This window comes from Halomonas eurihalina (assembly GCF_008274785.1).
GTDB lineage: Bacteria > Pseudomonadota > Gammaproteobacteria > Pseudomonadales > Halomonadaceae > Halomonas > Halomonas eurihalina.
This window is the reverse complement of sequence record NZ_VTPU01000007.1, coordinates 1-210,983: the sequence shown is the minus strand read 5'-3', so window position 1 is coordinate 210,983 and position 210,983 is coordinate 1. Positions and strand designations below refer to the sequence as shown.

Genomic DNA, 210,983 nt, shown 5'->3' with positions numbered 1-210,983 from the left:
ATCAACAAGGACGAGGAGGCGCCGATCTTCCAGGTGGCCGATTATGGATTGGTCGCTGACTTGTTCGAGGCGCTGCCTGAACTCGAGCAGAAGCTGTAGAGATGAGAATGCCGGTAATCACGAGCCTGTTACCGGCATTGTTGTGTCCGCGTCATGGCGATGGGGCGCTGTGTCAGCCGTCTTGTGGTGTGTAGGCGTGTCGTGCGTGGAAGCGGCGCAGGTCGTGGGCTTGTGGTGGTTGCCCGGTGAAGATCTCTACATATGAGGGAATTCGCTGCATGCGAAGTTCCAGCGTTTCCTGACAGTTAAGGGAAATATAGCCGATCTGGGTCAGGTAGATAGTGCGGCCGCGAACATTGGCGGCCAGTGGTTCGTAGCCGAAACGTACGAACATCTGTGTCAGCGCTTCGATGCGCGTTTCATCGGCTTGTTCAATGGCCTGAGAAACGTCCGGCGATTGTAGCGCCCAGCTGCGGATGGCGAACTCCAACTGGGAGTCGAACAATGCCGGGTCCAGCCAGCAGTCGAAGACGTTGAGAATCGCCTCGGTGATGGTCTCGGCATAGGCTTGTGTCTGGCCGACCAGCCCTTGGGTGTTCTTCTGGCGCCAGCGCTCGATGAGGGCGTGCAGTAGCGCTTCGCGATCCTTGAAGAACCAGTAGAAACTCGTGCGTGACAACTCGAGGCGCTTGGCCAGCGGCAGAATGCGCACACTGTCGACGCCAGATTCGAGCAAAAGCTCAAAGGCCGCATCCAACCAGGCATCACGAGACCCCTTCCACTTGGTGTTGCGGTTGTCGGCGGATGGCATCGAGCAGGCCTCGCGTGTCCAGGAAAGCGAAGGGCACGAACTGGGTCGTGCGCATGAAGAGCCTAGTGTACATAGGTGTCTGTTTTGTGTACATGTAAAAGCGCTGGGAGGTAGGCGTCGCCAGACCAGTGGTTTAGGAGGCTAGGAAGGCACTTCGCCCCGTGCAATCAACACCCGCTCCATCAGTTCGTTCCAGCGGTGGCGGGCCATCATGGTGGTCAGGCCCGAAAACAGCGCCCAGGTCTTGCGCCGCCAGCCCTTGAGCCGCAGGTTATGGGCCACCAGCAGCCGCATCAGCTTGTGGTCGTCGAAGTGGCGCCACTCGCTTGCCACGGACATCTGCTGGCGGGAGAGCACCGGCGCCAGCTCCAGGCGGAAGACCCACTCCAGCTCCTGCACGCTGAGGTCGTGACGCTGGATGACCTCGACCATACGAGCGTAGTCGGTCTCCTTGGGTTCCCGCTCCAGCCACAGGGGCGCCAGCGCCAGCCATAATTCGCCACGCTCGTCGACGAGGGTCTGGGCATCCATTGGCGGTCTCCTGCTCGTTGTGTCGGACATCGGGATCACCGCCATGCTGCCCCAGCCGGCGGCTGCACTCAACAAAGTTCGAGGCGAGCCGATGAGGGCGGACAGTGGCGCCCAGTGTCGCTAGAATGTTGCCATTGCAACACAATGTTCCGGACGCCGCCCCGTGCGGCTCCTCGGTATCCAACGAAGAGGTCTGTTGTGATCATCAAGCCCAAGGTACGCGGTTTCATCTGCACCACCACTCATCCCGTCGGTTGCGAGAAGAACGTGCTCGAGCAGATCGAGGCGACCCGGGCGCGAGGCCTGGACAAGAATGCCGGCCCCAGGAAAGTGCTGGTCATCGGCGCTTCCAGCGGTTACGGCCTGGCGGCGCGCGTCACCGCGGCCTTCGGCTACGGCGCCGATACGCTGGGCGTGTTCTTCGAGAAGCCGGGCACGGAGAAAAAGCCTGGTACCGCCGGTTGGTACAACTCGGCCGCTTTCGACAAGTTCGCCAAGGCCGAAGGCCTCTACAGCAAGTCCATCAATGGTGACGCCTTTTCCCACGAGGCGCGCGAGAAGGCCATCGAGCTGATCAAGCAGGATCTCGGCCAGGTCGATCTGGTGGTCTATTCCCTGGCGTCCCCGGTGCGCAAGCTGCCCGACAGCGGAGAGCTCAAGCGCTCCAGCCTCAAACCGATCGGCGAGACCTACCGCGCCACTGCCATCGACACCAACAAGGACGCCATCATCGAGGCCGAGGTCGAGCCGGCCACCGAGCAGGAAGTCGCCGATACCATCGACGTGATGGGCGGCGAGGACTGGGAGCTGTGGATCGATGCCCTGGACCGCGCCGGCGTGCTGGCGCCGGGGGCCAAGTCCGTGGCCTTCAGCTACATCGGCACCGAGATCACCTGGCCGATCTACTGGCATGGCGCCCTGGGGCGCGCCAAGGAAGATCTCGACCGTGCCGCCGATGAGATCGACAAGCGTCTCGGCAAGCAGGGCGGCGGTGCCAATGTGGCGGTGCTCAAGTCCGTGGTCACCCAGGCCAGCGCGGCGATCCCGGTGATGCCGCTGTATATCGCCATGGTCTACAAGGTGATGAAGGAACAGGGGCTCCATGAAGGCACCATCGACCAGCTCAATCGCCTGTTCGGCGAGCGCCTCTATCTGGGTGAAGGGCAGGGCAGTGCCGAGACTGATGATGCCGGTCGTCTGCGCCTCGACGACTGGGAGCTGCGCGACGATGTCCAGCAGTCTTGCAAGACGCTGTGGGCGGAGGTCACCACCGACAACCTGTTCGAGATCACCGACTACGCCGGCTACAAGCACGACTTCCTGAAGCTTTTCGGCTTCGAGCGGGATGATGTGGACTACGAGGCCGACGTCGACCCGGTGGCGAACTTCGATGTCGTCGAACTCTGAGAGATGCCGCATGAAATCTCGAGTCCTGCCGTGGCTCCACCATGGCTGGCTTGATCTCCCGGCCCAACGCTTTCACCGATACCCTGCACGACGTCGATGATGGGCGCTGATGGCAGGGGCGGGCCGCCTTCCCACGGCCTGACCAGAGACGTGGGGATGGTGGTGCTGCCCGGGTTCTCGATGCTGGCCCAGGCCTGCGCCACCGAGCCCCTGCACGTGGCCAACCGCCTGGCTGGGCGCACGCTGTATCGTCTGTCGACCTTCGCCGTCGATGAGCGGCCGGTCGCCAGTGCCTCCGGTCAGGCCTTGTTGCCCCAGGCTGCCGCTAGCGAGTCGGGGGCGTCGCTGGACTTGTTGCTGGTGTGCGCGCCGGGCCCGCTGGCGGGCAGCGTGCCCCGGGCACTGCTCGATTGGTTGCAGCGGCTGGCCGCTGCCCGGGTGGTACTGGGCGGTATCGGCGGCGGCACCGAGCTGCTGGCGCGTACCGGGGTGTTGGATGGCTATCGTGCCACCTTGCCCTGGCCGCGTTTCGAGGCCTTCGCCCGGGACTATCCGCGGGTCCGTCTGTCGCAGCAGTTGTTCGAGATCGACCGCGACCGGCTGACCTGCGGGGGCGGCACCGCCGCCATGGACATGATGATGACCCTGGTCGGCAGTCACCATGGTGACGAGCTGGCCGAACGTATCTCCGAACACTTCGTGCTCGAGCGCATCCGCATGGGCGACGAGCCCCAGCAGGTGCCGTTGCGCACGCGGCTCGGCCATGCGCCCCAGAGTCTGGTGGACGCGGTGGCGTTGATGGAGTCGAACATCGAGGAACCCCTGACGACCCACGAGCTGGCCGAGCACCTCGGTATCTCGCGTCGCCAGCTCGAGCGGCTGTTCAAGAAGTATCTCCAGGCCGTGCCCAGCCGCTATTACCTCAACCTGCGCCTGCAGCAGGCCCGCCGCCTGCTGCGCGAAAGCGACCGTCCCGCCGGCGAGATCGCCCTGCAGACCGGCTTCTCCTCGGCGGCACACTTCTCCACCGCCTATCGCAATCACTTCGGCATGACGCCCCGCGAGGAGCGCCTGGGCTAGAGGCTCAACGAAAAGTGTCTGCACTTGGTGATTATGGCCGAAAATGTCCGCTGATGAGCCGCTTATGGCCTCAGTCCCGCGATGGGGCGGCGCTATGCTGGCACGACCATCCATTGCTCCTTGGCGGAGACCATGCCCATGAACACCGCACTCCTGATGATCGACGTTCAAGCTTCCTTCCCGGCGCGTGACTATTGGGACGAGGCGCTGACTGCCCCCTGGCGCGAGCGGCAACACGCCTTGCTGGCGCTGGCCCGACAAGCCGGAATGCCTCTGGTACGCATCTACCACGAGGAGCCCGGCAGTACGACGCCCTTCGATCCCGAGCATGGCCTGATTCGTCCGCTCGAAGGGTTCGACGAGCCGTCGGCGGCGACCTTCCACAAACGAGCCCACAACGCCTTCACCGACACCGAGTTGGAACACTGGCTGCGCGATCGAGGCATCGAACGGCTGATCATCAGCGGCATTCGCACCGAGCAGTGCTGCGAGACCACCACGCGTGTCGCCGCCGACCTCGGCTTCGAGGTGGACTTCGTCAGCGAAGCGACCCTGACCTTCCCCATGACCCGGCTGGGCCGGACCTGGTCCGCCGAGGATATTCGCGCCCGCACCGAGCTGGTGTTGGAAGGTCGCTTCGCGCGCATCGTCGATGTCGCCGGCCTGGCGAAGGAGTGGGGCACGCATGCCGCTTGAGACGGCGCCGTCTCCGACGGTCGGGGTGCTGATGCTCCCCGGCCAGGTCCCGCTCGACCTGGTGGGTCCGCTGCAGGTGCTGCACAGTGCGCAGCGCATGCACGAGAACCTGACGATTCGCTACTTCGGCCCCAGCGAGACGCTCGACTGGCTGGGACCGCTGGCGCTGAGCGGTATCGAGCCCCTGCCTCGGACGTCGCAGGACTGGGATCTGCTGCTGGTGCCCGGACAGTATCGGCAGGGCATCGATCCGAGCCGTCAGCCGCTTGCCGTCGAATGGCTGCGCGAGCATGCGCCGGCGGCCCGCACGGTCATGGGGATCTGTTCGGGTTCGTTGCTGTTGGCCGAGGCCGGCCTGCTGGACGGTCGTCGCTGTACCACCCACCACACCCTGCTGGCGCAGTTGGAAACCTTGGCGCCGGGGGCTCGTGTTCAGGGCGACTGTATCTTCATCGAGGATGGCCCCGTCCTCACCAGCGCCGGAATCTCCACGGGCATCGACACCATGCTGCACTGGCTGACGCGATGCTTCGGTCACCGGCTGACGCTGGCGGTGGCCCGGGAGATGGTGCTTTACCTGCGCCGCAGCGGCCATGAGCCGCAACTGGCCGGTTGGCTGGAAGGGCGCAATCATGTCGACGAGCGTATCCACCGCCTGCAGGACGCTCTGAGTGCTCGTCTGGGAGAACGGTGGTCAATGGCCGACATGGCGCGAGCGGCGATAATGAGTGAACGTCACCTGCGTCGTCGCTTCCTCGCGGTCGCCGGCATGTCGCCGCATGATTATCTGCTGCGCTTGCGTCTGCAGCTCGCCCGACAATTGATGGAGGAGACGCCCTGGAGCCTGGCACGTATCGCCGAAGAAGTCGGTCTCGGCGACGACCGGCAGCTCAGGCGTGCCTGGCGCCGCTTCGAAACCGGTTCACCCCGAGCATGGCGCGAGCGTCGGGAGCCAGGCTCGTCCTGACCCGCTTCGCTGCCTTCTTTCACAATTCGCCGTCCCATTGCTGAAAGCTTCCCCGGCCAGTGCTCCCTATACTCGAATGCATCGACTCGAAAACGATGATCCATCCTTCCGAGCCTTCTCGAGCAAAAGGAGCGTGACATGACCCAGACCCCGACCCGCAGTGATTTCGACCAGTACATGATGCCCAACTACGCGCCCCAGAAGACCATCCCGGTGCGTGGCGAGGGCAGCCGCCTGTGGGATCAGCAGGGCAAGGAGTACATCGATTTCGCCGGGGGGATCGCGGTGAACGCGCTGGGTCATTGCCACCCGGTGCTGGTCGATGCTCTCAAGGAGCAGGCCGACAAACTGTGGCATCTGGCCAACATCTACACCAACGAGCCGGCCCTGAAACTGGCGCGCAGCCTGGTCGAGCGGACCTTCGCCGACAAGGTCTATCTGTGCAGTTCCGGTGGCGAGGCCAACGAGGCTGCGCTCAAGCTGGCGCGTCGCTGGGCCTACGACAATCACGGCGAGCGCAAGAATCGCATCGTCTCCTTCGGCAAGTCCTTCCACGGCCGGACGCTGTTCACCGTCAGCGTCGGTGGCCAGCCGAAGTACTCCCAGGGTTTCGGGCCGGTACCGGGTGGCATCGTGCACGGCGAGTACAACGACCTGGACAGCGTGCGCGAGTTGATCGACGCCGACACCTGTGCGGTGATGGTCGAGCCGATGCAAGGCGAGGGCGGCATCATTCCCGCCGACCCCGAGTTCCTCAAGGGGCTGCGCGAACTCTGCGATGCCAACGATGCCTTGCTGATCTTTGACGAAGTGCAGACCGGCGTGGGCCGCACCGGTTCGCTGTATGCCTACATGCAATACGGCGTCACACCGGACATCCTGACCACCGCCAAGGCGCTCGGTGGTGGCTTCCCGGTGGGTGCCATGCTGACCACCGACCGCATCGCGCCATCCCTGACGCTGGGCACTCATGGCTCGACCTATGGCGGCAATGCCCTGGCGTCCGCCGTGGCCCTGGCGGCACTCGAGCACATCGATACGCCCGAAGTGCTGGACGGCGTGGCCAAGCGTCACGATCTGTTCCGCGAGCACCTCGAGGCCATCAACCGCAAGCACAACGTCTTCAAGGAAGTGCGTGGCATGGGGCTGCTGATCGGCGCCGAGATGCATCCCGAGTACGAAGGACGCGCCAAGGACATCCTGCCGCTGGCCATCGAGGAAGGTCTGATGGCGCTGGTGGCCGGGCCTAATGTGCTGCGTGTGGCACCGTCGCTGGTGATCCCCGAGGCGGATATCGTCGAGGGCATGGCGCGTCTCGAGCGTGCCGTTGCGCGTTTGGTGGCCGACCAGTGAGCCGCGTTCCCACCATGCCGGAAGCCGATTCACGTGGAGGCCATGACATGCTGGTGGTACGTCCCGCCCGGCCGGCGGATCTGCCGGCCCTGGAGCGGCTGGCGGGCAGCGCCACGCCGCGTCTGACCAACCTGCCGGCGCACCGCGACCGACTGGAGGAGCGCCTTGCGCGCTCCCAACGGGCCTTCGAGGCCGAGGTGGAGTTCCCCGGCGACGAGCACTATACCTTCGTGCTCGAGGACCTGGAGCGGGGCGAGGCGGTGGGCACCGCCACCATCCGCGCCCAGGCCGGCGCCCGGGAGGCCTACTACACCTATCGTCAGGAGACGCTGATCCACGCCTCGCAGCAGCTCGACGTGCGCCGCGAGGTACAGACCCTGTCGCTCTCCCACGAGGTCTCCGAAGCGAGCCTGCTGTGCGCCTATTCGCTCGACGCGCATTATCGGGGCACCAGCGCCGAGAGTCTGCTGCGCCGCGCTCGGCTGATGTTCATCGCCCAGTACCCGGAGCGTTTCGCCGAGATCCTGGCGATGGCCTTCCCCGGCTATCTGGACGACGAACAACAGTCGCCGTTCTGGAACAGTGTGGGGCGGCATTTCTTCATCCGCGACTTCCAGGACATCAACTACATCGCCGGGGTGCGCTCGAAGAGCTTCATCGCCGAGGTGATGCCACAGTTCCCGCTTTATCAGGCGCTGCTCACCCCCCAGGCGCGGGCCGCGGTGGGGCGTGAGCACCCGGAGCACGAGCCGGCCATGAGCGAGATGCTGGCTGAGGGCTTTTTGCGCTCGCGGCATGTCGACATCTTCGATGCCGGACCGGTGATCAAGGGCGAGCGCGAGCGCCTCGAGAGCTTCCGCCATGCTGCCTGGCATCCGGTGCGCATTCGGCCGGCCCGTTCGTTGCCGGATGCCGAGCCGGCGATGGTCGCCAATCAGCGTCTCGGCGATTTTCGTTGCGTGGTGGCGCGCTATGCCCTGTCGCCCACTGGCCAGCTGATGTTGTCGCCGGAGCACGCCGAGCTGCTCGGCGTCGAGGAAGGCCGCGCCGTGCTGGCCGCACCGCTGGCGCTCGCCGGTGCCGAGCATGATCCGGGTTACGACGAGGGAGAGTTGTAATGCGCATCCGACCGATTGCCGAGTCCGATCTGGACGAACTGCGGGTACTGGCCCGCGAAACGGGGGTGGGGTTCACCTCGTTGCCCGATAATGAGCCTTTCCTGGCCGCCAAGATCGCTTCGGCGGTGAGCGCCTTCAATGGCGAGACGCCGGAAGACAAGCGCCTTTACTTCTTTGTGCTCGAGGACGAGGTCGAAGGGCGTCTCGCCGGCTGTTGCGCCATCGAAAGCCAGGTGGGACGCGAGATCCCCTTCTACCATTACCGCGTCGGCACCCTGGCGCATTCCTCGGTACAGCTCGACCTGCACCGCACCATCGATACCCTGTTTTTGAGCTCGGATCACACCGGCGACGCCGAAGTGGCCTCGCTGTTCCTGCGCGCCGAGTATCGTGGTACCGACCGCCGCCACGAGCGCAATGGCGCGCTGCTGTCGATGATGCGCTGGCTATTCATGGCCGAATTCCGTGACGGCTTCCCCGACAAGGTGCTGGCGGAGATGCGCGGCCTGTTCGACGAATCGGGCAGAAGTCCCTTCTGGGAATGCCTGGGCAGCCACTTCTTTCCCCTGGACTTCAACGAGGCCGACCGGCTCACCGGGCTGGGCCAGAAGAGCTTCATCGGCGAGCTGATGCCCAAGTTCCCGATCTACACGCCCTTCCTCTCCGAGGAGGCGCGCGCTTGCATCGGCCAGGTGCACGAGCACACGCGTCCGGCGCTGGCGATGCTCAAGAAGGAGGGGCTGCGCTGGGAAGGCTTCATCGACATCTTCGATGGCGGTCCGACCGTGGAAGCCTATATCGACGACGTGCGCGGCGTGCGCCTGTCGCGGACCTGCCGGGTCGAGGTCAAGGCCGGCGAGCTGGAGCAGACACCACGCCCGCGCTGGTTGGCCTCCAACACCGTAATGGCCGACTTCCGCGCGGCCTGGGTGGGGCGTGGCCCTGACGATGACGGCGTGCTGACCCTGAGCGAGGCCGAGGCCGAGCGGCTCGAGGTCGGCGCGGGCGACACCCTGCGCATTCTGGATACCGACGAGGAGACATGATGAAGGCGACACAACAGCTACTGATCGGCGGCCACTGGCAGTCCGGCGAGGCCGAAGAATTCGCCAAGCATGATCCCGTAGGCGGCGAGGCGCTGTGGTCCGGTGGCGCTGCCAGCGAGGCCCAGGTGGGGGCCGCCGTGGAAGCCGCCCGCGCCGCCATGCCGGCCTGGGCGCGCACGCCCCTGGAACAGCGCAAGGCCCTGGTCGAGCGTTTCCGCGAAGTGCTGGAAGCCCATCGCGAAGCGCTGGCCACGGCCATCGCCCATGAGACCGGCAAGCCGTTGTGGGAAGCGCGCACCGAGGTCGGCGCCATGATCGGCAAGGTGGCGATCTCGATACGCGCCCAGCAGGAGCGCGCCGGCGAGCGCGAGCGTGACCTGGGCGATGCCCGGGCGGTGCTGCGCCATCGTCCGCATGGCGTGATGGCGGTGTTCGGTCCTTACAATTTCCCGGGGCACCTGCCCAACGGGCATATCGTGCCGGCGTTGCTGGCCGGCAACAGCGTGGTCTTCAAGCCTAGCGAGCAGACGCCGTTGACCGCTGATCTGACCCTGCAGTGCTGGCGCGAGGCCGGTCTGCCGGATGGCGTCATCAACCTGGTGCAGGGCGCGGCGCCGGTGGGACAGGCGTTGTCCCGGCATCCGGGCATCGATGGCCTGCTGTTTACCGGCAGCGCCAAGGTCGGCGGCCTGCTCCAGCGCCAGTTCTCCGAGCAGCTGGGCAAGATCCTGGCCCTGGAACTCGGCGGCAACAACCCGCTGATAGTCAAGGATGTGCCCAACCAGGAGGCGGCTGTGTTGACCATCCTGCAGTCGGCCTTCCTGTCCGGTGGCCAGCGCTGCACCTGCGCACGCCGCTTGATCGTGCCGCGCGGACCGGTGGGCGATCGGCTGCTGGAAGCCCTGAGCGAGGCCATCGCCAAGCTGAGGGTGACCGGCCAGTTCGCCGAACCGGCCGGCTTCTATGGCGGCCTGGCGACTTTGGAGGCGGCCGATGGGCTGCTCGCTGCCCAGGCGGACCTCGAGGCACGCGGCGGTACGGTGCTGTCGCGCATGGCGCGCCTGGAGGAGGGCACCAGCCTGCTGTCTCCCGCCCTGATCGATGTCACCGGCCTGGAGGTGCCCGACGAGGAACACTTCGGTCCGCTGCTCAAGGTCTATCGCTATGACGACTGGGACGAGGCGCTGCGACTGGCCAACGATACGCGCTACGGCCTTTCCGCCGGGCTGATCGGCGGTGAACGGGCCGACTGGGACGACTTCCTGCTGCGCATTCGCGCCGGCATCGTCAACTGGAATCGCCAGACCACCGGCGCCTCCGGCGACGCGCCCTTCGGCGGGGTGGGCGACAGCGGCAACCATCGCCCGAGCGCCTATTATGCCGCCGATTACTGCGCCTATCCGGTGGCGTCCATGGAGACCGAGGACCTGCAGCTGCCCGATCAACTGCCGCCGGGAGTGAGCCTATGAACGATGAACGGCAAGCGGGGCTCGACGTTCGCGAGGTGAACTTCGACGGTCTGGTGGGGCCGACGCACAACTACTCGGGACTGGCGCACGGCAATGTCGCCTCGATGACTCATGAGGGGCTGGTCGCCAATCCGCGCGAAGCGGCGCTTCAGGGGCTCGAAAAGATGAAGTCGCTGATGGAGGCCGGCTACGCTCAGGGCGTGTTGCCGCCTCAGCAGCGCCCGGACCTGGGTGCCCTGCGCGCCCTGGGGTTCGACGGCGACAATGCCCGGGTGCTGGCCCGGGCCGCCAGTGAGGCGCCACAACTGCTGCGTGCGGTGTGTTCGGCCTCCAGCATGTGGACGGCCAATGCGGCCACGGTGACACCAAGCGTCGACGCTGCCGACGGCCGGGTTCACTTCACGCCGGCCAATCTGCAGTCGAGCTTCCATCGCTACCTGGAACCGGACACCACCGGCCGGGTGCTGGCGTCGATCTTCGCCGACGAGGCACGTTTCGCGCACCATCCGGCGCTGCCCGCCACGCCGGCCTTCGCCGACGAGGGCGCGGCCAACCACACCCGGCTGTGCGCCTCACATGGCGAGGCCGGGGTGCATCTCTATGTCTATGGACGCCAGGCCTTCGGCGGCGATGGCGTCGAACCGCGTCGCTATCCGGCGCGGCAGACCCTGGAGGCGAGCCAGGCGGTGGCGCGTCAGCATGGTCTCAATGAGGCGCAGACGGTGTTCGCCCAGCAGCATCCCGAGGCCATCGATGCCGGCGTCTTCCACAATGACGTCATCGCGGTGGGCAACGGCCCCGTGCTGCTCTATCACGAGATGGCCTTCCGCGACGAAGAGGGCACCCTGGAAGCGCTGCGTGCCAGCATGTCCGAGCCGTTGATTCCGGTGCGGGTGCCGCGCGAGGCGGTCAGCCTCGACGATGCCGTGGCCTCGTACCTGTTCAACTCTCAATTGCTCAGCAACCCTGACGGTAGCATGACGCTGGTGGTACCCGGCGAGTGCCAGGAGCGCGAGGCGGTGTGGCGCTGCATTCAGGATCACCTGCTGGCCGGCAACAACCCGATCGGCGAGGTGGTGGTCAAGGACGTCAAGCAGAGCATGCGCAACGGCGGTGGCCCGGCCTGCCTGCGCCTGCGCGTGGCGCTCTCGGCGCCGGAGCGTGCCGCACTCTCCGGGCGCGTGCTGCTCGACGAGGCCTTGCATGGCGAGTTGACCGCCTGGGTCGAGCGCCACTACCGGGACCGCCTGGCCCCCGCGGACCTGGCCGACCCGCAACTCGCCGAGGAAACCCTTGCCGCCCTCGACGAGCTGACAGGTATCCTGCGCATCGGCAATGTCTACCCGTTTCAGTTGGCATGAGCCGGTAATGTCCTCCTTGCCCCGCCACACGGCGGGGCTTTTTCGTTTATGCGGGTCTATTCATGCTCGGCGCGGGCGGTGTCTGCGGTTATGCTGGGACCACACGTCCACCATTGCGACAGGAGGTCCTCGTGGCTGGAGCCAGTCTACTGACACTGATCGACGACATCGCCACCATCCTCGACGATGTCTCGGTGATGACCAAGGTGGCGGCCAAGAAGACCGCAGGCCTGCTGGGGGATGACCTGGCCCTCAATGCCGAGCAGGTCACCGGCGTGAGGGCCGCTCGCGAACTGCCGGTGGTCTGGGCGGTGGCCAAGGGGTCCTTGCTCAACAAGGCGATCCTGATTCCCGCCGCCTTGCTGATCAGCGCCTTCATGCCCTGGCTGGTGACGGTGCTGCTGATGCTGGGCGGTGCCTTCCTGTGCTTCGAGGGCGCCGAAAAGCTGGCGCACAAGTTTCTGCATGGCGAGGACGACAAGGCGGAGCACGCCGAGCGAGCCAAGGCGCTGGCTTCGGGCGAGGTCGACATGCGTACCTTCGAACGCCAAAGGATCAAGGGGGCCGTGCGTACCGACTTTATTCTTTCCGCCGAGATCATCGTCATCGCCCTGGGCACGGTCACCGGGGCGGCCCTGGGCCAGCAGATCGTCGTGCTGATCGGCATCGGCCTGCTGATGACGGTCGGTGTCTATGGCCTGGTCGCGGGCATCGTCAAGCTGGACGACCTGGGGTTCTACCTCGATGAGCGCGGCGGTGCCCTGGCCGTCATCGGGCGCGGCCTGGTCAAGGGAGCGCCCTATCTCATGAAGCTGTTGTCGGTGGTCGGTACCCTGGCGATGTTCCTGGTCGGTGGCGGCATTCTGAACCATGGTATTCCTGCCCTGCATCACCTGGCCCGGGGTGTGAGCGAGGTCGAGCTGGCCATGCCGGGGCTCGATACCATCGTGCACGGCCTCGGTCCGATGTTGCTCAACCTGGTGGTTGGATTGGTGGCCGGCGCCCTGGTGCTGGGGGCGGTGACTCTGGTCCAGAAGTGGCGCGGCGCTGACGCATGACATCGCCGCTGGTTGCTTATCGACGTGCCCTGGCGGACGGCTTCGTTGCGGACGAGGCCCAGTGGCAGGCCGTCGAAGTGCTCGAACGGGCCCACCAGGCCCTGCAGCGTGGAGACACCCGCGTCCCGGGCGTCTACCTGTGGGGCACGGTAGGGCGCGGCAAGACCTGGCTGATGGATGCCTTTCAGCGCGGCCTGGAGGTACCGTCGATACGCCAGCATTTCCATCACTTCATGCGCTGGGTCCACCGGCGCCAGTTTCAGTTGACGGGCACCGCCGACCCGCTGCAGCGGCTGGCCGTCGAGTTGAGCAGCGAGGCGCGTGTGCTGTGCCTCGATGAGCTGTTCGTCACCGATATCGCCGATGCCATGCTGCTGGGCCGCTTGCTGGGTGAGCTGTTCGAGCAGGGCGTGACCCTGGTGACCACGTCCAACCAAGCGCCCTCGGGGCTCTATGCCGACGGCTTCAATCGCGAACGTTTCCTGCCTGCCATCGAGGCCATCGAGCGCAGCACCCGAGTGGTGCACCTGGCCGGCGATCAGGACCACCGGTGTCATCCGGGGCCGCTAGAACAACGCTACTGGGTACGCGGCGCGGGCGCAGCGAGTGTGCTGCCGGACGTCTTCGCGCGGCTCAACGGCGAGCATACGGCGTCGACCGAGCCTGTCATCCTGGGGCATCAGCCGATCGAGGTGGAGGCATGCGGCGAGTCGGTCGTCTGGTGCCGTTATGCGGCCCTCTGTGAGCGACCCTTGGCGGCCCTGGACTTCATCGCCCTGTGCGATCGCTTCTGTCACATCCTGCTCGGCGAGGTGCCGTGCCTTGGCGGAACGCCCGTGGCCGCGAGGATCGCGCGTGGCACCGAGGACGCCGGTGCCAGGGTCGAGGCCGGCGACCGCGAGCTGCCGGCGCTCTCCCGACACGACGATGGCGCACGCCGCTTCATCGCCCTGGTCGATGAATGCTACGACCGTGGTGTACCGCTGCATGTCGAAGCCCGGGTGCCCATGGAAGAGCTCTATCCGGCCGGGCACCTGGCCTTTCCCTTTCGCCGCACCCTGAGTCGTCTGCGGGAAATGCAGTTGGCACGCTTCGCCGTTCGGTGACGGGGCTTGGAGAGTGACGTATCAGCTGCCGCTGCTGGCACCGCCGACCATGCCGCTGCGCAGGCCATCCCGGTTACCGCGGGACTGGAGGTGAGCGGTGACGGCATCCTCCGGTGAACCGGCGAGTTCGCGGAACATGCCCATGGAGCCGAGCAGGGCGGAGGACTCGTAGGGAACGAAGACCCGCTCGCCTTCCTTCGCCATGTTGGGGAGCCCCTTGATATAGCTTTGGCCCAGCAGGTAACCCACCACCGTCTGCTTGTTGTCCTCGCTGTCGCCGAGGGCATTGAGCACCAGCTTGATCGATTCCTGCTCGCCCTGGGCGCGCAGGATGGCGGATTCCTTGTCGCCTTCGGCGTTGAGGATCGCTGACTCCCGCTGCCCCTGAGCCATGGCGATGGCCGCGGACTTTTCGCCTTCGGCCTCGGTCACGGTGGCCCGGCGCTTGCGTTCGGCGGCCATCTGCAGACGCATGGCGGATTCGACTTCCTCGGGCATGGCGATGTCCTGCACCTCGACCCGGGAGATCTTCACCCCCCATTTGGAGGCGGGCTCCTCCATGGCGGCCTGGATCTCGTTATTGACCTCCGAGCGTGACTCGAACAGCTTGTCGAGCTCCATCTTGCCGACCACCGAGCGCAGGGTGGTCTTGGCCAATACCTCCACGGCCTGGCTCATGTTTTCCACTTCATAGACCGCGCGCTTGGGATCGATGACCTGGTAGTAGAGGGCCCCGTTGATCGTCACCGTGACATTGTCGGTGGTCACCACGGGTTGGCCAGGGAAATCCATGACGGTCTCGCGGCGGTCGATCCGTGTCTCGTCGCTGGTGATGGCATGGTAGTCGTCGCCCATCTTGCGGTAGCGGATCATGGTGATGGCGCGGGGTTGCTCGATGAAGGGAATGATGATGTTGATGCCGCTTTCGAGGAGTCGATTGAACGACCCCAGGCGCTCGATGACCATGACTTCCGATTGGCGAACGACCACCAATCCCTTGACGATGATCAGGATGCCGATGACAACGATGATCAGGCTGAGAATCAGGCCGGGGCTGACGGGGAGATCCATGATTACTGCTCCTTGGAGTTAGTGGAGGCGAGTGAGACGATGGCGGTGGTGCCATCGAATTCCTTGAAGGTGACGAGAGTATCCGCCGGGAGGTCGGCCTCGTCGGTCGCAGCGAGACGAATACGATAGAAATCGCCGTTGATCTTGATGCCGCTGGCCCCGTCGAAGTCACGCTCGATGACGCGATAGGTATTGCCTTGTTCCACACCGGTACCGGTGGTGCCGTAAGCCACACCTGCGGGGGAGAACCTGGGGCGCAGAACCCACACTGCGATGGGGACCAGCAGCCCCGAGGATATGCCCATTGCGAGCAGTTGCCATGGCAGGCCGAATCCCAAGGCGGCGAGCGCGGCGGTCAGTGCCGCGGCCACGCCCAGCGCCAGTAGCAGCAGCGCCCCGGAGGCCAGTTCGGCCACCCCCAGCAGCAAGGCGATGACCAGCCAGGTATAGGCAGGGTTCCAGTCCATGGTAGCTCCGTGGTTGATGTGGGGGGCGCCTCGGTTGACGTTGCGAGCGATCATCTCTCTCGTATTGTGCCTCAGCCCGGGTGCTCGAGTATCGGTACATGATGGAAAAGGGGCGAGATCAGCAAGCATCAAGGTGGCTATAAGGCCAGGCGTTGGCGATCGAGCCTGCTATGCTGGCGACATCGAGACGGCGGAGGATGCAAGTGACGGGGATGATCTACTGGCTGGACATGATGGGGGTGATCGTCTTCGCGCTGTCGGGGGTGATCCTGGCCTGCCGCTCGCGGATGGATCCTTTCGGCATGCTGGTGCTGGCCGCCATGACCGGGATCGGTGGCGGTACCCTGCGCGACCTGGTACTTGGCGTGCGGCCGGTGTTCTGGGTCGAGGACCCGGCGTATCTGTGGGTCATCCTGGCGACCGTCGGGCTGTCTATCCTGGGCTTTCATTACATCCACCGCCTGTCGCGTGTCTTCCTGCCGGTGGCGGACGCCTTCGGCCTGGCGCTGTTCACCGTGATCGGTGCCCACAAGGCGATAACACTGGAAGCGCCGGGAGTGGTGGCGGTGCTGATGGGGCTGCTGACCGGCGTGGCGGGCGGCATGATGCGTGACGTGCTGGCACATCGGGTGCCGATGGTGCTGCGCCAGGAAATCTACGCCACGGCCTCAATCGCCGGTGGTGTGGTCTTCGTGACGCTCGAGGCGCTGAATCTCCCCTTGTTCGCCGCCATTTGCGGGGCCTTGGTGACGACGCTGGGGCTGCGCCTGGCGGCGATTCGCTGGCGCCTGGCGTTGCCGGTCTTCGCCTGGGTAGAGGTGGAGCGTCCCGCTTCCCCGTCGCAGGCAGGGCAGCCCCCGGCGCCGCCGAAGCGCCCCAAGTTCCGGGTCAAGCTGATTCCCCCGGAGCGGTCGCGTCGTCGCAAGGAGCGCTCATGATCACCCTCCTCAAGGCGGCCGTCAGGCCCAGGGTGACCTGGTTCTGGGGGCTGGTGCTGTGTCTGGGCCTGGCCGGCTGTGCTCTGGAGGCGCGTCAGGATGAGGCGCGCTACACGGCGGTGGCTGCCGAGATTCGTCAGCATTATGAGCAAATTCTGCCCGATCTACCGCTGGATGATCGCCGTCATTACGCCCAGCGCCTCTATCGCTTGACCGCTGAGCCGCGTTATCTGCCACCCAATCGCGCCTATGCCGACCGCCTGGTCGTCGAGTTGCACGAGGAGATCGAAGGGCTGGCCCGGCCGCAGGTCGTCGCGGCGCGTGCCGAGGCGGCGGTGACCGACTACCCGGAGCGTACCGCCAAGCAGCAGCGCCGCAAGCGCATGCTGGCCGACTGGCGTGAGATTGCTTATGCCAAGGGACTGGCCTTTCGACTGACTCAGGCCAGCTATCATGGCCTGCTCAACGAGACCGACCTACCGGGCTATCGCCGGGCGTTGCGCTACCTGGAGAGTGTCGATTTCCGAGCTTTCGTCACTGATCCCCAAGTGATGGAGGTCTATGCCGCCCAGGTGGCCAATCTGGTGTACTACCTCCACGAGCTGGACGTGGCCGATCTGCGCGAGACGGCGATCGAGGCGTTTCGCGCTCACTATCCGCCCGAGCGGGACGCAACGCTGTCACGCGCCTCCTATCGCAACAAGATCTACGGGATGACCCATTTCGTGATCGCCGCCAGCGGCTACTATCAGCGTCGCGTTTCGGCCACTGAGTTCGACTGGATACTGGACTATTTCGCCACTCGTCTGGATCGCATCCTGGTCGAGACCAAGGCGGACATCTACACGGAAGTCGGCATCAGCTTCCTGCTCGCGGGGCGCGAGGCGGACCCCGCGGTGCGCCGGCTGCGCGATGCCCTACTGGCGGCTTATGATCCCGAGGCGCGCATGGTGCCGGCCGAGAACGGTAGTCTCGACCCGGCGTATGGCGAGCACCGCAACGTCCTGGCCATCATGCTGCTGGACTGGCCCGAGCGTCTGTATCCCGGACCAGACCTGGGGGAAAACCGGTGAAATCTCATCTGTCCGATCAGGCGACCTCCATGACAATAGATACGCATGACCCGCTGGATACCGCCAGTCGTTACACGTTGGTCACCATCGCGCTTTTGCAGGGGGTTGTCCTGTGCTATCTGCATTTTTCCCTGGGCTTCGGAGCCGAGGGGCAGCAGCTCTGGCCGGCCACCGACTTACGCTGGCTGGCCGCAATTTATACGCTGGTCATCGCCTTGCCTGTTTTTTTCTACATGGGCCTCGAGCGTTTTCAGGACTACCGCAACCTGTTGGCTGCCGCTGTCCTTGCCCCCTTGCTGTTCTGGCTGGGTTGGCATCTGGGCTGGCTGGCCCAGGCCGCTGACCTGGCACTGCGAGGAGGCAACTTCATCATGCCCTTCGTTGCCAGCATTGGCACCAGCCTGTTCATCCTGGCGGTGTATTTTCGTGCCTGGAGCCATGGCGGCAGGCTGAAGGCCTCGTATCCGCAGTTGATCGCTTATTCCTGGCAAAATGCCTTGATACTGGCGCTGCTGGGGCTGTTCATCGGCGTCTTCTGGCTATTGCTCATGCTCTGGGCCGGACTGTTCCAGGTCATCGGCGTGGATGTCTTCGCCACAGTGTTCAATGAGCCGATTTTCGTTTATCCGGTGACATGGCTCGTCGGGGGCGTCGGCCTGGTCATGATCCGTAGCCGGATACGCCTGATCGCGATGGTCCAGTTCATGTGCGAGGTGCTGATCAAGGCGCTGCTGCCGCTTGCCTGCCTGATTGGCGTACTGTTTCTCGCCGCGCTTCCGTTCACCGGCCTGCAGAAGATCTGGGATACCGGTCATGCCGCTCTGCTCATGATGCTGCTGGCTATCGTGCTGCTTTTCTTCTTCAACGCCGTGTTCAGCGAACAGGCCGAGCCGCTGCCTTATCCTCGGATTCTGCGCTGTTTCGTGTACCTCGGAATCCTCTTGTTGCCCATCAATAGCCTGCTGGCCGCCTGGGCGCTGTGGCTGAGAATCGACCAGTATGGACTCACGGTCGACCGCCTCTGGGCGGGAGTCATTCAACTGCTGGTTGCCGCCTTTACCCTGACGTATGCCGTCATGTTGTCATGGAAGCGTGGCGATGCCTTGCGGGGTATCCACATCATCAACAGCTGGCTTGGCATCGGCATGGCGGTGCTGTTGCTGGTGGTCAATACGCCGCTGGCCGACTTGCGTGACTGGTCAGCAGAAAGCCAGTCTGCGCGGCTTTCCAGTGGCGAGGCCGATCCGGATGAATTCGAGTATGCATATCTGCGTTTCGAACTGGGCGCCTACGGTGTTCGTGTTTTGCAACGCCTGAGCGCCGATGAGGCTTTCGCCGAGGACCACCCGCTGGCAGCCAAGGGCATTGATGCCGCTCTCGCGCGGGAGAACCAGTACGACCGGACGCCCCAGGTCGATACCAGTGATCCTGATGCCGTGGCCGCCATGTTTCGGGTCGACGCGTCAACGGCTCCACCTGAATCAATGATGCGCGTTGTCGCCGAACAACAGAATTACTGCCTGTCCAGTTCGGGGCTCTGTGCCGTTGTCCAGGCAACCTCGCCGGATGCCGACTACTGGATAGTGTTCTATACGCACTACAGCCCCTACAGCAGTGGCGAGGTATATCGACAGACCTCGGCCGGGGGGCAGAAAATTGGCTCGGCAAGCCTGCTTGGTTGCCAGCATGAAGATTCAGACCAGCCTGACAGGCTGGAGCATCTGTCCGGGCCCTTCATGATCTTCACGGACGGCGAGTGCTATTACCAGGTCACCCCCAGGCTCGATTATCTGATCGGCCTCCCGGCACCAGGGGAGGAAAGTACTGGCGGATGAACCTCAAGCGGTGGTGATCAAAAAAGGGCTGCCGTCTGGCAGCCCTTTCATCACTGGTTGGATGGTGGGCCTACTGCGTCAGCCGTGCAGGGCGAAGCTGGCCCCATTGATCCATAGGTGAGTCGCCACGCTGGCGATGTAGCCCAGGGCGATCACTGGTGTCCAGCGCAGGTGGCCCATGAAGGTGTAGTTGCCGCGTGCCTGGCCCATCAGCGCCACGCCGGCGGCAGAGCCCACTGACAGCAGGCTGCCACCGACCCCGGCGGTCAGAGTGATCAGCAGCCAATGACCGTGGGACATATCGGGTTCCATGGTCAGCACGGCGAACATCACCGGGATGTTGTCGACCACCGCCGAGACGACGCCGAGCGCGATGTTGGCCCCGGTGGCATGCCACTGGGTATAGAGCACATCGGACAATAGCCCCAGATATCCCATGAAGCCCAAGCCACCGACACACATCACCACGCCGTAGAAGAACAGCAGGGTATCCCACTCGGCGCGTGCCACGCGGTTGAAAACGTCAAAGGGCACCACGCTGCCCAATTGCTCGAGTTTCTTCCAGTCGCCCCGCTGGGTGTAGCGGGTACGCTTGCGTTCGAGAGAGCGCGGCAGGCTCTGGCGCAGGTAATAGCCGAAGAACTGCAGATAGCCCAAGCCTGTCATCATGCCCAGCACTGGCGGCAGGTGCAGCAGGGTATGGCACACTACGGCCGTGGCCACGGTGAGGAAGAACAGGACGATGATGCGCCGCGCGCCACGCTTGAGCCAGATGTCATCCTCGAGACTGGCGGGCTTGCGGTTCTTGATGAAGGCGCTCATCACCACGGCGGGGATCAGGAAGTTGACCAGCGACGGGACCAGCAGCGCGAAGAATTCATGAAAATGGACGATGCCCGCCTGCCAGACCATCAGGGTGGTGATATCGCCGAAGGGGCTGAAGGCGCCGCCGGCGTTGGCGGCCACCACGATGTTGACGCAGGCCAGGTTGATGAAGCGCTTGTCGCCCTCGGCGACCTTGGTGACCACGGCGCACATCAGTAGCGCCGTGGTCAGGTTGTCGGCGATCGGCGAGATGATGAAGGCCAGGATACCGGTGAGCCAGAACAGCATGCGGTAGCTGAAGCCCTTGCGGACCATCCAGGAGCGCAGTGCATCGAAGACATTACGCTCTTCCATGGCATTGATGTAGGTCATCGCCACCAGCAGGAAGAGCATCAACTCGCTGAATTCGAGCAGCGTCTCGCGAAAGGCGTGCTCGGACTCGCTGGGCATGCCCGCCTTGACGTAGACCCAGCCGATCAGCCCCCAGATGATACCGGCGGCGACCAGAACCGGTTTTGACTTGCGCATGTGCAGCCGCTCTTCGGCCATGACCAGGGCATAGGCCAGCACGAAGATGGCCACGGCCAGAAAACCGACGAAGGACGTGGTCAGGTCGAGGCCTGGGGCGGCGGCGAGGGCGGGAGTGATCAGGAAGAAAAGGAGAAGCGGGCAGGACGCGAGTGCGAGGCGCTCCGGGAAGCGCCGGCGCCCGCTGGCGAGATGACAAAAGCTTTGCAACATCATTGTTATCCTGAGTCGTAAAATGGCAAGAAAGGGGTCGAAAACCAGGAAATTTTACCATTTTGTACGCCAGCACATGGTCCGCTGGACTGCCCCTTTGGTAGGGGGCGCGCCATCATTGTCATGAGTCGATGCATGGGGGATCGCTGCCTATACCGTCCCTTGGGGAGAATTTTATGGCATCATCTGCGATTCCGGCCGGAGTGCCGGGAGAGTTTCGTAACGCCAATGACACAGGCAGACTTCGACGCATGTTTCTCGATGATTACCACTCGCGCACAGGCTCGCGCATCCATATTACCGCTGAGCAGGCGAGCCGCTTCGCAAAGCGCGTGGCCGGTGACTTTAACCCGATCCACAATGCCGATGCGCGACGTTTCTGCGTCCCGGGGGATCTGCTGTTCGCGCTGGTGCTGGCGCGGTTTGGGCTTTCCCAAAACATGAACTTTCGGTTTCTCAGTATGGTCGGCGACAGTGTCCCGTTGAGCTTCGCCGAAGGCGACGATGGGTTGATCCGGGTGCAGGATGATGCCGGCAAGTGCTATCTCGAAGTGTGCCGCGATGGCGACGTCACGCACGACGAATCGGTGGTGGAAGCCTTCACGCGTTGCTACGTGGCTTTCTCCGGCAAGAATTTCCCTCATTACCTGAAGCCGCTGATGGAAGATCGGGGCGTGATGTTCAATCCTCGTCGCCCGCTGGTGATCTACGACAGCATGGGCTTCTCGCTCGAGCGACTGGACGGTGTCGAGCCAGGGCTGGAACTGCTCGAGTCCTCCCTCGACGTGGCCGGCAAGCGTGGCGATGCGCTGCTGGACTTCCGTATCGTCGCCGGCGGCGAGGAAGTCGGTAACGGCGCCAAGAAACTGGTGGTCAGCGGGCTCTGCGACTATGACGCTGCGGCGATGGATGAGATCGTCGACGAGTTCTATCGACTGAAGGCGGCTCATGAGGCCGGTGTCTCATAGGGTGTACCCTGCCTGGCACTCGGGAAGAAGACGATGATTCGAACCCTGCTTCTGGACGCCGATGGCCATGCCACCTTGGGTGGCGACGAATTGATCGCGCGTTGGCACGAGTCGCCGGACAGTCGTATCTGGATCGATCTGCAGGGCGAGGGCATGGCACGCGAGCGCGAGATGCTCGAAGCCTTCGGCTGCCATCCGATGGCCATCGACGATGCCCACCGGGACCGTCATCCGCCGAAGATAGAGGAATTTGACGACCATACCCTGATCCTCTATCGCGGCATTTCTTCCTTCGACGACGAGCTCGATTACGTGCCCCAACAGATGGCCTTCCTGCTGGGCGAGCGTTTTTTGATCAGCCTGCATCCGGGACAGGCGATGAGCGTGGATCGGCTGTTTGAGCGTGAGGGCGAGCACCTGCTCGGATGGTCCCCGGAATATGTCGCACTGCGGATCATGTATATCTCGGCAGGTTTTTACCTGGACAGCCTGCTGGCGTTCGAGTCGCAGCTCAGCGACCTCGAGGATCTCCTGACCAACGATGGCAGCGATACCCTGATGCGTCGGGTCATTGCCTATCGCTCGCGGCTGGTCAAGATGCGCCGTATCTTCAACTATCACGTCGGTATCACCCAGGAATTGACCGGCCACGACTACGACCACCTGCCTCGTGCCAACGAAGAAACCCTGCACGCGATCAACGATGTACACGAACGCTTCGAGCGTCTGCTGAGCCTGACCCAGATGTACTATGACATCTGCGGGGACCTGGTGGATGGCTATCTCTCCCTGTCATCGCACCAGCTCAACAACACCATGCGCATCCTCACGGTGATCACCGCCATCTTCGTGCCCCTGAGCTTTCTGGCGGGGCTCTATGGGATGAACTTCGCCTATATGCCCGAACTGTCGTTCCGCTATGGCTATTTCATCGTGATCGGCGTCATGCTGTCGCTGGTGGCCGGCATGCTGTACCTGTTCAAGCGCAAGCGCTGGTTTTAGGGCGCATTTCTACGAAGGCACGCCATGAGATGTCTGAACCTATCTTCACCACATGCATCACACTTCGAGACGCTTGCGAGCTGGTTCCCGGATGCGCAAAGTTGTCGGCGCTGGGGTGGACCAGCCTTCCGCTACCCCTTCACGATGCAGAGTTTTCGCGAGGACTTGCAGCTTGATGCGCTGACGTCGCGTTGCCTGGTGGGGGATGCAGGAGAGCTGCTGGCCTTCGGTCAGTACTATGCCCGCTCGGGACATTGTCATCTGGCTCGGTTGGCTGTTGCGCCTGGTCGGCGCGGCGAGGGCCTAGGTACGAAGCTCATCCAACGGCTCGCCCGGGAAGGCTGTGGCGTCCTGGCCACTGAGACGTGTTCATTGTTTGTCTTCCCCGATAATCCCGCGCTGGGGCTTTATCGGCGTCTCGGCTTTGTCGAGACACCCCTTCCCGCCGATGGGCAGGCGGAGATGTCGGGTATTCACTACATGACGGTCGTACGGGAACGACTCGAAGGAACGCTCGGTAGCTAGCAGTGGCGGGCCATGGGCAAGACCGGGGTTGGACACTATGCTGGGATGAGGCCCTCGGGGCCTATGTTCACCTACCAATATTGGGAGGTACAACAGGATGTCCATCATATCGCTTGGTCGTTGCGCGTTGTTCGCGTTGTTCGCGTTGCCGCTGGTTGCTGCCTCCGCGCTGGCCGATGACGGCAGCGACCTGACCTTTCAGGGAGATGCCAGTTTCGGAGGGCCGCACGGCGGCCAGTCGATACAGGTCGCACTGATCGATACCGCCTCCGGAGAGGTCGTGGGCATGGAGAGCGGCGAGGTCTCCGCCGATGCGGACCCCGCCTTTGCCTTCGATTTTCCCGGGGCCCTTCAGGAGGGCGGGAGCTACGAAGTGCACTACTGGATTGACTCCAATTTCGGTGGAGGTGCCGTCGGTAGTTGCGACGAGATGCAAAACGATCACCAGTGGAGCGTTCCCATTGCAGCGGATGGCGGGGATGTCTCGCACATGGAAACCCACGACCCCTCGACGCTCGCCTCTGTCTGCGACACTTTCGAGTAGTCGCGATAGCGTCGCCGATCACTGTCCGGTTCGATCCGGGCGGTGATCGCGCTAGCTAGACGTCGGTATCCAGGCCACTCATCAGCTTGGTCAGTAGCGCATTCAGCGTTCGCTGCTCCTCTTCGTTCAGCGGGGAGAGCGCGCGGGCCTCGTTGTCCACGTGTGGTGCGATGGTGCCGTCCACGAGGTCGAGTCCTTCTTCCGTCAGCGTGACCAGCATGCTGCGGCGATCATCCGGGTTGGGACGGCGCGCGATCAATCCGGCTTTTTCCAGCCGGTCGAGCTGGTTGGTCATGCCCCCCGAGGAAAACATCAGCACCTTGAACAACTGGGTCGGCGTCAGGGCGTAGGGCTTGCCGGCGCGACGCAGAGTGGCCAGCACGTCGAACTCCCTTGGTTGCAGACCGCGCTCGCTGAAGAATGGCTCCAGATAATCATGGGAGATATGGCGGCTGATGGCCCCCAGACGGGCGGTCAACTCCATGGGAAGTAGCTCGAGATCGGGGCACTCCCGACGCCACTGATCTATCGCGACACTGACTCTGTCCATATGCCTTGCTATCCATTTATCTTGATACTAAGATTCTTTGTGTCGTGATACACGACGATGAGATAGAGGAGTACAGAATGGCGAATGTACCCACGGGACACAAGGCTGACGTCGTCAAGGCCCTGGGCTGCCTGTTGCTGGTCGGCACCCTGCTGGCTCTATCGCTGAGTGTGGCCAAGTTCGCCGACGCGGCGGACCTGCCACGTCTCTCTTTCCTGATGGTTGCCATGGCCGGGGCGAGCCTCGCGCAATTGCTGCTGTCGTTGCCGAAGCGGGCGCACTGGCGGCTCGATCGACGCGTCATCGAGTATGCGCTGGTGTCCGGAATCCTGTTGGCTCTGCCCAATGCGCTTGGCTTTCTGGCAGTACGTCACGTGGGGGCAGGGTTCGTCTCGTTGAGCTTCGCCTTTCCGATACTGGTGACCTGGCTGCTGGCGGTGTTGCTGCGCATGGAGTCGCTGCGCTGGGATCGGCTGGGCGGCGTGTTGCTGGGGCTTGCCGGCGGCGTCGTTCTGGCACTGTCCAAGGCCAGCGTCGGCGGCGGCCATCTGGGCTGGTCGCTGTTGATTCTGCTGCTGCCCCTGACGCTGGCTCTGGGCAACATCTATCGGACATGGCGCTGGCCGGATGGCGTGCCGCTTGCCTTTCTCACGTCTCTAGTGCTGGCGGGCGCTGCCCTCAGCCTGTTGCCGGTGGCGTTCGGCACCGAACCGGGGCGGGTTGGTGAGCTATTCGCTTCGCCTGACGCGGTAGGGCTGCTGTTGGTCGAGATCGGTATATTCACCGTCCTGTATCTGTTCTTCTTCATTCTGCAACGGCTGGCCGGACCGGTATACCTGAGCCAGATCGGTACCGTCGCCGCCGTCATGGGCACGGCCATCGCCGTACTCTTTCTGGGGGAGTCGGCGCCGCCCAACCTGGCCATCGCCGGTAGTCTGGTCATTGCCGGAACCCTGGTGTTCCAGCGTGCGGCCTGGCGCGCCGCACAAGCCTCATCACCTTCTACCGTTAGTCGAGCCAAGGAGTCCTGAGCATGTTGCATACTGCCCTGAACTGGCGATACGCCACCAAACGCATGAATGGCCGTCGTGTGCCCGAGGCCACGGTCGAACGCATTCTGGACGCGGCGCACCTGGCTCCCTCGTCCTATGGGTTGCAACCGTACTCGGTCGTGGTGGTCGAGACACCGGAGCTGCGCGAACGCTGCCAGCCGGCCATGTTTCATCAACCGCAGGTCGTCGAGGGCTCCCATTTACTGGTCTTTGCCACCTGGGAGTGCATCGGCGAGGCCGAGGTCGATCAACTGATGGCGCTGATCGCCGAGGAGCGCGGACTGGAGTTGTCCTCCCTGGAGGGGTATCGCCAGACAGTGGCGGGTACGGTTGAACGCCTTGCGACAGCGGAAGCCCGGCACCAATGGGCCGCGCGGCAGGCCTATCTGGCGATGGGCATGGTGCTGACGGCGGCCGCCATGGAGCGAGTCGATGCGACACCCATGGAGGGCTTCGATCCGGCGGCCCTCGACGAGGTCCTGGAGCTGCCGGCTCGTGGATTGCGCAGCGCCGTGGCGGTGACGCTCGGCTATCGCGACACGGACGCCGACTGGCTCGCCAATCTCAAGAAAGTGCGCTGGCCGCGCGAGCGGGTGATCACCCGCGCTGAATGATGCGCTCCGGCCGCCCGGCCATCAGGCAGCATGGCTGGGCTTGCTTTCCTGTTGGCGGCGTTGGTCTGCCTCTTCCCGGTCGCGCCATGTGCCGCTGACCATGCGGTAAAAAATGGCGCCGAGCAGTCCGCCGAGGAGCGGCGCTACCCAGAACAGCCAGAGTTGCGCCACCGCCCAGTCGCCGACGAACAAGGCCACGCCGGTACTGCGTGCCGGGTTGACCGAGGTATTGGTCACCGGAATGCTCACCAGATGGATGAGGGTGAGCGACAAGCCGATGGCCAGCGGCGCGAAACCGCGGGGTGTCCGTGCGTCGGTGGCGCCGAGGATGACGAACAGGAACATCATGGTCATCACGATCTCGACGAGCAGGGCGGAGATCATGTCGTAGCCGCCCGGCGAGTGTTCGCCGTAGCCGTTGGCGGCGAAACCGCTGGAGAGCTCGAAGCCGGGCTTGCCGGTCGCGATGAGGTAGAGCACACCAGCACCGATGAGGGCACCGATGACCTGGGCGACGATATACCAGGGCAGCTCGCGTGCCGGGAAGCGACCGCCTGCCCACAGCCCGATCGATACCGCTGGATTCAGGTGGCAGCCCGAGATATGGCCGATGGCGAAGGCCATGGTGAGTACCGTCAGGCCAAAGGCCAGGGAAACGCCCAGCAGACCGATCCCCAGTTCGGGAAAGCTGGCGCTGAGCACGGCGCTGCCGCATCCCCCCAGCACCAGCCAGAAGGTGCCTATGAATTCGGCGATGTACTTGTGCATGTTCGTGCCCCTCCCGGGAATCGCACCAGCAACTTGTTGGCGATGTTTCGCCTTGTGTGTGGCGCGCTTGTGAGGGTTGTAATGCCTCCAACTCCGGTTGCCAAAACAACAAAGGTAAAGTGTCTCTCTGGATGGATGGCGCTATGCTGGACGCGCGGACCGGCAATCTTTACGCAGCGAGGTAGAAATGCGGCTTCAGCGAACCGGCGTGATCCTCAACACGGACAACTATGACGCCTGCGTGGCCTTCTACAGGGATGTGCTCGCGCTTCCCGTGATATTCGAGAAACATGAAGGTGATTTCCGGCAACAGGCCGAGGGCGTCACTTCCTGAGCGTCAGGCGACACCGACCAGTATGACCTAGACTCGAAGTTCGTCCATTTTCCTCCGCGCACAAGAGGACAGCCTGGCATGATCTCCATCGAATTTCTGATCACTTCCCTGATCGTCGTGCTGGTGCCCGGCGCCGGCGTGGTGTGCACGGTGACGACCGGATTGACGCAGGGCCGCGTCGCGAGCATCTACACGGCCCTGGGTTGTACCGCCGGCATCGTGCCCCATCTGCTGGCCACGGTGCTCGGCCTGGCGGCCATCCTGCACACCAGCGCGGTGGCCTTTCAGGTGCTCAAGTTCGCCGGCGTTGCCTATCTGCTCTACCTGGCCTATGCCACCTGGCGGGATCGTTCGGCTTTCGCCCTGGACGAGAACGTCACCCGATCCGGCGCACCGAGCCTCATCATCAAGGCGGTGCTGATCAATAGCCTGAATCCCAAGTTGACCATTTTCTTCATGGCCTTCTTGCCGCAGTTCGTCGTGCCCGGCGCCGCGCCCGGGCTGCTGCAGCTGTTGGGACTCAGTGCCGTGTTCATGGTGATGACCTTCCTCGTCTTCGTCGGATATGGTTGCTTGGCGCATGCCTTTCGCAGAGGCGTCGTCGAATCGCCCAGAGTGCAGGCCTGGCTGCGCCGAGGTTTGTCCGGCGCCTTCGCGGGGCTGGGGATTCAACTGGCGTTGTCGGATCGATGAGTGGGCGCTCGTTCGAGACGGAGCGGCTGATCATTCGTCGCTTGGCGAAAGGGGATCTAGCCGACCTGACGGCCCTCCTGAGCGATCCGGAGGTGATGCGGTTTTCCGTTCGGGGCGTCTGTGACCGTCGGGCAACCCGCCGTTTTCTCGACTGGAGCCAGGACTGTCATGCGCTCCGTGGTTTTGGCCCCATGGCGCTGATCGATCGGGATTCCGGTGCGTTCGTGGGGTTCTGTGGGCTGGTGCCGGAAGAGGTGGCAGGCGTCGAGGAGATCGGGATCGGCTATCGCCTGGCCAGGCAGTTCTGGCATCGCGGGCTTGCTACCGAGGCGGCCCGGGCGGTGATGGCGCATGCCTTCGACGTTCAGCGGCTGGAGGAAGTGGTGTCCGTCATCGAACCGGCGCATCGGGCTTCTATCCGCGTGGCGGAAAAGGTCGGGTTCCGGGCATTCGTCACACGCCGCTTCCATGGGCGCGATGTCCGGCTGTATCGCCTGTCCCGGGCGGACTGGTGCGAAATGGCTATCCCTGTCGGATAGCTCCATGTCGGATAGCTCCATGTTGGATAGAGAGCCGGCCATGTTCCATGACCCGGAAAACAGAATTCTCGTCTGGTTGCATGCCGATCCCGTCCGACGCGAAGCTCTGGAACTGGCCGAACGTCTGGGCCTTGCTGACTGGTGTCTGGCCGCGGGATTCGTGCGCAACCTGGTGTGGGATCGGCTTCATGGATACGCGCATTCGACGCCTCTCAATGACATCGATCTCGTGTACTTCGATCCCGACGATGACTCGGAGAGCCGGGATCGTGATCTGGAGGGCTATCTGAATAGCGTGTCGGGGCTGCCATGGTCGGTCAAGAATCAAGCCAGGATGCATGAGCGCAATGGTGATGCTCCCTATCGATCGACGAGCGATGCCATGACGTACTGGGTCGAGCGGGAAACGGCCGTGGGAGTTCGTCTCAACAGGGAGGGAAGCATGTCGCTGGTGGCTCCCCTTGGTCTGACATCGTTGCTGGAAGGCCAGGTGACCTATAACCCGAGATGCCGCAACCAGGCGGCATTTCGGGAGCGTTCCCGTCGCAAGGAGTGGTTGTCGATATGGCCAAGGCTGGTCGTCGTCGGCTGAAGGACGCCTGGACGTTCCGGCCGAAGGCGCGGCTGAACAATGTGTCAGGGCAGGGTGGCTTGGGAGCCACCATGCCCGAGAGGCGGGCGGCGTCGTCAGGCATGGCGCGTCGGGCGACGGATGGCCCTCAATCGTCCGCTGGGGCCGCCGCCGCAGAAGAACCGATCGGCCCCGTCGGATTCGAGCCCCGAGACACCCGTGTCGGTCGGCAGTTCGAGCCGTTGCTGAACCTCCCCGGTGTGCGGATCGACCCGCCGAACGTCGCTTTCGCCGCTTTCCCAGGTGCCGTGCCAGAGCTCGCCGTCCACCCAGGTGACGCCGGTGACCATGCGGTCGGATTCGAGGGCGCGCAGCACCTCGCCGGTCCGAGGATCGACCTGGAGGATCTTGCGTCCTTCATACTGTCCTACCCAGAGCGTTCCTTCGGCCCAGGCCAACCCCGAGTCATCGGCTTCACTGGGTGAGGGTATCGTCGCGAGCACGTCTCCTGTCTCCGGATCAATGCGCTGGATGCGCTGGCCGGCGATCTGGTACAGGTGTTGGCCATCGAAGGCCGTTCCGGCGGAGGCGGCGGCGTCCACCGATCGCACAGTCTTGCCGCTGGTCGGATCGAGGGCGGTCAGCGTCTCGCCGGTCGCCATCCAGATGTAGTGGCCGTCGAATGTCACGCCATTCACGCACTCGATGCCCGGAAATGGGCCATACTCGCGAAGCACTTCGGCTGATTGTCGTTGCATCATCTTCCCCTTGATGGACATCGCTTGTGGGTTGCCTGATGCAGGCTAGCTGCTCGGCAGCGGACCAGGGAGTAACAAGGTTGTCGTGAATCCGGGGATGGTGGCTGTCATCCAGCGTCGTGCCCGCCCGCGACCATAGGCCTGCACCTTGTTCGCCGCCGCCAGCGCGTCGAGCGAGCGCTGTGCGGTGCGTTGGCTGACGCCGAGCGCAAGCGCCAGGGCCGAACTCGACCAGGCTTCGCCATCGGCGAGCAGGGCCATCACGTCGGCGTGTGGCGTATCGTCGGGAGGCGCCAGCACGACGACCTCGCGAGCCTCACCTGCCGCCAGCGAGAATCCTCGGTGCGTCGCGCTCACCGATGCCAGCGAACGTAGCGCCGCGCGCAGTCGGCCGATCTCGACCCGCAATCGCGCACGATGCGTTTCATCGACGTAGCGCGTTCGGAAGGCACGCTTGATGAGCGCCTCTCTCGGCACGTCGTCGGGCCAGGATTCGCCCAGGGCGCGTACGAGCGCGAACAGCACCGGTCGTCGGGTGAGCGAAACCACGGTGTCGGCGTAGCGCACGACATGGCGGCACGCATCCACCACGAGGGTCCGCGATGCCAGAAGCGCCTCGACATCCTCGAGCAGCAGGGGACGGGCGTCGTCACATGTCATCCGGCGTGCCGCGGTGGTGCGAAGAATGCGCGAGGCTGTCTCGACCTCCGCCATCAGGGCAGGGATGCCGGCGGCTCGGGCGGCGTTTTCGGCCCGGGCGAGCGCGGCGTGAACCCGCCCGGTCTTGAGGCGCCGCGTCGCGATTCCCGCCACCACGAGTTCGTGGGCGGCTCGCAAGGCTGGCGGTAAAAGGGCGGTATCGATGTCGGCGAGGATAGCGTCGGCCTCGTCCAGGCGGCCGCGCAACAGCAGATGGCGGGCCTCGAGATGTCGGGCATGCGAAGCGTTCACGAGGTCGCCGTGTGCCTCCAGGGTGTCGCGGGCGCCGCCGAGGGCCCTGGCGGACCAGCCGAGGTCACGCGAGACTAGCGCGATCTCGGCTTCGGCGACGATGCATCGCGCACGGGCCACCACTTCCTTCGAGCCGAACGCTCGCGCGGCATCGCGCAGGCGCTCCCGACCCAGCGAGAGATCGCCGAGCCGCGCCATGGCGATGCCTCTCAGGGCGAGGGCAGGCGCATCCTCGCGCAGGGCGATCCGGTTCAGCGCACCGAGCGGGTCGCCCATCGCGAGTGCGCGCCCCGCGGCTTCGATCAGAGCATCCATCGGAATGTCGACGTCATTGTTACTCCCGGTCCTGGCGTGTCTGCACTAAATATATCCCATGGCCCAGCGCTAAAGGGCCACACCGGATCCATGCACGAACCCGAAGGGAGAATGCCGAAATGGTGGAACACAGAACGGCGACACGCGAAGAATGGCTGGCGGAGCGGCTCGAACTGCTGCAGGCAGAGAAGGAACTGACACGGCGCAGTGACGAATTGGCGCAGAGGCGCCAGGCACTGCCGTGGATGAGGATCGACAAGTCGTATCGTTTCGAGACCGAGGCAGGAGAGGCCTCCCTGAAGGACCTTTTCCAGGGGCGCTCGCAACTGATCATCTATCATTTCATGTTCGGCCCGGACTACGAGGCGGGCTGCCCGTCCTGCTCGATGATCGCGGATGGCTTCAACGGCTTCGTGACGCACCTGGCCCATCATGATGTCACCCTGATGGCGGTGTCGCGGGCGCCGCTGGCAATCCTGCAGGCCTACAAGCAGCGCATGGGCTGGTCCTTTCCCTGGGCCTCGTCGCCCGATGGTGACTTCAATTCCGATTTCAGCGTCTGGTTCACCGAGCAACAGCAGCGTGACGGGGACATCGAGTACAACTATCAGCGCGAACCCGTGTTCACATGGCGGGCAGGGGAGGAAGGTGGCGGCGAGGCACCGGAAGCGCAGTTCGCGGCCATGTGTGGTACCGACACGGCCACCTATCAGCGCGACCGGCCGGGGATGAGCACCTTTGTCCTGGAGGACGGTGTCGTCTACCACTGTTATTCCACGTATTCGCGCGGATTGGATGGGCTGTGGGGTTCCTACCAGTGGCTCGACCGGGCTCCCCTGGGGCGTAACGAGTCCGGAGGAATCTGGTGGCGGCGCCACGACGAGTACGCTGAGTCGTGAGTCACGAACACGTCATCTTGTCCGTTGCATGGCTCGTCGCACAGCACGGCCTGTCGAAACGAGACTTCTCCGCGCGACTATCCTGAGGCAGCGCCTCTGGCTGTCGCCATTCTCAACCTCGCGGAGAAGAGGAACCATGACCAGGATGATTTTCGTGAATCTGCCCGTTACCGACCTCGGCGCCTCGATGGCGTTCTATCAGGCCCTCGGTTTCGAGAATAACCCGACGTTCACCGATGAAACGGCGGCCTGCATGGTCTGGAGCGAGACGATCAACGTCATGCTGCTCACCCATGACAAGTGGCGGACCTTCACCAGCCGCCCGATACCGCCGGCCACCTCCAGTGAGGTGATGCTCGCCATCTCATGCGAGAGTCGGGAAGCCGTCGATGACATGAACGAGGCGGCCGCTGCCAATGGCGGTACGGCGGACATCAATCCCCTTCAGGATCTCGGTTTCATGTATAACCGCAACCTCGCGGATCCGGATGGACACGTCTGGGAGGCAATGTGGATGGACATGGCGGCGATGCCGACGGCCCCTTGAACGCAGGGGCCGATCGACCGAGAAGGGCGCTCGGTCAGGGCTTGATCTTGCCGCGCAGGGCCTTGGTCTTGCCCTTCTGAACCTTCCTGTCGACCCGGCGGCGCTGGGAGCCCCGGGTCGGCCGGGTCGCCTTGCGGGTCTTGCGTTGTTGAACGGCGCCCTGGATCAGTTCGCGTAGCCGTCCCAGGGCGTCTTCCTTGTTAAGCTCCAGCGTGCGGTGATTCTGGGCCTTGATGATGATGACCCCTTCCTTGCTGATACGCCGATCCGACAGCGCCATCAGGCGTTCCTTGTAGAAGGGAGGCAGGCTCGAGCCGGGTATGTCGAAGCGCAGGTGCACCGCTGAGGCGACCTTGTTGACGTTCTGCCCACCCGCGCCCTGGGCGCGAATCTGGGTGATCTCGATCTCCTGATCGGTCAGTTCCACGGTATTGGAAATACGCAGCATAGGCTCCCCGGGTCCGGGATCACGCCTGCGACGTGCGTCGCAGTGGGTCGAGCAACCCGCCCAGACCGTTATGGTCGATTTCATGCATCAGGTGCAGCAGCCGGCCGATCTCGCCGCTCGGAAAACCTTCCCGGGCGAACCAGTTGAGGTAAGGGCCGGGCAGGTCGGCGATCAGGGTCCCTTCGTACTTGCCGAAAGGCATCGGCAGGCTTACCAGTCGTTCCAGATCTTCGGGATTCACGGGCATGCTCCTGTCATGACGAGGGTCGTATCTTACGGCAATGGCCGGCGTTCAGGGAAATGGCCGGTATCCATGGCCCGGTGTGGTGTCGTGACCTCGCCGAGCCAGTCCTCGAAGGCGTGCATGGCCGGTGTGACGGGGCGGGACTTCAAGCGCGTCAGCCAGTAGCTGCCCATGGAAGTGTGCAGGTCGAAGGGCTGGCGGATGGCGCCGCTGGCCAGTTGGCGAGTGAACATCCGGGGCGGGCAGAGCGCCACTCCGGCCCCCTGCAGGGCGGCGTCCATCATTGCCAGCGAGGAATCGAAGACGATGCCCCGGGCGAGAGGTGGTGTGGCATGCACGCCGGCGGCTTCGAACCAGCTCGTCCATTCGTGCTCGCGATAGGAACGCAGCAGGGTGTGATGCTTCAAGTCGCCCGGCTCGTGCAGCAACTCGGCGATGCGCGGGATGCACAGGGGCGAAAGCGGTGCCTCGAAGAGCGGTATCGCCTCGGTGCCGTGCCAGCCTCCATCGCCGAAGCGTACTGCATAATCCAGCCCTTCGGCGGCGATGTCGGCTCGATTGTTGTGGGTCGACAGGCGTATCTCGATGAGTGGATGGCGCGCTTGAAAGTCCGGCAGGCGGGGCAATAGCCAGCCCACGGCGAAGGTTCCCACCGCGCCGACCATCAGGATGTCGCGGACCCGCCCCGTCTCCAGGCGTTCCAGCATCTCGGCCATGCGATCGAAGGAATCCTGCATGATGGGCAGCAGGGCCTCACCTTCCGGTGTAATCAGCAGCCCCCTTGGCAGGCGCTTGAACAGTGCCACGTCGAGTCTGCTCTCGAGCAGCTTGACCTGATGGCTGACGGCCGCCTGGGTGACGTTCAGTTCGTTGGCTGCCTGAGTGAAGCTAGCATGTCGCGCAGCGGCCTCGAAGGCACGCAGGGCATTGAGAGGGAGATGGGGTCTGACCATGACAAGCCCTAACTCAGCTTATGTGTGAGGCAAAATATCATGGTTTGTGGTGCGAATGGCCGCTATATAGGCTTGATCTTCGATGATGTCGTGAAGGCATCGGATATCCGGCCGAGCAGCGTTTATCCTGGCCTGTTTGTCGCTTGATCGAAGTGTTTCCTCACATTAAGGAGAATGTCGTGTCGTTATCCCTGACCCGTCGTAGGTTCACTGCCCTGTTGGGCTCCCTGGCCGTGGCGGGAGCCATGTTCACCCCGATGATCACCCTGGCCGATACCGAGAGCGCTGGCCTGGAGGCCGAGCTGGCATCGCTGGAGCAGCGGCTTGATGGTCGTCTCGGCGTCGCGGTGACCGATACCGGTAGTGGCCGGCATTGGGGCCATCGCGAGGACGAACGTTTCCCCATGACCAGTACCTTCAAGGTCCTGGCCTGCGCCGCCTTGCTGGACCGCGTGGATGCCGGCCAGGAAGAGCTGCAGCGCCGCGTGATCTACGAACAGGATGACCTGGTGACCTATTCGCCGGTCACCCAGGAACATGTCGGGGAACCCGGCATGACGCTGGATTCGCTCTGCGAAGCTGCCATGGGCTACAGCGACAACAGCGCAGCCAACATGGTGCTGAAGGCGATCGGTGGCCCCAGTGCGGTGACCGATTTCGCACGCTCGCTGGGCGATGACATGACGCGCCTCGACCGCTGGGAAACCAAGCTCAACGAGGCCACTCCCGGCGATCCGCGCGACACCACCACGCCGGCAGCGATGGCGGCCGACCTGCAGGCGCTGTTTCTCGGCGATCGACTCTCGGAAGAGTCTCGAGAGCGACTCACCGACTGGTTCCTCGGCAACCGGACAGGCGATGCTCGCCTGCGCGCCGGCCTACCCGACGACTGGCGGATCGGCGACCGGACCGGCAGTGGTGAACATGGCTCGACGAATAACGTGGCGGTGGCCTGGCCATCGGACGGCGAACCGGTGATCATCAGCGCCTACCTCACCGAGTTCGAAGGCGACATGGACCAGCGCAACGCTGCCATCGCCGAGGTCGGGAAGCTCGTGAAAAGGGCCTTGCAGCAACGCTGAACGGCTGTGGTTGCTGCACTCGCGTTGGGCCGGCCTTGAATCTTTCGGGGCCGGCCCACATGCAAGGGAGACAATCCCACGCGAGGAGGCAGCATGACGACACTGGTGATCGGCGCCAACGGACAGATCGGGCGCCAGTTCTGCGAGTTGGCCAAAGCGGCGGGCGAGCCCATCAAGGCGATGGTGCGAAGCGAAGAACAGCGCGCCTGGTTCGAGGAGCGTGGCATCGACACCGTGGTGGCCGACCTGGAAGGCGAGCTGCGCCATGCCTTCGAGGGCTGCGACCAGGTGCTCTTCACGGCGGGCTCCGGGCCGCATACCGGGCCCGACAAGACGCTGATGATCGATCTCTACGGGGCAATCCGCGCCGCCGATTTGGCGAGCGAGCTGGGGCTGTCACGCTATCTGATGGTCAGCGCCATGCGCGCCGATGACCCGCTGAGCGCTCCCGAGAAGCTGCGCCCCTACACGGCGGCCAAGTTCGCTGCCGATGGGCACCTTCGCCACTCGCGAGTGCCGCATGTCATCCTCAAGCCCGGCCGACTGACCGATGAGGCCGCCACTCGCAAGGTCGCTACCTCGCTCGAGGAAACCGGCGGCGAAAACACCGTCTCCCGGGCCAATGTGGCGCATGCGCTGTTGCATCTGGTCCAGGCTCGCACGCTGGTCGACCGTGAATTCGACCTGCTCGACGGCGAACGCGAGATCGCCGAGGCGCTGTCATGAGCGAAGGGAGCGCCTCCGGGAGTGGCGAGCAGGCCCTTGCCGATCGGGCACGGCGGGTGCTGGAAACGCTGCCCGAGTCCGCTTTGCCGATAACCTATCGCCAGCTCGCCGAGACCCTGGGGCTGACGCCGCCGCGCACCATTCAGCGCGTGACGACAGCCCTGGAGGCGTTGATGCACGAGGATGTCCGCCAGGCACGACCCATGATCGCCGCCCTGGTGGTCAGCCAGCGTGGCGGAGAGAGCCTGCCGGCGACGGGCTTCTTCGAGCTGGCCGCCGCGCTCGGGCGCCTCCCGGCCGATCCCGCGCGCCGGGCCGACGCCTATCGCGAGGAATTTCGTCGCGCCCTGGCGGCTCGCGGCTGAGGGCCGGCGTTCAGCCGGACCCGGTGATCAGCCCTATCACGCTGACCAGGATCAACACGCCGCCGAGCACACGGAAGAAAACGCCGCTGCCGGCGGACAACATGTAGCGATGGGCACGTTCGCCGATCAGGTGGCCGACCAGCGCACAGGGCAGCAGCCACAGTTGGTGGATCAGTTGCAGGTCAACGCCGGCAATGACGAACGAGACCATCTTGATCGCCACCAGGATGAACCACAGCACGAACAGGGTGTCGCGTAGTTGGTGTTTCGCCACGTGACTGGCGAATACCGAGACGATCAGGGGCGCGCCGATCAATGAAGTACCGCTGACGTAACCGCCCAGCCCCAGCAGCACGCAGTCGACGGCTTTGTTCTGGCTGCGAAATGGCCGGTTCAGCAGGTAACTCGTGCCGTAGACGAGCACGATCACGAAGATGATGATCGACATGATGTTGCCCGGCAGGGTCAATAGCCCCACCACGCCGATCAGCTTCGGCACGATCATGATCTTCAGTGCCCGGAACAGGTAGGCCCAATCGATATTGCCGCCATCGCGCGCCTCCGTATCACCGGTGGCGCGAACCTGGCGATGGCCGCGCCAGGCGATCCAGCTCGAGAAGATCAGCAGGTGGATGGCGACGATCGGCAGGAAGACCAGCGGCTCATCGAGCACCAGCAACAGGAAGGGCAGGGCCAGTACCGCGCCACCGAAGCCCAGGCTCGTTCTGACGAAGCCGCTCCAGGCGAAGATCAAGCCGATGAGTGCGTACTGATACCATTCGAGTTCCGCCATGGTTCAGGCCACTTCCGGTGTCTTGCACACATCCACCCACTCGGCGTCGACGAGGTCGGCCAGCCGTGTCGGGGTGAGGCGTACGGCGCTGTTCACTTCGCCAGCGGCGGGCAACACCTCGTCATAGGCCTTGAGCGAAGCATCGCAGTAGACCGGCAGCGGCGAGGCCAGCCCGAACGGGCAGACACCGCCCACGGGATGCCCGGTCAGTGCCAGCACGGTCTCGGCATCGAGCATCTTCGCCTTGCCGGCGAAGGTATCGCGCATCTTGCGATTGTCGAAGCGCGCATCGCCGCTGGCCACGACCAGTACCTGGCGTTCGCCGATCCGGAAGACCAGGGTCTTGGCGATCTGTCCTGGCGCCACTCCATGCGCCTCGGCGGCCAGGGCTACGGTGGCGGTACTGGTCTCGAACTCGAGTATCTCGATGTCGGGGGCTTTCTCGGCGAGAAAGGTGCGCACGCTGGCAAGGCTCATGGTCGGCTCCCTGATTCATTCACCAAACCACGATCATAGCGAATCAGAGAATCCTGTGAAGGTGGCCCGGCTATTGGGCGCGGCGCTTTACGTCCTCGAGGAAGGTCTGGATGCGGGCCGCGTTGGTGCCGAGGTCGCTGCGTCCTATCCGCGAGGCCGAGCGCATGTCGACCCGGACGCCGTCCGGTGTTTCCGTCAGCCGGACCACGATGTCGTCTTCGAAGCCGAACCAGCGCGTGGTGGAGGTCGCTTCGAGGCGGTGGGACGTGACCTCGGCGATGTGCCAGTCCTGGGCGTTGGCCGCGGTCTCCACGGCGGCCATGACCCGATCCAGGGGCTGGTCCAGGGTGATGGGCGCGAGATGTGGATAGGCGATGCGCTGCTGCCGGGCGGTGGGTTCGCCGGGATAGGCGACCGCATTGGGAGCCGCCTGGCGTTCGTCTGCCAGTGCCTCGAAGGCGGGCGGGGTGGTCATGTCGGTGGTGATGTCGTGAATCGGCGGCACGGTGCGGGCCATGTGCATCATCTGCGCCGGCAGCGCGATGGTCGCCGCTACCGCCAGAATCACCAGCATGCCCACCAGCGCCGGTCGCCAGCGACGGCACAGCCCGGCCACCATGAAGGTCAGCAGGCCCAGCACGCCGGCCCCAAGGGCCAGATGCGCGCCCTGGCGCAGCAAGGTGAACGACGCCCCCAGCGATAGCCACTCGAGCCGATAGGCCGGCCCTGCCGCCCCCATCAGCGCCACCGCGACCACCAGCAGGATGACGCCCAGCCAGCCAAGCACGACGGGCCAGTTGCCGCCTCGGGGGCGTGGCTTGAAGGTCAGGGACGACATAACGCGCATTCTCCCGATGCAGATGACAAACCCATAGCATAGGCCCCCGACCCCCTCCTTGCCGACCGGGGCCAGAAAATTCATGCCGAGCAGCATGGGCGCCCGCGCTCCGCGACGAGACGGGAAAGCCTGTCCAGGCGCGCATGAAGCGCATCCGGCGCGTTGCCTGGCATCACGGTAGCGAGACGGCTACTGTCGCCAGAACATGGGCGTCAGGAGAATCAGTACCGTCAGGATCTCGAGACGTCCCAGCAGCATGCCCGCACAGAGTAGCCATTTGGCGGCATCCGGCAGCGGGGCGAAGTTTCCGGCGGGGCCGATCGTCTCACCCAGGCCGGGCCCGACATTGGCGACCGCCGTGGCCGCGCCGGACAGGGCTGTAGTGAAGTCGAGCCCGAGCAGACTCAGCCCCAGGGCCAGGCCGGCGACCGTCAGGAAGAAGAAGAAGGAGAAGGCCACAACGCCACGCGTGATGTCATCGGTCAGCGGCTGGTTGTTGTAGCGCGAGACGAAGACGCCGCTGGCGTGTATCAGGTAGCGCAACTGGTCGCGCAGCAGCAGCATGGCTACCTGAAAACGGAAGATCTTCATGCCGCCGCTGGTGGAGCCGCTGCAGCCACCGACGAAGGTGAGATAGAAGAACGCCACGTAGGCCGTGGCTCCCCAGGCGCTGTAATCGTCCGAGGCATAGCCGGTGGTGGTGACCACGGAGACGACGTTGAACGTTACCTGAGTCAGTGACGCGAAGGCTGGGGTGCCCTGTGAGATTCGCCAGATCGTGAGCGCGAGGATGACGAGCAACAGCAGCAACAGCAGGCCTTGTACCTGCTGGTCGCGCAGCAGGGCCATGCGCGAGCCGCGCAGGAAGCGAATGTAGAGCACGAACGGCAAGGCGCCGCAGAGCATGAACAGGCTGCCCATCCAGAGCAGCAGCGGCTGTTCGGCATAGGCCCCGAAGGAGGCATCGGAGTTGGCGAAGCCGCCGGTGGCAAGCGAGGTCATGGCGTGCACGACGGCATCGAGCGGGGTCATTCCGCCGAGGTAATAGGCCAGCGCGGCCAGCAGGGTGAAGCCGCAGTAGATGCCCAGTGTCGCCTTGGCGATGCCGCCCGTGCGTGGCATCACCTTGTCGGACCAGTCGGAGGATTCAGTATGGAACAGGCGCATGCCGCCGACCTTGAGAAACGGCAGGATGGCGATGCCCATGACGATGATGCCGATGCCGCCGAGCCACTGCATGATGCCGCGCCAGAGCTTGAGGCCATCCGAGAGATCCTCGATATGCACCAGTATCGTCGAGCCTGTGGTGGTGATGGCCGACACGGACTCGAAGACCGCATTGGTCAGGGACAACTGCGGCGCCCCCAGAACCAGAGGCAGGCTGGCGAAACCGCTGATGGTCACCCAACTGAGTGTCGTCAGCACGAACATCTGCCAGGGCTTGAGGCTGACCGGAATCCGCCAGGTGACGATCCACGACAGTGCCGCTGCCGCCAGCACGATGGCGATGGACAGGCCGAAAGCCAGGGCGTCCGGTTCACTCTCGACGATCAATACCAGCAGCGGCACTGCCATGAACATGGCCAGGACCAGCCATAACACGGCAAGCACCTTGAGAATGGGCGCCCAGCGGCGCAACGTATCCGTGACCCTTTGGGTGTCAGCCATGGACGAGGCCTCTCCTTTTCTTCATCCACCTCATCGAACGAGATGCACATGAAAGCATGGAGCGGCATAAAAATCCGTAAAATTACCGAGATCGGTGCCTTCGGGTCGTGCCGGTCGCGGGGGCGCCCGCGCAAACGCGGGATCGCCGTGTCGGTGATCTCAGCGGTAGGTGGCCCGATCGGCCCGGGTATCGCGCAGGCGTTGCTCGTCTAGCGCGATGCCAAGGCCCGGCGCTTCCGAGAGGGACAGCCAGCCGGCGGCGTCGGTGGTCAGCGGAGCGACGAGCGGGTAATCGCGGGCCTCGGGCGTCCACTCCGGCGGGTCGAAGGGGAATTCCAGATAAGGACAACCCTCGGGTCCTACGGTACCGGCGGTCAGGTGCAGGTTGGCGATCAGGCCGATGCCGTTGCCCCAGGTATGCGGGGTGAACCACTTGCCGTGCGCGGTCACTTCCCGTGCCAGCCGGGAGAGCCCCTGCATGCCGATCGAGCAGACGGCGTCGGGCTGGTAGACGTCCAGGCAGTCGCGCCGCAACATCTCGTGGAACTCGTAGGGCTCGCGGGTCATCTCGCCGCCGGCGATCTTCAAGCTGTCGCCGGTGTGGGCGTTGAGCGCCGCCATGCCGGGATAATCACCCCGGTAGAGCGGTTCCTCCATCCATAGCACGTCGTGGCGTATCAGCTCCTCGGCCACTTCGCTGGCCTTGGCCAGATCCCAGGGCGCCTGGACGTCCCAGGGCATGCGCCAGCCCTGGTTGCAGTCAACCATCAGCGTGAAGGCTTCGCCGAGCGTCTGGCGCACCGCCGCCAGGGCCGCGATGTCGTCCTCGAGCCGGGGCCGGCCGAAGCGCAGCTTCATGGCCGTAAAACCGGCGTCGCGTACCTGTTCGGCCAGGGCCACCAGTTGCTCGAGCGGGCGATGGGTGCCGCTGGAGGCATAGGCACGCAGTCGGTTCGAGGTGCCGCCGAGCATGCGCCAGACCGGCTCGCCACGAATCTTGCCGGCGAGGTCCCAGAGCGCGACTTCCAGCGGCCAGCAGCGCCCGGCGTGAAAGCCGATGTTGTCGATCACCCCGCTGTGTCGTTCCAGGTCCAGCGGGTCGCGGCCGATGAACAGCGAGCGAAAGTCCTCGAAGCCGTACATCGCGTCGCCGGAGCCGACGCCTTCGCGCCCCTCGCTGTCGATCACCCGGACCAGCGTCGCCGGAAACAGCCGGCGCGGCTGGCTATCCCAGGCCGCCGGGAAGGGCGGCTCGAGCGGCTGTTGGTGGTGGGTGATCTCGATGCGTTCGATGACACTCATGCGGGGTGCTCCTGAGCGGCTTTCAGGTGGGCCAGGCGGCGCTCGAACAACGACACTGTGGCCTCGGCGAGCGCATGCCAGTCGTCGGCTTCCGGCCGTCGCGCGGCGTTGTCGGCCATGGGGGCGTTCTCCTCGGCCTGCATGGTCGCGGCAAGCGCTCCGGCATTCAGCTCGAGGTTGGCGAAGGGAGCCAGCGCCGCGTTGAAGTGGGCGGCATCGACCAGGGTGCTGAAGCGGGCGGGCAGCTCGCTGGCGGTGTTGCCACTCGCCAGGGCCTCGGCCGTCGGGGCGAAGACGGCCTCGCGTCCCTCGATCGTCCAGGCCAGCGTGGCCTCCACGCCGAGCGTCACGGCGATGCCATGCGGCAGATGGTAGAGCGAGCCGAGGGCATGGCCGATGTTGTGGCCCAGGCCCGTGCCGCCGTTGTCGATCGCCTGGCCGGCGAGACAGGCGGCGACCTGCATCTGCTGGCGCGCTTCCAGATCGTCGGGGGCCGTCACCGCGCGGGGCAGCGCCTGGCCGATCAGACGCATCGCCTGCCGCGCGCTGGCCTCGATGAAGGCATGTCGACTCTTGCCGCTGGCCGCCTCCAGGGCGTGCACGAAGGCGTCCAACCCGGTGGCGGCGGTCAGTGGCGCGGGCAGGGTGCGCGTCAGTTCGGGGTCGAGCAGCACCGCCTCGGGCAGCAGTTCGTCGCCCCAGGCCCACTGCTTGCTGCCTTGCGCGTCGGTGACGATTGAGGTGCGGGTAACCTCCGAGCCAGTGCCTGACGTAGTGGGAATCATCACCGAGGGCGCGCGTCCCGTCCAAGGCGTGCGGGCGAGCAGGTAGTCGGCCATGGTGCCGGGGCTCTCCGCCAGGGCAGCCACCAGCTTGGCGATGTCCAGGGCGGTGCCGCCGCCCAGGCCGATCACCAGTGGCGACGTCAGCTCGCGCGCGGCCTCGGCGCCGGCGTCGACCGTGGCGAGTGTCGGCTCGCCGGCCGGCGCGATGAAGCGCGTTACGGGCAGTTCGTCGTTCAACAGAGAGGCCAGCCGGTCGACCAGGCCGGTAGCAGCGATGCCGGCATCGGCGACGATCAACGTGCTGCTGGCGCCATGGGCGTGGCACAGCTCGGGCAGTTGCGCCAGCGCACCGGCGCCGACCACCAGGGGCACCTGCCGGCCGGTCGTGAAGTTCATCGGCATGTCAGGTATCCAGTTCGATCCAGGTGGTCTTGAGTTCAGTGTACTTGTCGAAGGCGTATAGCGACTTGTCGCGGCCCTGGCCAGACTGCTTGAAGCCACCGAAGGGCGCGTTGATGGAGGTGTGGTCATAGCAGTTGACCCAGACGGTGCCGGCGCGCAGGGCGCGGGCGGCGCGGTGGCCGTCGCTCATGCGGTTGGTCCAGACCGCCGCGCCGAGGCCGTAGTCGGTGTCGTTGGCGACTTCCAGGGCCTTGTCGAGGCCATCGACGGCGATCACCACCAGCACCGGCCCGAAGATCTCCTCGCGGGCGATACGCATGTCGTTGGTGACGTCGTCGAAGATTGCCGGCGTGATGAAAACGCCGCCGCTGTCCTGGCGCACGCGCTCGCCGCCGAACAGCAGCCGGGCGCCTTCGTCGCGGCCCTGACGGAGATAGCCCATAACCTTGTCGGCGTGTGCGGGCTCGATCATCGCGCCCATCTGGGTGTCGGGGTCGAGGGGATCGCCGGGCTGGAGCCGGTCGGCCCACTGGCGCACCTTGGTCAGCAGCTCGTCCTTGATGGCGCGGTCGACGATCAGTCGGGTGCCGGCGTGGCAGGTTTCGCCCTGGTTGTACCAGACGCCGTAGGCGACATACATGGCGATGCGGTCGAGGTCGTCGACGTCGCGGGTGACGATGTGCGGACTCTTGCCGCCGCATTCCAGGCCGATGCGTTTCATGTTGGAGCGGGCCGAGTATTCCAGAAACTTCTTGCCGATCTCGGTGGAGCCGGTGAAGCCGATGGCGTCGATGTCATCGTGAAGGCCCAGCGCCTGGCCGGCCTCGTGGCCCAGGCCGGTGATCACCTGGAGGGCGCCGCTCGGAATACCGGCGTCTCGGGCCAGGGCGGCGACGCGTAGGGTGGCCAGTGTCGACTGCTCGGCGGGCTTGAGAATTACCGAGTTGCCGGCGCCCAGCGCCGGGCCGAGCTTCCAGCCGGCAATGATCAGCGGATAGTTCCAGGGCACCACCGCAGCAACCACGCCGACCGGCTCGCGCTCGATGAAACAGACACTGGAAGCGCCATTGGGCGCGGTCTCGCCGTACAGCTTGTCGAGCGCTTCGGCGTACCAGCGCAGCCCGCCCACCAGGCCGGGTACATCCACGCTGGTGGTCTGGCCGATCGGCTTGCCGGTCTCCAGGGTCTCGAGCAGGGCGATCTCGTCGGCGTGGTCGGAGATGGCGTCGGCCCAGGCGAGCATGCGTGCCTTGCGCTCGGCGGGCGACAGATTGCGCCACTCGCCGGCTTCGAAGGTGCGCCGTGCGATCGCCACTGCTCGGTCGACATCGGCAGTGTCGCAGGCGGCCACCTCGGTCAGCGGCTTGCCGGTGGCCGGGTTGCGGGCGGTGAAGGTGCGACCGGATTCGGCATCTCGCCATTCGCCGCCCACATAGGAGTGGTGGGGCAGCGGCAGCCGCGCGGCCAGCTCGCGCCAGCCGTCCAGGTCGCGTGTTCGAGGCGTCAGTATCGCGGTGTCGTCGGCCATGATGAAGCAGGTTTCCAGAGCTGAAGGATGAGGATTTCGATGGCCAGTCTGGGCAGCGTCGGATGGGGCGACAAACGAGGATTTGGTACCCTGGGCATGAGTAAAACGCATGGTGTGCTGGAGTAACCTGTATTCCAGAACGTAACTTCCCGACAAAAACGCATGAGGGCCAGCCATGAGTCGCTACCTGCCACCGCTCAACGCCCTCAAGGCCTTCGAGGCCGCCGCCCAGTGCCAGAACTTCACCCAGGCGGCACAGCGACTGCACGTGACGCAGAGCGCGATCAGCCGCCAGGTACGCCACCTGGAGGAACAGCTGGGCGTCATCCTGTTCGAGCGTCGGCCGGGGCAGTTGCGACTGACCGAGGCGGGGCGGCGTCTGCTGCCGGCGTTGAGTACCTCCTTCGACCGCATTGCCCTGACGGTGCGCGATCTCGCCTCGCCGACGGATCTCACCCGCTTGCGTCTCAATGTGCCGCCGACACTGGCCAGCCGCTGGCTGGTGCCGCGCCTGGACGATCTGCGACGGCGCTATCCGTCCCTGTCGTTGACCCTGACCACTCGCGAGGTCGATGACTTGGCCGCCGACAGCACCCTGGATGCCGCCATCCGCTTCGGTGACGGCGACTGGACCGATGTCGAGCCGCATTTCCTGATGCAGGAGAGCCACATTGCCGTCTGCTCTCCACGCCTGCTACGCGACGGTCGACCGCTGGATCTACGCGAGCAGACGCTGCTGCACGTGATGCGCACCACCGAAGATCGTTTTCCGACCTGGCGGCACTGGCTGGAGGCGGCGGGCATCGAAGGTATCGATACCGAGGGCGGGCTGGAATTCGACCTGCTGGATCTGGCGATTCGTGCCGCCCTGGAGGGGCTGGGCATCACCATCGCCGACCGCGCCATGGTCGCCAGGGAACTGACCAAGGGGGAACTGGTGCAGCCGCTGGCGGCGGCAATGCCGGGGCATCAGTCCTATTGGTTCACCACGCGGCGGGGGCAGGGCGATGAACCGTCACTGACGCTGCTGCGCGACTGGTTGCAGGGCGCCGTGGGCAACGACCATGCCTGACAACTGACAGGGGCAGTCGGAGGGGATGGTCAGGACGAGGCCGGGACGGCGTCAGCGATCACCTCTCGCAGGCGTTGCACGAAGGCCTCGAAGGCGGGATGCGTCAGGCTGGGCGAGCGATGGATCTCCAGCTCGGCGGCGGGCAGGGGCGGCAAACCCTCGGCCTCGCCGAGCACTCGCCAGTGCTCGGGAAGCGAGTGCAGGTCGCAGAGCGTCAAAGCGCGGGCCTGATCGACGATGACGCGAAGACCACTGGGGCTCTGGCTGGTCGAGTCGACCTGCCAGGCCAACCCCCGTTCGGTCAGCGCCTGCAGGGCGCGACGCCGATAAATGCACTGCTCGGGGAACAGGGCCAACGGCAGGGGGCGCTGCGGGTCGAGCTGGAAATCGCGATGGGCGGCCCATACCACGGCTTCCTTGCCAAGCACATCGCCGCCGCTGTCGGCGGCGTGACGCACCGCCAGCACCAGGTCCAGCGAGCCGTCATCGAGCCGGGCGAGCAGTTCGGTGGACATGCGGCAGTGGATGTGGACCCGTACTTCCGGATGAGCGGCCGAGAATCTCTCGAGCAAGGCAGGCAGCCAGGTATCGGCATGATCCTCGGGCAAGCCGAAACGCAGGGTGATCGGTTCGCTCGAGACGCTCAGCGCACCCAGCGCCTCGCGCTGCAACTGCAGCAGGCGCCGTGCGTAGACGAGGAAGGTCTGGCCATCCGGCGTCAGCGACAGGTGGCGGCTGGTGCGGTTCAGCAGACGTGTGCCCAGGCGCTCCTCCAGCGTGCTCACGCGCAGGCTGATGGTCGACTGCGTCTTGTGCAGATAGCGCGCGGCCGTCGTAAAGCCGCCGCTGTCGGCTACTGTGATGAAGGCCAGCAACAGGTCACTGTCGAGGGCGGGCAGGCGCGATCGATCGGAATCGCCGATTGAATCCATCGGAATGACTCGTTTCTCGAATGGCTGTGGGGCGTCCAGCATAAGCCCAGGCAAGGGCAACCGACACCCCAGGAGGCTACCGATGAGCGCCACCGACCATGGCCTGGCCAACGCCGAGGCCCTGGACCTTTCCGATATCGTCGATACCGAGCGATATCCCCTGCACCGGCCCGATGACCCGGGGCTGCTCAAAACCATCGAGACGGCCCGTGTCCACCTGGACCGCGAGGGATGCGCCGTGCTGCGCGGCTTCCTGCGAGAGGATCGCCTCGAGCGCGTTCGCGAGGAGAGCGCGCGGATGGCCGAGAAGAGTTTCTATAACACTCGCGAGGTCAATGCCTACTTCACCGCCGACGACCCCGAGCTGCCCGAGCGGGACCCTCGACGGCTGTTCATGACGCGCACCAGCGGCTTCGTGACCCGCGACATGATCACCGCCGACACCCTGATCCATCGGCTCTACGTCTCCCGCGCCATGAAGTTGCTGGTGCAGCGCTGCCTGGGCGAGCCGCGCATCTACGAGTACGCCGATCCCTATGCCGGATTGGTGCTCAATGTGCTGCCGGATGGCACCGAGCAGCCGTGGCATTACGACACCAACGAATTCATCGTCACCATGATGACTCAGCAGTCCGAGAACGGCGGAGTGTTCGAATACTGCCCCAACATCCGCACTCCCCGGGACGAGAACTATGACGGCGTCGGTGCGGTGATCCGCGGCGAGCGGACGGAGCGCGTTCAGCGGCTCGATCTACGACCGGGCGATCTGCAGTTGTTCAAGGGGCGTTTCAGCCTGCACCGGGTGACCCGCGTGGAAGGCGACACGCCGCGCCTGACGGCGATCTTCGCCTATTCCCGGGCGCCCGACGTGGTGGGCCGCCTGGAGCGAACTCGCCAGCTCTACGGTCGGGTCGCGGAGCAGCACATGCTGGCCGAGGAGCGCCGCGAAGAGCGCGCCGACGGCCTGATCGACTGAACCGGCCCGATAACATCGACGACAGACCGTGACCCTGAAACGAGGAGCCACCGATGCGAATGGACCTGGCGGCCATGGATATCCTGCCGCCCACCCATGATCCGGCCGAATGCGAGCCTTCCGCCGACGAGATTCCGCGCATCCTGCTGGATCGGCTCGGGCGGGTGCGCGCCGAACTGGCCAAGCGCGACATCACCGCCGCGGTGCTGTTCGACCCTGCTCATGTGCGCTATGCCACCGGTTCGCGCAACATGCAGGTCTACAGTTCGCGCAATCCCGCGCGCTATGCCTTCGTGCCCACCGAGGGGCCGGTGGTGCTGTTCGAATTCTCCGGCTGCGAGCACCTGGCCAGCCACCTGCCCACGGTGGACGAGATCCGGCCGGCCAAGGCGATTTCCTATTACTTCAACGAGAAGAACACCGAGGCGGTCACGCGCGCCTGGGCCGACGAGATCGTCGAATTGGCGCGCCAGTGTGGTGGCGGCGAACGCCTTGCCATCGAGAGCGCCACGCCGGAGGCGGCCTTCGAGTTGCAGCGTCGCGGCTATCGGGTGCTGGACGCCCAGGAGCCCCTGGAGATGGCGCGTGCCTACAAGGTGCCCAACGAGATCAAGATGGTCCGCTCATCGCTGCGCGCCGTGGAAGACGGCGTGCGCAAGCTGGAAGCCGCCATCGCGCCGGGCGTCAGCGAGAATGCCGTCTGGGCCAAGCTGCACGAGCATATCATCGCCACCGACGCCGACTTCGTCGAGACGCGCCTGATGAACTCCGGGCCACGCACTAATCCCTGGTTCCAGGAATGCTCCGACCGGCGCATTCAGCGCGGCGAACTGGTCGCCCTGGATACCGATGTGGTGGGGCGACACGGCTACTATGCCGACTTCTCGCGCACCTTCCTGTGCGGCGATGACGAAGCCAGCCCGGCGCAACGCGACCTCTACAAGTTGGCCTACGAACAGATCCGCACCAACATGGAAAACCTCAAGCCCGGGGTCAGCTTCAAGGAGTACGCCGAGCGCGCCTGGCGTATTCCGCCCTCCTACCGCGCACGACGCTATTTCGCCCTGGCGCACGGGGTGGGAATGAACGGCGAATACCCTTACATCGTTCATCGCGAGGACATCGATGACAAGGGTTACGACGGCGTCATTGCCCCGGGCATGACGCTTTGCGTGGAAAGCTTCATCGGCCACGAGGATGGCGGCGAGGGCGTCAAGCTCGAGGAACAGCTTTACGTTCGCGACGACGGCCGTGTCGAACTGCTGTCGGATTACCCCTTCGATCCCAGGCTGATCGGCTAGCTAAAGCGCCAAGCCATTCCCTTTTCTCATGGCAGGCATTCTCAATCCAGGGGAGGGGAAAGGCGGAGAGCTTGTTACTATCTAACTCCGATAGAATAACGTGATACCGGAGAGACAATTCATATGAAACTGCAGATGAAGAAAATCTCATCCGCCCTATTGGCCCTTGCCCTCATGCCGACAAGCCAGGGCCTCATGGCTCAGGACAAGAACCTGGTCATCGGCACTAATAACTGGGCCGAGAACATCGCCGTCGCCAATATGTGGAAGATTCTGCTGGAGGACGAGTACGGTTACGACGTCAAACTCTCCAATGTCAGCAAGAATGCGCTCTACGCGGCCATGTCCCAGGGCGACATCGACATCTCCATGGAGATCTGGCTGCCGATCACCGACAAGCCCTTCCTCGAGCCCTACAAGGACGAACTGCAGGTGCACGATGCCTGGTACGAGGGCACAGGACTGGGGCTGGTCGTTCCCAGCTACGTCGATGTCGACAGCATTGCGGAACTCAAGGAACGTGCGGATGACTTCGAGTATCAGGGCAGCCCCTCGATCCTGGGCATCGACAGCGGCTCCGCGATCGCCGGTTTGACCGACGACGCCATCGAGCAGTACGAACTGCCGATGTCGCAGGTCAACAGCTCCGGCCCCGCCATGATGGCGGCGCTCGACGGCGCCTACGCGAGCCAGGAACCCATCGTCGTGACCTTGTGGAGCCCGCACTGGGCCTTCGCCGAGTATGACCTCAAGTACCTCGAGGACCCCAAGGGCGTCTACGGCGAGAACGAAACCATCTACTGGTTCTCGCGCGGCGACTTCGCCAGCGACGACCCCTGGCTGACCGAGGTGTTGAACGCCTGGAAAATGGACGACGACAGCCTCGGTGGACTCATGGCGACCATCGAGGAAGTCGGCGACCCCGTCGAGGGTGCCCAGCAGTGGATCGATAACCACCGCGACACCATCGACCAGTGGTTGGCCGCGAGCGAGGCAGCCAACTGATCGATGCCTCCGAGCGAGCCACCGACAGCTCGCCAATCCAGCGGGCATGACAGCCCGGTATGCATGAGTCTCCATCTCGCAGGGCCGCGCCAGCACGCGGCCCTGTTTTTTGTGGAAATACTTCATCGAAGTTTACCCAGCTTTCTGGGTGACATACCGAACCGGCGTGCTAGGCTGGCATTAATCTATTATAAGAAAATTCCTGAGGCCAAGAATTCCTCAGTCAATTTTAGAGTCTTAGTAAGTTATGAAGTTTATGAGATGTGTTGTAAAGCGTTATGATAGATATGGAAGAAAAATATGGAATTGAGCTGTGATTGTGGAAATATAGAAATTTCCGTAACGAAGCCCGATCAGGTGACGGTATGCAACTGCGCTATTTGCAGCCGGTACCAATCCCTGTGGGGTTACTATTCACCAGGCGAAGTGAAGGTGAGAATGGGAGGAATGGGGGTGGATGCATATCGTCGTGGGGATAGGGAAATTGAGTTTGTCCGCTGTGCAAACTGTGGATGCGTGACCCACTACCGAACGCTGCCTGGTGATGATGATCCTTTGATGGCTGTTAACTTTCGTATGGCACACGAGGAATTGGAAAATGTTTCAGTGAGATACAATAACGGGAAAGATGCCTAGCCAGTTTTTTATAAGGAAATTGTTGGGGTTATATAATTCCTGGTTGTATTATATAAAAACCTAGGTGCTCGTAGTGTCAAAATGCTTCCAATGCAATTAAAGCCAGCGAGAGAGTGACCCAATGATTGTTGCCATTACTAAGTTTCAGTTGCCCAGTCCCATTACGCCGGCCGAGGCACAGCAAATGTTTCTGAGTACAGCTCCAACATATCAAGGGGTGCAGGGCCTTTTTCGTAAGCACTACATTCTATGGGAAGACAGAAAAACGGTCGGTGGAATTTATCTGTGGAACTCTAGAGCCGAAGCGGAAGCCTCGTATACGGAATGTTGGAAAGCTTTCGTAAGAGATAAGTATGGGGCTGAGCCGTCGGTCACATACTTCGATAGCCCCGTCTTGGTCGATAATATTGCCGGCGAAATCATTTCAGATGAATAGATTGGCTATGTTGTGGCATGGCTCATGGCCAGCAGTGCTGAGAACGATTCTATGGCGAGGATGAGGCCTAGGTGTTTCCAAGCCATACGGGAGGTGCTGTGGTGATCAAACAAGCGCCACTAGCCTCCGGCGATGTGCTGTCCATGGCCGATCCCTGGCCATGACTGTATAGCCCGACAGAAGTGTCGTGATCGTGGTCGGCAGGGGGAGCTTGCACCGAGAAAGGCCTGGGGGCTGGCTGGCCCGCAACGGCATTTATCGTAGGTCGAGGGCGTTGGTATCAACAGCAGTAGAGAGCGTGCCGTTGAGGCTTTCAATAAAAACCGACTTGACGGTTTGTTTTTAGCGATGCTATCTGTGTAGGAGGCCATACAACAACAAGCGTCTGAGAAGAGACCGTCATCATGAAGTGGCAGCAACGTAAAAGCTGGGAAACACGCTGTAAGCTACTGAATGCCGCGCTGACCTGCCTGGAACGCGATGGGTTCCATAGTTTTCGGCTGGATCGCGTCGCCAGTGAGGCCGGTGTATCGAAAGGGGCATTGACGCACCACTTTTCCAACAAGGACGACCTGTTGGTGCATGCCATCGAGAAGGTCCTGGATGAATTCGTCGATGCACTCGCTCGCGGTGTCGAAGAGTTTCACGATGACCATCTGACGCTGGATGGCTTTCTCGATCTCATGTGGCAGCACATGAGTGGGCAGTTATATATGGTTACGCTTGAAATCGCCCTGAAGGCGCGTCACGAGCCGGGCTTCAAGGACCTCTTGACTCCCCAGGTTCGACACTTCCACTCACGCATCGATGATATCTGGCAACAGCTTTTCCCCCACCTCTCACCCGAGAGGGCCAGTCATTTGATGAACCTTTCCATGAACCTGCTTCGTGGTATGGGGACTCAGAGCGTATTTCGTGAAGATTCCGAATACTTCAATGAGTTACTGAGAGCCTGGAAGGCCATGTTGCGACAGCAAGTCGCTTCCTGAAAGCGATAGTGAGCCATCGCTTTTCAGTTCGAAATTTCCTACCGACAACAATCTAAGACGGGAATCAAAACCATGCATGCCACTATGTTGATTGCTTATCTAATTTTGATGGTTCTGGCAGGAATCTACTTCTCGAAACGCAAAGTTCGTAATGATACCGACTTCCTCGTTGCAGGGCGTTCTCTACCTTTCTTTGTCGTGACGGGGACATTACTGGCCACCTTTGTTGGTTCTGGATCGGTAATTGGCGGTGCCAGCTTCGTCTTTCAGAACGGCCCGGGAGCCGCGATTTTCTTTTTCGCCGGCACGCCCATCGGGGCATTCATCATGTACTGGTTTCTGGCCAGGCGTATCCGGGACTCCGAGGCGACGACTATTCCCGAGTTGGTCGAGAGTCGGTACGGGAGCTTGGCGCGTACGGTCGCTTCATTGATCATATTGTTGGCTTATATCGGTATCGTTTCCTACCAGTTTCTGGGTGGTGGCTATGCGCTCAACATTGCCTTCGGCCTGCCGACCTGGCAGGGCACATTGATATCGGCGGGAATCATCACCCTGCTTGCTATGCTGGGTGGGCTGGTGTCGGTTGCCTACACAGACTTCATCAGCGCGATCATCATTTTTGTCAGCATGCTGATCGGGGTACCGATTGTCTTGAGTGAACTTGGTGGAGTGTCGGGCATGCTGGCAGCCTTGCCCAGCGAGCAGCGTACCCTGACCGGAGGACTCAGCGCATGGCAGGCGATCAGCTATTTCCTTCCCTTGTTTCTCCTGCTGCTTGGTGATCAGAACCTCTTCCAGCGTTTTGCCGCAGCTAAGGACTCTGGCACGGCTCGCCGCTCGGCAATGGGATTCATGGTCACAGGGTTTATCAGCATCGTGCTGATCGTGCTGCTGGTCAGTAGTACGCGCGTGCTGTTTCCCGATATCAATCCAGATACCGCCATGCTGGTCATGGCCCAGCAAGGATTGCCGACCGTGTTGGGAGCACTGCTGCTATCTTCGGTCGTGGCCCTCATCCTGACGACGGGTAATTCCTACTTGCTCTCGTCCTCGGCCAACCTGACCCAGGACATCATTACCGGCCTGTTCAAGGTTTCTATCCCGGCGGCGAAACGGCTGGTCTTCAACCGAATCAGTGTTACGGCACTGGGGATTGTCGCTTATGTCCTGGGTGCATTTTTCCCCAGTGTTCTGGCCATCCAGATGTACTCGTACGGCATGTACGGGGCTGCTATCACCCCGGCCTTGCTCGCCGCCTTGCTCTGGAAGCGCGCCACGTCTGCGGGAGGGCTGGCCGGCATGCTCACCGGAGGTGCGGTCACGCTGATCTGGGAAATTGGGTTAGGCAAACCGCTCGAGTGGAACAGCGTCCTGGTCGCCATGCCATTGGCCACGTTCGCGCTCGTTATTGTCAGCCTGCTGACACAACCTGCATCGAGCCACACGCAAACCACATAAGGATAAGGAGTTCTGAATGCTGATCATCAAGAATTGCCGCCTTTTCGATGGTCTCAGCGAGACCGTCAAGGACGACCAGAGCGTTGTGATCGAAGATGGCCGCATCAGTCACATCGTCGATGGTGTCGAGATGTCGGCCCACGCTGAGGTGATCGACGCTGCCGGTGCCACGCTGACCCCCGGGTTGATCGACGCGCACGTGCACGTACTTGCGGCATCGGCGAGTCTCAAGCAGGTCGACTTGATGGCGCCTTCCTATGTCGCACAGTTTGCCCATCACTCCCTGCGCGCCATGTTAAGGCGGGGCTTCACCAGCGTCAGGGATGCCGCCGGGGCCGATTACGGGCTTGCCCAGGCCGTTGAAGAAGGGCTGATCGACGGTCCTCGGCTATTTTACTGCGGCAAGGCCTTGAGCCAGACCGGAGGACATGGCGACTGGACACCATTCGAGGGTGGGTGCCTCTGCGGTTGCGGGGCGTCAACGAGTATTTCCCGAATCGCCGATGGCGTGGAAAATGTGCAGCACGCCGCTCGGGATGAGCTGCGCAAGGGGGCCAACCACATCAAGATCATGGCTGGCGGCGGGGTTGCCTCGCCCTCCGATCCAATTGATGTGTTGCAATACACAGAAGACGAGATCCGGGCGATCGTCTGGGAAGCCAAGGCATGGGGCAAGTATTGCCTGGCGCATGCCTATATTCCTGAAGCTATCTCTCGTTGCCTGGAATATGGGGTGCGCTCGATAGAGCATGCTAATCTCATCGACAAATCCGCTTGCGAACTGGCCGCGCAACGCGAAGCGTTCATTGTCCCTACCGTCAGTACGTACGAAGCGCTGGCCAAGTATGGAAAGGAAATGGGGTTGCCCGCGGTTAGTTGCGCAAAGGTGGAGGACGTTCGCCAGCAGGGGCTGGATGCTCTGGAACTTCTCCGCGATAGCGGCGTTCAGGTAGGTTTGGGCAGTGACCTGCTCGGCGATATGCAGCGTTACCAGATGCGGGAATTCATGCTGCGCGGGGAAATCTTTTCACCTGTCGAAGTACTCAAGCAGGCTACATCAATCAATGCTCGCTTGCTTGATCGTGAAGGGGAGATTGGTGTGATCCGCCCCGGCGCACTTGCTGACCTCGCGCTCTGGGAAGGACAGCCCGATGAAGACCTCGGCGTGCTCGAGTATCCGGAGAAGACACTCAAGGCAGTCTTCAAGGAAGGGTGTCAGATAGCTTGGTAAATCATCGTTTTATGCAGCGAGCATCAAAAACCGAGCCATTAGGCTCGGTTTTTTTGACGCTTCGATTCCTGGATTTATGCTCAGAAGCGGTAGCTGATGCCGCCCATGATCACCAAGGGATCGATATCGACCGTGGTGTCGTAACTTGAGCCGCCGATGGTGGCTGTAGCATCCGTACCGATATCCATGTACCAGGCGGCAGCATTCAGTGCCCAGTGATCGTCAAGCAGGAGGTCGACGCCCAGTTGAGCGGCTACGCCCCAGGAGTCGTCCAGTTCCAGGCTTCCACCGTCGACCTTTTCATCTGAAAAGCGGGTGTAGTTGACCCCCACGCCAGCATAGGGCTGAACCGATGCATCCGTGCCCCCGAAGGGGTAGTACTGCAAGGTCAGTGTGGGCGGTAGATGCTTGGTCGAGGCGGAATTCACACCATCCAGCGCGATGTCATGTTCAAAGGGCTCGGCGGCCAGCAGCTCTACGCCCAATTTATCCATGAAACGGTAGCCAAGCGTGAAGCCAAATCCCTTGTCCTGGTCGACATCAACGCTGCTGACGCCGATGGCGTTGAAATTTCCGTTGTCGCTCTTGGGGTCGACCTTGACGATACCGACCCGCGTATAGATATCACCCTTCCCATAAGATGCCATTGCCGAAGAAGCGTATATCCCGCTGGCCAGGGCCAGAAAGACTGCAGACAATGCAGTGACGTTTTTCATGAGCCTTGCTCCCTAGACGATGTGGTGACTTGAGTTCCCTGAATAAAATCCATAAAGGCAAGATTTTGGCCTGGCCAATACCGATATTCATGACTTTATTCTTTGCCGGTTCCTCTGTCCTGAGGCAGGTTGTCGCATCCCTTATGTGGAGTGAGAAATGTTTTTATTAACTGTCTTTTTTAGCCACTTTTTGTTTACACTTTTTCATTATTAATGACTTCGAAGATGGTGGCCTTTGGTGTGCCAGTGACATCGTTGGTGGGCTGTGAAGTAGGCAGGGAGCCGGATACGGAAAACCACGATGGGGGAGGTGGAAAGCGGGGTGATGGGCTGGCGATGGGGTGTCGGGATGGAAGAACGTAAGCCGGTTAAGTATCTTGGTGGGCTCGTTCCACCCGATTCTGTATCCTGAGAGGCCGCATGAACCCTACCATCGAGCTGATGAAGTCCCACCGTTCGATCCGCCAGTTCACCGAGCAGCGGATTCCCCGCGAGACGCTGCTCGAGCTGATCCGTGCCGGCCAGGCAGCTGCCACGTCCAGCCATGTGCAGGCCTACAGCGTCATCCACGTAAAGAACTCGAGCAATCGCGAGCGGATCGCCGAGCTGGCCGGTGGTCAGGACTATATCGTCAGTTGCTCCGACTTCCTGATGTTCTGTGCCGACATGAAGCGGCCTACCGAGGCATCCGAGCGTACCGGTGCCGCTGTCACGCGAGGGACGACCGAGCAGTTGCTGGTGGCCAGCGTCGATACGGCGCTGATGGCGCAGAACGTGGCGCTTGCCGCCGAGTCCGAGGGCCTGGGAATCTGCTACATTGGCGGTATCCGCAACAATCCGGAAGCCATCAGTGACCTGCTGCGGCTGCCGAAGCACGTGTATCCGGTGTTCGGCATGTGCCTGGGCTACCCGAATAAGGAGAATTTCCCGGAGGTCAAACCACGCCTGCCAGTGGAGGCGATCCTCAAGGAAGACGTCTACACCGATGATACGGAAGAGGTTGCCGCCTTCGATGAATCCATGCGGCGCTATTACAGCCAGCGTAGTGTTGGACGCAAGGATTCCGACTGGTCCCACAACCTGACGCCGCTGTTCGAGACCAAGCTGCGTCCGCACATGCGCGACTTCCTGGTCGAACGTGGCTTCGAGATGAAGTGAGTCGCCAATCCTCTCCATGGCCAGCGACCCAACACTCGGTTGGGACGACGTCTCCTTCCTCGTAATTCACGAACCAGTCGCTTAGCTCGGCGCCCACTCCAACGGGGCGTCGAGCGAGCGTCGTGCGTGAAGCCCCCGATCCCGATTCGAGCACAAGAAACGGAGTGCCCGAACCTTCTCTCTCCACGAGAGTTGGCATGGGAGGCGCAAGGTGTATGGCGAGTGCTTCGCATCACCGGTTCCTCATCCATCTAAAAAGGGGAAAATCATGCAGACACTCCGGCAAAAGGTCGCCATCGTCACGGGAGCCAGTTCCGGTATCGGTCGTGCCACGGCGTTGCTGTTCGCCAGTGAAGGGGCGAAGGTCGTTCTTGGCGCGCGGCGTCAGTCAGAACTCGATGGGGTCGTGGAGAACATCAGGGCACTGGGCGGTGACGCCATTGCCGTGGTGGGTGACGTCCGGGAAGAAGCGTACGCCAAGGCGCTGGTCAATGCGGCCATCGGCCGATTCGGCGGCCTCGACATTGCCTTCAACAATGCTGGCACGATCGGACGAATGGCCCCCACCTCCGAGCTGACGCGCGACGACTGGAGCCAGGTGCTCGAAACGAACCTCACCGGGGCTTTTCTGGGCGCCAGACACCAGGTGCCGGCGCTGCTCGAGCGAGGCGGTGGCTCGCTGATCTTCACCTCGAGCTTCGTCGGCTACACGGCCAGCATACCCGGGATGTCGGCCTATGCGGCGAGCAAGGCCGGCCTCATCGGACTGGCCAAAACGCTGGCCGTCGAGCACGGCGCGCAGGGTCTGCGGGTCAACGCCATCCTCCCGGGCGGCGCGGATACGCCTGCCAACATGGTGAACGCACCGGATGCGACGCAGGAAGTGCGGGACTTCGTCGAAGGGCTGCATGCCCTCAAGCGGATCGCCAACCCCGAGGAAATTGCCAGGGCCGTGCTATTCCTGGCCTCCGAGGCCTCGAGTTTCGTGAGTGGCAGCGCGATGCTCGTAGACGGCGGATTGTCCATCAACAGGACCTGAGTATGCGTGTTGCGAGATTTTATTACGGGGCATTTGACCCTCACGCGACGTGAGGCGCCAGACTTCAGCCACGCGTGGAGGAGAGGAGATAAAGCATGCTGTTACGTGTCGGTGAACTGGCCAAACGCACCGGGCTGACCGTCCGGACGTTGCACCATTACGACGACATCGGCCTGCTCAAGCCCTCCACGCGTTCCGACGCCGGTTATCGGCTCTATCGACGCCAGGATGTCGCGCGCCTGCATCGCATACAGGCGCTGCGTTCCCTGGGCATGTCGCTGGCCGAGATCGGCACCTTGCTCGACCAGCCGTCTCCACCGCTGTCGACCGTCATCGAACGACAGATACGCCTGCTGGAACGACAGATCGCGCAGAAGAATCAGTTGCGTGATCGTCTGGCGAATCTGCATCGCCAGGTCGTGAACGGCGAGGAACCGGCAATGGACGACTGGCTGAAAACACTGGAGTTGATGACGATGTACGACCGCTACTTTTCCCCGGAGGAGCTCGACCGATTGCCGCTCTACCAGGCCGACAACGCACGCTGGGCGGAATGGCAAGACCTGGTCAAGGAAGCCGAAACGCTGCAGCAGCAGGGCACCTCTCCCGCATCACCCGAGGCGCGGGACCTGGCGATGCGCTGGATGGAGAAACTCGAGCGTGATACCGCCGGCGACCCGGCCCTGCTCGAAAAGCTGAATACCATGCATGCCAACGAGCCTGACGCCCAGGAGCAACTGGGAATTCCCAAGAGGGTGTCGGATTTCGTGATGCAGGCATTCGCCGAGTACAAGCTGACCTTCTATCGACGCTATCTCTCGGATGCGGAGTTCGATGTCATGCGGGAGAACTACCCGCAGTGCATGCATGAGTGGCCGCCCTTGATGGCCCGGCTGCGTCAGTTGCTGGAGCAGGGCACGCGCCCGGAGGAACTGGCCGCGCAACAACTGGCCCGGGAATGGCTGGCCTTGCTGCAACGCTTTGCCGGCGACGACCCGGCCACGCACCAGAAGATCCGGCAGGCCAATGAGCAGGAACCGGCACTGAAGGACAGTACCTGGATGAATGATCGCATGAAGGACTACCTAGGCCAGGCCGTCGCGAGTCTGACGGCGGGTTGAGGCCGCTACCCATGCCTTTTACGGCCAGACGCGCTTTCTTCGATCGCCCCTGGGCGTGGCGATGCAACGATGCCTGAGCTCAACGTAGGGTGGCGGCGACCCATCGCTCCAGACATGCCCTGGAGAGCGTCTGCGGCGCGTAGGAGAGGCGGTAGGTCAGCGGTGCCATGATGCCATCCAGCAAGGCTTCGACCGTGGGCAGGGGCGTCTCGCCCCGGGCCTCGGCGCGGGACAGGATCAGTCGCAGCTGGTCCTGCTGGGCCTGCAGGCAACGCTGGCGTTGTTCCGTGCTGGCGCTGCCCAGGGTATCCGCCAGCATCTGTTGACCAGGAGTGGAGCGCATTTCCTCCATGTATACCCCAGCCCAGGCCATCAGATCGCCCTCCAGCGAGCCGGTATCCGCTACGGGGGCATCGGGCTGGAGCCGCTCGGCGGCCACGTCGGCCAGCAACTCCTTCAGGTTGCCCCAGCGACGATAGATCGTGGAAGGCGTCACGCCCGCTCGTTCGGCAACCTGCGGGACGGTGAGCTTGTCCCGTGGCACTTCCTCGTCCAGTGCCTGCACCGCTTCGTGTACGGCTCGTTGCACCCGGGCGCTGCGCCCGCCCGGCCTGACCGCTGATTTTTCGCCCATAATTCCTCTAACGCAAAATATTTGCTTTAAGGGTCTTTAGGTCCTAGTCTCCAGCATATCGCAAATTCTTTGCTTTAAGGAACGTCCATGGCCCTGCCACTCGAGGCGACGGTGGAGAACGCCGGCCCGTCGCGCCAACTGCTCTTCTATACGCTGGTGCTGGTCGCCTTCCTGGCGGCTTCCGGCGTGCCGACGCCGCTGTATCCGCTCTACCAGGCCAGCTGGCATTTCTCCACGCCCATGCTGACCCTGGCATTCGCTCTCTACATGTTCACTTTGCTGTTGGCCCTGCTGACGACTGGCAAGCTCTCCGAATATATGGGCCGGCGGCCGGTGATTTTCATCGGGCTGGCGATCGAGATTGCCTCCATGCTCTGCTTTCTGGTGGCTCACGACCTCACCATCCTGCTGGTGGCTCGCGCGCTTCAGGGGTTGGCCACGGGGATCGCCACCAGCGCGCTGGGTGCCGCCATCATCGATACCGATCATCGACGTGGCCCCATCCTGGCGAGTGTCGCGCCTCTCGTCGGCATGGGGCTCGGCGCGCTGTGCTCGGGCGTGCTGGTGGACCTGGCGCCATATCCCATGCGCCTGGGCTTCATCCTGATGACGGCGATCTTCATCTGGCAACTGATCGGCCTGCGGGGAACCCGGGAAAGTGTCTCGCCACGTTTCGGGGCTCTGGCCTCACTGCGGCCGACGGCCCGTATCCCGGCGCCGGTGCGGCCTACCTTCCTACGCGTGATTCCCGCCTGCATCGCCTCTTGGTCGCTCGGTGGGTTCAGCCTTTCGCTGGGGCCGCTATTGGCCAGGCAGGTCTCCGGCATCGATACCTCCATGATCGGCGGCGCCATGGTCAGCCTGCTTTCGATGATGGGGGCCGTCGGCGTCTGGCGTCTGCGTCGTCAGGCGACGCGCCGCATCCTGCTGTTATCCAGCCTCCTGTTGCCGCTCGGGGTGAGCATCGTGCTGCTGGGCGTGGCGACCCATAGCACCCTAACCCTGCTGATAGGCTTTGCCATTGCCGGGCCAGGCTTTGGTGGCGGCTTCATGGGGGCCATGCGCGCCATCATGGCGCTGGCGCCTGATGGTGGACGCGCCTCCCTGATGGCCGTGCTCTACGTGGTCAGCTATCTCTCCGCCAGCCTGCCCGCCATGGTGGCCGGCATCGCCACTCAACATTTCGGGCTGGAGCCGACCGTCTACGGTTATGGCGCTTACGTCATCGGGCTGTCGCTGATGGCGCTGGTGGGGATGCTGAGCCAGAGACAAGCGACGGAGTGATATGTGACACACTGCTCCGCAGTGGATGTCGTCATGGGGTGCTACGCTGGCTGGGGTGATATCAGACCATTCATCAAGCAGATAGCGTTAATATGTCGATGGACTCCACCTTACCCCTTACCCCCGGAGAGACGTTCGCGATTCATTTTCCGACCTTTACTCCGCGCATCACCGTCGAGCCCGAAGGCAAGCTGACAGTGGAGATCGTGGCCGGAGATAATGCGGGATTTTCCGATACCGTCGAGTATGAAACCGTGGTGATTCGCGAGGATGTGCTGATGCTGTCCTGGCAGGAGCATATCGGCAGCACCATCGTGCATGTGCTGGATTTTGGTACTGATACGGCACACACGGCGGTTACCCCCGCGAAAGGAGGGTTCATGCGTTTGACGGGCCGGATTGAATGCTAGGCACCTCTGATCCGAGGGCATGCCTGTGAAAGCGCTTCTTGGAGATGCTCTTTAATAGAGTGAAACTGATACGGTTTTTTCGCCATTTTCTGATCCTGTTATGGTTCTGACTTTTCTGTCATCTTGGCCGCCTGGCAGGCACGCCTGCGGTGCCGCCTCGAGCGAGGCGGCGGGCCGGGGAGGGGCGGGTGAATACGCCCGTAATGATGGGCCGATATTCAGGGTGGTGAGTGGTTATCATGATGATATACGTTGCGTTTTTCCTGATCTTCGTGGGGGTGACGTTCGCGCTTTATCAGGTGTACAGCGTGCACTACGCGATCAACTTCGAGGACGAGGAGGAACGGCCGGAGCAGGTGAACCAGGCCCTGAAGACGCTGGCCGACGAGGCAGAAGGATGTGCCGACGGAGAGCCGTCATCGGGATTCGTGCAGTCGGTGCAGCGTATTTTCGGTGATGGCGTCGATGCACGATTGGTGCTGGCGGCAGTCGCGTCCGGCAGTCAGAAGGCCTTCGCGGAGCCGCTGTTGCGCCGTAGGGGAAGAGTCGAGACGAATGGCGAGCTGATCATCGCCCACCTACCATTCTGGAAGACGCGTCCGCCGGTTCGCTATCGGCGCGGGCCGGTGCTGGTGTTCATCATGGTCTGCAGCCTGCTGGCGCTGTTCTGGGGCGGGATGAGCATCATCACGCTGGCCTATCCGGTGGCCGTGCCGGCGCTTGCCTGGGCCAACAACCTGCTCGTGCTGACGGTGCTGGTCTATGCCTCGGCACTGTTGGCCTATGGAGCCTCGAAGCTTGATTTCTACCTTCACGATATCCAGCAGATCGGTCGACTGAACCGGCGTTTGAACGGCTCAGAAGGCGTCGATCAGCTTTCCTAGCGTCTCCATCGCTGCTTCGCTGCGCGGCGTCCAGGGGTGGCCGTAGCTCAGGCGCAGGCAGTGGCGAAAGCCCCGGGTGGCGGAGAAGATCGGACCCGGCGCCACGCTGATGCCTTGTTCCAGCGCCATGTGGAAAAGGCGTAGCGAATCCACTCGCTCGGGGAACTCGAACCACAGGAAGTAGCCGCCGGCCGGGCGAGTGGCCCGGGTCTCGGCCGGGAAGCATCGCGAGGCTGCGGCCAGCATCTGCCCCTGCTGGGTCTCCAGGGCATGGCGTAATTGGCGGAGGTGGCGGTCATAGCCACCGTGCTGTAGGTAGTCGGCGATGGCCGCCTGGGCCGGCACAGAGGGCGAGATGGTCGTCATCAACTTGAGGCGCGAGATGCGCTCCGCAAAGCGGCCGCCCGCTACCCAGCCGACCCGATAGCCCGGTGCCAGACTCTTCGAGAACGACCCGCAGTGAATGACCAGGCCTTCGTCGTCGAACTGCTTCACCGGCTTGGGTGGCGAGGTGCTGAAGTGCAGTTCCGCGTAGGCGTCGTCCTCGATCAGCGGCACCTGATGACGCTTGATCAAGGTGTAGAGCTCGCGCTTCTTCTCCTGGTCGAGACTGGCCCCCAGCGGGTTCTGCAGATGACTCATGAACCAGCAGGCCTTGATGGGCAGCCGAGCCAGGCTGTCCGCCAGCACCGTGAGATCGATACCCTCGCGGGGATGCACGGGAATTTCCACCGCCCGGAGCTTCAGGCGTTCCAGGATCTGCAGGCTGGCATAGAAGGCGGGGGACTCGATGGCGACCAGGTCCCCGGGCGAGGTGACGCATTGCAGCCCGAGGTTCAGCGCCTCCATGGCGCCGCTTGTGATCACCAGTTCGTCGGGCGGCAGCGGCATGCCCTTCAGCGTGTAGCGCAGCACGATCTGGCGGCGCAGGTCGGCATCACCCGCTGTCATGTCCTTGAGAACGTCGTCGCCGGACATCCCGCGCAGCCCCTTGGCCATGCTGCGAGCCAGGCGCGCGAGCGGGAAGAGATCCGGACTGGGGAAGGCCGAGCCGAACGGCACGGTCGCGGTGTCCTGGAGTGAGTCGAGCACCGAGAATGCCAGCTCGCTGACCGAGACGTCGGAGGCTTCCTGGCGACTCGGTGTCATCCTCGGTTCGTGCAGCACGCGCTGTGCCTGTTCGCGAACGTAATAGCCGGAACGTGATCGGGCCACGATCAGTCCGCGGTCTTCCAGCAGGTAATAAGCCTGAAAGACGGTGGAGGGGCTGATGCCGTACTGGCGGCTCGCCTGACGCACCGACGGAATCCGCTCGCCCGGCGCCAGCACCCCATTGCGAATCAACTCGGCGATCTCGTCGGCGAAGCGTTCGTAGCGTTTCATCGGTGGCCCGGCTTCTTCAGAGAGGCAATTTCACCATGGCCAACACGGCAGTGAAACCCTTGGAGCAGGAGCAGGCAGTTGTCGATCCCTGGCGCTGCTTCATTGGAGGTACATATCCTGGTCGGCTATGTTTTCGCCCACAAAGGGAGCGTCAGAGGGCACACGGCATAGCCGTACAGTGACGGCTACCGGTAGCAACTCGGCGTTTTCATCGAACGTAATGGCAGAACAACGCACGAGGTGACGCATGAAGGTCAAACGCATCATGGCCAACACGGCAACGGAAGACCTCGACAAGGCGGAGGCCTTCTACGGCGGCATCCTGGGCCTGGAGCGGCTCATGGATCACGGCTGGTTTCGCACCTACGGTTCAGAGGAACAGATGCGGGTCCAGGTAAGCTTTGGCGCCGAGGGTGGCTCGGGTACCGAGGTGCCCGACCTCTCCATCGAAGTCGATGATCTCGAGACGGCGCTGGCACGTTTCGAGGAAGCGAGCGTGCCCATCGAATACGGCCCCGTCAGCGAGCCCTGGGGCGTGCGGCGTTTCTACGTTCGCGATCCATTCGGCAAGCTCGTCAATATCTTGCAACATGAGTGAGCGCAACTGGCTTTCGGGCAGCGCATCGTCCCTCGCATCGGTTTGCCTCCATGACGGTTCTCACCCGCATCGGCCGGAGCGGAGCTGATATGCGTCAGTCGTCAGCCTTGAAGCATGTGCGCGTATCCCTGGCTTGCGACCCACAAGCCAAGGCCGAAACTGGCATGTGTGAAGAGGCTGCGAAGCCTGGCGACGCTCGGTCGAGGAGTCTTGCGAGCGGCGACTCCCATCCCCAGGCAAGGCTGCAGGATAAGCAAGGGAACGAGCACCGTAAGCACACCAAACACCAGTGGAGGTACGAGTGTCGTATGCTCGAGCCATTCCGCTCCTGCCAGCTCGAGAAATACAACGGCGAAAATGATCCCGATGAGATAGTGTGCAACCCACCCCAGCGCGGATTCGCCACGAACTCGCGTGCTTTTGTCGATAGGGCGATAGACGAGCTTGCCCTTGGGAAGATGCCCCACCCAGCGTCCTAGCATCGCGTAATTCAGCGAGGGAATGCCGAACAGACGACTTCGTAGCAGGGCGATGACATCCATGAAGAGGGTCGCGCCTACTCCAATGGGCAAAGCTTCTATCATCAGGTCGGTCATTGCAGATCTCCTGTTACCAGTAGTTCTTTTATTTCCAGGCACTCCAGGTAGACGCGACCTTGTCTTTGCGGGGCGCGATCATGGGTACCGAGACTCATCATGAGATTGGATTCCCTTGGGAAGTCGGCTGAGGTCGAATAAGCTACTACTTCAAGTCAACTTGAAGTCAAGTCGTATGCTGGACATCTCTGAACTCTCACGCGAAAGCGGGGTTCCCGCCTCGAAGCTGCGCTATTACGAGGAAGTCGGGCTTATTCGATCCATCGGGCGGAAAGGCCTGCGTCGTGTCTTTGAGCCCGATGTGCTGCCGCGTCTTGCGCTGATAGCGTTGGGGCAGGCTGCTGGGTTCTCGTTGGTCGAGATCCGCGAAATGCTTGGACAGGAGAAGGAGCCAAGCATCGACCGAAACATGCTGGCGGCCAAGGCAGACGCTGTGGATCGGCATATCAAGGAATTGAGCGCGCTGCGTGATGGCTTGCGTCATGCAGCGACCTGCACGGCTCCTAGCCATCTGGAATGCCCGACCTTTCAGCGCCTGATGAGGATCGCCTTGACGCGCCAGGGGATGCGAAAAAAGGTCCGTCCGACGCGGTAGTGAAAAGAAGGGACTTCTCGTGGTGAAAGCACATGCTGGCGGCCTCGCTGCCATCCCGCGGACATCTTGCGCTGCTATCGTCATGGCATTGGCGATGCATCGTCGCGTCGCGCGTTCCGCGCTTTACCGGGAGGAATCATGCACGAGTCGTCTCTGATCGCGTCATTGCAACACGCTGCCCGCGTTGCCGGTGGACATCTGCTGGAGGGTTATCATGCCGCCGGTGCCATCGACTTCGAAGCCAAGGGCGCCTCCGATTTCGTGACCGACTACGACCGCGCGGCGGAGCAGGCCATCATCGACAGCCTCCAACGTGCCCATCCTGGGCTGGCGTTCCTGGGCGAGGAAAGCGGCGCGACACCGTCCGCGTCCGGCGATACCACGGTGATCATCGATCCCCTGGATGGCACCAACAATTTCCTGCATCGGGTGCCTCACTTCTCGGTCTCCATCGCCGTGCGCCAGGGCCGTTCATTGACCCATGGCGTGGTCTATCAGCCGCTGCTGGACGAGATGTTGTGGGCGGTGGCGGGGGAAGGCGCGTATCGCAACGAGCAACGCATCGTCGTGCCGCCGGCCCGGGGCTTGCACGAGATGCTGGTCGCCACCTGCCTGCCTTATCACGACAAGGGTGACTGCTCGACCAGCCTGGCCCAACTGACGACGCTGATGCCCCGAGTTGCCGGCATCCGCGTGCCCGGCTCGGCGGCCCTCGAGGTCGCCTATGCTGGCCTAGGCCGCTTCGATGCCTTCTGGTCTGAGGGCGCTCGGCTCGAGTTGTGGGACGTCGCCGCCGGCATCGTCATCGCCCGCGAGGCCGGCTGCACGGTTACCGATCTTGCCGGTGACCCGACACCTGACGAGTGGGCCAGCCTGCTGGTGGCGCATTCCGAACGGCATGGCGAGTTGCTCGAGATACTGGCCGCCGGCGGACTCACTCGTACTTGTGCTGCCAGCCCTTGACCGCGATCTGCTCCTTGAGCAGCTCCAGCATGTCCACCAGCACCTGCTCGGTGATCTGTTCGGTCTGCGGGTCGGTGTGCAGCCAGGCATCGAAGCCGCTCTCGGCTAGTTGCTCCACCAGGGTGGAGAACTCCGTCGATTTCAGGCCTGCCAGGGCCTCGTCGACCAGATGGCAGGCCAGGTCGGAGAGCGAGGCCTCGAGCCCCTGGGCCAGTTGGCCACCCAGCGGCAGGCGCGTAATCCGCTTGAACTCCGGGCTCTCCGACAGGGTGCGGCCGACCAGCCCACGCACATAGCGCAGGATGTCGTCGCGGTTGTGTGTGTAGGTGTCTCCTGCCATGCCCTCCAGCCGCTGGCTGATCTCGCGGATCAGCGCCTGCTTGCGAGGCTCCACCACGCGCTCGATCACCGGTGCCGAGAGCCCGTCGCCGGCGCGCAGTTCCTGTTGCACGTTGTCGAGCATGCGGATGGCGATACGGTCGGTAAGCTCCTCGAGCAGGATGTCGTAGTACTTGGCGACCACGCTGTAGAGGTACCAGCGGCGCACGTCGATCAGGCCCATGCGTTGCAGGCGGTGCAGCAGCGAGATGACACGCAAAATACGCAGCAACCGAAAGCCGCCCAGCGGGATGCAGCCGAGCACGTCGTACCAGTGCACGAAGGGGTAGAAGAACCAGCGGTGGTAATGCCGCTCGGCGATGGCCACTGCCCAGCCCAGCAGCACGTCGAGCAGGAAGACGGCCACGAACGCCAGGTCGATGGTGAGGAAGTTGGCATGGATGTGTTCGTCGTAGGCACCGTGCAGGCCGGGCGCCACGGCCTCGAAGGCGGCGTTCAGCGGCGGCAGCAGGAAGAGGCTGTCGAACAGCAGCAGCGCCAGGTTGGCGATCACCAGCACGATGATGAGCAGATCCCACACCAGGTGGGCCCGTTCCAGGGCGGGTGAGGTCGTGCGGGTGGCGGGCATCTTTGCTCTCCTTATGCGGTGGCGGAACGTCCTTTCCTTCCCAGCCTAGAGTGCCTCGCCCAGACGATCCACGGCGGTGGCCAGCTTCTCGTCGATGATGTGGAGATACGCCGTCCAGTCGTCGACGTGGTGCAGCTCTGCCTTGCCGTCCGAGATGCCGCGCAGCACGACCAGCGGCACGTCGAAACGCGTGCAGGCGCGCAGGCAGGCGTAGCTCTCCATGTCTACCATATCGGCGTCGATGGTGTCGTAGGCTGCGCCCGAGACGATATCGGCGCCGGTCGACAGCGTCGCCTCGCGAATCCCGGCAATGCGCAGCGGCAAGGGGAGGGTGGCCGGCAGGTCGAGGAAGGGCGTGATGCCCGGTTCGAAGCCTAGCGGCGAGGCATCCATGTCGCGGTAAGCAACCGAAGTCGCCTGATAGACCTCGGTCTGCTCCAGCTCCCGGCTGCCCGCCGAGCCCAGCGACACCACCAGGTCCGGCAGCTGCCCGCATGCCTGCAGCTCCGCCAATGCAGCAGTGAGCTCCACCGCCGCCTCGACCGGACCCACGCCGGTCATAAAGGGAACGAAGCGCTCCCTGAGATGCGGGCCATATTCAGCATCCGCCGCCATCACGAAGAGAACCGAGCGACCGCCGAGGCTCGTCAGCGGCGCCGGTGTGCGTGGTGTATTGCTCATCCCGAGAGTCTCCCGCAGCCCGTCAATGCCACCATCATGGCGGGAGGCAGCGTTAGCGCCAAGCGCTGAGTAGCCTGGCTAGTGCTGGTTTGGGTATCCCGATTAGACAGACGTGGATTAATGGTTGAAGAGAAGTGTCTCCAAACGGTGACGTTCTGCATCCCTCCTTCTAGGCTGATGGATAAGCCAACCAGCAAGAGACCTGCCGATGGCCAATCACGCCGCTGGATCCCGCATCACCTTACACCCGCATACACGCAGGGTGCGGATATACCATCGCGACATTTTGCTCGCCGATACCCGAGACGGCATTGAGCTTCGCGAGAAAGGCTATCCACATCGACAGTATCTGCCGCAATTCGATGTGGATATGTCAAAACTCACCGTCTCCACGACCGTGACTCATTGCCCCTTTAAGGGCGACAGCACTTACTACTCGTTGCCCGATATCGCCGATGTGGCCTGGAGCTATGAGCATCCTATTGACGAGACGGCGGCCATTGCCGGCCGGTTGGCTTTTGAGAGCTGCGACTGTCCCCGATTATTTTTACTCGGAGGAGTAAAATTTTATGATCAAAGTTAAAGTAAATGATATGGAACGGGAATGGAGTGAAATTAATCCAAACTGGATCCATGATCAGATTAAGGGCCGTCAGCAGGCGGGGCAGTCAGTTTGTGTGATCGTCAAAATTAGGAGTGGTGATGTGAACGTTCTGCTATCCGCTGGTGATTGCCCTTCTTCAACTGGAGGAGGGGGAAGTCCCAATGTGCATGAACAAGAAGTTTTCGATTTTTGGGAGAGGGTCGGGATGAAAAAGGATCCTATAAATAGTGGGAATTTGGTTGCTTTTCTAAAGCAAGCGGAGCGAATATAGGTATTTTAATTAGGGGGTATAGCTATTGATACTATCTGAGCACATGGCCTTTGGGACTTGCTGTGCCGATTGTCTGGTGAGTTTATGTTGCCAGTTTTGCTCATGTCATGGCTTGGAAGTCGAAGTCTGAAGTGCTCCCCTGATTGCGCAACATTTGATGTGAATAAGTCTGGTAAGTTTTATGATTATATGAGAGTTTGTGATGGGGGATACATTGAAAAAAATTATCCAAAGGGCGCTGAGTGGAGAAAATGGGACTTGCATGTCCATACTCCTTTATCTGTATATCAGAATTATGGTGGGGATAGCGAGGAAACGTGGGAAAAATATATAAAAGATCTTGAGTCTTTGCCTCCTGAGTTTTCTGTAATCGGGGTTAATGATTACTTTTTTATTGACGGCTACAAGAGGCTGTTACATGAGAAGGAGTTTAATGGAAGGCTTGCTGGTTTAAGTCTTCTTCCAGTAGTGGAGTTTAGAATCGAGAAGTTTGCTGGGATCCAGTTTGGAAGTCTGAAGAGGATAAATCTTCACGTAATTTTTTCAGATGATGTGCCATGCGAAACTATACAGAGCCAATTTCTTAATACACTTGAGCAGAGCTACACATTAGAAACTGGAGGTGACTGGTCCCGTTCCATTACTCCTGAAAGCGTTGAAGAACTGGGAGCTACAATAAAGAGATCCGTGCCAAATGATCAGCTCCACAAGTATGGATCAGATTTATCTGAAGGGTTTAATAACCTTAATGTCAAAGAAGAGCGAATATTTGACGCCTTAAAGAAAGACTGTTTTTCTGGAAAATATTTGATTGCAATAGGTAAAACTGAGTGGGCGGAACTGAGGTGGAGTAAAGCATCGATAGCGACTAAAAAGTCTATAATTAATGATGCCGATATCGTATTTACTTCTGCAGAATCTGTAGAGAGTTTTATGGAGGCAAAATCTCAATTGACTAATCAAGGGGTAAATGACTTGCTTCTTGATTGTAGCGATGCACATGACTTTTCGTCTTCTGAAGACAAGGATCGCATAGGGAAATGCTTTACTTGGCTTAAGGCAGACCCAACTTTTGATGGTTTGAAGCAAGCGATAAACGAGCCGCAGGATAGAGTTTTTGTGGGTGGTTTTCCACCATTATTGGAAAGGGTTTCAAGAAATAAGACAAAGTATATAAAAAAATTAACCATCACCCAAGTTGAGGGATATTCTGATCAAAATAATGTCTGGTTCAAAGATGTTTGTATACCATTTAATAGTGAGCTAGTGGCCGTCATTGGCAATAAAGGTAGCGGCAAGAGTGCGATTGCTGACATACTTTCTCTTTGTTCTAATTACCATGATAATAATGATTTTTCTTTCTTGACACCTAATAAGTTTAGGATGAAAAATGGACGGTTGGCGAAAAGCTTTGAAGCGAAGGTTGCTTGGGAAAGCGGTAATGAAAACACGAAGAACTTAGATGAGTCTCCTGCGGATACCGATGTACTAGAAGTAAAATATTTGCCTCAAGGGCGTTTTGAAAGACTTACTAATGAAATTAGTTCTGCGTCTGAGTTTCAAGAAGAAATAGAAAGCGTTGTTTTTTCTCACATACCTGAGACAGAAAACCTAGGGGCGTTGTCATTTAAAGAGCTGATAGATAAAAAAACTGTGGCAGTGAATGAGGATATTGATGCATTAGCTTCAGATATTAGAAATATAAATTCAGTTATAATTGATTTGGAGCGAAAGGCGACACTGTCTTATAAGACAGAAGTCGAAAATAAGCTTAAAAAGAAGAAAGAAGAGCTTGAAGCACTGGAGGAGCCTACTCCAGTCTCCAATCCAAACGAAGATCCAGTTAAAAAGGAAAAGCATGAATCAATTAACAATAAAATTTCTAATATTAGGTCGGAGATTGAAGGGCTTGAAGGTTCGATTAAAAAATCCGAGATTAACAAAAAGAGTTCGATAAATAAAATTCAAAAGCTGAATAATGTAATTTCTTCTGTAAAGCAGAAGAAGAGCGAGTTTGCTAGTTTTATTGATGAAGTTGATGAAAAGTTGTCTGGGTTGGATGTTGATATAGAAAAGCTGATATCAGTAGAAGTGGATTTGTCACAAATGTACCAGCTTTTGGAGTTAGAGGAAAAAGAACTCGATGCCAGCAAGCTACTTTTAGGTGAAGTTGAACACAGTAATGCTGATGAAAGAGGGGGTATTGAAAAGTCGCTTTACGACACTCTTGAAGATAAAAAGAAATTATTGAAGATTGAGAAAGGTAAACTGGATTCGGAACAACAAGTATATCAAGAATATATCACAGCTAAAGAGAGTTGGGAGAAAGATAGGCAAGCTTTGCTTGGAACTTGGGAAACGCCAAATACAATTCATTTCTTTGAGTCAGAACTTGTTTATTTGAACGAAAGGCTGCCGAGTCAGATAGAGGAAGAGTATGAAAGGCGTAGAAATATAGCTCGAGAAATATTTGATAAAAAGCAGGAGGTTATAGGCGTTTACAAGAATGCTAGAAGTAAGCTGAATGAAATTATAGCCAAAAACTCGGGCACTTTGAAAAATTATAAGATAGAAGTTGATGCTTCGCTAGTTAAGTCATCGGGTTTTGTTTCTAGCTTTTTAGGATATATTCTTCAGAATAGAATGGGGTCATTCCATTCCAAGGGCGGAGGCGAGAAGGAGGTAAATGCATTAGCCAGTGAAATTGATTTTGATGATAAAGATAACGTTCTAGATTTCCTGAATAAATTGATGGAAGCGTTTAGATATGACAAAAGGCCAGGGCAAAATAACGTGCCCCGCGATATAGCCCAGCAAGTTAAAGACATGCAAGGCCTTTATGACTACTTGTTTTCATTGGATTTTCTTAGTTATAACTATCAACTCAAGCAGGGTGATAAAGAGCTGGAGCAACTATCTCCAGGTGAAAGGGGCGCTCTGCTTCTAGTGTTCTACCTTCTGTTAGATAATAATGATATTCCATTGATTATTGATCAACCAGAGGATAATCTTGACAACCATAGTGTCGCGACTGTTCTGGTACCATTTATTAGGGCAGCAAAACAGAAGCGACAGATTATTATGGTTACTCACAATCCCAATCTTGCTGTTGTCTCTGACGCTGAGCAAGTTATATATGTTGAACTGGATAAAGAGAATTTCTACACTTTCTCAACGTTGTCGGGAAGTATTGAAGATAAAGCCGTAAATCAAAAAATAGTTGAGGTGCTTGAAGGTGCTATGCCTGCGTTCAATACACGGAAACGCAAATATTATTGAAGTTATATTTGTGTATCCTGTAGCTGCGCCAGTTTCGACCTACATAACAATCGGCTGTACAGCGACCGATTTTCCGCTGCTTCGCGGTTCCAAACTGGCGCGTGAGCCGGGCATTATGTGAGGGCGGTATGAAAGACCGCTCATGGCCGAAAGCTGATCTCCTATGCGACTTACATAAGCGAGCCGCTGCCCATCAACTCCCCAACCCACTTACCCTCATCACTCTCCGTTGCGCGGCGTCCAGTAGCTGCCCCCGGCCGGTTTCCACCAGCGTCAGCCAGTGGCGGGCGCGGGTGATGCCGGTGTAGACCAGTTCCCTTGTGAGAATCGGATTGGGGGCGTCGGGGAGTACCAGGGCGGCGTGGGTGAATTCCGAGCCCTGGGATTTGTGCACGGTCATGGCGAACACGGTTTCCACGGCTTGCAGGCGTGAGGGCAGTACCCATTTGATGCGGTCGCTGCCGTCGCCGGCGGGGAAGGCGACACGCAGCAGGCGCGGGTTGTTGTCGCTTGAGTTGGCGTCGGGGCGCGGCATGGCCAGCGTGATGCCGATGTCGCCGTTCATCAGCCCTAGGCCGTAGTCGTTCTTGGTCACCAGTACCGGGCGGCCGGGGTACCAGAGGTGGCGGCCGTCCTGGCTGTCGATCAGTCCTTCCTTTTCCAGTGCCTGGCGCACGCGTTCGTTCAGGCCCTCCACGCCCCAGGGGCCGCGCCGCAGGGCGCACAGCAGTTGGAAGTGGCCGTGGGCTTCGAGCACTTTTCTGGCCCAGTCGTCGAAGGCCGTTTGATCGGCGTCGTCCGCCGGGCGTTGTTCGGCCATGATCGAGAGAAAGTGCTGGTAACCGACCGGCGGCGTTCTGCCGGCGGCGGCGGTACTTGTCTCGGCCTTGGGAAAGCCTTCGGGATAGCCGGTCACCGCGAGACGGGCCAGGCGGCGTTCGTCGTCCTTGGGCAGCTTCAGGTGCGAGAGGTCGGCGAAGCCGGCGCTGAGTGCCTGCTGAATCGCCCGGCGCTGCTCGGCGGGCTCGTTCTCACGCTCGAGCGGGGCGTTGATGGCGGCGGCCAGTTGGCCGATGCCGCTGTCGGCGGTGAAGCGGTGGCTGACGCGCAGCATGGCGATGCTCTGGTCGAGCGGTTGGCCGTCGGCATCGAGATAGTCGCCGGGCAGCGCCTGGCCGGTGGCATCATTCAGCCAGTCGGCGGTGGCCGGGGTGTAGTGGCCGCCATCGGCACGGGCGCAGAGGTCGCCGAGGATCGAGCCGGCTTCCACCGAGGCGAGCTGGTCCTTGTCGCCGAGCAGGACCAGCCGGGCGTGGGGCGGCAGCGCTTCGAGCAGGGCGGCCATCATGCCCACGTCGACCATCGAGGCTTCGTCGACCACCAGCACGTCGAGCGGCAGCGGGTTATGGCGGTCGTGGCGGAAGCGTCGTGTATCCGGGCGTGAGCCGAGCAGGCGGTGCAGCGTGGAAACGTCCTGCGGCACGGCCTTGTGGAGCCGTGCGGCGGGGCTTGTCTCGCCATCGCTCGGCGTTGTCTCGATCTCGGCCTGACTGGCCAGGGCGTCGAAGGGCAACTGGCCGACCTGGCCGGCGATGGATTCGTTGAGCCGGGCGGCGGCCTTGCCGGTGGGCGCGGCGAGGCGGATGCGCAGGGCGGGCTCGCCGGCGCCCAGGGTGAGAGCCTGGAGCAGGGCGAGCAGGCGTACCACGGTGGTGGTCTTGCCGGTGCCGGGGCCGCCGGTGATCACCGCGAAGCGCGAACGCGTGGCCAGGGCACAGGCGGTCTTCTGCCAGTCGAGCTCGTCGCGGGGCGCGAAGAGGGTATCGAGCAGTGGCCGCAGGCTGGCGGCTTCCACGCTCGTTTCATCGACCGTGAGCCGTGTTGAGATCCGGCTATGGATATCCTGCTCGTGCTGCCAGTAGCGGCGCATATACAGCCGGGGCCGTTCGGCGTCGCCGTCGAGCACCAGGGGCGTGGCGCCGGGGCCGTCGCCGACCAGCTCGGGCTGGTGCAGGGCGGCGCGCCAGGTGGCGACATCGAGCCCGGCCATTACCTGGCTGGGCAGCGGCGGCGGTTCTTCCAGGCTGTCGCCTTCGGGGGGCAGCGAGAGGGCGAGATCCGGCGTTTCCAGGGTGAGGGCGAGATCGAGGCAGACATGCCCGCGCCCGAGCTGGTGGCTGGCGAGTGCTGCGGCCAGTAGCAGTGCGGGTGAGGCCTCGCTTACCTCGCGACGCAGGAAATCGGCGAAAGCGCGGTCGAGCGAGCGCAGCCAACCGCGTGCCACCCAGCGCTCGAGCAGGGCGAACAACGCTTCGTGATCGTCGAGGGCGCGCTCGGGGGAAACAGTCGTGATATCCGGCGTCATGCGGCGGCCTCCTCGGCGTCGCGGAACAGGGCGTCGAGCCCTTCGATCAGTTCGCGGGATGGGCGCTCGGCATGCACGCCGCGCGAGGGCGCGCGGGTGCCGCGCAGGAAGACGTAGAGCGCGCCGCCCAGGTGGCGGTCGATGTCGTAGTCCGGCAGGCGGGAACGGAGCAGCCGGTGCAGGGCCAGCAGGTACAAGCAGTACTGCACGTCGTAGCGTTTCTCGAGCACCGCATCCATCATGGCCTCGGGCGAGTAGGCGGCGTCGTCCGCCCCCAGGTGGTTGGATTTCCAGTCGAGCACGTAATAGTGCCCCTGGTGTTCCGCCACCAGGTCGATGAAACCCTTGAGCATGCCGTTGAGCCGGTCGGGGTCGAGCGCCGGCCGAGGCCTTCCGCCGAGTGTGTGAGTGCTTACGAGGGCGTCCAGCCGGCGGGTGTCGACCCGGTGGGCGGCCAGCCAGAATTCCATCTCGATCTTGTAGCTGTCGAGCCGGTCGAGGCGCAGCGGGGTGTCGTCCGTGGCCGTCTCCGCTGGGCTGTCAGGAACCGGGAGTTCGGCGCTCAGCAGGCTGGGCAGCCATTCGACGAGGGCGGGAATCTGGTTCTCCCAGCCGCGTCGGTTGGCGCGGCGGGCCAGGGTCTCGTCGCGCAGCTCGGCGTCCTCGGCGACCCGGGCGAAGCCGTGCTGGCCGGCCCATTCCAGCAGGCCGTGGAGAAAGGTGCCCGCCGAGGGGCCGCGAGGAAATCTATGCAGTGAGCCCTCGCTCACCGGCTCTTTATTGGCAGGCATGGCGCCGCTGTCGCGGGGCTCGTCGTGGACCTCGCGGGCGCTTTCCTCGCTGGGCGTGGTGGGCTCGCTGCGCGACGCGGGCGCCGAGTCGTCGCTGCCCATGGCTGAATAGCTATTGCTTGAATAACTAGTGCTTGAATAACCCAGCGCCGAGTAGCTGGCGATCCACCAGTGTTCGCGGATGGTGCGTTGCGGGCGGCGTGCCGGGGCCAGCGGCGCTTCGTCGTCGTCCGGCGGTACGGGCGTGGTGTCCGCTTCGGGGGCGTCGCTGACGACGACCGTGCCGCCCTCGGTGCCGCTCTGAGTACTATCATGAGCCGCGTCGTCGAGGGCTTCCAGCGCGGGGCGCAAAGCGTCGGGCGGCAGCGGTTGGCCACCGGCGACGAGCCAGCCGATGGCCGAGTGCTCCAGGCCTTCCAGCGGGGCGAGGCCGAGCCAGGTGGCGTGCCGTGCCCGGGTGAGGGCGACGTAGAGCTTGCGCATGTCCTCGCTGAGCCGTTCGTGATCGGCGCGCTCGCGTATCGTCTCGTCGGCTTCCAGGGAGAGGTGCAGCCGGCCCTCGTCATCGTGCCAGCGCAGCGGCAGGTCGGTTTTCTTTGTCGGCCGGGCGGCGGCGATGAAGGGCAGGAAGACCAGCGGATACTCCAGCCCCTTGGACTTGTGGATGGTGACGACCTGGACGAGATCGGCGTCGCTTTCCAGGCGCAGGCGATGGGCCTCGCCCTGCTCCTGCGGCCGGGCGATGGCCTCGCGCAGGTGGCGCAGCAGGGCGTGCTCGCCGTCGAGCTCGTTGCTGGCTTGCTGGAGGAGTTCGCCGAGGTGCAAGAGGTCGGTCAGTCTCCTTTCCCCCTCGGGCACGGCCAGCAGCCGGCCGGGCACGCTGAAGTCGGCCAGCAGCCGGTGGAGCATCGGCAGTACGCCGCGCTGTCGCCATTGGCGGTGGTAGTCGCGGAACTGCATCACCCGGGCTTCCCAGGCCAACTCGTCCTGCTGGTTGCCGCCACTCATGGCGTCGAGCTCGGCCAACGTCAGGCCGAGGCTGGGAGTGGCCAGGGCGGCGCGCAGGGCGCGGTCGTCGTCGGGCGCGGCGCAGGCGGCCAGCCACAATTCCAGCTCGGCGGCGGCCTCGGTCTCGTACACGCCTTCCTTGTCGGAGAGGTAGACGCTGCGCACGCCGTGCTCGAGCAGCGCGCGGCGGATGGCGCGCGCCTCGCCGGCGTTGTTGACCAGCACGGCGAGATCCGACGGCGCCAGCGGGCGGAAATCCTCGCCTTCGGTGAAGCCGGTTCGGCCGGCCTGGCCTTCGCGGAGCAGCGCGACCATCTGGCTGGCGCAACGCGCGGCCAGTTCCCGCAGGTAGGCGGATTTCGACAGCGGCATCTCGGAATCGAGGTGCCAGAGGGTCAGGGCCGCCTGAGGCGCGCCGTCGCGGGTCAGTGAGTCCTTGCGTCCCTTGGCGCTGACGGGCTGAAAGGGAACGGGATCTTCTCCGCCTTGGCGGAACAGGAAGGCGCCGCCTTCGTTGTTTGCCTCGGCGTGTTCGAAGACGCGGTTGACCGCGGCGACCATGGTGGCGGTGGAGCGGAAGTTGGTGCCGAGGGTGACGTGGCGACCGGCGGTGTCGCGCCGGGCCTGGAGATAGGTGTGAATATCGGCGCCGCGAAAGGCGTAGATAGCCTGCTTGGGGTCGCCGATCAACAGCACGGCGCTCTTTTCAGCGCCCGAAGCCGCGCCCTTTTCAGCGCCCGATGCCGCGCTCATTTCACTGTCATCAACGACGCCACGGTTCTCGGCGAGTCGATAGACGCGGTCGAACAGTCGGTATTGCACCGGGTCGGTGTCCTGGAACTCGTCGACCAGCGCCACCGGGAACTGGGCGCGGATGCGCGAGGCGAGGGTGTCGCCGGCTTCGCCCTGGAAGGCTGCATCGAGCCGGTGCAGGAGGTCGTCGGGGCCGAGCTCGGCGCGGCGGCGTTGGACCGTCTCGCGGCGCCGCGCCATCCAGTGAACGGCATGGGAGAGCAGATCGGCGAAGGGCTCGGGCAGCTCGGCCAGGCGGTCGCGCAGTTCGACCAGGGCGTTCAGGGCGGGATGCTCTGGCGGCGGACCTTCCTTCCAGATCTCGGCCAGGCCCTCCGGCGTCAGGCGTTTCCAGGCGGCATCGGTGAGGCCGGGCGTCACGGCCTCGGGGTCATTGGCCCAGTCGCGCAGCTTGTTGAGCCAGTTGGCGCGGTTCTTGGCGTTGAGCTTCTGGCCATTGAACGCCTTGCGGGCGGCGGCTTCCTCGAGCAGCGCTTCCAGTTCGTCGACCCAGGCTGGCCAGGGCGCCTTGAGTTCGCCGAGGATGCGTTCGCGCTCGGCCCGGGCGTTGGCCAGTGTCTCGGCCGGCGGTGGTGCCTCGGGCAGGGCGGCGGCGTGGACCCGCAGGCGGCCGACGGCCTCGTTGAGGGCGTCCGGCGAGGCCCAGTGCTTGGTGATCACGCCCAGGGCCTTGGGGTCGAGGGCGTAGTAGAAGGTTCGCCAGTAGTCCCGGGCGATCTCCTGATCCATCGCCGACTGGTCGAGTTCCATGGTCAGGGCGAACAGGCTGCCGCTGTCGAAGGCGTGTTCGCGCAGCATGCGGTGGCACCAGGCGTGGATGGTGGAGACGGCGGCCTCGTCCATCCATTCGGCGGCCAGGCGCAGGCGGCGGGCGCAGGCCGGCCAGCTTTCCCGGGGGTAGCTGTCGCGCAGGGCGAGCAGCGGATCCTGGCTTCTGGCATTGTCGTTATCCGCGGAGTGTTGTTCCGGGGATGAGTTATCCACTGCCGGCTCGGCGAAGAGGTCGGGGGTGGTGTTCCGGGACGGACCTCCTTCAAGGCCTGCTCCAGACGCCCCTTCGGCGTCTTTCCCCGCCGCGCTGGTATCGGCCTGAAAGGCGTCGGCGGCTTCGACGAGCCGGGCGCGGATGCGCTCGCGCAGTTCCTGGGTGGCGGCGTTGGTGAAGGTCACCACCAGGATTTCCGGTGGCGTCAGTGGTCGGGGAAAGGCCGCGGTGTCGTCGGCGTTGCGCGGTCCCAGCACCAGCCGCAGGTAGAGCAGGGCGATGGTGAAGGTCTTGCCGGTGCCGGCGCTGGCCTCGATCAGGCGGCTGCCGGGCAGCGGCAGGTGAATCGGGTCCAGGTTGGGGGCGTGTTCGCTCATGACTTGTCTCCCCTCGGCTGGCGCTTCGCGGTGCCCGATTTCTGTTTTTGGATGACCTTCACCGCATAGTGCAGCGGCCCGTAGAGGCGTTCGGCCAGTTCGCCGAAGCGTCGGCCGGCGGCCTGGTGGCGGGCCAGCTCGTCGAAGTCGCGCCACTGGCGGGCCAGGTAGGCGTCGCGGCTGAGTTCGCCGCCCTGGTGGTCGTTGCCTTCCAGGGTCTGGACGGCAGCCTTGGCGGCCTTGAGGTCGGTTTCTTCGGCCTTCTCTATGTCGCCCAGGTAGCGCTCTACCCCGCTGGCGTCGCCGCCTTTCTCGATCCAGGCGAAGGCGGTGTCGCGGGCCAGCGGCAGTGGTGCGGTCATGCCGGCCTGCCAGGCCGAGGCGATGGCGGTCAGCCGGGCGCGGGCCTCGTCTGCCGGCAGCGGATACAGCGTGCCTTCGCCGGCCCGGGAGCGCAGCTCGGTGATCACCGGGCCGACGGCGATCTGGGCGGCCAGATGCTCGACCCAGGGCGTCAGCCAGTGCTTCCAGTTGTACTTGCTCTGATTGATCAGGCTGCTGGTGAGCAGCAGCAGGCGGCAGGTTTCGCCCTGGTCGTTCTCGCGTAGCTCGCCGAGCCAGTCCTCCACGGCCAGTTCGCCGCCGTCGGCGTCCAGCGAGAGCGAGACCGGCGCCGGCATCGGCCGGGCGTGGGGCCAGGCGTCGAGCAGCTCGGCGTATTTGGTGAATAGATCGTCCAGGGGCGCGACGAGGTCCTCGCGCATGCGCTGGGCGAAGCCGCCCATGGCCAGCCGGCCCTCGCGCTCGAGCCGCGCCAGGGTCTCGTCGACGACGGGCATGGGCGGCTCGCTGGCTTCCACGGCGCGTCGCCCGGCGTCGATCAGCTCGTTCTGGAGCTGCCAGTGGGCCAGGCCGTCGAGGTCGAAGGGCTCGTGGTCGGGGCTTTCGGCAGCCTCGCGCTCGAGGTACACACCGAGCCGGGTGTTGAAGAAGGCCTTGACCGGATCCTTGAGGAAGGCGCCGAGTTGCTTGAGCGTTAGTGGGGTTTCCTGGGTCATTGCCGGCAAGCTGGCTGTGTTCGGCGATACGGCGTTAGAACCAGGCTCAAGATGCTCATTCGCGTCTGGCTGGCCGGTGTGGATGGCCCGCCATTCATGGGCATAGGTGAACAGCCCCTTGTTGGCAGCCTGCGTGGCGGTGGCGTCAGCGTGGTTGGGCTGGCGGAAATAATCTCGGCTGAAGGGCTGCAGCGGGTGCTCGGTGGTCAGGGCGTCGAGCAGCGCCTGGCCATCGTCATCCTGCTCATCCGCTGTGTGCCCGGCCAGGCGCCAGCCGTCGGCGAGGTGGTCGCGCAACTGGCCGAGCAGTACCGAGGGCGGCTGGAGGGCGTTGTCGTGAATGCTGCGGCCGACCCAACTGATCATCAGCCGCTCGCGTGCCGAGAGCAGCGCCTCGAGGAACAGGTAGCGGTCGTCCTCGCGGCGCGAGCGGTCGCCGGGGCGGTAGTCGTGGCCCATCAGGTCGATGTCCAGCGGGCGCTGGGTGCGCGGGTAGTCGCCGTCGTTCATGCCCAACAGGCAGACGTGGCGGAAGGGAATGGCGCGCATCGGCATCAGGGTGGCGATGTTCACCGCGCCGGCCAGGAAGCGCTGGGAGAGGTTGTTGCCGTCGATCTGGCCAAGCCAGTGTTCGCGTACCACCGAGAGCGGCAGGGGCTCCTCGAGGCCGGCATCCTCGGTGGTGTCGCGCCATTCGTCGAGCAGTTCCTCGAGCCGGGTCAGGGTGGTGAGATCGGCTTCGTCGGCGGCGCTGAAGCAGTCGGCGAGCAGCTCGCGCAAGCGCTGGCACCAGGTGGCTACGTCGGCAGGCTCGCTCAGGTGGCGCCAGAGGGTGTCCAGGGTGTCGAGCAGATCCACCAGCGGGCCGGCCAGCGCGGCTTCCAGGCCGCCGATGTCGCCGAACGGCTCGATGCCGTGCCAGGGGCCGTCGGCGTTGTCGCCCACCGCATAACCAAGCAACAGGCGGCGCAGGCCGAAGGCCCAGGTGTTGGCGGTGAGCCCGTCGGGCAGGTCGAGGCGGGCGCGCTGGTCGGCGCTGAGCCCCCAGCGGATGCCGGCGCCCTCGATCCAGCGTCGCAGCACCGGCAGTGCCTCGGTGTCGAGCCCGAAGCGCTGGCGCAGGGCGGGCACTTCGAGCAGGTCGAGCAGCTCGCCCACGCTGAGCCGCGATTCGGGCAGGTGCAGTAGCGCCTCCAGGGCGATCAGTAGCGGTTGGCGGTGGCGGCTGGTCTGGTCGGAGAGCGTGAAGGGAATATGGCGTGGATCGTCCGGCGCCAATCGCCCGAACACCGCCTGAACGGCGGCGGTGTAGGTGTCGATGTCGGGCACCATGACCAGGATGTCGCGGGGCTTGAGGCTCGGGTCGGCATCGAAGGCGGCCAGCAACTGGTCATGGAGGATCTCGACCTCGCGCAGGGCGCTGTGGGCGACATGGAAGCGCAGGCTGGTGTCGCGCTCCGGGTCGACCGCCGGCCAGATGTCGCGGCTCTCGCTCGGCGGGCGCAGCTCGAGGATATCGTCCTGCAACTGCTGGAGCAGGCCGGGCGCGTCGCAGCCTTCCTGCGGCGACTCGAAAAGGTCGATGCGCAGCGACTCGGCCTCGAAGCGGGCTCGGTAGCTTTCCTGGTCGTCGAATTCGTCGAGCAGGCGCAGGTAGTCGCGGCCCTGCTTGCCCCAGGCGGCCAGCAGCGGCTGGGCGTGGAGATGCAACTGGGTGTCGTCCAGTTCGATGGGCATGCCGGGCCGACGTTGCTGGCGCTTGCGGGCGGCGCGCAGCAGGTCCTTGTGCTCGATGATGTCGGCCCAGTAGTGGCGACAGGGATTGTGCACGCAGAGGATCACCTGGCTGACCCGGGCGATGGCGGCCAGGGCCTCGAGGGTCTGGCGGGGCAGCGAGGAGATGCCGAACACCATGACGCGGCGCGGCAGGCCGGGAGGACGAGTCTCGGGGGTAAGTTCCTTGCAGGCTTCGAGAAAGCGGCTGTGCACCAGGGCGCGGCTGGTGGCCAGCCCCGCCGCGCCCTGATCTTGTGAAATGTCGTCGCGCAGGTAGCGCCACAGAGCGGGCTGCCAGCGCTGGTCGTCGTCGAGCGGCCGGGCTTGGCCGCGGGCGTCGATGAGCGCGTCGTGGCCTTCCGCCCAGGCGGCCAGCCAGTCGGCGCGGTAGACCTGGTACTGGTCGAACAGGTCGGCCAGGCGCTCGGCGAGCTGATGGCGCTTGCGCAGGTCGTCGTCATCGGCCAGAAAGCGCGACAGCGGCGCGAACAGTGGGTCGTCGAGCAGGGCGGGCAGCAGGCGCATCAGCCGCCAGATCAGCCGGGGCTTGTCGAGCGGCGACTCCGGCGGCACGGCACCCTCGCCATCGCGATGCACCAGCACACTGCGGTAGGCCTGCCACAGGAAGCGCGCCGGCAGGGTGACGTCCAGCGCCGCCGCCACGCCGCTGCCCTGAGGATCATCTGCGGCCAGGGCGAGCTTGAGCCACTGGCTGATGCCGTTGCTCTGCACCAGGATGGTCTCGTCTTCCAGCGGCGTCAGCGGATGGCTGCGCATCCAGGTCACCGCCAGGTCGCGCAGGTCCTCCAGGCGATTGCCATGCACCACCATGAAGCCGGGTTGCAGGGTGGTGTCGGATGTGGCGAGCATGGCGGTTCCTTCGCGGCGGCGAGCGTGCCTTCATGGTGCCGCAAATCGGTGGCGTCATGAAGCCGGCTCACTAACATTGCTCAACGGACAAAAGCGTCCGAGATTGCCTCCACGACAACCCGAACCCGCGCGGTGTGTGCCAGATCCTGGTGTAGCACCAGCCATGCTTCGTATGGCGTGGCCCGATGGCGATCGGGCCATACACGCACCAGTCGGCTGTCACGCTGGGCCAGATAGTCCGGCAACTCGCCCAAGGCCAGACCAGCTCGCACGAAGGTTGCCAGCATCAAGCTGGAATCCAGTTCGGCGACCACGCGTCCCTGGCCTCTGGGGGCACCGGCCAGGGTGTCGTCCTGCCGTCCCGTTACCCCTTCCTGGTAAAGTGCTATGTCGTGGCCCGCGAAGCCCTCGTCGGGGTGCGGTTCGCCATGCCGTTCCAGATAGCCCTGGGTTGCGTACAACCCGACCTCCCAGCGGGCAAGCTGTCGCACGATCAAGTCCGGCTGCTCCGGTCGCAGCGTGCGCACGGCAACATCCGCTTCGCGTCGCGCCAGGTCGAGCAGCCGTGTCGTGGTACTCAGGATGACGCGTATGTCGGGATGAGTGGTGCGCAGGCGCTCGATCGCTGGTACCACGAAGTCCACCGCCAGTGCGTCTGTGGTGGTCACGCGAACCTCGCCGGCGACACGCTCGTCGGCCCCTTCGCTGAGTCGCTCGAAGGAAACGGCCAACCGCTCCATATTCTCGGCCGTGGGCAGCACTTGCCGGCCGCTATCGGTGAGGGTCAGACCACCTTTGGTCCGCAGGAACAGCCGACTGCCCAGTGTCCGTTCCAGGCCGGTCAAACGCCGGCCCACCGTGGTCTGGTCGAGGGCCAGCCGCTGTGCCGCCCCGCGTAGTGTGCCGGCTCGATACACCGCCAGGAAAAACCGCACGTCGTCCCAGTTCATCCGGTGCCTCTTTGATGCAAATATGCAGGAATGGTCTGCATTTTAATGCATTTTTGCATCAAGGGTGCCTTCGTACAATGGCACTCCCTTCCTATGAACCCTTGATGAGCAGCCGAGTTATCGGCTGCGGAGAGCTGCCATGCCTCGCTTATCTTTCGTCCTGACCGTCGCCATGCTCAGTGCCTTCGGCCTGATCGCCTCGGACGTTTATCTGCCCGCCATGCCGAGCATGACGATCGAGTTCGGCGTCGCCGACTGGCAGATGCCGCAGACCGTCTCTATCTACCTGCTGGCACTGGCGACTGCACAACTGTCTTATGGGCCATTATCGGACCGCTATGGCCGAAAGCCCCTGCTGCTGGCCGGCATCGCCCTGTACATGGTCGGTTCGCTGGGGTGTGCCGCCTCAGGCGGTTACACCGGGTTTCTGATCTGGCGCATACTCGAAGCGGTCGGCGCAGCGGCGGGCTTGGTCATTGGCCGCGCCTTGATCGCCGATATCTGCGATAAGCGCACCTCGGCCAAGGTCTATGCGGTGGTCTATCCCCTGGTGTCGTTGTCGCCGGCTTTGGCGCCGGCCATCGGCGGACACCTGGCCGCGGTATTCGGATGGCGGGCTGACTTCCTGTTCGTGGCCGCCTTTGGTGCCGCGGCGCTGTTGATGGTGCTGACGCTACTTCCGGAAACGCTTCCCGCCGCGTCCCGTACCCGGACTTCGCCATTCGCCGGGTTCGGCCATGTCGTCCGCGATCGGAATTTCCGCCGCTACACCCTGGTGGTCTGCGCCATCTACTGCGCCTGGTTCGTCTATCTGACCCAATCGCCATTCCTTTTCGCGCGCCAGGGGTTGAGCGAAGAACAAAGTGGCTGGCTGTACCTGCCGCTGACAGCCGGCATCATCGGCGCCAATCTTCTGGCCAAGCGGCTGCTCGATCGTTGGCCCTATGACCGCATCGTCGCCGCAGGTATCGGCTGCTTTGTGCTCGGCGGCATAGCCTTCCTGGGCATGGCTGCCCTGGAGAGGCAAGGTGCGGTTACCGTGGTGTTTCCGATGTGCCTGGTCAGCCTGGCCAACGGCTCATCATTGTCGCTGGCCGTATCCGGAGCCATCGCCAGCGAACACGGGTATGCAGCCACGGCATCGGGGCTGGTAGGGTTCTGCCAGATCGGTAGTGCCGCGCTCGTGGCGATGGGGATAAGCGCAACGTTTGGCACCGGGTTTAACGTGCTAGGGGGCGCAGTGCTGACACTTGCCCTGGTCGGGACGTCCGGCGAAGCAGGCCTGATATCCGGATATTGATCAAGCTGCGCTTCCTTGCCTCATAATACGCTCATAGTCGATTTGTAGCACAGACCCTGATGCCGGCATATTGGCCAGCGTTGTTGGTGATAAGCCCAGTCGAGCCGAAGTCACGAAAAGATATTTGTGACTGCTGTCGAAGGCACAGCTCGTTGGCCGAAGGACAGGAAGCGTGATTCTTTGCACGATATCTCCGTCCGCCGATATGCGTGCAATGCCGGCACCATCGAAGAGAACGCTGAGCAAGCATCCTTCCTGGTCAATCAGCAGTCCATCCGGCTTCCCTTCGTTTGGGGCAATGTCGATGAGCCGGTGTCGATGACTGACCTCACCGGAAAGTTCGTCGTGTTCATAAGCGTAGATGGTCCCATGCCGTGAATCCGTGACATAAAGCGTTCCCCCATCAAGGCTTCGGGCGATGCCATTGATGAGTGTGAAGCCTGAATCGATCGTTTCCCACACACCGTTGGGGGCGAGGCGATAGAGATAGCCGGAGCCTTCGCTCAGGCCTTCGTCCATCAGGCCAACCCAAAGATGACCTGTGGGATCGAGGTAAGCATCGTTAAGCCGATAGCCTTTCTGAGCGTGAGGAGCTGTCGCTATTCGCTGCCTCTTTCCCGTGGTCTCATCGACTCTCTCTATATGGCAACCGATACCAACGAGCAACTGGCCCTCATGTGTTTCAGTGACAAAGCCGAGTGGTGAGGGCATGGTATGAACAATATTCTGCCCTGTGGCGGGGTCGAAAACATTGAGAGAGGCTTCGAGGGTGTCGACCCATAGAAGGCGGCCTCTGGATTGACTCCATACAGGGGACTCGCCGAGCGTTGCTTGGCTCGAAAATGCTATTGATATGTTATTCACGAGCGAGGCTCCACGTCATGAGTGGCGATAAGGGGCCAGTTTTTCGCAACCTCATGAGCCGTTGATGCCTGAATGGCTTGCAGATTGCGAGGATAGTCAACGCCTTCGGCTTCCATTGCTTTGGTGGCATGAAACTGGCCATTTGCGGCACGAAGGATCCATCCACCTTCGGAACATGCTGAAGACGCAAGGAATGCCACACCTGGCGCCACCGTGGAAGGGTGTAGTTCGTCAGGCTCTCCCTCGATTCCCCACATGCGTGTCTTGGCGACAGGGGAAATTGCATTGACGATGATATTGTCCTCTCTCCCTTCGACTGCCAGGACGTTCATGATGCCTATCACAGCACTTTTGGCTGCAGAATAAGAGGCTAGTCCTCGATGAACATATTGGGGATAAAGCGCCCGACAGGATGTCGTCATGACAATGCGGCCATAGTCTGCCGCTTTCATCGTGGGCCATGCCGCTTGTGAGAGCCAGAGAGGCGCTTTGGCGGCAATCGTCATCATTCGGTCGAAGGAAGCTTCTTCTATTGTCTCGATGCTTTCATAGGCAACCCAGCCAGCATTATGGATGAGAGCGTCGAGTTTCCCTGCGATGCGCAATGCCTGAGCGATGAGTCTATGGCAGCCTGCGCGGGAACCAATGTCTCCGATAATGGCTCGTGCATCGAGTCCTTCTTCCTGCAGTCGTCGGGCGGCAGTTTTCGCCACCTCTGGTGAGTCTCCGTTGCCGTCGCTATCTGCACCGATATCGTGGATGAGAACCGTGGCACCGAGTTGTCCAATATAGCGTGCATACGAGAAACCAAGCCCTCGTCCAGCCCCGGTGATGAGTACTGCCTGGTCTTCGAAGTCCATCATTCCATACTCCAGTCGATACATTCAGGAAGAGCATGGAGTCGTCGTTTTGATATATAAAATACTGTCTATGATGATCCGTGATATATTTTTTGTATCATTGAGCCGTTGAGTCACCCAGGCACATTCGGGGGAGAGGGGCATGGCGATAGATGTCAGGGCACGGGTTACGTTACGCACCATGGAACAATTCGTCGCTGTAGCGGAAGAGCTGCATTTCCATCGAGCTGCGGAAAGACTGAATATGTCGCAGCCTCCCCTTACCAGTGCGATTCGCAAGCTGGAGGAGGATATCGACGTGACGCTGATCGAGCGCGGAAACCGAGTGCTTGGATTGACGCCAGCGGGAGAAAAGTTTCTTGAGGAAGCGCGCGAGACCCTCCGACAAGCAGAGCAAGCCATAACAGGTACAAAAGACGTGGCGGCAGGGCGAACGGGTTTGGTGCGCCTTGGCTATGTGGGAAGTTCACTTTATGGTCGTTTGCCCGATGCCATTCGTGCATTCAGGCTGCAATATCCAAAGGTGCGCCTTGAGCTTCGTGAAGCGACTACCGCCGCGCAGATTGCCGCAATACGCGCTGGAACGATGGATGTCGGTGTGGTGATACCTCCACTTCATCATGCTGAGGATGTTGAGCTGGATCGCTTCGACAGTGACCGGCTATGCATGGCGTTACCGAAGGATCATCCTCTTGGAAAGCAAGGTAGGGTAAAACTCTCTGATCTGTCGGATGAACCGTTTGTTCTCTGGCCCATGCTTGAAGGGCGTGGGTTTCATCTACAAGTGATCCGCCTCTGTGCAAATGCAGGGTTTGTGCCGAGAGTCGAACAGGAAGCGTATGGAATGCATGCGGTTCTATCCTTGGTAGCTGTCGGATTAGGAGTTTCCGTCGTGCCCGAGAGCATGAGTGGGTTCCGTGATGATCGAATCACTTATCGACCAATAAATGATGCTGGCTCCGAGTTCGAACTCTCTTTCATTTATCGTGATCTTTCTCCTTCAGCGGCATCCTTCGTTTGTCACGCCTCGGGTAAAGAGAAATATAAGGTGCTCTAGAGCCAAAGGTTCTCTAGAGCCAAAGGTTCTCTAGAGCCAATAGTTCGGCCAGCGACGCCCTTCTCCCAGGTTGTTGATCAGCAGCACTACCAGCACCAGGCTCACCGAGCCCGCCAACACCGGCATCAGCAGGAAGTCATAGCCCACTGCACCGGACATCATCACCACCAGCGGATTGGCGCCCGCCGGGGGATGCACCACCCGCAGTCCCTGCATGGCTGCGATGGCCACGCCAACGCCGATCGCCATGGCCAGCGGTCCGGTGCCCAGCAGTTGCATGGCGACCAGGCCGACCAGTGCCGAGACCAGGTGACCGCCGATCACATTGCGGGGCTGGGCCAGCGGCGCGCCCGGCGCGGCGAACAGTAGCACACAGGTGGCGCCGAAGGGTGCCATCAGCAGCGGCACCTCGGTGAACCGGGTCAGCCAGGCCACCAGCCCGATGCCGCTTATGCCGCCCATCAAGCCGGTGAGTATCTGGAGGGTATCGGGACGCGCCGGCAGGGTGCCGCCACCCTTCATCTTGTGGAGCATAGAGGTAGCCTCGTCAAGGTTATGTACAGACAGGTCTGTACAGTAGTAGCATGCATGCATCGATGCAAGACTCCCGATGAAGAGGAGGTGTGTTCATGGCCAAGCGCGACGACATTCTGGCGACGGCGACCCGGTTGTTCGGGGAGCATGGTTATCATGCGGTTGGTGTGGATCGTATCCGGGACGAGGCCGAGGTCTCGAAGATGACGCTCTACCACCACTTTCCCGGCAAGGAAGCGTTGGTGGAGGCAGTGTTGGAGCAGCGCCACGAGCGCTTCATGGCCTCCCTGAACGCCGCGGTCGAGTCGGCAAGCACGTGGGAGACACGGCTTCGCGCGGTCTTCGACTGGCATGCCCGCTGGTTCGCCTCCGAGGACTTCCATGGCTGCATGTTTCTCAAGGCGACCGAGGAATATGCCCGGGAGCCGGCTTCCCTGCTGGCCCTATCGCGGCGCCACAAGGCTGAGGTGAAGGCATTGGTCGAGGAGATTATCGCCGCGCAGGAAGGCGTGTCTGCCCCGCGGCTGGCGCGCCTCGTTCAAGTGACACTGGATGGCATGATCGTCAATGCCTATCTGTTCGGCCCGGACGCCGTGGACGATGCCTGGGCAGCGCTGGCGCCGTTATTGGCGCTGGACGCCCGACCACTGGATCGCGAAGGCGCGGCGGACTGGACACGACCCTGAGCGCTCTCACGGGCCGTTCAGCGGGCCTTGCCGAGCGTGCCCTGGTCGAATGCAGCGGCTTCGCTAAGCAGCCAGTCGATGAAGCGCGCAACGGCGAGTGGCGCTTCGCCGGTCGGCGGCGTCAGCAGGTCGTAGGTCATGGGGGAGGCGAGGACGTGGCGCTCGCCGAAGGGGCGAACGAGCACTCCGCTTTCCAGCCGGTCCATGGCGACGGGATGGCTGGCCAGCATGATGCCTCGCCCGGCGATGGCCTGATCCATGGCAAGGCCGTACAGCGAGTACCGGCGTTGCGGCGGTGCTACCCGGTCGACGACACCGGCGGCGTCGAGCCATGCCTGCCAGCCCGGGAAGGTGACGCCCTGGGGAGAGTCCCAACTGACTTCCAGCAGAGTGTGATGGGCCAGTTCGGCCGGTGTCATGGGCTGGCTTCTTTGCTCCAGCAATGCGGGGGCGCAGACGGGAAACAGTTCGTCGCCGAACAGCCGGTGATTCTGTGCCTCCGGCCAGGGGCCGCGGCCATAGCGAATCGCCAGGCGAGCGCCGTCGCCTTGCCAGGCGGGTAGGGTCAACGACTGGCTGGCATCTAGTGAGATGTCGATACCGCCTACCTTGGCGTCGAAATCAGCCAGGCGAGGAAGTAGCCACAGCTGCATGAAGGACGGCGGGGCGCTGAGCGTCAGCATGGGGACCTGCCGTGCACGCTCGCGCGCAGCCATGACACCGGTGGCAATGCGTTCGAGGCCGCTGTCGATGTCCTTGGCCAGCTGTCGTCCGGTCTCGTTCAAGTGCACACCGTTGGCGTGCCGGGCAAAGAGCGGTACCCCGAGCCGATCCTCGAGCTGCTTGACCTGACGGCTGACCGCTCCGGGGGTGACGCCGAGTCGGCTGGCGGCCCCCTTGAAGCTTTCCGTGCGCGCCGCCTCGGCAAATGCCCGCAGCGCATTCAGGGGAAGGCGTTCGATCTTCATAGAATGAATTTTCCTGAGCCTTGGCCTCCAGATTAATCGTTTGGAGGCGATGCCGACAAATGCTCCACTTGGCATCTATCACTACCAAGGGGGCGACATGCAAAATGCCAAACAGTTGAGTCATGCTATGGAGCCGGCAGGCGGTGGCCCTGTGCGCCGGCACCTGGACATGCAGGCCAGTGCCCTGATGGTACTGTTCTGCCTGGCGCTGGGATTTCAGCAGGTGGCCATCAAGATGGTCGCGACAGATATCTCGCCACTGGCACAGATTGCGTTGCGCTCATCCCTGGCGGCGTTGTTGGTAGGGGCGCTGGTTTACCAGCAGGGCATTCGAGCCGGCGATCTTCGCGCGCACCTCGGCCCAGGGATTCTGGTAGGGCTGGGGTTTGCCGCGGAATTCGTGTTCGTGGCCTGGGGGCTGAACTACACGCTGGCGTCGCACATGTCGGTGTTCCTCTACACGGCTCCGGTGTTCGCGGCCCTGGGACTGCACCTGCTGGTGCCGGGGGAGCAACTGACACGGCGCCAGTGGATGGGCGTCGGGCTGGCTTTTGCCGGCATGGTGCTCGCCATGGCACCCGCGACCGACATCGAGAATGCCGGCGACATCCTGCGGGGCGACCTCCTGGGGCTGCTGGCCGGTCTCGCCTGGGCCGCCACGACTCTGGTGATACGTCGTTCCTCGTTGTCCGAGGCGCCCCCGGTCCAGACGCTTTTCTACCAGCTCGCCATCGCCGGTCTGTTGTTGCTGCCCGTGACAGCGCTGCTGGGCGATCTCGGTCGCATCCAGGCGACCGGGGCGGTGGTGGCCAGCCTGACCTTCCAGACGCTGGTCATCTCCCTGGCCGCGCTACTGCTGTGGTTTGCGCTGCTGAGGCGCTATTTCGCCTCTCAACTGGGGATTTTCTCGTTTCTGTCACCAGTGTTCGGCGTGTTGTTCGGCGCACTGCTGCTCGGCGAACCTCTGACGATCAATTTCCTCGCGGGCGGCCTCTTGCTGCTGATCGGCCTGCTGGTGGTGACGCGTTAGCAGCCTGGCCCTCTCGGCTCTTGAGCGTCACCATGGGGCCGTTCGCATCACAGGGAACCTGTCTGCATGAACACCGAACGTTTCGAATGCGACGCGCCGGTCGGGGTGATCGCCGATACTCACGGCACGCTGCGTGATGAGGCGCTGACGATGCTCGAGGGCTGTGGCGTGATCCTGCATCTCGGCGATGTGGGCAGCCGCGATCAGGATGCGGTGATACTCGAGCGGTTGGCCGAGCTGGCGCCGATCCATACGGTGCGGGGCAATGTCGACACGGCGCCGTGGGCAGAGCGGCTACCCTGGCACCTCGATCTGGTGGTGAATGGCTGGCGACTTCACCTGGTGCACGATATCGCCGACTTCGTGCCCGATACGCCCTGCGATGCCGTGCTGCATGGCCACTCCCACAAGGCGCGCAACGAGTGGCGTGACGACCGGCTGCTGTTCAATCCCGGCGGCGCCGGCCGTCGCCGCTTCTCGCTGCCGCTGACCCTGGGCTGGCTGTGGACCGACGAGGCGGCCCTGCGCGGTGCCATCCTGCATCTGCCGGTGTGAGCGCGACACGGCGGCGCTGCGCTCCTGAGTCTGGGTGCTCCGAGCATGAACGATCTAGTGGGCTGGCAACATGGGCAGCCATAGTGCCAGGGCGAGCAGGGTGGCCAGCAGCACCGGCGGGGTGATGACCAGCCCGACTTTCATGTACTGTCCCCAGCCGATGCGGTAGCCCTTGCCGGCGAGCACATGCAGCCAGAGCAGCGTGGCGAGGCTGCCGATGGGCGTGAATTTGGGGCCCAGGTCGTTGCCGATGACGTTGGCGTAGACCATCAACTGCTGAGTCTGCTGCGCGATATTCGCCTGGTCGATGGCCAGCGCGCCGATCAGCGTGGAGGGCATGTTGTTCATCAGCGAGGCGAGGATGGCGGAGGCGAAGCCGGTGCCGACGGTCGCCACGATCGTGCCTTGCTGGCTCAGCCACTCCAGCACATCCGCTGCTCGGGCGGTCAGCCAGGCATTGCCCAGGCCATAGACCACCAGGTACATGCCCAGCGAGAACAGTACGATCTGCCAGGGGGCATTGCGAATCACGCGTTTGAGCGAGATGACATGCACATGCCCTGGCGTCAGCCAGCGACCAGCGATGGCCATCAGCACGATGGCGGCCACGCCCATGATGGCAGCGAACGGGATCGGCCAGCGGGTCGTCAGGAACAGGGCGATCAGCAGCACGCCCAGCAGCGGAAAGGCGGCGCGAAAGACCTGGTGATCGCGAATCGCTGAGGCCGGTGCCTCGAGTCGTTCGACATCGTAGCGGGCGGGGATATCGCGGCGGAAGTACCAGCCCAGCACGACGAGGGTGGCGATCAGCGAGACCAGGTCGACCGGCACCATGACCTGTGCGTAGCGCGTGAAGCCGATGTCGAAGTAGTTGGCGCTGACGATGTTGACCAGGTTCGAGATGATCAGCGGCAGGCTGGTGGAGTCGGCGACGAAGCCGGTGGCGATGATGAAGGCCAGGGCGGCACCCGGCCTGAAATCGAGCCGTGCCAGGATGGCGATGACGATAGGCGTCAGCAACAGGGCCGCGCCGTCATTGGCGAACAACGCCGCGATCATCGCGCCGAGCATCACGATCAGTGGAAACAGCAGGCGACCGCGGCCGTTGCCCCAGCGGGCGATATGCAGGGCGGCCCAGGCGAAGAAGCCCGCCTCGTCGAGGATCAGCGAGATGATGATCAGGGCGACGAAGGTGAAGGTGGCGTCCCAGACGATGTGCCAGACGGTATCCACATCGCCCCAGTCGACCACGCCGGTGGCCAGTGCCACCGCCGCGCCGCCCAGGGCGCTCCAACCGATACCCAGCCCTTTCGGCTGCCAGATGACCAGCACCAGCGTGGCCACGAAGATGGCGAAAGCCAGCATGAAGGACTCCTTTCCCGGTGGTTTGGCTTAGGTTTTGTGCGAAAAGTCGGCGAGCGATGGCCAGACAAGGCAAGAATCGGTGAAAAGACGGAGTTTACGTGGTGTAAATGAGTACTTTGAGCCGATTTTTAACGCCGTATGGGCGAGTGCAGACAGTTTTCGTACAGAACCTAGTGCGTGGCCTGATTGACGCGTCGGGACACGGCCTCGGCACTCTCGACCCGTTCCGAGTAGCGGTCGGTCAGGTAGGCGGCGCGCCCGCGCGTCATCCAGGTAAATTTCACCAGTTCCTCGCAGACATCGACGACCCGGTAGTAGAGAGGCGAAAGATGCATGCGACCGGCCTCGTCGAACTCGTTGAAGGCCTTGGGCTGGGGATGGAGCACCAGGAGGTGCGGGGGATGACGAGGCTGGTCCGGGCCGACCAGGGCATCGATGTCGATGGGATGCAAGTACTCGGGGTCGATGTTGGGTAATTGATCCAGCCTCATGAGACGTCCTCACCGTTGCACAGGTTCTCGCCAGCCTCTCGGTTGCAGTCGGCGGCGGGGTGTTGCAATTCCCGCAGGAGCGGTTCGCACAATTCGGCGCGTCCGGCGCAGCAGTCGTGCACCAGGAAGCTGAGCGTCTCCCGCATGTGATCCAGGTTGGCTCGATAGATGATCGAGCGGCTCTGCCGACGCGAGCTCACCAGTCCTGCCCGCGACAGCACGCCCAGATGCGTCGACATGGTGTTGTGCGGCACGCCCAGCAGTCGGGCGATCTCGCCGGCCGGGAGGCCTTCCGGTTCGAATCGTACCAATACGCGGAAGGTCTCCAGGCGGGTCGCCTGGGAAAGTGCCGTGAAGGCGTCGAGAATCTTTTCATTGTCCATATGTCGAGACTTACAGAAATAAAGGCGGGAATCAATTGATGCTGACGTTCGTGGCTCAGGCGCCTGGCAAGTCGCCGCTCGTCATGCGGAGCGGCGACGGCACCCTCGTCGGGGTGCCGTCATGGGAGGCAGGGCGGCTCAGCGATAGGTGGCGTCGAAGCGCTGGCGCAGCTCGTTCTTCTGCACCTTGCCCATGGTGTTGCGGGGCAGGGCGTCGATGAAGAAGACGCGCTTGGGCTGCTTGAACTTGGCCAGGCGGCCCTGGAGGTGGTCGAGCACCTGCGCTTCGTCGAGGCTGGCGCCCGGCTCGCAGACCACCGCCGCCGTGACGCCTTCGCCGAAGTCCGGGTGGGGCAGGCCGATCACCGCCGACTCCTGTACGCCCTCGAGCTCGTCGATCACCTGTTCGACTTCCTTGGGGTAGACGTTGTAGCCGCCGGAGATCACCAGATCCTTGTCGCGACCAACGATCTGCACGTAGCCGTGATCGTCGATCATGGCCAGGTCTCCGGTGATGAAGAAGCCATCTTCCAGCAGTTCCTCGCGGGTCTTCTCGGGCATGCGCCAGTAGCCGATGAAGACGTTCGGGCCGCGCACCTGCAGCAGGCCGATCTCGCCTTCGGCGACTTCCTCGCCCGTTTCGCGGTTGGTGATGCGGATCTCCACGCCGGGCAGCGGCTTGCCGACGGTGCCGGCGCGGCGCGGGCCATCATAGGGGTTGGAGATGTTCATGTTGGTTTCGGTCATCCCATAGCGCTCGAGGATGGCGTGTCCGGTCCTGGCCTCGAAGGCTTCATGGGTTTCGGCGGTTAAAGGGGCGGAGCCAGAGACGAACAGCCGCATGTTGGCGGTGCGCTCGGCAGTCAGGCGCTCGTCGGTCACCAGTCGGGTATAGAAGGTGGGCACGCCCATCATCACGCTGCCGCGGGGCATTTCCTCGAGGATGACCTCGGCATCGAACCTGGGCAGGAAGAGCATGCTCGAGCCAGCCATCAGGCTGACGTTGCAGGCCACGAACAGGCCGTGGGTGTGGAAGATGGGCAGGGCATGGATCAGTCGATCTTTCGCCTCGAAGCGCCAGGCATCCACCAGGGTCTCGGCGTTGGAGGCGAGGTTGCGGTGGGTCAGCATGGCGCCCTTGGAGCGACCGGTGGTGCCGGAGGTGTAGAGAATGGCGGCCAGGTCGTCGGCCCCGCGTGGCACTACCTCGTCGCGCGGCGTGGCGTGTGCGGCCTTGTCCAGCAAACTGCCGTCGGCATCGGCTCCCAAGGTTTCCACCGCCGGGCAGCCGGTCTCGGCGGCGATGGCGCGGGCATCCTCGTGGATCTGGGGCCGGCAGACGAACAGGGCGGGTTCGGCGTCGCCGAGGAAGTAGCGGATCTCATCAAAGGTATAGCCGGTGTTGAGGGGCAGATAGACGCCGCCGATCCGCAGGCAGGCCAGGTAGAGCAGGATAACTTCGGGGCTTTTGTCGACCTGGACGGCAACCCGGTCGCCGGGCGAGACGCCCAGCTCGGTCAGGGCGCCGGCCAGGCGCGCGCTTTCGGCGAGCGTGTCGGCGTAGGAGTAGCGTCGACCCTCGCGGGTGGTGATGAAATCGGCGTCGCCGCGCTGCTGCATGCGGTTGGCGAAGGTCTCGAAGAGGTTGTGGCTCATTTCAGCTCTCCCTTGGCCTGCTGTTTCCTGGCCTTGCGGGCGAGGTCGCGAACCTCGCTAGAGCAGGCCACGGTGGCGTTGGCGGTGTAGTTCTCGTGGTTGCGTTCGATGTCGTTGAGCACGTAGAGGTAATTGACCATCAGGCCGGCGGCCTGCTCGAGCCCCTTGTTTGAGATGTCGCCGAGCCAGTTGATGCGATGCAACTCGGCGCCGTTGCCGAGGTGAAAGCGGGCCACCGGGTTGAGCGGCAGCCCCCGGTCGTTCTTCTCCTGCGTCAGATAGCGGGCGGCCACCGGCCGCACGACGGCCTTGAGGGCCTCGGCACGTTCGGGATCCTGGTGCCAGCCCGGCTCTTCCAGGGCCGCGAGCGCCTCGCGCTGGGCCTCGGACGTGCTGTCGTCGTCGCGCTGTGCCTTCAGCCATTGGGCAAAGCCCGGCACCGGCGAAAGGGTGACGAAGTGCTTGAGCTGGGGCAGTTCCTGCTTGAGTTCCTGCACCACCTGCTTGATCAGGAAGTTGCCGAAGGAAATGCCGCGTAGTCCGGTCTGGCAGTTGCTGATGCCGAAGAAGGCGGCGGTGTCGGCATCCTCGGGTGCTTCCACGTCGCTGTCTTCCCCCGCCAGGATCGGCTGGATGTGATCCGGCAAGCCCTTGCACAGCGCCACTTCGACGAAGATCAGCGGTTCATCGCCGATGGCGGGGTGGAAGAAGGCGAAGCAGCGCCGGTCACGGGTATCGAGCCGTCGACGCAGGTCGTTCCAGTCGTGGATTTCGTGCACCGCCTCGTAGTGGATGATGCGCTCGAGCAGCGAGGCCGGTGTGTTCCAGTCGATGCGCTTGAGCATCAGGAAGCCGCGATTGAACCAGGAGGAAAATAGGTGGGCGAAGTCGGCATCGATGCCCGCCAGCTCCGGGTGTTCGCGACGCAGGGCGAGCAGGTCCTCGCGCATGCGGACCAGTTGATAGGTGCCATCGCTGGCGAGGTTGAGCCGCCGGAACAACTCCTGGCGCCGTGGTTCGCAGGCTTCGAACAGGCCGTTCAGGGTGGCGTTGTCGCGAGACTCGCGATAGGCGGCGTAGGCCTGGTCGATCCGCGCCGGATCGGCGGCGAATTCCTCGGCGAGCCGGGCGAAGAAACGCCGACGTTCGCTGCCATCCAGCCGCTCGTACATGGCCAGGGCGCGGCTGGCCAGGGCGATGCTCGAGGCCTCGCCATCGCTGTCCAGCAGGGCTCGGCAGGCGCCCACCAGGTCGGCGTGGTCGGGATTGGCGTTGTACCCGTGGCGACGTCGCAGCAAGGCGTCGCGTTGGGTAATGTTGTTGAACATCTCCTGCAGGAAGGTCATGTTCATGACGTTGACTCCTTCAGCCCATGAGCAGGTCGGGTAGCCACAGGGCAAGGCCCGGGAAGAAACACAACAGGACGATCCCCAGCACCATGCACAGCGCGTAGGGCAGGCTGCCGAGCAGGATGTCGCGCAACGAGATATCCGGTGCGATGCCCTTGATGATGAAGAGGTTGAGGCCGACCGGCGGCGTGATCAGGCCGATCTCCAGGTTGATGGTCAGCACCACGGCGAACCAGTAAGGATCGAAGTTGGCGGCCAGGATGATCGGCAGCAGGATCGGGGCGGTCATCACGATCACTGCCACCGGCGGCAGGAAGAAGCCGGCTACCAGCAAGAAAACGTTGATGACGCCCATCAGCACCCAGCGATTGACCTCCAGCTCGGCGATGGCGCCGGCTACGGTCTGGGTGATGAACAGCGACGACAGGGCGTAGGCGAACACCTCGGCACAGGCGATCACCAGCATGATCATCACGCTCTCGCGCAGGGAGTCGCGCATGATCAGCTTGATGGGACCGACCTGCCACATGCGGTAGATGAGAATGGCCAGTGCCAGGCACAGAAAGGCGCCGACGCCGGCCGCCTCGGAAGGTGTGGCCACTCCGCCGTAGAGCGCGAACAAAATGCCCGCCACCACGGCCAGGAAGGGCAGCACCCGGATCAAGGCCTTGATGTTGGAGTCGACGTTGGTCTTGACGGTCTCCTTTAGGCGTTCGGTTGTCTGGGCTATTGGTGCCTGATAGCCGCCGGCCAGCTTGCAGGCGATGATGGTCCAGACCATGAATAGCCCCGCCAGCATGAAGCCCGGAACCACCCCGGCGATGAACAATCGGCCGATGGAGGTCTCGCTGGCGATGCCGTAGATGATCATGGTCACCGAGGGCGGGATCAGGATGCCCAGGGTGCCGCCGGCGGCGATGCAGCCAGCGGCGACGCCATCCGGATAGCCGCGGGTGCGCATCTCGGGGATGCCCATCTTGCCGATGGCCGCGCAGGTGGCGGGGGAAGAGCCGGAGAGGGCGGCGAAGATCGAGCAGGCGCCGATGTTGGAGACCGCCAGGCCCGCCGGCAGCCGTCCCATCCATAGGTCCAGCGAGCGATAGAGGTCGCGTCCGGTGGGTGAGGAGGCCACGGCGGCGCCCATCAGGATGAACATGGGAATGGCGACGAAGCCGAAGTCGGCGATGCGCTCGAAGAAGGTCTCGCCGAAATAGGTCAGTTCCGGCAGGCCCCGGTCATACAGCAGGGCGAGCAGCGAGACGCCGCCCAGGGCGAAGGCGATGGGAGTGCCGATGGCCATCAGTGCCACGAGGGCGAGGGCCACGATGATGCCGAGCGTGATCGGATCCATGTCAGTCCTCCCCGCGCAGCAGTTCGGCGATGTACTGCAGGGTCAGCAGGCTACTGCCCACGGCCAGCGGCAGCAGGGCCGGCCAGAGCGGCGGATTCCATACCGTGCCGGTGGTCCATTGCCCATGCCAGGCCTCGGCCAGGTAGATCCAGGCGCCGTAGCTCAGGGCCGCGCAGAAGCCGAGCCCGACCAGCGAGGCCGTCCACTGCATGATCTTGCGGGCCACGCCGCCCACCATGTCGGGTAGCAGGGTGATGGCGACATGGCCGCCGGTCAGCAGTACGTAGGCACTGCCCATCAGCATGGCGCCGGTGACGGAGAAGACGGTGAATTCCGTCTGCCAGCTGGTGCTCATGCCCAGCACGTAGCGCACGAACACCATGTGGCAGACCGCGAACACGCCGGCGATGAACATCACGGCAGCCAGGTAGGCGGCGTAGCGAGAGACGCTGTCCATCATGCGAATATAGAGATCGATGAGTGGCAGGCGTCCGGCAAAGGGTGAAGTATTGGCCATGGCCATGTCGTCCTCCCGAAGTCAGGGACACCGGCGTGGTGGGCCGGTGTCGGTGGCGGAGCCGGTGGGTCAATCGACGGCCAGGGCGGCATCGATGAGGGCTTGCCCATCGGGGACGTTCTCGGCGAAGTTCTTGTAGGCGCTCTGCTTGGCGATTTCCAGCCAGGCGTTGTAGTCCTCTTCGCTCATGCTCACGACCTCGACGCCGTTCTCCTCGAAGACATCGACCATCTGCTGGTCCAGGCCGGCCGCTTTTTCGGCGAAGAACTCCTCGGCGTCCTGGCCGGCCTCCATGAGCGCCTGCTGCTTCGCCTCGTCGAGTTTCTGCCAGCTCTGCTCGGAGATCAGGATCGGTTCGTACATGAACCACAGGGCATGCTCGCCGGGCTGGGTAAGGCACTCGACCTGCTCGTAGATGCGGTACGAGACGAAGGACATCGATGAGGTATTGGCGGCATCCAGTACGCCGGTCTGCATGGCGGTGTAGATGTCCGAGGAGGGCATGGAGGTGATCGATGCGCCCGCGGCTTCCAGCATTTCCTCGAAGGCCGGGCCGGCGGCGCGGAAGTTCTGGCCGTCGACGGTGTCCGGCGAGGTGATGCAACGATCGCTGGAGGCGAAGCCGCCGGCCAGCCAGGCATCGGCCAGCACTCGGGCGCCACCTTCCTGGATGACGTCCTTGATCATGCCCATGAACTCGGAGTCGTTCAGCCGCTGGGCGTGCTCGTGGTTGCGCACCAGGCCGGGCATCAGGGTAGCGGAGAACTCGGGGTGGCGGCCGCTGGCGTAGTCGAGCGGCAGCGCGGTGATGTCCAGCCGGCCCCGAGACAGAGCGGCCCACTGCTCGCGTGCCTTGAACAGCGACTGACCGGGATAGACCTCGACTTCGAGCCCCACATCGGCGTCGGCGACCTTCTCGGCCATCAGTTGGACCATTTCATCGCGCACGTCGCCTTGCCCGCCGGGGAACTGGTGGGAGGCGCGCAGTACCGTCTGGGCGGACGCGGAAGAACTGGCGGCGAGCGTGGCGAGAGCCAGGCCGGCCACCAGGGGTGGCATGTATGAGCGTTTCATGGCGTCTCCTTGGAGATTGTTCTTGTATGAAGTGTGTATCAGCTAGGCTGATGTATACTTCAATAGACGTATTGAAATACCAGTGTCAAATTCAGGATATTAGACCAAGGGGTGAGGCAAGCGCGTGAAGGGAGGAACCCAGGCCATGAAACGGTCGAATACGCAGCGACTTCGGGATGCACTGGAAGACGACATCATCAATGGGCGGCGCGCACCGGGGGAGCGCCTGGACCCGGAGGCCCTGGGCCGCGAGTTCGAGGTCTCGCGCACGCCGGTGCGCGAGGCGATCCAGCAGCTGGTGGCCAGCGGTCTGGTCACGGTCTCGCCGAAGAAGGGAACCTTCGTGGCCAAGGTGGGCATCGACCAGTTGATCGAGATGTTCGAGGTGATGGCCGAACTGGAGGGCATGTGCGGGCGGCTGGCCGCCCGGCGGATCAGCGATGCGGAACTGACGGAACTGCGCGAGACCCTGGCGCGATGCGAGACGGCGGCCCGGGCGGGCGATCCCGACGAGTACTATTACGAGAACGCGGCCTTTCACGACTGTATCTATCGGGCCAGCCACAACGGCTTTCTGGATAGCGAGGCGCGCCAGTTGAAGCAGCGGCTCAAGCCCTACCGACGCCTGCAGCTTCAGGTGCGTCAGCGCATGGGCAGCTCGCTGGAGGAGCATCGCGAGATCGTCGCTGCCATCGAGGCAGGAGAGGCCGAGCGGGCCGAGCGGGCACTACGCGATCACGTGCTCATCCAGGGCGAGCGCTTCAGCGACTTCGTCGCCAGCGTGCGCCGGCTCGGCACCCTGCAGGGGGATGCCGTCTGAGCGGGCCCCTTCAGGCCAGTTGAAAGGGAATCTCGCCGGCTTCGTGGGCCAGCAGCCATTGCTTGCGCCCGATGCCGCCAGCGTAGCCGGTGAGTTGGCCGTCGCTGCCGATCACCCGGTGGCAGGGCACGACGATGGCGATGGGGTTCTTGCCGTTGGCGGCTCCCACCGCGCGCTGGCCGCCCTTGCAGCGGAGTTGCTCGGCGATTTCGGCGTAGTTGCGCGTCTCGCCAAAGGGAATGGTGGCCAATGCCTCCCAGACCCGCTGTTGGAAATCCGTGCCTCGCGGTGCGAGCGGCAGATCGAAGTCGCGGCGTTCACCGGCGAAGTACTCGTCGAGTTGCTGCCGGGCACGCTCGGTGATCTCGTTGGGGCGTGGCGCAGCGTCCTTTTCCATGACGAAGGCGATCTCGGTGATACCCGAGGCCGTGGCGCTCATGCGCAGCAGGCCGAGGGCGTCGCTTTGCGGGGGCTGGTAGTAGTCGAGGGCATCGGTCATCGGCTCGCCTCCATGACGTTGTGTTCCGGGTTGTCGGGTGCCGGCTCCTGAGACCATAGCTGAAGAGTCAGGTAGCTGCGCCAGGGCGCGGCATCGGCCGGGTCAATACCGCCCAGGTGGCCGAGGGCTCGTCGTACCCCGGCGTCGCCATCCAGCCAGATGTCGGGATGTCCGGTGCCGCGCATGGCGGCGTAGTTCGCCGTCCAGGGGCCGATGCCCTTGAGGGCTGTCCACTGGAGCGGATCGTCGCCCGACCCGGCACCAGCGTACCAGCTTGCGAAGCGTTGCAGGGTCGCCTTGCGCGCGCCGGGCATGCGCAGGAACTCGAGGTCGTTGGTGGCAACGGATTCGGGTGTCGGGAAATGATAGCCGTCGCCGGTTGGTTCGCCGAGTCGTTCGACCAGGCTGCCGACCAGCCGGCGGGCGGCGATGATGGAGACTTGCTGGCCGAGGATCGCTCGCACGCCGGCCTCGAACGGCGACCAGACGCCGGGCAGGCGCAGCCCTTCGGTCAGCGACAGCCCCGGCACGGCACGACCGAGGTGGGCCTCGATGGCCGTGGTGTCGGCATCCAGGTCGAGCACGCGACGAATCCGCCGCACCACCGGCGCCAGGACGGCAAGGTCGTCGAGCATCAGGCGCACGCGGAAGGCGTGGTGCTCGGGATCGTGTTCGGCGGTGAACCAGCCCCGGGCGCTTCCCCAGCGGACATGGCGGCCGTAATGGTGCTCGCCGACCCATTCCAGGCCGTCGATGGCGCGCTGCCGGTGGAAATCGTGCAAGGGCTGCCAGGCATAGGGCGGCCGGTAAGCGAGCGTCAGCGTCAGGCCGTCGTCGCTGGTGCCACCACGACGGCGCAATTCCCGGGGCGCCAGGCCGATGTGGCGGCGAAAGGCGTCGTTGAAGCGCCTCAGGCTGCGAAAGCCGCTGGCATAGGCGACCTCGGTGACGGGCAGGCGAGTCTGGTGCAGCAATTGCTTGGCGAACAGGCACTGACGATGCAGCGCATAGCTCTTGGGCGAGACACCGAGACGCTGCTGGAAAAGCTGGCGTAGGTAACGCTCTCCGATACCCAGACGTTCGCAGAGCGCGCCCAATGGGGCCTCGCGAAGGGCGCCTTCGTCGATCAGCCGCAGGGCACGCTCGAAGGTGACGTGCGTACCTCTCCAGGCGGGCGAATCCGGTGCGCTGTCTGGCCGGCAGCGCAGGCAGGGCCTGAAGCCGTCCCGCGAGGCGGCCAGGGCGCTTTCGTAGTAACGCACGTTGCGCTCGTGGGGCGGTGTCGCCGGGCAGATCGGGCGGCAGTAGACGCCGGTGCTGGTCACCGCGACGAAGAAGCGGCCATCGAACCGGGCATCCCGAGCCAGACGAGCCTGGCGGCACTGAGATGGGTCCAGCATGGTGGGGTTCCTCTCCAGCATCCCGAGTCGATGTCGCCAGTGTACCGCGGTGCGTCGCGGAGACTAGCCGGAATCGGAAGTGAAGTGTCGACAGAGCGCCGCGTCATCGCGCAGGCGGTCGGCCTGGCATCGCGGACGTTCCTGTCGGATCATCGAGGCATTCTTGGCCGCTCTATCCCCGTTGGAGAATCGAACATGGCCGTGACACTCGATAGCGCTCGCGAACTCGACCGTCAGGATCCTCTGGCGACCTTCAAGGAACGCTTCGCCTTGCCGGAGGATGTGCTTTATCTCGATGGCAATTCCCTCGGCGCCCAACCTCTCGCTGCCCGCAAGGCGGTCGCCGAGACCATGGACCAGTGGCGCGACGACCTGATCAAGGGCTGGAACCAGGGCTGGTTCGATGCTCCCGAGCGGCTTGGCAACCTGCTGGCGCCCGTGATCGGTGCTGGCGAGGGCGAGGTAGTCGTCACCGACAACATCACGCTCAATATCTTCAAGTTGCTGGGCTATATCATCGGTCAGCGCGGCGACGGAGGCGGTGTGGTGCTGAGCGAGGGCGGCAATTTCCCCACCGATGGCTACATCGCCCAGGGGTTCAGCCGCTTCGGCGGGCACGAGCATCGCTTCCTGCCCGAGGGAGAGTCGCTCGAGGGAGAGTCGCTCGAGGCGAATCTCGCAGGCGTCGACGTGGTGGTACTGAGCCAGGTCAATTATCGCACCGGGGCGCTGCGCGACATGGCAGCCACCACCCGGCTAGTGCACGCACACGGCGCCGAAGTGATCTGGGACCTGGCCCACTCGGCGGGCGCGTTGCCGGTGGACCTTAACGGCAGCGGTGCACGCTATGCGGTAGGCTGCACCTACAAGTATCTCAACGGTGGGCCAGGCGCACCGGCCTTCATCTATGTCCAGCGAGATAACCAGCGTCACGGTTGGCAGCCGCTTTCTGGCTGGCATGGTCACGCCGTGCCCTTCGCCTTCGACGAGGACTATGAGCCGGCCGGCGATATCACCCGTTTTCGCACCGGAACGCACTCGGCGCTGGTCTACAGCGCCCTGGAGGCCTCGCTGGCGATGTGGGCCGAGGTCGACATGCACGCCCTGCGGACCAAGAGTCTGGCGATGAGCGAGCTGTTCCGCGACTGTCTGGCCGATTTGTTCGATCCCTACGGCATTACCGATATCACCCCGGCGGCCGGGGAACGGGGCAGTCAGGTGTCGCTGATCGATACCGAGCATGGTTTCGCCATCGTCCAGGCACTGATCGCCCGGGGTGTGATCGGCGATTACCGTGAACCCGGACTGATGCGCTTCGGCTTCACACCGCTCTACCTGAGCTTTGAAGACGTCTGGCAGGCAGCGCGGCATTTTCGCGAGGTGCTGGAGAGCGGCGAGTACCGGCAACCGCGTTTTAACGTGCGCAGCGCCGTGACTTGAGGAGGCGCGTCATGACCGGTGCCCCGGATCGCGAGTATTCACCGAGCTATTACGCCCGGGACGTTGAGGATACCCTGGCACGGCAGGCAGCGGCGGGGCGGCGGCTCGTCGAGCGTCATGCACCTTGCCGGCTAGTCTATGGCGATGATCCGCTGGCCTGCCTGCACCTGTTTGTGCCTCCGGGACCTGGCCCCTGGCCGTTGATGGCCTTCATCCATGGAGGTTACTGGCAGGAACTGGATCATACTGCCACCGACTTCCTGGCCGAGCGTTATCTGGCCCAGGGCATGGCTTTCGCCTCCCTGGGCTACGGGCTGGCGCCGGCGACATCGCTCGAGACCATGAGCGAGCAGTGCGCGCGTGGACTGGCGGCGGCTCTCGATAGGCTGGCGGAACGGAGTAGCGTCGGGGCCGTAACTCTCGGCGGACACAGCGCCGGCGCCCAGCTGGCCTGCCGGGTGGCCGCCGAGGGGAGCACACGCATCGATGAGCTGCTGTTGGTCAGTGGCGTCTATGATCTGGCCCCGTTGGTCGACACCTACGTCAACGCTCCCCTGGGACTCGACCGAGATCGGGCTCGCGCCCTCAGTCCACTCCATGGTGAGCTGGCCTCATTGCCGTCGATCCGGGTGGTGATCGCCGAACACGATCCACCGACTTTTCGGCGGCAGGGCCGCGACTTCGTGACTGCTGTTCGAGACATCGGCGGTCAGGCGGAATTCGTTGACCGGCCGGGCTGCGATCATTTCGATGTTCTCGAGCACCTGGACGCCGTGACGTGACACCCTGGCGGCGGCAATGATGCATGATCCATACTCCGTCCGATTACCCCGGGCTTGCTTGCGGGCAGCGGACTTGCTTGACTGATACGAGGCCGCAATGGCGGCCTTCGTCGATCACTGGGAGACAACCCATGTCGCAACCCCTGACCCGCCACAATCGCCCCCGCCAGGTGCTGGACGCGATTACTTCCGCCAATGCCGGGCTCTCCGAGCAGGACCGCGAGGCCAAGTACGCCAAGTTGGCCGAGTCGCCCTATCGGTTCTTCCGGGGCACCAACCATCTCTACTGGGACGATGTCTGGCACGATTGGCGCTTCGCGCTCTATGGCGGCCTGCCCGAGACCCAGACCTGGCTGCAGGGCGACGCCCACGCCTACAACTTCGGCGCTTATGGGCATCGCGACGATACCGTGCGCTACGGCATGGATGATTTCGACGATGCCATGATCGGCGATTATCAATACGATCTCTGGCGGCTGGCCATCAGCCTGGTGCTCGATGCCCGTGAGAATGTCGGCTTGTCGCGCAAGGCGACCAGCAAGGCGCTGGCGACGCTGACCGAGAGCTATCACGACGAGCTGGCTAGCCATCTGAATGGTGAGGCGCCCGATGGCGTGACCCTGGAAACCGCCAAGGGGCCCGTGGCGCCCTTTCTCGAGAAGGTCGCCGCCAAGCGTAGCCGCGCCAGGATGCTCGACAAGTGGACGCGCCTGACCGATGAAGGACGCTGCTTCGCCGAGCGCCCGGACAAGCTTGCCCGGCTGCCGGCGCATTTGGCCAGCCAGTTGCGCAAGGCTGTCGAGGGTGAATACCGCGAGACGCTGTATAGCGAGCGTGCCGAGGCCGAGGAAGATCACTTCAGGGTCAAGGACATGGTCCGCCGCCTGGATGCCGGCACCGGCTCGCTGGGGCTCGAGCGTTACTACGTGCTGATCGAGGGAGGGCGCGATCACGAGCACGACGATGTGATCCTCGACATCAAGCAGCAGACGCCGCCGGAGGGCTGGCGATTGATGAACGCCACCGAGAAGCGGGCCTGGCGTCGTGCCTTTCCCCATGAGGGGGCGCGCCATGCTGCGGGCTTCCATGCCATCGCCGAACATCCCGACCCCTATCTTGGCTGGCTGCACGTCGGCGACAGCGTGTTCTCGGTGCGCGAGCGCTCGCCCTTCAAGGATGATTTTCCGACCCACAAGCTGGATGGCGGCAAGGACTATCGCAAGCTGGTCAAGCGCTGGGGGCGCATCCTCGCCCGGGAGCACCTGCGTGGCGCCCGGGCCCTGTACCCCGAGGATCCGGGAAGCTTCGCGCGAAGCGTCTGCGCAAGGCTCGAAGGCCGGCTGGATCACTTCACCGACATGGTTGCCACCCTGGCGGTCAGCTATGCCGAGTGCGTCACTCAGGACTACCGGACCTTCGTTGCCAGCCGTGCCGAGCAGGCCGAGGAAGCGTCAGCAGAATAAAGCATGATCGTTACCGCGTTCGGGAATGTTGGCCGGCTCCGCCTGTCCCTGTAGGGTGAGGGAAATTCTGCATAAATGCCTGCGCATGCAAATCGCTGCGTTACGCGGTGCTCGAAAGCTCGCCTAACCCTTCGTTATGTCTCGCTTTCTGTGCTCCGGGCGCCTTGCGCTTCACGATGCTCGGCAATTTATTCAGCATTTCCTGAGAGCCCCACTGCACAGGAGGCGTCATGTTCCCGAGCTTTTCCCTGCGCTATGCACGCCTGCCCGAGCGGATGCGTGCCGCGAGTCAGCCGACACCAGTCGAGGAGGCTCGACTGGTGGCCTTCAATCGCGAGCTTGCCGAAGAGCTTGGCTTCGAGCTGGCGGCGTTCGAGGCCGATGAAGCGTCCGAGATCTTCGCGGGCAATCGCCTGCCCGAGGGGGCCGAACCAGTGGCCATGGCCTACGCCGGCCATCAATTCGGCAACTTCGTGCCTCAGCTCGGCGATGGGCGAGCGCTGCTGCTGGGCGAAGTGATCGACCGCCACGACCGGATTCGCGATATTCAGCTCAAGGGCAGTGGCCGCACGCCCTTTTCCCGCGGAGGCGACGGTCGGTCGCCGCTCGGTCCGGTATTGCGCGAATACCTGGTCAGCGAGGCCATGCATGCCCTGGGCATTCCGACCACCCGGGCGCTGGCCGCTGTGACCACCGGCGAGCGCGTCTTCCGCCGCATTCCCGAGCCCGGTGCGGTGCTGACGCGGGTCGCCTCCAGCCACGTGCGGGTGGGAACCTTCCAATACTTCGCCGCCCGTGGAGACACCGAGGCGGTGCGCCTGCTGGCCGACGAGGCCATCGCCCGTCACTATCCGCATCTCGCCGACCGCACCGATGGCGGCGAGCGTTACCTGGCGTTGCTCGATGCCGTGGCGGAGCGCCAGGCCGAGTTGGTGGCAGGCTGGATGGGTGTCGGTTTCATCCATGGCGTCATGAACACCGACAATACCGCCATCTCGGGCGAGACCATCGACTATGGCCCCTGTGCCTTCATGGACACCTTCGACCCGCGCACGGTGTATAGCTCCATCGACGAGCAAGGGCGCTATGCCTACGTCAACCAGCCGGTGATCATCCAGTGGAACCTGGCGCGTTTCGCCGAGACGCTGGTGCCGCTGATCGACAGCGACGGCGAGCGTGCCGTCGAGCGCGCCACGCCGATCATCCGGGACTTCTCGGAGCGCTTCGAGGTACGTTGGCGCGAGGTCATGCGCGTCAAGCTGGGTCTCGTCACCGAAGAGGAAGGCGACGGGGAGCTCGCCCAGGCGCTGCTGGATGCCATGCGCGATGGGCGCGCCGATTTCCACCTGACCTTTCGCTATCTGGCCGATGGCGTCGAAGCATCGGCCGAGGCGCCGCGGCTGAGGGAAAACTTCGCAAGCCAGGACGAACTCGAGGCGTGGTTGCCGCGTTGGCGCGAACGCCTGGCCCGCGAGAGCGTGGCGACCGATGACATCGTGGCGCGTCTGAATGCCGCCAATCCGGCCGTGATCCCCCGCAACCATCGCGTCGCCGAGGCTATCGCCGCCGCCGAGGAAGGCGACTTCGGGCCCTTCGAGGCATTGCTGGCGGTGATCACCGATCCCTATACGACACCGGATGGCGATGTCGATTACATGCGACCGCCACGTGACGAGGAGAAGGTGCTGCGGACGTTCTGCGGTACCTGAGACCTCAAGAGCGCCTGCCCGTGGGACAAAGCGCAGCCTTCCGAGGTTTGTTCGTCGGGCTCCCAGCGGAAAGGGGCAGGGCTGCCTGCCATTCGGCATGTATGAGGTAATGGTCTATCGATAGATAAGAAAGTTTGTTTATGATGGGGCATGTGCCGCTCCGGCATGCATCGAGCGCGATGCCCCTCATTCTTCGCTGCAAACGGAGGCATTCCATGTCCCAGCAGCCCATCGTCCAGGCCTTCTTCGACGAGCCCACCAAGACCTTCAGTTACGTGGTGCAGGATCCGGACAGCAAGGCGTGTGCCATTCTCGATTCGGTGCTCGATTTCGACTACGCGGCCGGGCGCACCGATGTGCGCTCCGCCGACGAGATCATTGGTTTCATTCACGATAACGCCCTGGAGGTGACGTGGATCCTCGAGACCCACGTCCATGCCGACCACCTTTCGGCAGCACCTTACCTGCATGAGAAACTGGGTGGCCGGACCGGCATCGGCGCGAACATCACCGTGGTGCAGGAGGTCTTCGGCAAGGCCTTCAATGCGGGGAGCGAGTTTGCCCGTGACGGCAGCCAGTTCGACCACCTCTTCGAGGAGGGCGACACCTTCGCCATCGGCAATCTGGAAGGGCGCGTGCTGTATACGCCGGGACATACACCGGCCTGCCTGACCTACGTGATCGGGAATGCCGCTTTCGTCGGCGATACCCTGTTCATGCCCGATTATGGCACCGCGCGTTGTGATTTCCCCGGTGGCGATGCTCGTACGCTGTACCGCTCCATTCAGAAAGTCCTGGCGCTGCCCGGCGAGACGCGCCTGTTCATGTGCCACGACTACAAGGCGCCGGAGCGCGAGGAATACCAGCATGAGACCACGGTGGCCGAGCAGCGCGCCCACAATATCCATGTGCATGAGGGCGTCAGCGAAGAGACGTTCGTCAAGTTGCGCACCGAGCGCGACGCGACTCTGGGCATGCCTCGGCTGATCATCCCTGCGGTGCAGGTCAACATGCGCGCCGGCGAGATGCCTGCCGCCGAGGATAACGGTCAGGTCTACCTCAAGGTGCCCATCAACGCGTTCTGAACCTTGAGGACATGAAAACGCCGCGCCGGCCCGGGGCCGACACGGCGTCTTTGTCAGGCGTGAAACCGGTGCGGATCAGGCGAGATCGAAGCGGTCCGCGTTCATCACCTTGTTCCAGGTCGCCACGAAGTCCTGGACGAACTTCTCCTTGGCGTCGTCCTGGGCGTAGACCTCGGTCAGGGCACGCAACTGGGCGTTGGCGCCGAAGACCAGATCCACTCGGGTGGCGGTCCACTTCGTCTCGCCGGTCTTGCGGTCACGACCCTCGTAGACGTCTTCCTCGGACGAGACTGGCTGCCAGTCGGTGCCCATGTCCGTCAGGTTGATGAAGAAGTCGTTGGTGAGGGTGCCGGGGCGAGCGGTGAGGATGCCGTGCGACACGTCGCCGTAGTTGGCGCCCAGGGCCCGCATGCCGCCGATCAGCACGGTCATCTCCGGAGCGGAGAGGCCCAGCAGCTGGGCGCGGTCGACCAGCAGTTCCTCGTCGGGAATCGCGAACTTGGTGCGACGGTAGTTGCGGAAGCCGTCGGCCTCGGGCCGCAGTACCTCGAAGGACTCGGCATCGGTCTGGGCTTCGGTGGCGTCGGTGCGGCCCGGCGAGAAGGGCACTTCGATGGCGTGACCGGCATCCTGGGCGGCTTTCTCGATGGCTGCGGCGCCGCCGAGCACGATCAGGTCGGCCAGCGAGACTTTCTTGTCGCCTGACTGGGCGGCGTTGAAGTCGGACTGGATGCCTTCGAGCACCTGCAGCGTCTTCGCCAGTTGCTCGGGCTGGTTGACCTCCCAGTGCTTCTGCGGCGCCAGGCGGATGCGGGCACCGTTGGCGCCACCACGCATGTCGGAGCCACGGAAGGTACTGGCGGAGGCCCAGGCAGTGCGCACCAGTTCGGCAACGGACAGCCCTGAGCCGAGCAGCTTGCGCTTGAGTTCGGCGATGTCCTGGGCGTCGATCAACTCGTGATCCACGGGCGGTACCGGATCCTGCCAGATCAGGTCTTCGTCGGGCACTTCGGGGCCAAGATAGCGGGCTTTCGGCCCCATGTCGCGGTGGGTCAGCTTGAACCAGGCACGGGCGAAGGCGTCGGCAAATTCCTCGGGGTTCTCGTAGAAGCGACGCGAGATCTTCTCGTAGGCCGGGTCGTAGCGCAGCGACAGGTCGGTGACCAGCATGGTCGGTGCGCGACGCTGCGAGTCGGCTTCCGGTCCGGGGACCTCATCGCCCTTGGCATCCTTGGCGATGAACTGGTAGGCGCCGGCCGGGCTCTTGGTCAGTTCCCACTCGTAGCCGAACAGGTTTTCGAAGAAGTAGTTGCTCCACTGGGTGGGGGTCTGGCTCCAGATCACCTCGGGGCCACCGCCCATGGTGTCCTCGCCCATGCCCTTGCCGTAACTGCTGTTCCAGCCGAGGCCCATCTGCTCGACGGGGGCGGCTTCCGGCTCGGGGCCTACCTGCTCTTCCGTCCCGGCGCCGTGGGTCTTGCCGAAGGTGTGGCCACCGGCGATCAGGGCCACGGTTTCCTCGTCGTCCATGGCCATCCGCTTGAATGTCTCGCGGATGTCGTGGGCCGCCTTGACCGGATCCGGTTCGCCCTCGGGGCCTTCCGGGTTCACATAGATGAGACCCATGTGGGTGGCGCCCAGTGGGTTTTCCAGCTCGCGGTTTTCCTTGTCGACGATGCGCTCGTCGCTGCCGAGCCATTCCTTCTCGGCGCCCCAGTAGACGTCTTCTTCAGGCTCCCAGGTGTCCTCGCGGCCGCCGGCGAAGCCGAAGGTCTTGAAGCCCATGGATTCCAGCGCCACGTTGCCGGCCAGTACGTACAGGTCGGCCCAGGAAAGCTTGTTGCCATACTTCTGCTTGATCGGCCACAGCAGGCGGCGGGCCTTGTCCAGGTTGACGTTGTCCGGCCAACTGCTGAGTGGTGCGAAGCGCTGCTGGCCGCCGCCGGCGCCACCGCGACCGTCGCCCATGCGATAGGTGCCGGCACTGTGCCAGGCCATGCGGATCATCAGGCCGCCGTAGTGGCCGAAGTCAGCCGGCCACCAGTCCTGGGAGTCGGTCATCAGCTCGTTGAGGTCTCGCTTGACCGCTGCCAGGTCGAGTTTCTTGAACGCCTCGGCATAGTTGAACCCTTCGCCCATGGGGTTCGCCTTGGCAGTGTGCTGATGGAGGATCCCGAGGTTGAGTTGATTGGGCCACCAGTCACGGTTTTCCGTGCCCTTGCCGCGCATATTGGTGTTGCTGCCGTGCATGACAGGGCACTGGCCAGCTGCCTGAGAATTCTGTTGTTCGCCCATGGTTTTCTCCCCCGATCAATAAAAGACTGTCTTAGGTGAAGTTGTGACGTACGGGACAACCCGTGCGGAGATGCCGATATCGCTTCGCGGCGTGGCGAGCATCCGGGGCGTGTCCTTTCATCTATAAGCTACTCCCTGCTGCCCGGGGGTTGCCAAGTGCCTTTGCCAACCATGGTGATAGCATCATTTTATGGTGACAGTTTCGTGGTCGTCGTCTCATGGTCACGGCCAACTGACGACGGCATCGCGCTTTCGGCTCAGGAGGGTGACGGCGGGATCGTCAGCTCTCGGCTTTCACCCATCAGGAAGCCGCGATTGAGTTCCAGGGCGTCTCGCAGGAAATCCCACAGTAGCCGTACCCGGGCGAGTCGGCGTTGTTCCTGGCGAGCGGTGATCCAGAACTGCCGCACGATATCCACCTCGTCGACCAGCAGGCTGGAAAGCGTTGGTGTCGTGGTCCCCATGAAGCAGGGTAGCACGGCGAGTCCGGCACCGCGCAGGCAGGCGCTGTGCTGGGTGGTGACGCTGGTGCTGCGCATGGCGAAGTGCGGGCCGGGGTGGCCGATCACGGCCGGGTCGAGCAAGGGATCGAGATAGTTGAGCTGCTCGCTGAAGATCAGGTCGTCGATGTAGCCGATCAAACGGTGCTGGCCCAGGTCGGCGAGCCACCGGGGAGTGCCGTGGCGGTGTAGGTAGTCCTGACTGCCATACAGGCGCAGGCGGTAGTCGCAGAGTCGCGAGATCACCAGGCCCGGGCTCGAGGGACGCTCGATGGTGATCGCCAGGTCGGCTTCGTGGCGGCTCAGGTTGACCACCCGGGGCAGGGCCAACAGGTCGAGGGTCACGCCCGGATGGCGGTCGCAGAAGGCGGCGAGCAGTGGTGCGACCACCCAGGTACCGAAACCTTCGGTGACACCGAGGCGGATCTGGCCGCTGATGCGGTGATCCTGATCGGTGAGGCTTTCGCTGGCCTCGAAGGCATGACGTGCCATCTCCTCGGCGTGGGCCAGCAACTGGTGACCGGCCTCGGTGAGGTGGTAGCCGTGGGTGCTACGCTCAAAGAGTTGGGTATTGAGGCGCTGCTCGAATCGGCGGGTGCGGCGCGACAGAGTGGAGTGGTCGAGCCCTAGCCGCCGAGCGGCGTCGGCGAGGCGCTGGCTGCGTGCCACTTCCAGGAATATCTGGATGTCCTGCCAGTCGAGCATGGGAATCTCCGAGGGATCGGTGGTTGTGCAGAAGCGCACAAACAATGTGCCTGTGTGCCCGTTGTTTCGCTATCCGACGTCTGGCTAGACTCGAATCATTCGGGCGTCTTGTCGATATGCACACGACACCACAATCACAATTGTCACAGGAGCATGCTCATGTCCGTCCGCGAGATTCCACTGTACATCGACGGCCAGGCCATTCCCTCCCGGAGCCAGGAGGTGCGCGACGTCGTCAATCCCGCCACCCAGGAGGTGGTCGCCCGCGTGCCCTTCTGCACCGTCGAAGAGGTCGACCGGGCCGTGGCCAGCGCCCAGGAGGCCTTCAAGAGCTGGCGCAAGGTGCCGTTGGCCAAGCGGCAGCGCATCATGCTCAAGCTGCAGGCGCTGATCCGCGAGCACACCGAGGAGCTGGCGGCGCTGATCACCGAGGAACACGGCAAGACCCTACCGGACGCCGCCGGCGAGGTGGGGCGCGGCCTGGAAGTCGTGGAGCATGCCTGCTCGATCACCTCGTTGCAGCTCGGCGAGCTGGCCGAGAATGCCGCCAGCGAAGTGGATGTCTATACTCTCAACCAGCCACTGGGCGTGGGAGCCGGCATCACCGCCTTCAACTTCCCGATCATGCTGCCCTGCTTCATGTTTCCTCTGGCCATCGCCACCGGCAATACCTTCGTGCTCAAGCCCTCCGAGCAGGATCCCAGCTCGACCATGCGGCTTGTGGAACTGGCCCATGAGGCCGGTGTGCCGGCCGGGGTGCTCAACGTCGTGCATGGCGGGCCGGAGGTGGCCAACCGGATTGCCGATCATCCCGATATCAAGGCGTTGTCCTTCATCGGCTCGACCCATGTTGGCTCGCTGCTTTATAACCGCGCCGCGGCCGCCGGCAAGCGTATGCAGGCGATGATGGGGGCCAAGAACCACTGCGTGGTCATGCCCGATGCCAATCGCAGCCAGGCCATCAACAACCTGCTGGGGTCGGCCTTCGGTGCCGCCGGTCAGCGCTGCATGGCCAACTCCGTGGTGGTGCTGGTCGGCGAGGCACGGTCGTGGCTGGACGACATCGCCGAAGGAGCACGCAACATGACGGTCGGCCCCGGCATCCAGCGCGATGCCGATCTCGGCCCACTGGTGTCGCCGGCCGCCAAGGCACGGGTGGAGGACCTGATCGCGACAGGCGAGCGGGAAGGCGCCAGGCTGGTGGTCGACGGGCGCGGCCATCAGGTGGAAGGCTACCCCGATGGCAATTTCGTCGGCCCGACCCTGTTCAGCGACGTGACCGCCGAGATGACCATTTACCGCGAGGAGATCTTCGGGCCTGTGCTGTGCGTGGTGGGCGTCGAGACCCTGGACGAGGCCATCGATTTCATCAACGCCAACCCCAACGGCAATGGCACGTCCATCTTCACCAACTCCGGCTGGGTGGCGCGTCGTTTCGAGACCGACATCGATGTTGGCCAGGTGGGCATCAACGTGCCGATCCCGGTGCCGGTGGCCTACTTCAGCTTCACCGGTTCCCGGGCTTCCAAGCTCGGCGACCTGGGGCCCAACGGTAAGCAGGCGATCGCTTTCTGGACCCAGACCAAGACCGTGACCGCCCGCTGGTTCGAACCGGAGAACGTCTCCAGCGGCATCAATAGCACGATCTCGCTGAGCTGATCCGGCCGCGCCGATACTGAACGGCCCCGTCTCGCAAGAGGCGGGGCCGTTGTCCTGGTGGGGGCGAAGTGCCGTTATCCCTGAGAGGAGGGGGCAGTCAGAGTGACATCGGGCGCTTCTTCCATTCGGCGCCGTTCTTGGTCGAGGATGGCCAGTGCCTGCTCGGGCGTGGTGCGCGGGGCCCGGGTCAGCAGGCTGACGAGCACGCCGCCGCCGATCGCCAGCAGCACCGAGGGAATGCTCGGGTTGCCCCAGAAGTCATTCCAGCCGGCATGGGCGGTGACCGCCAGTGACGTGGCCGAGGCGGTGACCAGCGAGGCCACCGCACCCTGCCAGTTGTAACGCGGCCAGAAGCGACCCAGCAGCCCGCACACGAAGAGTCCGGCCAGCACCGTCGAGATCATCGTGGTGATGTAGTCGATGACGTTGTCCGAGGCCAGGGCGAAGGTCAGGGCCAGGCCGATGGTGACCACCAACGCGAGGCGCGAGTAGAGCACCACGTGGCGGGCCGAGGGCGCTCTACCGGTGAACAGCACGTAGAGGTCGCGCATCAGCGTCGAGACCCCGGCGATGGCGTCGGAGCTGGCGCTGGACATGGTCGCCGAAAGACCGGCAACCAGCAGCAGCAGACCGAGACCCAACGGCAGCACCTCGGTGGCCAGGAAGGGGAAGGCGAAGTTGCTGTTGTCCAGTGAGGGGTTCAGGGCGTGGGTGGCCATGCCGATGATCGCCGGGACGATCGAGAAGGCCAGGTAGAGCACGCCGGTCACCAGGAAGGAGCGGCGCACCGAGCCCACCGACTTGCCCGAGTAGATGCGCTGGCGGAACGAGGGCGTGGCGAGCACGCCGACGGCGATCACCGCAGCCAGCGACAGCGCCGGAAGCCCGCCGATCTTGTCGATGCCGAGCAGGCTGGTGGCGCCGGCATCCATGCTCGCCGTGAGTCCCGAGAAGCCGCCGACCTCGATCAGCGCCAGAGCCGCCATCAGAAAGAAGCCGATGAACAGCACGATGGCCTGGATGGTGTCGGTCCAGACCACTGCCATGTACCCGCCGATTACGCAGTAGATGCCGAAACCGAGCGCCACGATGACCTTGGCCAGAGTGGGATCGATATCGGCCATCCAGGCCAGGTAGAGGCCGCCGCCCAGGATATGGGCGCCCAGCCAGCCGATGCAGGCGATGTAGATCAGCAGGGCGACGAGGTTGCGCACCAGACGATTGGCACCGACGTAGTACGACAGCTCCTCGCTCATGGTCATGAAGCGCAGCTTGCGCACCGGGGCGAACAGCAGGGCCAGCAGCAGCACGCCGACCGCGCCGCCGATGCCATACAGGGCGCCGGCCCAGCCGTTGGTGTAGCCGAAACCCACCGCACCCATGCTCGAGCCGGTGCCGACCATGGTGGCCACCGTGGTGCCGACGGTCAGGAACAGCGGCACGGTGCGTCCGCCGAGCAGGAAGTCGTCGCCGCTACCGCGGCTGTGCCGCGAGACCCACCAGCCGAAGCCGATCATCAGGACGATGTAGACGAAAAAGGTGCCGAGGAAGATATGACTATTCATACATGCCTCTTATACTTGTTGGCTCGGTCGTTGCCGCGACCGAGGCAGTGGTAAGGATGCTGTGTTTATCGCTGTGTGGCGCCGTGTCCTTGCCGGGGCGCGGCGCCTTTTCATTCGCACGGTCGCTGGGTGTCGCGGTCGTTCCCTCCTTGCTCTTCTTGTTTTCAGCCGTGTCTTCTCTTCGGCTTCGGGCCGTCGTGGTCAGGCGCGATCGGCGCGGTAGCAGGAGACGTCGACCTCGACCTTGCAGTCGACCACCAGATCCTGGACGCTGCAGATCCGCGCCGGCGGATGGCCACTGAAGATCTCGGCGAACACCTTGTTGAACGACGAGAAATAGCGCGCGTCGGTGAGCACGGCGGTGACGTGCACCACGTCCTCTACGCCGTAGCCGGCCTCGTGCATGATGGCCAGGCAGTTGTCGAAGGCCAGGCGGGTCTGCTCGACGATGCCGCCTTCGACGACTTCGCCGTCGGTCATGGGCGTCTGGCCGGAGACGCGCAGCCAACCGCCGGCCTCGACGGCGCGGGAGAAAGGCAGCTTCTGGCCGCCGGTGCCGGTGCCGCCTTCGGCGCCGTAGCGTTTGATGGTCATGGAGAGTCCTCCGTCATGGCATGAATGGGAGTGGGAGAAAGGCGTTGCTGGCGACGCAGCAGGCGTCCGCGGCGTTGTGCAGTGACGTGCCCGTCGCGATAGGCGATCGTCCCGTTGACGATCACCAGATCGATGCCGCGAGCCGCGGCGATGGGGCGGGCGTAGTCGGCGGTGTCCTCGAGCGTCGTCAGGTCGAACAGGGTCAGGTCGGCATAGGCGCCCTCACGGATGACGCCCCGGTCGGTCAGGCCGAACTGTGTCGCCGAGAGGCCGGTCATCTTGCGTACCGCCTCGGCCAACGGCATCAGGCCCAGGTCGCGACTGTAGTGGGCCAGTACCCGGGGGAAGGCCCCCCACAGGCGCGGATGCGGATGCGGGTCGTTGGGCAGTCCGTCGGAGCCGATCATCGACAGCGGGTGGGCCAGCACCCGGCGCATGTCGTCCTCGCTCATGTTGTGATAGACGGCGCCGGCCGGTTGCAGGCGTCGCGCGGCGTCCATCAGCGAGAGGTTCCAGTCGGCGGCGATGTCGGCCAGTGGCCGGCGCGCCTGCTCGGGGTGCGGATCCGACCAGGTGATGAAAATCTCGATCTCATCGGTGACCTGCCCCAGGTCGAGGGTCGAGGAACCCGCCGTGTAGGGATAGCAGTCGCAGTGCACGCGATGTCCCCGCGCGGCCCTCTCGAGGCTGGACAGAGCCAGGGGAGCATTGCCCCAGTTGCCGGCGCCGGCGCACTTGAGGTGCGAGATGACCAGCGGTGCCTGGCCGTGTTGGGCGGTGGCGTAGGCCTCGTCCATGGCGTCGAGCAGGCCGGCGAATTCATCGCGCAGGTGCGTGGTGTAGAGGCCGCCGGCGGCGCCGACCTCGTCGACCAGGGCGCGCATCTCGGTGTCGGGGGCGTGAAAGGCGTTGCGGTAGGCCAGTCCCGAGCTCATGCCCAGGGCGCCATCATCCAGGGCGTCGCGCAATGAGCGTCGCATGGCCTCGATCTCCACCGCCTCGGCGGGGCGGGCGAAGTCGTCCATCACCTGGCTGCGCAGGCTGGTATGGCCGATCAATGCGGCGACGTTGACCGAGGGCACGGCGTCGTCCACCGCCCGGGCATAGTCAGCGAAGCTCGGGTAGCGGAAGTCTTCGACGCCGCCCAGCAGGTTCATCGGATCCGGCACCTTGTCGCGCAGCGTCACGGGCGAAGCGCTGATACCGCAATTGCCCACCACCACCGTGGTCACACCCTGGGAGATCTTGGGCTGCATCTCGGGGGTGCGGATGACGTTGGTGTCGTCGTGGGTGTGGACATCGATGAAACCCGGCGCCAGGTAGCGCCCGTGTGCCTCGATGACGGTCGTGGCGTCGTCCGCACCGAGCCTTCCCACGGCGACGATGCGCTCGCCGCTCACGGCGATGTCAGCCGGAAAGGGCTCGGCGCCGGTGCCGTCGAGCACCATGGCACCGCGAATCAACAGGTCGTGATGCATGTCAGTCCCCCAGAGGCTGGCGGTTGTCGCCGCCGCGATGGGCGTCCAGGGTGATCTTGAGCCGGCGCAGCTTGTCGCGGCTTCGATCCTGATGACGCAGGGCCAGTTCGAGGGCCAGCACATCGATGGCGGCGAGCACGGCATAGCGCGATGCCGAGGGGTGATAGATGAAGTCGGTCTCGCGGGCGGCTACCGGCAGCACGACATCGGCAGTCTCGGCCAGGGGCGAGCCGTTGGCGGTGATGGCCACGACCTTGGCACCGTACTGGCGGGCGATCTGTGCCGACTCGACGATTTCGGGCGTGTAGCCGCTCACCGAGAGGGTGACCACCACATCGTCGGGCTCCAGGGTCGAGGCCACCATGCGTGGCAACAGCGATTGCGGATAGGCACTGATCGCGTATCCCAGCCGGACCAGCCGAAACTGCAGTTCCTGGGCCAGCATGGTGGAGCCGCCACCGGCGCCGAATACCAGGATCTGGCGGGCGCCGTCGAGCAGTTCGATGGCTCCGGCGACGTCGGCCTGTTCCATCAGTTCGCGATTGACACCGAGCGTCTGGGTGGCGATGTCGTAGACGGCGCCGAGCCCATCGGTATCGCCGGCGTCCTGGATGAAGCGTCGCCCGGCCGCCAGGGCGCGGGCCAGGCGCAGCTTGAGGTCGCGTACATTCTGACACCCCACGGCACGGGCGAAGCGGGTCACGCTGGCGTCGCTGACGTCGGCCCGCTCGGCGATGGCACCGATGCTGGCCTCGCTGACGAAGTCGATATCGGCGAAGATCAACTCGGCGACCTTCTTTTCGGCGTCACGCAAGCCGGCGAAATCGCTGGTGATGCGTGACAGGATGTCGATGTCCTGAGTCACCGTTGGCTCCTGGCGTGTGGTGAAAGGCCTAGGGAAATTCCTTAGAGAAGGGCCAGTAGTTGCCTGTCGATCAAGGTATGTTATTTTTTAACAATAAATCAATATCTATGAAAGTTTTTATCAGGCAGGCCGTCGGACAGACGATGTCGCAAGGCCGAGGCCCGCAAACGAGGAGTGATAAGATGCACGAGACGGCGCCGAAGATGGGCAACAAGGGGACCCCGGAATCCGGGGCTTCGCTGCTGGAGGGCGTGAGCCTGCCGGCAGCCGCTATACAGGCGGCGCCGTTGGCGCACAACCTGGCGTGGATGCAGCGTTTCGCCGAGTCGCATGGCGCAGAGCTGGCGCCGCACGGCAAGACCACCATGACGCCCGAACTGTTTCGCCGTCAGCTCGAGGCCGGCGCCTGGGGTATCACTCTGGCCACCGCGCCGCAGTGCCGCGCGGCCTTCGTCAGCGGGGTCGAGCGGTTGTTGATGGCCAACCAACTGGTGGGGCGTGCCAACATGGCGATCATTGCCGATCTGCTCGAAGCCGGCGCCGATTACCACTGCGTGGTCGATGGCGAGGACAATGCGCGGGCCCTGGGGCGCTTCTTCTCCGAACGCGGCCTGACCCTCAAGGTGCTGATCGAACTGGGCGTCGAGGGCGGGCGCACCGGTTGCCGTTCCGTCGAGGCAGTGAGCGAGCTGGCGCGGATCGTCGATGCCGAGCCGGGCCTGGCGCTGGCTGGCATGGAAGGCTACGAGGGGGTGGTGCATGCCGAGGACCCGGTGCCGGCGATTCGCGAATACGCCGCACGGCTGGTCGAGGCCGCCCGTCGCCTGGATGACGAGGGCCGGTTCACTGTGGATGCCCCGATCATCACCGCCTCGGGGTCGGCCTGGTATGACCTGATCGCCGAGACCTTCGATGTCGCTGAGCTGCGTTCACGCTTTACGCCGGTGATTCGCCCGGGCTGTTATGTGGTGCACGATCACGGCATCTACCGCCAGGCCCAGCGCGGCGTGCTGTCGCGGCGTCCCGATCTGCACGAAGGGCTGCGGCCAGCACTTGAGGTCTTCGCCCAGGTGCAGTCGTTGCCCGAGCCGGGACTGACGATCGTGGCGATCGGCAAGCGCGACATCGGCTTCGATCACTTGCCCGAGCTACTGCGCCGCTATCGCGAGGGTGGCTCGGCGGACGAGGTATTGAGCGTGGCGGGCTGGGAGCTCACCAAGCTGATGGACCAGCATGCCTTCATCCGCTTGCCCGAGGGCGCCGATGATGTGCGGGTCGGCGATGTGGTGGCCTTCGGCGCTTCCCATCCTTGCCTGACCTTCGACAAGTGGCGGCGGATCTGCCTGGTCGATGAGCGGCTGAGGGTGACCGAGATGCTCGAGACGGCATTTTAGGGTCTGTACGAAAAGTGCCTGCGCTCGGTTATACGGCGTTAAAAATCAGCTCAAAGTACTCATTTACTCGTCTGTAAACTCCGTCCTTTCGCTGATTTTTGCCTTGTCTACCCCATCGCTCGCCGACTTTTCGTACAAGACCTGGGTATTATCATAAAGCGTCTGCGCTCGACGACTTCCAGGAAGACCTCCAAGCGTCCCGGGGCATTCGTCTTCCGGCGACGAGTGTGGCATGCTGTCGGGCGGCCCTTTCGGGCCGTCATGCACACGGCGATTTTCGTGCCCTGTGCCCCAAAATTCATTCACTGTCGCCAGGGGAGTCTCGTACCGACGGGGCTGAGAAAGCGCGTGACGCTGACCCTGGAACCTGATCCGGTTCACGCCGGCGGAGGAAGTGCGACATGCCTTACTTGACGTCAGCCGTGCTCGGCGCGGCGCTGCTGTGTTTTGCCTATCTGGGCCTGCGGGCCCGCCGGGCCGATGGCCCCCTCGACGACTATGTGACCGCTCGCAACTCCCAGAGCGCCCGCTCGCTTGGCGTTTCCTTCCTGGCATCGGGCATGGGGGCCTGGATTCTCTTTGCGCCACCGGAAATCGGTGCCATGGTGGGACCGTTGGCGCTGGCTGGCTATGCCCTCGGCTCCGCCTTGCCCTTCATCGTGCTGAGCCTGTACGGGCCGGTGATTCGTCGGTACCTGCCCGAGGGGCGCAGCATCGGCGAGTTCGCCGAGGCCTGCTATGGGCAGGGCGTGCGGCGCTGGGTCACGCTCGTTTCGATCCTCTACATGGCGTGTTTCCTGGCCGCCGAGCTGACGGCCATTGGGGCGATTGCTTCCTTGCTGTCCGAGGTGCCGGCGGGACTGGTGGTGATGGGCGTGGCGGTCGTCACCCTGGTGTACACGGCAGTGGGTGGACTGCGGGCCAGCCTGGCCACGGATCGCTGGCAGGGCTGGCTGCTGCTGGCGCTTCTGGTGCTGGTGGCCGGCGTGGTGGTCTGGGTCCTGCCGCCCTTGCCGGAAAACGCGGCAATGCCGACCACGCCTTCGGTGAATGCCCTCTCGGTGGCCTTGACCCTGATCATCGCGGTCACGGCGGCGGAACTGTTCCACCAGGGGTACTGGCAGCGCGTCTGGGCCGCCGAGACGAATGGCGCACTGGGCCGCGGCGCCCTGCTGGGCGGGGTTGGCGTGCTGCTGGTGGTCATGGTGATCGGTGGCCTCGGCATTCTGGCCGCCATGCATGGATTGCCGCTGGGCGAGCCGCCGATTCCCTTCTTCGCGCTGCTGGCCGAGGCGCCGGGTTGGCTGGCCGTGCCGGCACTGGTGCTGGCCGTCACCCTGGTGGCGTCGAGCGTGGATACCCTGCAGAACGCCATCGCCTCCCTGGTGGTGGCGGGCTCCGGGCGTCGTGGGCTGTCCATCGGCACCGCGCGGCTGGTCACCGTGGTCCTGATGATCCCGGTGGTGGTGGTCGCCCTGCAGGAGCTCTCCGTGTTGCGGCTGTTTCTGATCGCCGATCTGCTGTGCGCGGCCACCGTGGTGCCGGTATTGCTGGGCGTCTGGCGGCGGATGAGTTCCCTGGCGGCGATGGCCGGCGGTGCGGCAGGTCTGGTGGGCGCGGTCGTGCCGGGCTGGGTGGCCCAGGGCAGCCTGATGGAGGGCGTGCAGGCGGCCAGCTTCCCGGGTGGCATTCCCACCTTGTCGCCGTTTCTCTGCGCCCTGGTCGCCTCGACGCTGGTCAGTCTGTTGATTGCCTGGTGTCGGCCCGCCCGACGTTCTCGGTCGGTCGCCTCCGAGGGTGTCTCCTGAATCGCGAGTGCCAGTGGGCAAACCTTTTCGGGTTGCCAGCGCGGGTGTGGCCAGCCACCCTCTAAGGCCTGACTAGCGAGCCGAGACCCGAGGAGAACCCGCATGAGCGATATGCCAAGTGATGCACGTCGTCGCTATTCCGCCCCGGTGGTGGATGGCGTCGGCAAGTCGGCCAGCCGCGCCATGCTGCGCGCGGTGGGCTTTTCCGATGACGACTTCAGCAAGCCGCAGGTGGGTATCGCCTCGACCTGGAGTCAGGTCACGCCCTGCAACAGCCATCTCGGCGAGCTGGCTGATCGGGCCAGTGCCGGTGCCGATGCGGCCGGTGGCAAGGGCGTAATCTTCAACACCATCACCATTTCCGATGGCATCGCCAACGGCACCGAGGGCATGAAGTACTCGCTGGTGTCGCGGGAGGTGATTGCCGACTCCATCGAGACGGTAGCCGGTTGCGAGGGCTTCGACGGCCTGGTGGCGCTGGGCGGCTGCGACAAGAACATGCCGGGGTGCCTGATGGGACTGGCCAGGCTGAATCGCCCCAGTGTCTTCGTCTATGGCGGTACCATCATGCCCGGTGCCGATCATACCGACCTGGTTTCGGTATTCGAGGCCATGGGCGCCCACAGTCGCGGCGATCTCGACCTCATCGACGTGAAGCGTATCGAGGAAACGGCGATTCCCGGCCCCGGTGCCTGCGGCGGCATGTACACCGCCAACACCATGGCCTCGGCCATCGAGGCGCTGGGCATGAGCCTGCCGGGCAGTTCTGCCCAGAATGCCGTGTCGGACGAGAAGCGAGCCGACAGTCATGCGGCAGGGGAGGCGGTGCTGAACCTGCTCGATCATGACATCAAGCCCTCGGACATCATGACCCGGGAGGCCTTCGAGAATGCCATCACGGTGGTGATCGCGCTGGGCGGCTCGACCAATGCCGTGCTGCACCTGATCGCCATGGCCGACACCATCGGCGTGTCGCTGAGCCTCGAGGATTTCACCGCCATCGGCCGCCGCGTGCCGGTGCTCGCCGACCTGCGCCCCAGCGGGCACTACATGATGAGCGAGCTGGTCGCCATCGGCGGCATCCTGCCATTGATGAAGACCCTGCTCGACGCGGGCCTGCTGCATGGCGATTGCCTGACGGTGACGGGGCGGACCCTGGCGGAAAACCTGGCGGATGTTGCCCCCTATCCCGAAGGCCAGTCGATCATCGCGCCTCTCGAGGCGCCGCTCAAGAACGAGAGCCACCTGCGCATCCTCTACGGCAATCTGGCGCCGGAAGGCGCGGTGGCCAAGATCACCGGCAAGGAAGGCACCCGCTTTACCGGCACGGCACGGGTGTTCGGTTCCGAAGAGCAGGCCCAGGCGAGTATCAACGACGGCGGCGTGGTGGCCGGCGATGTGGTGGTCATTCGTTACGAGGGACCGCGCGGCGGGCCCGGCATGCGTGAGATGCTGACGCCAACCTCGGCGATCATGGGGCGGGGCCTCGGCGATCAGGTGGCCTTGATCACCGACGGGCGCTTCTCCGGGGGCAGCCACGGCTTCGTGGTCGGTCACGTCACGCCCGAGGCCTTCGATGGCGGCCCGCTGGCGCTGGTGGAGGATGGCGACAGCATCACCATCGATGCCGAGGCCAATACCATCGAGGTGGCGTTGGACGATGCCGAACTGGCGCGTCGCCGCGCCGCCTGGCAGCGCCCCGAGCCTCGCTATACCCGGGGCGCCCTGGCCAAGTACGCGCGGGTCGTCAGCTCGGCCTCGATGGGCGCGGTGACCGATCGACTGGAGTGACCGGAGTCACTCCGAAATGGCCGAGCGCATCATGTCCTCGAAGGTCTTGGCATCCTCGGGGAGTTCGAAGATTTCCGGCGCCGGCGAGGCGTCGTTCAGCTCGGCCAGTCGGAAGCGATCGCCGAAGCGCAGCATGCCCAGGCCGCGTTCTTCCAGCGTCGTGGCGATGGGGTCTGACTCGCCGGTCATGCTGCGCTGATAGTCGTGGAAGGCGGACATCAGCTCGAGCACTTGAGGGTCGTCGCTGAGCACGAGCTCGTCATCGTGCGCGGTGCCGTTCTTGTCGGTCCATTGAAGCCGGTAGACATCGCCTTCGAGGCCGGCGATGGATTCGCTGTCGCCTGTCGCCTCGAGGGCATCCACCTGGCTGGCCTGCTGGCCGGCGAGGGTTTCGATTTCACCTCCCCCCATGTTTTCGGCCATTCCCTTGAGCTTGGCCATATCCATGACCATGGTCTGGCCCTGAACCTGGCTGACCAGGTAGCCCTTGCCGTCGCGCAGTAGCATGAAACCGGTCTGTGACTGGTCGGGGAAGTCCATCCGCAGAAGGTTTTCGCCTGCCCAGCGCACGTTCATGGTGACGTTGCCCTGGTCCGATTGAGCCTCGAGGGTGGCCTGGCCATCGGCCATTGCGGGGGACGCAGCGGCCATGACGAGTCCGGTGGCCAGCAGGCCGGTGGCGAGGTGTCGCATGGGAATTCCTCCATGTCACTGATGTTTGCCGTGTGGCTGGCTTTCTACGCTCGACGATCACCGCTCAGGAAGAGGTGAGCTCGGGGTCGATGGTTCGGCGAAGGGTCCGCAGCTCGTCGATGGTGAGCTGTTCCAGGCGTCCGGCGAGCAGGTCGCTGACCTTCTGCATCGGCAGGCCGGCGCGGCGTGCGATGTCGCGGTTGCCGAGATCGGATAGGGCGATCAGTCGGGTGATGATGCGCATGAGGCGCGTGCGTTGTTCCAGGTCCCTGACATCGAGGTCAGGGCATCTTCGTGGAGGAGGATCGCTGGGATCCGTGTGACAGGTATGGCTTGCCGTGCTCATGATGCTCCAGAGGAATGGGCGACCGATACAGGATGCTATCTTTTTCCCACTTTCGCCAGTGTCTCGCAAGCCCGATTCGACAGGTTTCCGAGGGGAAGTCGGCGGGGAGGGCGAGAGCGCGAAACCGAGGGGAAAATCTACGACAAAAGAGGGAGAAGACGTGCAGGCTCGCGTTGTCATTCAATAGGTGTCGATGTTATTTGTTTTTTTCGACGATTTATAAATCGAATGCCACGATCCCGTGACGACCATCCTCGACAACAACCGATCGACAACCGAGTGGATAACCGACCTATGCATGACGATACGACACGACTGACACGGGTATTGGCGCGCAAGGATGTGCTGGCCCTGGCGTTCGGCGCGATGATTGGCTGGGGCTGGATCGTGATGACCGGCAATTGGATACAGTCGGCCGGTAGTCTGGGCGCCATCGTCGCCTTCCTGCTGGGCGGTGCCGTGATCGTCCTGGTGGGACTGACCTATGCCGAACTGGCTTCGGCCATGCCGCAGGTGGGCGGCGAGCATGTCTACAGCTATCGGGCCCTGGGCCACTTCGCCTCCTTTCTGTGTACCTGGGCGATCACGCTTGGCTATGTCAGTGTCGTTTCCTTCGAGGCCGTGGCCTTGCCGACCGTGGTGGAGCATCTCTTCCCGAATTATGCAGTGGGGCGGATGTGGACCATCGCCGGTTGGGACGTCAACGCGACCTGGGTGGCGGTTGGTGTAGCCGGCTCGGTGGCGATGACATGGATCAACTATCTCGGTGTACGTACGGCGGCCCTGGTGCAGAAAGTCGTGACGTTGCTGATCCTGGTCGTAGGTATCATGTTCATCACCGGCGCCCTGTTCGAGGGCAACACCACGACTCTGGATCCGTTGTTCAACGTGAAGGAGGGTGTGATTGGCGGCATCATGGCGGTGATCATCATGGTGCCGTTCATGTTCGTCGGCTTCGATGTGATCCCGCAGGCCGCCGAGGAGATCGATCTGCCATTCCGGGAGATTGGTCGGGTGCTGATGATCTCGGTGGTCCTGGCGGTCTTCTGGTATGCCCTCATCATCCTCGGCACCGCCCTGATGCTTGAACCCTCAGCGCTGGCCGAGAGCTCGCTGGCGGTGCCCGATGCCATGCAGGCGGTCTTCCAGGCGCCCTGGGCCGGCAACCTGATGATTCTGGCGGGTATCGCCGGCATCATCACCAGTTGGAATGCCTTCTATATCGGCGGCTCGCGTGCCATCTACGCCCTGGCGCACGCCGGCATGCTGCCGGCTTTCCTCGCCAGGCTGCATCCCAAGCATCGCACGCCGACCAATGCCATTCTGGTCATGGGGCTGTTGTCGGCCATCGCGCCCTTCTTCGGTCGGCCGGCGCTGGTCTGGCTGGTGGTGGCCGGCGGCCTGGGCATCGTCATCGCCTATCTGTTCGTCGCCCTGTCCTTCGTCGTGCTGCGCCGCCGTGAGCCCGAATTGCATCGCCCATTCCGCGTACGCCACGGCAAGACCGTCGGGGCGCTCTCGGTGCTGCTCTCCATCGCGCTGATCGGGCTCTACCTGCCCGGCAGCCCATCGGCACTGTCGATGGCGGAGTGGGGCATCTTTGCCGTCTGGATGCTGCTCGGGCTGGCCTTGTATGGGTGGTCGCGGTGTCGTTATGGCGTAGGCTACAGCGATACCATGATGCGGCGTGAACTGGAGGGCGAGTCATCGCCGGACTGATGCCCGCCTGACAACCGTTCATTCAACGATGAGGCAGGCGATGCACGATTTCATCATCATCGGCGGGGGCATCCTCGGCATGTCGACCGCCATGCAGCTCAAGCAGGCCTATCCGGACCGGCGCATGCTGCTCGTGGAGAAGGAGCAGGCGCCGGCGTGCCACCAGTCCGGGCACAACAGCGGCGTGATCCATGCCGGTGTCTATTATACGCCGGGCAGTCTCAAGGCGCGCTTCTGCCTGGCGGGCAATCGTGCCACGCGCGAGTTCTGCGAGGCTCACGGCGTCGCGTACGAGATCTGCGGCAAGCTGCTGGTGGCCACCAGCGAGCTGGAACAGCAGCGCATGGAAGCGCTCTGGGAGCGCACTGCCGCCAATGGGCTGGAGCGCGAGTGGCTGAGCGGCGAGGCGTTGCGCGAGCGCGAGCCCAATATCACCGGCATCGGCGGGATCTTCGTGCCGTCCAGCGGCATCGCCGACTATGCCGCGGTGACGCGTGCCATGGCCGCCGAGTTCGAGCGGCTGGGCGGCGAGATTCGCTATGGCGCTGAAGTCTCCGGCCTGGAAGAGCGTCGCCGGGAGGTGGTGGTGACGACCTCGCAGGGCGAGTGCACCGGGCGCTATCTGGTGACCTGCTCCGGGCTGATGGCCGACCGCGTGATCCGCATGCTGGGACAGAACCCGGGGTTCACTATCTGTCCCTTTCGCGGGGAATACTATGTGCTGCCCGAACGCCACAACGACATCGTCAACCATCTGATCTATCCGATTCCCGACCCTTCCATGCCGTTTCTCGGCGTGCACCTGACCCGCATGATCGACGGCTCGGTCACCGTGGGGCCCAACGCCGTCCTGGCCTTCAAGCGCGAGGGGTATCGCCGGCGGGATGTCTCGCTGCGCGACCTCGCTGGGATGGCTGCCAACCCCGGTCTCCTCAAGGTGCTGGGCAGCAACTTGCGGCCGGGACTCGCCGAACTGAAGAACTCCCTGCACAAGCGGGGCTACCTGGAGCTCGTGCGCAAGTATTGCCCGAGCCTGGCCCTGGACGACCTCGAGCCTTATCCGGCTGGCGTGAGGGCCCAGGCGGTGTCCCGGGACGGCAAGCTGGTCGACGACTTCCTGTTCGTCAGCACGCCGCGCACGCTCAACGTGGGCAATGCGCCGTCGCCGGCGGCCACATCGGCGTTGCCCATCGGCGCCCATATCGTCGAGAAACTCAAGAAGCAGGTGGCGGACTGAACGGCATACGACCTTGGGAGACTTGCCTGCCAGCCCCGCAAGCGTGGAAATGATGGCTGGCCCCTCCCGCAGGGGGCTGCTAGGGTCTTTCGAGGCGGCCGAAGCCGTCGTCACTAACGATAATGACAGTTGAATGGCAACGGAGGTTATTCATGCGCGCTCTCAAGTATGCTCTGGCGGCTTCGCTACTGGTGGCTGCGCCCGCCGCAGTGGCCCAGCAGCAGCTTTCCATCGCCACCGGCGGTACCGGCGGCACCTATTATCCTTACGGCGGTGGCCTGGCCGAGCTGATCAAGGAACACATCGACGGCTATGACGCCGTGGCCGAGGTGACCGGTGCCTCGGTGGAGAACATGGGGCTGGTCTGGCGTGGCGACTCCGACATGGCGCTGGCGCTGGCCGATACGGTCTATCAGGCCTATAACGGCACCGGCGACTTCGAGGGCCGCCAGCTCGAGAACATCCGGGCCCTGGCCTCCGTTTATCCCAACGCTGTGCAGATCGTGACCATGGCGGATTCCGGGATCGAGTCCCTGCAGGATCTCGAGGGCAAGATTGTTTCGGTGGGGGCGCCGGGGAGCGGCACCGAACTCAATGCCCGGGCCGTGCTGGAAACCAATGGCATCAGCTACGACGATTTCGAGGCGCGCCGCCTCAACTTCAACGAGACCGCCGATGCTATCCGCGACGGCGACATCGATGCCGGCTTCTGGAGCGTGGGGCCGCCCACCAGTTCGATCCTGAACCTGGCCACCACCCGCGACATTCGACTGATCGGCCTGAGTGACGAGGAAGTCGCCAATGCTCGCGAGGAAGTACCGGTATTCGCACCCTATGAGCTGCGTGCCGGGCTCTACGAGGGCATGGAGGAGCCGGTACAGACCATCGGCATTCCCAACATCCTGGCCACCAACGCCGAGATGGACGAGGAAGTGGCCTATCAGATTACCAAGACACTGTTCGAGCACACCGATCAGTTGATCGCCATCCATCCGGCGGCCAATGACACCACCGTGAAGTTCAGTGTCGACTCCACGCCCATTGCCTTCCATCCGGGCGCGCTGCGCTACTACGAGGAACAAGGGGTCGAGATCGAGGATCGTCAACGTCCGTGAGGGGGCGACGAATCCAACTGATAGCGGGGCGGGCTCGAGGGTCCGCCCTGCTGCTGTGGCTGGCATGGGCGCTGGTGTCGCTGCCGGCGCAGGCCGCTTGCCCGGAGCATGAACTGAGGGTGAGCGACGCCGAGGGGCAGCCGCTGGTGAGCCTGCCGGTGCCGGAAGGCGCCGGTTGGTGCCTGGCCTGGAATCACTCGGTGGAAGGTTTCGCCGTGCACGATTGCTACCGCAATGTCGGTGGGCATATGGTGCTGGAGCGCAGCCATCTGCCGGATTTCGCCGCCGGGCTCGATCACGTTCTCGGGCGCGGGCGCCAGGTCTCCGATGGCCAGGGCGGCTACTGGATCGAGGATATCGACGAGCCGGTTCCCGGGGATCGCTACCGCCTGCGCGTCGGTGCCATGCGCGTCGATCATCGGCTGGTGCGCCATGGTGACCCGAGCCTTCGGACCCTCCTCGAGCACTCGCGAGAACAGGGCTGCGACATCGTTGGCGATACGCCCGCCACCGATGGCCCTGTCGTGATCAGCCTCAGCGAACTGGCCGCCAACGAAGGCGTGACCATCGGCCTTTATTCCAAACACTGACATCGTCGCCTCGGCCGAAGAATCGGGCGACGTCTCATCCCGTAGCGAGAGACTCTTCATGAGCGATTCGGGTAATTCCCCCATCATTCCCGGCAGCCAGGCCAAGCACTCCCGGCCCGTGCTCTGGCTGATCAGCCTGGTGGCCGTGGTACTGTCGCTGTTCCAGCTCTACTCCGCCGGTATCGAGCCCCTGGGGCTCTTCTATCAGCGCAGCATTCACCTGGCGCTGATCATGATGCTGGCCTTTTTGATGTTCCCTGTGTTCGGCCCCGCCCGGCCCAGAGGCGTGGTCGGCGGGCTGATCGACCTGGTGTTCTTCGCCGGGGCGGTGATCACCGGGGGCTACCTGGTGCTGTATCTTGACGAGATCATCAATCGCGCCGGGTTCTGGAGCCAGACCGACATCGTGATCGGCTGCATCGCCACCATCACCGTGCTCGAGGCGAGCCGTCGCGCGGTGGGGCTCGGCATGACGGTGATCGGCGTACTCGCCATTCTCTATGCCTTCGCCGGGTCGCGTGGCGAGCTGCCCTGGCTCGGCGAGTGGCTGCCCGGCATCCTCGAACACCGCGGTTACAGTCTGGATCGCCTGGTCGGGCAGCTCTATCTGGGGCAGGAAGGCATCTTCGGCCTGCCCATGGGGGTGGCGGCCACCTACATCTTCATCTTCGTGTTGTTCGGCGCCTTTCTCGAGATCACCGGCGCCGGCAAGTTCTTCATTGACCTGGCCTATGCGGCCACTGGTCGGCAGCGCGGCGGCCCGGCCAAGGCGGCGGTCCTCGCCTCGGCTGGCATGGGCTCGATCTCGGGCAGTGCCATCGCCAACGTGGTGACCACCGGCGCCTTCACCATTCCGCTGATGAAGCGCCTGGGCTATCGGCCGCACCAGGCCGGTGGCATCGAGGCGGCGGCGTCCACCGGTGGGCAGATCATGCCGCCGCTGATGGGGGCCGGGGCTTTCCTGATCGCCGAATACACGCGCATGCCGTATCTGGAGGTGGTCAAGGTCAGCATCCTGCCGGCGGTCATGTACTTCTCCACCGTCTATCTGTTCGTGCATATCATTGCCTTGAAACAGGGCATGAAGGGCATGAGCAAGGACGAGCTCCCGCAGATGCGCGACGTGATGGGGGCCGGGTGGCACTTCCTGCTGCCGCTGGCGGTGCTGGTGTGGCTGCTGGTGCAGAACCTGTCGCCGATGCGGGTCGGTTATTACGCCATTCTGACCATGCTGGCGGTGGTGGTCCTGCGCTTTGTCATCTGGATGGTCTTCGTGGCGCCCAAGCAAGGGCAGCCGGTCACGGCGAGCGCCCTGAAGCTTGCCGTGCGTAACGGGGGGCTCAAGCTGCTCGAAGGGCTCGAGCTCGGTGCCCGCAATGCCGTGGCGGTGTCCATGGCCTGTGCCGTGGCCGGGATCATCGTTGGCGTTGTGGGGCTCACCGGTCTGGGCTTGAAGTTCTCGGCGATGATGATGGCCTTCTCCAACGGTCACCTGCTGCTGGCGCTGGTGATGGTGCTGCTGGCCAGCCTGGTGCTGGGCATGGGGCTGCCGGTGACCGCCAGCTACATCGTGCTGATCGTGTTGGTGGGGCCGGCGCTGACCAGCGAGTTCGGGGTTCCGCTGCTGATCGCCCACCTGGTGGTGTTCTGGTACTCCCAGGATTCCAACGTCACGCCGCCCATTGCCCTGGCGGGCTTCGCCGGCGCGGCGATAGCGGGCAGCAAGCCGATGGAGACGGGCTTCCAGGCCTGGAAGTTCGCCAAGGGGCTCTACCTGATCCCGCTGTTCATGGTCTACAACCCGGAGATCATCATGGGCGGCCCGTGGCCGTTGCTGGTGTGGACGGCGCTGGCCGGCTTCCTGGCCCTGGGGGCTTTTGCCGCGGCCCTGGAGGGGTATCTGTTCACCCGCATGTCGGTACCGGTGCGTCTGGTGCTGCTGCCGGCGATCGTCGCCGTTTTCTACCCGAGTCTGGTGGCCGAGGTCATCGGGGTGGCGGTGATGGTCGTGGCGCTCGGTGGCAACTGGCTGGCCAGCCGGCGCCAGGCGCTAGCCACGGGCTAGGGTCTGTATGAAAAGTGCCTGCATCACCTTCGCTCGTCGACTTTTCATGCAAGACCTAGCGGTTCGTGGCGTGGTGCGTAACGAAAGGGCCCCGCTCGAGGCGACTCGAACGGGGCCCTTCGATGAAGCCTGCAGGGTTATTGCGTGCTGGTTTCGCCTGCCGGTGCCGGTTCCTGCATGTCGGCGGCCTGTTCGTTGACTTCGTCCAGTGAATCGGCGGTGTCGCCCTGGGCATCGGCGTTTTCCGCTTCTTCCTGCAACATGTCTTCCTGGGCCTTTTGCAGGCTTTCGCCATCCGGGGTGGTGTTCACCGGCTCGAGCACCAGGGTGATCGGGCCTTGCTTGGCGTCAGGGCCGACCTCGACGGTATGACGGGAGGTCGTGGTCCAGAGCAGCTCGCCTTCGGCACCATGCAGTGCTGCGCGCAGGCCATGGGTGTGCTCGGGATTCACGTCGGCGGCGTTGTAGTCGAGTTGGAACTCCACCGGGTCTTCGTTGCCGGGCGTCACGCTGGTCTCGGCGATGGTGGTCGCCGGGGCATCGGCCCGGGATATATCGCGCAGGCTGACCGTGACGTCGGCCCCGTCGGGCAGCGGTACGTCGGTGGCGGAGAACTCCAGCACGCCCTCGAGGCTGCGGGTGACGGCTGCCTCGTTCTGGTCATCTTGAGTCGGGGCAGCGGTCTGTTCGGCCTGGGTGCTCTCGGCATTGTCCTGCTCGGCCTCCTTGGCGTCGTCGCAACCGGCCAGGATCAGGGTCCCTGTCAGGGCGGCGATCAATAGCAGGGGACGTTTCATGGGCATGCTCCGTAACGGGAAAAGGTGATAAGCAGAAAGGTGATAAGAAGCTGGGTTGCTGGCGCCGACTGTGTGACTTGATATTACCAATCAAGTTCGCAAGATGCGTGAAATTCGTTGTCGCGTGGTCGCGACGATCTGCCGCGCTGGCGGCCGACGAAACGGGGAGAGGTAGGCGCGGCGCGGCTCTGCTAGAATTGCCCACTTCCAATTTTCCACACGCCTGATGGCCTTGCCATTCGGCGGTGTCATTGTCTTTTGGGCATGCTGCTTTTTGCCATGTCCTGTTGCGAGGAGTCCTGGATGCCAGCAAACGAGTCGCCGCGCGTCGGTGTGATCATGGGATCGAAGTCCGATTGGCCTGTCATGGAGTATGCCGTCGACATGCTCGAGCGCCTGGGCGTGGCTTGCGAGACCCGGGTGGTTTCGGCCCATCGTACCCCCGATTTGCTGTTTGATTACGCCAAGTCCGCCGCCGAGCGAGGCCTTCAGGTGATCATCGCCGGCGCCGGAGGCGCGGCCCACCTGCCGGGCATGGTGGCCTCTCAGACGGCGCTGCCGGTACTGGGTGTGCCGGTCGAGTCCAAGTCGCTGAAGGGGCTGGATTCGCTGTTGTCGATCGTGCAGATGCCCGGTGGGGTGTCCGTGGGCACTCTGGCGATCGGCAAAGCCGGTGCCACCAATGCGGGGCTGCTGGCCGCGCAGATCGTTGGCCTGCAGGATGCGGCGGTACGCGAGGCGGTGGAGACCTTCCGCGCCGAGCAGACCCGCAAGGTACTGGACAATCCCGATCCGCGTCCCGATTCACAGTGATCGCAGCGAGGTAAGCCAAGCAATGAATATCGGTGTACTGGGAGCCGGCCAACTGGGCCGGATGCTGGCCCTGGCGGGCTACCCGCTGGCCAATCGCTTCACCTTCCTCGATACCACCGGCCATCCCAGCGCCGGCATCGGCGATGTCATGGTGGATACCGACCAGAAGCATCTGGCCGACTTCCTGGCCAAGGTCGACCTGGTCACCTACGAGTTCGAGCACCTGCCGGTGCCGCTGGTCCAGGCCATCGAGGAACACAAGCCCGTTCATCCCTCCAGCGAGGCGATTCGGATCTGCCAGAATCGTGCCGAGGAGAAGGCGCTGTTCGACCGCCTGGGGATCCCCACGCCGGCCTACCGCCTGGTGGACAGCGCCGAGGCGCTGGAAGACGCGGTACGCGAGTTGGGAACGCCGGTGGTCGCCAAGTCGGTGACCGAGGGCTACGACGGCAAGGGCCAGGCGGTGATCAAGACGCCGTCCGAGGCTGCCGAGGCCTGGCGGTCGATCAATCATCCCCGGCTGATCGTCGAGGCCTTCGTCGATTTCGTGCGCGAGGTGTCGATTATCGCCGTACGGGGGCGCGACGGTCAGGTGGTCTTCTACCCGATGGCCGAGAACCTCCACGTGGACGGCATCCTGCGCTACTCGCTGGCGCCCATGCCGGATCTCGATGCTGCCATTCAGGACACCGCCGACGGCTATATTCGGGCGCTGCTCGACGAGCTCGATTACGTCGGCGTGCTGACCCTGGAACTCTTCCAGACGCCCGACGGCGGGCTGCTGGCCAACGAAATGGCGCCCAGGGTGCACAACTCCGGCCACTGGACCATGGACGGCGCGGTGACCAGCCAGTTCGAAAACCATCTGCGTGCCATTCAGGGTCTGCCGCTCGGCGATACTGCCGCCCGGATGCCGTCATGCATGGTCAATGTCATCGGCCAGGAAGGTGAAGCGGCGCGCTTGCTCGAGATTGAAGATGCTCACCTGCACCGCTACGACAAGAGCGAACGCCCCGGCCGCAAGCTGGCCCACGTCAACCTGCTGGCGCCGACCCATGCCGAGCTGATCGAGAAAGTTCGTCGTTGCGCCGAACTGTTGCCCGGCGCACCGACACCGCGCTTCAGCTTCGAGTGACATCCGGTCTCATCGGCCGATACGACAAGGCCGCGTCCACTGGACGCGGCCTTGTCGTACCTCCTCACGCCCATTCTCTTCGCTCTTCTTTCTTATCTCTTCACCCCATCAGCAGATTGCTGGCGATCCAGCCACCACCGATCAGCAGCACGAACAGGGTCAGCGCCAGCAGGAAAGGGCGAATGCCCAGGGCGCGCAGCTTCTCCAGCCGCGTTTCGAAACCCAGGGCGGCCATGGCCATGGTCAGCGCGACCTGGCCGGCCAGCACCAGAGCGTCGTGCAGCGGAGCGGGCAGGTCGACCAGGCTGTTGAACATCACCATGGCCATGAAACCGAAGGCGAACCAGGGAATCACCAGGCCGCCTTGTGCTCTGCCTTCGGCGGGCGTGTGACGGCGTAGCCACCATTGGCCGACGATCAGCAGGAAAGGCACCAGCAGCATGACCCGCACCAGCTTGACGATCACCGCATTGGCCAGGGCCTCGGGACCCACCGCCTCGCCGGCGGCCACGACCTGGGCGACCTCGTGAATGGTGGCCCCGATATAGATGCCGTAGAGGCCTTCGTCCATGCCCAGCAGCGGATAGAGCAGCGGGTAGAGCAGCATTGCCAGCGAGCCGAACAGCACCACGGTAGCTACGGCCATGGCCGTGGCGGCGGGACGCGAGCGAATGGTCGATTCGGTGGCCAGTACCGCGGCGGCACCACAGATGGCGCTACCGGCGCTGGTCAGCAGCGTCGTCTCGCGATCCATGCCCAGCACGCGCGTGCCGATCACGTAGCCCGCCGTCAGCACGCCGGTGATCACCAGCGCATCCAGCAGCAGAACCTTGGGGCCCAGGGCGACGATCTGCTGCAGGGTCAGCGACAGGCCGAACAACACGATACCGCCGCGCAGCAGCCAGCGGGTGGCAAAGGCCAGACCGGGGCCAGCGTGTTCGAGTCGGCGCGCCAGTGGCAGGTTGCCCGTCAGGATGCCGAGCAACAGCGCCACGACCAGCGGGCTGACCCCGCTCTCGGCGAGACCGGGTAGCCGTACCAGGCTGAAGCCGGCGGTAGTGAGGGCGGCGCATATCAACAGGCCTTGCCACATGCTGGATTCCTCGACGACGTTGTGTCTGCCGAGCATCCTATGCGCTAATAGCTCATCTGGTTATCAGTTAATAACGAATCTTCTTTTCGGAAAAACCGATATGACGCCCGCGGTGAGTTTTCGACAACTGCAAGTCTTTGTCACGGTGGCGCGGTTGGGCACGGTGAGCGCGGCGGCGGAATCGCTGAGCTTGTCGCAGTCGGCGACCAGCCAGGCGTTGTCCGATCTCGAGCGGCAGCTTGGGGTGGCGTTGTTCGAGCGTCCCGGTCGCCGCCTGTTGCTCAATGAGTTGGGGCGTCGAATGATGCCGCGGGCGGAGGAACTGCTGGAGGGCGTCGCGGATTTCGTGGCGACCGCCCGGGAGCCCGAGGGAGCGCTGCATGGGGCACTGAGCGTTTCGGCCAGTGCCACCGTGGGCACTTACTTGCTGCCCGGCCTGGCCGGTCGCTTCAGCGAACGTCATCCGGCGGTGGACCTGCGCCTCAAGTTGCGCAACACCTTCGAGGTCATCACCGATGTCCTGCGCCTGGAAGCGGACCTGGGGCTGATCGAGGGGGAATGCCGCGAGCCTCGGTTGGCCAGCGAGGCTTGGTGCGAGGATCGGCTGGTTATCGTCGCCGCACCGAATCACCCCCTGGCGGAGCGAGAATGGCTCGACGACGAGGCTTTGGGCGAGGCGGATTGGATCCTGCGTGAGTCGGGGTCTGGCACCCGCTCGGTCTTCGAGCGGGCGATGCGAGACCGCAACCTTCTTCCCAAGGGGCGCATGGAGCTGGGGCAGCACGAGGCCATCAAGCAGGCCGTGCGCGCCGGCCTGGGACTTGGCTGCCTGTCACGCTTGAGCGTGGCAGGCGAACTCGAGCGGGGCGAACTGGTGGCACTCGGCAGCGAACTGTCGCTGCGCCGGACCTTCTCGCTGGTCTGGCATCCCGAGCGCTATCGAAGCCCGTTATGGCAGGCCTTCAAGGTGTTCCTCGTCGAGTCGACGCCGTCGTGACGCGCCCGCAGCGCGTCGCTATGGCATGCTGTTGGCCGACCAGGACAAGGGAGAGACGGGATGCGAAGCGGCTTCGGGTTCGACCTGCGCAGCATGGAGATCTTCGTCGAGACGCTGGAACGCGGTAGCCAGACCGCTGCTGCCGAGTACCTCGGACTCAAGCAATCCTCGGTGTCACAGAGTCTCGCCAACCTCGAGGAAGGCTTGGGCATGATCCTGCTGGATCGACACTCCAGGCCGCTGGAGCCCACCGGCGCCGGCCGCTTCTTCTATGATCGCGCCAAGCGGCTGCTGCACGAGGCGCGCCATACTCGGCGCGAACTCCAGTCCGGTTCTTTCGGGCGCCTGCACCAGGTACGCATGGCGCTGGTGGATTCCCTGGCCACTGCCGTGGGCCAGCCGCTGATCGAGGTAATTCGACGCCATACCAGCGACTACAGCCTGACCACCGGCCTGTCGCACATGCATGGCCACTCGCTGCTGACCCGGCACGTCGACATCATCATCTCGGACGACCGTCTCGAAAATTACGATGGCCTGGAGCGCCATGCCATCCTCGGCGAACCCTTCGTCCTCGTCCTGCCCGCCGACTGGACGGGGCCGGTGGACAATCTGCGCTGGCTGGCGCGTCAGATGGATTTCGTGCGTTATACCGCCCAGTCGCTGATCGGGCAGACCATCGAGCGCCACCTGCGGCTCAATCGCCTGGAGTTGCCGGCCCGGCTGTATATCGACAACACCTTCGCGCTGCTCAGTCTTGTCGGGGCGGGGAGCGGCTGGACGATCACCACGCCGCTCTGTCTCTTCCAGGCGGGCCTCGACCGGCTCGCCCTGCGCGTCGAGCCGTTGCCGACCCCGCCGTTGCGACGCGACCTGACGCTGGTGTCGCGTCGCGACGAGTTGGGAGATCTACCCGCCCAGCTTGCCAGGGACGGGCGCCAGTTGCTCGACCAGCGTTTCACGGGCGAGTTGCGCCGACATCTTCCCTGGCTGGTGTCCGAGGTCAGGACAGGACACTAGTCACACTGTGCGGTGCCTTCACGATGCGCCGACATGGTGCGTATCGCTCGTCAGAGTGCCTGCGACGAGTGCATTATCACTTTTACCTATAGTTCATCGGTCAGCCACACCGATGCTGCTTGCTCCCCGACTCAAGCCCGCACCAGACTGCCAGGACGCGTGACGAACCACGACCCGGTGGGCGGGAACGCCGCGCTATTAACATGGCAATCAAAACGATCATCCTGATCGCTTTGATATTCGCCCACCCCACGCTGGCACAGATGTGTGAATCTGCTGGCGTGATGCGGGCTCGCGCCGGCCTGCCGTCCGGCGGCGGCACATCCCTGTGCCGCGATTAACCCGACATGAATGCTTGCCGGGTTAATAACAATGACAAGACAAGCGTTGGGGGTATTCAGAATGAGCCATTCCCGCACGTCCACGGCCTCGGTGGACTATGAATCGGTTGACGAGGCCTATCTCGACAAGCGCAAGTTGAAGAAGGGGGCGGCCGGCTGGATCCTGCTGGCCAGCCTCGGTGTTTCCTATGTGATCTCCGGCGACTATGCCGGCTGGAACTTTGGCCTGGCGGCTGGTGGCTTCGGCGGCATGCTGGTGGCGACCATCCTGATGGCGATCATGTACACGGCCATGGTGTTGTCGATCGCCGAACTCTCCTCCTCCCTGCCCACCGCCGGCGGCGGCTACAGTTTTGCCCGCCGTGCCTTCGGTCCCTGGGGAGGTTATGTCACCGGCACGGCGATACTGCTCGAGTACGCCATTGCGCCGGCGGCCATCGCGATCTTCATCGGCGGCTACGTCAACGAATTGATCGGCCTCAATGGTCCGCTGGTCTACGCCGTCTTCTATGCCGTCTTCGTCGGCATTCATCTGTGGGGGGCCGGTGAGGCACTGAAGATCATGATGGGGATCACCGCCCTGGCGGTCATCGCCATCCTGGTCTTTGTGGTCGGCATGTTGCCGCACTTCGATCCTGCCAATCTGTTCGATATCTCGGTCAATACCGGCGCTCTGGGGGCCTCGACCTTTCTGCCCGAAGGGTTCATCGGTATCTGGGGAGCCTTGCCGTTCGCGATCTGGCTGTTCCTGGCCGTGGAGGGCGTTCCCTTGGCCGCCGAGGAGGCCGGCGACCCGGGACGCGACATGCCGCGCGGCATCATCACGGCCATGCTGGTGCTGCTGGTGTTCGGTGCCTGCGTGCTGCTGTTGGCACCCGGCGGCGCCGGCGCCGCGGCGATGAGCGAGCACGCCGCGCCGCTGGTCGGGGCCCTTCAGGCGGTGTATGGCGCCGACTCCTGGGCGGCGGGGTTCGTCAACCTGGTCGGCCTGGCCGGGCTGATAGCGTCCTTCTTCTCGATCATCTATGGCTATTCACGCCAGACCTTCGCGTTGTCCCGAGCCGGTTATCTGCCTCGCTGGCTGTCGGTCACCGGTGGTCGCAAGGTGCCGTTCCTGGCGCTGATCGTGCCCGGTGTCATTGGCTTTCTGCTCTCGCTCACCGGCAAGGGCGACTTGATGATCACCATGGCGGTCTTCGGTGCCACCATCTCCTACGCCATGATGACGCTCTCGCATATCCTGCTGCGTCGCCGCGAGCCTGAACTCGAACGTCCCTATCGCACGCCGGGCGGCGTCCTGACCTCGGGCGTGGCCTTCGTGCTGGCCATCGTCGCCTTCCTCTCGACATTCGTGGTCAGCGTCGAGGCGGCACTGTGGTCGGCGGTGTTCTACGCCATCATGCTGGCCTACTTCGGCTTCTATAGCCGCCATCACCTGGTGGCCCAGGCGCCGGAGGAGGAGTTCGAGGCGATCGCCCTGGCCGAGCGAGAACTCGATGCACGGGCCGAGAGCACACCCGATAGCGTCTGAATCCGATGCAACCGGCGGGTTGCCAAGGGTGATGCCAAAAACAATGTAGCCGATGAGGATGGAACGATGAGCCGAATGCAGGCGAGAGACATCAAGACGACAGAGGACGCTCGGCGCATCGTCGAGGAGCGCGGCCTGAGTCACGTCAAGGTGGGCATGTTCGACATCGACGGCGTGATGCTCGGCAAGTACATGCAGCGCGACAAGTTCTTCTCCGCCCTGGAGGACGGTTTTGCCTTCTGCGACGTGGTGCTGGGCTGGGACAGCAAGGACGAGCTCTACGACAATGTGCGCTTCACCGGCTGGCATACCGGCTATCCCGACGCGCCGCTGAGGATCGTCATCGACAGTTGTCGCGAGATGCCCAGCGAAGGCAACGGCATGCTGCTGTTCCTGGCCGAGTTTGCCGGTCCCGCTGGCGATATCTGTCCGCGCGGCCTGCTCGGCCGGGTGCTGGAGCAGGGGCGAGGCATGGGTTACGAAGCCAGTGGCTCCCTGGAGTACGAGTTCTTCATGTTCCAGGAGACGCCGGAGTCGGTGCGCGAGAAAGGCTTTCGTGACCTCAAGCCGCTGACGCCGGACATGATGGGCTACTCGATGCTGCGCAGCTCGGTGCATAGCGAGCTCTATCATGAGCTGCTGGCGTTGTCGCAGGAGATGGACTTTCCCATCGAGGGGCTGCATACCGAGACCGGCCCCGGCGTGCTCGAGGCTGCCCTGGCGGTGGACGATGCCATGGCCGCCGGCGACAAGGGCGCGCTGTTCAAGACCTTCACCAAGGTCTGGGCCCAGCGTCGTGGCCTGATGGCCACCTTCATGGCCAAGTGGTCGCCGGACTATCCGGGCCAGAGCGGCCATATTCATCTCTCGCTGTACGACCGCGAGAGCGGTGAATCGGCATTCTTCGATGCCGACAAGCCCCATTGCATGAGCGATGTGCAGCGCCATTTCGTGGCCGGACAGCAGAAGCTGATGCCGGAGTTCCTGGCCATGTTCGCGCCCACCATCAACAGCTACACCCGGCTGATTCCCGGCTTCTGGGCGCCAACCGAGGCCACCTGGGGCGTGGAGAATCGCACCACGGCGCTGCGAGTGATTCCGGGCAGCGCCAAGTCACAGCGTGTCGAGTATCGACTCGGCAGTGCCGATGCCAATCCGTATCTTGCGCTGGCGGCCGCCATCGGCGCCGGCCTCTACGGCATCCAGCACCGGCTGGAACCCGACGAGCAGGTCAAGGGCAATGCCTATGAGCTCGAGCACCCGGCACATCAGGCGTTGCCGAGCACCCTGTGGGAGGCGGCCCAGCGCCTCAAGGCATCCGAGGCGGCCCGGGAGCTGTTCGGCGATGCCTTCGTCGAGCACTTCGCGGCAACCCGGGAATGGGAAGAGCGGGAGTTCCGCAAGCATATTACGGATTGGGAGCTGGATCGCTACTTCGAAATTATTTAGTGGAAAGGCCGGCTGCACGACACCAAAGCTGTGTTGGAGCGCCTCGAAATCTGCTCATTGACGACAGTCAACTCCGCGATTTCTCGTTGCTCCGCCTTGCCTTGGTGCCGTTCACTCGGCCCTGGACCACGGGAATTCGTTAGATACCACGTCATGAGGTGAAAACGACAGATGGCAATACAACAGACGATTTCGCCGGTGGATGGTTCGGTGTATGTCGAGCGTGAGCTGGCCGATGCGGCGCAGGTGGATGCGGCGCTGGAACGGGCGGTGGCGGCGCAGCGTTCCTGGCGTGCGACGTCGATCGCCGAGCGGGCCGTTTTCTGTTCGGCGATGGTCGATGCCTTCGTCGCCCGTCGCGACGAGTTGGCTGAGGAGCTGACATGGCAGATGGGTCGGCCGATTGCCGCCGGCGGTGCGGAGATCGGCGGTTTCGAGGAACGGGCCCGCGGCATGATCGCCCTGGCCGAGGAAGCGCTGGCCCCGGTCACGCTGCCCGACAAGCCGGGTTTCACCCGCTATATCACCCGCGAGCCGCTGGGCGTGTCGTTCATCGTCGCGCCCTGGAACTTCCCGTTCATGACGGCGGTGAATGCCATCGTACCGTCGCTCATGGCCGGCAATGCCGTGATTCTCAAGCATTCCGCCCAGACGCCGCTGTGTGCCGAGCGAATCCACCAAGCCTTCGAGGCGGCGGGGCTGCCCGAAGGCGTCTTCCAGTATCTTCACCTGTCCCATCCGGCGACCGAGGCGGTGATTCGCGATCCGCGCATCGATCATGTGTCTTTCACCGGCTCTGTCGGCGGCGGTGAAATGGTGGAGCGTAACGCTGCGGGCCGTTTCATCGCCACCGGGCTGGAGCTGGGGGGCAAGGATCCTGCCTATGTGCGTGCCGATGCCGATCTTGATGCGGTCGTGCCGGGCGTGATGGATGGTGCCTTCTTCAATGCCGGCCAGAGTTGCTGCGGCATCGAGCGAATCTATGTGCATCGCGACCTTCATGATGCCTTCGTCGAGCGGGCCGTGGCCTGGGTGCGGCAGCTCAAGCTTGGCAACCCCACTGACCCGTCGACCACCCTGGGGCCATTGGTCAAGCCTGCTGCCGCCGACTTCGTGCGTGGCCAGATCGAAGATGCCGTGGCGGCCGGCGCGACGGCCTGGATCGACCCCGGCGAGTATCCGCTATCCGAGCCGGGAAGCGCTTACCTGGCGCCCCAGGTGCTGACGGGCGTCGACCATTCCATGCGCGTGATGCACGAAGAGAGCTTCGGCCCGGTGGTGGGCATCATGCCGGTGGATTCCGATGAAATGGCCATCGGTCTGATGAACGATAGCGACTTCGGCCTGACCGCGGCGATCTTCACCCGCGACATCACCACCGGCGAACAATTAGCCCGGCGTCTGGAAGCGGGGACTGTCTTCACCAATCGCTGTGACTACCTGGATCCCGAACTGGCCTGGACCGGCGTCAAGCAATCCGGGCGCGGCTGTTCGCTGTCGCGCTTGGGATACGAGACGCTGACCCGGCCCAAGTCCTTCCATCTCAAGCATTGAACAGGAAAGAAGAGCGGAGCTTCGGGTTTCGAGCTTCGAGCTTCGAGCAGGGAGTTGCCGCTCTGGAGGCGGTTGTCGGGGTTCGGATCTCGTATCTCGCTGCTCGTATGCTTTGGGTTTCGAGCGTCGGGTGCTGTGCTCTGATATTGGAGACTGAGGATATGAAGAGTAAAGACGACATGGGTCAGCTGACTGCCACCTGGAACTATCCTGCCCGGATTCTCGCCGGGGCAGGGCGGGTACGGGAAGTGCCCGAAGCGTGCCGAGCGCTGGGTATGCGAGCGCCCTTGCTGGTGACCGACCCCGGCCTGGCGGCGTTGCCGATGGTGAACGACCTGGTGCAGCACTGTGCCGATGAGGGCCTGAAGGTTGCCGTGTTCAGCGAGATCAAGGGCAATCCGACCGGAGCCAATGTCGAAGCCGGCGTGACGGCCTTCCGCGAAGGTGGTCACGATGGCGTCATTGCCTTCGGCGGGGGCTCCGGCCTGGATGCCGCCAAGGCGGTGGCCTTGATGGCCGGTCAGCGCGATGAGCTGTCGATCTGGGAGCTGGAGGATATCGGCGATTACTGGAAGCGCGCCGATGGCGACGCCGTGGCGCCGGTGGTTGCCGTGCCGACGACTGCCGGTACGGGCTCGGAGGTAGGGCGCGCCTCGGTCATCACCAATGAGCAGGAACACGTCAAGCGGATCATCTTTCACCCGCAAATGGTGCCGGCGACGGTGATCCTCGATCCCGAACTGACCGTCGGCTTGCCGGCGTCGATCACCGCTGCCACGGGAATGGATGCGCTCTCCCATTGTCTGGAGGCCTGGTGTTCGCCCAACTATCACCCCATGGCCGAGGGGATCGCCGTCGAAGGCATGCGGCGAATTCGCGACCACTTGCCGCGCGTGCATGCCGATGGCCGGGATCTCGAGTCACGCCAGCACATGCTGGTGGCCTCGATGATGGGAGCGACCGCCTTCCAGCGTGGCCTGGGCGCCATGCATGCCCTGGCGCATCCGCTCGGGGCGCTGTACGACGCGCACCACGGGACCCTCAATGCCGTGCTGATGCCTTATGTGCTGCGTGCCAACGAGCAGGCCATTGGTGAACCCATGGTGCGCCTGGGACGCTATCTCGACCTGCGCCAGCCGGGAACCGGAGCGGTGATCGACTGGGTGCTCGACCTGCGCGAACGCCTGGGCATCCCGCATACACTGGCAGAATTGGGTATTGGCACCGAACAGGCGGAAAAGGTGGGCCGCATGGCCGTCGCCGATCCGTCGTCCGCTTCCAATCCCATTGACTTCGAGCCGGTTCGGTATCGCGACATTTTCGTCGATGCGGTCGAGGGTCGCCTCTAGTGGGTACAAGCACCACGACGCGAGCAACGGGAGGAGGGAGCGATGCGCATAGGACTTTTGCAGTGTGACGACGTGGCGCCGGAGTTGCGGGAGCGGCACGGTAACTATCCGGCGATGTTCGAGCGACTGTTCGCGTCGGTGGATCCGACGCTGACCTTCCAGGTGTGGCGCTGCCTGGATGGCGAGCTGCCGGACGATGTCGATGCGGCGGACGCCTGGCTGACGACCGGCTCCAAGTTCGGCGTCAATGACGGCATGGCCTGGATCGAGGATCTGTGTGGCTTCGTTCGACGCCTGTGGGAGGCCAACAGGCCGCTGGTCGGTATCTGCTTCGGTCACCAGCTGATCGCCAAGGCGCTGGGTGGTGAGGTCGTCAAGAGCTCCAGAGGCTGGGGCGTGGGCATGTCGTTCAATGACGTGGCACAGCGGGCCGACTGGATGGATCCATGGCAGGAAGGGCTCGATCTGGTGGTCAGTCACCAGGACCAGGTGAACACGCTACCGCCGAATGCCAGGATACTGGCGGGCAGCGATTTCTGCCCGCTGTATCTGATGCAGATCGGTGAATGTTTCCTCGGCGTGCAGGGGCACCCCGAGTTCGCCAAGGACTATTCGGCGGACCTGATGCGGCTGCGACGCGATCAGGTCGGGGCCTCCCGGGTGCGGGAAGGTCTGGCCAGCCTCAACGCGCCGGTTGACGATCAACTGATGGTGAGATGGATACTCAATTTCATGCGCCTCAGGACAACCCACCGCTGACCCACAGCCACAGGGCGATGGCGGCGAAGTGCCCGGGATACCAGCCGAGCCACAGGCGGCGCGGCATGCGTAGTGGCACTTCGGCGGGGAGGCGGTGGGCACCGGCGGCCAGCAGGAGTATTGCCAGGGTGGTGGCGACGGTGAAGGACTTGGCCATGTCGGAGCTGTTCATCAGGCCGGCGACGACCAGTATCGGCAGTGCCATGGCGGTGCTTGTCAGGCGCTCGGACAGGCTGTCGCCGCCCCGATGTAGATGCGCCAGGGCGAGCATGTAGAACGGAATCATCAACAGCCCCAGGTGGCTGTATTCGACGATGTAGCCGGCGACGGCCCAGATCGCCAGGGCGGCGCTGGCTTCGATGACCAGGCGCCGGCGCCCCAGCACGCCCCGCTCCAGGCGCTCAGGCAGGGCGCGTGCCCAGGTGCCACCGGCCAGACCAAGCGACAGCGTGAAGCAAATGTTGAGAATCAGGCCATCGGCGGCGCGGGGCATCAGCATGTAGGGCAACTGGGCGATAAGCCCGATTACCAGCACGCGTCGTGCGTAGCGCAGCGGGTTGCGGGTATTGAAGAGCCCGTGCCAGGCCACCATGGCGGCGAACAGCGGGAAGGCGATGCGCCCCAGCGATGAATCGACCCAACCTAGGCCCCAGGCGTCCGGGACCACGTAGCGAGCCAGGTGATCGAGCGTCATGGTGACCAGGGCCAGCCATTGGCCCCAGCCCGTCCAGGTGGACGATGGGCGCGTGGCAGCGGCGGTAGATGCTTGATGCATCATGATGTCCCTATCTGAAATGACGACTCCATCACTGACCGATAACGAGGCTGCGGGTTCCGCATGCAGCGCGACTGTCGATTTCTTGCACCGGATGTCGCCGTTCGCGGGCGCTCAGGCAAGCCGGCTGCGCAGCAGGCGCAATCCATTGCCGATGACCAGCAGGCTGGCCCCCAGATCGGCGAATACCGCCATCCACAGGGTGGCCTGACCGGTGAAGGCCAGCACCATGAAGACCGCCTTGATGCCAAGCGCCAGCACGATGTTCTGGACCAGCACGGCGTAGGTAGCACGGGACAGGCGCAGGAAGGTCGGCAACTTGCCGAGGTCATCGTCCATCAGCGCCACATCGGCGGTCTCGATGGCCACGTCACTGCCGGCCGCGCCCATGGAGAAGCCGATATCGGCACGGGCCAGCGCTGGTGCATCGTTGATACCGTCGCCGACCATGCCGATCAACCCGCGATGGCCGTGTTCCTCGATGATGGCGAGCTTGTCCTCGGGCAGCAGCTCGCCTCGGGCGCTGTCGATGCCGGCTTCCGTGGCGATGGCACTCACCGCGTGTCGGTTGTCGCCGGAGAGCATCAGGGTCTTCACGCCCAGGCCATGCAGTGCCTCGATGGCCGCCAGGCTGGTGGGCTTGAGTGGGTCGCGCACGGCGAACAGCGCCAGGACCCGCTCGTTGGCGCCCAGTGCCACGACGCTGGCGCCGCGACGTTCCAGTGCCTCGATGCGCTCGGCAAGCGTCGCGTCGAGCAGGCCTCGAGCATCGGCCAGCCGGCGGTTGCCGAGCCATAGCGCTTGGCCGTCGACTCGACCCTCGACACCCTGGCCGGGGCGTTCGCGGAAATCATCCACGCTGCCGTCATCTGCATCCGGTGCGACGAGGGCTCGATGAATGGCGGCGGATACGGGATGCGTCGAGCGCCCGGCGAGCAGGGCGGCCTGTTGCGCCAGGGCCTCGCGACTGCTGGCATCCGATGGCTCGTCGAGGGGCTCCCAGTGTTCCAGTGTCGGCTCGCCCCGGGTCAGGGTGCCGGTCTTGTCCAGCGCCAGCCAGCTCAGACGTCGGCCCTGTTCCAGAAAGCGGCCACCCTTGATCAGGATGCCAGCCCGAGCGGCGGCGGACAGGCCACTGACGATGGTGACTGGCGTGGAGATGACCAACGCACAGGGGCAGGCGATCACCAGCAGCACCAGGGCGCGGTAGATACCATCCAGCCAGGCGCCGCCGGCGATCCAGGGCCAGGCCAGGGCCGTGAGCACTGCCAGGGCGAAAACCACGGGCGTGTAGACGGCGGCGAAGCGGTCGATGAATCGCTGGGTGGGCGCCTGGCTGGCCTGCGCCTGCTCGACGGCATGAATGATACGGGCCAGGGTGGTGTCGCTGGCTACCCGGGTGGTGCGGATGTCGAAGTCGCCGTCGTGGTTGATGGCACCGGCGAAGACGCTGTCGCCGGGCGCCTTGTCGACGGGGAGGCTTTCGCCGGTGATCGGCGACTCGTCCAGGCTGGGATGGCCACGCACGACCTCGCCGTCCAGTGGCAGGCGCTCGCCGGGGAGTACCCGCACGATATCGCCGATGGCCACGTCCGCGGCGGCGACGTTTTCCCACTCTCCGGATGCTGCGCGTCGCCGGGCCTGGCGAGGGGCGCTGTCGAGCAGGTCGCGGATGGCGCGGCGGGCACGTTCCAGGGAGCGTGACTCGATATGCTCCGCCAGGGTGAACAGCACCATCACCATGGCGGCTTCCGACCAATGGCCGATCAGCAGGGCGCCGGTCACCGCCACGCTCATCAGGGCGTTGATGTTGAGGGTGCGGTGGCGGATCGCCACCCAGCCCTTGCGCCAGGTCGGCAAGCCCACCAGGGCGATGGCCGGCAGTGCGAGCGCCGGGGCCAGCCAGTCGGTCCAGGGCCAGGGCGTCCAACCGACGATCTCGGCGGCCAGGGCCAGGAGTGCCGCCAGTACCAGCCGCCCCCAGGGCGTATCGTCGCTTGCCGGCGGCTCATCGTCCGGGGCGCCATCGGTGTCCAGAGGGTGAGGCGTCATGCCCAGATCGCGAATGCGTGCCTGAAGTGCCTCGGTGTCGGCGTCGTGATGGTGGATGCTGAGTATCCTGGCCATCAGGTCGAATTCCAGAGCAGCGACGCCGGGCGCCGAGGTCAGGGCCTTGCGCAGCAGGGCTTCCTCGGTGGGGCAGTCCATCTCCTGGATGCGCAGGCGCAGCATCTCGCTGTCCGCCGGGACGGCCACGGCCTCGCGGGGCTCAGTGCGATGGCCACCGCAGCAGCCATGTTCATGGGCATCGGACATCTCGGACTCCGTTCGTGATATTTTGTGCAATGACACACCCTATAGTCTGTATAGGGTCAAGCCCTGGCCCTGAATTGAGTGGAGGTCGATGATGAAGATCGGTGAGCTGGCGACTCGCACGGGATGCCGGGTCGTGACCATTCGCTACTACGAGCGGGAGGGGCTGCTGCCCGAGCCGGCACGCAGCGAGGCCAATTATCGTCTCTACGGCGAGCCCCACGTCGAACGCCTGGCCTTCATTCGTCACTGCCGGGCGCTGGACATGACCCTGGACGAGATCCGCGCTCTGCTAGCGTGCCACGATGACCCAGAGGGAACCTGCCACCGGGCTGATGTCCTGATCGACGAGCACCTGACGCATGTGAAGGCGCGTATCGCCCAGCTTCAGGCCCTGGAAGACACGCTGGTGGCGCTGCGGGCGCGTTGTCAGGGGCAGCGCCCGGCCGCCGAGTGCGGCATCCTCAATGCCCTGGCGCAACCGCCGCGGGACGAGCCATTGAATGAGGACGCCGAACACGTACCCGGAACGCATCCCAGGTTGTGAACGACGCCCACGCAGCGAGACTTGACGCCAGAAACGCCAGCGGCCCCGACAGTATCGGGGCCGCTGGCGTTTTGGCTGACAGGATGTGACACCGCCGAGAGACTAAAGTGCACGGTTTGTCGCATGTGGGCCCCTTTTGTTCGTATTCAGTGCCAGAGCAGTGCTGGCTTTGTGAGAGGTTCTTAAGGGATTTGCCAACCAAGGGAATCAGAAATGAAAAAAACAATTCTGGCAACGAGTATCTCTCTGGCGCTGATGACAGCCGCTTCACAAGCCTGGTCGGATGCCCGGACACTGAAGTTTCACAGCGGGCTGGCGGAGTCACGCCCCGAGGCGGCGTCGCTGGAGCGCTTCTCCGAGCTGGTTGACGAGTATTCCGATGGCCAACTGCAGGTCGATGTCTACCATGCGGGGTCGCTGGGCCTGAAGGAAGCCGACATGCTGCGCATCATGCAGCGCGGCATGGTCGACATGGCGCTGATGTACGGGGAGTACTACAACCGCGATGCCCCGGAAATGGCGTCGATCTACGCTCAGGGTGCGATCACCGAGGCGGAGCAGCATCTCGACATCCTGCCGACCCTGCGCGAGCTGTATCGCGAGGGCTATGCCGACTGGGGCATCCACACCATCGGTGGCGTTGTCGCGCCGGTGTTTGACGTGGGCTTGCACTGCAAGGAGCCGGTCAACACCCTCGAGGGCCTGCGCGACAAGAAGGTTCGCGTCTGGTCGGGCCACCTCGTCGAGACCTTCGATCGCCTCGGCATCTCGGCCCAGGTGATTCCCCAGAACGACATGTACCTGGCGCTGCAGACCGGTGTCGTGGACTGTGCCTACTACCTCTCGACCGTGGCCAAGACGGTCTCGCTGCAGGAAGTGACCGACTACGAGGCCTATCTGCATCCCTGGGCAGCCTCTCCCTGGATGTTCGGGGTCAGCGATCGCACCTGGAACAGCCTGGATGAGCAGCAGCAGGAGATCCTGACGCGCGCTGGCGAGGAGATCTGGCAGGAGACTCGCGACCAGGCGGTGGACCCCGAGCGTGAGGCCGAGGCGCGTAAAGAGCGCGAGGCGATGGGCATCACTATGCTGCCGGCGTTCTCGGACGAGGACGTACAGACCTTCGTGGATGCGGCCTGGGAGGCCTGGCATGAGATGGCCAGTAAAGCCGGCGACGAGGGCATTCGCTACTACGACACCGTGACCGGTGAACTCCAGAGCAATTCCCAGTAAGCCGTCGTCGAGAGAGGCCTTTGATGAGAGTCTTGTCTACCTGGTTGGACAGACTGGTATACGGGGTATTCCTGATAGGCGTGTGTGGAGGGGTGTTCATGACCGGCCTCGTGCTGGTCAGTACCCTGATGAGATATCTGGCCGGGAGTCCCATCGGATTTTCCGATGAACTCTCCGGCCTGCTGTTTCTCTCCCTCTCGTTCCTGTCGCTCCCTCACGTACTGAATACCAGTCAGCACATTCGCATTGATCTGCTGGTGCGTACCTTTTCCCATCGTCTGGCCGTAGTGGCCGACATCTTCGCCAATGCGATCTTCGTCGCCTTCGCTGGGATCTTCGCCTACGAGGCCTGGGACTTCATGGTGTTCTCGCTGCAGATCGGCGCGCGTTCCGAAATCAGCGGAGTGCTGCTGTGGCCCTGGATGGCGCTGATGCCGCTGTCGATGCTGCTGTGCCTGCTGATCATCGTGAGAAACGGGCTGCGGGGGCTGTTTGGCCGAAATGCGTCATCATCCGAGGGGGGGCTGTCATGAGTTGGGCGATTCTAAGCGCCGGCCTGCTGGTCTTCCTGGGCAGCGGCGCCGTACTGGGAGCGGCCCTGGGGCTGACCGGCTTCATCCTGCTGCATTTCCAGGCTGGCGGAGCATCGGCACTGGCGATCAATTCGGCGTGGAACCTGCTGACCGAGTTCACGCTCAGTGCCGTGCCGCTGTTCATCTTCCTGGGCGATATCCTGCTGGCCAGCGGCGTCTCCACTCGGGTCTACAACGGCCTGACGCCGCTGTTCCGACGGGTTCCCGGTCAGTTGCTGCATACCAATATCGCGGTCTGCACATTGTTCGGGGCGGTGAGTGGGTCGAGCACCTCCACCGCGGCGGCGATCGGTTCAGTCGGCTATCCCGAGCTGAGCCAGCGTGGCTATTCGCCGCGCATGATCGTGGGTACGCTGGCGGCGGGCGGCACGCTCGGGCTGTTGATTCCACCCAGTTTGGCGCTGCTTATCTACGGGGCGACCCAGAATGTCTCGATCGGCAAGTTGTTCCTGGCGGGCATGCTGCCCGGCCTGATGATCGCCATGGCGTTCTTCGGTTGGATCATGGTGCGCTCGAGCTTCGGTTCGTCGGTCGCACCGCCGCGGGAGGAGGAGATGGACTGGGGCGCCGTGGGCCGAGGCCTGCTGGAAGTCTGGCCACTGCCGATCCTGATCTTCTTCGTGCTCGGCACCATCTACATGGGCATCGCGACGCCTACCGAGGCGGCGGCCCTGGGAGTGACGGCCAGCATCGTGCTGGGCCTGACCTGGGGCGATCTCAACATGCCGAAGCTGTGGGGCGCCTTCAAGCACGCGTCGATGATGTTCGGGGCCATCGCCATGATCTTGATCGGCACCGTGATCCTGTCCCAGGCGGTGAGCCTGCTCGGCCTGCCCCGGGCCGCGGTCGATGCCATCGCCGGACTGGGACTGGATCGCTACGGCATTCTGCTGATGATCGTGCTCGTCTATCTGCTGCTTGGTTGCTTCTTCGACGGCATCTCCCTGCTACTGATGACCCTGCCCATCACCTTCCCGATGGTCACCAGCCTGGGGTTCGATCCCGTCTGGTTCGGCGTCATCGTGACGCTGCTGATGGAGATCGGCATGATCACGCCGCCGGTGGGGCTCAACTTGTTCGTGCTCTGCTCGATCACGCGCAATGAGGTGACGTTGCCCGATGCCGCCTGGGCCTCGTTGCCTTATTGGTTGATTCTGCTGGGTGCGGTGGGCATCTTCACGGTCTTCCCGGAGCTGATTCTCTGGCTCCCCAATCTGATGTAGCCCGATGCTCCCGGCGGTCACGCCGAGGGGCTTTCCAGGGGTACTGAGCGCGTCGACACGCCTTGTGCCCCGCCCGGCGTCTCTCCGAGCGGTGTATACCGGCCGCGCCGGCTACTCTTCCAGTATCCCTTAATCAGGTCCGGCGAGATGACAATGCTCACCGGTCACAGATATGGCGAAAAGCGCCCAATTCGACAGTCCCCTGATCAGCAAAAACCGGGCCTTCATCGAGGTGGAGACCGGGGAGGCACCGATCGTCGACAGCCGGCGAATTGCCTTTGTCCTGTTCGAGCATTTCTCCTTGATGGCCTTCACCGGAGCGATGGATGCCCTGGTGACGGCCAATCTGGTCAAGGCACCGGTGGCGTACGAGGTCACGGTCGTGAGCATCGATGGTCGCCGGGCCATGAGCGACCTGGGCATCGAAGTCGCCGTCGACGATTCTCTGGAGGATCTCCAGGAAGAGACGCTCGATTACCTCATACTGTGCGGTGGCTATCGCCTCGAGATGCATGCAACTCCCGAGCTCAGAGCCAAACTTCGCGCCGCGGACTACGCGGGATGCATGCTGGGAGGACTATGGAACGGCGCGTATTTCATTGCCGAGGCTGGCCTGCTGGACGGATACGAATGTGCCTTCCATCCCGACGGGCGCGCCATGATGCTGGAAGAGTTCCCGGCGGTGACTGTCTCCTTGCAGAGCCATGTCCTGGATCGTGACCGGGCGAGTTGCGCCGGCGCCAACAGCTCTCTGGATATGATGCTGTCGATCATTCGTCGGGACTGCGATATAGCCTGTATCAGTGCCATCGAAGAGGTGCTGAGCTGTGACAAGGCCGCGGAGGCGATCGATACCTCCGTGATCAGCATCGACCGGGACCTGTCGCTACCGCAGTCGCTCAGGAATGCCCTGGAGCTGATGCACCACAATATCGACGAGCCGCTGTCGATCGGTGAACTGGCGATCTGTGTCGATGTCTCGAGGCGCCAACTGGAGCGTCTGTTTGGCCGCTGCCTGGAGACGACACCGGCGCGCTACTACCTGGAACTGCGCCTGACCCGGGCACGACAACTATTGCAGCAGACCAACAAGAATCTCGCCGATATCGCCGTGGCGGCGGGGTTCGTCAGTATTTCCCACTTTCGCCGCTGCTTCAGCCAGCTGTTCGGTGTTCCACCCGGGCGTTTCCGCAAAGCGTCGCGCCAGGCCCGGTGACGGCCGATCAGGCTGACTCGCATGAGAAGCCCAAACGAACGCGGCCCCTTTTCCCAGGGGCCGCGAAGCGTCGATATGCAGAAGGACGTACGTACGAGAGACTTACTCGTTGAAGTACTTGGCCTCGATTTCGGCGTAGGTGCCGTTTTCCTTCAGGGTAGCGAGCGCCTCGTTGAAGGCTTCGGCCAGCGCTTCGTCGCGCTTGCGGAAGGCAATGCCGAAGCCATCGCCGAAGTATTGCTTGGGCTCGGTGATCTGCTCGCCCACGGTCTTGTAGTCACCCGCTTCGCTGTCGAGCAGGGTGGACTTGCCCACCGGGAAGTCGAGGAAGACGATGTCCAGGCGGCCGGAATCCATGTCCAGGACCATGTCGTCGGCGGTGGCGTAGCGGTTCACGTCGGCCACGTCGCCGTACATGTCGGTGACATAGTTGTCCTGCAGCGTACCGCGTTGCACGCCGATGGACATGTCCTCGAGCGTTGTCTCGTCGGGGGTGGTGATCTCGCTGTCTGCCGGTGCGAACCAGGCGGAGGGTGGCGTGAAGTAGGGATCGGAGAACAGGACCTGCTCACGGCGTTTGTCGTTGATGGTCATCGACGACATGATAGCGTCGTACTTGCGGGCCATCAGGCCGGGGATGATGCCGTCCCAGCCCTGCACAACCCATTCGCACTCGATGCCGATCTCTTCGCACATGGCGTTGCCGAGTTCGATGTCGAAGCCGGTCAGCTCGCCGTCGGCCGTGCGGTACTCCATGGGTTCGTAGGGTACGTCGACACCGATGCGGATGTCGCGGACCTCGGCGTTGGCGACACCGGCGATCATGCTGGCGCCGAGTACGCCGATGCTCAGGAGCTTGTTGAGTTTCATGGATGTGTTCCCTTCTTGTTGATGGTTTCACCGCAGGGCGCGAGTCGCTCAGCGCCTTGGGTGATGACCTATCCACCATAGCCGAAGGCCGGGTGGGTCGAAAGACCGTGAACGAACGTCGTGAACCAACGTTCGTTCGACGCTCAGGGGGCCAGCAGGTAGCCGCTGCGGCGCACTTCGTGTCCGGCCACATCGGCCACGATCATGCCGGCCGTCGCCATGCGTCGCTGAGTGCGGGCATAGAACATGCCTCTCTGCTCGGCGCGCAGCTCATGAACCACGTCGGTGATGGGATCGATGATCTCGGCGATGAGTTCCCCGGCCTCGACGACCCGTCCGGGCTCTCTGTGGAAGACGATGAGCCCTCCCGCGGGGGCATGGAGGAAATCCATGGCGGCAAGGTCTGTGGCGGGATAGGCGAGGTCCGGTAGCGGCGGCGCCTCGCCGTCGATCAGTCCGAGATGGGTCAGCCAGTTCAGGATGGCATTGGCGTCGCGCTCGGCGAGTGTATGCTCGATGTCCTGCTGGCCACGTAGTTCCAGGGTGATGGACTGGCTGCCATAGGGAATCGGGAAGCGTTCTCCGAAGCGCTCGCGGAGGCGCTCCCATACCAGGGTGAAGCACTCGTCGAACGAGGCACCGCCGGAGTCGGTGGCCAGCATGCTGGCCTTGGCACCGTAGTAGCGCGCCAACGGCTCGAAGTCTGGCCAGGCGGCCGGTGTCGTGTAGAGATGCTCGACGGCGTTGAAGTCACAGTGTAGGTCGAGAATGAAGTCGGCGTTGCAGGCGAGCCGCTGCTGCATTAGGTGCAGGGTCTCGTGGCTGGAACTCGCCTGTCGCGTTTCCAGTGCAGCCTCGAAGCGTCGACGAATCTCCGCTTTGTTGTGCTCGGGATCCTGCGTCAGCGCCTCCGCCAGTCCCTCGGCGATCTCGTCGGTGACGTCATGGTAGCCACGATTGAAGTTGGTGACGCTCTCGAGATCGTAGCGGCCGAGGGGGGTATCCATCAGCTGCTGATCAAGGCCGATGGGGTTGGCCACCGGCACCAGTACGACGCGGGCTTGGAGACTGCTGTCGGCTTCGAGCCGGGCTAGGCGCTGTTTGAGCTTCCAGGCCACCAGCATGCCGGGCAGCTCGTCGGCATGCAGCGATGCTTGGATGTAGATGCGCTTTTCCGCATCGGCCGGCCCGTAGTGAAAGCTGTCGAGGGCACGATGCGTGCCCGGCACGGGGCTCGGCAGAGGGTGCGTATGGTGTTGCATGAGTTCGCCTCGGGAGAAAGGCGGCGGGGTAAGGGCCCGCGCCGTCCGCAGTAGGGATTACTGTTCGATCGCGATGGGTAGGGACAGGTCGTAATCGAAGTACTCGTGCATCAGTTCGTCGAAGGTGCCATCGGCATAGACCTCGCGCAGCGCCTCGTTGAATTTCTCCGCGAGCTCGCCGTCGCGTTTGTGGAAGGCGATGGCGGCTCCCTTGCCGAAGATCGACGTCGGTTCCTTGATGCTGTCGCCGATCTGCTTGAACTCGCTGTCGTCGCTGGTGAAGTCGAAGGTCTCGTCGGCCAGGGGGTAGTCCTCGAATGACAGATCCAGACGCCCGGTCATCAGGTCATTGGCGACTTCCTGGGAAGAGCTGTAGCGGCGGATATCGAGTACATCGCGGTATTGCTGGGTGACGTAGTCGTCGCGGATGGTGCCGCGCTGAACACCGACGCTCAGGCCCTCGAGGGAGTCGCGATCGTCGATATCGATGTCGCGATCGCGGCGCGTGATCCACACGCTCGGGGTGTTGTAGTAGGGAATGGAGAACAGCACCTGGCGTTCACGCTCCGGCGTGACGCCCATGGAGGAGATGATGGCATCGTACTTGCGGGCCAGTAGTCCCGGGATGATGCCGTCCCAGCCCTGTTCGACCCAGGTGCATTCGAGGTCGGCACGGTGACACAGCTCGTTGCCCAGGTCGATTTCGAAGCCTTCCAGCTCGCCGTCCGGGGCGCGCACGACGAAGGGCTCGTAAGGGACGTCGATGGCAATGCGGACGCTGCCGTCGTCGCGGGCATGGGCGGTGCCGGCGATGATGGCGGCACTCAGGAAGGTGAAGGCAAGATGCTTTTTCATTGTTAGGAGCCTCGTGGTCAACGGGTCGAGGGAATGTCTGAAGAGCCATCGGCCCGGCGGCAGAGAGCTGCGCCGGGCCAGGACTCGCGTCTCAGCCGCTGGCCGGCTTGAGATGGGCGAGTAGCCGCTTCTCCAGGTGACGGAAGAAATAGATGATCGTGAACGTCAGGCAGAGGTAGATGGCCGCGACGAACAGGAAGGCGTCGAAGGGCGCGTAGAAGCGCGCATAAACGAAACGGGCCGCCCCGGTCAGGTCCATGATGGTCACCACGCTGGCGATGGCGCTGGCATGGAGCATGAAGATCACCTCGTTGCCATAGGCCGGCAGGGCGCGGCGGAAGGCGCTGGGCAAAACGATGCGTCGCAGCATCAGGGCGCGGGACATGCCGTAGGCGCGGGCGGCCTCGATCTCGCCCTTGGGCGTCGACTTGATGGCGCCGCGGAAGATCTCGGTGGTATAGGCCCCGGTATTCAGCGTGAAGGCGATCAAGGCCGGCACGAAGGGTTTCTCGAGGATAACCCACAGCCAGGTGTCCTGGATGCCCTCGACGAAGACCACGCCGTAGTAGATCAGGTAGAGCTGGACCAGCAGCGGCGTGCCCCGGAACACGTAGCAGTAGAAGAAGATCGGCAGGCGAATCCAGGCGTGCTTGGAGCCGCGGCCGATGGCCAGTGGCACGGCCAGCACCAGGCCGATGATCAGCGAAAGGAAGACCAGTTGGACGGTGGTCACCAGCCCATCGCCATAGTAGGAGAGGGTCTGCAGGGTGAAGATGCTGTTGTCGGCCAGTTGGGCCTGCAGCCAGTTCATCAGGCTTTCCATCAGTCCGCCTCCCCGTAGCCGATGTCATAGCGCTTCTGCAGTCGCGCGAAGCCCCATTCGGAGACGCTGGCGATCAGCAGATAGACGATGGCGACGATGATCATGAAGGTGAAGGGCTCGCGGGTGGCCTTGGAGGCCTCGGCGGCCACCCGGACCATGTCGGAGAGACCGATCACCGAGACCAGCGCGGTGGTCTTGAGCAGTACCATCCAGTTGTTCGAGAGCCCTGGGAGGGCGTGGCGCATCATCTGCGGGAAACGGATGCGGCGGAACACCAGCCAGTGGGACATGCCATAGGCGCGACCGGCCTCGATCTGGCCGTTGTCCACGGCGAGGAAGGCGCCGCGAAACGTCTCGCCCATGTAGGCCCCAAAGATCAGGCCGATGGTCACCACGCCGGCGACGAATTCGTTGATGTTGATGAAGATGTCGATGTCGAACTGGGTGTAGAGCCAGTCGGTAAACATGTTGACGCCGATCTGGCCGCCGAAGAACAGCAGCATCATCAACACCAGATCGGGTACGCCCCGGATCAGGGTGGTATAGAGGGTGCCGAGGCGATGCAGCAGCCAGTTGCGTGACATCTTGGCACTGGCCGTGGCCAGGCCCAGCACGATGGCGAGTATCAGCGACAGAACCGCCAGTTCGACGGTGACCAGGGCGCCTTCCGCGAGGCGCGGGCCGTAGCCGTGCAGGTCGATCATGGGAGTCTCCTCATCCGGGTCGCCTCAGTGCTTGGGCGCCAGGAACTGCTTGAGCCGCTCGGAGGTCGGGTTGCCGAGGACCTGGTCGGGCGCCCCGGCTTCTTCGACCTGCCCCTGGTGCAGGTAGATCACCTGGGTGGAGACGTCGCGGGCGAAGGCCATCTCGTGGGTCACCACGATCATGGTGCGACCTTCCTCGGCGAGATCACGCATGACCTTGAGCACGTCGCCGACCAGTTCCGGGTCCAGCGCCGAGGTGGGCTCGTCGAACAGCATCACTTCCGGGTCCATGGCCAGCGCCCTGGCGATGGCGCCGCGCTGTTGTTGGCCACCGGAGAGCTGTGCCGGATAGTAGTCGGCGCGGTCAGCGAGGCCAACGCGCTCGAGCAGTTGCCGGGCGTGTTCGGTCGCCTCGCGCTTCGACTTGCCGAGCACATGGACCGGCGCCTCGATGACGTTCTCAAGCAGCGTCATGTGGGCCCACAGATTGAAGCTCTGAAACACCATGGAAAGCTTGGCGCGCATGTCGACGACCTGCTTCCAGTCAGCTGGCTCGCGGCCGTGTCGCGTTTCCTTGAAGCGGATGGACTCGCCGTGGACGATCAGCTCGCCTTCATTGGGTTGTTCCAGCAGATTCATGCAGCGCAGGAAGGTGCTCTTGCCGGAGCCGGAGGCTCCGATGAGGGTGATGACGTCACCCTTGTGGGCCTGCAGGGACAGGCCCTTGAGGACTTCTGTATCGCCGAAGCGCTTGGTGATGTTGCGCACTTCCAGCGGAATTGGGGTATCGGCCATGAAACGGGCTCCAGTTCGGGAAAGGTCGCCTGGGTCGGGACCGGACAGCATGTGGGCCGGCGCGAAAAGGTGGGCGATTCTAACAGGCCAGACGGTTGTCGGCAGGCCGTGTTGATCGATCGGTCATGCGACCTTGGTCTATGGAGGCGTGGGTCTCAAGCATAAAATAACTCCAAATTGTTGTTATTTTGCAGTTTTAATAACCGTTGGTGAAGCGTGTAAGGCGATGTTATTGCGTTTCGGCATCACGTGCCGGAGTGACCAGCAGGGCCGCCCGAGCGCCGAGTTCGACCCTGGCGTTGGGGAAGACCACGCGCAAGGGGGTGTCGCCGACCGTGAAATGGCCAGCCTCGGCATCCTCCGACAGGCGCGTGCCGGGAGCGAATTCGGTGAAATTCGGGGTGTCGTCGGGGAAGCATAGCTGGAAGGCCTCGGTATGGCGGATCAATTCATGCTCGACCCGGAAAAACGCTATGCGCGAAGGGGGCGCCGAAGCGGGTTCGCGCCCTTCGAGCAGGGCATCGAGCAGTTGGCCCATGGGGGCCAGGGGCGCGAGATCGTTGGCGCCAAAGGGCAGGGCGCGACCCAACTCCAGGGTGAATGCCTGTGCGCCGTGGTAATGCTTGCTGTAGTGCGAGAAGGTCCAGCTATGGTCGTGCTGATGCAGTACCGCCTGAATGTCGGCGCCGGCCAGCCATTGCCATTGCTCCGGCGTGATGACGGCATCGGCGAAGGGCTCCACTGCGAAGCGCGGGTACTGGCTATCGCGGATCGCCGTGTGCAGGTCGTAGTGCAAGCGGGTGCGGTCCGGGTGGCGGGCATAGAAGGCATCTACCGCTTCCATCAGTTGGCGCGCTCGATCCGGCTCCATGCCGTCTTCAGCCAGGTCGCGACGGAACAGGCGATTGAGGTTGGTGTTGACGAAGCGCGTACCAGCGCGGATGGCCTCGAGATTGCCGAGGATCACCAACACGGGGCTGCCCAACCGTAGCAGGCCGGCTTCCAGGCGAGCCAGGCTGGCGCCGAGCAGCTCGATGGGCGCCGTCTCGTTGCCGTGGATGCCGGCGGACAGCACCGCGGCGGGGGCCTGTGAATCGTCGGCATTCGGCGTGAGTTCGAGCAGTCCAGGGCCGAGGACACGGAAACGTCCGCCGGGGATGCCGCCCTGTGTGGGGGCCGAGACCGATCCGTCCAGACTCCGTTCCAGCCAGTCAGCCAGCATGGCGGTCGTCCCGGCTGGGCGTGAAGGCGTTGTCGATGCTCGAGCGTTGCAGGCATGGCGCGGTGATCATGTCGCTCCCGGTCGTGGTTTCGTTATTGGCCACGCTACCTTCATCACTGTCGAGGCCAGGCTCAAGCCCCGGCGTCGACTTGATGAAAGAGGCGGGTGCGATAATGAAAAGCCACGCCGGGAGCGCAGACGTCAGTGTGCTCTCAGGCGCCGCGAGCAGCGGTATAAAGTGTATAGATCGACTGGCTCGCGGTCATCAGCAGGCGATTGCGGTCCTCCCCCGTGAAGCAGACGTTGGCGCAGATCTCGGGGAGCAGAACACGGCCGATCAAGGTGCCGTCCGGGGCGAAGATACTGACGCCGTCGATGCCTTCGCCGCCGGAGGTCCCCACCCAGAGATTGCCATCCGCGTCGCAGGTCAGGCCGTCGTAACCTTCCTCGCGGCTTTCGACGAGGCGCTGCGGGTCCTGCAGGGCCTTGCCATCCTCGGCGAGGGTGAAGCGCGTGATGGTGGCCGGCTGGTCCGGATGGTGGGAAGGCGCGGTATCGGTAATGTACAGGCTGCGGCCATCCGGCCCGAGGGCGATGCCGTTGGGCTTGTACAGTTCGGTGGTCAGCACCTTGGGTTCGGCCATGCCGTCTTCCCAGTAGTAGACCGCCGTGTCCAGTTGTAGCTCGCGGCGCTGCCCTTCATAGTCGATATGGGCGCCATAGCCCGGATCGGTGAAGATCAGGCCTCCGCTCTCCAGGGCGACGACATCGTTGGGCGCATTGAGTGGCTTGTCGTCATAGCGTTCGGCCAGCACGCTCATGCTGCCGTCCCATTCGTAGCGTACGACGCGTGCGGGAGAGTGTTCGCAGGCGATCAGCCGGCCCCGGTTGTCGAAGGTGTTGCCGTTCGAGTGGCCGACCTTGTGTCGCAGCACCGAGACCTCACCGGTGACTTCATCCCAGCGCATCTGCCGGGCCCGGGGGATGTCGCTGAAGACGGCATAGCGACCCACGGCGTTCCAGGCCGGCCCCTCGAGCCACAGGCCGCCGGTCCATTGGCGTTCCAGAGGGGTATTGAACAGCATGTAACGCTCGAAACGCTCGTCGATGACCTGCCAGGTGCTGTCCGGGTAACGCGATGGTGCCGTGTTGCTGGCCATCAGGTTCGGCGCGGCGGCCGCTGCCCCGAGGGCCACGGAAGCGGTGAGAAACTGGCGTCGTTCCATTGTCATACGTGAGTTCCTTGTCGTTGTTGAATGATGGATGAACCGCGGGCAGGCCGCTCGTGCATTCATCGTATCCCGTGCTTTCATCGTATGTAGTGTTATCGATTTTGTATGTTATACATTTTGACAAGGTGCTGCCGCGCCATTGCGAGGAGGCGGAGCGGGAATGATCGACCATGACCATGGCGTCGATGCCGAGCGGCTGGCGCGTCACTATGCCGGAGCCGGAGAAGCGGAGGGGGCGAGTGGTAACGCGCTGGTCGAAAGGTTACGCCGCGCCTTCATCGACAGCGGCCGGAACCCGGATCATCTGACCCTCGATGACATCGCCGGCATCGATCAACTGCATCTGGGCGGGCGCCGAGCCAGCCGTTCGCTGGCCCGTCTCGGCGAGTTTTCGCCGGGTGTCCGCGTGCTGGACGTGGGATGCGGTACCGGCGGGGCCAGTCGGCTGCTCGCCGAGGAATTCGGTGCCAAGGTGATCGGCATCGATATCACCGCCGCTTTCGTCGAGATCGCCGGGTGGCTGAGCCGTGCCACGGGCCTGGCGACACGCACTCGATTCTGCTGTGCCGATGCCGCCCGAACGCCGCTGCCGGAGGCCTGTGTGGATGTCGTCTGGTGTCAGCACGCCTTGATGAATATGCCGAACACTGCGGCGGTACTGGCGGAATGGCGTCGCCTGCTGGCCCCTGCAGGCAGCGTGCTGTTGCACGAGGTGGTGGCCGGCGACAATCCGGCCGCCTTGACGCTGCCGGTACCTTGGGCCAGGGAATCGGCGGTCAGCCACCTGCAGACGCGCTCGGCCCTGGAGCGGAAGCTGCAAACGGCGGGTTTTCGCCCGTGCAAGATCGCCGATGTCACCGCCGAGGCACTGGCCTGGCGCCGCAAGCACGCGCGTCGCGAGCCGCGGCACCAGGCCACGCCTGTGCCGCCCGGGCCGGCCAGCCTCTTCGGTGATGGCTTCAGCGAGATGGGCCGCAACCTGCTCGACAACCTGTCTGACGATAGGGTGCGTATCATCGAGGGAGCCTGGTCGAGGCCGTAGGCATATCAGGCGTCGGCGGCGATTCCCCAGGCGAAGGGATCGGTCTCGTCGATGATCAGTGAGGCTTCGGCGCTGATATGGGCTCTGCCGCGCAGGTAGGGGCGAATCCGCTCGCCTTCCGGCTCGTAATGGGCCACGAACTCGCTGCCGGTAATGCTGGCCTGACGCCAGGCTTGCCCGGGGGCCAGCTTGCCGTCGGCCGCCAGGCAGGCCAGCTTGGCGCTGGTGCCGGTGCCGCAGGGCGAGCGGTCATAGGCCTTGCCGGGGCAGAGCACGAAGTTGCGGCTGTCGGCGTCAGGGTCGTCGGCGAACAGCTCGATATGGTCGATCTCCCCACCCTCCTCACCGGTGATGCCCTGTGCCTCCAGCGCTTGTCGGATCGCCCAGGTGAACTCGGTCAGGGCATCGGTGTTGTCCAGTTCCAGGCGTTGGCCGTGATCGCTGACCAGGAAGAACCAGTTGCCACCCCAGGCGATGTCGCCATGGACACGACCATGGCCGGGCACCTCCAGCGGGACCGCCTTTCGATAGCGATAGGCCGGCACATTGCGCACGGTCACGCTGCCATCCTCATGAAGCCGCGCTTCGATAGGGCCGACCGGCGTATCGATGCGATGCAGGCCGGACGCCAGGCGGCCGTGGTGGGCCAGGGAGGCCACCAGGCCGATGGTGCCATGGCCGCACATGCCTAAATAGCCGCTGTTGTTGAAGAAGATGACACCGCAGGTGGCCTCGGGCGTTTCCGGTTCGCAGAGCAGGGCGCCGACCAGCACGTCATGTCCCCGCGGTTCCAGCATGCAGGCGGTACGCCAGCGATCATGCTCGCCGGGCATTCGCTCTAGCTTCTTACGCAGGGTTCCCGCGCCGAAATCGGGAAAGCCCTCCAGCACGAGCCGCGTGGGTTCTCCACCAGTATGGGAATCGATCACCTGGATGCGCTTCATGCATCGTCCTCTCATGGTGTTTGGGGATGGTTGAGTGGCTGGATTTTGATCGGCCATGCTTGCCAAGATAGATTATATATTTTATACATTCAACGGAGCGTACTTCAGGCGCCTCCAAGCATCCTTCAAGTGAGCAACGATCATGACCCAGGCGAATCCCGACCCGAAGGTCTCCCCGCAAGCTCGAGCCACGGCGGATACCGGCTTTGACGATGCCGATATCGCAGTGATCGGTGCCGGCGTGGTCGGCACGGCCTGCGCGCTGGTGCTGGCGCGCCAGGGCTTTCGGGTGCGGGTGCTGGACAGCGATGCGCCGGGCATGGGGGCTTCCTTCGGCAACGCCGGTCATCTGGCTACCGAGCAGGTCTTCCCCATCGCCGATGCCTCTCTGCTGAAGCGTATCCCCGGGATGCTGATGGATCCACAGGGGCCGCTGCGGCTGGACTGGCGCTATCTGCCGAAGGTGACCCCTTGGCTGATGCGGCTGCTGTGGAATCTGCGTTCTTCTCCCTACCAGCACAGCGTGACGGGCATCCGGGCACTCAATGAAGCGAGTCTGGCGGCCTGGCAGGAGCTGCTGTCGTCCATCGGGCGACTCGATCTGCTCTGTGGGGACGGCTCACTGCTGGTGCACGAGAAGGCCGAGACAGCGGAGGCCCTGGAGGCATCGGCAGCACGCTTCGCCGCTCAGGGCGTCGCGCTGGAGCGCCTGAGCGGTGAGGAAGTCCGTCGTCGGGTTCCCGAGCTGTCGGAGGATATCCGTGGCGGCCTGTTCTTTCCCGAGACCGGCCATGTGATCGACCCGCATTGGGTGGTGAAGGCGTTGGTGGCGGCCGCCGAGGCCGCTGGGGTGCGTTTTTCCCGGGCCGTCGTGCAGGGCGGCCAGGCCGAGGCCAGCGGGGTTCGTCTGGAGACGAGCCAGGGCCGGTTGACGGTGCCGAGGGTGCTGGTCGCGGCCGGTGCCCACTCGGCGCCACTTGTCGATGCACTGACGGGGGTACGTGTGCCATTGGATACCGAGCGTGGCTACCACCTGATGTTGCCTCGGGAGGGCGGGCGACTGCCCATGGCGGTCACCTCCCTGGAGCGGCGCTTCATCATGACGCCCATGGCCGAGGGGCTGCGCCTGGCCGGCACCGTGGAGTTCGCCGGGCTCGAGCGGCCGCCGCGCATGGAGCGTGCCTGGCGGCTCCGGGAGCTGGCGCGAGGCCTGTTTCCCCGCCCCCTGGACGAGTCGGATGCGACTCCCTGGATGGGATTCCGCCCGTCCTTGCCGGATTCGCTGCCGGTCATCGACCGGGCCGGCCCGCAAGGGCGGGTCTGGCTGGCCTTCGGTCACCACCATCTCGGGCTGACTCAGGCGGCGATCACCGCTCGCCTGGTCGGCCAGTTCAGCTCTCTCGAACGGGAGTCGACGGAAGCGGCATTACCGTCGCTGGCCCCCTACCGGCTGGCACGCTTTGCCCGATAGTCAGGCCGGCGCTGGCTGGCACCGAATCAATACACATTGCGACAACAACAAGCGGAGTGAGTCATGAACGAGCAGCAAGCGGGGGGCCGCCTGCCCTCCATGGGTGAAGTGGGTGCCGTGATGGTGGGTTTCATCGCCATCATGTTCCTTTTCATCAATGTCCTCGAGTTGCCGATCCAACTGGCGCTGTTCACCTCCTGGTTCCTGGTGATGGCCCTTGGACTGAAGCTCAAGCTTTCCTACGAGGCCATGCAGAAAGGGCTGATCGACGGCATTCACAACGGCATGGAAGCGGTACTGGTACTGATCACGGTGGGGGCGCTGATCGGTACCTGGATTGCCGGCGGCATCGTGCCCAGCATCATCTATTACGGACTGTCGGTGATGAATCCGCAGATATTTCTGTGTGCGGCCTTCATCATCTGTGCAGTCACTTCCCTGTCAACGGGAACCTCTTTCGGTACGGCGGGGACCGCCGGGGTCGCCATGATCGGCATCGGTCACAGCTTCGGCATACCGCTGCCGCTGGTGGCGGGTGCGGTGATCTCTGGTGCCTATGTGGGCGACAAGATGTCGCCGCTGTCCGATACCACCGTGATGACGGCCTCGCTGTGCCGGGTGAAGCTGGTGGATCACATCCGTTCCATGTCGCTGGTCAGCGCTCCCGCCGCTCTGATTGCCGCTCTGCTGTTCCTGGTGGTGGGCTTCTTCTATGTGGGTGAAGACGTCGATACCCAGCGTGCCGACATGGCCATGCAAGCCCTGCAGTCGCATTTCACCATCAACGCTTGGCTGCTGCTGCCGGCCGTCATCGTCATCGGCCTGCTGATCCGCCGCTATCCCGCCATCCCGGTGATCACCTTCGGGGCCGTGATGGGGATTATCTGTGCCTGGCTGGCCCAGGACGTGGCGCTGCTCGACGCAATGCGGACCGCTTATGTTGGCAATGCTATGCAGTCCGACGTGGATTTCCTCAATACCCTGCTCAACCGGGGCGGCATCGAGTCGATGCTCGGCGTCATCGCATTGATCCTGTTCGCCCTGGGGCTCGGTGGGCTGATGGAGCGCGTTGGTGTGCTACAGGCGATCAGTAATAGCTTTCTGCGTTGGGCCGACAATGCCGGTCGTCTGACGCTGTCGACCATGCTGGGCGGCTTCTTCGGCAACTTCTTCGGCGGGGCGGCCTATGTCTCCCTGATCACTGCCAGCACCATCACCGAGAAAAACTACGACAAGCAGGGTATCGATCGTCGGGTACTGTCCCGCAACGCCGAGGCCGGCGGTACTATCACCACGCCCATGGTGCCCTGGACGGATGGCGGTGTCTTCATGGCCATGACGCTGGGCGTCTCCACGCTCTCTTACCTGCCATTCCTGTGGTACCACATGCTGGTGCTGCTGATCACTCTCTTCTACGGCTACGCCAATATCGCCATCTGGCGGACCGACGAGTCGCAGGAAGATACCGCTGCCTTGAGCACTGCCACAAAGTCCTGAAGCGCTTTCACCCGCCATGCCGAGGATGCCTCGGTGTGGCTTCTACCGTTGGCGGAATTTACCAAGCGGGGAACATTACTGCTCTATTATCGAGGGAAAGGTTTACCCAATGGGCCAGGATGATGTCCTGGTTCTCCACCACGCCCTTCGTGGCAACAAATAATCACTACAGTGACGAGGTTAGTCATAATGAAAACAATGACCTGGTTTTCCACTGCTCTGGTGACGGCGGTATTTGCGTCTCAGACTCTAGCCGCCGATATCGAGTGGCGTGTTCCCACCTCAGTGCCGGATGGCTCGCCGTTCTTCGAGAATTTCCTCGAACGTTTTGCTGATAATGCGGCGTTATTGACCGAAGGGAAGGTAGAGATCCAGCCTTTCGGTGCGGGAGTGATTGTGCCAGCCCTGCAAGTCTATGACGCAGTCAAGGAAGGTACCGTCGATGCTGGGCATTCGACGCCGAGCTATCTGGTCAACCAGAACCCCGTTAATGCTATCTTCGCCGGCTTTCCTGGAGGCATGGGCCCCCAGGCTTACATCAACTGGATCTACGAGGGCGGTGGTCAGGAGAAACTGCAGGAACTGCGTGCCAGCGAAGGCCTGCATTCATTGATCGTAGGAATCGGTTCCACAGAGATCTTCGCCCACTCCAACGTGCCTATCAATGGCCCTGAAGATCTGAAGGGATTGAAGTATCGAACCTCTGGCCCTTGGGCGGAGGTCATGCGCGAATATTATGATGCCGTGCCCACGGTGGTACCGCCGGGTGACACCTATACGTTGCTGCAGCGTAAGGGGGTGGATGCCGTGGAGTGGGCGACACCCTCCAGCAATCAGCCGGAAGGTTTCCATGAGGCTGCCCGTTATATCGTTGTCCCGGGAGTTCATCAACCGACGTTCCTGTGGGAAGTGGTTGTGCGCCAGGAGACATGGGATCAGCTCCCCGACGGTTTGAAGCCGCTCCTGGAAGCTGCCGCCAAACTGACAACCTACGAGGGACTTGGCAACTTCTATCACCAAGATATGCTGGCAATGGAAAAATACCGGGCCGGGAAGAATGAAGTCATCAGCCTGGATGAAGAGTTCATCAAGGAATTGTCCGATAACGGTCGTGCCTGGATAGCGGGGCGTGCCGAGGAGGCGAGCCAGTCCGGTAACTCGAGGATGGCCGAAATCCTCGAGGAGTATCAGGCCTATCAGAAGCGCTGGAATGCCCAGAAGGACTATCTCATAACCGACTGACCGACGCCCGGCGGGAGGTTGAGCGAGAGCCACCCGCCGAGCCTCTATGTGAGCAGACAGGATGATGATCTTCAAACTGATAGACCGGCTCTCGAGTCTTTCGGCTTGGCTGAGCAAGGCGGCACTCATCGTGCTGACCGTGGCGATGTTGTATGAAGTAGTGGCTCGCTACGTCTTCAATGCCTCGACGATATGGGCTTTCGATCTCTCTTATATGGCGACGGGTATCGCTTTCATGTTTGGTGTGGCCTGGACGGCAAAGATAGATGGCCATGTCAGAGTAGATGTATTTAGTAGCATGATGCCGCCACGTATTTTTCGTCTCATAAATGGTGTGGTTTATACCGTTATAATGTTTCCCATTCTTTCCTTAATGGCCTGGCATGGTTGGAAGAAAACTGTGAACGCCTTTGTCAGCGGTGAGGTGGAAATGGTCAGCATCTGGGCGCCAAAAATGTGGCCATTCTACTCTTGCATCGCCTTCGGCTTATCTCTCCTGGCCCTTCAAGTGCTGGTTATAGGGCTTCGCTCACTCATGAACGAAAACACTTGCCGGGAGACGACTTGATGGATGCGATTGTAGCCGCTCTGATGTTTCCAGGGCTCTTTCTGCTGATTTTTCTGGGTATTCCGATCGCCTTTGCGTTGACCATTGTCTCGGTGTTTGCCGGCTGGTTTGCCTTTGGTCCTATGGTATTTCAGCAGCTATATGGTAGCGTGTTCAGTGCTGCCTCCCACTATGTTCTCTCATCCATTCCGCTATTTGTACTAATGGGTGCCATTCTGGAAAAATCCGGAATCGCCAAGAATCTGTTCGATGCCATTCAACTCTGGATTGGGCGCCTGCCTGGTGGATTGGCGCTCACCACTATCGCCATGGCGGCGATCTTCGCTGCGGCTTCTGGGGTAGTGGGGGCGGTGGAAATCATGATTGGCCTGATGGCTATTCCAGCCATGCGTGCCTACAAGTACAACAACACGCTGATTACTGGGACAATCTGCGCGGGAGGCTCTCTAGGTACGATCATTCCACCGACGGTCATCGTTGTCGTCTATGCGGCCTTGGCTCAGTTATCCATTGGTGCACTCTTTGCGGCCATCATCGTGCCAGGTTTGTTGATGTTGTCGCTTTTTGCCCTCTATATCGTCGGGCGTTGCCTGCTGCGTCCCCAGGATGGCCCGGCCGCAGTGGCAAGTGGTGACGACTTACCGCTGACTGAAAAGATCGGGATTACGCTCAGGGCGTTGATTCCGCCGCTACTGTTAATGTTTGCGGTTCTGGGGTCATTGCTGGGTGGAATTGCGTCTCCCACCGAGGCGGCGGCGGTAGGTGTGGCTGGAGCGGTCATTCTGGCAATAGTCAATGGCGGCCTTTCGTTTCGTTCCATGGTGGAATCCTTCTCACTCACCGTTCGCATCACTGCGATGATTCTGCTGATCGTGGCGGGTGGCACCATGTTTACCGGTATTTTTGCCGTCAACGGTGGCGGGGATATGGTGGCCGATATTGCTGCAGGACTTGGGGGAGGAACGACGGGCGTCATTCTGTTCTTTCTCGGAGTGACTTTCCTGCTTGGGTTCGTGCTCGACTGGACGTCCATCGTGCTGATCTGCATGCCCATCTTTACACCGATCGTCAAACAGATGGGTATTGATCCGGTCTGGTTCGCCACCCTGGTATTGGTGACGATTCAAACGAGTTACCTGACACCGCCGATGGCTTCCTCGATCTTCTATCTCAAATCTATTGCCCCAAAGGATATTACTTACGGGCAAATGTGCCGAGGTGTGTTGCCCTTCATTGCCATACAGCTTCTTACCCTGCTGCTGGTTGCTCTTTTTCCGGCGACAGCGACCTGGCTGCCAGACAAGATCGTGGGGTTCTAGATATCGTATTCTTGATTGGACGTCGCACGGGAGATGGCTGAATAACAGAGTTGAACTAAAGAACGCGGATGATAGATCGTAATATAAGGTGCTATCGCGCATCGCCGAGAACAAACGACAAGAAGGATGAACCATGACATTTCACATGAAGCAAAAGACGGTAGTCGGCCCCTTGGTTGGCGGGGTGTTGCTTGCCTCGGTCACGGCGCCGGCCAGTGCCGCCGAGGTCAAGAACGTGATCCTGATGATCGGGGACGGCATGGGGCCCCAGCAGGTGGGGCTATTGGAAACCTATGCCAACCAGGCTCCTGATTCCATCTACGATGGTGAGCCGACGGCGTTTCACCAATTGGCCAAGGAAGGCGTCGTCGGCTTTTCCCTGACGCATCCCGAGGATGCCGTCGTCGTGGATTCCGCCTGTTCCGCCACGCAGTTGGCGAGCGGCATCTACTCCGGTAGCGAGGTGATCGGTATCGACGCCGAGGGCAATCCCGTCGAGACGGTACTCGAGCTTGCCCAGACCCGGGGCAAGGCGACCGGTCTGGTTTCGGACACGCGCCTGACCCATGCCACGCCCGCGGCCTTCGCCGCCCACCAGCCCCATCGTTCGCTGGAGAACGAGATCGCCGTGGACATGCTGGAAGTAGGCCCCGACGTCATGCTCTCGGGCGGGCTGCGCCATTGGGTGCCGCAATCGGCGAGCGAGGATGACGAGGTCAAAAGCCTGATGGATGGCGCTTATGAGCCGGCGTCCAAGCGTCAGGACGATCGAAACCTGCTCGCGGAAGCCGTCGAAAAGGGCTATGGCCTGGCATTCAGCCGCGAGCAACTCGAGGCCGATCAGAGCGACAAGCTACTGGGTCTGTTTGCCAACTCCGGCATGGCCGATGGTATCGAGTATCGTAATAACAGGGACGACGCCGACCGTCTCGAGCCAACCCTGCATGAGATGACGCAGGCCGCACTGAACAGGCTCGAACAGGATGAGGATGGTTTCTTCCTGATGGTCGAGGGTGGACAGATCGACTGGGCGGGGCACTCGAACGATGCCGGCACCATGCTCAACGAGATGGTCAAGTTCGAGGAGGCGGTTCAAGGCGTCTACGACTGGGCCAAAGGGCGGGACGATACCGTGATCCTGGTCACTGCCGATCACGAGACCGGCTCCTTTGGCATGTCATACTCCTCGGCCAACCTGCCAGAGCCGCAGTCGAAGTCAGGGCCTGCCTTCGCGGAGCGGGATTATGCTCCCAACTTCAACTTCGGCGACTTCGCACTTCTTGATTCCCTCTATCAACAGAAGGCCAGCTTTTCGACCCTGTTGAGTGAGTTCGGGGCACTCGAAGAGGAACAAAGAACGCCGGCTCGTCTGATGGAAATGGTCAATGCCAACAGCGATTTCCAGATCGACGAAGCGCAGGCGGAAGCGGTCCTGGCCGACAAGCCGAACCCCTACCACGTGGAGGGCCACAGCTATCTCGAAGCCGAGGAGGTCCCGGCCATCCAGGACTTCGATGCGTTCTACCCCTATAACGATCGAGGCAATGTACTGGGGCGTGTGCTGGGCACTGCACAGAATGTCGTCTGGGGCACCGGTACCCATACCCACACTCCGGTGAACGTCTTCGCCTGGGGGCCGGCCGAGACCATTCTGCCGGTATCTTCTATCCAGCATCATTCCGACGTCGGCCAGTACCTCAAGGCGCTGGTCGAGTGACTCGGTATGGGTGGCCCTTGCTGCACTCCGGTGAAGGAAAGGGCCGTCCCGGAACGTGATGCCGATTACAGACGGGCGGTGTCCGGTGTCTGACTGGCCTGGACTCGCCCTTCCAGCACGGCGGCGATCCCTTCGCAGGCTTCCAGAATATGCCGTTCGAGTAGCTGGCAGGCGGCGTCGGCATTGCCTTGCCTGGAGAGCTCGAGCAGGTCGTGGTGCTCGCGCTCGGCCTTCTCGATCTCCCGGGTATATAGAAGCTGCATGCGGATATAGCGGTCCGACTTGGTATTGAGCTGCGAGACCAGGTTCATGGCCTCGGGAAGATCGGCGGGGCTGTAGAGCGCTTCGTGGAAGGCGAAGTTGTAGTCGCTCCAGTTGTCGACCTGGCTGCCGCTGTCCAGGGCGGCATCGTATTCCAGGAGGATTTGTTCGGCCTTGTGCAGAGCGGATTCGGTCATCCGGGGAATAGCTTGCCGTAGCAGGTGGCTTTCCAGCAGCACTCGCAGGTCGAAGAGTTCGCGGATCTTGGTCACCGAGAGTTCGGTGGTGAAGGCGCCGCGGTGGGGGTAGAACTCCACCAGGCCTTCGGCCTCCAGGGTGAGCAGCGCCTCGCGCACGGGAATTCGGCTGACGTCATAGTCCGCGGCCAGAGCATCCTGGCGCAATTGGGAGCCCCCGGGGAACTCGCCGCTCAGGATACGGTGGCGGATGTCATCGGCAACGAATTGGGCGCGGGTCTTGTAGGCCATGGTGGGCTCAGCGGCTCGAAGAAGAAGTTTTATACAGTATACATGAGCCGCCGCCGATTCTGGAAAATCGTCATGCGTGACACTCAATGAGTCCGCCGTTCCGCCGTGCGCTGCTTTTCAGTGAGAGGGGAGGTTGCCTGACGATGACCATCATTTTTGATGGGAAGGCTTTAAAAATCATATTGAAGATTGTATAAAATATAAAAAGAGCCGTCGGCTGTGGATGGCAACCAATACACTGGACCGACCCGAGAACCCCGGAGGAAACAATGACGAACGACAATATCTTCACTGGCTGCATTCCAGCCCTCATGACGCCCTGCACGCCGGAACGCAAGCCGGATTACGACGCGCTTGTCGCCAAGGGACGCGAACTCATTGAGATCGGCATGAGCGCCGTGGTGTATTGCGGCTCGATGGGGGACTGGCCGTTGTTGAGCGAGGCCGAGCGCCAGGAAGGCGTGGCGCGCCTGGTCGCCGCCGGCGTGCCGACGATCGTGGGCACCGGTGCGGTGAACTCCCGGGAGGCCGTGTCTCACGCCGCCCACGCTGCCGAGGTCGGCGCCCAGGGATTGATGGTGATTCCCCGTGTGCTGTCGCGCGGCACCTCGGCGGTGGCCCAGAAGGCCCATTTCTCCGCCATCCTCAAGGCGGCGCCCAATCTTCCGGCAGTGATCTACAACAGCCCCTATTATGGCTTCGCCACCCGTGCCGATCTGTTCTTCGCCCTGCGGGAAGAGCACCCGAACCTGATCGGCTTCAAGGAGTTCGGCGGCGCCGACGATCTGCGCTATGCGGCGGAGAACATCACCTCGCAGGACGATGACGTCACCCTGATGGTCGGCGTCGACACCACGGTGGTCCATGGCTTCGTCAATTGTGGCGCGACCGGTGCGATCACCGGCATTGGCAACGCGCTACCCCGGGAGGTCCTGCACCTCGTCTCGCTGAGCAAGCGAGCCGCGCGAGGCGACGTCCAGGCACGCCGTCAGGCGCAGGAACTCGACGCCGCCCTGGGCGTTTTGTCTTCCTTCGACGAGGGGCCGGACCTGGTGCTGTATTACAAGCACCTCATGGTGCTCAACGGCGAGCGCGAATACGCCTTGCACTTCAACGAGTCCGATGCCCTCAGCGATGCACAGCGCAACTATGTGGAAGCGCAGTACGCGCTGTTCCGCGAGTGGTATGCGCAATGGTCCGCCGCCGTCCGCGAGTCATGAGCGGCCATTGCAGCGAAGCAGCGTCAAGGAGACGAGTGGTATGACACTGGAAGGCAAGTTACTGATCGGTCAGCAGGCCGTGGAAGGCAGTCGCGTGGCCATTCGGGCCACCAACCCGGCCACCGGCGAGCGCCTCGAGCCGGGCTATCCGGGCGGGACTCAGGACGACGTCGAGCGGGCCTGCGAGCTGGCCTGGACGGCGTTCGACACCTACCGTGAAACCTCGCTGGAGGCGCGTGCTGGCTTTCTCGAGGCCGTCGCCGACGAGATCGAGGCCATCGGCGATGCGCTGATCGAGCGTGCAGTGGCCGAGACCGGCCTGCCGAGGGCGCGCGTCCAGGGCGAACGTGGGCGTACCTGCGGCCAGCTGAGGCTGTTCGCGAGGACCGTGCGTGCCGGCGAGTGGCTCGATGTGCGCGTCGATCCCGCGCTGCCGGATCGCCAGCCTCTACCGCGCGCCGATCTGCGTCAGCGTCATGTCGCCCTGGGGCCGGTGGTGGTGTTCGGCGCGAGCAACTTCCCGTTGGCCTTCTCCGTTGCCGGTGGCGACACGGCATCCGCCCTGGCCGCCGGTTGCCCGGTGATCGTCAAGGCGCATTCCGCGCACCCTGGTACCAGCGAACTGGTCGGGCGGGCCATTCAGGCGGCGGTCGAAAAGTGCGACCTGCCGGAAGGCGTGTTCTCACTGCTGTTCGGCTCCGGCCGTGAAGTCGGTCAGGCCCTGGTCACCGACCCGCGGATCAAGGCGGCCGGCTTCACCGGTTCGCGCAGCGGTGGCCTGGCGCTATGGCAGGCCGCCCAGTCGCGCCCCGAGCCGATTCCCTTCTACGCCGAAATGAGCTCGATCAATCCGGTATTCCTGTTGCCGGCAGCGCTCGAGGCGCGTGGCAAGGCGCTGGGCGAGGCCTTCGTCGGTTCGCTCAACATGGGAGCCGGTCAGTTCTGCACCAATCCGGGACTGGTAATCGCGATCAAGGGCCCGGCACTCGATGACTTCGTTGCCGCCGCCGGAGAGGCGGTCGAGGCCAGTGCTGCCCAGACCATGCTCACCCCGGGGATCTTCGAGGCCTATGAAAGCGGCGTCGCCGCTCTGGCCGGCAGCGACAGGGTGCGTGACGTTGCCCGCGGCCGGAAGGGCGAGGAGCCCAATCAGTGCCGGACTGGTCTGTTCGCGACCTCGGCGGAGGATTTCCTGGCCAGCGAGACGCTGCAGGCGGAAGTCTTCGGCTCCACCTCGCTGGTGGTCGAATGCTCGGATGCCGCTGAACTGGCCAGGGTGGCCGAGCATCTGGAAGGCCAGCTCACGGTCACGCTGCAGATGGACGATGCCGACCTGGATGCCGCCCGCGCATTGCTGCCAACGCTCGAGCGCAAGGCGGGGCGCATCCTGGTCAACGGCTGGCCCACCGGCGTCGAAGTGTGCGACGCGATGGTTCACGGCGGCCCCTTCCCGGCGACATCGGATTCCCGCACCACCTCCGTGGGCACTGCGGCGATCTTCCGCTTCCTGCGCCCGGTCTGCTACCAGGACATGCCGGATGCGCTGCTGCCGGAGGCACTCAAGGCACATAACCCGCAGGGGCTCGACCGGTTGGTCGACGGCCGGCGTGAGGGCTGATCGCGTCTGAGCCCTCGTCGGCGTTGCGGTCAGCCCGCGATGCGCTCGGCGATGGCTCGGCCCAGGGCCGCCGTCGAGCCCTGGCCGCCGAGGTCCGGCGTCAGGAGGCGCTCGTCGCCTTCCTCGAGCACCGCTTCGATGGCGGCGAGCATGGTGCGGCCGGCCTCGGGGTGGCCAAGATGCTCGAGCATCATCGCCCCGGACCAGATCTGGCCGATGGGATTGGCGATGCCGCGCCCGGCGATGTCGGGCGCGCTGCCGTGCACCGGCTCGAACAGGCTCGGGAAGCGTCCTTCCGGGTTGATGTTGGCCGAGGGTGCCACGCCGATGGTGCCGGTACAGGCCGGGCCCAGGTCGGAGAGGATGTCGCCGAACAGGTTGCTGGCCACCACCACGTCGAACCAGTCCGGATGGAGCACGAAGTTGGCGGTCAGGATGTCGATGTGGAACTGGTCGACCGAGACCTGCGGGTAGTGCTCGCCCATCGCCGCCACTCGCTTGTCCCACCAGGGCATGGTGATGGCAATGCCATTGGACTTGGTGGCCGAGGTAAGTTTCTTGCGAGGGCGGCTGGCGGCCAGGTCGAAGGCGTATTTTAGGACGCGATCGACACCGGTGCGGGTCATCACTGTCTCCTGGATGACCACTTCGCGGTCGGTGCCCTCGAACATGGTACCGCCGACGCTGGAATATTCCCCCTCGGTGTTCTCGCGTACCACGTAGAAATCGATGTCTCCGGGCTTTCGGCCGGCCAGCGGGCTCTTGATGCCGGGCAGAAGCCGGCAGGGTCGCAGGTTGACGTATTGGTCGAACTCGCGGCGAAACTGCAGCAACGATCCCCATAGCGAGACATGGTCCGGTACCTTTTCCGGCCAGCCCACCGCACCGAAGAACAGGGCATCGAACTCGCCTAGGATGCGTCGCCAGTCCTCGGGTAGCATCCGACCGTGTTCGAGGTAATAGTCACAGCTGGCGAAATCGAAGGTCTCGAAGTCGAGCGCGATGTCGAAGCGTCGTGCGGCGGCCTCCAGGGCACGTTGGCCCTCCGGCGTCACTTCGGTGCCGATGCCGTCTCCGGGAATCACGGCGATGCGATGGGTCATGGTGTCGCCTCTCTCGTCGTTTCGAGGTGATATGGAAGATCGTCGTGCAGCGGGGCGTCGGCTGCCCCGATCAGGAAAGTCTACTGCCTGGGCCGGAAGAGATAATCAGGCTAGAGTGAAAGGTATTATTGCGCATGAGTGGAGAATACCTTGTCCCAACTCGATGACCTGGCATTCTTCCAGCATCTGGCCCGAGCCGGCAGCCTGACTGCCACCGCCCGTGAGCTGGGGCTCTCGCTGTCGGCGGTGAGCAAACGGCTCAAGCAGCTCGAGGCGCGTCTGGGGGTGTCCCTGGCCAACCGCACCACCCGTCGATTGACGCTGACCGCCGAGGGCGAGCTCTACCTGAGCCGCGGGGCGACGATCCTCGACGAGCTCGGCGAGCTTGAGGAAACCTTGGGCGATCACCGTGCCGAGTTGTCCGGTCCATTGCGCATCAATGCCACCTTCGGGTTTGGGCGGCAGCATGTGGCGCCGTTGTTCTCGGCTTTTTGCCACCGGCATCCTCGCATCGAGGGCAGTCTCGAGCTGACCAACTTCCCTGCCAGCCTTTTCGATCAGGGCTTCGATATCGGCATCCGGGTCGGCGAGCCGCCGGATTCGCGCCTGGTGGCGCGTCGTATCCTCGCCAACCGGCGTGTGCTGTGCGCCGCTCCGTCCTATGTGGCGACGATGCCGCCGCTGTGCGAGCCGCGTGACCTGTCATCGCATCCTTGCCTGGTGATTCGCGAGAACGGCAACGACTACGCCGTGTGGCGGTTCCAGCATCGTGATGCGCCGGGCGAGGAACGCGCGGTGAAGGTGGCGGGTCCCATGGCCAGCAATGATGGCGAAGTGATTCGCCGGCTGGCGCGCGACGGCCACGGCGTGGCGCTGCGTTCCTGGTGGGACGTGCATGATGACCTGGCCGCCGGGCGCCTGGTCGAGCTGTTGCCGACGTGGTGGGGCGTGCGTGCCGACTTCCATGCCGTGTATCATCAGCGCCGCCATGTGCCCTTGCGGATCCGCGCCTTCATCGCTTATCTCGAACGGGAGATGGCAGGGCGCGTGCCGTCGCGCGTGCCGCCCCGGAGTGTCATGACAGGAGAGTCGCCCCAGTGAATGTGCTGATGTTCACCAATACCTATCAACCGATCGTCGGCGGGGTCAGCGAGTCGGTACAGCGGCTCAAGCGTCAGCTGTGCATGGCCGGCCATCGCGTGCTGGTGGTGGCACCTCGCCTGGAGGGGCAGCCCGAGAACGAGACGGATGTGGTCAGGGTGGCGGCGGTACAGCACTTCAACGGCAGCGACTTTTCCTTGCCGGTACCGATGCCCGGGCAGCTCTACGAGGCCATCGAGGACTTCGAGCCAGACATCGTTCATTCCCATCACCCCTTCCTGCTGGGCGATACCGCCGCGCGCGCCGCTGAGACCTACGGCCTGCCGCTGGTGTTCACCCACCACACCCTCTATGAGCACTATACCCATTATGTGCCCGGGGATTCGCCGCGCATGCAGCGCTTCGCCATTGCTCTGGCCACCCAGTACAGCTGGTTGTGCGACAGTGTCATCGCGCCCAGCGAGAGCATCCGCGACCTGCTGCTCGAGCGTGAGGCCAACTCGGCGATTCGCGTGGTGCCGAGCGGCGTCGACACGGCACGCTTCGCGCTCGGCAATGGCGAGGACTGCCGGCGCCGCATGGGGATTCCCGCCGATGCCTACGTCATCGGTCATCTGGGCCGGTTGGCCCGGGAGAAGAACCTGCCCTTCCTGGCCGAGGCGGTGTCACTGGTACTGCTCGAGCGCCCCGACGCGCACTTCCTGATCGTCGGCGATGGCGATGCCGCCGAGACAATGCGCGAAATCGCCGAGGAGCGGGGAGTGGCGGAGCGTTTCCATTTCACTGGGCGGCTGCAGGGGCAGGGGTTGATCGACGCCTATCACGCCATGAATGTGTTCGCCTTCGCGTCGCACAGCGAGACTCAGGGCATGGTGGTGGCCGAGGCGATGGCCGCCGGATTGCCGGTGGTGGCGGTCGCCGCACCGGGTGTCGTCGAAGTGGTGGTGGATGGCGACAACGGGCGCCTGCTGCCGGAAGACGACGCCGAGGCACTGGCGCGAGCGCTCGCCGAACTGGCCGACGAGCAATATCGTGAACCCTTGCGTCGGCGTGCCCTGGAGACGGCGGCGAACTACGATGAGCGATGCTGTGCCGAACGTTGCCTGGCGGTCTATCGCGAGGTCATTGCCCAGGGTGGGCCCTTCACCCACGCCGATGATGGTGGCTGGGACCGGGTGCGTGGCCGGCTGGGAGCCGAGTGGCAGATGCTGCGCTATCGCGGTCGCTTGCTGCGCCACCTGGTGCAGGAAGAGTGGGAGCAGGAGCGTCCGTCCTGGTGGCCGAAGGGACGCCATGACGAGCCCGGCGTTCCTTCGAAATGAGCCGTTTCAGCGGCGGCGGCGTTTCTCCGCCCAGCGCTTGAGGCCGTACAGCACGCCCACGCCTGCCACCAGTCCCAGCAGGGCGAAAACCACTTCCCGGCTGCTTTCCGCGGTGACCAGCTCGCCGAGCTGGCTGCCCAGCAGGGTGACGCCGACCAGCCCCGGCACGATGCCGAGGGTCGAACCTATCATGTAGTCGCGAAAGCGCAGATGGAAGGCGCCGGCCATCATGTTGGTCAGGGTGAAGGGCGCCAGGGGCAGCAGGTTGACGACCGTCATGGTGCGGATGCCACGGCCCGAGAGGTAACGGGAGAGCCCCTTGAGGTGCTTGCCGCCATGGCGCATCAGGGCATCGCGCCCCAGACGGCGACCGATCCACCAGGTCAGGATGGAAGCGGCCAGGGTGCCGGCCAGGGCATAGGCAAAGCCCCACCAGGGGCCGAACAGCAGGCCGGTCAGGGCGACCAGCAGGCTCAGCGGAAACATCACCAGCGAGGCGCCGGCGTAGATGGCGATCACCACCAGCACGGCCCAACTGGTGTCGCGCCAGGCCACCGAGCCCTGAGCCAGACTCATCAGGCTGTCCACGGTGAGCAGGTCCTGCATGGCCAGCCATTGCCACAGCAGGCCGAGGGACACGAGAGCCAGCAGGATGATGAAGAGAATGCTGAGAGGACGGGACATGGGGCGAGCGATTTCCTGGTGAACGTCTCGCCATAGCATACGGCAGAGCACCCGATGGCCGAAACGGCCATCGGGTCGCGGCGATCAACGTGAGGCGAGGGCCTTCTCGACCGCCGGCCAGGCGGGGTTGCCGTCGCGGGTCGTCACGCCTTCCAGCATGGCCTGGACGCGTTCGGGGTGCTCGCGCAGCCACTGCTGGGCTACGGCCTCGACATCCCGCTCCTTCTGGCCGAACTCACGAATCATCCAGCTCTGTTCCTCGGCCGCGAAGGTGAAGTTGGCGAAGAAGTCGACCAGGTTGGGGTGAGCCTCGGCGTAGTCGCTGCGCGCCACGCTCAGCACCTGGCTGGCGCCGTTGTTCTCGCCGAACAGGTCTTTCGGGTCGTCGAGATAGTGCATGTCCAGTTCGAGGTTCATCCAGTGGGGCGTCCAGCCGACCCAGACGATGGGCTCCTCCCGGGAGATGGCGTCGCGGGCGGCGCTGAGCATGCCGACCACACTGGTGTCCACCAGTTGCCAGTCACCCAGCCCCCAGGTGTCGTTGTCGATGGCCTCGTTGAGGATCTCGCTGGCCGCGGAGCCGGCGCCGAAGCCGAAGATCTTGCCCTCGAAGCTGTCCCGGTTGGCGTCCAGGTCGGCGAAGCTCTGGATGCCTTGCTCGTAGAGATACTCGGGAACGGCCAGGGTCATGCGTGCCCCGTCGACGTTGTTGGCCAGCGGGGTGATGGCGCCGCTCTCCTCGAGCGGAGTGTAGATGTTGTTCTGGGCCGGCAGCCAGCCGCCGAGAAAGACATCCAGATCTCCGCTGTCGAGCCCTTGATAGATGACCTGCATGCCGAGCTCTTCCGAGCGTGTCGCGTAGCCGAGCGGTTCCAGCAGTTGGGCGGCGATCTCGGTCTTGACGGTGATGCCGGGCCAGGCGGGCACGCTGAAGTCCAGGGTGGTGGCGTCGGCCAACGCCGGTGCGGCAAGGCCGAGGGCCAGGGGCAGGCTCAGCAGGGCGGATGTCGATCGAACTCGCATATTGTTGTCTCCTGATGGCCGGGCGGCAGGCCCGCCCGGCAGTGAGTGCAAAGAGGAGGGACGTTTCGCCTTAAGCGGAGCGCGCCAGGACCCGCAGGCGCGACTCGAGCAGGTCGAGGTCGAGATAGGTGCCCTGCAGGTGACGACGCCCACTGTTGGGGTTGAAGGCGTTGCGCCCATGCAGCACGCGGCGGTTGTCGAAGGCGATCATCTGACCGGGCAGCAGGGAGAACTCCAGGCGATGGCGTGGGTCGTGCACCAGGTTCCAGAACTCGCGATAGGCGCGATACCAGGCATCGGCCTGATCCAGGGGCAGGCGCAGCGAGTCGCGGATCCAGTTGTTGAAGCGCACCTCAAGCAATTGGCCATCATGATCCAGCGTCAGGATGGGCGCGCGCCAGACGATGTCGTGCTCCTCGTCCTGGAAGCGGAAGTCGATGGGCGTCTCGCTGAGCAGCCGGAAGGCCTCCGGGGAACGCTCGCGCAGCGCCTCGGCGGCGGCAAAACCGTCGGTGAAGGTCGATTCGCCGCCCTCGGCGTCGTTTTCCAGGCAGTACAACAACTGGATGTCCGGCGGCTGGCGCCAGTTGGGCAGATCGGTGTGCAGCGGCAGGCCGATCGCCGTGTAGGCGGCGTTGTTGGGGTTGGGCTTGGAGCGTACATCGAAGCGTGCACCGAAGTTGGTGGCGCGCAAGGGACCGATGCGCTCGGCCAGTCGACTGACCTCTTCATCGGCCAGGGGACCGTCCTCGAGCAGCACCAGGCCGTCGCGCAACAGGGCCGTGAGCCATGCGCGTTCCCCGGCGGCACCGCCCACGAAATCGGCGTGAGCGACACGCGCCGGCTGGAACCCCTCGGCCCAGGGACGACGCGCAGGGACCGGATCGACGCTCTCCTGGCCGGGACGACGCTGCCGGAGCCAGCCGGCGTCGAAACGGCTGATGTGGCCATCAGCCCAGGCCAGTTCGAGGTTGCCGTCCTCGAGGCGTGCTTCGGGAGCCGAGTCGGGAAGCTCGAGGGGGATGTACAGGCGCTCGCGGGTCGCGGTGTGGCGGCATTCCGTGCAGGGGCAGTGATCGCGCAGCCAGCTCAACGGGAAGTGGGCCTGTTGACGGTCTTCCCAGGTCAGCGTTACTCGGGCTCCGCTGGTCAGGGCGTCGACGAGGCTGTGGCCGCCGCTATGATCGGTCAGCTCGCTCATCGGCCAGATGACGCGGGTTTGCCGGGCCTCGAACGGAGTGGCTGTCGTCATGGTTGCCTCCTGTGATTCGTGTGGTGCACAGGGTGGCGATTGCCCAGGGCACTGACAAACGATTAATCTGGCCCCTATGGCCAAGCTCAGCTTATGTGTAACTTTTTCATGGCAGAATGAATTTTTCATGGCAGGAGATACTCGATGACGGGATTACCTCCCCTGGGGTGGCTGCAGGCCTTCGAGGCTGCGGCGCGCACGCTCAGCTTCACCGCCGCCGGTCACGAGCTGGGCGTGACTCAGGCGGCGATCAGTCAGCGCATTCGCCTGCTCGAGGATCGTCTCGGCCAGAAGCTGTTCGTGCGTCATCCCCGCAGCCTGAGCCTGACGCCGGCAGGCCAGGCCTGGCTGCCCTCCATTCAGGATGCCTTCATGCGACTCGGCGAGGGCACCAGCGAGGTGTTCGGCGGTGTGGTCGGTGATGCCCAGGTGACGCTGCGTACCACGCCCGTGATCCAGCAGAATTGGCTGGCGCCGCGCCTGCCGGCCTTCCAGCGTGCGCATCCCGAGATTGCCGTGCGCCTGGTCAGTGCCATCTGGCCCGACGATTTTGGTCCCGAGGGGGCGGATATCGAGATCCGCTACGGGCGAGGCGACTGGCAGGGCGTCGACGCGGTGTCGCTGGGCGAGGAGTCGATGCTGCCGGCCTGTTCTCCGACGTTAGCCCGGGAAATCGCCGAGCCCTCGGATCTGGCGGGACACACCTTGTTGCATGCGGTCGGCTTTGCCGTGGGCTGGCCGACCTGGCTGGAACAGGCCGGACAACCGGGCCTGGAAGCGCGGTGTCCGTCATTGACCTGCGACAGCCAGGTCATGACCCTGGCGCTGGCCGGACAGGGCGGCGGGGTGGCCCTGACGCACCGCCGCTTGCTCGAGAAACGCGATGATCTGGTGGCGCCGCTGAGCCTGGCAGTGCCCAGCGACGAAGGCTTCTGGCTGGTAAGACCGGCACGACGGCGGCCTCGCGCCGAGGCAGCCAGACTGTGGGAGTGGCTGGTGGGGCGCGTGTCGTCTTGAGTCGAGGGTAGGCGGGTGTCAATATACTCGAGTGGCATGAGGCCACATGCCTGCGGGATGCGATCATGATCGGGCTTGGGACATTACGACAGCGAATGCGAGGGAGCCGTCTACTGGCGCTGCTCCTTGTGCTGGTCGTGCTGAGCCCTAGCCTGGCGACGCCTGCCATGGCGGCATGTGCCTCGGACTGCATCATGGCCCAGGTGGCCCCGAGCGATGTCGATGGCGAGCCGGGCTGCGTTGCCTGTTCCCCCGTGCCGACCCACGCCGTATTGCCGGACACGAGAGCCGAGCCGCTGGCCAGCGGCCCTGCGCCGGCAATGATCAATCATATCCCCCAGCCTCCTCGTCGCCCTCCCAGAGCCTGACCGAACGATCGACCATTGCTTGGTGGCGCATCTGCCGCCGATATGTTCAACGTACGTTCGTCGAGGGCCATGCCATGACGACCAACGAATGTTTTTACGCCCCGTTCCCAGTCCGACCGAGGAGTTCGCCCATGAGCCGCCGAATCGCTTCCCTGATGCTGTCCAGCGCACTGTTGGCAGGCCCTTCCTTGGCTCATGCGGCCTTGCCCGACACGGCGACGCTCTACAAGAACCCGCAGTGTGGCTGCTGCGATGGCTATGCTCGACATCTCGAGGAAATGGGCGTCGACGTGACGATCGTCGACGATGCCGCGATGAGCGAGATCAAGTCGTCCGCCGGCGTGCCATATGGTCTCGGGGCCTGCCACACCATCGAGATGGGCAACTACTGGATCGAAGGACATGTGCCCATGGAGGCTCTGGAGGCGTTGTATGAGCAGCGCCCCGATGCCGATGGCATCGGACTCGCCGGCATGCCGATCGGCACACCTGGCATGCCCGGCCCGAAGCAGGACGACTGGGATGTCTATCGGTTCACCGATGGCGAATCTTCGCCCTTCATGACCTTATAGGCGATTCTCAGGAGATTCGGACACTGCCCTGGCCCCGGTCGGGGCAGTGTTTTTCGTCTTGCCTGCGGTTCGTTTAATGTATGTATTCGGAGGCGGGATCCTGTCGGAAGTAGCGTGACAGCAGGTCGTAAAGGGCCGGATAGGCCTTGTGCAGTATTCGGGGCGCGGTGAAGAAGTATTCGCAGGAGACCGCGAAGCATTCACCGGGATGACTGGCGGCATAGTCATCGATGGGCGTGGCCTCGCCGCGTGCGAGCCGTGCCTGAAGATCGTCCCAGACGGCGGTGAAGGTGCGGTGCCATTCCTGCGGGGCCATATCGCCCGAGAGCGGCGGATAACCGTCGGCATCCAGGGAATTGCCCATGTCCAGCTTGTGGGACAGTTCGTGGATCAGCACATTGAAGCCGTCCAGCCCACCACTGGCCATCAGGTCCGGATAGGCGACCACCACCGGCCCCTGGTGCGAAGTCTCGCCGGCACGCTCGTCGTCGTACTCATGCATCACGCCGAATTCATCCATCTCTTCGACCCGACGGTGAAAGGCTTTGGGCAGGATCAGGATCTCATGCACGCCAGCCAGGGCATCGTGATGATCGCGTTCGCTCCAGCCAAGAGTCAGCAGGCAGGCCTGGGCAGCCAGGGCCAGGCGCGCGGGGGCGTCGAACTCGACATGCTGGGCCACCAGATCGGGATGCAGGCTCAGGCGCTTCTCGTGCAGGAAGCGCCAGGCCCGATGGCCGAGCCGATCGGCCTCGGCGTCGGGCAGGGCGGCGAGCAGGGGCAGTCTCGTCCGGGTCTCTCGCCAGTCGTGCTCGGGAAAGGGGTGGCGTGCCTCGAAGCGCGCGGCACGCCAGTGTCGCAGACGTTGCAGCACGGTGTCAGCCTTCCTCCATGCCACGGCCACCGGATTTCCAGGACCAGTCGCGCCAGCGCAGGTCGAACAAGTCCTGACGGCGGTCCTTGAGATTGGTCACCGAGCCCTCGTTGCGCACCACCTTGAGGCGGTTCAGGTCGAGATCGGAAAACATGATCATCTCGGTGTTGGGAGTTGTCTCGGCGAGCACCGCATCGTGGGGAAACGAAAAGTCCGAGGGCGAGAACACCGAGGACTGGGCGTACTGGACGTCGAGGTTCTCGATGGACGGCACGTTGCCGACGCTGCCGCACAGCACCACGTAGCACTCGTTTTCGATGGCCCGGGCCTGGGCGCAGTGGCGCACCCGCAGGTAGCCGTTTTTGGTGTCGGTCCAGAACGGCACGAAGAGGATGTCCATGTCCTGGTCGGCCAGCAGCCGCGAGAGTTCGGGAAATTCCACGTCGTAGCAGATCTGGATGCCGACCCGACCGGCGTCGGTCTCGAAGACTTGCAGCTCTTCGCCGCCTTCGATCACCCAGTCGCGGCGCTCCTGGGGCGTGATGTGCAGCTTGGCCTGACGCTCGACAGTGCCGTCGCGATGGCAGAGATAGGCGACGTTGTAGAGGTGGTCGTCCTCGGCGATTTCGATCATCGAGCCGGCCACGATGTTGATGTTGTAGGAGACCGCCATGCGCGACAGTTCGGTCTTGAAGCGTTCGGTGAAGCCGGCCAGGAAGCGGATGGCGGCCAGCTGGTCCTGTTGGGCGGCGCGATCCTGCAGGCCCATCAGCGGCGCGTTGAACAGCTCCGGGAAGACGGCGAAGTCGCTCTGGTAGTCGGCCAGGGCGTCGACGAAATATTCCACCTGCTGCAGCACCGCCTCCACCGAGGCGAATTCGCGCATCTGCCACTGTACCGCGCCGACGCGAACCTGGGTGCGGCGTGTCTCCAGCACCCGCTCCGCCGGCTCGAAGAGGATGTTGTTCCACTCCAGCAGGGTGGCGTAGCCCTGGGATTTCTCATCCTCGGGCAGGTACTTGCGCAGCAGCCGCTTGACCTGGAAGTCGTTGGCCAACTGGAACGACAGGATGGGATCGTGGATTTCCTTGCGGGCCACCTTGTCGATGTACTCGGTGGGCGACAGCTCATCGGCGTACTGGTGATACTGGGGAATACGCCCGCCGGCGAGGATCGCCCGCAGGTTCATCGAGCGGCACAGCTCCTTGCGCGCCTCGTAGAGGCGTCGGCCCAGCCGATAGCCGCGATAGGCCGGGTGGATCAGCACATCGAGGCCGTACATGGCGTCGCCTTCGGCGTCGTTGAGGATGATCTCGCGCTGGCCGATCAAGTCGTCGTACTGGTGAGGGTTGGAGAAGTCGTCATAGTCCACTCGCACCGTCAGGGCTACGCCGACCAAGCGACCATCGTCCTCGATGCCGATCTGGCCGTCCGGAAACTCCTCGATCAGCCGCTCCATGGTGTGTTCCGGCCAGGCACCGCCGAGATCGTCGTAGACGGCGTCCATCAGCGTCTTGAGCTGGGGGTAGTCATCCGGCGTCAGGTTGCGCAGGTTGAGGTGGAGATCATCGAGAGACATGGCGCGTCCTTTCTCCTGTCGAGGCGGCGAAAGGGCAGTCTAGCATGCCTGGCGGCCCGCCCCGCCAGCGTCATGGCCGGCGCATCGGCGTGTCGTTCGGTGTCGGGGCGGTGCGGCGCAAGGGCAACGTCAAGGTCTGCGCCATGATGACACCGGCGAGTACCAGGGCACCGCCGAAGACATGGAACAGGGCGAGTCGTTCACCGAGGGTGGCCATGGCGATGAGGGCGCTGAACAGCGGCATCAGATTGATGAAGATGCTGGCGCGGTTGGCGCCGATGCGGCGGATGGCTAGCATCCACAGGTAGGTCGTGATGATGGAGGCCGGAATGCCGGCGTAGGCAATGAGGCCGATATTACTTGAGGTGACCGGCGTCATGGGGCCGAGCAGATAAGGCGGCAACAGGATCAGCACGGCGCAGACCACTTGGCCGTAGAGCAGGACCCAGGGCGGCAGATCGAGCGGCCAGCGCTTGAGCATCACCCCGTAGAGGGCATAGCAGGTCGCCGCGACCAGCATCAGGGCATCGCCGCGGGCGATCTCGAGCTCGAGCAGCGACAGTGGATTGCCGTGTCCCAGTAGCAGGGCGACGCCGCAGAAGGCGAACAGCCCGCCGAGGATACCGCCGACGCTCGGCGGCTCCCGCAGGATCAGCGCGCTGAGCAGCACGGTGAGCAGTGGCACCATGGCGGCGAGAATGCCCATGTTGGTGGCCGAGGTGGTTTCGGCGGCGACATAGGCGAGCCCTTGCCAGAGTCCCATACCCAGCAGGCCGAGCACGGCCAGCTTGGGCCACTCGCGACGCAGGGTGTCGCGATACCGCCAGGCGGCGGGTGCGACGAAGGGCGTGAGTACCGCAAGTGCCAGCAACCAGCGGAGAAAGGCGATGCTGCTCGGCGCGATGGCGCCGACGGTGAGCTGGTTGATGGTCATGTTGCCTGACCAGATCAGTACGGCGCCGAGCGGCGGCAGGAAGAGAAGTAACGGCATGACGACCCTGATGCGACGAAACGGGGCCCCGTTCGCCGGGGCCCGGAAATGGTGTTTCGATGATACGGGGGAATCGATGAGAGTGCTAAGGGACGTGAGTGGTGGCGTCAGGCAGCCTTGCGGCGCAGTTGGCGCAACTCGCCGTTGAGTGCCTTGATGATCGAGTAGCACATCAAAATCATCACCACCGAGAAGGGGGTCGCGGTGGCCGTGACCCCGGCCTGGAGCGCCGAGAGGCCGCCGCCGATCAACAGCACGATGGCGATCAGGCCCTCCACCGTGGCCCAGAACATGCGCTGGGGACGCGGCGCATCGATCTTGCCGCCAGCGGTGATGGTGTCGATCACCAACGAGCCGGAGTCTGACGAGGTGACGAAGAAGATCAGCGCCAGGATGATGCCCAGGGTCGACATCAGGCCCGACAGCGGCAACTCGTTGAGCATGCCGAACAGCGAAAGCTCGGGGCTGTAGTTGTCGATCACGTATTCCTTGACCAGACTGCCGGCCGGGTTGGCGTAGAGCTGCTCCAGGGCCGTGGCGCCGAACACGCCCATCCATATGAAGATGAATAGGCTCGGAATCAGCAGTACGCAGATCACGAACTCGCGCACCGTGCGGCCCCGCGAGACGCGGGCGATGAACATGCCGACGAAGGGTGCCCAACTGATCCACCAGGCCCAGTAGAAGATGGTCCAGGACTGGCGATAGGCGTCGTCCTCGCGGCCGAAGGGCGCCGACAGCGGCAGGAACTCTGTCACGTAGGTCTCAAGGCCGGTCCAGAAGCCGCTCAGTGCCGCCAGGGTTGGGCCGGCGAACAGCACGAAGAAGAAGAACAGCACAGCCATGGCCATGTTGATCTCGGAGAGCTTCTTCACGCCGCCCTCGAGCCCGCGCCATACCGAGACCAGCGCTACCGCCGTGACCAGCACGATGACGATGACCTGGGTGGTGGTGTTGACGTCCAGTCCGAAGACGAAGTTCATCCCGGCGTTGGCCTGCTGGGCGCCAAGGCCGAGCGAGGTGGCCAGGCCGAACAGGGTGGAGAACACCGCCAGGATGTCGATGGCGTGACCCCACCAGCCCCAGACGCGCTCGCCGAGGATCGGGAAGAACGCCGAGCGAATGGAGAAGGGCAGGCCCTTGTTGTAGGTGAAGATGGACAGCGCCAGCGCCATCACCACGTAGACAGCCCAGCCGTGGATGCCCCAGTGCAGGTAGGTGCCGGCCAGCCCCATGGCGGTGGCGTCGGCGATCGCGTTCGGGTTCAGCGCCCCATCGGCACCAAAGGGAGAGGCGATGCCCAGCGGCAGGGAGACGTTGGCATGGTAGACCGGCTCCAGCACGCCGAAGAACAAAAGCCCAATACCGATGCCGGCCGCGAACAGCATCGCGAACCAGGACAGGTAGCCGTACTCCGGCGTGGCGTCGGGGCCGCCCAGTCGGACCTTGCCGTAGGGCAGCACGACCAGCGCCAGGCAGAACAGAATGAAGCCGTCCACCACGATCATGAAGTAGCTGTCCAGGGTGCCGGTGGAGAAGCTGACGATGGACTGGAAGATGCTGCCAGCCCGTTCCGGAAACAGCAGGGTGAGGACGATGAAGATCACCGAGGCCAACGCCGAGACGACGAAAACCCGGTTGTGGATATCGAAGCCGAAGGGCCCCAGTCGCCCCTGGATATTGTCCTGGCCAACGACGTAATCCGTCTGCATGTCGCTTGTCGTGGAAGAAGGCGTTGGCTCGCTTGGGAGGCTCATGGAAGACTCCTCCTCTGGCCAGCGGTGGAGTCACATGCGGGTTGCCCGGCAAGCGGTCCTGGGACGTCGGTCGGATTGGTGCGACCTGTTGTTGCAGGGTGTTGTGTCATGCTGAATGCCTCTCATCTTGTTATCACGGTATCGATGGCATTGTCGTCGAACAGGGCTGGCCCGGCAGCCGGCGAAACCTTCATGCCGGAACGGTGTCGAGGGGCGGAAAGCGTGAGCGTGCCTCGAGATCGTCCAGATCGATGGTGTTGCGCATGTTCTGTGTACTGGCATCGAATTGCGGCTGATGATCCCGGGTCGTCACCTTGCCTTTCATGAGCGCTCGGGCGATCAGCTTGCGTCGACGCTGGCTATCGATCACCAGGTCGTAGCGTACATCGCTATTCGAGTGCCGGGCCACTTCCTCACGGAATTTCTGGCGTAGATCCTGATATTCAGCTAATTCGGCCAGATTGGAAAGCTCCAGGGGATCGGCCTTGAGATCGAACAACGGGTCCGGGGCCGGCGTCGAGGTGACGAACTTGTGAGGGCTTCTCCCTCATGGAGAAGACTATCGAGCAGTGGCAGCAGCGACACCGCAACCCCCGATTGAATATCCTGACCGACTTTTCCCTGGCCTCGCTGATGCCTCGCTTGCCGGCATTTCGGCGCGATCATCCGCATATCGACGTGCGCATCATGACCAACCAAGGGGAAGTGAACTGGCGCGGGCAAGAGGTGGATGTGGCGGTCGCGTTCTGCGACGCCCGAACGCTGGAAGACAAGCCTTGCCTGTTTCGTGAAGATGTCTTCCCGGTCTGCAGTCCGAGGTTTCTCGAGGCGCATGGCACCATCGCGGATCGGCCCGGCTCGCCGAGTTGCCCTTGTTGACGCTGACACTACACGTTGTTGATGCAGGGGGCCTTTCTCGACTGGGTGATAGCGCATCGGTGACGTCAGCAGGGCGGGTTGCTGATTCAGCGTAGCTGGCTGTCCTTGCTGCCGCGTCGGTTGAAGGCACCGGCGGAGCTGTCCTTTTTGTCGCGTTCGGCCTGGCAGTCGAGGCACAGGCGTACGCCAGGGACCGCTGCTCGGCGCGCCTCGGGGATTGGTTCGTCGCATTCCTCGCAGTGGCTGAGGCTTGCGCCGCTCGGCAAGCGGCTGCGCGAACGCTGCACGGCGTCTTCGACCGTGCTTTCGATCTGCTCCTGCACGCCACCGTCTTTCGCCCAGCCGCCTGCCATGTCAGGCCTCCTGAAGATATGTTCGCTGTTTACGTCTCAGCTTAGCGATTCACACGAGGGCTGACCAGACGGTCATAGCACCGCCGCGATGCCGGCTTTTGCCACCTGGGCATCCTGGTCGGCCTTGACGCCGGAGACGCCGACGGCGCCGATCACCCGGCCGTCGACGACCACCGGAACGCCGCCTTCGAGCAGCCCTTCCAGCGGTGCGGAAAGAAAGGCGGTGCGTCCCTCGTTGATCATGTTCTCGAAGAACTGGGTTTCCTTGTAGCTGAGTGCGGCGGTACGCGCCTTGCGGGCGCTGATCATGGCGGTCATCGGCGAGGCGCCGTCGAGCCGGCGCAGGCCGAGCAGTTCGCCGCTGTCGTCGGCCACGGCGACGGTGATGGTCCACTGGTTGGCTTCGGCCTCGTGCTGGGCGGCGTCGAGAATGGTGTTGACCTCGGCGAGGCCGAGAATGGCTTTGGTCTTCATGAATGACTCCTTGTGGTTGTAGTGGCTTCGAGCTTCGAGCTACGGGCTTCGAACTACGGGCTGCTCGTGGCCCGCAGCTCGAAGCTCGTCGCTGGGGTTAATGCGTCGTCGACGAGCTCGATCCAGTGCCGTACCGGCGTGCGATCGGCACCGGCGAGGTGGCTCTGGCAACCGATGTTGGCCGTCGCGATGACGTCCGGTCGACCTTCTTCCAGGGCGTCGAGCTTGTTGTCGCGCAGTTGGGTGGCAAGCGTGGGTTGCGTGATGGAGTAGGTGCCCGCCGAGCCACAGCAGAGGTGGGCGTCGCGTACCGGCGTCAGTTGAAAACCGAGTCGGGTGAGCAGGCTCTCGACATGGCCGCTGAGCTGCTGGGCATGCTGGAGGGTGCAGGGGCAGTGAAAGGCGAGACGCCCGCCGTTCGCGAGTGACAGGCCGTCGAGTGGTTCGTCTTCGAGGATTTCCACCAGGTCCCTGGCCAGGGCGCTGACACGGGCGGCCTTGTCGGCGTAGGCCGGATCATGGGCGAGGATCTCGCCATATTCCTTGACGAAGGCGCCACAGCCGCTGGCGGTCTGGACGATGGCCTCGCAGCCGGCCTCGATATGCGGCCACCAGGCGTCGATATTGGCCCGCGCTCGGTCGCGCCCAGCCTCCTGGGCGTCGAGATGGAAGTCGACGGCGCCGCAGCAGCTGGCCTCGGGGGCCGGTGTCAGCCCGATGCCGAGCCGGTCAAGCACGCGCGCGGTGGCGGCATTGGTGTTGGGCGACAGACTGGGCTGGACGCACCCTTCGAGGATCAGCATCTGGCGCTCGTGGTGTCGCCCTTCGGGGCGGACGCCGGCGTCCACCGGTGTGGCGGGCAGCTTGTGCTTGAGCGTACTGGGTACCACGGGCTTGAAGGTCAGGCCGAGCTTGAGCAGGGCCCGGAAGCGCCGGGGATCGACCAGCGCCTTGCGCAGACCGAAACGCAGGGCACGCTCGCCGGCCTTGCGTGGCACGCGGCGCTCGATCTCGGCGCGGCCAATGTCGAGCAGCTTGTGATATTCCACGCCGGAGGGGCAGGTGGTCTCGCAGTTGCGGCAACTGAGGCAGCGGTCCAGGTGCAGCCGCGTCTCCTCGGTGGCCTGATTGTCGTCGTCGCGGCTCTCCAGCAGCGTCTTCATCAGGTAGATGCGGCCGCGCGGGCCGTCGCGTTCGTCGCCCAGCAACTGATAGGTGGGGCAAGTAGCGTTGCAGAAGCCGCAGTGCACGCAGGTGCGCAGGACCCGCTCCGCCTCGCGGAGATGCGGCTGTTCCAGATCTTGCTCGGTGAAATGGGTCTGCATGTCAAAGCTCCGCGTAGAGTCGCCCGGGATTGAAGATGCCGTTGGGGTCGAGCTCGGCCTTGAGTCGCCGGTGGTACTTGGCGAGCACCGGCGACAGTGGCGTGAAGGGGCTGCCGGTGCTGGTTGTCCAGCGCGTGGCGTGGCCCCCCAGGCGAACCGCCTCGTCATGCACCGCCTCGTCCGGGGCGGCACTGTGCAGCCAGCGCTGGGCGCCCGCCCAGTCGTGAAGCATGGCGGTCTCGTCGACATCCTCCAGTTCGGGCGCGCCCGCCTGCTGGGGAAGCGAGAGCCGCCACAGCGGCCGCGGGTCGCCCTGCCGAGTGAAGACGTCCAGGCGTTGTTCCCGTAGCGCCGACCAGAAGGCGTCGTCCAGGGTATCGCCACCGAGGCGTTGGCCCGTGGCCTCGACCGAGCCGGGGCCGCCTTCCAGACGAATATGAAGGGCGCCGTCGAACCAGGTGGCGGCGGTGATCGGCAGCGGCTTTTGGCCCCATTCGACGAGGCGGCGGCGTGCCTCGGCGAGGGGCATCTCGAGACGCAGGCTGTGTTGCGCCGCGGGTTTTGGCAGTACCTTCAGGGAGACCTCGGCGAGCAGGCCGAGGCTGCCCTGGGCGCCGACCATCAGCCGCGACAGGTCGTAACCGGCCACGTTCTTCATCACTTCGCCGCCGAAGCGCAGCGATGCGCCGTGTCGGTCGATCAGGCGGATGCCCAGCACGAAGTCGCGCACGCTGCCGGCCCAGGGGCGTCGTGGCCCCGATAGGCCGGTGGCGACCATGCCGCCGACGGTGGCGGTGTCGCCGAAGTGGGGCGGCTCGAAGGGGAGCCGTTGCCCCTGTTCGTCGAGGCACGCTTCCAACTCGGCCAGGGGCGTGCCAGCACGGACCGAGACGATCAATTCCACCGGGTCATAGCGGGTGATGCCGCAGTGCTCGCGGGTGGAGAGTGGCTCGCCAGCGACGGGCCGCCCGTGGAAGGCCTTGGTGTCGCCGCCGACGATACGCAGCGGCGTGCCCTCGGCATCGGCGCGGCGGATGCGCTCGCCGAGCGCCTCGCTGATGTCCCGGTCCGGCAGGGAGTGATGCTGTGATGCCATGATGACTCCTCAGAAACGGGGCAGCTCGGGGTGCGGCAGCTCGCCGTGGTGCACGTGCATGGCACCGAACTCGGCGCAACGGGCCAGGGTGGGAATGTTCTTGCCCGGGTTGAGCAGGCCCACCGGATCGAAGGCCGCCTTCACGGCGTGGAAGGTGGTCAGCTCGCCGGTCGGGAACTGGACGCACATCTGGTTGATCTTCTCGCGCCCCACGCCATGCTCGCCGGTGATCGAGCCGCCGGCCGCCACGCAGGCTTCGAGTATCCGGCCTCCCAGGGCCTCGGCACGTTCGAGCTCGCCTTCGCGGTTGGCGTCGAACAGGATCAACGGGTGCATGTTGCCGTCGCCGGCATGGAAGACGTTGGCGACCCTCAGGTCGTACTCGGTGGAGAGTGCGGCAATGGTGCCGAGGACCTCGGGCAGGGCGCGGCGCGGGATGGTGCCGTCCATGCAGTAGTAATCCGGCGAGATGCGTCCCACCGCCGGGAAGGCGTTCTTGCGGCCAGACCAGAAGCGCGCTCGCTCGGCTTCGTCGCGGGCGAGCCGGATATCGGTGGCGCCGGCGCTTTCGAGCACGCCGCGTACCGTATCGACGTCGTCGTCCACGTCGGCCTCCACGCCGTCCAGTTCGCAGAGCAGGATCGCTTCTGCCTCCACCGGGTAGCCGGCGTGGATGAAGTCCTCGGCGGCGCGAATCGCCAGGTTGTCCATCATCTCCAGGCCGCCGGGGACGATACCCGCGGCGATGATGTCGCCCACCGCCTGGCCGGCCTTGCCGACGTCGTCGAAGCTGGCCATCAGCACCTTGGCCGTCTCGGGCTTGGGCAGAAGCTTGACGGTGACCTCGGTCACCACGCCGAGCATGCCCTCGGAGCCATTGAACAGCGCAAGCAGATCGAAGCCTGGGGCGTCCAGGGCCTCGCCGCCGAGTCGCATCCGTTCACCTTCGAGGGTGACGATCTCCAGGGCGAGCACATTGTGCACCGTCAGGCCGTACTTCAGGCAGTGCACGCCGCCGGCGTTCTCGGCCACGTTGCCGCCGATGGAGCAGGCGATCTGCGACGACGGGTCGGGCGCGTAGTAGAGTCCGTGGGGGGCCGCCGCTTCGGAGATGGCCAGGTTGCGAACGCCGGGCTGGACGCGAGCGATGCGCGCCTCCGGGTCGATGCTCAGGATGCGCTGGAAGCGCGACATCACCAGCAGCACGCCGCGCTCCAGCGGCAGGGCACCGCCGGACAGCCCGGTGCCGGCGCCGCGCGTTACCACGGGGACGCCGAGCTCATGGCAACGGCGCATCAGGGTGACGACCTGATCGAGATCACTGGGCAAGGCCACCAGCATGGGCAGTACGCGATAGGCGGCCAGGCCATCGCACTCGAAGGGACGCAGGTCCTCCTCGCGGTGCAGCAGGGTCATGCCCGGCAGGGCGGTTTGCAGCTCGGCGAGCACCTCCGCCTTGTCGCGGCGGGGCAGCTCGCCGTCGAGTCGCTCGTCGAAGAGGAGATTCATGGTGGCTCCGGTGTCACGGAATGGCATCCACTGATCTCGATGCTAGGGAAAAGCGCATCATAAATCTATGGAATTATTTTCCGTTTTTTGCAATCGATGGAGTGGATAGCGCGGCGATCGCCCTTGGCCGCATCGTCGCACTGTCTTGTCATGCCGTACCACGATAGGCGCTGTTAGCGGCTCTGGCGACTCCAGGACCATTGGTCTTACCAGTTGTGACGAGATGGCTATCGAGTTCCGTGGGAGATGCTGGGCTGGCGATTCAAGGGGTTGGCTGGCATTTCGAACACGACGGCTCCGTCGTGGCCATTGAATGGCTATACCAATGGGCAAGAGGCGGGCTGGCTGCATTGGCGAGAGAGGATAACTGCTGGCACTATCGGCACTTCCCCTTACCGAATGCGAGGAGTCGGCATGACACGGGTGCTCTACGATCTCTGTGGCCTCGACGAGGCACTGCGTTTTTCTCCCTACTGCTGGCGGGTACGCTATGCCCTGGCCCACAAGGGGCTCGATGTCGAGACGCGCCCTTGGCGCTTCACCGAGAAGCAGGCCCTGGCCTTCGCCAATCATGACAAGGTGCCGGTGCTCGTCGATGGCGAGACGGTCGTCCCCGAAAGCTACGAGATCCTGCGTTACCTGGATCGCACCTATCCCGAGGCGCCACTGCTGGGTGACGGCGTGGCGGATGCGCGCGGGCGCTTCTTTGCACATTATGCCGAGCGTTCCCTGGCGCCGGCGATGCTGCGCATCATTATCATGGATCTGCTCAGCGCCATTCATCCCGACGACCGGGCTTACTTCCGCGAGTCCCGCGAGAAGCGCTTCGGCCGTAGCCTGGAGGAGTTCCATTCGCCGGTGAGGGGGCTTTCGCAGCTTGATATCGCACTGGAGCCGTTGCGCGGACGCCTCGCGGAGGCGCCGTACCTCGATGGCGAGGCACCGGGCGGGGCCGACTACATCGTCTTTGGCAACTTCATGTGGGCGCGTTGCGTCTCCAGCGCCGACCTGGTTTCCAATGCCGATCCGGTCTATGCCTGGCTCGAGCGCATGCTCGATCTGTACGACGGGCTGGGCCGCCAGGCGACGCGGATTACGGATATCGAGGGCGCTTACCGCTGAAGAGCGAGGGGCTCTTATCCCGGCTGGCTGCCCAGTAAGCGAATCACCTCATCGTCGTCGACCGGCGCGAAGTCGGCGTAGAACTGGCCGACGGCACGAAAGTGCGCCGGTGCTTCGGGGCAGATCACTTCGTCGGCGAGACGTTCCAGCCGTGCCAGCGTCTCCGGCGGGGCTACGCCCAAGGCGGCGATCAGGCGCGCCGGGCCGCGTGGCCGCAAGCTTTCCAGGGCCGTTGTCATGGTGGCTCCGGTGGCACTGCCGTCATCCACGACAACGACGATGCGCTCGGCAGGATCGATGGGCGCGCGCACCGGCGTATAGCGTTGGCGACGCTCCGCGATCAAGGCCTGCTGTCGCTCGATTTCCCGGGTGATCGCGGCCTCGCCGAAGCGGTTGGCGGTGTCCTCCAGCCAGATTCGGCCGCCCTCGCCGACGGCACCGATAGCGAACTCCGGGTTGCCCGGCGCGCCGAGCTTGCGTACCAGCACGACATCCAGCTCGCCCTCCAGGATATCGGCGATGCGTCGCCCCATGGGCACGCCGCCCCGGGGGATGGCGAGAATCAACGGATTCCGCCCTTTCAGGTGAGAGAGCCGCCGTGCCAGCGACTCGGCGGCTTCCAGTCGATGACGGAACATCGCGTTTTCCCCAATGCCGCTTGCCGTTCCGTCAGTATAGTGCGCCTGCCCCGAGCGTTCAGGCGACGCGGTCGTGCAGACGGAAGGCTGCGATACGGTTGATCTGCTCGATGGCGGTGCGGCGCTCTTCGGCGAGATCGTTCTTCAGGCGTGTCTCGAAGGCATCGAGAATGGCATGGCGGTCACTGCCCTTGACGGCCATCACGAAGGGAAAGCCGAACTGGGCCTTGTAGGCCTCGTTCAGGCGTTCGAAGCGGGCCATTTCTTCCGGCGTGCACTGGTCGAGGCCGGCGCCGGCTTGCTCCCGGGTGGAGTCGTCGGTGAGCTCGCCGGCGACCGCGGCCTTGCCGGCCAGGTCGGGGTGGGCGCGAATCACTTCCAGTTGGTGCTCGGCAGCGGCCGAGGCGAGCACCTCGCCCATGATGGCGGCGAGCCCTTCGGGCGTGTCCTGAGCGGCGCCCAGGCCGCGCTCCCAGGCCAGTTCGGCCACCCAGGGCGAGTGCTCGTAAATGTCACCATACTGATCGATGAAGGCGGCCCGATCCAGCGTGCTGGGGCGGGGAGAGAGCAACTTGTCACTCATGGCGGGAGTCTCCTTTGCGGGTCGGAAATCCGGTTCGCGTTGTCGTTTCTCGACAAACTGTATACAAAAAATGTTTTGAAATGTACCCTCATTGCTACTAAAAATGTCTTCCAAAGTAGTGTGCCTGTTAGCGCAGCGCCGCCAGCGGCGGTGAATGCCGGCAAATCAAGGTACGACGGTTCCATCGACTGGAGGAGAAACACATGGGATACCTGACGACACATGTGCTGGATACATCATCGGGGTTGCCGGGCAAGGGCATCCGCATCGAGGTCTATCGCCTCGAAGGCGACGAGCGCACCCGGCTGACCGAGGTCGTCACCAATGACGATGGTCGTTGCGATGCGCCGATCCTGGAAGGCGAGGCCTTCGGCGTCGGTGAATACGAGTTGGTCTTCCATGCCGGCGAATACCTGGATCGGCAGGGTGTGCCCGGCGATGCGCCGCGTTTTCTGGACGTGATTCCGCTGCGCTTCGGAGTGGCCGATGCGTCCCAGCATTATCATGTGCCGCTGCTGCTGTCGCCCTACAGCTACTCCACCTATCGGGGCAGCTGAGGGAAGCGTTAACCAAGACAACAACCGCATAATTCCAACGAGGCCTGACCGATGGAAGCCTATTTACTGGATTTCGCCAACCTCCTGTTGAGGTGGCTGCATGTGATCGCCGCCATTGCCTGGATCGGCGAGTCGATCTATTTCGTGATGCTGGACAACAGCCTGCGTCCTCCCAAGGCGGACGAGGACAAGCGCAAGGGCGTGTTCGGCGAGATGTGGGCCGTGCACGGTGGTGGCTTCTACCATAACCAGAAGTACGCCAGTGCCCCGGCAAAGCTGCCCGAGGATCTGCACTGGTCGTTCTGGAAGTCCTACGCCACCTGGCTTTCCGGCTTCGGGTTGTTCGTGCTGTTGTACATGGTCAATCCGAGCTTCTATCTGGTCAATCCCGGCAGCGACTGGGCGTGGGCTGCCAATCTGAGCGGCTGGCAGGCGAATGTGGTGGCGCTGCTGTTCCTGCTCGGTGGCTGGGTGGTCTATAACGAGCTGTGCAAGCGCATCAGCCCCAACATGGATCGCGATGGCATCTTGAGTCTCGCCGTGGCCGTGATGATGGTGGTGGTCGCCTATCTGAGCACCCAGATCTTCTCCGGCCGGGCCGCCTTCCTGTTGACCGGCGCGGTCATGGCCACCGCCATGTCGGCGAACGTCTTCTTCTGGATCATCCCCGGCCAGCGCCGCATGGTGAAGGCAATGAAGGCCGGCGAGACGCCGAATCCGCTGGACGGCAAGCGGGGCAAGCAGCGCTCGGTGCACAACACCTACTTCACGCTGCCGGTGGTATTGCTGATGATCAGCAACCACTACTCCTTCGCGTACTCCCATGACCTGGCCTGGGTGATCATGACGTTGTTCATCTTTGCCGGGGCCTTGATCCGCCAGTTCTTCGTGCTGATGCACGCCGGTCAGATCAAGCCGGCCTATCCGGCCGCCGGGGTCGTCCTGATCCTGGTGGCGGTGTGGATCGGCGCGCCGGCCAGCAGCAGCGATGGCGGCGATGCCACGACCGCCTCCGCCGAGGCCAGTGCTGCCCCGGAGGCCGAGTCGGGCGAGCAGGTGGCGGCTTCCAGTGCCGAGTCGGCCGGGCACGCCGAACAGATCGTCATCGACCGCTGCGCCCAGTGCCATGCTGAAAGTCCGACCTATGACGGCTTCGCGGCAGCGCCGGCCGGCGTGGTGCTGGAAACGCCCGAGCAGGTGTTGCGCCAGGTTGGACAGATCAAGCAAGTGGTGGCGAGTGGCTACATGCCGCTGGGCAACGTCACCGAGATGACCGACGAGGAGCGTAGCGAGATCGCCAACTGGTCGCCCTGAACCGGCTACGACCGGCTACGCACTGACTCGCCGCCCGCCGATTTCGGCGGGCGGCGGTCGTGTCGATGACAGGAATGCGTATACAATGAGCGGCGTATCGGGTTTGCAGGGAGATGAGCGATCCATGAACCAGCGTCGGGCCGCAACCGAGCACAAGACCAATGAAAGGGTGGGTCGTCCTGGCAAGAACGGGGATGGCCCCGAACGTCACGAGACGATTTATCACGCCATCAGCGATGCCATCATCGAGCACCGTCTGAAACCCGGTGCCCGGCTGCGCGAGGACGCCTTGTCCGAAGTGTTCGGCGTCAGCCGCACCGGCATCCGCAAGATCCTGCAGCGTCTCGCCCTGGAGCAACTGGTGACGCTGACGCCCCGGCGGGGCGCGAGTGTCACGCGGCCTACCGCCGACGAGGCCAAGGATGTCTTCGATGCCCGCCAGATGATCGAATGCGGCCTGATGCCGGAAATCGCGCGGCGCATGACGCCGGAGGCGGCCGAGGAATTGCGTGACATGGCGCGTCGCGAGCGCGAGGCGCTCAAGGGCGGCGAACAGAGTGCCGCCATCAAGCTTTCCGCCGCCTTTCATGGTCGGCTGGCGCGGCTGTCGGGCAATGCCACCCTGGCGGATTTTGTCGAGCGACTCTGCTCGCGCTCCTCACTGATTCTCGCCGTCTATGGCAACGCCGGCCACCTGGGTTGTGAATCCCACGATCATGAAGACCTGCTGAGCTTTCTCGAACAGGGCAATGGCGAACGTGCCCAGGCGTTCATGAGCCGCCACCTGAAAGCCATCGAGGCGTCCCTCTCCATTCATGAGGAGGAAGAGGAAACGCCCGACTTGTATCGCATCTTCTCTGCCTGAACGGCGTCCTGCCTCCTGCTCTGCGTTTCGCGTATCCGGCCGTCAGCCGGCGGTGACGGGCTGGTGCTGCCCCCGCATCAGCAAATAATGAAAGAGCCCACCCAAGGCGGCGCCGATCAGCCAGGCGTAGCCACCCAGTGCCTCAAGCGCCGGTACCCAGACCGATGACACCGAAAACAGCGCGGCCAGGGCGAAGGCCACCAGGGCACGACGGTTCCAGCCCTTGACGTAGTGATAGGCACCGTCTGGATCGGTGGAGAAGACATCCTGAATGTTCAGCCGCTGGCGCTTCAGCAGGTAGTAGTCGACCACGATGATGCCATAGAAGGGTGCTACCACCGCGCCCAGGGCGTTGACGAAGCCGGCAATGCCGATCTTGCTGATGACCGACATCCACAGGGCACCGACGAAGAAGGCGATCACGGCGGTGATCAAGCCGCCAATGCGAAAGCTGATGCGGCGTGGAAAGAGGTTGGCCAGGTCATAGGCCGGCGGGATGAAGTTGGCGACCAGATTGATGCCCACGGTGGCGGCAAAGAAAGTGATGGCGGCGACAATGGTCAACGGCAGTGAATCGACGCGATCGATGATGTCCGACGGATTGGTCAGCGTCTCGCCGAACAATGCCAGGGTGCCGGCCGTGATGATCAGGGCGATGAAAGAGAAGAAGGCGACGTTGAGCGGCAGGCCCAGCAGGTTGCCGAGTTTCATCTCGCGCTCGCTCTTCACGAAGCGGGTGAAGTCGCCGAAGTTGATCACCACCGCGGCGAAGTAGGCGATCATGGTGCCGGTGATCGCCATGAAGGCGGTCAAGGCATTGCCCTCGTAGTCGCTGGCGCCGCTGAAGATGGTGCTGACAGCCGGCAAGAGATCGCTGCCGGCCTTGAGCCAGACGATGATCATCAGAGCGACCATCACCACGTAGACCAGCGGGCCCGCCCAGTTGAGGAAGTGCTTGATACGCTCGATGCCCTGCCAGAACAGGGCGATCTGGAAGCACCAGACGATCACGAAGGACAGCCAGTCCAGGGCCGTCATGCCGAGCCACTGGCCGCCGGGGTCGCCGAACAGCGAGGTGAGCAGCAGCGACACCGCGGTAGAAGCGAAATAGGTCTGCACGCCGTACCAGAAAATGCCGATGATGGCGCGCAGCATGGCCGGGAAATTGGCGCCATGGACGCCCATGCTGGCGCGGATCATCACTGGGAAGGGGATGCCGTACTTGACGCTTGGCTTGCCGGTCAGGTTGACCAGCACCATCACCACGAAGCCGGCGAGCACGATGGCTGCCATGACCGCCCAGCCATTAAGGCCATAGGAAATGAACAGCGAGGCCGCCAGCGTATAACCGAACAGACTCTGGATGTCGTTCGACCAGACATTGAAGATCTCGAACCAGCCCCAGGTGCGTCGTTCGGACTTGATCGGTGCGAGATCGTCATTGTACAGGCGTGGATCGCGGTGCTGGATATCCAGTTCTTGGTCCGTCATGAAACGTTGCCTTTTCGTCTTGTGGGGCAATGAGAGCCCTCCCGTTGGGAAGGGCTCTCACGTTATCGCAAGGCTCAGTCGCGAAAGCGTTGGCAGGGCGCCCAATAGTTCATCAGCAGATAATAGGTCAGGCCCGCCGGGATCAGACTGGCGTACCAGGACACGGTGGATATGCTGAAGGCGGCGATCACGCCCACTGCAGTGGCCACCAGGGCGGCGACGTTGACGCCGCGGTAGGGGCCGTTCTCGTCGTACAGCTTGCCGAGATCCAGGGTGCGGCGGCGTATCAGGTAGTAATCCACCACCAGCACCGCGAAGATCGGACCGAGAAAGGCCGAATAGGTCTGCACGAACATCTGCAGGCCGGCGGCGGATTCATCCTTGACCAGCTCCCAGGGGAAGGTGGCGAAGGCCAGCAGACCGACGATCACGGTCGCGGTGCGAAACTTCAGCTTGAAGGTATCCATCAGCACATAGGTCGGCGGTACCACATTGTTGAGCACATTGGTGGTGACCTGGGCGAAGGCGATGAACAACAGGGTGGTCATCAGCAGCGGGGTGTTGTCCACGGCATTGGCGAAGACCTTGACCGGATCCGCCACGCCAGTCGCTTCGGAGACCATGTAGCCGATCAGCCCCATGAACATCGTGCAGGGCAGGATCGACATAGCGTAGATCGTGGTCAGCAGGCCCGGCCCGGTACCTTCCTTATGTTCGCGGGAATAGTCGCTGACATTGAGCATCATGGTGCTGTAGATCCCCAGGAACAGCATGGTGGCGCCCCAGAAGGGCATGCCCCAGGAGCCGTCCATGGTCAGCATGCTGGCGGAGAGCTCGTCGCCGTAGCGCTGAATCGTGCTGTAGAACATATAGACCAACGAACACAGGATGAAAGCGCTGCCGATGTTCTCCAGCCACTTGATGCCCTGAAAGCCCAGCACCGAGAGGGCGATCTGCAGCAACTGGAAGGTGATGAAGAAAAAGATCAGGTTGTCGAAACCGAACAGGGTCGCCGAGACCATGTTCAGGGCGCCAGCGCCGATCCAGCTCTGGAAGCCGTACCAGACGATGGCCGGCACAGCACGCACCAGCCCGGGCAAGCGAGTGCCGGAAAAGCCGAAGGCGCTGCGCGCCTGGACCATGAAGGGAATGCCGTATTTGTAGCCCGGGGCACCGTTCAGGGCCAGGGCGAGGCCGATCACGAAGCAGCCGATGGCGATGGCCAGGGTCGCCTGGATCAGGTTGAGGCTCCCGACGACGCTGGAGCCCATGGTGAAGGTGCCGATCGATACGCAGCCGCCGAACCAGGCCAGCAGGTAGGAGGTACGCCCCATGATGCGTGTCTTCTGGGGCGCCAGGGATTCGTTGCCTGCCGATTTGGTGCCTGATTCGAGTGTGGGCGGTGCCGTGGAATCGATAGCGGCCTTGGCGCCCTTCGGGGCGCCTGTAGGGGAAGGTGCCATGGTGGATGACCTCGCAAGTGGTTCAATGATTGTCGTTGTTACCCGTTTCCGCTGGGAAATCGGGGGGCTTGCGGTATGTGTCCTGGCGCGATGTCAGGAGGGGTGAGTCTGGCTATTTCTATTTAGTGGTGCCGGACAGATGCTCGAAACGGCCGACGAAAGCCTTGGGTCGGGGAAAGGCAAGATCGCCATGCTTGCTGGTGCCGAGTCCCAGGCCGACCAGTGCCTCGGCCAGTTTGACGGCGGCGGTCACGCCTTCGACCACCGGCAGGCCGACCGCCTCGGCGATCTCGTCGGTGAGATCGGCCATGCCGCCGCATCCCAGCACGATGGCGCCGATACCGTCCTCGTCGCGTGCCCGTCGGCACTCTTCGATGATGCGCTTCAAGGCGGCGTCGCCATCGTCCTCGAGATCGAGAACGGGAATCTCGGCGGCGCGCACCCGGCGGCAGTGATGGCGAAAGCCGTACTGCTCGAGCAGGTGTTCGGCAATGATTCCGGTGCGCCCCAGGGTGGTGACGACCGAAAACCGCGTGCTGATCAGGGTCGCCATATGGAAGGCGGCCTCGGCGATACCGATCACCGGTGCGCGTGTCACTTCGCGTGCCGCCAGCAGTCCGGGATCGCCGAAACAGGCGATGACATGGGCATCCGCGCCCTCTCGGTCGCCGTTGGCCACTTCCTCCAGCACGCCCACGGCGCTGATGGCCTCATCGAAGTGGCTCTCGATGGACACCGGGCCATGTGCCGGCTGAGTCGCCATGACGTGGGTATCCGGCGCGGCGATGCGCCGTGCGGCGGCGGCGATGGTGTCGGTCATGCCGCGAGTCGTGTTGGGGTTGATGACATTGAGGCGCATGACGGCTCCCGAATTATTTTTGTGAACAATGCTTGGCGGTGTTGTACACAAAATAGAAGTGAACGATGTTGAAGGCAAGAGGTTTTTCAGTTCGATGAAAGACGCTTTTTTCCTCTGCTAAACAGGTAGTTACAGTTGCATGCGCAATCAATAATTGTCTCCAGTATATGTATACATTTAAGTATCCAGTTAGCTCCTTTTCCTGGGTGAAGTTTGCGCCGAGTCAACTGTATACCTTTTTGTCCTGCCATGGACGATTCCACCCGCGTAGCGGCTGCCATGGGTCATGATCGCTGGTGAAGCACATTGATGCGAGACGTGTCGACCGGTGAACGGTGGGGATCAGGTACAAGACTTGATTTTTTGTATACAAAAGCCGAGCCTGAACATGCAATCACCAACATAAGATGGGCTTTGGTCAGGCGCGACTCCGACGATATTGCCCGGGAGTTGGGACTTGCATCCAAGATGGGTACATTCTAGTATCTTATTGTATACATATATTGTCGCTCAAAATGCGTCTGCCATGCGCCACGCCCCATGACACCTGACCGCAACACGAGCGCCGTGAGAACAAGAAGGAAGCTTCGTCATGACATCATCGACTCGACGCGACTATCCCCGTGATCTGATCGGCTATGGCCGCACTCCTCCTCATGCCGACTGGCCGGGCCGGGCACGCATCGCCGTCCAGTTCGTGCTCAACTATGAGGAAGGCGGCGAGAACTGTGTGCTGCACGGCGACAGCGGCTCGGAGCAGTTCCTGTCCGAGATCATCGGTGCGGATTCTTACCCGGACCGCCACCTGAGCATGGAATCGATCTACGAGTATGGTTCCCGAGCGGGTGTCTGGCGGGTACTGCGCGAGTTCGAGCGACGCGGCCTGCCGTTGACCGTCTTTGGCGTGGCCATGGCCCTGGAACGCAATCCCGAAGTGGCGCATGCCTTCAAGGAGCTGGGGCACGAGATCGCCTGTCATGGCTATCGCTGGATCCATTACCAGAAAATGCCCGAGCATATCGAGCGCGAGCACATGCGCAAGGCGATCGAGATCTTCCAGTCGCTGTATGGTGAGACGCCGTTGGGCTGGTACACCGGCCGCGACAGTCCCAACACCCGTCGCCTGGTGCTCGACGAGGGCAGCTTCCTCTACGACAGTGACTATTATGGCGACGACCTGCCATTCTGGACGCGTGAGGCCGACAGCCAGGGCCGCGAGCACGATCACCTGGTGGTGCCCTACACCCTGGACAGCAACGACATGCGCTTCGCCGCGCCCCAGGGCTTCAATACCGCCGATCACTTCTTCACCTACCTGCGCGATGCCTTCGACGTTCTCTATGCCGAGGGCGAGGAAACGCCGAAGATGCTCTCGGTAGGGCTGCATTGCCGCCTGATCGGACGACCCGGCCGCTTCCGCGCCCTGCAGCGTTTCCTCGATCACATCGAGGCGCACGACCGCGTCTGGGTCACACGGCGGGTGGATATCGCTCGGCACTGGGCCGAGCGTCATCCGGTACGCGGGTAAATCGAACGGTGCAATGTCTTGGCCCCTTGGCGACAAGGACCGCAGCAACCGATCCTCGAGATTGCCTCGAGGATCAGTTGCTGCGATGGAGTGGGGGGTGTCAGGTAGGCGACCTCAGCCTGGGAGGCGCGAGTGAGGCGCAGAAAGGCTTAGCCGGTCCATTGGGTAGCTTGGGCGAAGGTCAGCAGGCACAGCGAGATCAGAACCCAGGTGCAGAACAGCGGGAAGAAGAACTTGATCCATTTCTGCCAGGGCACGCCGGCCAATGCCAGAGTCGCCATGAAGTATCCGGATGTGGGATAGAGGATGTTGCCGATACCATCGCCGAGCTGGTAGGCCAGTACGGCGGTCTGTCGAGTAACGCCGATAAGATCGGCCAAGGGAGCCATGATTGGCATGGTAACCAGGGCTTGACCACTGCCGGAGGGCACCACGAAATTGAAGCCGAGTTGGGCGAGGTACATGCCGATGGCCGACAGCAGGCTGGGGAGCTCGCCGACCAAGTTGCCAAGCCCGTAGACCAGCGTGTCCATTATCTGGCCATCCTCAAGCACCACAGCGACGCCCCGGGCGATGCCGGCGATCATGGCGCCTACCAGGACATCCCGGAACCCCTGGTTGAACCCTTCACAGATTTCTTCTCCGTTCAGGCCTGCTATCAGACCAACGACGATGCCCATGACGATGAACAGGCCAGCCATTTCCATCATGAACCAGCCTTGTGCGAGTACTCCGTACACCAGCAGGGCGAAGAAGCCGAAGGCCGCAAGGGCGGCAAGCTTCTGGCGGGAATTGGCAACCAGGGCGCCTTCATAGGTGGCATGCTGATAGGAAGCGCGCTTCTCCGCTTCGGTAGGATCATCGGCCATCAGGCTCAACGATGGGTCGCTGTGAACCTTGCGTGCATAGCGCATGACGAAAAATATGCCGACGCACAGGATGATGATGAAAATAATCGCGCGCAGGGCGAAGCCCGAATAGAGCGGCAAACCTGCGAGTTGTTGGCCCAGCCCCGTATTGATGGGATTGAGGACACCGGTAGTGAAACCAGCTGTCGTGGCGCAGAGAGCCACGGCGGCGGCGGTCACCGAATCGAAGCGCAGGGCGATCATCAATGGCAGGATGACTGGCACGTAGACAAGCGACAGTTCCTGGGTGCCGATCAGCGTGGCCACCACGGCAAAGGTGGTCATCAGCACCGGAATCATCATCAAGCTTCTGTTAGCGAATCGTCGGCTCAGCTTGTCGACGCCGATCTCGATGATGCCGGTGCGTCTCAGCACCATGAACATTCCGCCGATCATGAAGGTAAAGAACACGACCTGGCCAGCACTCATCAGTCCATTGGGAATCGCCAGCATGAAGTCGACTGGACCGACGGGGGTCGATTCGACGTACTGGAAGGATGCGGCGTCGATGGTGGTGCGACCATCTGGGCCGGGGATACGTTCATAGGTGCCAGCCGGGACGAAGTAGGTGGCTATCGAGGCAAGAGCTATGAAGATGAACAGAATCACATAGATATGTGGTATCTGAAACGAGCTCTTGTGATTCCTGCGGGACGCTCGAGCATCAGTGGTTTGAGGTTGTTGGGGCATGCAGTACCTCGGGGTTGTTGTTGGTGGATGAAGCGGATGTACCTTGCGGGGAGCAGGTACGTTGACTCTCGAGGGGTGAGTGAAGTGCGCAGTTGACACAAGGCGTCATGACGCCATTGCTGCCCAGTGGCTGAAACGAGGGAGGCTTGTCTGTCTCTTCTCTTCGGTATTGCCACTTCCTCGATTGAAGCTTATTGTGAAAAAGATTTCCATAATTTTTTAAGCAAACTGATACATTGATGTTCGAGGAAGAACATGCCCGTTGGCGAGGGTCGTGACTGGCGATCGATATGCCGAAAAGATCAATAAGTAAGAAAGTGACGGTTCCGGAAGCATTCGCAGTACCGTAGCCGTTAGTCATGGCCGGGAGATGGCTTATCTCTCATGCAGGAGGTTATATGCTTGAACTCGAGGCACGCCCGCTTACTCAGGAGGCGTTCGCCCCCTTCGGCGAGGTGATCGATACGCGCATCGCCGATTACTTCCACATCAATGCCGGTCGCACCCGGCGTTATCATGATCTGGCGCGGGTCGAGACGCTGGGCGAAGAGGCGAGGGCGCTGATCAGCATCTTCGTCAGCCAGCCCGTCGAGGTGCCGCTGACGCTGGATTTCCTCGAACGCCATCCTCAGGGCAGCCAGGCCTTCGTGCCGATGCATGAGGAGCGTTTTTTGATCGTGGTGGCGCCGTCCGGTGAGAGTATCGACCCCGAGAGTGTGCGGGCTTTCGTCACCGACGGTCGCCAGGGCGTCAACTACCGCGCCGGCACCTGGCATGCCATTCAGTCGGTGCTGGAGCGCGAGGGTGAATTCCTGGTGGTGGATCGCGGTGGCCAGGGCAACAATTGCGACGAGCATCCCATCGAGATTCGGGTGACCCTGCCCGAGCATGAGGCCGTCGCGCCGTCTGACACTGAATGCGAGGAGAAGCAATGAGCCAGCGCCCCGTGACCCCGAGACAGTATTATGCCCCCCATGGCGGCCATCCAGATCAGAAGGTCATGACCACCGACCGGGCCATGTTCACCGAGGCTTTCGCGGTGATCCCCAGGGGCGTCTATCGTGACATCGTGACCAGCAAGTTGCCTCATTGGGAGAATACCCGGCTGTGGATCCTGTCCCGGCCGCTCTCCGGCTTTGCTGAGACCTTTTCCCAGTACATCATGGAGGTCTCACCAGGCGGCGGCAGCGAACGGCCCGAGACCGACCCGGGGGCCGAGGGCGTGCTGTTCGTGGTGGAGGGCGAGCTGGTGCTGACCCTGGGCGGCGAGCGGCATCGCATGGTGCCTGGCGGTTATGCCTTCATTCCGCCGGGCAGCGACTGGCAATTGCGCAACGAAGCCGATGAGCCGGTGCGTTTTCACTGGATTCGCAAGGCCTACGAATTCGTCGACGGCATCGACGTTCCCGAGGCCTTCGTGGTCAACGAGAATGACATCGAGCCGACGGTGATGCCGGACTGCAACGAGGTCTGGGCTACCACGCGCTTCGTCGATCCGGACGACATGCGTCACGACATGCACGTGACCATCGTCACCTTCCAGCCGGGCGGGGTGATTCCCTTCGACGAGACCCACGTCATGGAGCACGGGCTCTACGTGCTCGAGGGCAAGGCGGTCTATCACCTCAACCAGCAATGGGTGGAAGTCGAGGCAGGCGACTACATGTGGCTGCGCGCCTTCTGCCCCCAGGCCTGCTATGCGGGTGGCCCCGGCCCGTTCCGCTACCTGCTGTACAAGGACGTCAACCGGCACATGGCGCTGCCCTACAGCAAGCGTCGCTGATCGCCGCTGCTCAGCTTAACTGCGACAGACCTGAAAGAACCCGCCCGGCGCTTGCGCCGGGCGGGTTCTTTGTCTTGTATCCAGGAGATCTCTCACGAGTGCTCGTAAGCCTCGGACAAGGTGTTTCTACACCGCCGATAACCTTGTGTCGTGATTTTTCGGGAAATTTTTCCGTATTTAGCAACCTATTGAATTACCAGTGATGAATTAACTGGAAATATTTTTCATTGAGTGTTGACGGCTCCCGATGAGTGAGCCTAGTCTCTGTATACAGAAATTATTTCCAAAAAATAAAACCCGTCACCGGAGGAATCGTCATGGCTCGCATGACCGCTGCGGAAGCTGCCGTTCACGTGCTCAAGAAAGAGGGGGTCGATGTCACCTTCGGCCTGCCCGGCGCCGCCATCAATCCCTTCTACGCCGCGATGCGCAATGTCGGCGGTGTGGATCACGTCCTGGCGCGTCACGTCGAGGGCGCCTCGCACATGGCCGAGGGTTATACGCGTACCCAGCCGGGTAACGTCGGAGTGTGCATCGGCACCTCCGGGCCGGCCGGCACGGACATGATCACCGGCCTGTATTCGGCCTCCGCCGATTCCATCCCGATCCTGTGCATCACCGGTCAGGCGCCGGCGAACAAGCTGCACAAGGAGGATTTCCAGGCGGTCGATATCAAGGCGATCGCCGGTCCGGTCACCAAGTGGGCCATCACCGTGCTGGAGCCGGCCCAGGTGCCGCGTGCCTTCCAGCAGGCCTTCCAGATCATGCGCAGCTCGCGCCCGGGGCCGGTACTGATTGATCTGCCGATCGACGTGCAGATGACCGAGATCGAGTTCGATCCGGATACCTACGAATCGCTGCCGGCCTACAAGCCGAGCGCTTCGCGTGCGCAGATCGAGAAGGCGATGGGTATGCTCAACGAGGCCGATCAGCCACTGCTGGTGGCCGGCGGCGGCATCATCAATGCCGATGCCAGCGAGCTGCTCACCGAGTTCGCCGAGATCACCGGCGTGCCGGTTATCCCGACGCTGATGGGCTGGGGCACCATTCCCGATGACCATCCGCTGATGGCGGGCATGGTGGGGCTGCAGACCGCTCACCGTTACGGCAACGCGACCATGCTGGCGTCCGACTTCGTCATGGGCATCGGCAACCGCTGGGCGAACCGCCATACCGGTGCACTGGATTCCTACACCGAGGGGCGCACCTTCGTCCACGTGGATATCGAGCCGACCCAGATCGGTCGCATCTTCGGGCCGGACTACGGCATCGTCTCCGATGCCAAGGCGGCGCTGGAGCTGTTCGTCGAGGTGGCGAAGGAGTGGAAGGCCGAGGGCAAGCTCAAGGATCGCCGCGCCTGGGCCGAGGAATGCCAGGAGCGCAAGCGTACCCTGCTGCGCAAGACTCACTTCGACAACGTGCCGGTCAAGCCGCAGCGCGTCTACGAAGAGATGAACAAGGCCTTCGGCAAGAACACCCGTTACGTCAGCACCATCGGGCTTTCCCAGATCGCCGGTGCCCAGTTCCTGCACGTCTACAAGCCGCGCCACTGGATCAACTGCGGTCAGGCGGGCCCGCTGGGGTGGACGATTCCGGCTGCGCTCGGGGTGCGTCGTGCCGACCCGGAGACCGATATCGTCGCACTGTCGGGCGACTATGATTTCCAGTTCATGGTCGAGGAGCTCGCCGTGGGCGCGCAGTTCAACCTGCCCTACATTCACGTGCTGGTGAACAACTCCTACCTGGGGCTGATTCGCCAGGCCCAGCGCGGTTTTGACATGGACTACCAGGTGCAGCTCTCCTTCGAGAACATCAACTGCCCCGAGATCAACGGCTATGGCGTCGACCATGTCTCCGTGGTCGAAGGTCTGGGCTGCAAGGCGCTGCGGGTTACCGATCCCGAGCGGATCGGCGAGGCCTTCGCCGAAGCCCGCGAGCTGATGCAGCAGCATCGTGTGCCGGTGGTGGTCGAGATCATCCTCGAGCGGGTGACCAACATCTCCATGGGCACCGATCTCAAGGGAATCAACGAGTTCGAGGAACTGGCCGAGAATCAGGAAGACGCGCCGACGTCCATCGCCGCTTTGACCTGAGACATGCAGAACGTGCAAGGGGCCGCCGAAGACAGGCCTCGCTAAAAAACCAACGACCCAGAAGGAGATCAAGATGCCCAAGTTTGCTGCCAACCTCAGCATGTTGTTCACCGAGGTGGACTTTCTCGATCGCTTCGAGGCTGCCGCCAAGGCTGGCTTCAAGGGGGTCGAATACCTCTTTCCCTACGACTTCGAGGCCGGCGAGATCAAGCAACGCCTCGCCGACAACGGTCTGACCCAGGTGCTGTTCAACCTGCCGGCCGGTGACTGGGGCGCCGGCGAGCGTGGCATCGCCTGTCATCCCGACCGTGTCGAGGAATTCCGCGCCGGTGTCGACCGGGCGATCGAGTATGCCAAGGTGCTGGGCAATACTCAGGTCAACTGTCTGGCCGGCATTCAGCCCGAGGGCGTCAGCGACGACGAAGCGCGCAATACCCTGGTGGACAACCTGCGCTTCGCCGCCGAGAAGCTCGAGGCCGCCGGCATCCTGTTGATCGCCGAGCCGATCAACACCCGCGACATCCCGGGGTTCTTCCTCAACCGTACCGAGCAGGCGCTGGCGATCTTCGATGAGGTGGGCAGCCAGAACCTGAAGCTGCAGTACGACATTTACCACATGCAGATCATGGAAGGAGATCTGGCGCCGACCATCGAGAAGCACCTCGGCCGCATCGCTCACGTGCAGCTTGCCGACAACCCGGGTCGTCACGAGCCGGGCACCGGCGAGATCAACTATCCCTTCCTGTTCGGTCATCTCGATCGCCTGGGCTATGACGGCTGGATTGGCTGCGAGTACAAGCCGGCCGGGTCTACTCAGGAAGGGCTGGGCTGGCTTGATGGCGTGCGCTGAAACATGACTGCGCTCGGCATCTCGATCGCCGGCGGTGCTCGGAGTCCTCATGTACTGACACGTACATTCTGGCTCCTCCGCTCCGGCGGTGACCGACCAGCCATCGCTCGTCATGTGTGTCGATACATGGACATTGAAAATTAAAGACTTAAAGAGCTCGTTTTCCGGATGCCATCGCTGATGGGCACCGGGGACAAGGCGGCGCGAGGGTCATCCGCCATGGATGGCGGATGTAGCGCCCAGGGAGGGGTTCACAGCGCCCTCGCGAAGGCTTGTCGCCGGTTAAGCCCTTTCAACCTCAGCATGGCCGTGAGAGGGGCTCGTATTCCGCAAGGAGAAATATCATGAGCAAGATCGGTTTTATTGGCCTTGGCATCATGGGGCGTCCCATGGCGGGCCACCTGCTGGATGCCGGCCATGAGCTGACCACCGTCAAGCGTGGCAGTCTGGACGAGACCCTGGCCTCCAAGGGGATGAAGGAGCTCGACAATCCCAAGGCGGTTGCCGAAGGGGCCGAGGTGGTCATCACCATCGTGCCGGACACCCCCGATGTCGAAGAGGTGCTATTCGGCGAAGGCGGTGTCATCGAAGGGCTCAAGCCCGGCACCCTGGTGATCGACATGAGTTCCATCGCGCCGCTGGCCACCCAGGAATTCGCCAAGCGCATCCACGATGCCGGTGGCGAGTATGTCGACGCGCCGGTGTCCGGTGGCGAGGGCGGTGCGATCAATGCCGCCTTGACCATCATGGTCGGCGCTACCCAGGAAGGCTTCGAGCGCGCCAACCCGCTGCTCGAGATCATGGGCAAGACCATCACCCACATCGGTGGGCACGGTGCCGGCCAGACCTGCAAGGTGGCCAACCAGATCGTCGTGGCACTGACCATCGAGGCGGTGTCCGAGGGCCTGTTGTTCGCTTCCAAGGCCGGTGCCGACGTGTCCAAGGTGCGCGAATCGCTGCTCGGTGGCCTGGCTCAGTCGAAGATTCTCGACGTGCACGGCCAGCGGATGATCGACCGTACCTTCGATCCGGGGTTCAAGATCAAGCTGCACCAGAAGGATCTCAACCTGGCGCTCGAAGGCGCGCGCAGCCTCGACCTGGCACTGCCCGGTACCGCCAATGCCCAACAACTGTTCCAGGCCTGCGCCGCGAACGGCGGTGCCGACTGGGATCACGCCGGCATCCTGCGTGCCCTCGAACGGCTCGCCGACCACGAAGTCGGTAGCCGCTGAGTCTTTCCCGTCGGCCGTCGTGGCGGCCGGCGGGGGACAGGGGAGATGACTGCTCCCTAATGGCAGGCGTCGGGTCGTCGTCTGCCAGGCCGGTTTTACGGCCATTGCCCGGTGATGGACTTCCCCTGAAGCACCCCTGATCACCGGGCCCTTTTTTGGCCAGGCGTTTTTGGCCAGGCGTTTTTGGGGACGTACTGCATAAGTCCCGGTGTACCTCCCGCCATCCGCATGGTAACCGTGAAGGCCTGTGAGCGGAGCGGTTGCGACAAGAACGGCGCTCGCCGACTTATGCAGTACTTTCCTGCGTGAAGGAGACCCTCTGATGAATGCCCTTTCCCCGCTGCTTTCCCCCTATCGGCCCGAAGCCGTGCGCAGTTGGCTCGCTCGCCTCGGCGAGACTGCCGTGGAGGCTGTCCATCCCGATTCGCTGTTGCCCGACAAGCTGCCGACACCGCCAGCCGGCCGCACTCTGGTGGTGGGGGCCGGCAAGGCCGCTGCCGCCATGGCGGCGGCCCTGGAGCGTGCCTGGCAGAGCCGTTATCCCGAGGCACCGCTCGAGGGCCTGGTGGTCACTCGCTATGGCCATGGTCCACAAGAGCAGGGTCCACAAGGGCAGGGCGCCGAATGCCGCAACATCGAGGTGCTGGAGGCGTCTCACCCGATGCCCGATGACCTGAGCGAGCGTGCCGCACGCCGCATGCTCGAGTCCGTCGAGGGGCTCGGCGAGGATGATCTGGTGATTGCGCTGGTCTCCGGAGGCGGCTCGGCGTTGATGACCCTGCCGGCGCCCGGGGTCGGCCTGGACGAAAAGCAGGCCCTCAACAAGGCACTGCTGCGCTGTGGCGCGCCGATCCGTGAGATCAACACGGTGCGTCGCCACCTGTCCGCCATCAAGGGCGGGCGCCTGGCCGCCGCCGCGCACCCGGCACGCGTGCTGACCTGGCTCATCTCGGACGTGCCCGGCGACGAAGCTTCGCTGATCGCTTCCGGCCCGACCCTGCCCGATGCCACCACGCCGGCCGATGCCCTGGCGATTCTCGAACGACATGGCATCGAGATATCGTCCGGTGTGCGGAGACACCTGGAAGCGCCCGGCGAGGCGCCCCGTGCCGATGACGACGCCTTTTCCCGGGACGAGAGCGAGATCCTCGCCCGGGCCCGGGATGCCCTGGCCGCCGGTCAGGCGACCGCTGAGGCCGAGGGCATCGAGGTGCGACTGTTGGGCGACGACCTGGAAGGCGAGGCCCGCGAGCTGGGGCGGGCCCAGGGGCGGATGGCACTGGCCGCCCAGGATGGCCTGACCCGGCCGTTGTTGATCCTGTCCGGCGGCGAGACGAGCGTGACCGTTCGCGGTGACGGCCGCGGCGGGCGCAATGTCGAATACCTGCTGGGGCTTTTCACGACCCTCAAGGGCGCGCCGGGCATTCACGCCCTGGCCATCGACACCGATGGCATCGATGGCTCCGAGGACAACGCTGGCGCCATCTTCGGGCCAGCCTGCTGGGAGCGCATGCTCAAACTTGGTCTTGATCCAGACGACTATCTGTCACGTAATGACGCCTATACTTTCTTTGATGCGCTGGATGACCTGATCGTTACCGGTCCGACGCGCACCAACGTCAACGACTTTCGTGCCATTCTGGTATTGCCGAGGACCTCATGACGCTGCCCCCCCATGCTCCGATCCACGAGCCGATTCGCCGCACCAAGATCGTCGCCACCCTCGGGCCGGCCAGTGACAGGCCCGGCGTGCTCGAACGGATGATCGCCGCCG

At 63.5% G+C, this 210,983-nt stretch carries 193 protein-coding genes, 2 pseudogenes and 1 riboswitch; of the genes and pseudogenes, 109 read left to right on the top strand and 86 right to left on the bottom strand.

What is annotated here, in order from left to right:
- Positions 1 to 99 (top strand): annotated as a pseudogene (locus tag FZZ93_RS18545) (electron transfer flavoprotein subunit alpha/FixB family protein); the annotation flags it as partial.
- A gap of 73 nt (positions 100 to 172) precedes the next feature.
- Here the strand turns inward: FZZ93_RS18545 and FZZ93_RS09285 are convergent.
- Positions 173 to 811 (bottom strand): TetR/AcrR family transcriptional regulator, encoded by a 639-nt coding sequence (locus FZZ93_RS09285; RefSeq protein ID WP_149322041.1) that lies wholly within the window; start codon positions 809 to 811, stop codon positions 173 to 175.
- Between the two features lie 141 nt (positions 812 to 952).
- Positions 953 to 1,342 carry a DUF7079 family protein gene (locus FZZ93_RS09280; protein WP_149322040.1) on the bottom strand — a complete coding sequence of 130 codons (390 nt, stop codon included), beginning with the start codon at positions 1,340 to 1,342 and terminating at the stop codon, positions 953 to 955.
- 198 nt (positions 1,343 to 1,540) lie between these two features.
- On the opposite strand from FZZ93_RS09280, the gene fabV reads away from it, so the two are divergent.
- From fabV to zapE, 11 genes are all read left to right on the top strand, one after another.
- Complete coding sequence (gene fabV, locus FZZ93_RS09275; RefSeq protein ID WP_149322039.1) at positions 1,541 to 2,749, top strand: enoyl-ACP reductase FabV; 1,209 nt, start codon at positions 1,541 to 1,543, stop codon at positions 2,747 to 2,749.
- A 99-nt stretch (positions 2,750 to 2,848) separates the two neighbouring features.
- Positions 2,849 to 3,829, top strand: a complete 981-nt coding sequence (locus tag FZZ93_RS09270; RefSeq protein ID WP_187774501.1) for a GlxA family transcriptional regulator — start codon at positions 2,849 to 2,851, stop codon at positions 3,827 to 3,829.
- Between the two features lie 138 nt (positions 3,830 to 3,967).
- A complete protein-coding gene (locus tag FZZ93_RS09265) occupies positions 3,968 to 4,525 on the top strand; it encodes an isochorismatase family protein (protein WP_149322038.1) in 558 nt (185 codons plus the stop codon).
- Positions 4,515 to 5,492 (top strand): GlxA family transcriptional regulator, encoded by a 978-nt coding sequence (locus FZZ93_RS09260; RefSeq protein WP_149322037.1) that lies wholly within the window; start codon positions 4,515 to 4,517, stop codon positions 5,490 to 5,492. The genes FZZ93_RS09265 and FZZ93_RS09260 overlap by 11 nt, the downstream gene beginning before the upstream one ends.
- Before the next feature lie 138 nt (positions 5,493 to 5,630).
- Positions 5,631 to 6,845, top strand: a complete 1,215-nt coding sequence (locus FZZ93_RS09255) for an aspartate aminotransferase family protein (protein WP_149322036.1) — start codon at positions 5,631 to 5,633, stop codon at positions 6,843 to 6,845.
- A 47-nt stretch (positions 6,846 to 6,892) separates the two neighbouring features.
- A complete protein-coding gene (locus FZZ93_RS09250) occupies positions 6,893 to 7,963 on the top strand; it encodes an arginine N-succinyltransferase (RefSeq protein ID WP_149322035.1) in 1,071 nt (356 codons plus the stop codon).
- Positions 7,963 to 9,009 carry an arginine N-succinyltransferase gene (gene astA, locus FZZ93_RS09245; RefSeq protein WP_149322034.1) on the top strand — a complete coding sequence of 349 codons (1,047 nt, stop codon included), beginning with the start codon at positions 7,963 to 7,965 and terminating at the stop codon, positions 9,007 to 9,009. Before FZZ93_RS09250 ends, astA begins: the two co-directional genes overlap by 1 nt.
- On the top strand, positions 9,009 to 10,478 hold the full coding sequence (gene astD / locus FZZ93_RS09240) for a succinylglutamate-semialdehyde dehydrogenase (RefSeq protein ID WP_149322054.1): 1,470 nt from the start codon (positions 9,009 to 9,011) through the stop codon (positions 10,476 to 10,478). The genes astA and astD overlap by 1 nt, the downstream gene beginning before the upstream one ends.
- Positions 10,475 to 11,839, top strand: a complete 1,365-nt coding sequence (gene astB / locus FZZ93_RS09235) for an N-succinylarginine dihydrolase (RefSeq protein ID WP_149322033.1) — start codon at positions 10,475 to 10,477, stop codon at positions 11,837 to 11,839. Before astD ends, astB begins: the two co-directional genes overlap by 4 nt.
- A 131-nt stretch (positions 11,840 to 11,970) precedes the next feature.
- The gene (locus FZZ93_RS09230; protein ID WP_149322032.1) at positions 11,971 to 12,897 is read left to right on the top strand and encodes a DUF808 domain-containing protein; all 927 of its coding nucleotides are present in this window, start codon (positions 11,971 to 11,973) and stop codon (positions 12,895 to 12,897) included.
- A complete protein-coding gene (zapE, locus tag FZZ93_RS09225) occupies positions 12,894 to 14,003 on the top strand; it encodes a cell division protein ZapE (RefSeq protein WP_149322031.1) in 1,110 nt (369 codons plus the stop codon). The genes FZZ93_RS09230 and zapE overlap by 4 nt, the downstream gene beginning before the upstream one ends.
- A 21-nt stretch (positions 14,004 to 14,024) precedes the next feature.
- On the opposite strand, the gene FZZ93_RS09220 is transcribed toward zapE, so the two are convergent.
- Complete coding sequence (locus FZZ93_RS09220; RefSeq protein WP_149322030.1) at positions 14,025 to 15,074, bottom strand: SPFH domain-containing protein; 1,050 nt, start codon at positions 15,072 to 15,074, stop codon at positions 14,025 to 14,027.
- Positions 15,075 to 15,076: 2 nt separating this feature from the next.
- On the bottom strand, positions 15,077 to 15,541 hold the full coding sequence (locus tag FZZ93_RS09215) for an NfeD family protein (protein WP_149322053.1): 465 nt from the start codon (positions 15,539 to 15,541) through the stop codon (positions 15,077 to 15,079).
- Between the two features lie 203 nt (positions 15,542 to 15,744).
- Between FZZ93_RS09215 and FZZ93_RS09210 the strand changes: the two genes are divergently transcribed.
- Genes FZZ93_RS09210 through FZZ93_RS09200 form a run of 3 tightly spaced genes read left to right on the top strand, consistent with a single transcriptional unit; the run spans position 15,745 to position 19,387 of the window.
- Positions 15,745 to 16,479 carry a trimeric intracellular cation channel family protein gene (locus tag FZZ93_RS09210; RefSeq protein WP_149322029.1) on the top strand — a complete coding sequence of 245 codons (735 nt, stop codon included), beginning with the start codon at positions 15,745 to 15,747 and terminating at the stop codon, positions 16,477 to 16,479.
- Positions 16,476 to 17,552, top strand: a complete 1,077-nt coding sequence (locus tag FZZ93_RS09205; protein ID WP_149322028.1) for a DUF3541 domain-containing protein — start codon at positions 16,476 to 16,478, stop codon at positions 17,550 to 17,552. Before FZZ93_RS09210 ends, FZZ93_RS09205 begins: the two co-directional genes overlap by 4 nt.
- A 29-nt stretch (positions 17,553 to 17,581) precedes the next feature.
- Complete coding sequence (locus FZZ93_RS09200) at positions 17,582 to 19,387, top strand: DUF4153 domain-containing protein (RefSeq protein WP_149322027.1); 1,806 nt, start codon at positions 17,582 to 17,584, stop codon at positions 19,385 to 19,387.
- Between the two features lie 78 nt (positions 19,388 to 19,465).
- Here FZZ93_RS09200 and nhaD read toward each other — a convergent pair whose 3' ends face one another.
- Positions 19,466 to 20,956, bottom strand: coding sequence for a sodium:proton antiporter NhaD (gene nhaD, locus FZZ93_RS09195; protein WP_149322026.1), 1,491 nt, complete (start codon positions 20,954 to 20,956; stop codon positions 19,466 to 19,468).
- A 248-nt stretch (positions 20,957 to 21,204) separates the two neighbouring features.
- On the opposite strand from nhaD, the gene FZZ93_RS09190 reads away from it, so the two are divergent.
- From FZZ93_RS09190 to FZZ93_RS09175, 4 genes are all read left to right on the top strand, one after another.
- On the top strand, positions 21,205 to 21,921 hold the full coding sequence (locus FZZ93_RS09190) for a DUF3581 family protein (protein WP_149322052.1): 717 nt from the start codon (positions 21,205 to 21,207) through the stop codon (positions 21,919 to 21,921).
- Between the two features lie 33 nt (positions 21,922 to 21,954).
- Positions 21,955 to 22,923 (top strand): magnesium transporter CorA family protein, encoded by a 969-nt coding sequence (locus FZZ93_RS09185; RefSeq protein ID WP_149322025.1) that lies wholly within the window; start codon positions 21,955 to 21,957, stop codon positions 22,921 to 22,923.
- 24 nt (positions 22,924 to 22,947) lie between these two features.
- Positions 22,948 to 23,448 (top strand): GNAT family N-acetyltransferase, encoded by a 501-nt coding sequence (locus FZZ93_RS09180; protein ID WP_149322024.1) that lies wholly within the window; start codon positions 22,948 to 22,950, stop codon positions 23,446 to 23,448.
- A gap of 97 nt (positions 23,449 to 23,545) precedes the next feature.
- Positions 23,546 to 23,992, top strand: a complete 447-nt coding sequence (locus FZZ93_RS09175) for a hypothetical protein (RefSeq protein ID WP_149322023.1) — start codon at positions 23,546 to 23,548, stop codon at positions 23,990 to 23,992.
- Positions 23,993 to 24,047: 55 nt separating this feature from the next.
- Here the strand turns inward: FZZ93_RS09175 and FZZ93_RS09170 are convergent, their stop codons facing one another.
- On the bottom strand, positions 24,048 to 24,476 hold the full coding sequence (locus tag FZZ93_RS09170) for a MarR family winged helix-turn-helix transcriptional regulator (protein ID WP_246146171.1): 429 nt from the start codon (positions 24,474 to 24,476) through the stop codon (positions 24,048 to 24,050).
- 143 nt (positions 24,477 to 24,619) lie between these two features.
- Here FZZ93_RS09170 and FZZ93_RS09165 point away from each other — a divergent pair, with 143 nt between their 5' ends.
- Positions 24,620 to 25,573 carry an EamA family transporter gene (locus FZZ93_RS09165; RefSeq protein WP_149322021.1) on the top strand — a complete coding sequence of 318 codons (954 nt, stop codon included), beginning with the start codon at positions 24,620 to 24,622 and terminating at the stop codon, positions 25,571 to 25,573.
- Between the two features lie 2 nt (positions 25,574 to 25,575).
- Positions 25,576 to 26,208 carry an NAD(P)H-dependent oxidoreductase gene (locus tag FZZ93_RS09160; protein ID WP_149322020.1) on the top strand — a complete coding sequence of 211 codons (633 nt, stop codon included), beginning with the start codon at positions 25,576 to 25,578 and terminating at the stop codon, positions 26,206 to 26,208.
- 21 nt (positions 26,209 to 26,229) lie between these two features.
- On the opposite strand, the gene aqpZ is transcribed toward FZZ93_RS09160, so the two are convergent.
- Complete coding sequence (gene aqpZ, locus FZZ93_RS09155) at positions 26,230 to 26,976, bottom strand: aquaporin Z (protein ID WP_149322019.1); 747 nt, start codon at positions 26,974 to 26,976, stop codon at positions 26,230 to 26,232.
- Positions 26,977 to 27,163: 187 nt separating this feature from the next.
- Here aqpZ and FZZ93_RS18335 point away from each other — a divergent pair, with 187 nt between their 5' ends.
- The 4 genes from FZZ93_RS18335 (at position 27,164) to FZZ93_RS09140 (ending at position 29,134) form a co-directional block, all read left to right on the top strand.
- The gene (locus tag FZZ93_RS18335) at positions 27,164 to 27,310 is read left to right on the top strand and encodes a VOC family protein (RefSeq protein ID WP_187774497.1); all 147 of its coding nucleotides are present in this window, start codon (positions 27,164 to 27,166) and stop codon (positions 27,308 to 27,310) included.
- A gap of 78 nt (positions 27,311 to 27,388) precedes the next feature.
- Positions 27,389 to 28,003: a LysE family translocator gene (locus tag FZZ93_RS09150; protein ID WP_149322018.1), complete on the top strand. Its 615-nt coding sequence runs from the start codon at positions 27,389 to 27,391 to the stop codon at positions 28,001 to 28,003.
- Positions 28,000 to 28,542, top strand: coding sequence for a GNAT family N-acetyltransferase (locus tag FZZ93_RS09145; RefSeq protein ID WP_149322017.1), 543 nt, complete (start codon positions 28,000 to 28,002; stop codon positions 28,540 to 28,542). Before FZZ93_RS09150 ends, FZZ93_RS09145 begins: the two co-directional genes overlap by 4 nt.
- Positions 28,543 to 28,561: 19 nt before the next feature.
- Positions 28,562 to 29,134 (top strand): nucleotidyltransferase family protein, encoded by a 573-nt coding sequence (locus tag FZZ93_RS09140; RefSeq protein WP_246146169.1) that lies wholly within the window; start codon positions 28,562 to 28,564, stop codon positions 29,132 to 29,134.
- Between the two features lie 95 nt (positions 29,135 to 29,229).
- On the opposite strand, the gene FZZ93_RS09135 is transcribed toward FZZ93_RS09140, so the two are convergent.
- Positions 29,230 to 29,871, bottom strand: a complete 642-nt coding sequence (locus tag FZZ93_RS09135) for a Vgb family protein (RefSeq protein WP_149322016.1) — start codon at positions 29,869 to 29,871, stop codon at positions 29,230 to 29,232.
- Positions 29,872 to 29,916: 45 nt separating this feature from the next.
- Entirely contained in the window at positions 29,917 to 31,137 is a 1,221-nt protein-coding gene (locus FZZ93_RS09130) for a helix-turn-helix domain-containing protein (protein WP_149322015.1), read from the bottom strand.
- Between the two features lie 119 nt (positions 31,138 to 31,256).
- On the opposite strand from FZZ93_RS09130, the gene FZZ93_RS09125 reads away from it, so the two are divergent.
- Positions 31,257 to 32,036: a DUF899 domain-containing protein gene (locus tag FZZ93_RS09125; RefSeq protein WP_149322014.1), complete on the top strand. Its 780-nt coding sequence runs from the start codon at positions 31,257 to 31,259 to the stop codon at positions 32,034 to 32,036.
- A gap of 136 nt (positions 32,037 to 32,172) precedes the next feature.
- Positions 32,173 to 32,583 (top strand): VOC family protein, encoded by a 411-nt coding sequence (locus FZZ93_RS09120; protein WP_149322013.1) that lies wholly within the window; start codon positions 32,173 to 32,175, stop codon positions 32,581 to 32,583.
- Positions 32,584 to 32,617: 34 nt separating this feature from the next.
- Here the strand turns inward: FZZ93_RS09120 and arfB are convergent, their stop codons facing one another.
- From arfB to FZZ93_RS09105, 3 genes are read right to left on the bottom strand one after another with little or no spacing between them, the layout of a single operon-like run.
- Positions 32,618 to 33,031, bottom strand: a complete 414-nt coding sequence (gene arfB, locus FZZ93_RS09115; protein WP_149322012.1) for an alternative ribosome rescue aminoacyl-tRNA hydrolase ArfB — start codon at positions 33,029 to 33,031, stop codon at positions 32,618 to 32,620.
- 19 nt (positions 33,032 to 33,050) lie between these two features.
- Complete coding sequence (locus tag FZZ93_RS09110; protein WP_149322011.1) at positions 33,051 to 33,272, bottom strand: DUF3820 family protein; 222 nt, start codon at positions 33,270 to 33,272, stop codon at positions 33,051 to 33,053.
- 32 nt (positions 33,273 to 33,304) lie between these two features.
- Positions 33,305 to 34,228, bottom strand: coding sequence for a LysR family transcriptional regulator (locus FZZ93_RS09105; RefSeq protein WP_149322010.1), 924 nt, complete (start codon positions 34,226 to 34,228; stop codon positions 33,305 to 33,307).
- Between the two features lie 179 nt (positions 34,229 to 34,407).
- Here FZZ93_RS09105 and bla point away from each other — a divergent pair, with 179 nt between their 5' ends.
- The 3 genes from bla (at position 34,408) to FZZ93_RS09090 (ending at position 36,401) form a co-directional block, all read left to right on the top strand.
- Positions 34,408 to 35,310, top strand: a complete 903-nt coding sequence (bla, locus tag FZZ93_RS09100) for a class A beta-lactamase (protein WP_223111783.1) — start codon at positions 34,408 to 34,410, stop codon at positions 35,308 to 35,310.
- A 93-nt stretch (positions 35,311 to 35,403) separates the two neighbouring features.
- The gene (locus FZZ93_RS09095) at positions 35,404 to 36,036 is read left to right on the top strand and encodes an SDR family oxidoreductase (protein ID WP_149322009.1); all 633 of its coding nucleotides are present in this window, start codon (positions 35,404 to 35,406) and stop codon (positions 36,034 to 36,036) included.
- Entirely contained in the window at positions 36,033 to 36,401 is a 369-nt protein-coding gene (locus FZZ93_RS09090; protein WP_149322008.1) for a hypothetical protein, read from the top strand. Before FZZ93_RS09095 ends, FZZ93_RS09090 begins: the two co-directional genes overlap by 4 nt.
- A 10-nt stretch (positions 36,402 to 36,411) precedes the next feature.
- Here FZZ93_RS09090 and FZZ93_RS09085 read toward each other — a convergent pair whose 3' ends face one another.
- From FZZ93_RS09085 to FZZ93_RS09055, 7 genes are all read right to left on the bottom strand, one after another.
- Positions 36,412 to 37,194, bottom strand: coding sequence for a TSUP family transporter (locus tag FZZ93_RS09085; protein ID WP_149322007.1), 783 nt, complete (start codon positions 37,192 to 37,194; stop codon positions 36,412 to 36,414).
- Positions 37,195 to 37,197: 3 nt separating this feature from the next.
- Positions 37,198 to 37,671, bottom strand: a complete 474-nt coding sequence (locus FZZ93_RS09080) for a YbaK/EbsC family protein (protein WP_149322006.1) — start codon at positions 37,669 to 37,671, stop codon at positions 37,198 to 37,200.
- Between the two features lie 70 nt (positions 37,672 to 37,741).
- Positions 37,742 to 38,509: a DUF1499 domain-containing protein gene (locus FZZ93_RS09075; protein ID WP_149322005.1), complete on the bottom strand. Its 768-nt coding sequence runs from the start codon at positions 38,507 to 38,509 to the stop codon at positions 37,742 to 37,744.
- 189 nt (positions 38,510 to 38,698) lie between these two features.
- Entirely contained in the window at positions 38,699 to 40,177 is a 1,479-nt protein-coding gene (trkI, locus tag FZZ93_RS09070; protein WP_149322004.1) for a Trk system potassium transporter TrkI, read from the bottom strand.
- A gap of 159 nt (positions 40,178 to 40,336) precedes the next feature.
- Complete coding sequence (locus tag FZZ93_RS09065) at positions 40,337 to 41,479, bottom strand: mandelate racemase/muconate lactonizing enzyme family protein (RefSeq protein ID WP_149322003.1); 1,143 nt, start codon at positions 41,477 to 41,479, stop codon at positions 40,337 to 40,339.
- Positions 41,476 to 42,666 (bottom strand): iron-containing alcohol dehydrogenase, encoded by a 1,191-nt coding sequence (locus tag FZZ93_RS09060; RefSeq protein WP_149322002.1) that lies wholly within the window; start codon positions 42,664 to 42,666, stop codon positions 41,476 to 41,478. The genes FZZ93_RS09065 and FZZ93_RS09060 overlap by 4 nt, the downstream gene beginning before the upstream one ends.
- Position 42,667: 1 nt before the next feature.
- The gene (locus tag FZZ93_RS09055; protein ID WP_149322001.1) at positions 42,668 to 44,194 is read right to left on the bottom strand and encodes an aldehyde dehydrogenase; all 1,527 of its coding nucleotides are present in this window, start codon (positions 44,192 to 44,194) and stop codon (positions 42,668 to 42,670) included.
- A gap of 175 nt (positions 44,195 to 44,369) precedes the next feature.
- Between FZZ93_RS09055 and FZZ93_RS09050 the strand changes: the two genes are divergently transcribed.
- Entirely contained in the window at positions 44,370 to 45,266 is an 897-nt protein-coding gene (locus FZZ93_RS09050; protein WP_149322000.1) for a LysR substrate-binding domain-containing protein, read from the top strand.
- Between the two features lie 29 nt (positions 45,267 to 45,295).
- Here FZZ93_RS09050 and FZZ93_RS09045 read toward each other — a convergent pair whose 3' ends face one another.
- Complete coding sequence (locus FZZ93_RS09045) at positions 45,296 to 46,198, bottom strand: LysR substrate-binding domain-containing protein (RefSeq protein WP_246146167.1); 903 nt, start codon at positions 46,196 to 46,198, stop codon at positions 45,296 to 45,298.
- Positions 46,199 to 46,280: 82 nt separating this feature from the next.
- Here FZZ93_RS09045 and FZZ93_RS09040 point away from each other — a divergent pair, with 82 nt between their 5' ends.
- From FZZ93_RS09040 to FZZ93_RS09005, 7 genes are all read left to right on the top strand, one after another.
- On the top strand, positions 46,281 to 47,174 hold the full coding sequence (locus FZZ93_RS09040) for a HalD/BesD family halogenase (RefSeq protein ID WP_149321998.1): 894 nt from the start codon (positions 46,281 to 46,283) through the stop codon (positions 47,172 to 47,174).
- 53 nt (positions 47,175 to 47,227) lie between these two features.
- On the top strand, positions 47,228 to 48,475 hold the full coding sequence (locus tag FZZ93_RS09035) for a M24 family metallopeptidase (RefSeq protein WP_149321997.1): 1,248 nt from the start codon (positions 47,228 to 47,230) through the stop codon (positions 48,473 to 48,475).
- Between the two features lie 135 nt (positions 48,476 to 48,610).
- The gene (locus tag FZZ93_RS09030) at positions 48,611 to 49,480 is read left to right on the top strand and encodes a glycine betaine ABC transporter substrate-binding protein (RefSeq protein WP_149322049.1); all 870 of its coding nucleotides are present in this window, start codon (positions 48,611 to 48,613) and stop codon (positions 49,478 to 49,480) included.
- Between the two features lie 300 nt (positions 49,481 to 49,780).
- Positions 49,781 to 50,116, top strand: coding sequence for a GFA family protein (locus tag FZZ93_RS18805; RefSeq protein WP_149321996.1), 336 nt, complete (start codon positions 49,781 to 49,783; stop codon positions 50,114 to 50,116).
- An 840-nt stretch (positions 50,117 to 50,956) separates the two neighbouring features.
- Complete coding sequence (locus tag FZZ93_RS09015) at positions 50,957 to 51,541, top strand: TetR/AcrR family transcriptional regulator (RefSeq protein ID WP_149321994.1); 585 nt, start codon at positions 50,957 to 50,959, stop codon at positions 51,539 to 51,541.
- A 72-nt stretch (positions 51,542 to 51,613) separates the two neighbouring features.
- Positions 51,614 to 53,002: a sodium:solute symporter family protein gene (locus tag FZZ93_RS09010; protein ID WP_223111781.1), complete on the top strand. Its 1,389-nt coding sequence runs from the start codon at positions 51,614 to 51,616 to the stop codon at positions 53,000 to 53,002.
- Between the two features lie 16 nt (positions 53,003 to 53,018).
- The gene (locus FZZ93_RS09005) at positions 53,019 to 54,233 is read left to right on the top strand and encodes a metal-dependent hydrolase family protein (protein WP_149321992.1); all 1,215 of its coding nucleotides are present in this window, start codon (positions 53,019 to 53,021) and stop codon (positions 54,231 to 54,233) included.
- Positions 54,234 to 54,313: 80 nt separating this feature from the next.
- Here the strand turns inward: FZZ93_RS09005 and FZZ93_RS09000 are convergent, their stop codons facing one another.
- Positions 54,314 to 54,949, bottom strand: coding sequence for an OmpW/AlkL family protein (locus FZZ93_RS09000; RefSeq protein WP_149321991.1), 636 nt, complete (start codon positions 54,947 to 54,949; stop codon positions 54,314 to 54,316).
- A 420-nt stretch (positions 54,950 to 55,369) separates the two neighbouring features.
- Here FZZ93_RS09000 and nfsA point away from each other — a divergent pair, with 420 nt between their 5' ends.
- From nfsA to FZZ93_RS08985, 3 genes are all read left to right on the top strand, one after another.
- The gene (gene nfsA, locus FZZ93_RS08995; protein WP_149321990.1) at positions 55,370 to 56,107 is read left to right on the top strand and encodes an oxygen-insensitive NADPH nitroreductase; all 738 of its coding nucleotides are present in this window, start codon (positions 55,370 to 55,372) and stop codon (positions 56,105 to 56,107) included.
- A 268-nt stretch (positions 56,108 to 56,375) separates the two neighbouring features.
- Entirely contained in the window at positions 56,376 to 57,146 is a 771-nt protein-coding gene (locus tag FZZ93_RS08990; protein WP_149321989.1) for an SDR family oxidoreductase, read from the top strand.
- Between the two features lie 95 nt (positions 57,147 to 57,241).
- Positions 57,242 to 58,267 carry a MerR family transcriptional regulator gene (locus tag FZZ93_RS08985; RefSeq protein ID WP_149321988.1) on the top strand — a complete coding sequence of 342 codons (1,026 nt, stop codon included), beginning with the start codon at positions 57,242 to 57,244 and terminating at the stop codon, positions 58,265 to 58,267.
- Between the two features lie 79 nt (positions 58,268 to 58,346).
- Here FZZ93_RS08985 and FZZ93_RS08980 read toward each other — a convergent pair whose 3' ends face one another.
- Positions 58,347 to 58,901, bottom strand: coding sequence for a TetR/AcrR family transcriptional regulator (locus FZZ93_RS08980; RefSeq protein WP_149321987.1), 555 nt, complete (start codon positions 58,899 to 58,901; stop codon positions 58,347 to 58,349).
- An 87-nt stretch (positions 58,902 to 58,988) separates the two neighbouring features.
- Here FZZ93_RS08980 and FZZ93_RS08975 point away from each other — a divergent pair, with 87 nt between their 5' ends.
- From FZZ93_RS08975 to FZZ93_RS08965, 3 genes are all read left to right on the top strand, one after another.
- A complete protein-coding gene (locus FZZ93_RS08975) occupies positions 58,989 to 60,185 on the top strand; it encodes an MFS transporter (protein ID WP_149321986.1) in 1,197 nt (398 codons plus the stop codon).
- 92 nt (positions 60,186 to 60,277) lie between these two features.
- On the top strand, positions 60,278 to 60,595 hold the full coding sequence (locus FZZ93_RS08970; protein WP_149321985.1) for a MoaF-related domain-containing protein: 318 nt from the start codon (positions 60,278 to 60,280) through the stop codon (positions 60,593 to 60,595).
- Between the two features lie 239 nt (positions 60,596 to 60,834).
- The gene (locus tag FZZ93_RS08965; RefSeq protein WP_149321984.1) at positions 60,835 to 61,479 is read left to right on the top strand and encodes a hypothetical protein; all 645 of its coding nucleotides are present in this window, start codon (positions 60,835 to 60,837) and stop codon (positions 61,477 to 61,479) included.
- Here the strand turns inward: FZZ93_RS08965 and mapR are convergent.
- Positions 61,453 to 62,862, bottom strand: a complete 1,410-nt coding sequence (mapR, locus tag FZZ93_RS08960; protein WP_149321983.1) for a GntR family transcriptional regulator MpaR — start codon at positions 62,860 to 62,862, stop codon at positions 61,453 to 61,455. The two genes, FZZ93_RS08965 and mapR, sit on opposite strands and share 27 nt — an antisense overlap.
- Positions 62,863 to 63,109: 247 nt before the next feature.
- Here mapR and FZZ93_RS08955 point away from each other — a divergent pair, with 247 nt between their 5' ends.
- Positions 63,110 to 63,460 (top strand): VOC family protein, encoded by a 351-nt coding sequence (locus FZZ93_RS08955; protein WP_149321982.1) that lies wholly within the window; start codon positions 63,110 to 63,112, stop codon positions 63,458 to 63,460.
- 101 nt (positions 63,461 to 63,561) lie between these two features.
- Here the strand turns inward: FZZ93_RS08955 and FZZ93_RS08950 are convergent, their stop codons facing one another.
- Positions 63,562 to 64,056: a DUF2938 domain-containing protein gene (locus FZZ93_RS08950; protein WP_149321981.1), complete on the bottom strand. Its 495-nt coding sequence runs from the start codon at positions 64,054 to 64,056 to the stop codon at positions 63,562 to 63,564.
- Positions 64,057 to 64,231: 175 nt separating this feature from the next.
- Here FZZ93_RS08950 and FZZ93_RS08945 point away from each other — a divergent pair, with 175 nt between their 5' ends.
- Together FZZ93_RS08945 and FZZ93_RS08940 are read left to right on the top strand one after the other, a co-directional pair.
- Positions 64,232 to 64,651, top strand: coding sequence for a helix-turn-helix domain-containing protein (locus tag FZZ93_RS08945; protein WP_149321980.1), 420 nt, complete (start codon positions 64,232 to 64,234; stop codon positions 64,649 to 64,651).
- Between the two features lie 138 nt (positions 64,652 to 64,789).
- On the top strand, positions 64,790 to 65,614 hold the full coding sequence (locus tag FZZ93_RS08940) for an inositol monophosphatase family protein (protein WP_149321979.1): 825 nt from the start codon (positions 64,790 to 64,792) through the stop codon (positions 65,612 to 65,614).
- Here the strand turns inward: FZZ93_RS08940 and FZZ93_RS08935 are convergent.
- Both FZZ93_RS08935 and FZZ93_RS08930 read right to left on the bottom strand, forming a co-directional pair.
- Positions 65,586 to 66,581 carry an ion transporter gene (locus FZZ93_RS08935; RefSeq protein ID WP_149321978.1) on the bottom strand — a complete coding sequence of 332 codons (996 nt, stop codon included), beginning with the start codon at positions 66,579 to 66,581 and terminating at the stop codon, positions 65,586 to 65,588. The genes FZZ93_RS08940 and FZZ93_RS08935 overlap by 29 nt on opposite strands.
- Positions 66,582 to 66,626: 45 nt before the next feature.
- Positions 66,627 to 67,262, bottom strand: coding sequence for a 5'-methylthioadenosine/S-adenosylhomocysteine nucleosidase (locus FZZ93_RS08930; protein WP_149321977.1), 636 nt, complete (start codon positions 67,260 to 67,262; stop codon positions 66,627 to 66,629).
- 208 nt (positions 67,263 to 67,470) lie between these two features.
- Between FZZ93_RS08930 and FZZ93_RS08925 the strand changes: the two genes are divergently transcribed.
- The 3 genes from FZZ93_RS08925 to FZZ93_RS08915 all read left to right on the top strand — a co-directional run bounded on the left by FZZ93_RS08925 (position 67,471) and on the right by FZZ93_RS08915 (position 71,416).
- Positions 67,471 to 67,845, top strand: a complete 375-nt coding sequence (locus FZZ93_RS08925) for a DUF427 domain-containing protein (RefSeq protein ID WP_149321976.1) — start codon at positions 67,471 to 67,473, stop codon at positions 67,843 to 67,845.
- Complete coding sequence (locus FZZ93_RS08920; RefSeq protein WP_149321975.1) at positions 67,832 to 68,137, top strand: hypothetical protein; 306 nt, start codon at positions 67,832 to 67,834, stop codon at positions 68,135 to 68,137. Before FZZ93_RS08925 ends, FZZ93_RS08920 begins: the two co-directional genes overlap by 14 nt.
- 84 nt (positions 68,138 to 68,221) lie before the next feature.
- Positions 68,222 to 71,416: a TrlF family AAA-like ATPase gene (locus FZZ93_RS08915; protein WP_149321974.1), complete on the top strand. Its 3,195-nt coding sequence runs from the start codon at positions 68,222 to 68,224 to the stop codon at positions 71,414 to 71,416.
- 193 nt (positions 71,417 to 71,609) lie between these two features.
- Here the strand turns inward: FZZ93_RS08915 and recD are convergent, their stop codons facing one another.
- The 4 genes from recD to FZZ93_RS08895 form a co-directional block, all read right to left on the bottom strand.
- Positions 71,610 to 73,781: an exodeoxyribonuclease V subunit alpha gene (recD, locus tag FZZ93_RS08910; protein ID WP_149321973.1), complete on the bottom strand. Its 2,172-nt coding sequence runs from the start codon at positions 73,779 to 73,781 to the stop codon at positions 71,610 to 71,612.
- Positions 73,778 to 77,755: an exodeoxyribonuclease V subunit beta gene (gene recB / locus FZZ93_RS08905; RefSeq protein WP_149321972.1), complete on the bottom strand. Its 3,978-nt coding sequence runs from the start codon at positions 77,753 to 77,755 to the stop codon at positions 73,778 to 73,780. The genes recD and recB overlap by 4 nt, the downstream gene beginning before the upstream one ends.
- The gene (recC, locus tag FZZ93_RS08900) at positions 77,752 to 81,459 is read right to left on the bottom strand and encodes an exodeoxyribonuclease V subunit gamma (protein WP_149321971.1); all 3,708 of its coding nucleotides are present in this window, start codon (positions 81,457 to 81,459) and stop codon (positions 77,752 to 77,754) included. Before recC ends, recB begins: the two co-directional genes overlap by 4 nt.
- Positions 81,460 to 81,539: 80 nt before the next feature.
- Complete coding sequence (locus tag FZZ93_RS08895) at positions 81,540 to 82,409, bottom strand: LysR family transcriptional regulator (RefSeq protein ID WP_149321970.1); 870 nt, start codon at positions 82,407 to 82,409, stop codon at positions 81,540 to 81,542.
- 139 nt (positions 82,410 to 82,548) lie between these two features.
- Between FZZ93_RS08895 and FZZ93_RS08890 the strand changes: the two genes are divergently transcribed.
- Positions 82,549 to 83,709 (top strand): multidrug effflux MFS transporter, encoded by a 1,161-nt coding sequence (locus tag FZZ93_RS08890; RefSeq protein WP_149321969.1) that lies wholly within the window; start codon positions 82,549 to 82,551, stop codon positions 83,707 to 83,709.
- Here the strand turns inward: FZZ93_RS08890 and FZZ93_RS08885 are convergent, their stop codons facing one another.
- Both FZZ93_RS08885 and FZZ93_RS08880 read right to left on the bottom strand, forming a co-directional pair.
- Positions 83,710 to 84,573 carry an SMP-30/gluconolactonase/LRE family protein gene (locus tag FZZ93_RS08885; protein ID WP_149321968.1) on the bottom strand — a complete coding sequence of 288 codons (864 nt, stop codon included), beginning with the start codon at positions 84,571 to 84,573 and terminating at the stop codon, positions 83,710 to 83,712.
- Positions 84,570 to 85,436, bottom strand: a complete 867-nt coding sequence (locus tag FZZ93_RS08880) for an SDR family NAD(P)-dependent oxidoreductase (protein ID WP_149321967.1) — start codon at positions 85,434 to 85,436, stop codon at positions 84,570 to 84,572. Before FZZ93_RS08880 ends, FZZ93_RS08885 begins: the two co-directional genes overlap by 4 nt.
- 139 nt (positions 85,437 to 85,575) lie before the next feature.
- Here FZZ93_RS08880 and FZZ93_RS08875 point away from each other — a divergent pair, with 139 nt between their 5' ends.
- A complete protein-coding gene (locus FZZ93_RS08875; protein ID WP_149321966.1) occupies positions 85,576 to 86,490 on the top strand; it encodes a LysR family transcriptional regulator in 915 nt (304 codons plus the stop codon).
- A gap of 30 nt (positions 86,491 to 86,520) precedes the next feature.
- Here the strand turns inward: FZZ93_RS08875 and FZZ93_RS08870 are convergent, their stop codons facing one another.
- Complete coding sequence (locus tag FZZ93_RS08870; RefSeq protein ID WP_149321965.1) at positions 86,521 to 87,024, bottom strand: HPP family protein; 504 nt, start codon at positions 87,022 to 87,024, stop codon at positions 86,521 to 86,523.
- 95 nt (positions 87,025 to 87,119) lie between these two features.
- On the opposite strand from FZZ93_RS08870, the gene FZZ93_RS08865 reads away from it, so the two are divergent.
- Complete coding sequence (locus tag FZZ93_RS08865; protein WP_149321964.1) at positions 87,120 to 87,710, top strand: TetR/AcrR family transcriptional regulator; 591 nt, start codon at positions 87,120 to 87,122, stop codon at positions 87,708 to 87,710.
- A 17-nt stretch (positions 87,711 to 87,727) separates the two neighbouring features.
- Here FZZ93_RS08865 and FZZ93_RS08860 read toward each other — a convergent pair whose 3' ends face one another.
- Positions 87,728 to 88,678 (bottom strand): LysR substrate-binding domain-containing protein, encoded by a 951-nt coding sequence (locus FZZ93_RS08860; protein WP_149321963.1) that lies wholly within the window; start codon positions 88,676 to 88,678, stop codon positions 87,728 to 87,730.
- Positions 88,679 to 88,775: 97 nt separating this feature from the next.
- On the opposite strand from FZZ93_RS08860, the gene FZZ93_RS08855 reads away from it, so the two are divergent.
- Entirely contained in the window at positions 88,776 to 89,708 is a 933-nt protein-coding gene (locus FZZ93_RS08855; protein WP_246146166.1) for a DMT family transporter, read from the top strand.
- A 66-nt stretch (positions 89,709 to 89,774) separates the two neighbouring features.
- Positions 89,775 to 90,263: a metallophosphoesterase family protein gene (locus FZZ93_RS08850; protein ID WP_149321962.1), complete on the top strand. Its 489-nt coding sequence runs from the start codon at positions 89,775 to 89,777 to the stop codon at positions 90,261 to 90,263.
- A gap of 54 nt (positions 90,264 to 90,317) precedes the next feature.
- Here the strand turns inward: FZZ93_RS08850 and FZZ93_RS08845 are convergent, their stop codons facing one another.
- From FZZ93_RS08845 to FZZ93_RS08810, 8 genes and pseudogenes are all read right to left on the bottom strand, one after another.
- The gene (locus tag FZZ93_RS08845) at positions 90,318 to 91,628 is read right to left on the bottom strand and encodes an arsenic transporter (protein WP_149321961.1); all 1,311 of its coding nucleotides are present in this window, start codon (positions 91,626 to 91,628) and stop codon (positions 90,318 to 90,320) included.
- Positions 91,629 to 91,798: 170 nt separating this feature from the next.
- A pseudogene (locus FZZ93_RS18540) lies at positions 91,799 to 91,999 on the bottom strand (arsenical resistance protein ArsH); the annotation flags it as partial.
- A 116-nt stretch (positions 92,000 to 92,115) separates the two neighbouring features.
- Entirely contained in the window at positions 92,116 to 92,502 is a 387-nt protein-coding gene (locus FZZ93_RS08835) for an ArsR/SmtB family transcription factor (RefSeq protein WP_149321959.1), read from the bottom strand.
- Between the two features lie 138 nt (positions 92,503 to 92,640).
- The gene (locus FZZ93_RS08830; RefSeq protein ID WP_149321958.1) at positions 92,641 to 94,158 is read right to left on the bottom strand and encodes a malonate--CoA ligase; all 1,518 of its coding nucleotides are present in this window, start codon (positions 94,156 to 94,158) and stop codon (positions 92,641 to 92,643) included.
- Complete coding sequence (locus FZZ93_RS08825) at positions 94,155 to 95,510, bottom strand: malonyl-CoA decarboxylase (protein WP_149321957.1); 1,356 nt, start codon at positions 95,508 to 95,510, stop codon at positions 94,155 to 94,157. The genes FZZ93_RS08830 and FZZ93_RS08825 overlap by 4 nt, the downstream gene beginning before the upstream one ends.
- Positions 95,511 to 95,523: 13 nt before the next feature.
- The gene (locus FZZ93_RS08820) at positions 95,524 to 96,858 is read right to left on the bottom strand and encodes a TRAP transporter large permease (protein ID WP_149321956.1); all 1,335 of its coding nucleotides are present in this window, start codon (positions 96,856 to 96,858) and stop codon (positions 95,524 to 95,526) included.
- A gap of 1 nt (position 96,859) precedes the next feature.
- The gene (locus tag FZZ93_RS08815) at positions 96,860 to 97,381 is read right to left on the bottom strand and encodes a TRAP transporter small permease subunit (RefSeq protein WP_149321955.1); all 522 of its coding nucleotides are present in this window, start codon (positions 97,379 to 97,381) and stop codon (positions 96,860 to 96,862) included.
- A 63-nt stretch (positions 97,382 to 97,444) separates the two neighbouring features.
- Positions 97,445 to 98,449 (bottom strand): TRAP transporter substrate-binding protein, encoded by a 1,005-nt coding sequence (locus tag FZZ93_RS08810; RefSeq protein WP_149321954.1) that lies wholly within the window; start codon positions 98,447 to 98,449, stop codon positions 97,445 to 97,447.
- 145 nt (positions 98,450 to 98,594) lie between these two features.
- On the opposite strand from FZZ93_RS08810, the gene FZZ93_RS08805 reads away from it, so the two are divergent.
- Entirely contained in the window at positions 98,595 to 99,269 is a 675-nt protein-coding gene (locus tag FZZ93_RS08805; RefSeq protein WP_149321953.1) for a GntR family transcriptional regulator, read from the top strand.
- Between the two features lie 10 nt (positions 99,270 to 99,279).
- Here FZZ93_RS08805 and FZZ93_RS08800 read toward each other — a convergent pair whose 3' ends face one another.
- Together FZZ93_RS08800 and FZZ93_RS08795 are read right to left on the bottom strand one after the other, a co-directional pair.
- Complete coding sequence (locus FZZ93_RS08800; protein ID WP_149321952.1) at positions 99,280 to 99,768, bottom strand: methylated-DNA--[protein]-cysteine S-methyltransferase; 489 nt, start codon at positions 99,766 to 99,768, stop codon at positions 99,280 to 99,282.
- Positions 99,765 to 101,168 carry an AlkA N-terminal domain-containing protein gene (locus FZZ93_RS08795; RefSeq protein WP_149321951.1) on the bottom strand — a complete coding sequence of 468 codons (1,404 nt, stop codon included), beginning with the start codon at positions 101,166 to 101,168 and terminating at the stop codon, positions 99,765 to 99,767. Before FZZ93_RS08795 ends, FZZ93_RS08800 begins: the two co-directional genes overlap by 4 nt.
- Positions 101,169 to 101,363: 195 nt before the next feature.
- On the opposite strand from FZZ93_RS08795, the gene kynU reads away from it, so the two are divergent.
- The 5 genes from kynU to FZZ93_RS08770 all read left to right on the top strand — a co-directional run bounded on the left by kynU (position 101,364) and on the right by FZZ93_RS08770 (position 107,647).
- Positions 101,364 to 102,608, top strand: coding sequence for a kynureninase (gene kynU / locus FZZ93_RS08790; protein ID WP_149321950.1), 1,245 nt, complete (start codon positions 101,364 to 101,366; stop codon positions 102,606 to 102,608).
- Between the two features lie 11 nt (positions 102,609 to 102,619).
- A complete protein-coding gene (locus FZZ93_RS08785; RefSeq protein ID WP_149321949.1) occupies positions 102,620 to 103,390 on the top strand; it encodes an alpha/beta hydrolase in 771 nt (256 codons plus the stop codon).
- A gap of 131 nt (positions 103,391 to 103,521) precedes the next feature.
- Positions 103,522 to 104,853, top strand: a complete 1,332-nt coding sequence (locus FZZ93_RS08780; protein ID WP_149321948.1) for a DUF2252 domain-containing protein — start codon at positions 103,522 to 103,524, stop codon at positions 104,851 to 104,853.
- Between the two features lie 230 nt (positions 104,854 to 105,083).
- On the top strand, positions 105,084 to 106,562 hold the full coding sequence (locus FZZ93_RS08775) for a protein adenylyltransferase SelO (protein WP_149321947.1): 1,479 nt from the start codon (positions 105,084 to 105,086) through the stop codon (positions 106,560 to 106,562).
- Positions 106,563 to 106,777: 215 nt separating this feature from the next.
- Positions 106,778 to 107,647, top strand: coding sequence for an MBL fold metallo-hydrolase (locus tag FZZ93_RS08770; RefSeq protein ID WP_149321946.1), 870 nt, complete (start codon positions 106,778 to 106,780; stop codon positions 107,645 to 107,647).
- Positions 107,648 to 107,722: 75 nt separating this feature from the next.
- On the opposite strand, the gene katG is transcribed toward FZZ93_RS08770, so the two are convergent.
- Complete coding sequence (gene katG / locus FZZ93_RS08765) at positions 107,723 to 109,942, bottom strand: catalase/peroxidase HPI (protein WP_149321945.1); 2,220 nt, start codon at positions 109,940 to 109,942, stop codon at positions 107,723 to 107,725.
- A gap of 257 nt (positions 109,943 to 110,199) precedes the next feature.
- Positions 110,200 to 111,147, bottom strand: a complete 948-nt coding sequence (locus tag FZZ93_RS08760; RefSeq protein ID WP_149321944.1) for a LysR family transcriptional regulator — start codon at positions 111,145 to 111,147, stop codon at positions 110,200 to 110,202.
- 159 nt (positions 111,148 to 111,306) lie between these two features.
- Between FZZ93_RS08760 and FZZ93_RS08755 the strand changes: the two genes are divergently transcribed.
- Positions 111,307 to 112,806, top strand: a complete 1,500-nt coding sequence (locus FZZ93_RS08755) for a CoA-acylating methylmalonate-semialdehyde dehydrogenase (protein ID WP_149321943.1) — start codon at positions 111,307 to 111,309, stop codon at positions 112,804 to 112,806.
- Between the two features lie 74 nt (positions 112,807 to 112,880).
- On the opposite strand, the gene FZZ93_RS08750 is transcribed toward FZZ93_RS08755, so the two are convergent.
- From FZZ93_RS08750 to FZZ93_RS08735, 4 genes are all read right to left on the bottom strand, one after another.
- A complete protein-coding gene (locus FZZ93_RS08750; protein WP_149321942.1) occupies positions 112,881 to 114,371 on the bottom strand; it encodes a sodium:solute symporter family protein in 1,491 nt (496 codons plus the stop codon).
- 201 nt (positions 114,372 to 114,572) lie between these two features.
- Positions 114,573 to 114,965, bottom strand: coding sequence for a RidA family protein (locus FZZ93_RS08745; protein WP_149321941.1), 393 nt, complete (start codon positions 114,963 to 114,965; stop codon positions 114,573 to 114,575).
- Positions 114,962 to 116,443: an N-acyl-D-amino-acid deacylase family protein gene (locus FZZ93_RS08740; RefSeq protein ID WP_149321940.1), complete on the bottom strand. Its 1,482-nt coding sequence runs from the start codon at positions 116,441 to 116,443 to the stop codon at positions 114,962 to 114,964. The genes FZZ93_RS08745 and FZZ93_RS08740 overlap by 4 nt, the downstream gene beginning before the upstream one ends.
- Position 116,444: 1 nt before the next feature.
- Positions 116,445 to 117,308: a MurR/RpiR family transcriptional regulator gene (locus FZZ93_RS08735; protein WP_149321939.1), complete on the bottom strand. Its 864-nt coding sequence runs from the start codon at positions 117,306 to 117,308 to the stop codon at positions 116,445 to 116,447.
- 182 nt (positions 117,309 to 117,490) lie between these two features.
- Here FZZ93_RS08735 and FZZ93_RS08730 point away from each other — a divergent pair, with 182 nt between their 5' ends.
- The 3 genes from FZZ93_RS08730 (at position 117,491) to ilvD (ending at position 122,301) form a co-directional block, all read left to right on the top strand.
- The gene (locus tag FZZ93_RS08730) at positions 117,491 to 118,702 is read left to right on the top strand and encodes an amino acid deaminase (RefSeq protein WP_149321938.1); all 1,212 of its coding nucleotides are present in this window, start codon (positions 117,491 to 117,493) and stop codon (positions 118,700 to 118,702) included.
- A gap of 303 nt (positions 118,703 to 119,005) precedes the next feature.
- Positions 119,006 to 119,114: riboswitch (TPP riboswitch) on the top strand.
- Positions 119,104 to 120,510, top strand: a complete 1,407-nt coding sequence (locus tag FZZ93_RS08725) for an SLC5/6 family protein (protein ID WP_149321937.1) — start codon at positions 119,104 to 119,106, stop codon at positions 120,508 to 120,510. (Overlaps the previous riboswitch by 11 nt.)
- 102 nt (positions 120,511 to 120,612) lie before the next feature.
- Entirely contained in the window at positions 120,613 to 122,301 is a 1,689-nt protein-coding gene (ilvD, locus tag FZZ93_RS08720; RefSeq protein WP_149321936.1) for a dihydroxy-acid dehydratase, read from the top strand.
- 6 nt (positions 122,302 to 122,307) lie between these two features.
- On the opposite strand, the gene FZZ93_RS08715 is transcribed toward ilvD, so the two are convergent.
- Together FZZ93_RS08715 and FZZ93_RS18615 are read right to left on the bottom strand one after the other, a co-directional pair.
- A complete protein-coding gene (locus tag FZZ93_RS08715; RefSeq protein WP_149321935.1) occupies positions 122,308 to 122,994 on the bottom strand; it encodes a hypothetical protein in 687 nt (228 codons plus the stop codon).
- Between the two features lie 64 nt (positions 122,995 to 123,058).
- Complete coding sequence (locus FZZ93_RS18615) at positions 123,059 to 123,340, bottom strand: XRE family transcriptional regulator (protein WP_149321934.1); 282 nt, start codon at positions 123,338 to 123,340, stop codon at positions 123,059 to 123,061.
- 294 nt (positions 123,341 to 123,634) lie between these two features.
- On the opposite strand from FZZ93_RS18615, the gene FZZ93_RS08705 reads away from it, so the two are divergent.
- From FZZ93_RS08705 to FZZ93_RS08685, 5 genes are all read left to right on the top strand, one after another.
- The gene (locus FZZ93_RS08705; protein WP_149321933.1) at positions 123,635 to 125,059 is read left to right on the top strand and encodes an APC family permease; all 1,425 of its coding nucleotides are present in this window, start codon (positions 123,635 to 123,637) and stop codon (positions 125,057 to 125,059) included.
- Positions 125,060 to 125,099: 40 nt separating this feature from the next.
- Positions 125,100 to 126,296 carry an L-2-hydroxyglutarate oxidase gene (gene lhgO, locus FZZ93_RS08700; protein ID WP_149321932.1) on the top strand — a complete coding sequence of 399 codons (1,197 nt, stop codon included), beginning with the start codon at positions 125,100 to 125,102 and terminating at the stop codon, positions 126,294 to 126,296.
- 152 nt (positions 126,297 to 126,448) lie between these two features.
- Positions 126,449 to 127,411: a TAXI family TRAP transporter solute-binding subunit gene (locus FZZ93_RS08695; RefSeq protein WP_149321931.1), complete on the top strand. Its 963-nt coding sequence runs from the start codon at positions 126,449 to 126,451 to the stop codon at positions 127,409 to 127,411.
- On the top strand, positions 127,408 to 128,001 hold the full coding sequence (locus FZZ93_RS08690) for a DUF1850 domain-containing protein (protein WP_149321930.1): 594 nt from the start codon (positions 127,408 to 127,410) through the stop codon (positions 127,999 to 128,001). The genes FZZ93_RS08695 and FZZ93_RS08690 overlap by 4 nt, the downstream gene beginning before the upstream one ends.
- 58 nt (positions 128,002 to 128,059) lie before the next feature.
- Positions 128,060 to 130,066, top strand: a complete 2,007-nt coding sequence (locus tag FZZ93_RS08685; protein ID WP_149321929.1) for a TRAP transporter permease — start codon at positions 128,060 to 128,062, stop codon at positions 130,064 to 130,066.
- A gap of 137 nt (positions 130,067 to 130,203) precedes the next feature.
- Here the strand turns inward: FZZ93_RS08685 and FZZ93_RS08680 are convergent, their stop codons facing one another.
- Positions 130,204 to 130,863, bottom strand: coding sequence for a YbaY family lipoprotein (locus FZZ93_RS08680; RefSeq protein WP_187774495.1), 660 nt, complete (start codon positions 130,861 to 130,863; stop codon positions 130,204 to 130,206).
- Between the two features lie 303 nt (positions 130,864 to 131,166).
- Here FZZ93_RS08680 and purE point away from each other — a divergent pair, with 303 nt between their 5' ends.
- A complete protein-coding gene (gene purE, locus FZZ93_RS08675; protein ID WP_149321927.1) occupies positions 131,167 to 131,676 on the top strand; it encodes a 5-(carboxyamino)imidazole ribonucleotide mutase in 510 nt (169 codons plus the stop codon).
- A 22-nt stretch (positions 131,677 to 131,698) separates the two neighbouring features.
- Positions 131,699 to 132,811: a 5-(carboxyamino)imidazole ribonucleotide synthase gene (locus FZZ93_RS08670; RefSeq protein WP_149321926.1), complete on the top strand. Its 1,113-nt coding sequence runs from the start codon at positions 131,699 to 131,701 to the stop codon at positions 132,809 to 132,811.
- A gap of 100 nt (positions 132,812 to 132,911) precedes the next feature.
- On the opposite strand, the gene FZZ93_RS08665 is transcribed toward FZZ93_RS08670, so the two are convergent.
- A complete protein-coding gene (locus FZZ93_RS08665; RefSeq protein WP_149321925.1) occupies positions 132,912 to 133,904 on the bottom strand; it encodes a YeiH family protein in 993 nt (330 codons plus the stop codon).
- Positions 133,905 to 134,004: 100 nt separating this feature from the next.
- Here FZZ93_RS08665 and FZZ93_RS08660 point away from each other — a divergent pair, with 100 nt between their 5' ends.
- The 7 genes from FZZ93_RS08660 (at position 134,005) to FZZ93_RS08630 (ending at position 142,904) form a co-directional block, all read left to right on the top strand.
- Positions 134,005 to 134,901 carry a LysR substrate-binding domain-containing protein gene (locus tag FZZ93_RS08660; protein WP_149321924.1) on the top strand — a complete coding sequence of 299 codons (897 nt, stop codon included), beginning with the start codon at positions 134,005 to 134,007 and terminating at the stop codon, positions 134,899 to 134,901.
- 60 nt (positions 134,902 to 134,961) lie between these two features.
- Positions 134,962 to 135,921: a LysR family transcriptional regulator gene (locus FZZ93_RS08655; RefSeq protein WP_149321923.1), complete on the top strand. Its 960-nt coding sequence runs from the start codon at positions 134,962 to 134,964 to the stop codon at positions 135,919 to 135,921.
- Positions 135,922 to 136,323: 402 nt separating this feature from the next.
- On the top strand, positions 136,324 to 137,793 hold the full coding sequence (gene eat / locus FZZ93_RS08650; protein ID WP_149321922.1) for an ethanolamine permease: 1,470 nt from the start codon (positions 136,324 to 136,326) through the stop codon (positions 137,791 to 137,793).
- Between the two features lie 66 nt (positions 137,794 to 137,859).
- Positions 137,860 to 139,242 (top strand): glutamine synthetase family protein, encoded by a 1,383-nt coding sequence (locus FZZ93_RS08645; RefSeq protein WP_149321921.1) that lies wholly within the window; start codon positions 137,860 to 137,862, stop codon positions 139,240 to 139,242.
- A gap of 171 nt (positions 139,243 to 139,413) precedes the next feature.
- A complete protein-coding gene (locus tag FZZ93_RS08640) occupies positions 139,414 to 140,796 on the top strand; it encodes an aldehyde dehydrogenase family protein (protein WP_149321920.1) in 1,383 nt (460 codons plus the stop codon).
- Positions 140,797 to 140,975: 179 nt separating this feature from the next.
- Positions 140,976 to 142,145 (top strand): iron-containing alcohol dehydrogenase, encoded by a 1,170-nt coding sequence (locus FZZ93_RS08635; protein ID WP_246146164.1) that lies wholly within the window; start codon positions 140,976 to 140,978, stop codon positions 142,143 to 142,145.
- Positions 142,146 to 142,187: 42 nt separating this feature from the next.
- On the top strand, positions 142,188 to 142,904 hold the full coding sequence (locus FZZ93_RS08630) for a glutamine amidotransferase-related protein (RefSeq protein WP_149321918.1): 717 nt from the start codon (positions 142,188 to 142,190) through the stop codon (positions 142,902 to 142,904).
- Here FZZ93_RS08630 and FZZ93_RS08625 read toward each other — a convergent pair.
- Positions 142,885 to 143,682 (bottom strand): TraX family protein, encoded by a 798-nt coding sequence (locus FZZ93_RS08625; RefSeq protein ID WP_149321917.1) that lies wholly within the window; start codon positions 143,680 to 143,682, stop codon positions 142,885 to 142,887. The genes FZZ93_RS08630 and FZZ93_RS08625 overlap by 20 nt on opposite strands.
- A gap of 111 nt (positions 143,683 to 143,793) precedes the next feature.
- Positions 143,794 to 145,995 carry a heavy metal translocating P-type ATPase gene (locus FZZ93_RS08620; RefSeq protein ID WP_149321916.1) on the bottom strand — a complete coding sequence of 734 codons (2,202 nt, stop codon included), beginning with the start codon at positions 145,993 to 145,995 and terminating at the stop codon, positions 143,794 to 143,796.
- A gap of 91 nt (positions 145,996 to 146,086) precedes the next feature.
- Between FZZ93_RS08620 and cadR the strand changes: the two genes are divergently transcribed.
- The 5 genes from cadR to FZZ93_RS08595 all read left to right on the top strand — a co-directional run bounded on the left by cadR (position 146,087) and on the right by FZZ93_RS08595 (position 150,804).
- Entirely contained in the window at positions 146,087 to 146,539 is a 453-nt protein-coding gene (gene cadR, locus FZZ93_RS08615) for a Cd(II)/Pb(II)-responsive transcriptional regulator (protein ID WP_149322047.1), read from the top strand.
- A 213-nt stretch (positions 146,540 to 146,752) separates the two neighbouring features.
- Entirely contained in the window at positions 146,753 to 147,772 is a 1,020-nt protein-coding gene (locus FZZ93_RS08610; RefSeq protein ID WP_149321915.1) for a TRAP transporter substrate-binding protein, read from the top strand.
- Between the two features lie 98 nt (positions 147,773 to 147,870).
- Positions 147,871 to 148,305 (top strand): TRAP transporter small permease, encoded by a 435-nt coding sequence (locus FZZ93_RS08605; protein WP_246146163.1) that lies wholly within the window; start codon positions 147,871 to 147,873, stop codon positions 148,303 to 148,305.
- Positions 148,302 to 149,588: a TRAP transporter large permease gene (locus FZZ93_RS08600; protein WP_149321913.1), complete on the top strand. Its 1,287-nt coding sequence runs from the start codon at positions 148,302 to 148,304 to the stop codon at positions 149,586 to 149,588. The genes FZZ93_RS08605 and FZZ93_RS08600 overlap by 4 nt, the downstream gene beginning before the upstream one ends.
- Before the next feature lie 172 nt (positions 149,589 to 149,760).
- A complete protein-coding gene (locus FZZ93_RS08595) occupies positions 149,761 to 150,804 on the top strand; it encodes a GlxA family transcriptional regulator (RefSeq protein WP_149321912.1) in 1,044 nt (347 codons plus the stop codon).
- A gap of 102 nt (positions 150,805 to 150,906) precedes the next feature.
- Here FZZ93_RS08595 and FZZ93_RS08590 read toward each other — a convergent pair whose 3' ends face one another.
- From FZZ93_RS08590 to FZZ93_RS08555, 8 genes are all read right to left on the bottom strand, one after another.
- The gene (locus FZZ93_RS08590) at positions 150,907 to 151,674 is read right to left on the bottom strand and encodes a transporter substrate-binding domain-containing protein (RefSeq protein ID WP_149321911.1); all 768 of its coding nucleotides are present in this window, start codon (positions 151,672 to 151,674) and stop codon (positions 150,907 to 150,909) included.
- A gap of 143 nt (positions 151,675 to 151,817) precedes the next feature.
- On the bottom strand, positions 151,818 to 152,936 hold the full coding sequence (locus tag FZZ93_RS08585; RefSeq protein WP_149321910.1) for a succinylglutamate desuccinylase/aspartoacylase family protein: 1,119 nt from the start codon (positions 152,934 to 152,936) through the stop codon (positions 151,818 to 151,820).
- A 57-nt stretch (positions 152,937 to 152,993) separates the two neighbouring features.
- Positions 152,994 to 153,791, bottom strand: coding sequence for a transporter substrate-binding domain-containing protein (locus FZZ93_RS08580; protein WP_149321909.1), 798 nt, complete (start codon positions 153,789 to 153,791; stop codon positions 152,994 to 152,996).
- A gap of 91 nt (positions 153,792 to 153,882) precedes the next feature.
- Entirely contained in the window at positions 153,883 to 154,614 is a 732-nt protein-coding gene (locus FZZ93_RS08575; RefSeq protein WP_149321908.1) for an ABC transporter permease, read from the bottom strand.
- Positions 154,614 to 155,318, bottom strand: coding sequence for an ABC transporter permease (locus FZZ93_RS08570; protein WP_149321907.1), 705 nt, complete (start codon positions 155,316 to 155,318; stop codon positions 154,614 to 154,616). Before FZZ93_RS08570 ends, FZZ93_RS08575 begins: the two co-directional genes overlap by 1 nt.
- A gap of 24 nt (positions 155,319 to 155,342) precedes the next feature.
- Positions 155,343 to 156,113, bottom strand: coding sequence for an ABC transporter ATP-binding protein (locus FZZ93_RS08565; RefSeq protein WP_149321906.1), 771 nt, complete (start codon positions 156,111 to 156,113; stop codon positions 155,343 to 155,345).
- A gap of 229 nt (positions 156,114 to 156,342) precedes the next feature.
- Positions 156,343 to 157,335: a succinylglutamate desuccinylase gene (locus FZZ93_RS08560; protein ID WP_149321905.1), complete on the bottom strand. Its 993-nt coding sequence runs from the start codon at positions 157,333 to 157,335 to the stop codon at positions 156,343 to 156,345.
- A 212-nt stretch (positions 157,336 to 157,547) separates the two neighbouring features.
- Complete coding sequence (locus FZZ93_RS08555; protein ID WP_149321904.1) at positions 157,548 to 158,567, bottom strand: SMP-30/gluconolactonase/LRE family protein; 1,020 nt, start codon at positions 158,565 to 158,567, stop codon at positions 157,548 to 157,550.
- Positions 158,568 to 158,727: 160 nt separating this feature from the next.
- Here FZZ93_RS08555 and FZZ93_RS08550 point away from each other — a divergent pair, with 160 nt between their 5' ends.
- Complete coding sequence (locus FZZ93_RS08550) at positions 158,728 to 159,609, top strand: class I SAM-dependent methyltransferase (RefSeq protein WP_246146162.1); 882 nt, start codon at positions 158,728 to 158,730, stop codon at positions 159,607 to 159,609.
- A gap of 5 nt (positions 159,610 to 159,614) precedes the next feature.
- Here the strand turns inward: FZZ93_RS08550 and FZZ93_RS08545 are convergent, their stop codons facing one another.
- Complete coding sequence (locus FZZ93_RS08545) at positions 159,615 to 160,553, bottom strand: 4-hydroxyproline epimerase (RefSeq protein WP_149321903.1); 939 nt, start codon at positions 160,551 to 160,553, stop codon at positions 159,615 to 159,617.
- A 142-nt stretch (positions 160,554 to 160,695) separates the two neighbouring features.
- On the opposite strand from FZZ93_RS08545, the gene FZZ93_RS08540 reads away from it, so the two are divergent.
- The 6 genes from FZZ93_RS08540 (at position 160,696) to FZZ93_RS08515 (ending at position 168,367) form a co-directional block, all read left to right on the top strand.
- Entirely contained in the window at positions 160,696 to 162,024 is a 1,329-nt protein-coding gene (locus FZZ93_RS08540; RefSeq protein ID WP_223111779.1) for an NAD(P)/FAD-dependent oxidoreductase, read from the top strand.
- A 63-nt stretch (positions 162,025 to 162,087) separates the two neighbouring features.
- On the top strand, positions 162,088 to 163,521 hold the full coding sequence (gene nhaC, locus FZZ93_RS08535) for a Na+/H+ antiporter NhaC (RefSeq protein WP_149321902.1): 1,434 nt from the start codon (positions 162,088 to 162,090) through the stop codon (positions 163,519 to 163,521).
- Positions 163,522 to 163,710: 189 nt separating this feature from the next.
- Complete coding sequence (gene dctP / locus FZZ93_RS08530; RefSeq protein WP_149321901.1) at positions 163,711 to 164,763, top strand: TRAP transporter substrate-binding protein DctP; 1,053 nt, start codon at positions 163,711 to 163,713, stop codon at positions 164,761 to 164,763.
- A 61-nt stretch (positions 164,764 to 164,824) separates the two neighbouring features.
- Positions 164,825 to 165,331, top strand: coding sequence for a TRAP transporter small permease subunit (locus FZZ93_RS08525; RefSeq protein WP_246146161.1), 507 nt, complete (start codon positions 164,825 to 164,827; stop codon positions 165,329 to 165,331).
- A complete protein-coding gene (locus FZZ93_RS08520; protein ID WP_149322043.1) occupies positions 165,331 to 166,650 on the top strand; it encodes a TRAP transporter large permease in 1,320 nt (439 codons plus the stop codon). Before FZZ93_RS08525 ends, FZZ93_RS08520 begins: the two co-directional genes overlap by 1 nt.
- 133 nt (positions 166,651 to 166,783) lie before the next feature.
- Positions 166,784 to 168,367 (top strand): alkaline phosphatase, encoded by a 1,584-nt coding sequence (locus tag FZZ93_RS08515; RefSeq protein ID WP_149321900.1) that lies wholly within the window; start codon positions 166,784 to 166,786, stop codon positions 168,365 to 168,367.
- Positions 168,368 to 168,432: 65 nt separating this feature from the next.
- Here FZZ93_RS08515 and FZZ93_RS08510 read toward each other — a convergent pair whose 3' ends face one another.
- Positions 168,433 to 169,116, bottom strand: a complete 684-nt coding sequence (locus FZZ93_RS08510; protein WP_149321899.1) for a GntR family transcriptional regulator — start codon at positions 169,114 to 169,116, stop codon at positions 168,433 to 168,435.
- A gap of 269 nt (positions 169,117 to 169,385) precedes the next feature.
- On the opposite strand from FZZ93_RS08510, the gene FZZ93_RS08505 reads away from it, so the two are divergent.
- Together FZZ93_RS08505 and FZZ93_RS08500 are read left to right on the top strand one after the other, a co-directional pair.
- Positions 169,386 to 170,336 (top strand): dihydrodipicolinate synthase family protein, encoded by a 951-nt coding sequence (locus tag FZZ93_RS08505; protein ID WP_149321898.1) that lies wholly within the window; start codon positions 169,386 to 169,388, stop codon positions 170,334 to 170,336.
- Positions 170,337 to 170,376: 40 nt separating this feature from the next.
- Positions 170,377 to 171,954 carry an aldehyde dehydrogenase (NADP(+)) gene (locus FZZ93_RS08500; protein WP_149321897.1) on the top strand — a complete coding sequence of 526 codons (1,578 nt, stop codon included), beginning with the start codon at positions 170,377 to 170,379 and terminating at the stop codon, positions 171,952 to 171,954.
- Between the two features lie 29 nt (positions 171,955 to 171,983).
- Here FZZ93_RS08500 and FZZ93_RS08495 read toward each other — a convergent pair whose 3' ends face one another.
- A complete protein-coding gene (locus FZZ93_RS08495) occupies positions 171,984 to 173,057 on the bottom strand; it encodes a tartrate dehydrogenase (RefSeq protein WP_149321896.1) in 1,074 nt (357 codons plus the stop codon).
- A gap of 150 nt (positions 173,058 to 173,207) precedes the next feature.
- Between FZZ93_RS08495 and FZZ93_RS08490 the strand changes: the two genes are divergently transcribed.
- Both FZZ93_RS08490 and FZZ93_RS08485 read left to right on the top strand, forming a co-directional pair.
- Positions 173,208 to 174,158 (top strand): LysR family transcriptional regulator, encoded by a 951-nt coding sequence (locus FZZ93_RS08490; protein WP_149321895.1) that lies wholly within the window; start codon positions 173,208 to 173,210, stop codon positions 174,156 to 174,158.
- Entirely contained in the window at positions 174,155 to 175,480 is a 1,326-nt protein-coding gene (locus FZZ93_RS08485; RefSeq protein ID WP_149321894.1) for a glycosyltransferase, read from the top strand. Before FZZ93_RS08490 ends, FZZ93_RS08485 begins: the two co-directional genes overlap by 4 nt.
- 6 nt (positions 175,481 to 175,486) lie before the next feature.
- Here the strand turns inward: FZZ93_RS08485 and FZZ93_RS08480 are convergent, their stop codons facing one another.
- The 3 genes from FZZ93_RS08480 to FZZ93_RS08470 form a co-directional block, all read right to left on the bottom strand.
- A complete protein-coding gene (locus tag FZZ93_RS08480; protein ID WP_187774494.1) occupies positions 175,487 to 176,164 on the bottom strand; it encodes a TVP38/TMEM64 family protein in 678 nt (225 codons plus the stop codon).
- Between the two features lie 84 nt (positions 176,165 to 176,248).
- Positions 176,249 to 177,187 carry an ABC transporter substrate-binding protein gene (locus FZZ93_RS08475; protein ID WP_149321892.1) on the bottom strand — a complete coding sequence of 313 codons (939 nt, stop codon included), beginning with the start codon at positions 177,185 to 177,187 and terminating at the stop codon, positions 176,249 to 176,251.
- A gap of 70 nt (positions 177,188 to 177,257) precedes the next feature.
- A complete protein-coding gene (locus tag FZZ93_RS08470) occupies positions 177,258 to 178,439 on the bottom strand; it encodes a TauD/TfdA family dioxygenase (RefSeq protein ID WP_149321891.1) in 1,182 nt (393 codons plus the stop codon).
- A gap of 144 nt (positions 178,440 to 178,583) precedes the next feature.
- On the opposite strand from FZZ93_RS08470, the gene FZZ93_RS08465 reads away from it, so the two are divergent.
- Entirely contained in the window at positions 178,584 to 179,456 is an 873-nt protein-coding gene (locus FZZ93_RS08465) for a LysR substrate-binding domain-containing protein (RefSeq protein ID WP_149321890.1), read from the top strand.
- 499 nt (positions 179,457 to 179,955) lie between these two features.
- A complete protein-coding gene (locus FZZ93_RS08460; protein ID WP_149321889.1) occupies positions 179,956 to 180,396 on the top strand; it encodes a DUF411 domain-containing protein in 441 nt (146 codons plus the stop codon).
- 73 nt (positions 180,397 to 180,469) lie between these two features.
- Here FZZ93_RS08460 and FZZ93_RS08455 read toward each other — a convergent pair whose 3' ends face one another.
- From FZZ93_RS08455 to FZZ93_RS08435, 5 genes are all read right to left on the bottom strand, one after another.
- The gene (locus tag FZZ93_RS08455) at positions 180,470 to 181,270 is read right to left on the bottom strand and encodes a M90 family metallopeptidase (RefSeq protein ID WP_149321888.1); all 801 of its coding nucleotides are present in this window, start codon (positions 181,268 to 181,270) and stop codon (positions 180,470 to 180,472) included.
- Between the two features lie 4 nt (positions 181,271 to 181,274).
- Complete coding sequence (locus tag FZZ93_RS08450) at positions 181,275 to 182,849, bottom strand: bifunctional GNAT family N-acetyltransferase/carbon-nitrogen hydrolase family protein (RefSeq protein ID WP_149321887.1); 1,575 nt, start codon at positions 182,847 to 182,849, stop codon at positions 181,275 to 181,277.
- A gap of 70 nt (positions 182,850 to 182,919) precedes the next feature.
- Positions 182,920 to 183,840: a DMT family transporter gene (locus FZZ93_RS08445; RefSeq protein WP_149321886.1), complete on the bottom strand. Its 921-nt coding sequence runs from the start codon at positions 183,838 to 183,840 to the stop codon at positions 182,920 to 182,922.
- 107 nt (positions 183,841 to 183,947) lie between these two features.
- The gene (locus FZZ93_RS08440; RefSeq protein ID WP_149321885.1) at positions 183,948 to 185,597 is read right to left on the bottom strand and encodes a BCCT family transporter; all 1,650 of its coding nucleotides are present in this window, start codon (positions 185,595 to 185,597) and stop codon (positions 183,948 to 183,950) included.
- A 190-nt stretch (positions 185,598 to 185,787) separates the two neighbouring features.
- Entirely contained in the window at positions 185,788 to 186,096 is a 309-nt protein-coding gene (locus FZZ93_RS08435) for a hypothetical protein (protein ID WP_149321884.1), read from the bottom strand.
- A 50-nt stretch (positions 186,097 to 186,146) separates the two neighbouring features.
- Here FZZ93_RS08435 and FZZ93_RS08430 point away from each other — a divergent pair, with 50 nt between their 5' ends.
- Positions 186,147 to 186,476 carry a LysR substrate-binding domain-containing protein gene (locus FZZ93_RS08430; protein WP_149321883.1) on the top strand — a complete coding sequence of 110 codons (330 nt, stop codon included), beginning with the start codon at positions 186,147 to 186,149 and terminating at the stop codon, positions 186,474 to 186,476.
- A gap of 86 nt (positions 186,477 to 186,562) precedes the next feature.
- Here FZZ93_RS08430 and FZZ93_RS08425 read toward each other — a convergent pair whose 3' ends face one another.
- The 5 genes from FZZ93_RS08425 to glcD all read right to left on the bottom strand — a co-directional run bounded on the left by FZZ93_RS08425 (position 186,563) and on the right by glcD (position 191,233).
- Positions 186,563 to 186,829, bottom strand: a complete 267-nt coding sequence (locus FZZ93_RS08425) for a DksA/TraR family C4-type zinc finger protein (protein ID WP_149321882.1) — start codon at positions 186,827 to 186,829, stop codon at positions 186,563 to 186,565.
- Positions 186,830 to 186,901: 72 nt separating this feature from the next.
- On the bottom strand, positions 186,902 to 187,303 hold the full coding sequence (locus FZZ93_RS08420; RefSeq protein ID WP_149321881.1) for a heme-binding protein: 402 nt from the start codon (positions 187,301 to 187,303) through the stop codon (positions 186,902 to 186,904).
- 53 nt (positions 187,304 to 187,356) lie between these two features.
- Positions 187,357 to 188,628: a glycolate oxidase subunit GlcF gene (gene glcF / locus FZZ93_RS08415; RefSeq protein WP_149321880.1), complete on the bottom strand. Its 1,272-nt coding sequence runs from the start codon at positions 188,626 to 188,628 to the stop codon at positions 187,357 to 187,359.
- Between the two features lies 1 nt (position 188,629).
- Positions 188,630 to 189,724, bottom strand: coding sequence for a glycolate oxidase subunit GlcE (gene glcE / locus FZZ93_RS08410; RefSeq protein WP_149321879.1), 1,095 nt, complete (start codon positions 189,722 to 189,724; stop codon positions 188,630 to 188,632).
- Positions 189,725 to 189,733: 9 nt separating this feature from the next.
- Positions 189,734 to 191,233 (bottom strand): glycolate oxidase subunit GlcD, encoded by a 1,500-nt coding sequence (gene glcD, locus FZZ93_RS08405; protein WP_149321878.1) that lies wholly within the window; start codon positions 191,231 to 191,233, stop codon positions 189,734 to 189,736.
- Between the two features lie 414 nt (positions 191,234 to 191,647).
- Between glcD and FZZ93_RS08400 the strand changes: the two genes are divergently transcribed.
- Positions 191,648 to 192,355: a glutathione S-transferase N-terminal domain-containing protein gene (locus FZZ93_RS08400; protein ID WP_149321877.1), complete on the top strand. Its 708-nt coding sequence runs from the start codon at positions 191,648 to 191,650 to the stop codon at positions 192,353 to 192,355.
- A 14-nt stretch (positions 192,356 to 192,369) separates the two neighbouring features.
- Here the strand turns inward: FZZ93_RS08400 and FZZ93_RS08395 are convergent, their stop codons facing one another.
- A complete protein-coding gene (locus FZZ93_RS08395; protein WP_149321876.1) occupies positions 192,370 to 192,993 on the bottom strand; it encodes a phosphoribosyltransferase in 624 nt (207 codons plus the stop codon).
- 58 nt (positions 192,994 to 193,051) lie between these two features.
- Complete coding sequence (gene uraD / locus FZZ93_RS08390) at positions 193,052 to 193,576, bottom strand: 2-oxo-4-hydroxy-4-carboxy-5-ureidoimidazoline decarboxylase (protein WP_149321875.1); 525 nt, start codon at positions 193,574 to 193,576, stop codon at positions 193,052 to 193,054.
- 203 nt (positions 193,577 to 193,779) lie between these two features.
- Here uraD and uraH point away from each other — a divergent pair, with 203 nt between their 5' ends.
- The 3 genes from uraH (at position 193,780) to FZZ93_RS08375 (ending at position 196,312) form a co-directional block, all read left to right on the top strand.
- Positions 193,780 to 194,133 (top strand): hydroxyisourate hydrolase, encoded by a 354-nt coding sequence (uraH, locus tag FZZ93_RS08385; protein ID WP_065240993.1) that lies wholly within the window; start codon positions 193,780 to 193,782, stop codon positions 194,131 to 194,133.
- Positions 194,134 to 194,184: 51 nt separating this feature from the next.
- Positions 194,185 to 195,447, top strand: a complete 1,263-nt coding sequence (locus tag FZZ93_RS08380) for a urate hydroxylase PuuD (RefSeq protein ID WP_149321874.1) — start codon at positions 194,185 to 194,187, stop codon at positions 195,445 to 195,447.
- 124 nt (positions 195,448 to 195,571) lie between these two features.
- Positions 195,572 to 196,312 carry a GntR family transcriptional regulator gene (locus tag FZZ93_RS08375; protein ID WP_149321873.1) on the top strand — a complete coding sequence of 247 codons (741 nt, stop codon included), beginning with the start codon at positions 195,572 to 195,574 and terminating at the stop codon, positions 196,310 to 196,312.
- A 42-nt stretch (positions 196,313 to 196,354) separates the two neighbouring features.
- On the opposite strand, the gene FZZ93_RS08370 is transcribed toward FZZ93_RS08375, so the two are convergent.
- The 3 genes from FZZ93_RS08370 to FZZ93_RS08360 all read right to left on the bottom strand — a co-directional run bounded on the left by FZZ93_RS08370 (position 196,355) and on the right by FZZ93_RS08360 (position 200,125).
- A complete protein-coding gene (locus FZZ93_RS08370; RefSeq protein ID WP_149321872.1) occupies positions 196,355 to 197,803 on the bottom strand; it encodes an NCS1 family nucleobase:cation symporter-1 in 1,449 nt (482 codons plus the stop codon).
- A gap of 74 nt (positions 197,804 to 197,877) precedes the next feature.
- Positions 197,878 to 199,266 (bottom strand): NCS1 family transporter, encoded by a 1,389-nt coding sequence (locus tag FZZ93_RS08365; protein WP_246146160.1) that lies wholly within the window; start codon positions 199,264 to 199,266, stop codon positions 197,878 to 197,880.
- Between the two features lie 118 nt (positions 199,267 to 199,384).
- Positions 199,385 to 200,125: an aspartate/glutamate racemase family protein gene (locus FZZ93_RS08360; RefSeq protein ID WP_149321871.1), complete on the bottom strand. Its 741-nt coding sequence runs from the start codon at positions 200,123 to 200,125 to the stop codon at positions 199,385 to 199,387.
- A gap of 592 nt (positions 200,126 to 200,717) precedes the next feature.
- Here FZZ93_RS08360 and puuE point away from each other — a divergent pair.
- Positions 200,718 to 201,653, top strand: a complete 936-nt coding sequence (puuE, locus tag FZZ93_RS08355; protein WP_149321870.1) for an allantoinase PuuE — start codon at positions 200,718 to 200,720, stop codon at positions 201,651 to 201,653.
- 149 nt (positions 201,654 to 201,802) lie between these two features.
- Here puuE and FZZ93_RS08350 read toward each other — a convergent pair whose 3' ends face one another.
- Positions 201,803 to 203,170, bottom strand: a complete 1,368-nt coding sequence (locus FZZ93_RS08350; protein ID WP_246146158.1) for a YfcC family protein — start codon at positions 203,168 to 203,170, stop codon at positions 201,803 to 201,805.
- Between the two features lie 479 nt (positions 203,171 to 203,649).
- Here FZZ93_RS08350 and FZZ93_RS08345 point away from each other — a divergent pair, with 479 nt between their 5' ends.
- The 6 genes from FZZ93_RS08345 (at position 203,650) to FZZ93_RS08320 (ending at position 210,872) form a co-directional block, all read left to right on the top strand.
- The gene (locus FZZ93_RS08345; protein ID WP_149321868.1) at positions 203,650 to 204,186 is read left to right on the top strand and encodes an ureidoglycolate lyase; all 537 of its coding nucleotides are present in this window, start codon (positions 203,650 to 203,652) and stop codon (positions 204,184 to 204,186) included.
- Positions 204,183 to 205,034 (top strand): bifunctional allantoicase/(S)-ureidoglycine aminohydrolase, encoded by an 852-nt coding sequence (locus FZZ93_RS08340; protein WP_149321867.1) that lies wholly within the window; start codon positions 204,183 to 204,185, stop codon positions 205,032 to 205,034. Before FZZ93_RS08345 ends, FZZ93_RS08340 begins: the two co-directional genes overlap by 4 nt.
- 317 nt (positions 205,035 to 205,351) lie before the next feature.
- Complete coding sequence (gene gcl, locus FZZ93_RS08335) at positions 205,352 to 207,127, top strand: glyoxylate carboligase (RefSeq protein ID WP_149321866.1); 1,776 nt, start codon at positions 205,352 to 205,354, stop codon at positions 207,125 to 207,127.
- A gap of 73 nt (positions 207,128 to 207,200) precedes the next feature.
- Positions 207,201 to 207,977 (top strand): hydroxypyruvate isomerase, encoded by a 777-nt coding sequence (gene hyi / locus FZZ93_RS08330; RefSeq protein WP_149321865.1) that lies wholly within the window; start codon positions 207,201 to 207,203, stop codon positions 207,975 to 207,977.
- 344 nt (positions 207,978 to 208,321) lie between these two features.
- Positions 208,322 to 209,209, top strand: coding sequence for a 2-hydroxy-3-oxopropionate reductase (locus FZZ93_RS08325; RefSeq protein ID WP_149321864.1), 888 nt, complete (start codon positions 208,322 to 208,324; stop codon positions 209,207 to 209,209).
- Positions 209,210 to 209,531: 322 nt separating this feature from the next.
- Positions 209,532 to 210,872 (top strand): glycerate kinase type-2 family protein, encoded by a 1,341-nt coding sequence (locus FZZ93_RS08320; protein WP_149321863.1) that lies wholly within the window; start codon positions 209,532 to 209,534, stop codon positions 210,870 to 210,872.
- The last annotated feature ends 111 nt before the right edge of the window (positions 210,873 to 210,983 follow it).

What these genes read in the sequence shown, in the direction of transcription:
- FZZ93_RS09285 (WP_149322041.1), bottom strand. Translation starts at nt 811, where the DNA reads ATGCCATCCGCCGACAACCGCAACACCAAGTGGAAGGGGTCTCGTGAT.
- FZZ93_RS09280 (WP_149322040.1), bottom strand. Translation starts at nt 1,342, where the DNA reads ATGGATGCCCAGACCCTCGTCGACGAGCGTGGCGAATTATGGCTGGCG.
- FZZ93_RS09270 (WP_187774501.1), top strand. Translation starts at nt 2,849, where the DNA reads ATGGGCGCTGATGGCAGGGGCGGGCCGCCTTCCCACGGCCTGACCAGA.
- FZZ93_RS09265 (WP_149322038.1), top strand. Translation starts at nt 3,968, where the DNA reads ATGAACACCGCACTCCTGATGATCGACGTTCAAGCTTCCTTCCCGGCG.
- FZZ93_RS09260 (WP_149322037.1), top strand. Translation starts at nt 4,515, where the DNA reads ATGCCGCTTGAGACGGCGCCGTCTCCGACGGTCGGGGTGCTGATGCTC.
- FZZ93_RS09255 (WP_149322036.1), top strand. Translation starts at nt 5,631, where the DNA reads ATGACCCAGACCCCGACCCGCAGTGATTTCGACCAGTACATGATGCCC.
- FZZ93_RS09250 (WP_149322035.1), top strand. Translation starts at nt 6,893, where the DNA reads ATGCTGGTGGTACGTCCCGCCCGGCCGGCGGATCTGCCGGCCCTGGAG.
- astA (WP_149322034.1), top strand. Translation starts at nt 7,963, where the DNA reads ATGCGCATCCGACCGATTGCCGAGTCCGATCTGGACGAACTGCGGGTA.
- astD (WP_149322054.1), top strand. Translation starts at nt 9,009, where the DNA reads ATGAAGGCGACACAACAGCTACTGATCGGCGGCCACTGGCAGTCCGGC.
- astB (WP_149322033.1), top strand. Translation starts at nt 10,475, where the DNA reads ATGAACGATGAACGGCAAGCGGGGCTCGACGTTCGCGAGGTGAACTTC.
- zapE (WP_149322031.1), top strand. Translation starts at nt 12,894, where the DNA reads ATGACATCGCCGCTGGTTGCTTATCGACGTGCCCTGGCGGACGGCTTC.
- FZZ93_RS09220 (WP_149322030.1), bottom strand. Translation starts at nt 15,074, where the DNA reads ATGGATCTCCCCGTCAGCCCCGGCCTGATTCTCAGCCTGATCATCGTT.
- FZZ93_RS09215 (WP_149322053.1), bottom strand. Translation starts at nt 15,541, where the DNA reads ATGGACTGGAACCCTGCCTATACCTGGCTGGTCATCGCCTTGCTGCTG.
- FZZ93_RS09205 (WP_149322028.1), top strand. Translation starts at nt 16,476, where the DNA reads ATGATCACCCTCCTCAAGGCGGCCGTCAGGCCCAGGGTGACCTGGTTC.
- FZZ93_RS09200 (WP_149322027.1), top strand. Translation starts at nt 17,582, where the DNA reads ATGACAATAGATACGCATGACCCGCTGGATACCGCCAGTCGTTACACG.
- nhaD (WP_149322026.1), bottom strand. Translation starts at nt 20,956, where the DNA reads ATGATGTTGCAAAGCTTTTGTCATCTCGCCAGCGGGCGCCGGCGCTTC.
- FZZ93_RS09190 (WP_149322052.1), top strand. Translation starts at nt 21,205, where the DNA reads ATGTTTCTCGATGATTACCACTCGCGCACAGGCTCGCGCATCCATATT.
- FZZ93_RS09185 (WP_149322025.1), top strand. Translation starts at nt 21,955, where the DNA reads ATGATTCGAACCCTGCTTCTGGACGCCGATGGCCATGCCACCTTGGGT.
- FZZ93_RS09180 (WP_149322024.1), top strand. Translation starts at nt 22,948, where the DNA reads ATGAGATGTCTGAACCTATCTTCACCACATGCATCACACTTCGAGACG.
- FZZ93_RS09175 (WP_149322023.1), top strand. Translation starts at nt 23,546, where the DNA reads ATGTCCATCATATCGCTTGGTCGTTGCGCGTTGTTCGCGTTGTTCGCG.
- FZZ93_RS09170 (WP_246146171.1), bottom strand. Translation starts at nt 24,476, where the DNA reads ATGGAGTTGACCGCCCGTCTGGGGGCCATCAGCCGCCATATCTCCCAT.
- FZZ93_RS09165 (WP_149322021.1), top strand. Translation starts at nt 24,620, where the DNA reads ATGGCGAATGTACCCACGGGACACAAGGCTGACGTCGTCAAGGCCCTG.
- FZZ93_RS09160 (WP_149322020.1), top strand. Translation starts at nt 25,576, where the DNA reads ATGTTGCATACTGCCCTGAACTGGCGATACGCCACCAAACGCATGAAT.
- aqpZ (WP_149322019.1), bottom strand. Translation starts at nt 26,976, where the DNA reads ATGCACAAGTACATCGCCGAATTCATAGGCACCTTCTGGCTGGTGCTG.
- FZZ93_RS18335 (WP_187774497.1), top strand. Translation starts at nt 27,164, where the DNA reads ATGCGGCTTCAGCGAACCGGCGTGATCCTCAACACGGACAACTATGAC.
- FZZ93_RS09150 (WP_149322018.1), top strand. Translation starts at nt 27,389, where the DNA reads ATGATCTCCATCGAATTTCTGATCACTTCCCTGATCGTCGTGCTGGTG.
- FZZ93_RS09145 (WP_149322017.1), top strand. Translation starts at nt 28,000, where the DNA reads ATGAGTGGGCGCTCGTTCGAGACGGAGCGGCTGATCATTCGTCGCTTG.
- FZZ93_RS09140 (WP_246146169.1), top strand. Translation starts at nt 28,562, where the DNA reads ATGTTGGATAGAGAGCCGGCCATGTTCCATGACCCGGAAAACAGAATT.
- FZZ93_RS09135 (WP_149322016.1), bottom strand. Translation starts at nt 29,871, where the DNA reads ATGCAACGACAATCAGCCGAAGTGCTTCGCGAGTATGGCCCATTTCCG.
- FZZ93_RS09130 (WP_149322015.1), bottom strand. Translation starts at nt 31,137, where the DNA reads ATGGATGCTCTGATCGAAGCCGCGGGGCGCGCACTCGCGATGGGCGAC.
- FZZ93_RS09125 (WP_149322014.1), top strand. Translation starts at nt 31,257, where the DNA reads ATGGTGGAACACAGAACGGCGACACGCGAAGAATGGCTGGCGGAGCGG.
- FZZ93_RS09120 (WP_149322013.1), top strand. Translation starts at nt 32,173, where the DNA reads ATGACCAGGATGATTTTCGTGAATCTGCCCGTTACCGACCTCGGCGCC.
- arfB (WP_149322012.1), bottom strand. Translation starts at nt 33,031, where the DNA reads ATGCTGCGTATTTCCAATACCGTGGAACTGACCGATCAGGAGATCGAG.
- FZZ93_RS09105 (WP_149322010.1), bottom strand. Translation starts at nt 34,228, where the DNA reads ATGGTCAGACCCCATCTCCCTCTCAATGCCCTGCGTGCCTTCGAGGCC.
- FZZ93_RS09095 (WP_149322009.1), top strand. Translation starts at nt 35,404, where the DNA reads ATGACGACACTGGTGATCGGCGCCAACGGACAGATCGGGCGCCAGTTC.
- FZZ93_RS09090 (WP_149322008.1), top strand. Translation starts at nt 36,033, where the DNA reads ATGAGCGAAGGGAGCGCCTCCGGGAGTGGCGAGCAGGCCCTTGCCGAT.
- FZZ93_RS09085 (WP_149322007.1), bottom strand. Translation starts at nt 37,194, where the DNA reads ATGGCGGAACTCGAATGGTATCAGTACGCACTCATCGGCTTGATCTTC.
- FZZ93_RS09080 (WP_149322006.1), bottom strand. Translation starts at nt 37,671, where the DNA reads ATGAGCCTTGCCAGCGTGCGCACCTTTCTCGCCGAGAAAGCCCCCGAC.
- FZZ93_RS09075 (WP_149322005.1), bottom strand. Translation starts at nt 38,509, where the DNA reads ATGTCGTCCCTGACCTTCAAGCCACGCCCCCGAGGCGGCAACTGGCCC.
- trkI (WP_149322004.1), bottom strand. Translation starts at nt 40,177, where the DNA reads ATGGCTGACACCCAAAGGGTCACGGATACGTTGCGCCGCTGGGCGCCC.
- FZZ93_RS09065 (WP_149322003.1), bottom strand. Translation starts at nt 41,479, where the DNA reads ATGAGTGTCATCGAACGCATCGAGATCACCCACCACCAACAGCCGCTC.
- FZZ93_RS09060 (WP_149322002.1), bottom strand. Translation starts at nt 42,666, where the DNA reads ATGCCGATGAACTTCACGACCGGCCGGCAGGTGCCCCTGGTGGTCGGC.
- FZZ93_RS09055 (WP_149322001.1), bottom strand. Translation starts at nt 44,194, where the DNA reads ATGGCCGACGACACCGCGATACTGACGCCTCGAACACGCGACCTGGAC.
- FZZ93_RS09050 (WP_149322000.1), top strand. Translation starts at nt 44,370, where the DNA reads ATGAGTCGCTACCTGCCACCGCTCAACGCCCTCAAGGCCTTCGAGGCC.
- FZZ93_RS09045 (WP_246146167.1), bottom strand. Translation starts at nt 46,198, where the DNA reads ATGGATTCAATCGGCGATTCCGATCGATCGCGCCTGCCCGCCCTCGAC.
- FZZ93_RS09040 (WP_149321998.1), top strand. Translation starts at nt 46,281, where the DNA reads ATGAGCGCCACCGACCATGGCCTGGCCAACGCCGAGGCCCTGGACCTT.
- FZZ93_RS09035 (WP_149321997.1), top strand. Translation starts at nt 47,228, where the DNA reads ATGCGAATGGACCTGGCGGCCATGGATATCCTGCCGCCCACCCATGAT.
- FZZ93_RS09030 (WP_149322049.1), top strand. Translation starts at nt 48,611, where the DNA reads ATGAAGAAAATCTCATCCGCCCTATTGGCCCTTGCCCTCATGCCGACA.
- FZZ93_RS18805 (WP_149321996.1), top strand. Translation starts at nt 49,781, where the DNA reads ATGGAATTGAGCTGTGATTGTGGAAATATAGAAATTTCCGTAACGAAG.
- FZZ93_RS09015 (WP_149321994.1), top strand. Translation starts at nt 50,957, where the DNA reads ATGAAGTGGCAGCAACGTAAAAGCTGGGAAACACGCTGTAAGCTACTG.
- FZZ93_RS09010 (WP_223111781.1), top strand. Translation starts at nt 51,614, where the DNA reads ATGCATGCCACTATGTTGATTGCTTATCTAATTTTGATGGTTCTGGCA.
- FZZ93_RS09005 (WP_149321992.1), top strand. Translation starts at nt 53,019, where the DNA reads ATGCTGATCATCAAGAATTGCCGCCTTTTCGATGGTCTCAGCGAGACC.
- FZZ93_RS09000 (WP_149321991.1), bottom strand. Translation starts at nt 54,949, where the DNA reads ATGAAAAACGTCACTGCATTGTCTGCAGTCTTTCTGGCCCTGGCCAGC.
- nfsA (WP_149321990.1), top strand. Translation starts at nt 55,370, where the DNA reads ATGAACCCTACCATCGAGCTGATGAAGTCCCACCGTTCGATCCGCCAG.
- FZZ93_RS08990 (WP_149321989.1), top strand. Translation starts at nt 56,376, where the DNA reads ATGCAGACACTCCGGCAAAAGGTCGCCATCGTCACGGGAGCCAGTTCC.
- FZZ93_RS08985 (WP_149321988.1), top strand. Translation starts at nt 57,242, where the DNA reads ATGCTGTTACGTGTCGGTGAACTGGCCAAACGCACCGGGCTGACCGTC.
- FZZ93_RS08980 (WP_149321987.1), bottom strand. Translation starts at nt 58,901, where the DNA reads ATGGGCGAAAAATCAGCGGTCAGGCCGGGCGGGCGCAGCGCCCGGGTG.
- FZZ93_RS08975 (WP_149321986.1), top strand. Translation starts at nt 58,989, where the DNA reads ATGGCCCTGCCACTCGAGGCGACGGTGGAGAACGCCGGCCCGTCGCGC.
- FZZ93_RS08970 (WP_149321985.1), top strand. Translation starts at nt 60,278, where the DNA reads ATGTCGATGGACTCCACCTTACCCCTTACCCCCGGAGAGACGTTCGCG.
- FZZ93_RS08965 (WP_149321984.1), top strand. Translation starts at nt 60,835, where the DNA reads ATGATGATATACGTTGCGTTTTTCCTGATCTTCGTGGGGGTGACGTTC.
- mapR (WP_149321983.1), bottom strand. Translation starts at nt 62,862, where the DNA reads ATGAAACGCTACGAACGCTTCGCCGACGAGATCGCCGAGTTGATTCGC.
- FZZ93_RS08955 (WP_149321982.1), top strand. Translation starts at nt 63,110, where the DNA reads ATGAAGGTCAAACGCATCATGGCCAACACGGCAACGGAAGACCTCGAC.
- FZZ93_RS08950 (WP_149321981.1), bottom strand. Translation starts at nt 64,056, where the DNA reads ATGACCGACCTGATGATAGAAGCTTTGCCCATTGGAGTAGGCGCGACC.
- FZZ93_RS08945 (WP_149321980.1), top strand. Translation starts at nt 64,232, where the DNA reads ATGCTGGACATCTCTGAACTCTCACGCGAAAGCGGGGTTCCCGCCTCG.
- FZZ93_RS08940 (WP_149321979.1), top strand. Translation starts at nt 64,790, where the DNA reads ATGCACGAGTCGTCTCTGATCGCGTCATTGCAACACGCTGCCCGCGTT.
- FZZ93_RS08935 (WP_149321978.1), bottom strand. Translation starts at nt 66,581, where the DNA reads ATGCCCGCCACCCGCACGACCTCACCCGCCCTGGAACGGGCCCACCTG.
- FZZ93_RS08930 (WP_149321977.1), bottom strand. Translation starts at nt 67,262, where the DNA reads ATGAGCAATACACCACGCACACCGGCGCCGCTGACGAGCCTCGGCGGT.
- FZZ93_RS08925 (WP_149321976.1), top strand. Translation starts at nt 67,471, where the DNA reads ATGGCCAATCACGCCGCTGGATCCCGCATCACCTTACACCCGCATACA.
- FZZ93_RS08920 (WP_149321975.1), top strand. Translation starts at nt 67,832, where the DNA reads ATGATCAAAGTTAAAGTAAATGATATGGAACGGGAATGGAGTGAAATT.
- FZZ93_RS08915 (WP_149321974.1), top strand. Translation starts at nt 68,222, where the DNA reads ATGTTGCCAGTTTTGCTCATGTCATGGCTTGGAAGTCGAAGTCTGAAG.
- recD (WP_149321973.1), bottom strand. Translation starts at nt 73,781, where the DNA reads ATGACGCCGGATATCACGACTGTTTCCCCCGAGCGCGCCCTCGACGAT.
- recB (WP_149321972.1), bottom strand. Translation starts at nt 77,755, where the DNA reads ATGAGCGAACACGCCCCCAACCTGGACCCGATTCACCTGCCGCTGCCC.
- recC (WP_149321971.1), bottom strand. Translation starts at nt 81,459, where the DNA reads ATGCTCGCCACATCCGACACCACCCTGCAACCCGGCTTCATGGTGGTG.
- FZZ93_RS08895 (WP_149321970.1), bottom strand. Translation starts at nt 82,409, where the DNA reads ATGAACTGGGACGACGTGCGGTTTTTCCTGGCGGTGTATCGAGCCGGC.
- FZZ93_RS08890 (WP_149321969.1), top strand. Translation starts at nt 82,549, where the DNA reads ATGCCTCGCTTATCTTTCGTCCTGACCGTCGCCATGCTCAGTGCCTTC.
- FZZ93_RS08880 (WP_149321967.1), bottom strand. Translation starts at nt 85,436, where the DNA reads ATGATGGACTTCGAAGACCAGGCAGTACTCATCACCGGGGCTGGACGA.
- FZZ93_RS08875 (WP_149321966.1), top strand. Translation starts at nt 85,576, where the DNA reads ATGGCGATAGATGTCAGGGCACGGGTTACGTTACGCACCATGGAACAA.
- FZZ93_RS08870 (WP_149321965.1), bottom strand. Translation starts at nt 87,024, where the DNA reads ATGCTCCACAAGATGAAGGGTGGCGGCACCCTGCCGGCGCGTCCCGAT.
- FZZ93_RS08865 (WP_149321964.1), top strand. Translation starts at nt 87,120, where the DNA reads ATGGCCAAGCGCGACGACATTCTGGCGACGGCGACCCGGTTGTTCGGG.
- FZZ93_RS08860 (WP_149321963.1), bottom strand. Translation starts at nt 88,678, where the DNA reads ATGAAGATCGAACGCCTTCCCCTGAATGCGCTGCGGGCATTTGCCGAG.
- FZZ93_RS08855 (WP_246146166.1), top strand. Translation starts at nt 88,776, where the DNA reads ATGCAAAATGCCAAACAGTTGAGTCATGCTATGGAGCCGGCAGGCGGT.
- FZZ93_RS08850 (WP_149321962.1), top strand. Translation starts at nt 89,775, where the DNA reads ATGAACACCGAACGTTTCGAATGCGACGCGCCGGTCGGGGTGATCGCC.
- FZZ93_RS08845 (WP_149321961.1), bottom strand. Translation starts at nt 91,628, where the DNA reads ATGCTGGCTTTCGCCATCTTCGTGGCCACGCTGGTGCTGGTCATCTGG.
- FZZ93_RS08835 (WP_149321959.1), bottom strand. Translation starts at nt 92,502, where the DNA reads ATGGACAATGAAAAGATTCTCGACGCCTTCACGGCACTTTCCCAGGCG.
- FZZ93_RS08830 (WP_149321958.1), bottom strand. Translation starts at nt 94,158, where the DNA reads ATGAGCCACAACCTCTTCGAGACCTTCGCCAACCGCATGCAGCAGCGC.
- FZZ93_RS08825 (WP_149321957.1), bottom strand. Translation starts at nt 95,510, where the DNA reads ATGAACATGACCTTCCTGCAGGAGATGTTCAACAACATTACCCAACGC.
- FZZ93_RS08820 (WP_149321956.1), bottom strand. Translation starts at nt 96,858, where the DNA reads ATGGATCCGATCACGCTCGGCATCATCGTGGCCCTCGCCCTCGTGGCA.
- FZZ93_RS08815 (WP_149321955.1), bottom strand. Translation starts at nt 97,381, where the DNA reads ATGGCCATGGCCAATACTTCACCCTTTGCCGGACGCCTGCCACTCATC.
- FZZ93_RS08810 (WP_149321954.1), bottom strand. Translation starts at nt 98,449, where the DNA reads ATGAAACGCTCATACATGCCACCCCTGGTGGCCGGCCTGGCTCTCGCC.
- FZZ93_RS08805 (WP_149321953.1), top strand. Translation starts at nt 98,595, where the DNA reads ATGAAACGGTCGAATACGCAGCGACTTCGGGATGCACTGGAAGACGAC.
- FZZ93_RS08800 (WP_149321952.1), bottom strand. Translation starts at nt 99,768, where the DNA reads ATGACCGATGCCCTCGACTACTACCAGCCCCCGCAAAGCGACGCCCTC.
- FZZ93_RS08795 (WP_149321951.1), bottom strand. Translation starts at nt 101,168, where the DNA reads ATGCTGGACCCATCTCAGTGCCGCCAGGCTCGTCTGGCTCGGGATGCC.
- kynU (WP_149321950.1), top strand. Translation starts at nt 101,364, where the DNA reads ATGGCCGTGACACTCGATAGCGCTCGCGAACTCGACCGTCAGGATCCT.
- FZZ93_RS08785 (WP_149321949.1), top strand. Translation starts at nt 102,620, where the DNA reads ATGACCGGTGCCCCGGATCGCGAGTATTCACCGAGCTATTACGCCCGG.
- FZZ93_RS08780 (WP_149321948.1), top strand. Translation starts at nt 103,522, where the DNA reads ATGTCGCAACCCCTGACCCGCCACAATCGCCCCCGCCAGGTGCTGGAC.
- FZZ93_RS08775 (WP_149321947.1), top strand. Translation starts at nt 105,084, where the DNA reads ATGTTCCCGAGCTTTTCCCTGCGCTATGCACGCCTGCCCGAGCGGATG.
- FZZ93_RS08770 (WP_149321946.1), top strand. Translation starts at nt 106,778, where the DNA reads ATGTCCCAGCAGCCCATCGTCCAGGCCTTCTTCGACGAGCCCACCAAG.
- katG (WP_149321945.1), bottom strand. Translation starts at nt 109,942, where the DNA reads ATGGGCGAACAACAGAATTCTCAGGCAGCTGGCCAGTGCCCTGTCATG.
- FZZ93_RS08760 (WP_149321944.1), bottom strand. Translation starts at nt 111,147, where the DNA reads ATGCTCGACTGGCAGGACATCCAGATATTCCTGGAAGTGGCACGCAGC.
- FZZ93_RS08755 (WP_149321943.1), top strand. Translation starts at nt 111,307, where the DNA reads ATGTCCGTCCGCGAGATTCCACTGTACATCGACGGCCAGGCCATTCCC.
- FZZ93_RS08750 (WP_149321942.1), bottom strand. Translation starts at nt 114,371, where the DNA reads ATGAATAGTCATATCTTCCTCGGCACCTTTTTCGTCTACATCGTCCTG.
- FZZ93_RS08745 (WP_149321941.1), bottom strand. Translation starts at nt 114,965, where the DNA reads ATGACCATCAAACGCTACGGCGCCGAAGGCGGCACCGGCACCGGCGGC.
- FZZ93_RS08740 (WP_149321940.1), bottom strand. Translation starts at nt 116,443, where the DNA reads ATGCATCACGACCTGTTGATTCGCGGTGCCATGGTGCTCGACGGCACC.
- FZZ93_RS08730 (WP_149321938.1), top strand. Translation starts at nt 117,491, where the DNA reads ATGCACGAGACGGCGCCGAAGATGGGCAACAAGGGGACCCCGGAATCC.
- FZZ93_RS08725 (WP_149321937.1), top strand. Translation starts at nt 119,104, where the DNA reads ATGCCTTACTTGACGTCAGCCGTGCTCGGCGCGGCGCTGCTGTGTTTT.
- ilvD (WP_149321936.1), top strand. Translation starts at nt 120,613, where the DNA reads ATGAGCGATATGCCAAGTGATGCACGTCGTCGCTATTCCGCCCCGGTG.
- FZZ93_RS08715 (WP_149321935.1), bottom strand. Translation starts at nt 122,994, where the DNA reads ATGCGACACCTCGCCACCGGCCTGCTGGCCACCGGACTCGTCATGGCC.
- FZZ93_RS18615 (WP_149321934.1), bottom strand. Translation starts at nt 123,340, where the DNA reads ATGAGCACGGCAAGCCATACCTGTCACACGGATCCCAGCGATCCTCCT.
- FZZ93_RS08705 (WP_149321933.1), top strand. Translation starts at nt 123,635, where the DNA reads ATGCATGACGATACGACACGACTGACACGGGTATTGGCGCGCAAGGAT.
- lhgO (WP_149321932.1), top strand. Translation starts at nt 125,100, where the DNA reads ATGCACGATTTCATCATCATCGGCGGGGGCATCCTCGGCATGTCGACC.
- FZZ93_RS08695 (WP_149321931.1), top strand. Translation starts at nt 126,449, where the DNA reads ATGCGCGCTCTCAAGTATGCTCTGGCGGCTTCGCTACTGGTGGCTGCG.
- FZZ93_RS08685 (WP_149321929.1), top strand. Translation starts at nt 128,060, where the DNA reads ATGAGCGATTCGGGTAATTCCCCCATCATTCCCGGCAGCCAGGCCAAG.
- FZZ93_RS08680 (WP_187774495.1), bottom strand. Translation starts at nt 130,863, where the DNA reads ATGAAACGTCCCCTGCTATTGATCGCCGCCCTGACAGGGACCCTGATC.
- purE (WP_149321927.1), top strand. Translation starts at nt 131,167, where the DNA reads ATGCCAGCAAACGAGTCGCCGCGCGTCGGTGTGATCATGGGATCGAAG.
- FZZ93_RS08670 (WP_149321926.1), top strand. Translation starts at nt 131,699, where the DNA reads ATGAATATCGGTGTACTGGGAGCCGGCCAACTGGGCCGGATGCTGGCC.
- FZZ93_RS08665 (WP_149321925.1), bottom strand. Translation starts at nt 133,904, where the DNA reads ATGTGGCAAGGCCTGTTGATATGCGCCGCCCTCACTACCGCCGGCTTC.
- FZZ93_RS08660 (WP_149321924.1), top strand. Translation starts at nt 134,005, where the DNA reads ATGACGCCCGCGGTGAGTTTTCGACAACTGCAAGTCTTTGTCACGGTG.
- FZZ93_RS08655 (WP_149321923.1), top strand. Translation starts at nt 134,962, where the DNA reads ATGCGAAGCGGCTTCGGGTTCGACCTGCGCAGCATGGAGATCTTCGTC.
- eat (WP_149321922.1), top strand. Translation starts at nt 136,324, where the DNA reads ATGAGCCATTCCCGCACGTCCACGGCCTCGGTGGACTATGAATCGGTT.
- FZZ93_RS08645 (WP_149321921.1), top strand. Translation starts at nt 137,860, where the DNA reads ATGAGCCGAATGCAGGCGAGAGACATCAAGACGACAGAGGACGCTCGG.
- FZZ93_RS08640 (WP_149321920.1), top strand. Translation starts at nt 139,414, where the DNA reads ATGGCAATACAACAGACGATTTCGCCGGTGGATGGTTCGGTGTATGTC.
- FZZ93_RS08635 (WP_246146164.1), top strand. Translation starts at nt 140,976, where the DNA reads ATGGGTCAGCTGACTGCCACCTGGAACTATCCTGCCCGGATTCTCGCC.
- FZZ93_RS08630 (WP_149321918.1), top strand. Translation starts at nt 142,188, where the DNA reads ATGCGCATAGGACTTTTGCAGTGTGACGACGTGGCGCCGGAGTTGCGG.
- FZZ93_RS08625 (WP_149321917.1), bottom strand. Translation starts at nt 143,682, where the DNA reads ATGATGCATCAAGCATCTACCGCCGCTGCCACGCGCCCATCGTCCACC.
- FZZ93_RS08620 (WP_149321916.1), bottom strand. Translation starts at nt 145,995, where the DNA reads ATGTCCGATGCCCATGAACATGGCTGCTGCGGTGGCCATCGCACTGAG.
- cadR (WP_149322047.1), top strand. Translation starts at nt 146,087, where the DNA reads ATGAAGATCGGTGAGCTGGCGACTCGCACGGGATGCCGGGTCGTGACC.
- FZZ93_RS08610 (WP_149321915.1), top strand. Translation starts at nt 146,753, where the DNA reads ATGAAAAAAACAATTCTGGCAACGAGTATCTCTCTGGCGCTGATGACA.
- FZZ93_RS08605 (WP_246146163.1), top strand. Translation starts at nt 147,871, where the DNA reads ATGACCGGCCTCGTGCTGGTCAGTACCCTGATGAGATATCTGGCCGGG.
- FZZ93_RS08600 (WP_149321913.1), top strand. Translation starts at nt 148,302, where the DNA reads ATGAGTTGGGCGATTCTAAGCGCCGGCCTGCTGGTCTTCCTGGGCAGC.
- FZZ93_RS08595 (WP_149321912.1), top strand. Translation starts at nt 149,761, where the DNA reads ATGGCGAAAAGCGCCCAATTCGACAGTCCCCTGATCAGCAAAAACCGG.
- FZZ93_RS08590 (WP_149321911.1), bottom strand. Translation starts at nt 151,674, where the DNA reads ATGAAACTCAACAAGCTCCTGAGCATCGGCGTACTCGGCGCCAGCATG.
- FZZ93_RS08585 (WP_149321910.1), bottom strand. Translation starts at nt 152,936, where the DNA reads ATGCAACACCATACGCACCCTCTGCCGAGCCCCGTGCCGGGCACGCAT.
- FZZ93_RS08580 (WP_149321909.1), bottom strand. Translation starts at nt 153,791, where the DNA reads ATGAAAAAGCATCTTGCCTTCACCTTCCTGAGTGCCGCCATCATCGCC.
- FZZ93_RS08575 (WP_149321908.1), bottom strand. Translation starts at nt 154,614, where the DNA reads ATGGAAAGCCTGATGAACTGGCTGCAGGCCCAACTGGCCGACAACAGC.
- FZZ93_RS08570 (WP_149321907.1), bottom strand. Translation starts at nt 155,318, where the DNA reads ATGATCGACCTGCACGGCTACGGCCCGCGCCTCGCGGAAGGCGCCCTG.
- FZZ93_RS08565 (WP_149321906.1), bottom strand. Translation starts at nt 156,113, where the DNA reads ATGGCCGATACCCCAATTCCGCTGGAAGTGCGCAACATCACCAAGCGC.
- FZZ93_RS08560 (WP_149321905.1), bottom strand. Translation starts at nt 157,335, where the DNA reads ATGCTGGCTGACTGGCTGGAACGGAGTCTGGACGGATCGGTCTCGGCC.
- FZZ93_RS08555 (WP_149321904.1), bottom strand. Translation starts at nt 158,567, where the DNA reads ATGACAATGGAACGACGCCAGTTTCTCACCGCTTCCGTGGCCCTCGGG.
- FZZ93_RS08550 (WP_246146162.1), top strand. Translation starts at nt 158,728, where the DNA reads ATGATCGACCATGACCATGGCGTCGATGCCGAGCGGCTGGCGCGTCAC.
- FZZ93_RS08545 (WP_149321903.1), bottom strand. Translation starts at nt 160,553, where the DNA reads ATGAAGCGCATCCAGGTGATCGATTCCCATACTGGTGGAGAACCCACG.
- FZZ93_RS08540 (WP_223111779.1), top strand. Translation starts at nt 160,696, where the DNA reads ATGACCCAGGCGAATCCCGACCCGAAGGTCTCCCCGCAAGCTCGAGCC.
- nhaC (WP_149321902.1), top strand. Translation starts at nt 162,088, where the DNA reads ATGAACGAGCAGCAAGCGGGGGGCCGCCTGCCCTCCATGGGTGAAGTG.
- dctP (WP_149321901.1), top strand. Translation starts at nt 163,711, where the DNA reads ATGAAAACAATGACCTGGTTTTCCACTGCTCTGGTGACGGCGGTATTT.
- FZZ93_RS08525 (WP_246146161.1), top strand. Translation starts at nt 164,825, where the DNA reads ATGATGATCTTCAAACTGATAGACCGGCTCTCGAGTCTTTCGGCTTGG.
- FZZ93_RS08520 (WP_149322043.1), top strand. Translation starts at nt 165,331, where the DNA reads ATGGATGCGATTGTAGCCGCTCTGATGTTTCCAGGGCTCTTTCTGCTG.
- FZZ93_RS08515 (WP_149321900.1), top strand. Translation starts at nt 166,784, where the DNA reads ATGACATTTCACATGAAGCAAAAGACGGTAGTCGGCCCCTTGGTTGGC.
- FZZ93_RS08510 (WP_149321899.1), bottom strand. Translation starts at nt 169,116, where the DNA reads ATGGCCTACAAGACCCGCGCCCAATTCGTTGCCGATGACATCCGCCAC.
- FZZ93_RS08505 (WP_149321898.1), top strand. Translation starts at nt 169,386, where the DNA reads ATGACGAACGACAATATCTTCACTGGCTGCATTCCAGCCCTCATGACG.
- FZZ93_RS08500 (WP_149321897.1), top strand. Translation starts at nt 170,377, where the DNA reads ATGACACTGGAAGGCAAGTTACTGATCGGTCAGCAGGCCGTGGAAGGC.
- FZZ93_RS08495 (WP_149321896.1), bottom strand. Translation starts at nt 173,057, where the DNA reads ATGACCCATCGCATCGCCGTGATTCCCGGAGACGGCATCGGCACCGAA.
- FZZ93_RS08480 (WP_187774494.1), bottom strand. Translation starts at nt 176,164, where the DNA reads ATGTCCCGTCCTCTCAGCATTCTCTTCATCATCCTGCTGGCTCTCGTG.
- FZZ93_RS08475 (WP_149321892.1), bottom strand. Translation starts at nt 177,187, where the DNA reads ATGCGAGTTCGATCGACATCCGCCCTGCTGAGCCTGCCCCTGGCCCTC.
- FZZ93_RS08470 (WP_149321891.1), bottom strand. Translation starts at nt 178,439, where the DNA reads ATGACGACAGCCACTCCGTTCGAGGCCCGGCAAACCCGCGTCATCTGG.
- FZZ93_RS08465 (WP_149321890.1), top strand. Translation starts at nt 178,584, where the DNA reads ATGACGGGATTACCTCCCCTGGGGTGGCTGCAGGCCTTCGAGGCTGCG.
- FZZ93_RS08460 (WP_149321889.1), top strand. Translation starts at nt 179,956, where the DNA reads ATGAGCCGCCGAATCGCTTCCCTGATGCTGTCCAGCGCACTGTTGGCA.
- FZZ93_RS08450 (WP_149321887.1), bottom strand. Translation starts at nt 182,849, where the DNA reads ATGTCTCTCGATGATCTCCACCTCAACCTGCGCAACCTGACGCCGGAT.
- FZZ93_RS08445 (WP_149321886.1), bottom strand. Translation starts at nt 183,840, where the DNA reads ATGCCGTTACTTCTCTTCCTGCCGCCGCTCGGCGCCGTACTGATCTGG.
- FZZ93_RS08440 (WP_149321885.1), bottom strand. Translation starts at nt 185,597, where the DNA reads ATGAGCCTCCCAAGCGAGCCAACGCCTTCTTCCACGACAAGCGACATG.
- FZZ93_RS08430 (WP_149321883.1), top strand. Translation starts at nt 186,147, where the DNA reads ATGGAGAAGACTATCGAGCAGTGGCAGCAGCGACACCGCAACCCCCGA.
- FZZ93_RS08425 (WP_149321882.1), bottom strand. Translation starts at nt 186,829, where the DNA reads ATGGCAGGCGGCTGGGCGAAAGACGGTGGCGTGCAGGAGCAGATCGAA.
- FZZ93_RS08420 (WP_149321881.1), bottom strand. Translation starts at nt 187,303, where the DNA reads ATGAAGACCAAAGCCATTCTCGGCCTCGCCGAGGTCAACACCATTCTC.
- glcF (WP_149321880.1), bottom strand. Translation starts at nt 188,628, where the DNA reads ATGCAGACCCATTTCACCGAGCAAGATCTGGAACAGCCGCATCTCCGC.
- glcE (WP_149321879.1), bottom strand. Translation starts at nt 189,724, where the DNA reads ATGGCATCACAGCATCACTCCCTGCCGGACCGGGACATCAGCGAGGCG.
- glcD (WP_149321878.1), bottom strand. Translation starts at nt 191,233, where the DNA reads ATGAATCTCCTCTTCGACGAGCGACTCGACGGCGAGCTGCCCCGCCGC.
- FZZ93_RS08400 (WP_149321877.1), top strand. Translation starts at nt 191,648, where the DNA reads ATGACACGGGTGCTCTACGATCTCTGTGGCCTCGACGAGGCACTGCGT.
- FZZ93_RS08395 (WP_149321876.1), bottom strand. Translation starts at nt 192,993, where the DNA reads ATGTTCCGTCATCGACTGGAAGCCGCCGAGTCGCTGGCACGGCGGCTC.
- uraD (WP_149321875.1), bottom strand. Translation starts at nt 193,576, where the DNA reads ATGAGTGACAAGTTGCTCTCTCCCCGCCCCAGCACGCTGGATCGGGCC.
- uraH (WP_065240993.1), top strand. Translation starts at nt 193,780, where the DNA reads ATGGGATACCTGACGACACATGTGCTGGATACATCATCGGGGTTGCCG.
- FZZ93_RS08380 (WP_149321874.1), top strand. Translation starts at nt 194,185, where the DNA reads ATGGAAGCCTATTTACTGGATTTCGCCAACCTCCTGTTGAGGTGGCTG.
- FZZ93_RS08375 (WP_149321873.1), top strand. Translation starts at nt 195,572, where the DNA reads ATGAACCAGCGTCGGGCCGCAACCGAGCACAAGACCAATGAAAGGGTG.
- FZZ93_RS08370 (WP_149321872.1), bottom strand. Translation starts at nt 197,803, where the DNA reads ATGACGGACCAAGAACTGGATATCCAGCACCGCGATCCACGCCTGTAC.
- FZZ93_RS08365 (WP_246146160.1), bottom strand. Translation starts at nt 199,266, where the DNA reads ATGGCACCTTCCCCTACAGGCGCCCCGAAGGGCGCCAAGGCCGCTATC.
- FZZ93_RS08360 (WP_149321871.1), bottom strand. Translation starts at nt 200,125, where the DNA reads ATGCGCCTCAATGTCATCAACCCCAACACGACTCGCGGCATGACCGAC.
- puuE (WP_149321870.1), top strand. Translation starts at nt 200,718, where the DNA reads ATGACATCATCGACTCGACGCGACTATCCCCGTGATCTGATCGGCTAT.
- FZZ93_RS08345 (WP_149321868.1), top strand. Translation starts at nt 203,650, where the DNA reads ATGCTTGAACTCGAGGCACGCCCGCTTACTCAGGAGGCGTTCGCCCCC.
- FZZ93_RS08340 (WP_149321867.1), top strand. Translation starts at nt 204,183, where the DNA reads ATGAGCCAGCGCCCCGTGACCCCGAGACAGTATTATGCCCCCCATGGC.
- gcl (WP_149321866.1), top strand. Translation starts at nt 205,352, where the DNA reads ATGGCTCGCATGACCGCTGCGGAAGCTGCCGTTCACGTGCTCAAGAAA.
- hyi (WP_149321865.1), top strand. Translation starts at nt 207,201, where the DNA reads ATGCCCAAGTTTGCTGCCAACCTCAGCATGTTGTTCACCGAGGTGGAC.
- FZZ93_RS08325 (WP_149321864.1), top strand. Translation starts at nt 208,322, where the DNA reads ATGAGCAAGATCGGTTTTATTGGCCTTGGCATCATGGGGCGTCCCATG.
- FZZ93_RS08320 (WP_149321863.1), top strand. Translation starts at nt 209,532, where the DNA reads ATGAATGCCCTTTCCCCGCTGCTTTCCCCCTATCGGCCCGAAGCCGTG.